This window comes from Marinicella meishanensis, assembly GCF_019931145.1.
Classification (GTDB): domain Bacteria; phylum Pseudomonadota; class Gammaproteobacteria; order Xanthomonadales; family Marinicellaceae; genus Marinicella; species Marinicella meishanensis.
In genome coordinates, this window is record NZ_JAIOUV010000005.1 from 1 (window position 1) to 230686 (window position 230686).

Annotated in this window: 193 protein-coding genes and 2 pseudogenes (1 of these 195 cut by a window edge); 115 read left to right on the plus strand and 80 right to left on the minus strand. The window is 48.7% G+C overall.

What is annotated here, in order from left to right; translation table 11 throughout:
* Positions 1-62: 62 nt before the first annotated feature.
* Positions 63-1109, minus strand: a complete 1047-nt coding sequence (locus K7G70_RS09440; protein WP_223788388.1) for a cysteine peptidase family C39 domain-containing protein — start codon at positions 1107-1109, stop codon at positions 63-65.
* A gap of 27 nt (positions 1110-1136) precedes the next feature.
* Positions 1137-1292, minus strand: a complete 156-nt coding sequence (locus K7G70_RS09445) for a hypothetical protein (RefSeq protein ID WP_223788389.1) — start codon at positions 1290-1292, stop codon at positions 1137-1139.
* 510 nt (positions 1293-1802) lie between these two features.
* Between K7G70_RS09445 and K7G70_RS09450 the strand changes: the two genes are divergently transcribed.
* The 5 genes from K7G70_RS09450 to K7G70_RS09470 all read left to right on the plus strand — a co-directional run bounded on the left by K7G70_RS09450 (position 1803) and on the right by K7G70_RS09470 (position 8147).
* The gene (locus K7G70_RS09450; protein ID WP_223788390.1) at positions 1803-2003 is read left to right on the plus strand and encodes a hypothetical protein; all 201 of its coding nucleotides are present in this window, start codon (positions 1803-1805) and stop codon (positions 2001-2003) included.
* A gap of 294 nt (positions 2004-2297) precedes the next feature.
* Positions 2298-3614, plus strand: a complete 1317-nt coding sequence (locus K7G70_RS09455) for a hypothetical protein (protein WP_223788391.1) — start codon at positions 2298-2300, stop codon at positions 3612-3614.
* A gap of 8 nt (positions 3615-3622) precedes the next feature.
* Complete coding sequence (locus tag K7G70_RS09460) at positions 3623-4390, plus strand: M12 family metallopeptidase (RefSeq protein ID WP_223788392.1); 768 nt, start codon at positions 3623-3625, stop codon at positions 4388-4390.
* Between the two features lie 254 nt (positions 4391-4644).
* On the plus strand, positions 4645-6819 hold the full coding sequence (locus K7G70_RS09465) for a S8 family serine peptidase (protein ID WP_223788393.1): 2175 nt from the start codon (positions 4645-4647) through the stop codon (positions 6817-6819).
* Between the two features lie 8 nt (positions 6820-6827).
* Complete coding sequence (locus K7G70_RS09470; RefSeq protein ID WP_223788394.1) at positions 6828-8147, plus strand: ComEC/Rec2 family competence protein; 1320 nt, start codon at positions 6828-6830, stop codon at positions 8145-8147.
* 155 nt (positions 8148-8302) lie between these two features.
* Here K7G70_RS09470 and K7G70_RS09475 read toward each other — a convergent pair whose 3' ends face one another.
* Positions 8303-8848 carry a hypothetical protein gene (locus K7G70_RS09475; RefSeq protein WP_223788395.1) on the minus strand — a complete coding sequence of 182 codons (546 nt, stop codon included), beginning with the start codon at positions 8846-8848 and terminating at the stop codon, positions 8303-8305.
* Between the two features lie 568 nt (positions 8849-9416).
* Complete coding sequence (locus K7G70_RS09480) at positions 9417-10391, minus strand: hypothetical protein (protein ID WP_223788396.1); 975 nt, start codon at positions 10389-10391, stop codon at positions 9417-9419.
* Between the two features lie 99 nt (positions 10392-10490).
* Between K7G70_RS09480 and K7G70_RS09485 the strand changes: the two genes are divergently transcribed.
* Together K7G70_RS09485 and K7G70_RS09490 are read left to right on the plus strand one after the other, a co-directional pair.
* Positions 10491-10751, plus strand: a complete 261-nt coding sequence (locus tag K7G70_RS09485) for a hypothetical protein (protein WP_223788397.1) — start codon at positions 10491-10493, stop codon at positions 10749-10751.
* Positions 10752-10999: 248 nt separating this feature from the next.
* On the plus strand, positions 11000-12079 hold the full coding sequence (locus K7G70_RS09490; protein WP_223788398.1) for an IS1595 family transposase: 1080 nt from the start codon (positions 11000-11002) through the stop codon (positions 12077-12079).
* Here the strand turns inward: K7G70_RS09490 and K7G70_RS09495 are convergent.
* Positions 12068-12553, minus strand: a complete 486-nt coding sequence (locus tag K7G70_RS09495; RefSeq protein ID WP_223788399.1) for a hypothetical protein — start codon at positions 12551-12553, stop codon at positions 12068-12070. The two genes, K7G70_RS09490 and K7G70_RS09495, sit on opposite strands and share 12 nt — an antisense overlap.
* A gap of 146 nt (positions 12554-12699) precedes the next feature.
* Between K7G70_RS09495 and K7G70_RS09500 the strand changes: the two genes are divergently transcribed.
* Positions 12700-13386 (plus strand): tetratricopeptide repeat protein, encoded by a 687-nt coding sequence (locus tag K7G70_RS09500; protein WP_223788400.1) that lies wholly within the window; start codon positions 12700-12702, stop codon positions 13384-13386.
* Positions 13387-13479: 93 nt separating this feature from the next.
* Positions 13480-14148 (plus strand): hypothetical protein, encoded by a 669-nt coding sequence (locus K7G70_RS09505; protein WP_223788401.1) that lies wholly within the window; start codon positions 13480-13482, stop codon positions 14146-14148.
* Positions 14149-14228: 80 nt separating this feature from the next.
* Here K7G70_RS09505 and hflD read toward each other — a convergent pair whose 3' ends face one another.
* From hflD to K7G70_RS09540, 7 genes are all read right to left on the minus strand, one after another.
* On the minus strand, positions 14229-14837 hold the full coding sequence (hflD, locus tag K7G70_RS09510) for a high frequency lysogenization protein HflD (RefSeq protein WP_223788402.1): 609 nt from the start codon (positions 14835-14837) through the stop codon (positions 14229-14231).
* Positions 14834-15958 carry a tRNA 2-thiouridine(34) synthase MnmA gene (gene mnmA / locus K7G70_RS09515; RefSeq protein WP_223788403.1) on the minus strand — a complete coding sequence of 375 codons (1125 nt, stop codon included), beginning with the start codon at positions 15956-15958 and terminating at the stop codon, positions 14834-14836. The genes hflD and mnmA overlap by 4 nt, the downstream gene beginning before the upstream one ends.
* A 12-nt stretch (positions 15959-15970) precedes the next feature.
* A complete protein-coding gene (locus K7G70_RS09520) occupies positions 15971-16423 on the minus strand; it encodes an NUDIX hydrolase (RefSeq protein WP_223788404.1) in 453 nt (150 codons plus the stop codon).
* A complete protein-coding gene (locus K7G70_RS09525; RefSeq protein ID WP_223788405.1) occupies positions 16420-18051 on the minus strand; it encodes a Na+/H+ antiporter NhaC family protein in 1632 nt (543 codons plus the stop codon). The genes K7G70_RS09520 and K7G70_RS09525 overlap by 4 nt, the downstream gene beginning before the upstream one ends.
* Before the next feature lie 109 nt (positions 18052-18160).
* A complete protein-coding gene (locus K7G70_RS09530; protein ID WP_223788406.1) occupies positions 18161-18871 on the minus strand; it encodes a nucleotidyltransferase family protein in 711 nt (236 codons plus the stop codon).
* A complete protein-coding gene (locus K7G70_RS09535) occupies positions 18868-19866 on the minus strand; it encodes an aminoglycoside phosphotransferase family protein (RefSeq protein ID WP_223788407.1) in 999 nt (332 codons plus the stop codon). The genes K7G70_RS09530 and K7G70_RS09535 overlap by 4 nt, the downstream gene beginning before the upstream one ends.
* Positions 19867-19878: 12 nt before the next feature.
* Complete coding sequence (locus K7G70_RS09540; RefSeq protein ID WP_223788408.1) at positions 19879-20148, minus strand: hypothetical protein; 270 nt, start codon at positions 20146-20148, stop codon at positions 19879-19881.
* Between the two features lie 187 nt (positions 20149-20335).
* Between K7G70_RS09540 and K7G70_RS09545 the strand changes: the two genes are divergently transcribed.
* The 6 genes from K7G70_RS09545 to K7G70_RS09570 are packed head-to-tail and all read left to right on the plus strand — an operon-like array spanning position 20336 to position 26327.
* The gene (locus K7G70_RS09545) at positions 20336-21064 is read left to right on the plus strand and encodes a lysophospholipid acyltransferase family protein (protein WP_223788409.1); all 729 of its coding nucleotides are present in this window, start codon (positions 20336-20338) and stop codon (positions 21062-21064) included.
* Positions 21065-21087: 23 nt separating this feature from the next.
* Positions 21088-21441, plus strand: a complete 354-nt coding sequence (locus K7G70_RS09550) for a LapA family protein (RefSeq protein WP_223788410.1) — start codon at positions 21088-21090, stop codon at positions 21439-21441.
* The gene (gene lapB, locus K7G70_RS09555; RefSeq protein WP_223788411.1) at positions 21438-22619 is read left to right on the plus strand and encodes a lipopolysaccharide assembly protein LapB; all 1182 of its coding nucleotides are present in this window, start codon (positions 21438-21440) and stop codon (positions 22617-22619) included. The genes K7G70_RS09550 and lapB overlap by 4 nt, the downstream gene beginning before the upstream one ends.
* On the plus strand, positions 22600-23568 hold the full coding sequence (locus K7G70_RS09560; RefSeq protein WP_223788412.1) for an MraY family glycosyltransferase: 969 nt from the start codon (positions 22600-22602) through the stop codon (positions 23566-23568). Before lapB ends, K7G70_RS09560 begins: the two co-directional genes overlap by 20 nt.
* A gap of 10 nt (positions 23569-23578) precedes the next feature.
* Positions 23579-25447 (plus strand): polysaccharide biosynthesis protein, encoded by a 1869-nt coding sequence (locus K7G70_RS09565; RefSeq protein ID WP_223788413.1) that lies wholly within the window; start codon positions 23579-23581, stop codon positions 25445-25447.
* 13 nt (positions 25448-25460) lie between these two features.
* Positions 25461-26327, plus strand: a complete 867-nt coding sequence (locus K7G70_RS09570; RefSeq protein ID WP_223788414.1) for a UTP--glucose-1-phosphate uridylyltransferase — start codon at positions 25461-25463, stop codon at positions 26325-26327.
* Here K7G70_RS09570 and K7G70_RS09575 read toward each other — a convergent pair.
* Together K7G70_RS09575 and K7G70_RS09580 are read right to left on the minus strand one after the other, a co-directional pair.
* The gene (locus K7G70_RS09575) at positions 26306-26707 is read right to left on the minus strand and encodes a cytidine deaminase (RefSeq protein ID WP_223788415.1); all 402 of its coding nucleotides are present in this window, start codon (positions 26705-26707) and stop codon (positions 26306-26308) included. The genes K7G70_RS09570 and K7G70_RS09575 overlap by 22 nt on opposite strands.
* Positions 26708-26718: 11 nt before the next feature.
* On the minus strand, positions 26719-27258 hold the full coding sequence (locus K7G70_RS09580; RefSeq protein WP_223788416.1) for a hypoxanthine-guanine phosphoribosyltransferase: 540 nt from the start codon (positions 27256-27258) through the stop codon (positions 26719-26721).
* Positions 27259-27450: 192 nt separating this feature from the next.
* On the opposite strand from K7G70_RS09580, the gene K7G70_RS09585 reads away from it, so the two are divergent.
* The 3 genes from K7G70_RS09585 to K7G70_RS09595 are packed head-to-tail and all read left to right on the plus strand — an operon-like array spanning position 27451 to position 30565.
* On the plus strand, positions 27451-28380 hold the full coding sequence (locus K7G70_RS09585) for a DUF4920 domain-containing protein (protein ID WP_223788417.1): 930 nt from the start codon (positions 27451-27453) through the stop codon (positions 28378-28380).
* A 21-nt stretch (positions 28381-28401) separates the two neighbouring features.
* Complete coding sequence (locus K7G70_RS09590; RefSeq protein WP_348525074.1) at positions 28402-29784, plus strand: GntP family permease; 1383 nt, start codon at positions 28402-28404, stop codon at positions 29782-29784.
* A 22-nt stretch (positions 29785-29806) separates the two neighbouring features.
* Positions 29807-30565: a phytanoyl-CoA dioxygenase family protein gene (locus K7G70_RS09595; RefSeq protein WP_223788418.1), complete on the plus strand. Its 759-nt coding sequence runs from the start codon at positions 29807-29809 to the stop codon at positions 30563-30565.
* On the opposite strand, the gene K7G70_RS09600 is transcribed toward K7G70_RS09595, so the two are convergent.
* The 4 genes from K7G70_RS09600 to coq7 form a co-directional block, all read right to left on the minus strand.
* Positions 30557-32419 (minus strand): diguanylate cyclase domain-containing protein, encoded by a 1863-nt coding sequence (locus tag K7G70_RS09600; RefSeq protein ID WP_223788419.1) that lies wholly within the window; start codon positions 32417-32419, stop codon positions 30557-30559. The genes K7G70_RS09595 and K7G70_RS09600 overlap by 9 nt on opposite strands.
* A 187-nt stretch (positions 32420-32606) precedes the next feature.
* The gene (locus K7G70_RS09605; RefSeq protein WP_223788420.1) at positions 32607-32822 is read right to left on the minus strand and encodes a cold-shock protein; all 216 of its coding nucleotides are present in this window, start codon (positions 32820-32822) and stop codon (positions 32607-32609) included.
* Between the two features lie 232 nt (positions 32823-33054).
* The gene (locus tag K7G70_RS09610; RefSeq protein ID WP_223788421.1) at positions 33055-34701 is read right to left on the minus strand and encodes an electron transfer flavoprotein-ubiquinone oxidoreductase; all 1647 of its coding nucleotides are present in this window, start codon (positions 34699-34701) and stop codon (positions 33055-33057) included.
* Positions 34698-35339: a 2-polyprenyl-3-methyl-6-methoxy-1,4-benzoquinone monooxygenase gene (coq7, locus tag K7G70_RS09615; protein WP_223788422.1), complete on the minus strand. Its 642-nt coding sequence runs from the start codon at positions 35337-35339 to the stop codon at positions 34698-34700. Before coq7 ends, K7G70_RS09610 begins: the two co-directional genes overlap by 4 nt.
* Before the next feature lie 18 nt (positions 35340-35357).
* Between coq7 and K7G70_RS17925 the strand changes: the two genes are divergently transcribed.
* Positions 35358-35489 carry a hypothetical protein gene (locus K7G70_RS17925; RefSeq protein ID WP_255589950.1) on the plus strand — a complete coding sequence of 44 codons (132 nt, stop codon included), beginning with the start codon at positions 35358-35360 and terminating at the stop codon, positions 35487-35489.
* Positions 35486-36208, plus strand: a complete 723-nt coding sequence (locus K7G70_RS09620; RefSeq protein WP_223788423.1) for a DUF481 domain-containing protein — start codon at positions 35486-35488, stop codon at positions 36206-36208. Before K7G70_RS17925 ends, K7G70_RS09620 begins: the two co-directional genes overlap by 4 nt.
* A gap of 586 nt (positions 36209-36794) precedes the next feature.
* On the opposite strand, the gene tyrS is transcribed toward K7G70_RS09620, so the two are convergent.
* Positions 36795-38006: a tyrosine--tRNA ligase gene (gene tyrS, locus K7G70_RS09625; RefSeq protein WP_223788424.1), complete on the minus strand. Its 1212-nt coding sequence runs from the start codon at positions 38004-38006 to the stop codon at positions 36795-36797.
* Positions 38007-38237: 231 nt separating this feature from the next.
* Between tyrS and K7G70_RS09630 the strand changes: the two genes are divergently transcribed.
* Together K7G70_RS09630 and K7G70_RS09635 are read left to right on the plus strand one after the other, a co-directional pair.
* Positions 38238-39500 (plus strand): peptidoglycan DD-metalloendopeptidase family protein, encoded by a 1263-nt coding sequence (locus K7G70_RS09630; protein WP_223788425.1) that lies wholly within the window; start codon positions 38238-38240, stop codon positions 39498-39500.
* Positions 39497-40588 (plus strand): anhydro-N-acetylmuramic acid kinase, encoded by a 1092-nt coding sequence (locus tag K7G70_RS09635; RefSeq protein WP_223788426.1) that lies wholly within the window; start codon positions 39497-39499, stop codon positions 40586-40588. The genes K7G70_RS09630 and K7G70_RS09635 overlap by 4 nt, the downstream gene beginning before the upstream one ends.
* 15 nt (positions 40589-40603) lie before the next feature.
* Here K7G70_RS09635 and K7G70_RS09640 read toward each other — a convergent pair whose 3' ends face one another.
* Together K7G70_RS09640 and mltF are read right to left on the minus strand one after the other, a co-directional pair.
* A complete protein-coding gene (locus K7G70_RS09640) occupies positions 40604-41311 on the minus strand; it encodes a PP2C family protein-serine/threonine phosphatase (protein ID WP_223788427.1) in 708 nt (235 codons plus the stop codon).
* 100 nt (positions 41312-41411) lie between these two features.
* A complete protein-coding gene (mltF, locus tag K7G70_RS09645; protein WP_223788428.1) occupies positions 41412-42827 on the minus strand; it encodes a membrane-bound lytic murein transglycosylase MltF in 1416 nt (471 codons plus the stop codon).
* A gap of 115 nt (positions 42828-42942) precedes the next feature.
* Between mltF and K7G70_RS09650 the strand changes: the two genes are divergently transcribed.
* The 9 genes from K7G70_RS09650 to K7G70_RS09690 all read left to right on the plus strand — a co-directional run bounded on the left by K7G70_RS09650 (position 42943) and on the right by K7G70_RS09690 (position 58440).
* Entirely contained in the window at positions 42943-43347 is a 405-nt protein-coding gene (locus tag K7G70_RS09650; RefSeq protein WP_223788429.1) for a DUF6524 family protein, read from the plus strand.
* A 2-nt stretch (positions 43348-43349) separates the two neighbouring features.
* Positions 43350-43742 carry a DUF6165 family protein gene (locus K7G70_RS09655; RefSeq protein WP_223788430.1) on the plus strand — a complete coding sequence of 131 codons (393 nt, stop codon included), beginning with the start codon at positions 43350-43352 and terminating at the stop codon, positions 43740-43742.
* A gap of 66 nt (positions 43743-43808) precedes the next feature.
* Positions 43809-44786, plus strand: a complete 978-nt coding sequence (locus K7G70_RS09660; protein WP_223788431.1) for a GGDEF domain-containing protein — start codon at positions 43809-43811, stop codon at positions 44784-44786.
* Between the two features lie 92 nt (positions 44787-44878).
* Complete coding sequence (locus K7G70_RS09665; protein ID WP_223788432.1) at positions 44879-48493, plus strand: exodeoxyribonuclease V subunit gamma; 3615 nt, start codon at positions 44879-44881, stop codon at positions 48491-48493.
* A complete protein-coding gene (locus tag K7G70_RS09670; protein ID WP_223788433.1) occupies positions 48490-51993 on the plus strand; it encodes a UvrD-helicase domain-containing protein in 3504 nt (1167 codons plus the stop codon). Before K7G70_RS09665 ends, K7G70_RS09670 begins: the two co-directional genes overlap by 4 nt.
* Entirely contained in the window at positions 51990-53978 is a 1989-nt protein-coding gene (gene recD / locus K7G70_RS09675; protein WP_223788434.1) for an exodeoxyribonuclease V subunit alpha, read from the plus strand. The genes K7G70_RS09670 and recD overlap by 4 nt, the downstream gene beginning before the upstream one ends.
* 2 nt (positions 53979-53980) lie before the next feature.
* Complete coding sequence (locus K7G70_RS09680; protein WP_223788435.1) at positions 53981-54355, plus strand: VOC family protein; 375 nt, start codon at positions 53981-53983, stop codon at positions 54353-54355.
* A gap of 23 nt (positions 54356-54378) precedes the next feature.
* Complete coding sequence (gene proC / locus K7G70_RS09685; protein WP_223788436.1) at positions 54379-55209, plus strand: pyrroline-5-carboxylate reductase; 831 nt, start codon at positions 54379-54381, stop codon at positions 55207-55209.
* Between the two features lie 87 nt (positions 55210-55296).
* Positions 55297-58440, plus strand: a complete 3144-nt coding sequence (locus K7G70_RS09690; RefSeq protein WP_223788437.1) for a DEAD/DEAH box helicase — start codon at positions 55297-55299, stop codon at positions 58438-58440.
* A gap of 17 nt (positions 58441-58457) precedes the next feature.
* On the opposite strand, the gene K7G70_RS09695 is transcribed toward K7G70_RS09690, so the two are convergent.
* Positions 58458-58919: an Lrp/AsnC family transcriptional regulator gene (locus tag K7G70_RS09695; RefSeq protein ID WP_223788438.1), complete on the minus strand. Its 462-nt coding sequence runs from the start codon at positions 58917-58919 to the stop codon at positions 58458-58460.
* 128 nt (positions 58920-59047) lie between these two features.
* Here K7G70_RS09695 and phhA point away from each other — a divergent pair, with 128 nt between their 5' ends.
* Both phhA and K7G70_RS09705 read left to right on the plus strand, forming a co-directional pair.
* A complete protein-coding gene (gene phhA / locus K7G70_RS09700; RefSeq protein WP_223788439.1) occupies positions 59048-59860 on the plus strand; it encodes a phenylalanine 4-monooxygenase in 813 nt (270 codons plus the stop codon).
* Positions 59861-59878: 18 nt separating this feature from the next.
* Positions 59879-60223 (plus strand): 4a-hydroxytetrahydrobiopterin dehydratase, encoded by a 345-nt coding sequence (locus tag K7G70_RS09705; protein WP_223788440.1) that lies wholly within the window; start codon positions 59879-59881, stop codon positions 60221-60223.
* A 36-nt stretch (positions 60224-60259) separates the two neighbouring features.
* Here K7G70_RS09705 and K7G70_RS09710 read toward each other — a convergent pair whose 3' ends face one another.
* Positions 60260-60850 (minus strand): acyltransferase, encoded by a 591-nt coding sequence (locus tag K7G70_RS09710; RefSeq protein WP_223788441.1) that lies wholly within the window; start codon positions 60848-60850, stop codon positions 60260-60262.
* A gap of 199 nt (positions 60851-61049) precedes the next feature.
* Here K7G70_RS09710 and K7G70_RS09715 point away from each other — a divergent pair, with 199 nt between their 5' ends.
* Positions 61050-62450 (plus strand): YfcC family protein, encoded by a 1401-nt coding sequence (locus K7G70_RS09715; RefSeq protein ID WP_223788442.1) that lies wholly within the window; start codon positions 61050-61052, stop codon positions 62448-62450.
* Positions 62451-62573: 123 nt separating this feature from the next.
* Here K7G70_RS09715 and metH read toward each other — a convergent pair whose 3' ends face one another.
* Positions 62574-66227, minus strand: a complete 3654-nt coding sequence (metH, locus tag K7G70_RS09720; RefSeq protein ID WP_223788443.1) for a methionine synthase — start codon at positions 66225-66227, stop codon at positions 62574-62576.
* Positions 66227-67213, minus strand: coding sequence for an ArsR/SmtB family transcription factor (locus K7G70_RS09725; RefSeq protein WP_348525075.1), 987 nt, complete (start codon positions 67211-67213; stop codon positions 66227-66229). The genes metH and K7G70_RS09725 overlap by 1 nt, the downstream gene beginning before the upstream one ends.
* 66 nt (positions 67214-67279) lie before the next feature.
* Here K7G70_RS09725 and K7G70_RS09730 point away from each other — a divergent pair, with 66 nt between their 5' ends.
* Positions 67280-67900 carry a glutathione S-transferase family protein gene (locus K7G70_RS09730; protein WP_223788445.1) on the plus strand — a complete coding sequence of 207 codons (621 nt, stop codon included), beginning with the start codon at positions 67280-67282 and terminating at the stop codon, positions 67898-67900.
* A 217-nt stretch (positions 67901-68117) separates the two neighbouring features.
* The gene (locus K7G70_RS09735; RefSeq protein WP_223788446.1) at positions 68118-73031 is read left to right on the plus strand and encodes an NAD-glutamate dehydrogenase; all 4914 of its coding nucleotides are present in this window, start codon (positions 68118-68120) and stop codon (positions 73029-73031) included.
* Positions 73032-73077: 46 nt separating this feature from the next.
* Here K7G70_RS09735 and K7G70_RS09740 read toward each other — a convergent pair whose 3' ends face one another.
* From K7G70_RS09740 to K7G70_RS09785, 10 genes are all read right to left on the minus strand, one after another.
* Positions 73078-73902 carry an SDR family NAD(P)-dependent oxidoreductase gene (locus K7G70_RS09740; protein WP_223788447.1) on the minus strand — a complete coding sequence of 275 codons (825 nt, stop codon included), beginning with the start codon at positions 73900-73902 and terminating at the stop codon, positions 73078-73080.
* Positions 73903-73945: 43 nt separating this feature from the next.
* Positions 73946-74272 (minus strand): c-type cytochrome, encoded by a 327-nt coding sequence (locus K7G70_RS09745; RefSeq protein ID WP_223788448.1) that lies wholly within the window; start codon positions 74270-74272, stop codon positions 73946-73948.
* Between the two features lie 11 nt (positions 74273-74283).
* Positions 74284-74592, minus strand: coding sequence for a c-type cytochrome (locus K7G70_RS09750; protein WP_223788449.1), 309 nt, complete (start codon positions 74590-74592; stop codon positions 74284-74286).
* A gap of 157 nt (positions 74593-74749) precedes the next feature.
* Entirely contained in the window at positions 74750-75061 is a 312-nt protein-coding gene (locus tag K7G70_RS09755) for a c-type cytochrome (RefSeq protein ID WP_223788450.1), read from the minus strand.
* Positions 75062-75174: 113 nt separating this feature from the next.
* Positions 75175-76170 (minus strand): UDP-N-acetylmuramate dehydrogenase, encoded by a 996-nt coding sequence (gene murB / locus K7G70_RS09760; protein WP_223788451.1) that lies wholly within the window; start codon positions 76168-76170, stop codon positions 75175-75177.
* On the minus strand, positions 76148-77176 hold the full coding sequence (locus tag K7G70_RS09765; RefSeq protein WP_223788452.1) for a quinone-dependent dihydroorotate dehydrogenase: 1029 nt from the start codon (positions 77174-77176) through the stop codon (positions 76148-76150). The genes murB and K7G70_RS09765 overlap by 23 nt, the downstream gene beginning before the upstream one ends.
* Before the next feature lie 103 nt (positions 77177-77279).
* Positions 77280-78053 (minus strand): ferredoxin--NADP reductase, encoded by a 774-nt coding sequence (locus K7G70_RS09770; protein ID WP_431310022.1) that lies wholly within the window; start codon positions 78051-78053, stop codon positions 77280-77282.
* Positions 78054-78766: 713 nt separating this feature from the next.
* A complete protein-coding gene (amaB, locus tag K7G70_RS09775; protein WP_223788454.1) occupies positions 78767-80284 on the minus strand; it encodes an L-piperidine-6-carboxylate dehydrogenase in 1518 nt (505 codons plus the stop codon).
* A 10-nt stretch (positions 80285-80294) separates the two neighbouring features.
* Positions 80295-81227: an electron transfer flavoprotein subunit alpha/FixB family protein gene (locus K7G70_RS09780; protein WP_223788455.1), complete on the minus strand. Its 933-nt coding sequence runs from the start codon at positions 81225-81227 to the stop codon at positions 80295-80297.
* Positions 81224-81979 (minus strand): electron transfer flavoprotein subunit beta/FixA family protein, encoded by a 756-nt coding sequence (locus K7G70_RS09785; protein WP_223788456.1) that lies wholly within the window; start codon positions 81977-81979, stop codon positions 81224-81226. The genes K7G70_RS09780 and K7G70_RS09785 overlap by 4 nt, the downstream gene beginning before the upstream one ends.
* 119 nt (positions 81980-82098) lie before the next feature.
* Between K7G70_RS09785 and K7G70_RS09790 the strand changes: the two genes are divergently transcribed.
* The 8 genes from K7G70_RS09790 to cysQ all read left to right on the plus strand — a co-directional run bounded on the left by K7G70_RS09790 (position 82099) and on the right by cysQ (position 89176).
* Positions 82099-82725: a sulfotransferase family 2 domain-containing protein gene (locus tag K7G70_RS09790; RefSeq protein WP_223788457.1), complete on the plus strand. Its 627-nt coding sequence runs from the start codon at positions 82099-82101 to the stop codon at positions 82723-82725.
* A 69-nt stretch (positions 82726-82794) separates the two neighbouring features.
* On the plus strand, positions 82795-83868 hold the full coding sequence (gene rfbB, locus K7G70_RS09795; protein WP_223788458.1) for a dTDP-glucose 4,6-dehydratase: 1074 nt from the start codon (positions 82795-82797) through the stop codon (positions 83866-83868).
* Entirely contained in the window at positions 83865-84743 is an 879-nt protein-coding gene (rfbA, locus tag K7G70_RS09800; RefSeq protein WP_223788459.1) for a glucose-1-phosphate thymidylyltransferase RfbA, read from the plus strand. Before rfbB ends, rfbA begins: the two co-directional genes overlap by 4 nt.
* Positions 84740-85297, plus strand: a complete 558-nt coding sequence (gene rfbC, locus K7G70_RS09805) for a dTDP-4-dehydrorhamnose 3,5-epimerase (RefSeq protein ID WP_223788460.1) — start codon at positions 84740-84742, stop codon at positions 85295-85297. The genes rfbA and rfbC overlap by 4 nt, the downstream gene beginning before the upstream one ends.
* On the plus strand, positions 85294-86184 hold the full coding sequence (gene rfbD, locus K7G70_RS09810) for a dTDP-4-dehydrorhamnose reductase (RefSeq protein WP_223788461.1): 891 nt from the start codon (positions 85294-85296) through the stop codon (positions 86182-86184). The genes rfbC and rfbD overlap by 4 nt, the downstream gene beginning before the upstream one ends.
* Positions 86181-87626, plus strand: a complete 1446-nt coding sequence (locus K7G70_RS09815) for a mannose-1-phosphate guanylyltransferase/mannose-6-phosphate isomerase (RefSeq protein ID WP_223788462.1) — start codon at positions 86181-86183, stop codon at positions 87624-87626. The genes rfbD and K7G70_RS09815 overlap by 4 nt, the downstream gene beginning before the upstream one ends.
* Positions 87604-88401, plus strand: a complete 798-nt coding sequence (locus tag K7G70_RS09820; protein ID WP_223788463.1) for an inositol monophosphatase family protein — start codon at positions 87604-87606, stop codon at positions 88399-88401. The genes K7G70_RS09815 and K7G70_RS09820 overlap by 23 nt, the downstream gene beginning before the upstream one ends.
* Entirely contained in the window at positions 88394-89176 is a 783-nt protein-coding gene (gene cysQ / locus K7G70_RS09825; RefSeq protein WP_223788464.1) for a 3'(2'),5'-bisphosphate nucleotidase CysQ, read from the plus strand. The genes K7G70_RS09820 and cysQ overlap by 8 nt, the downstream gene beginning before the upstream one ends.
* A gap of 47 nt (positions 89177-89223) precedes the next feature.
* Here the strand turns inward: cysQ and K7G70_RS09830 are convergent, their stop codons facing one another.
* From K7G70_RS09830 to msrP, 6 genes are all read right to left on the minus strand, one after another.
* Complete coding sequence (locus K7G70_RS09830; RefSeq protein WP_223788465.1) at positions 89224-89604, minus strand: RNA-binding S4 domain-containing protein; 381 nt, start codon at positions 89602-89604, stop codon at positions 89224-89226.
* Between the two features lie 69 nt (positions 89605-89673).
* A complete protein-coding gene (locus K7G70_RS09835; protein WP_223788466.1) occupies positions 89674-92496 on the minus strand; it encodes a hypothetical protein in 2823 nt (940 codons plus the stop codon).
* 67 nt (positions 92497-92563) lie between these two features.
* The gene (locus K7G70_RS09840; protein ID WP_223788467.1) at positions 92564-93343 is read right to left on the minus strand and encodes a DUF4097 family beta strand repeat-containing protein; all 780 of its coding nucleotides are present in this window, start codon (positions 93341-93343) and stop codon (positions 92564-92566) included.
* A 165-nt stretch (positions 93344-93508) separates the two neighbouring features.
* Positions 93509-94771 carry a threonine/serine exporter family protein gene (locus tag K7G70_RS09845; protein ID WP_223788468.1) on the minus strand — a complete coding sequence of 421 codons (1263 nt, stop codon included), beginning with the start codon at positions 94769-94771 and terminating at the stop codon, positions 93509-93511.
* Positions 94722-95342, minus strand: coding sequence for a protein-methionine-sulfoxide reductase heme-binding subunit MsrQ (msrQ, locus tag K7G70_RS09850; RefSeq protein ID WP_223788469.1), 621 nt, complete (start codon positions 95340-95342; stop codon positions 94722-94724). The genes K7G70_RS09845 and msrQ overlap by 50 nt, the downstream gene beginning before the upstream one ends.
* A gap of 2 nt (positions 95343-95344) precedes the next feature.
* Positions 95345-96280: a protein-methionine-sulfoxide reductase catalytic subunit MsrP gene (msrP, locus tag K7G70_RS09855; RefSeq protein ID WP_223788470.1), complete on the minus strand. Its 936-nt coding sequence runs from the start codon at positions 96278-96280 to the stop codon at positions 95345-95347.
* 73 nt (positions 96281-96353) lie between these two features.
* On the opposite strand from msrP, the gene serC reads away from it, so the two are divergent.
* The 3 genes from serC (at position 96354) to K7G70_RS09870 (ending at position 101426) form a co-directional block, all read left to right on the plus strand.
* A complete protein-coding gene (serC, locus tag K7G70_RS09860; RefSeq protein ID WP_223788471.1) occupies positions 96354-97433 on the plus strand; it encodes a 3-phosphoserine/phosphohydroxythreonine transaminase in 1080 nt (359 codons plus the stop codon).
* Positions 97426-98265 carry a CvfB family protein gene (locus K7G70_RS09865; protein ID WP_223788472.1) on the plus strand — a complete coding sequence of 280 codons (840 nt, stop codon included), beginning with the start codon at positions 97426-97428 and terminating at the stop codon, positions 98263-98265. Before serC ends, K7G70_RS09865 begins: the two co-directional genes overlap by 8 nt.
* A 125-nt stretch (positions 98266-98390) precedes the next feature.
* Positions 98391-101426, plus strand: coding sequence for a ligand-binding sensor domain-containing protein (locus K7G70_RS09870; RefSeq protein WP_223788473.1), 3036 nt, complete (start codon positions 98391-98393; stop codon positions 101424-101426).
* 74 nt (positions 101427-101500) lie between these two features.
* Here K7G70_RS09870 and cysK read toward each other — a convergent pair whose 3' ends face one another.
* Positions 101501-102439: a cysteine synthase A gene (gene cysK, locus K7G70_RS09875; RefSeq protein ID WP_223788474.1), complete on the minus strand. Its 939-nt coding sequence runs from the start codon at positions 102437-102439 to the stop codon at positions 101501-101503.
* Between the two features lie 10 nt (positions 102440-102449).
* Entirely contained in the window at positions 102450-103886 is a 1437-nt protein-coding gene (gene cysG / locus K7G70_RS09880; protein WP_223788475.1) for a siroheme synthase CysG, read from the minus strand.
* A gap of 175 nt (positions 103887-104061) precedes the next feature.
* Between cysG and K7G70_RS09885 the strand changes: the two genes are divergently transcribed.
* From K7G70_RS09885 to K7G70_RS09905, 5 genes are all read left to right on the plus strand, one after another.
* On the plus strand, positions 104062-105039 hold the full coding sequence (locus tag K7G70_RS09885) for a LysR substrate-binding domain-containing protein (protein WP_223788476.1): 978 nt from the start codon (positions 104062-104064) through the stop codon (positions 105037-105039).
* A gap of 249 nt (positions 105040-105288) precedes the next feature.
* Positions 105289-106200, plus strand: coding sequence for a lipase family alpha/beta hydrolase (locus K7G70_RS09890; protein ID WP_223788477.1), 912 nt, complete (start codon positions 105289-105291; stop codon positions 106198-106200).
* Positions 106201-106203: 3 nt separating this feature from the next.
* On the plus strand, positions 106204-107160 hold the full coding sequence (locus tag K7G70_RS09895; protein ID WP_223788478.1) for a lipase secretion chaperone: 957 nt from the start codon (positions 106204-106206) through the stop codon (positions 107158-107160).
* Positions 107161-107277: 117 nt separating this feature from the next.
* On the plus strand, positions 107278-108381 hold the full coding sequence (locus tag K7G70_RS09900; protein ID WP_223788479.1) for an ADP-ribosylglycohydrolase family protein: 1104 nt from the start codon (positions 107278-107280) through the stop codon (positions 108379-108381).
* The gene (locus tag K7G70_RS09905) at positions 108378-109451 is read left to right on the plus strand and encodes an MBL fold metallo-hydrolase (protein ID WP_223788480.1); all 1074 of its coding nucleotides are present in this window, start codon (positions 108378-108380) and stop codon (positions 109449-109451) included. Before K7G70_RS09900 ends, K7G70_RS09905 begins: the two co-directional genes overlap by 4 nt.
* 18 nt (positions 109452-109469) lie before the next feature.
* Here K7G70_RS09905 and metJ read toward each other — a convergent pair whose 3' ends face one another.
* Both metJ and K7G70_RS09915 read right to left on the minus strand, forming a co-directional pair.
* Complete coding sequence (metJ, locus tag K7G70_RS09910; protein ID WP_223788481.1) at positions 109470-109742, minus strand: met regulon transcriptional regulator MetJ; 273 nt, start codon at positions 109740-109742, stop codon at positions 109470-109472.
* A gap of 58 nt (positions 109743-109800) precedes the next feature.
* The gene (locus tag K7G70_RS09915; protein WP_223788482.1) at positions 109801-110076 is read right to left on the minus strand and encodes a hypothetical protein; all 276 of its coding nucleotides are present in this window, start codon (positions 110074-110076) and stop codon (positions 109801-109803) included.
* A 91-nt stretch (positions 110077-110167) separates the two neighbouring features.
* Between K7G70_RS09915 and trpS the strand changes: the two genes are divergently transcribed.
* The 6 genes from trpS (at position 110168) to K7G70_RS09945 (ending at position 116460) form a co-directional block, all read left to right on the plus strand.
* Positions 110168-111172, plus strand: coding sequence for a tryptophan--tRNA ligase (gene trpS, locus K7G70_RS09920; protein WP_223788483.1), 1005 nt, complete (start codon positions 110168-110170; stop codon positions 111170-111172).
* Positions 111173-111197: 25 nt separating this feature from the next.
* A complete protein-coding gene (locus K7G70_RS09925) occupies positions 111198-112178 on the plus strand; it encodes a hypothetical protein (RefSeq protein WP_223788484.1) in 981 nt (326 codons plus the stop codon).
* A 49-nt stretch (positions 112179-112227) separates the two neighbouring features.
* Complete coding sequence (locus tag K7G70_RS09930; RefSeq protein ID WP_223788485.1) at positions 112228-112566, plus strand: MGMT family protein; 339 nt, start codon at positions 112228-112230, stop codon at positions 112564-112566.
* On the plus strand, positions 112550-113854 hold the full coding sequence (locus K7G70_RS09935) for an aminopeptidase P N-terminal domain-containing protein (protein WP_223788486.1): 1305 nt from the start codon (positions 112550-112552) through the stop codon (positions 113852-113854). The genes K7G70_RS09930 and K7G70_RS09935 overlap by 17 nt, the downstream gene beginning before the upstream one ends.
* A gap of 2 nt (positions 113855-113856) precedes the next feature.
* The gene (locus tag K7G70_RS09940) at positions 113857-115122 is read left to right on the plus strand and encodes a metal-dependent hydrolase family protein (protein WP_223788487.1); all 1266 of its coding nucleotides are present in this window, start codon (positions 113857-113859) and stop codon (positions 115120-115122) included.
* A 96-nt stretch (positions 115123-115218) separates the two neighbouring features.
* Positions 115219-116460, plus strand: a complete 1242-nt coding sequence (locus K7G70_RS09945; RefSeq protein ID WP_223788488.1) for a choice-of-anchor B family protein — start codon at positions 115219-115221, stop codon at positions 116458-116460.
* Positions 116461-116489: 29 nt separating this feature from the next.
* On the opposite strand, the gene K7G70_RS09950 is transcribed toward K7G70_RS09945, so the two are convergent.
* Genes K7G70_RS09950 through K7G70_RS09965 form a run of 4 tightly spaced genes read right to left on the minus strand, consistent with a single transcriptional unit; the run spans position 116490 to position 122570 of the window.
* Complete coding sequence (locus K7G70_RS09950; RefSeq protein WP_223788489.1) at positions 116490-117938, minus strand: protein adenylyltransferase SelO; 1449 nt, start codon at positions 117936-117938, stop codon at positions 116490-116492.
* 5 nt (positions 117939-117943) lie between these two features.
* Positions 117944-120943: an efflux RND transporter permease subunit gene (locus K7G70_RS09955; RefSeq protein WP_223788490.1), complete on the minus strand. Its 3000-nt coding sequence runs from the start codon at positions 120941-120943 to the stop codon at positions 117944-117946.
* Positions 120940-121995, minus strand: coding sequence for an efflux RND transporter periplasmic adaptor subunit (locus K7G70_RS09960; protein ID WP_223788491.1), 1056 nt, complete (start codon positions 121993-121995; stop codon positions 120940-120942). The genes K7G70_RS09955 and K7G70_RS09960 overlap by 4 nt, the downstream gene beginning before the upstream one ends.
* Complete coding sequence (locus K7G70_RS09965) at positions 121992-122570, minus strand: TetR/AcrR family transcriptional regulator (protein WP_223788492.1); 579 nt, start codon at positions 122568-122570, stop codon at positions 121992-121994. Before K7G70_RS09965 ends, K7G70_RS09960 begins: the two co-directional genes overlap by 4 nt.
* A 225-nt stretch (positions 122571-122795) precedes the next feature.
* Here K7G70_RS09965 and K7G70_RS09970 point away from each other — a divergent pair, with 225 nt between their 5' ends.
* The 4 genes from K7G70_RS09970 to K7G70_RS09985 all read left to right on the plus strand — a co-directional run bounded on the left by K7G70_RS09970 (position 122796) and on the right by K7G70_RS09985 (position 129700).
* A complete protein-coding gene (locus K7G70_RS09970) occupies positions 122796-126083 on the plus strand; it encodes a S41 family peptidase (RefSeq protein ID WP_223788493.1) in 3288 nt (1095 codons plus the stop codon).
* Between the two features lie 314 nt (positions 126084-126397).
* Positions 126398-127597, plus strand: coding sequence for an RtcB family protein (locus K7G70_RS09975; RefSeq protein WP_223788494.1), 1200 nt, complete (start codon positions 126398-126400; stop codon positions 127595-127597).
* 37 nt (positions 127598-127634) lie between these two features.
* Positions 127635-127805: a hypothetical protein gene (locus tag K7G70_RS09980; protein ID WP_223788495.1), complete on the plus strand. Its 171-nt coding sequence runs from the start codon at positions 127635-127637 to the stop codon at positions 127803-127805.
* 185 nt (positions 127806-127990) lie between these two features.
* A complete protein-coding gene (locus K7G70_RS09985; RefSeq protein ID WP_223788496.1) occupies positions 127991-129700 on the plus strand; it encodes a tetratricopeptide repeat protein in 1710 nt (569 codons plus the stop codon).
* A 6-nt stretch (positions 129701-129706) separates the two neighbouring features.
* Here K7G70_RS09985 and K7G70_RS09990 read toward each other — a convergent pair whose 3' ends face one another.
* Complete coding sequence (locus K7G70_RS09990) at positions 129707-130255, minus strand: hypothetical protein (protein ID WP_223788497.1); 549 nt, start codon at positions 130253-130255, stop codon at positions 129707-129709.
* A gap of 225 nt (positions 130256-130480) precedes the next feature.
* Between K7G70_RS09990 and K7G70_RS09995 the strand changes: the two genes are divergently transcribed.
* Both K7G70_RS09995 and K7G70_RS10000 read left to right on the plus strand, forming a co-directional pair.
* Complete coding sequence (locus K7G70_RS09995) at positions 130481-130942, plus strand: hypothetical protein (protein WP_223788498.1); 462 nt, start codon at positions 130481-130483, stop codon at positions 130940-130942.
* 132 nt (positions 130943-131074) lie between these two features.
* A complete protein-coding gene (locus tag K7G70_RS10000) occupies positions 131075-131992 on the plus strand; it encodes a TolB family protein (RefSeq protein WP_223788499.1) in 918 nt (305 codons plus the stop codon).
* 56 nt (positions 131993-132048) lie between these two features.
* On the opposite strand, the gene K7G70_RS10005 is transcribed toward K7G70_RS10000, so the two are convergent.
* The 4 genes from K7G70_RS10005 to mfd all read right to left on the minus strand — a co-directional run bounded on the left by K7G70_RS10005 (position 132049) and on the right by mfd (position 137757).
* Positions 132049-132837 carry an enoyl-ACP reductase FabI gene (locus tag K7G70_RS10005; protein ID WP_223788500.1) on the minus strand — a complete coding sequence of 263 codons (789 nt, stop codon included), beginning with the start codon at positions 132835-132837 and terminating at the stop codon, positions 132049-132051.
* 75 nt (positions 132838-132912) lie between these two features.
* Positions 132913-133491 carry a YceI family protein gene (locus K7G70_RS10010; protein WP_223788501.1) on the minus strand — a complete coding sequence of 193 codons (579 nt, stop codon included), beginning with the start codon at positions 133489-133491 and terminating at the stop codon, positions 132913-132915.
* Positions 133409-134353: a CsiV family protein gene (locus K7G70_RS10015; RefSeq protein ID WP_223788502.1), complete on the minus strand. Its 945-nt coding sequence runs from the start codon at positions 134351-134353 to the stop codon at positions 133409-133411. The genes K7G70_RS10010 and K7G70_RS10015 overlap by 83 nt, the downstream gene beginning before the upstream one ends.
* Positions 134350-137757, minus strand: coding sequence for a transcription-repair coupling factor (mfd, locus tag K7G70_RS10020; protein WP_223788503.1), 3408 nt, complete (start codon positions 137755-137757; stop codon positions 134350-134352). The genes K7G70_RS10015 and mfd overlap by 4 nt, the downstream gene beginning before the upstream one ends.
* Positions 137758-137996: 239 nt before the next feature.
* Here mfd and rpsF point away from each other — a divergent pair, with 239 nt between their 5' ends.
* From rpsF to K7G70_RS10055, 7 genes are all read left to right on the plus strand, one after another.
* Complete coding sequence (rpsF, locus tag K7G70_RS10025; RefSeq protein WP_223788504.1) at positions 137997-138434, plus strand: 30S ribosomal protein S6; 438 nt, start codon at positions 137997-137999, stop codon at positions 138432-138434.
* Between the two features lie 5 nt (positions 138435-138439).
* A complete protein-coding gene (gene rpsR, locus K7G70_RS10030) occupies positions 138440-138694 on the plus strand; it encodes a 30S ribosomal protein S18 (protein WP_223788505.1) in 255 nt (84 codons plus the stop codon).
* Between the two features lie 11 nt (positions 138695-138705).
* Positions 138706-139164 carry a 50S ribosomal protein L9 gene (gene rplI / locus K7G70_RS10035; RefSeq protein WP_223788506.1) on the plus strand — a complete coding sequence of 153 codons (459 nt, stop codon included), beginning with the start codon at positions 138706-138708 and terminating at the stop codon, positions 139162-139164.
* A 124-nt stretch (positions 139165-139288) separates the two neighbouring features.
* Positions 139289-140689, plus strand: a complete 1401-nt coding sequence (gene dnaB / locus K7G70_RS10040; protein ID WP_223788507.1) for a replicative DNA helicase — start codon at positions 139289-139291, stop codon at positions 140687-140689.
* Positions 140689-141768, plus strand: a complete 1080-nt coding sequence (gene alr, locus K7G70_RS10045) for an alanine racemase (RefSeq protein ID WP_223788508.1) — start codon at positions 140689-140691, stop codon at positions 141766-141768. The genes dnaB and alr overlap by 1 nt, the downstream gene beginning before the upstream one ends.
* Positions 141755-143077: an NTP/NDP exchange transporter gene (locus K7G70_RS10050; RefSeq protein ID WP_223788509.1), complete on the plus strand. Its 1323-nt coding sequence runs from the start codon at positions 141755-141757 to the stop codon at positions 143075-143077. Before alr ends, K7G70_RS10050 begins: the two co-directional genes overlap by 14 nt.
* Positions 143078-143258: 181 nt before the next feature.
* Positions 143259-146120: a penicillin acylase family protein gene (locus K7G70_RS10055; protein WP_223788510.1), complete on the plus strand. Its 2862-nt coding sequence runs from the start codon at positions 143259-143261 to the stop codon at positions 146118-146120.
* Between the two features lie 48 nt (positions 146121-146168).
* Here K7G70_RS10055 and K7G70_RS10060 read toward each other — a convergent pair whose 3' ends face one another.
* Positions 146169-146939, minus strand: coding sequence for an MBL fold metallo-hydrolase (locus tag K7G70_RS10060; protein WP_223788511.1), 771 nt, complete (start codon positions 146937-146939; stop codon positions 146169-146171).
* Positions 146936-147820 (minus strand): alpha/beta hydrolase, encoded by an 885-nt coding sequence (locus K7G70_RS10065; RefSeq protein ID WP_223788512.1) that lies wholly within the window; start codon positions 147818-147820, stop codon positions 146936-146938. Before K7G70_RS10065 ends, K7G70_RS10060 begins: the two co-directional genes overlap by 4 nt.
* Positions 147821-148078: 258 nt before the next feature.
* Here K7G70_RS10065 and K7G70_RS10070 point away from each other — a divergent pair, with 258 nt between their 5' ends.
* The 5 genes from K7G70_RS10070 (at position 148079) to K7G70_RS10090 (ending at position 155410) form a co-directional block, all read left to right on the plus strand.
* A complete protein-coding gene (locus tag K7G70_RS10070; RefSeq protein WP_223788513.1) occupies positions 148079-148357 on the plus strand; it encodes a hypothetical protein in 279 nt (92 codons plus the stop codon).
* Positions 148358-148436: 79 nt separating this feature from the next.
* Positions 148437-149741 carry a TolC family protein gene (locus tag K7G70_RS10075; protein WP_223788514.1) on the plus strand — a complete coding sequence of 435 codons (1305 nt, stop codon included), beginning with the start codon at positions 148437-148439 and terminating at the stop codon, positions 149739-149741.
* Entirely contained in the window at positions 149738-151189 is a 1452-nt protein-coding gene (locus K7G70_RS10080) for an efflux RND transporter periplasmic adaptor subunit (RefSeq protein ID WP_223788515.1), read from the plus strand. Before K7G70_RS10075 ends, K7G70_RS10080 begins: the two co-directional genes overlap by 4 nt.
* Positions 151186-154320, plus strand: coding sequence for an efflux RND transporter permease subunit (locus tag K7G70_RS10085; protein ID WP_223788516.1), 3135 nt, complete (start codon positions 151186-151188; stop codon positions 154318-154320). The genes K7G70_RS10080 and K7G70_RS10085 overlap by 4 nt, the downstream gene beginning before the upstream one ends.
* 67 nt (positions 154321-154387) lie before the next feature.
* Positions 154388-155410, plus strand: a complete 1023-nt coding sequence (locus tag K7G70_RS10090; RefSeq protein ID WP_223788517.1) for a succinylglutamate desuccinylase/aspartoacylase family protein — start codon at positions 154388-154390, stop codon at positions 155408-155410.
* A 16-nt stretch (positions 155411-155426) separates the two neighbouring features.
* Here the strand turns inward: K7G70_RS10090 and K7G70_RS10095 are convergent, their stop codons facing one another.
* Both K7G70_RS10095 and K7G70_RS10100 read right to left on the minus strand, forming a co-directional pair.
* Complete coding sequence (locus tag K7G70_RS10095; protein WP_223788518.1) at positions 155427-157469, minus strand: EAL domain-containing protein; 2043 nt, start codon at positions 157467-157469, stop codon at positions 155427-155429.
* Positions 157470-157574: 105 nt separating this feature from the next.
* Positions 157575-160529 carry a serine/threonine-protein kinase gene (locus K7G70_RS10100; protein WP_223788519.1) on the minus strand — a complete coding sequence of 985 codons (2955 nt, stop codon included), beginning with the start codon at positions 160527-160529 and terminating at the stop codon, positions 157575-157577.
* Positions 160530-160734: 205 nt separating this feature from the next.
* Between K7G70_RS10100 and K7G70_RS10105 the strand changes: the two genes are divergently transcribed.
* The 3 genes from K7G70_RS10105 (at position 160735) to K7G70_RS10115 (ending at position 165192) form a co-directional block, all read left to right on the plus strand.
* Entirely contained in the window at positions 160735-164190 is a 3456-nt protein-coding gene (locus K7G70_RS10105) for a YncE family protein (RefSeq protein WP_223788520.1), read from the plus strand.
* Positions 164191-164281: 91 nt separating this feature from the next.
* On the plus strand, positions 164282-164533 hold the full coding sequence (locus tag K7G70_RS10110; protein WP_223788521.1) for a hypothetical protein: 252 nt from the start codon (positions 164282-164284) through the stop codon (positions 164531-164533).
* A gap of 158 nt (positions 164534-164691) precedes the next feature.
* A complete protein-coding gene (locus K7G70_RS10115) occupies positions 164692-165192 on the plus strand; it encodes a peroxidase family protein (protein ID WP_223788522.1) in 501 nt (166 codons plus the stop codon).
* Positions 165193-165241: 49 nt separating this feature from the next.
* On the opposite strand, the gene K7G70_RS10120 is transcribed toward K7G70_RS10115, so the two are convergent.
* A complete protein-coding gene (locus K7G70_RS10120; RefSeq protein ID WP_223788523.1) occupies positions 165242-165400 on the minus strand; it encodes a hypothetical protein in 159 nt (52 codons plus the stop codon).
* Positions 165401-165486: 86 nt separating this feature from the next.
* On the opposite strand from K7G70_RS10120, the gene K7G70_RS10125 reads away from it, so the two are divergent.
* The 3 genes from K7G70_RS10125 to K7G70_RS10135 all read left to right on the plus strand — a co-directional run bounded on the left by K7G70_RS10125 (position 165487) and on the right by K7G70_RS10135 (position 167340).
* Entirely contained in the window at positions 165487-165675 is a 189-nt protein-coding gene (locus tag K7G70_RS10125) for a hypothetical protein (RefSeq protein WP_223788524.1), read from the plus strand.
* A gap of 366 nt (positions 165676-166041) precedes the next feature.
* Positions 166042-166245 carry a CsbD family protein gene (locus tag K7G70_RS10130; protein ID WP_223788525.1) on the plus strand — a complete coding sequence of 68 codons (204 nt, stop codon included), beginning with the start codon at positions 166042-166044 and terminating at the stop codon, positions 166243-166245.
* 132 nt (positions 166246-166377) lie between these two features.
* The gene (locus K7G70_RS10135) at positions 166378-167340 is read left to right on the plus strand and encodes a hypothetical protein (protein WP_223788526.1); all 963 of its coding nucleotides are present in this window, start codon (positions 166378-166380) and stop codon (positions 167338-167340) included.
* 16 nt (positions 167341-167356) lie between these two features.
* On the opposite strand, the gene K7G70_RS10140 is transcribed toward K7G70_RS10135, so the two are convergent.
* Entirely contained in the window at positions 167357-168010 is a 654-nt protein-coding gene (locus K7G70_RS10140) for an energy transducer TonB (protein WP_223788527.1), read from the minus strand.
* Positions 168011-168260: 250 nt separating this feature from the next.
* Between K7G70_RS10140 and K7G70_RS10145 the strand changes: the two genes are divergently transcribed.
* A complete protein-coding gene (locus tag K7G70_RS10145; RefSeq protein ID WP_223788528.1) occupies positions 168261-169319 on the plus strand; it encodes an efflux RND transporter periplasmic adaptor subunit in 1059 nt (352 codons plus the stop codon).
* Complete coding sequence (locus tag K7G70_RS10150) at positions 169316-172450, plus strand: efflux RND transporter permease subunit (protein ID WP_223788529.1); 3135 nt, start codon at positions 169316-169318, stop codon at positions 172448-172450. Before K7G70_RS10145 ends, K7G70_RS10150 begins: the two co-directional genes overlap by 4 nt.
* Positions 172451-172553: 103 nt before the next feature.
* Here K7G70_RS10150 and K7G70_RS10155 read toward each other — a convergent pair whose 3' ends face one another.
* A complete protein-coding gene (locus K7G70_RS10155) occupies positions 172554-173633 on the minus strand; it encodes a DUF4397 domain-containing protein (protein WP_348525076.1) in 1080 nt (359 codons plus the stop codon).
* Between the two features lie 447 nt (positions 173634-174080).
* Between K7G70_RS10155 and K7G70_RS10160 the strand changes: the two genes are divergently transcribed.
* Positions 174081-174356, plus strand: a complete 276-nt coding sequence (locus tag K7G70_RS10160; RefSeq protein WP_223788531.1) for a TolB family protein — start codon at positions 174081-174083, stop codon at positions 174354-174356.
* 22 nt (positions 174357-174378) lie between these two features.
* Here the strand turns inward: K7G70_RS10160 and K7G70_RS10165 are convergent, their stop codons facing one another.
* Positions 174379-174750: a hypothetical protein gene (locus K7G70_RS10165; protein ID WP_223788532.1), complete on the minus strand. Its 372-nt coding sequence runs from the start codon at positions 174748-174750 to the stop codon at positions 174379-174381.
* Between the two features lie 210 nt (positions 174751-174960).
* Here K7G70_RS10165 and K7G70_RS10170 point away from each other — a divergent pair, with 210 nt between their 5' ends.
* Genes K7G70_RS10170 through K7G70_RS10195 form a run of 6 tightly spaced genes read left to right on the plus strand, consistent with a single transcriptional unit; the run spans position 174961 to position 181023 of the window.
* On the plus strand, positions 174961-177348 hold the full coding sequence (locus K7G70_RS10170) for a PEP-utilizing enzyme (RefSeq protein ID WP_223788533.1): 2388 nt from the start codon (positions 174961-174963) through the stop codon (positions 177346-177348).
* Positions 177345-177962 (plus strand): gamma-glutamyl-gamma-aminobutyrate hydrolase family protein, encoded by a 618-nt coding sequence (locus K7G70_RS10175; protein WP_223788534.1) that lies wholly within the window; start codon positions 177345-177347, stop codon positions 177960-177962. The genes K7G70_RS10170 and K7G70_RS10175 overlap by 4 nt, the downstream gene beginning before the upstream one ends.
* Positions 177959-178744, plus strand: a complete 786-nt coding sequence (locus tag K7G70_RS10180) for a phosphocholine cytidylyltransferase family protein (RefSeq protein WP_223788535.1) — start codon at positions 177959-177961, stop codon at positions 178742-178744. Before K7G70_RS10175 ends, K7G70_RS10180 begins: the two co-directional genes overlap by 4 nt.
* A complete protein-coding gene (locus K7G70_RS10185; protein WP_223788536.1) occupies positions 178741-179739 on the plus strand; it encodes a sulfotransferase domain-containing protein in 999 nt (332 codons plus the stop codon). The genes K7G70_RS10180 and K7G70_RS10185 overlap by 4 nt, the downstream gene beginning before the upstream one ends.
* On the plus strand, positions 179736-180248 hold the full coding sequence (locus K7G70_RS10190) for an adenylyl-sulfate kinase (RefSeq protein ID WP_223788537.1): 513 nt from the start codon (positions 179736-179738) through the stop codon (positions 180246-180248). The genes K7G70_RS10185 and K7G70_RS10190 overlap by 4 nt, the downstream gene beginning before the upstream one ends.
* Positions 180249-180264: 16 nt before the next feature.
* On the plus strand, positions 180265-181023 hold the full coding sequence (locus tag K7G70_RS10195) for a class I SAM-dependent methyltransferase (RefSeq protein WP_223788538.1): 759 nt from the start codon (positions 180265-180267) through the stop codon (positions 181021-181023).
* On the opposite strand, the gene K7G70_RS10200 is transcribed toward K7G70_RS10195, so the two are convergent.
* The 4 genes and pseudogenes from K7G70_RS10200 to K7G70_RS10215 form a co-directional block, all read right to left on the minus strand.
* A complete protein-coding gene (locus K7G70_RS10200) occupies positions 181018-181929 on the minus strand; it encodes an oxidoreductase (RefSeq protein ID WP_223788539.1) in 912 nt (303 codons plus the stop codon). The genes K7G70_RS10195 and K7G70_RS10200 overlap by 6 nt on opposite strands.
* A gap of 80 nt (positions 181930-182009) precedes the next feature.
* Complete coding sequence (locus K7G70_RS10205; RefSeq protein ID WP_223788686.1) at positions 182010-182171, minus strand: cyclic nucleotide-binding domain-containing protein; 162 nt, start codon at positions 182169-182171, stop codon at positions 182010-182012.
* A 162-nt stretch (positions 182172-182333) separates the two neighbouring features.
* Positions 182334-182594: pseudogene (locus tag K7G70_RS18100) on the minus strand (Crp/Fnr family transcriptional regulator); the annotation flags it as partial.
* 55 nt (positions 182595-182649) lie between these two features.
* Complete coding sequence (locus K7G70_RS10215) at positions 182650-183165, minus strand: HIT family protein (RefSeq protein WP_348525077.1); 516 nt, start codon at positions 183163-183165, stop codon at positions 182650-182652.
* 179 nt (positions 183166-183344) lie between these two features.
* On the opposite strand from K7G70_RS10215, the gene K7G70_RS10220 reads away from it, so the two are divergent.
* The 3 genes from K7G70_RS10220 (at position 183345) to K7G70_RS10230 (ending at position 185139) form a co-directional block, all read left to right on the plus strand.
* Positions 183345-183752: a hypothetical protein gene (locus K7G70_RS10220; RefSeq protein ID WP_223788541.1), complete on the plus strand. Its 408-nt coding sequence runs from the start codon at positions 183345-183347 to the stop codon at positions 183750-183752.
* Positions 183753-183881: 129 nt separating this feature from the next.
* Complete coding sequence (locus K7G70_RS10225; protein WP_223788542.1) at positions 183882-184475, plus strand: hypothetical protein; 594 nt, start codon at positions 183882-183884, stop codon at positions 184473-184475.
* Positions 184476-184512: 37 nt separating this feature from the next.
* Positions 184513-185139, plus strand: a complete 627-nt coding sequence (locus K7G70_RS10230) for a hypothetical protein (RefSeq protein WP_223788543.1) — start codon at positions 184513-184515, stop codon at positions 185137-185139.
* A 297-nt stretch (positions 185140-185436) separates the two neighbouring features.
* Here the strand turns inward: K7G70_RS10230 and K7G70_RS10235 are convergent, their stop codons facing one another.
* On the minus strand, positions 185437-187041 hold the full coding sequence (locus K7G70_RS10235; RefSeq protein ID WP_223788544.1) for an integrin alpha: 1605 nt from the start codon (positions 187039-187041) through the stop codon (positions 185437-185439).
* A gap of 258 nt (positions 187042-187299) precedes the next feature.
* Between K7G70_RS10235 and K7G70_RS10240 the strand changes: the two genes are divergently transcribed.
* The 4 genes from K7G70_RS10240 to K7G70_RS10255 all read left to right on the plus strand — a co-directional run bounded on the left by K7G70_RS10240 (position 187300) and on the right by K7G70_RS10255 (position 190671).
* A complete protein-coding gene (locus tag K7G70_RS10240; RefSeq protein WP_223788545.1) occupies positions 187300-188670 on the plus strand; it encodes a HEPN domain-containing protein in 1371 nt (456 codons plus the stop codon).
* A 21-nt stretch (positions 188671-188691) separates the two neighbouring features.
* A complete protein-coding gene (locus tag K7G70_RS10245) occupies positions 188692-189492 on the plus strand; it encodes a hypothetical protein (RefSeq protein WP_223788546.1) in 801 nt (266 codons plus the stop codon).
* A gap of 89 nt (positions 189493-189581) precedes the next feature.
* Entirely contained in the window at positions 189582-189851 is a 270-nt protein-coding gene (locus K7G70_RS10250; protein WP_223788547.1) for a tyrosine-type recombinase/integrase, read from the plus strand.
* On the plus strand, positions 189832-190671 hold the full coding sequence (locus K7G70_RS10255) for a hypothetical protein (RefSeq protein ID WP_223788548.1): 840 nt from the start codon (positions 189832-189834) through the stop codon (positions 190669-190671). Before K7G70_RS10250 ends, K7G70_RS10255 begins: the two co-directional genes overlap by 20 nt.
* A 276-nt stretch (positions 190672-190947) precedes the next feature.
* On the opposite strand, the gene K7G70_RS10260 is transcribed toward K7G70_RS10255, so the two are convergent.
* From K7G70_RS10260 to K7G70_RS10270, 3 genes are all read right to left on the minus strand, one after another.
* Positions 190948-191700: a tetratricopeptide repeat protein gene (locus K7G70_RS10260; protein ID WP_223788549.1), complete on the minus strand. Its 753-nt coding sequence runs from the start codon at positions 191698-191700 to the stop codon at positions 190948-190950.
* A gap of 174 nt (positions 191701-191874) precedes the next feature.
* Positions 191875-192036 carry a hypothetical protein gene (locus K7G70_RS10265; RefSeq protein ID WP_223788550.1) on the minus strand — a complete coding sequence of 54 codons (162 nt, stop codon included), beginning with the start codon at positions 192034-192036 and terminating at the stop codon, positions 191875-191877.
* Positions 192037-192212: 176 nt separating this feature from the next.
* Positions 192213-192422, minus strand: a complete 210-nt coding sequence (locus K7G70_RS10270; protein WP_223788551.1) for a cold-shock protein — start codon at positions 192420-192422, stop codon at positions 192213-192215.
* A 346-nt stretch (positions 192423-192768) separates the two neighbouring features.
* Here K7G70_RS10270 and K7G70_RS10275 point away from each other — a divergent pair.
* The 6 genes and pseudogenes from K7G70_RS10275 to K7G70_RS10300 form a co-directional block, all read left to right on the plus strand.
* Positions 192769-195615, plus strand: a pseudogene (locus tag K7G70_RS10275) (YobI family P-loop NTPase); the annotation flags it as partial.
* Positions 195616-196166: 551 nt separating this feature from the next.
* Positions 196167-199055 carry a hypothetical protein gene (locus tag K7G70_RS10280; protein WP_223788553.1) on the plus strand — a complete coding sequence of 963 codons (2889 nt, stop codon included), beginning with the start codon at positions 196167-196169 and terminating at the stop codon, positions 199053-199055.
* A gap of 192 nt (positions 199056-199247) precedes the next feature.
* Entirely contained in the window at positions 199248-202256 is a 3009-nt protein-coding gene (locus K7G70_RS10285) for a Tn3 family transposase (RefSeq protein ID WP_223788554.1), read from the plus strand.
* A 67-nt stretch (positions 202257-202323) separates the two neighbouring features.
* Positions 202324-203538 carry a nucleotidyltransferase domain-containing protein gene (locus K7G70_RS10290; protein WP_223788555.1) on the plus strand — a complete coding sequence of 405 codons (1215 nt, stop codon included), beginning with the start codon at positions 202324-202326 and terminating at the stop codon, positions 203536-203538.
* A complete protein-coding gene (locus K7G70_RS10295; RefSeq protein WP_223788556.1) occupies positions 203535-204227 on the plus strand; it encodes a hypothetical protein in 693 nt (230 codons plus the stop codon). The genes K7G70_RS10290 and K7G70_RS10295 overlap by 4 nt, the downstream gene beginning before the upstream one ends.
* Entirely contained in the window at positions 204224-205264 is a 1041-nt protein-coding gene (locus tag K7G70_RS10300) for an SAVED domain-containing protein (RefSeq protein ID WP_223788557.1), read from the plus strand. The genes K7G70_RS10295 and K7G70_RS10300 overlap by 4 nt, the downstream gene beginning before the upstream one ends.
* Here the strand turns inward: K7G70_RS10300 and K7G70_RS10305 are convergent.
* On the minus strand, positions 205248-205835 hold the full coding sequence (locus K7G70_RS10305; protein WP_223788558.1) for a recombinase family protein: 588 nt from the start codon (positions 205833-205835) through the stop codon (positions 205248-205250). The genes K7G70_RS10300 and K7G70_RS10305 overlap by 17 nt on opposite strands.
* A gap of 159 nt (positions 205836-205994) precedes the next feature.
* A complete protein-coding gene (locus tag K7G70_RS10310; RefSeq protein WP_223788559.1) occupies positions 205995-206393 on the minus strand; it encodes a Cd(II)/Pb(II)-responsive transcriptional regulator in 399 nt (132 codons plus the stop codon).
* Positions 206394-206461: 68 nt separating this feature from the next.
* Here K7G70_RS10310 and K7G70_RS10315 point away from each other — a divergent pair, with 68 nt between their 5' ends.
* From K7G70_RS10315 to K7G70_RS10350, 8 genes are all read left to right on the plus strand, one after another.
* Complete coding sequence (locus tag K7G70_RS10315; protein WP_223788560.1) at positions 206462-207349, plus strand: cation efflux transmembrane domain-containing protein; 888 nt, start codon at positions 206462-206464, stop codon at positions 207347-207349.
* Positions 207350-207387: 38 nt separating this feature from the next.
* Entirely contained in the window at positions 207388-207762 is a 375-nt protein-coding gene (locus K7G70_RS10320) for a hypothetical protein (RefSeq protein WP_223788561.1), read from the plus strand.
* 83 nt (positions 207763-207845) lie between these two features.
* A complete protein-coding gene (locus K7G70_RS10325; RefSeq protein ID WP_223788562.1) occupies positions 207846-209153 on the plus strand; it encodes a TolC family protein in 1308 nt (435 codons plus the stop codon).
* On the plus strand, positions 209150-210055 hold the full coding sequence (locus K7G70_RS10330) for an efflux RND transporter periplasmic adaptor subunit (protein ID WP_223788563.1): 906 nt from the start codon (positions 209150-209152) through the stop codon (positions 210053-210055). The genes K7G70_RS10325 and K7G70_RS10330 overlap by 4 nt, the downstream gene beginning before the upstream one ends.
* A gap of 11 nt (positions 210056-210066) precedes the next feature.
* Positions 210067-213168: an efflux RND transporter permease subunit gene (locus tag K7G70_RS10335; RefSeq protein ID WP_223788564.1), complete on the plus strand. Its 3102-nt coding sequence runs from the start codon at positions 210067-210069 to the stop codon at positions 213166-213168.
* Positions 213169-213287: 119 nt separating this feature from the next.
* Entirely contained in the window at positions 213288-214052 is a 765-nt protein-coding gene (locus tag K7G70_RS10340) for a transglutaminase-like domain-containing protein (RefSeq protein WP_223788565.1), read from the plus strand.
* Positions 214053-214313: 261 nt separating this feature from the next.
* The gene (locus tag K7G70_RS10345) at positions 214314-214790 is read left to right on the plus strand and encodes a hypothetical protein (protein ID WP_223788566.1); all 477 of its coding nucleotides are present in this window, start codon (positions 214314-214316) and stop codon (positions 214788-214790) included.
* Positions 214791-214852: 62 nt separating this feature from the next.
* The gene (locus tag K7G70_RS10350; RefSeq protein ID WP_223788567.1) at positions 214853-215740 is read left to right on the plus strand and encodes a haloalkane dehalogenase; all 888 of its coding nucleotides are present in this window, start codon (positions 214853-214855) and stop codon (positions 215738-215740) included.
* Between the two features lie 29 nt (positions 215741-215769).
* On the opposite strand, the gene K7G70_RS10355 is transcribed toward K7G70_RS10350, so the two are convergent.
* The 8 genes from K7G70_RS10355 to purT all read right to left on the minus strand — a co-directional run bounded on the left by K7G70_RS10355 (position 215770) and on the right by purT (position 228558).
* Positions 215770-216996, minus strand: a complete 1227-nt coding sequence (locus K7G70_RS10355) for a hypothetical protein (RefSeq protein ID WP_223788568.1) — start codon at positions 216994-216996, stop codon at positions 215770-215772.
* 84 nt (positions 216997-217080) lie between these two features.
* Positions 217081-220653: a translocation/assembly module TamB domain-containing protein gene (locus tag K7G70_RS18060; protein ID WP_223788569.1), complete on the minus strand. Its 3573-nt coding sequence runs from the start codon at positions 220651-220653 to the stop codon at positions 217081-217083.
* Positions 220650-222392, minus strand: coding sequence for an autotransporter assembly complex protein TamA (locus tag K7G70_RS10365; RefSeq protein ID WP_223788570.1), 1743 nt, complete (start codon positions 222390-222392; stop codon positions 220650-220652). The genes K7G70_RS18060 and K7G70_RS10365 overlap by 4 nt, the downstream gene beginning before the upstream one ends.
* A 10-nt stretch (positions 222393-222402) precedes the next feature.
* Positions 222403-223344, minus strand: coding sequence for a zinc transporter ZntB (locus K7G70_RS10370; protein ID WP_223788571.1), 942 nt, complete (start codon positions 223342-223344; stop codon positions 222403-222405).
* The gene (locus tag K7G70_RS10375) at positions 223341-224213 is read right to left on the minus strand and encodes a mechanosensitive ion channel family protein (RefSeq protein ID WP_223788572.1); all 873 of its coding nucleotides are present in this window, start codon (positions 224211-224213) and stop codon (positions 223341-223343) included. The genes K7G70_RS10370 and K7G70_RS10375 overlap by 4 nt, the downstream gene beginning before the upstream one ends.
* Positions 224214-224265: 52 nt before the next feature.
* Entirely contained in the window at positions 224266-225156 is an 891-nt protein-coding gene (locus tag K7G70_RS10380) for a DUF1684 domain-containing protein (RefSeq protein ID WP_223788573.1), read from the minus strand.
* Between the two features lie 80 nt (positions 225157-225236).
* Positions 225237-227375: a bifunctional 23S rRNA (guanine(2069)-N(7))-methyltransferase RlmK/23S rRNA (guanine(2445)-N(2))-methyltransferase RlmL gene (gene rlmKL / locus K7G70_RS10385; RefSeq protein ID WP_223788574.1), complete on the minus strand. Its 2139-nt coding sequence runs from the start codon at positions 227373-227375 to the stop codon at positions 225237-225239.
* Positions 227368-228558, minus strand: coding sequence for a formate-dependent phosphoribosylglycinamide formyltransferase (gene purT / locus K7G70_RS10390; protein WP_223788575.1), 1191 nt, complete (start codon positions 228556-228558; stop codon positions 227368-227370). The genes rlmKL and purT overlap by 8 nt, the downstream gene beginning before the upstream one ends.
* 190 nt (positions 228559-228748) lie before the next feature.
* Here purT and K7G70_RS10395 point away from each other — a divergent pair, with 190 nt between their 5' ends.
* The 3 genes from K7G70_RS10395 to K7G70_RS10405 form a co-directional block, all read left to right on the plus strand.
* Positions 228749-229342: a peptidylprolyl isomerase gene (locus K7G70_RS10395; RefSeq protein ID WP_488801378.1), complete on the plus strand. Its 594-nt coding sequence runs from the start codon at positions 228749-228751 to the stop codon at positions 229340-229342.
* On the plus strand, positions 229339-230043 hold the full coding sequence (locus tag K7G70_RS10400) for a UDP-2,3-diacylglucosamine diphosphatase (protein ID WP_223788576.1): 705 nt from the start codon (positions 229339-229341) through the stop codon (positions 230041-230043). Before K7G70_RS10395 ends, K7G70_RS10400 begins: the two co-directional genes overlap by 4 nt.
* A 125-nt stretch (positions 230044-230168) precedes the next feature.
* Positions 230169-230686, plus strand: the 5' portion of a protein-coding gene (locus tag K7G70_RS10405; protein WP_223788577.1) for an aminotransferase class III-fold pyridoxal phosphate-dependent enzyme. It continues 982 nt past the right edge of the window; 518 of the gene's 1500 nt are visible here — the first part of the coding sequence; the start codon lies at positions 230169-230171; its stop codon lies off the right edge, out of view.

Below are 230686 nucleotides of genomic sequence, written 5' to 3' on the forward strand. Positions count from 1 at the left end.
CGTTCTTTCACCTCGGGGGCGTAACGGATTCGTGTATTCATAGACTAATTCTCTCAAACTATTTAGTCTCCGACAAACCCGGGGCGATTCAAGATGGGATTGTTAAATGATTTTTTATCATACTCATAACCTGTTAAAGTAATTAAGTGTCCAGCAGAATAATCCCAATTACTATTCTTGTCTTTCTTTAGAACGTCAACTCCTAATAAAACTGGTTCTCTTTTTCGACTCTGGTACCCATAAACGATACTTTTGAGTATTTGAATTGATTCGGAAACCCTAAACTCTTCATATGTTAAATCAAATGCTTTGATTGCATTTTGAATTAAGTAAGGAGTTAACCCATGGGCTCCTGTTAACCTGTACTCTCCAACATGCCCTTTAGACTCAGCCAGTTTTGTAATTTCTGATGGAGAGGGAGCTTGAGTGCGGCTTGTAGCCTTCACTCCATAAAAAAAGCTCCATAATGCACTAGATGCGCAAGCCGCGATCGCTGTATCTTGTTCCTGAAATGGTAAAGATTTCTTGATAACCAACTCTTTACCAAATAAGTTTACCTTGATAGGTATGGTTACCAAAAAATTTCTTTTAACATTGAGCTTTTTATTAGATGCATCCTTTGCTGTTTTATCCGACTTATAAACTCTCAAACATGTCCTACCAACAATTGAGTTCAATAAAGGTTTTATTACAACAAAACCGAGATAGCCTTCCTTGAAAGAAGAATTTGTAATTTTGTCAGACAGACCTCGTAAAAAATTAATAAAGTCTATCCTAAAAAAAATTTCGTTACTAGATGAATCTATCAGAGCATTTTTATCGAAAAAATGAATCCGGGTACACATTTTTCCCAGGTCTGAAAAACTTCTTACATGATAGTTTGCATAATCTTCTAAGAAGTGTCTATCTATGTACTCAGATTCAACAATCACAGTTCTGGCCTTTTCTCTTTCAAGGTAGCCAATCAAGTAATTAATTTGAATATTGTTGTAGAGTTGATTTAAATTGGTGTTTTCATCACCAAGGATGTTTCTAAGTATTCTTACAAACAGTTCACTGGAAAATTCACAAACTTGCAGCCGCTGATTAGAAGTAAGCTCACTTTCCATATGGTTGCTTGTGTGCTGTTAGCCAAATCACCTAGAGTTGCTGAAACAGAATACTCTTTCTTTATCTGTTCGCTTAAGTCTCATGTCTAAATTTCGTTTCTGCAGCTTGGCAGATAAGGCAGATAATTTTTCATTCAAGCCTTCTGAAAAGTCATCTTTCTGATTTTGTTCTCTTTTAGCCATGAGTCACATATAGCCGTCTAAACAGCTGATTTTTAGAAAGTAGAGGATTTTACTTCTATAAAGGCCCATTGTCAAATCATAAAAAATATGATAGGGATGTGGCAGTATATTAATTTTTATCTGTCATCTTAGAGGTTTTTTTATTAGAAATAATTTATGAAATATAGGGATAGTGTTCAAGCGAAATTTGCAATCACCACTTAATTAGTCAGATCAGCTGTATTATGGTCGGCGATTTAGAGTTTTGATGTTATCGATGCCATTACCAGAGAAATGGTTGCTCTACTTGTGGTTTAGATATACAGAATTTACTTCGATAGCCATGTTCTTTTGATAGCAATAAAGTAGTGTCAATTTTGGACTTATTCAAACAGGAAAACCTACTCAGAATGCATCTATCAAAAGCCTCACTGGTAAGTAGAAAATCTAAATTGGTACAAATCAATCGAGAAATTTAGCAGGTAGAGTAAACACTACAACAATATCATACCTCACAATTCATTTGGCTTTATGACTCCAGTGGCTTTTTCTTATCTGGAAACACAAAATGAACTTTTCTCATCCAAGTGTAATATTGTGCTTGTTGAAAAACCGGCAGCTACAAATTATCTGCTTGAAATTGATTCTAAATTTAGAATTGGACATACTGGTTATCAAATCAAAAAAATTGCTGAAAAAATAAATTCTTATAGCAACAAAAATTTCACCTAAATATTTTTTACACTTTTTGGCTGAATGTAAAATCAAGCTACTCAAGAAACAAACCCATTTCAAATTGGAATTTATTTATTCAAATATGTTGCTGTTTTATGAACATTACTATAATCTATAATGTACCAAATAGTTATCATAATTTACACACAAACTTGCCTAATGCTAATTCTATAGCCAAAAGAATCACCACTCGAATCACACATTAATTTATGTCATGCAGTTGCTAGAATCGATTTTTTTAAAGCTTGTTGCAATTAGTTACATGGCTTTAGTTGTTCAACTTGAGAAAAGATGATGATCGATATTTCTAGAATAGCACTAATACTGACTGCAATAATAAGCACATCAAGCTGCGGGAATTCTAAAGGTAAAACCAAGCCCAATACAGCTGAAACAATTTCTTACAACCTACCTTTAACTAAAGCAAAAATCGAAACAATTCTAACTTTACGAGACTGCACAAGTGAGCCAAAAGCAAGCGCTAGTGTATCTATTTTCCCAATAGCAACTGCAGATCTTGACAATAAGCTAGAACTTTCAGGAGAAAACCTCTCATCATTCTTTAAAAAGAAAAGTTTATCAATTGAGTTACATCCGCATGGATCAATCAAGACAATTAATGCAACATCTACAGATGCTACAGCTGAAATAATAGGAGGGTTTATTAAACTGTTAACTACCACTGCGGGGGATTCGACCGGAACTAAGCTTACGGTATGTAATAAAGAAACTAATGATGCATTAGAAACTAGAGGGAAAATTAAATCTAGAATAGATACATTAAGAGGTACTATTTCTTCAGACAAAGACCCATCTACTGTTTTAGAACAAATTAATGCACTCGTTAAAGAGATTTCCTACTTAGATACCGGTATTCTACAAATCAAATTAGAAAAAGAAATAGGCTTTGCTAAAGAGGTAAATGGAGATCCAATTAAAGGAGGTTTGATAAAGTGGAATAGAAATTCTTTTAACAAATGGCTTAAAGAGGATAGTCAAGCAAATCCTGGAATCGTTGACTCATTCATGCTTGCTTACTGCGTATATAAACAAATTGACAAAGGCAATACATCGTGTACTTTAGCTGAAGCTACAGTTCATGCAAAAAAGCAGCCTGAACTGATTAAGCCACCTGCATGTAAAGATAAGAATAATTGCTCAAATACTGTTGTCTTCCGAGACCCTGTACCTGGCAGGTTGGTTGTCGTAACAGGATCTGATGGCGAATTCGTAAGAAGAGATGGTAAAAAAGTTAATATTGAAACTAAACTTGCACAAAAAGACTTACACATTAGCCAATGGGGCCAATACACATTTTTGCCATTATCAGTTGGATTTGGTCAAAGCAAAAATGTTAGTCTTTCTTTGGATCCATTCGGCAAGAAAGAAAAGTTTGGTTACAGCTCTGAAGCAAGGGGCTCAGGTATTGTAAAAGGCTTAAACACTATTAACGATGCAATTCAGTTAAGACAAGCAACCCTTGATGGTGAAGAGTTGAAAGAGATGCAATCCAAAGTACTTGAATTAGAAACTCAACAAAAACTAAATAAACTGGAAAACTGTCGCGCAATTCTAGAGAATGGTGGATTTGTTTGCCCTGACGAATAATTACTATAATGGCAAATTTAGATCTTAAGCAAATTAATTCGATAGGCACACCAAAAAATCACACTGTAAATATGCCATTTGTCGGCATTCGAAATGTTGCGTGTTATGAGCAAAATGGAGTTTCACGAATTGAGGGAGATATTGTAATTCCCTCAAGTTACAAACTGTCAATGATAGATCGCATAAGAGACTTTTTTCATTTAGGTCATACTATTGAACCTTCAAATGAAAATTTCTTATGGCCAAATGGCGTCATACCATACGTTGCTTTTCAGCGGGTTAATGAACTTGTCCAAGCAGCAATTGAGCACTGGACGAACTTCACTCCTTTCGAGTTTAAAACTTATGAAGGAGAGTCAGATTATATTTCATTTGAACCCAATTCATTCAATGATTCTCTTGTTGGAAGACATGGCGGCAAGCAAGTAGTTAATATCATTCCAACAACATCTGTTGGCTGGGTTGTTCATGAAATCGGCCATGTAATAGGTTTATGGCATGAGCATAGCAGACCTGATCAAGAGGATAACATTGAAATTTTGTGGGACAATATAAGTGCTAATGACTACAACCAATTCAGACCCATTCTTACAAATAATCAAGTTGTTGGTCCATACGACTATTCCTCAATTATGCACTATCCTGACACAGCTTTCTCTGAAAATGGCCAACTTACAATTCGAAGGAAAGACGGAGGTCACCTTGGGCCTAGAAATGGACTATCTCCTGGAGATTTACTCTCATGCAGGCACTTGTACCCTGACATAGGATGGTGAAAATATTTTCCTCAACATTCATCATATTTAGCTGAACAGATTTTATTAAATATAAATTCCGTAAATTCAATAAAACTATTAAATGTAAGTCATGCTAACATCAATAGAAAATATTATTGTATTTTATACATTATTATTTTGCATAATATGATAAATTTATTATTTATCATAAGATTAATCATGCTCTAAAGAAGCAATTTATTGCCAACAAATAGATACTATAAGTATTAGTGTTGATTTTATCTTTCATAATAATGAATTGGAGTGATGGAGAGTTGGATATGTCAAAACATTCTTTTTCTGTTCATAAATTAGACCCTAGATTAAGAGTAATAAAAAACGGAAGTGACCTAGTAAATAATTGCCGCTCAAAATTATCTACCCAAGTCGCATCTGGGTCTCAAACCTCATTTAAATTTACACCATTAGAAGATGGCCTTGATATTGCGTCTGTTCAAACTGCATCATCAATGCTTTCATCCAAAAGCATAATTAAGCACAGAAAAAAAACTAAGTCTGTCTTAAGGAAAAGAAAAAAATTGGAAGAGAGCCTTGCCCCTGATTCTTCATTTGTAAATGTAATGATTGATGTATTCAATAATGAATCAAATGATTCAAAATCATTCGATGATTCAATTAATCGAATTATTCAACAATGTGATAAAGCGTTAGATGGACGAACAACACCAATCGGAGCTAGCAAACCATTTGTTAGAGGGAATCAAGTTGTTGCTACTGTTCCAATTTCTTTTTTAAAAACGTTATCGCAGAACCCTGATGTTTCTTTTGTTAGTTTAAGCGAATCAATTAAACTTGAATTACCTCAACCACGAAATGGAATCAATCCCACAAATCGAAGAATAAATAAATCAAACATTCACAATAATGGAAAAGACATTATTATTGGAATCATCGATGTTGGCGGATATGACTTTTCTCACCCCGACTTTTTAGATGATTCAGGCAAAACTAGATTTTCAAGTATATGGGACCAAGGAGGAAACTTTAGACCTCCCCCAAAAGGTTTTCAATATGGAAGCGAGTTTACTGAAGAGCATTTGAATGCTGCTTTAAAAGAACAAAATACTGGCAATGGAATACCTGCTGTCATTTTAGAAAAACAATCTCAACAAACGACTTCTTCACATGCAACACATGTCGCAAGTATTGCAGCTGGAAACAAAGGTATATGTTCTAAGGCAGAAATCATTGGTGTGTTGATTGATGTCCCACAACCACAAGATACATACGAGAGAAGGAGGCAAACCTTTTCAGACACCAGTCGTATAATTCACGCAGTTGATTATATGTTAAAAATTGCTGATGAAAAGAAAAAACAAATTTCAATCAATATAAGTTTAGGAACTAATGGTGGTGCACACGACGGATTAAGTGGAACAAATCGTTGGTTTGACAATGCATTATCAGTACCAGGCCGATCAATAACAATGGCGGCTGGAAATTCAGGCCAAGACAAGCCTGAGTATGAAGATGATACAACGTGGATAATGGGTCGTATTCACACAAATGGAAAAATTGCTTCAAGAGGATTAAGTAAAGAACTTGAATGGGTCGTTGTTGGTAATGGAATAGAGGACCTTTCTGAGAATGAACTGGAAATTTGGTACAACTCACAAGATAGGTTTATTGTCGAATTATTACCCCCAGGGGAAAGCAAGTGGATCAGCGCTAAACCTCAAGAGTTCGTAGAAAACAAACGCTTGAAAGATGGAACCAATATTTCAATCTATAATGAACTGTATCACCCTACTAATGGTGAAAACTATATATCAATATATTTATCTCCAAATCTCGAACCAAGTGAAATTAGGGGTATTAGGTCAGGTATTTGGCGTGTTCGGCTAGTTGGTGAAGAAATCAGAAACGGACAGTACCATTGTTGGATCGAAAGAGATGACCCCCATGAGTTTGGAATCTACCAAGGAAAAAGGCTTTTTAGATTCCCTTCATTTTTCTCTTTAAACTCAAATGTTGATTCTCACTCAATATCATCTTTGGCTTGCGGACGCTCTACTATCGCTGTATCAAACTATGATCAGAATAAGAGTAAAGTAAACTCAACAAGTAGCCAGGGACCAACCCGTGACGGTCGACAAAAACCAGATATTGCAGCACCAGGTACCGATATAATTGCTGCAAATGGTTTTGCTCAAGATGGAAAAAAATGGGTTTCAATGTCAGGGACAAGCATGGCAAGCCCATATGTAACCGGAGTTATTGGCCTCATGATGAACTCAGCTAAAGGGCCGATCAATTCTATTCAATGCCTTGGAATACTACAAAGAACCTCTAGACCTCTTCCTGGTAGTACCTATGAGTGGAAAAATGATACTGGCTTTGGGTGTATTGACCCTGAAGAAGCAATCAAACAAGCAGAGTATTTTTCCCGAAGAATAGAAAAAACTTGAGACAAGCTATGAAAATCAGAATTTTTCAATCCGATCATGGTGATTGCCTATTGCTTCAAAATGAAGGACACAATATTCTCTGTGATGGTGGTTTATACTCAAGTATGAAAAGTCATGTTCGTAAACCATTAAAGAAGCTTGTAGAAGATAATGGAGGTTTACTTGATGCTATTTATGTATCTCATCTTGACCAAGATCACATTTCAGGAATCCTACAGTTAATGAGAGATGCAGTAGACTGGAAGGTGTTTGATTATCATAGGAACAATGGCGACATGGATGTTATCGAACCTGGCTTTATTCGTCCACCAAAAATTGGAATGTTATGGCACAATTCTTTCAGGGATCAAGTTGGAAAGAATGTCGGTGAAATTGGAGACATATTAGCAGCTGCAGCACCGGTCTTAATTAGCACTGGTGTAAAAGAATTTATTGAAGAAGCCCATGAAATTGGTAATGTGGCATCATCAATCAGAGAAGCTCTAGAGGTATCAAGTTACACGAAACCAGAGTTTTTAGATATAAAAACTAATATTCTGCCAGGGCACAATGGACCTGGTAAGTTATTGTTCAGAAAAGGAAATGGTACTAAGTTTTCAATTGGGTCAATGAACTTCACAATTGTTGGACCTTCAAAAGAAGCTCTAAATGACTTACGCGATGGATGGAATAATTGGCTAGAAAAAAGCGAAGGAATAAGGGGAACAAAAGCGATCAAAAAGAAAGTAAAAAAACAACTAGAACGATTTGCTTCTGGACAAACAAACCAATCACCTTTTGATTTATACAACTGGAATGGTATCAGTTCATTTAGAGGAGTAACCGCTCCAAATGTAGCATCACTAGTTTTAATGGTAGAAGAAAATGGAAAACTCATTTTATTGACTGGCGATGCTCAACAAGATAAATTACTTGAAGACCTTGAGGCAACAGGATACTTGTCGGAAGGCTATTGTCATCTTGATGTTCTTAAAGTTGCTCACCATGGTTCAGAACATAATACTGATGAAAATTTCGTAAAGTTAATCTCAGCTGAAAATTATGTTTTTTGTGGGAATGGTGCAAATGGAAATCCTGAACCTAAAGTGCTTGAATACATATACAATTCTCGACTAGGCTCAAATAGAAAGCGCGCTTTATCTCCTCAAGCAAAAGACAGGCCATTTACTTTCTGGTTTTCCACTAATTCAGAGGCGTTACCTCATGATAGCGAAGAACGTAAAAATTTTGAGGAAACAGAAAAAATTGTTAAGGATATGGCTAAAAATAGTAATGGGTTAATGAAAGCAAACTTTGTTCGAAGAGAATACAGAACAATTGATATTTAACTAATGGTTTCACGAGCAAATCAGTCTAGTATTGTTAGCAATATCATGCTTAAAATTTTATTTCTAAACTTTGGAATGTAATGCAATAAAAAGTACAGCGTAGAACGTTCCACTATGTTGCCAACGCCAGTTACTAAATCAGTGTTAAATTTTTTTCAAGTAACTTCTGGAAATCTTTTGGGCTCTATTAATGGAATGATAAATGTATACATTGGCAATATTAGAGATGCAATTACCGGGCTATACCAATCATAGAGTCTAAATGGCCCTTCCAATGTAAAAGCCCATATAAAAAATGCAATTGATGAAATTACTAACTGTGATGTTTTGTTAATACCAGCTACACGTTTTAGATACAAAAAAGTTCCTAATAGACAAAATACAAATACAGACCAAAGAGCTATCTTACTTGTTTTCAAGTCTGTTGACATGATGATGTTTGTTAGACTGACATAGAGAATTATGACTTCACCTGGAATATACTTGAGCAGCTTTGTCGTATAGTTATCTGCACCTTTATCAATCTTTGATTGGATATCTTTAATTTCTTGATTTGCAGAAACAATCTTTTCATTAATTTCTTTTTGATTTTTTGACCCATAAGCATAGTCCAACTCTTCTAACTGAGTAGCTCCATTAATTTTATTATCTAACTTATTTTTTAGCTTTTCGATTTGTTTTTCAGAAACTATTTCTCGCATAATAACTCCGAATATATGGGTATCAGTTAAATTTCAGCTATCATAAATATGATTCATGTTTAGAGATTATAGCCGTTTCAAAAGTAATTATTTATATCAATTTGAACAAAATGTACAAATTCAATGTGGGCAATAATAAAAAATATCCCTTTAAATCCAGCATTCGGTACTGATATTTTTAATTTGCTTTTTGAATTTAACTTTGGCTAGAAAAAAATTACTGCATTCGATTACTCCTAAGGTGATCCTTCTGGCTTTAGGTATTTCTTGGTTTAATCATTCATAACAAGCACCTCCAAAAATTACATGATAAATCTATGGTTTGGTATTTATTTCCAACAATCAAGGGACCTAATACTGATCAAATTATGTTAATACTATGATTAGTCCATCAATCAGGAATATACATGCTTTACAGGACAATAGAATATTCTCACAGGTAAATAAGAGTTTTCGTGGGTAACGTAATAGATTTTTATCAACAAAAGTCAAATTATTGAATTACATTTAATCGTCTATTTGCAATATCTGATATATATTTGCATCTTCTTTTGAAAATGACAGAACTTCACCCCTTTTTTATTTCATCGACTATATAACTGACGACCTCTAATCCAAATAAATCCACAAAGAAGCTAATAAAAAAGGTACACAGCTCAAAATTTTGCTCACGTTCAGAATTGGCAAATAACCTAGAGTAAAAAGCTCTTGTTTCTTTATCGATTAGACCAAATTGTTTAATTAATTTAATTTTCTGGTCTCGAGTTCTTACTAGGTCAAATTTCTCAGCAAAATTCAGAAGAAATAATCTAAGCAACCTCTCATAATAGAATGTTGACTTAACATCTTTAAAATTTGTAAGTATGTTGTTGTTAACGAAATCATCTTCTGTCCATTTGTAACAAAATCTTGATTTGAGAAGGAGATACATTCTAAGAAAGCTGAAATTCGAATTTGATATAACCGATTGAGTCATGATTGTTTCTCTAAACTCATTCATAATTAGTTTTTTGCAAAGGAAATGGCTTTCCATTTCAGCTTTTAAGATCAAGAGGATTAAGCCATCAAGTTGATCAGAAGCTTCAAGTAATCGGAGTTTTGAGATCTTTAAAGGAAGATTTTTCAGTGAAACATAAAACATGTTATTTGTAGGATTATTGTCCATAAGTATTCTGTGTATTTCTGACCCTGGCATTTCACTTAATATCTTGTCGAAATCGGAATCATGAGAAAAGTCTCCTGTAAGCGCCTCCCAAAAAATCATCTTGGCCCATTTTTCTGTTCCTGGGAAAAATATTTCAGCTACTTTTACATTTCTCCTCTTAGGGCTCCGGATTCCCTCTGAATAGTTTCTCCAATCTCTCGGAATTTTGGTTCCACCACCAGGGTTTTTATAAACTTTATCAGGAGCTAAAAAGAGTTGTAACTCATCTGGATCATCTATTCCAAGCTCGGAAGAAACGATACTTGCATATGTTTTTCTATATAGTTCTTTGATTGATGGAAGTTTTGCAAAACCTCTAACTATTTTTATTTCAACCATAGCAAACACCTAAGTGCGACTAATTCTGGCAAAACTTGTCTGTTAATTTTCATTGATGATTATTGTACATTTAAATCTATAGACAAGTTGGGTCAATCTGTGAATAAGAGTGAATATCAAAAGCTACTTGAAAATGAGTTAAAGGAGAAGTATGGGACTTTGATAAATAGCAAAGATTTATACCCTTTACTTGGTTTTCCATCACTTGCAGCCTTTAGAAAGGGTGTTCAAAGGAAAACCATTGAAATACCAATTCTTGTCTTTCCACAAAGGCAAGGAAAGTTTGCATTGGCAAAAGATGTGGCAGAGTTATTGACTAATGCTCGTTTTAAATCAGTTGGAGATGAAGAAATGAAATAGCCTTTTTAAGAAGCAAAAACGAAAAAACCCAAAGGCGGCAACCTTTAGGTTTTAACGTTAAGAAAGTATTTGTACACTGACTTTTCTTAATTATCGTACCTCCACATTGGAATGTCAAGAAATCATGCTACTTATTGTTGTCATGTGAAGGCTTCCTATTGCTTCTCAATCACCAGTTTTTTGTGTTGGTAACTGGTTAGTTTAGGAGCAGAAAATGTTTTCAATCCAAATAAAAAATGGAGGTAGAGATGCCTCAACAATATAGACAGCGTGCAGAAAGGAGAGATTTAACGCTTGATGATATTTATCGAATGTCTGAGCAAGAAGCCATTCAGTTTATCGCTAAAGCTAGGTGGGGTTCAGATACAAAAGAAGTATGTCCAAGGTGCGGAGCCTTTGATTCGCATTATTATAAGAGAACCCGCAAGCAATGGGTTTGCAAACATTGCAATCATACGTTTAGTCTTACATCGAGCACTGTATTTGCAAACAAAAAAATTTCAGCAAGAAAGCTGTTGAAATTAATTTGCATGTTCGTGATTCCTGCAAAAGGCATTTGCGCAAACGATCAAACAGGCATGTTCGGCCTGAGTCATAAATGTGTATGGTTGATATCTCAAAAGATTCGTGAGGGACTATTAAGATCGAGAGACTTGAAGCCATTAACTGGTATGGTTCATATTGATGGCGCATATTTTTGTGGCAAACGAAGGCATGGAAGAATTCGTAACTACAAACTTGCACACAAGCATTATGAGGCAATGATTGCTTCGAAAGGGAAAAACAAACCTCCTCTGAATCCAACTCAGAGACGAAACTATGCTAGAAGGATGAAGTATAGACGCGTATTACTGGTTTTCAGACAGGTAAGTCAGAAGCCAGGTGATGGGACTGACAGAACCATAGTAACTGTGGTCAAAGCTGAGGATGAGAACAGTGTTCGAAAACATGTTGAAAGGTTTGTTGAGCCAGGAAGTACAGTTTGGACGGATGACCACAGTTCGTATAACTTTTTGTCCGAAGAGTATGATCACAGTACTGTTGAACACTCAAAAGAATTCATGACAGTGGATGGCATTCATAATAATCATGCGGAATCCTTTTTCTCAAGGGTCAGACGTTCGGAATTGGGTGTTTTCCATGGTATGCGCACCAAATACTTGATGGACTATGCCAATGACATGGCATGGCGTGATGACATGAGAAGAAAGTCTATCAAAGAATTGATGACTACATTGATTTGCAAAGTGATGTCAGTAGGAAACTCAATTTGGTGGTCTGGTTACCAGCAAGGATTTAACAGAAGCGGCGAGCTTCTAGATTATTAATCTATATTTGCGAAATGGGCCTTTGTAACCTTTAGGTAATCTTTCTAAAACACCTTGGTTACAAAGGTTCTTCACACGATATCGTACTGAATTTTTGAGCGACTCAGATGTGATGTTTTTTCTTAGTAGAATGCTTCCTTTCGCAGCGACATAGAGGCTTAACTGCGTAATCGTTGCACATTGATTATCAAATGTCTCAAAAGCCTCACAAATTAACTTAGTTAACTCACCATAGTTCAATTTAGAGCCAACTCCTTGATCTTGTTTTGGAGGAATTATCTCTGGAGAAATTTTGATTTCATGTAATGATAAAGTCCTATCGATCGATTCTAAATCCAGTTTAATCTCTTTGATTTTGTTCTTACACCACCGATCATAAATTAGTTGTTCGTTCTGAAGTCGATTCAATTCTCCATGTTTCTCTGAACGTTTCTTAACAAGCCATTTAAGTGAGGAAGGGATACGATTTGTCATAAACAAATTGTATCAATTCCTCACATTTTAGCTATGTGCAACTGGGTAATTTTGGCGGTGGTTGAGTGAATTTTTTGCTTGTTCAGTTTTGATTCATCTGTGGCTGCAGATAATGAAAGAACTGGCAATCATAAAAAGAGGTACACATGAAACACCGAACATGCACCATACCCATCTTGCTGTTGTTTATGGCAGCTGCCCAGGCCGCAGAAATGCGTTTTGATCAACATGGTAATATGTTGTTGCCCGACCACACGTATCTGACCCAGGGCTTGAAAGACCATCGGCAAGGCTATCCCAATGATGCCATGCGAAATTTAAAAAAAGCCGCCAAGTTCGGCAACCCCTATGCGCAATCAGCCATTGCTTACATCCACCTGCAACAAAAAGAGCATCAGCTGGCGTTGGCTTGGTTTCAGTTGGTGGATTTGAAAATGATCGATAAAGACCAAGCCATCATTGAACTGATGGATGCATTACAAAAGCATTTGTCCGCCGCTGAGTTGCAAGCAGTCGATCGCTTGTATCAGGCATTGAAATTGGAATATGGCAAATCTGCGGCTCTTGAACATCGCATTGCCTGGCAAAACGGCATTGCCATTGGCGGCACCAAATTGAAGGGTAAGGTGCCTGGCAGGGTGAAAATTTACCCATCTGCCCGCATCGAGAAAAAAGGCATGGAAACAGAAATCTTTGTTTCTGGTACGGTGGTATCCGGTGAATCAGTGCGCTTGCAGATGGATGAATTCGTGTTTGAATACGAATTGCGTTTCACCGAAGGCCGGGTGCGCATGGGCGAGCTGGAATTGCTGGAAGAAGAAGCCCAAATTTAGCGGGAACCAATGCCCCCAAGCCGTGACTAAAAGCACTGTGATTCAAAAACTGGAATTGATATAACAATTAAACTGATTTTAAGGAGACCTCAGATGAAAAAATTCACCCTCTTGTTGCTGTTCGTTGCCACCGTTGGTATGGCCAAAGATTATGGTTTGCATTTTGATGATCGCGGCAACATCATCAAACCCGATCAGCATTATTTGTGGAAAGGCATTGACGATGAAAAGGACGGCTTCCGTCAGTCCGCTTTCAAAAACTTCAAGAAAGCCGCGGAGTTTGGGAATTTTCATGCCATGTCGTTGGTGGCATTGTATTACATGCAAGACCAAGACTACCTTCAGGCCCATGCCTGGTTCAATTTGATTGATTTGGCGAAAATACCCAACCGGGCTTACATTGAAGAGATTGTTGGCAACCTGGAGCAGATCATGTCCAAGGATCAGTTGAAAAATGCCCAAGAGATGAAGGGCACCTTGGCCGAGACTTATGGGGCCTATCCCACCTTGTTGCGACGAGAGGAATGGAAAAAGAACATGAAGTTCACCGGCACCCACATCAAAGGTTACATTCCCAACTTCCTACGCATTCAGTTGAATTCAGGAGCGGTCGTGACCGGCAGTGATTTGAAAGAACAGATGGAAAAATTCATCTACGAATATGAATTCAGCTTTGGCCAAGGTGAAGTGACCTTGGATGAAATCGAACTGATTGAAGTGGATGAAGACGCTGCAAAAGGCGCTGACGACAACGAGCCATGAAGACGCCGTGACTGCGGTCTGAAAACAGGCAGCCATACAGGGCCAACCCCAGTCGGGTTGGCTCTTTTTTTGTGCGGACTTTATTCGGTCAGCAGGTGTTTGGCTTCGTCAATGTAGGCTTTGCGCTTGAACAGGATTTGCAGTTGTCCGCCGCCCACCTGTTTCCACAACACCGCAGCGCGAATACCGGCCAATAAGATGGCTCGAATTTTTTCGGTGATGGCTTGGTCTTTCAAGTGAAACGGCTGCCCAGCGACGATCACGCGGGGTTGCATTTGGCTGATGGTTTGTGAGTAGATTTGGGCCAGTTTGGCGACCACCGATTTGTTGAAAGGCTCCTCGGTGGTTTTTAGGACCTGTGAATCATTCAAGCCCTTTTCAATCACGGACAACATGTCAGGACGGTGTTGCAGCTTACTGGCCAAAGACAGCAGGGTGATGGTGTATTTCATCACGTTGATGTAGTGGTTGTCTTTGTTGAAAGATTTGATCAAGGTGTTCAGTCCCAAAGCCAAGCCGGACATGTTTCGGTCAAACACCTCTTCGGTGCTGTCCACATTGAATCGGTACAGGCTGGCCAGGCTGGTTTCCCAGCTTTGGGGGTCGCGCACAGCGCCAGAATTGGCCAGTTCATGGGCCATGGTGGCGGCTTGGTATACGGCTGATAAAGCTATGGTTTGGTCTCTCATGCTACTTTTTCTTGATGTTGTTTCAGTTCACAGGTGGGGGTCAACAGGGTGGATGACTCAATCACCGCGCCACCCAGGCACACATCGCCATCGTAAAACACCACCGACTGGCCCGGGGTGATGGCCCGTTGTGGTTGCTCGAATTTGACTTGGACGCTGGACTCATTCAGGGCGGTGACGGTGCAGGCCTGATCTGCTTGTCGGTATCTGATTTTGGCATGGCAGTGCAACGGCCACGCGGGCGCTTGCCCGGCGATCCAAGTGACCTGTTTGGCCACCAATTGATCATCTTCCATCAAAGCCAAATGGTTGCTTTGGCCGACCACCAGTTCATTTTTTTGATGCGCTTTGGCAATCACAAACCACGGTTCTGGCAAGCCGTCTTTGACCCCGCCTATACCCAAACCTTGGCGTTGGCCGATGGTGTAGTACATCAGGCCATTGTGTTGTCCAACCACCTGAGCTTCTGGGGTGACGATGGCTCCGGGATTGGGTTTTAAATAGGTCGACAGGAAATCCTGAAAGCGTTTCTCACCGATGAAGCAGATGCCGGTTGAGTCCTTTTTGTCGTACACATTCAGGCCCAGTGATTCGGCCATTTTTCTGACTTGGGGTTTCTCGATTTCACCCACTGGAAACAAGCTTCTGGACAATTGGTATTGGTTGATGGCATACAAAAAATAACTTTGGTCCTTGTTGGGATCCACCCCTTTGAGCAGTTGGTACTGGCCATGGCTCTCACCGCGCCGCACATAGTGACCCGTGGCCATCATGTCGGCCCCCAAGTCATCGGCGTGGTCCAAAAATGTTTTGAATTTGATTTCGCGGTTGCACAAGATGTCGGGATTCGGGGTACGGCCTTGCTGGTATTCGTGCAGGAACTCTTCAAACACATGATCCCAGTATTCAGTGGCAAAGTTGCGGCGATGTAAACGGATCCCCAGCTGGTCGCAAACCGCTTGGGCGTCTTTGACATCCTCGTCAGCCGTACAGACTTCCTGGGTGTCGTCTTCTTCCCAGTTTTTCATGAACATGCCTTCCACAGTCAATCCTTGTTGTTGCAACAGGGCGGCACTGACTGAAGAGTCAACGCCACCAGACATTCCGGTGATAACTTTCATAAAGGGTCTGAATTAATCGTAATAACTGAACACATCGGTGCTGGTTTGCTTACCGCTGATATGGAGGTCGATGTGATGTAAAACAAGGGGAGATCTGAGCCGATCGGCGTTTTCGGCCACTTCTTCTCGGGTCATCCACTGGGCACAGATGATGCCTTCATCCAACCGCTGATCAGGATCAAAATGCAAGGCCGTGCCGGCAAAGCAAGAACGCAAATAGTGGTTGCGGCTGTTGGGGCTGGTCCATTGGGAAAATTCGATCAAATGATCAATGCACACCTGCCAGCCGGTTTCCTCTTTGGTTTCGCGCACCGCCGCATCAACCAAGGTTTCACCCGGTTCCAAGTGGCCAGCCGGTTGATTGAGGATGCGTTGGCCATAAATGTCCTCTTCCACCATCAGGAACTTACCGTTTTTTTCGACCACGGTGGCCACGGTGACCCTGGGTAACCACTCCCGCATCATGCAGTCTTTCCTTTCCATTGCAGGCCCAGATACATGGTTATGGCCGCCAATACGATGGCCAACCACGGCGAGAAGCCAAAACTTGCCGGGATGATACCGACCACCATGGCAAAACCACCGGCATAAAAAGCATAGGGGATTTGCGTGCGGACGTGTTCAATGTGATCACAACCCGAAGCCATCGAGGACAATATGGTGGTGTCCGAGATGGGTGAACAATGGTCGCCCCATACGGCACCCGCCAACACGCTGGCTATGGTGCAGTACAAGAGGTAGAAGTAGGCCGGATCCATCACCCCTTGGGCCTCCATCATGTTCCAAGTGATGGGCACCACCAAAGGAATCAGGATGCCCATGGCGCCCCAACTGGAGCCAGTGGCAAAAGCCGTTAATGCCGCCAACAAAAAGGTCAGCAAGGGCAACCAGTGGACTGACAATGTATCGGCAATCAAGGTGGTGATGTATTGGCTGGTTTCCAATTGGTCGCAAACCGCCGACAAGGACCAAGCCAGGATCAGAATCACCATGGCCAAAATCATCGGCTTGATGCCCTTCAACCAGGCATTGACGGTTTGTTGCAAGGTCAAAATGCGTTGGACCAAACTCAAAATGGCGGCCACCAGGACCCCAGCCATGGTGCCCCATAACAAGGCTTTGTATGAATTGGCATTGCCCACCACATCACGCAAGGTTTGGTTGGGGTTGTCCGGATCCAAACCGGTGATGTACAGACCAAACAGCACCACACCGATCAAAGTCGCGAATGGCAAAATGGCATTGATGGCGCGGTGTGGTTTGTCTTCGACCGGATCAATTTCTTCGGTGGGGTGTTGAATGGTGACTTCTTGGACGGAGGTGGCATTGCGGGCTTTGACTTCGGCCTGGTACATCGGCCCGATGTCTTTGCCCGTGGCCGCCACCATGATGGTCAAAAACAAAGCCAATATGGGATAGAAACTGAAAGGAATGGTTTGCAAGAACACCCCATAGCCACCCATGTCGGTGTAGCCAACCACCTTAAGGGCGTCATCGATCAAGCCCACCTGATAGCCCACCCAAGTGGTGACCAAAGCCAGACAGGCGATGGGAGCGGCGGTGGAATCAACCAGATAGGCCAATTTTTCACGGGAGATTTTCATGCGATCGGTGACTGGACGCATGGTGTTGCCCACCACCAAAGAGTTGGCGTAGTCATCAAAAAAGATGCTCAAACCCATGCCAACGGTGGCCAGTGAGGCCCGTTTCACGGAATTGGCCCAGCGCAAGATGAGGTTGACAATGCCTTGCATGCCACCATTGCGAGAAGTGATCCCCACCATGCCGCCAATCATCAAAGAGAACAGGATGATGGAAGCGCGGTCTGCATCAGCCAGTGAATTCACTGCATAAACTTCCAGGGTGGTCAATGGCGCGGTCACCAGGCCTGACAACTCCATGCCGCCCACCACCCACACTCCGAACACCAAACCGGTGAACAGGGCCGGAATGACCTGTCTGAAAATCAGTGCAATGGCAATGGCCAACAAGGGCGGGAGCACCGCCAACCAGGTGCCGGCGTGGGCCACTTTGACCGCTTCTTTGGTGGCTTCTTGGGCAATTGACAGGCCAGATAAAGCTAGTAATATCAAAGATATATAAAGTTTATTTAATGTAAATAATCGCATAAATGTTGGTGGTTGTAGTTCTCAAGCAGGCGGTCTGTGGCACCGCAGAATTGGTGTTTGATCGGTGATTCTATCATCCCCTTTGATTTAATGCATCCAAGCGTTCAACACTGCCCACATCCACCCACAAGCCCTGGTGCAATTGGGCGGTGGCGCGTTGCTGACTGATGGCGGCTTGCAGATGTGGCAACAATTTGAACACCGCTTGCTCAAATGGGGGTTGCAAGAATTCGGGGTGGTACAAACCTATGCCGGCATAGGTGTGATGAGCAGGAGCGTGTTCTTTGAGGGTCAATTGAGGGACTTGGTTGGGCGCGGTATTCAACCCAAAATCGCCGGCAGGGTGGTGCACAGGGTTGTTGACCAAAACCAAATTGACCGTGTGATTCGGTGGCAATGGCTGCAGGGTTTGAAAATCAAAATCGGTGAACACATCGGCATTGACCACCACAAATGGCTCTGGTTTGGCTTGACCGGTGGTCAACAGCGGCAGGGCTTTGAGCATGCCACCTCCGGTTTCCAGGGGGCCGTCGGTTTCGATGGAAAATTGCACTTGAGCGCTGGCCATGTGCGGCTTTTTGAGTAGCTCAGAAACGAAGTCGATGATTTGTTGGTGCAGCCAACTGACATTGATCACCCAGTCCGTGATGCCCGCCTGCAGCAAGGCTTCCATGTGGTATTGAATCAGCGGTTTACCGCGGACTGCAATCAATGGTTTGGGGGTGTGATCGGTCAATGGCCTGAGGCGTTCGCCCCGTCCAGCGGCAAAGATCAGGGCTTTCATGCTTTGGTGACCAACTTCGGTTGTAAGTCAGCCATCATGTGGCCAAAGGCCTGTAAATCTGGGTGCTGGGCAGCCACCTGTAACACATATTTGAGGGTGCGGGGGATGTCGTGCAGGTAGCCGGCTTTGCCATCGCGGTAATTCAAGCGGCAAAAAATGCCGATGGCTTTGAGGTGTCGTTGCATGCCCATCAAGTCGAACCAGCGTTGGTATTGGGCAAAAGAAACCGCTGACTGGGTGGCCGGAGGCAGCCGCTGCCAATGATAATGACACCAGGCATCGATCTGCGCGGGCTCCCAACTGATGTAACAATCGCGCAACAAAGAGACCATGTCATAAGTCAATGGCCCCCAGACCGCATCTTGAAAGTCAATCACCCCGGGGGTGACCTCATCTTTTTGGGGGTTGCCCAGCACCATCAGGTTGCGGCTGTGATAATCGCGATGCACCAGCACCTGTGGTTGGGCCAAAGCATTGGCCGCCAACAGCTCGAAAGTGTGATCGAACAAATGTTGTTGATCGGGGGTCAAGCTCAAGCCGAGGTGTTCTTGGACAAACCAGTCGATGCACAACTGCATCTCTTGCCTGAGCAATGGCGCATCATACAGCGGCAACCAAGTCGGTTGGGGGATGGCTTGCAGGGCCACGAGGGTGTCCATGGCACCTTGATACAAATGATCGGCGGTGTCGTCAGTCAACACATCCAAATACAAAGTGGAACCGAGGTCACTGAGCAGCAAAAACCCTTGAGACAAGTCCTGTGCCAAAATTTGGGGGGCGGCAATTTGGTGTTGGATCAACAATTGTTGGACTGCCACAAATGGATGACAGTCCTCGTGTTCGGGTGGGGCATCCATCAAAATGTGGCTGCCCTGATCACTGGAGACCCGGTAATAGGAACGAAAACTGGCGTCTTCGGAAGCCGCCGTTACCTGAATGGCTTGGTCACCATAATGGGCTGCCAGCCATTGCTGGCGCTGCGCCTTGCGGTTCATCAGGGGAGGGAATCAGTTGGTAGGATTGGACTCGCTGGAGCGGTTTTTTTTCAACACCGTGGTGATCACGTGTTGGTGTTCAAAATAAACCACAAAATCGGCATACTCCCATCGGGTGATGGGTGGTTCACCCACCGGTGCCGATTCGGCCATGGGGTCACCATAAGCGGCCCTGACTTGATTCATGGTGGCGGATTTCTGCGGCACATCCACGCCAGATTTGGCGGCCACTCGGTCAATCAGCAACACATCGGCTTGGGCTGACAAAGAAAAAAGCATCATTATGAACAGTGACTTGATTGCAGTGCTACGCATGGCTTATGACTCAATAAAAAAGACATTTATACAACATTTTGCAGTTTATGTCACATCATCTGGATAAAATGAGACTTGAATCGCAAAAGGCTCAATTCAACCGAGTCAATGAATTTGCTGTGTCATTAAAGCACCATTCCACTATAATGCAGCGATGAAAAAATTCTGGGGTCAAATTTATCAAATTTACGTGTGGCTGCTGCTGTATCCGCTGGCTTGGTTGTTGACCATCGTGGTGGCCGTGTTGGTCAGTGTGTTCTCCATTCTGGGCGCTGCCCGCTTTGCCGGGCGCCATATCGCCCGCACTTGGGGGCGGTTGATCTTGTGGATCACCCCGGTGTGGGTCAAGCGCCATGGCATGGAACGAATACAACCGGGTCAGTCATATGTGGTGGTGGCCAACCACCAAAGCACCTATGATATTTTGTTGGTTTATGGCTATTTACCCCTGGATTTCAAATGGGTGATGAAGATTGAGCTGCGCAAAATGCCCTTTGTGGGTTTCGCCTGTGAAAAGATGGGCCACATTTATGTGGACCGCAAAAACCGCAGTGCTTCCATCAAAGCCATGCAAGCAGCCAAAGACCGTTTGGTCAATGGCACCTCGGTGTTTTTCTTCCCCGAAGGCACGCGCAGCAACGGGGCCGATTTGAAGCCATTCAAGAAAGGGGCGTTTCGCATGGCCCGGGATTTGGGTTTGCCCATCTTGCCGGTGTCCATTTCGGGGGCAGATCGGGTGATGCCCACCGGCAGCTTGAAAGTGTTGCCTGGCACCATCAACATGACCTTTCATCAACCCATCAGCAGCGACCAGGTACAGGAACTGGGGGACCAGGAACTGATCAAGATGACCGAAGCGTTGGTTGCCGCTGGCATTCATTAACCCGTTCAATCTATAATGCTGACATGAGCACGATCAAAAAAATATTCACTTTGGCGCTGGTCTTGTTGCTGTTGATTGCAGCGGTGGCCATCAGCAGCCTCAATGCCGACGCCGTGACCCTGAATTTATATTGGTACCAATTGAGTTTGCCTTTGGGTTTCATGCTGTTGTTGTTTGTGGCTATGGGCTTGTTGGTTGGCTTGGTGGTGGGCTGGTTGTTTTGGACCTGGCCAACTGCCCGCCAGAAACTGTATTGGGAACGCGAGTATTTCAAGTTAAAACAGGCCGCTGAGCAAGCCACAGAGCAGGCTGCTGCAGCCGAATCCAAGCCAGCAGCCACGGCAGCAACGACACCGGTGGTGGTCAACAACCCATGACCTCTCAGTTCCTTTGGGTTTCACTGGCTTTGTTGGCCGGCATCTTGATGGGCTTGTATTTGGCAGTGATCCTGCGTTCAGGCAAAACCCAACGCACCTTTCAACAATTGAATCACCGCTATTTCAAAGGTTTGAACTACCTGCTTAATGATGAGTCTGACAAAGCCATCGACGTCTTCATCCAGTTGGCCGAAACGTCACAAGAAACCTTTGAGCCACAATTGGCCTTGGGTAATTTGTACCGCCGCAAAGGTGAAGTGGATCGGGCCATTAAATTGCACCAAGCCCTGATTGCTCAGGCGGAACTGCCTGAACGCTATCGCACCCGCGCCTTGTTGGCCATCGGCAAAGATTACATGAGTGCGGGCTTGTTGGACCGGGCCGAAGTGCTGTTTTCTGAATTGGTTGAAATTGAAGCCCACACGCCGGAAGCCTTGCAATCGCTGGTGGAAATTTATCAGCAAGAACAAGACTGGCTGCAAGCCATCAAATCGGCCAGTCGATTCCAAAGCGCCTCCAACCGCAACATGCAAACCCCCATGGGTCATTATTATTGTGAGTTGGCCGATTTTTCGTTACAACAGGAAGATGAAGAGCAGGCGGAAAAATACCTGGCTTCGGCCTTGCGGGTGGACGAAAAGTCCGTGCGGGCACCATTGATCCAAGCCAAAATTCATCAAAACAAAGGCCAGTGGCAAGCCGCCATTGAGCAGTATTTGGCGGCCAAACAGGCCGACCCTTCATTCATTCCTTTGTTCATCAATGACATGGCCCAATGTTATTTGGAGTCGAATCAGGGTGATGAACTGGAACAGCTGTTGCTGTCCTGGATTCAATCCTACAAGGGCGTGTCGCCGGTGCTGACCCTGGCCAATTGGTATGCCCAAAAGTACGATGAGGCCAAAGCCACCGAGTTTTTGACCGAGCAATTGCATAATCGGGCGTCATTCAAAGGCTTGAATGCCTTGATTGAAATGAATAAAGCGGAACTCAGCCAATTGGGCAATGACTTTGCTTATTTCAATGTGCTCAAAGATTTGATCGATAAGTTATTGAAAAACAAGCCCAAACTGCGCTGCCGAAAATGCGGATTTGGGGCCAAATCGCTGCATTGGCAATGCCCCAGTTGTAAGAATTGGGGGGTGGTGAAGCCGATCTATGGATTGGAGTCTGAGTAATCCAAGCCTGCTCAGCGGCCTGTTGGCCGTCATCACCGGGCTGTTGCTGTGGTGGTATGCCTACCACAGTCCCAAAGCGCTGATCGATGTGTCAGAGGACCGCAGCTTGCATCGAGGCCGGGCCATCACTGGAGCCGGTTTGTATTTGTTCCTGCCATTTGCGCTGATGGGCTTGTGGCTGTATCCCTTGTTTGTGCCGTTGTCGGTGATCCTGTTGTTGTCGGTTTTGGGCTACTTGGATGACCGGTTTAAATTGTCTTTCCAGTTGCGCCTGTGGTGCCAACTGGCCGCTGCCATGTTGACCCTGTGGTCGGTGGGGGTGGATGCCCACCTGGGATGGCAGTTGTTCTTGGTACTGGGCCTGTTGTGGTGGGTCAATTTATTCAACTTCATGGATGGTGCCAATGGCATGGCCGGTTTGCACGCCCTCGTGAGTTTGGCCTGTTATGGAGTGATTTTTGGCCAAGCCTTCAGTCAGGACAGTGTGTTCACTTACTTGACCTGGGCCGGGGTGGTGTTGATGCTGATTTATTTGCTGTTCAACCTCATCCTGAAAAAACTGTTCATGGGTGATTCGGGCAGTCTGCCCTTGGCTTGGCTGCAGGCGGTATTGGCCTTGTATGCCATGGCCTATGACCTGCTGACGCCGTTGCAGGTGGCCATGTTGCATGTGGTGTTCATCGTCGATGCCACCGCCACCTTGATGGTGCGCCTCAAACGAGGAGAAAACATCACCGCAGCGCATTCGACGCACTTTTACCAACGTTTGATCAAGAGCGGCTGGGCCCATTGGCAGGTGTCGCTTGCTTATGCGGCGGTCAGCTTATTGTGTGGTTTGTTGGTGGTCATGACCCAAAGCGCCACAACCGTTGTACAATATGCGCAAAGTTTTGTGGTCTATGGCTTGGGTATGGCTGTATTTATTAAATTCTACAAACTGGGACGTTAAACTGAGGAGCATGAAAAATCGCTTGTTGCATTTGAGGTTGGCTGTGGTGGCGCATGATTTGTTCATGACCTGGCTGGCCTGGGTGTTGTGCTTTTATATTCGTTACAGCATTTGGCCTGACGCACCGTCATTGCCGTTGTGGTCCTGGGAAGTGGCCGTGGTGATCCTGCTGCAAGGCTTGATCAGTTTTGCCTTTAACATGTACCGTGGCTTGTGGCGATTTGCCAGTGTGCCTGACCTGATCAATTTGGTGAAATCAGCCACTGTGGGCACCATCACCATTGCCTTATTTTTCTTTTTTATCAATCGTTTGGAAGGCATTCCTCGCAGTGTGCTGCTGATGTACCCTGTGGTATTGGTGCTGTTGTGGGGCGGACCCAGAATCAGTTACCGGATGTGGAAAGACCAGTATTTCAATTTGGCTGACCGCAACAAGCCCCGAGTCATGATCATTGGCGCCGGCCACTTGGCCGATCTGTTCATCAGAAACGCGGCCAGCAGCCAGTCATGTCATGTGATCAGCATCATTGACGACACACAAAGTTTGAAAGGCACCCAACTGCGAGGGGTGAAAATCCAGTCGGGCATGAACGACCTGGCGCAGATGGTGCAGGATTTCGCGGTTAATTTGGTGGTGATTGCCAAGCAAAACCCCAGTGCCTCACTGGTCAAACATGTGGTGGATGAATTGGCGGCCCTGGATGTGGCCATTCGGGTGGCACCGGATCCGGATGACTACGAAAGCCAATTGATCAATGTCAATCAGCTGGAACCGATCACGGTGGAAGATTTGTTGGGCCGGGAGAAAGTGGAGTTGGATTGGCAGCCAGTGGCCGAGTTCATCAAAAACAAATCGGTGCTGGTCACCGGTGGTGGCGGTTCCATTGGTTCTGAATTGTGTCGCCAATTGGCGCGCATTGGGGTCAGCCAATTGAGCATCATCGACCATTCAGAGTTCAATCTGTACGCCATTGACAAGGCATTGAACAACGAACACACCCCCATCAAATCGCATTTGGGTGATGTCACCAACAAAGCCCATCTGTATCACATCTTTAAGTCCACCCAACCCGATGTGGTGTTCCATGCGGCCGCCTATAAGCATGTGCCGTTGTTGGAAAGCCACGCTTGCGAAGGGTTTTTGAACAATGTGGTTGGCACCCAAAATGTGGCCGATTGTTGCGCGGAATTCGGGGTCGAAAAAATGGTTTTGATTTCCACCGACAAGGCGGTCAATCCCCACAGTGTGATGGGGGCCACCAAACGCCTGGCCGAGAAATACTGCCAATACAAGAACCAGCAAAGCCAAACCGATTACCTGATTGTGCGGTTTGGTAATGTGCTGGGTTCTGCCGGCTCCGTGGTGCCTTTGTTTGAACAGCAAATCGCCGAGGGTGGACCGGTGACCGTGACCCATGAAAAAATGGAGCGCTACTTCATGACCATCGAAGAGGCGTGTCAGCTGATCTTGCAAAGTTTGGTACTGGGCAATGGCAATGAGATCATGGTTTTGGACATGGGCGAACCGGTTAAAATCAAATCTTTGGCCGAACGGATGATCGCCCTGTCAGGCAAAAGCAAAGAAGTGACGATCAAAATCACGGGCTTGCGAGAAGGGGAAAAGCTCTATGAGGAACTGCATTATGACATGGAGGATTTACAGCCCACAACCGTGAGCAAAATCAGTGCCGTGAAGAACGGCCAAACCCATACCGATCAATTAACCCAGCAAATCCTCCAAGGACAGCAGTTGGCCTTGTCTTTTCAACACGATGCCGTGAAAAAAGTGTTGCTGCAATTGGTCCCTGAATTCAAAAGCCATGAACTGAAATTGGTTGAGCAGGTAACACCTGCGGCCGACCACAACCCACGCAATTAGAAGCAACAATGATATGAAGAAAATCACCAAAGCCGTTTTCCCTGTGGGTGGTTTGGGCACCCGTTTTTTGCCCGCCACCAAGTCCATACCGAAAGAACTCTTGCCCATCATAGACAAGCCATTGATTCAATATGCGGTGGAAGAAGCCATTGAGGCCGGTATCGAGACGCTGATTTTTATCACCAGCGCCGCCAAACATGCGATCAGTGACCATTTTGATCCGATGCCAGACTTGCGGGCCAAATTCATGGCCCAAGACAAACAGCACCTGGTCGACAAGCTGGACACTTTGCCCATCACCATCCAACGCGTGTTCATTCCTCAGGGTCAGCCGCTGGGTCTGGGACATGCGGTGTTGCAGGCCGCACCGATGATTGAACAGGGTGAAATGTTTGCCGTGATCCTGGCCGATGACTTCATCCAAGCCCCCAGCAATCCCCTGCAAAAACTGATTGAGGCCGCCAGTCACACGGGCCGAGCCACCCTCAGTGTGGAAGCGGTGGCGGATGACCGGATCTCCAGTTATGGGGTCATTGCGCCCGGCTCATGGGACCAAGGCATCACCCAGGTCAATGACATCATCGAAAAGCCAGCAGCGGCGTCGGCCCCTTCAGAATTTGGCGTGATAGGTCGATATGTGTTGCCGCAATCGGTGTTCGGCCAATTGAAAGCCACTGGCATGGACCACAACCAAGAGATACAACTGACCGATGCCTTGCATGAATTGATTGCGGACGGGGGCTTGCAAGCGGTGCAGTTACAAGGTCAACGCTTCGATTGTGGCAGTCAGGAAGGCTTTGTGATGGCCAATTTACATGTGGCCATACAAAATCCTAAGCTGCAACAACAAATCAAAACTTATTTGTCCAGTTGGGAGTGATCGAAGGCCTCAGGCAGCAATTGGGCTAAGCTCCTGCTCAGAAAAGTGCCTTCAGGTCCTTCTAAATAAACCACTGTGGTGGCGTCCCCATGCTCAAACAAAATCTGTCGGCAAGCGCCGCAAGGTGGACAGGTTTCTCCGGCTTTGCCCACCACCAAGATTTGTTTGATGGTTTTGCCACCATTGATGATCATCTGCGCCACCGCCGCTTGTTCAGCACAACAACCGATGGGGTAGGCGGCATTTTCGATGTTGCAGCCACAATGGATTTGTCCGTGCTCATCACAAATGGCTGCCCCCACTTGAAACTTGGAATAGGGGGCGTGGGCCTTGTTTTGGGCTTGTTTGGCGTGTGGGTACAGTTCTTCGGGTTTCATCATGTGTGGCCCCGTCAGTCTTGCGGCAGGTAATAAATTTCGGGTAAGTGGCGCAGTTTTTCTTCCAAGTCCATGCCAAAGCCAAAAATATAGTGATCGGGGATGTCCAATGCCACATAATCCGGTTTGTAGTCGGCATAGGTGCGGTCATGTTGTTTGTGGATCAGCACCACTGAAGTGGCCGACAGCGCCCCTTTTTCCAAACACCAAGCATGGGCGGCTGCCAAGGTGTGGCCTTCATCATAAATGTCGTCACAGAGCACCACATGGCGGTTGTTCAAGTTGATTTCGGGTTGGTATTTCCACACCAACTGACCGCCGGTTTGACTTTTGCCGTATCTGGACAGCTGTAAATAGTCCATTTCCATGTTGATGTTCAGGCGGGTGGATAAGGCCGAAGCAAAAATCATGCCGCCATTCATGATGGTCAAAAAAGCCACGTCTTTGCCGGCAAACTCGGCATTCATGCGTTGGGCCAATGCCAGGATGGCTTGATCAATGGTGGCTCGGTCAATCAAGACTTGACTGTTGGCCGGTAAAATTTGTTCATACATGTTGTTTGTGGTTTCTCATGGGGTTGAAAATTGGTAGAATGACATGGCTTTGCTGGGCCATGATCGACCCGACCGACCCAACCGCGTTCTGGCAGGGGCGTGGGGCGGGACATTGACTTGGAGTCATGGCATCCAAATACACACTTTTTTGGCTGTGTTTCAGCTATGGTTCCTCATTTTTAGGAGAGATTGATGATCAACAAAACCGCCTTCACATTGATTTTGCTGGTGTTTAATTTTATGGCCATCGCCGACAGTATGCAAGGCAAGCCAGCCCCATCATTTAATTTGCAAGACCAATCCGGTCAGGTCCATCAATTGGCTGATTATCAAGGCAAATGGTTGGTGGTGTATTTTTACCCCAAGAACGACACCACGGGCTGTACCATAGAGGCCAAGGCGTTCCGAGACAATTACCAAACCATCAGACACTTGGATGCCGAGGTGCTGGGTGTGTCGCTGGATGATGCCGAGTCACATCGGGCATTCATCGCCAAGTACGACTTGCCATTCAACTTGTTGGTGGACGCCAACAAACAAATGTCCCGCGATTATGGTGTGGATGGTGGTCTGGCCGTGTTCAGCTATGCCAAACGCCAAACCTTCATCATTGATCCCAGCGGACAGGTTGCGGTACATTTTGAACAAGTGGACCCCAACACCCACGCTGAGGAAGTCATTGCGGCTTTACAGAAATTACAACAAAACAATGAGCACGCGCCTGCCGTCCATGTGACCGAGGTGATTGACGGCGATGCCGTGTATGGTCAATCCTGGCCCACCGCAGACGTCCCCAGCCAGGGCATTGCTGCCGCGTTACAGCAGGCCGATGTTTTTCTGGAAGGTCAGCATGTGATCACCGGACGGGTGACCCAAGTGTGTCAAAAGAAAGGTTGCTGGATGATTTTGGCCGAGGGCGATGCCTTTGCCCGGGTCGACTTCAATGACCACGCTTTCCTGATCCCCAAAGACACCCTAGGGGAAGCCGCGGTCTATGGCCGTTTGGTCAAAAAACAACTGAGTGAAGAGCAACGGGCGCACTATGCCGAAGAAGGGGCCGGTGAATTACCCGCTGACAGCTACGAGTTGGTGGCCGATGCGGTGCGAATCTTTGGTTCCTAAGACGGCTTAATGGGGGTTGGTGTGGACATCGGCGTATTAGGCATTCTGCTGTCACTGGGCTTGTTGATGTACCTGGCCTATCGCGGCATCAGTGTCATCATTTTGGCCCCGGTGCTGGCCATGCTGGCGGTGCTGATCGCCGGCGAAGGGCAGCAGATGCTGGGCATTTATACCCAGGTTTTCATGCAAAAAATGGGCTCTTTTGCGGTCAAATACTTCCCCATCTTTTTGCTGGGAGCCATTTTCGGTAAACTGATGGAGGATTCCGGTTCGGCCAAAGTCATTGCCCGGTCCATCATCCAATCCATTGGCATCAAACACGCCTGCCTGGCCATTGTCTTGGCCTGTGGTCTGTTGACCTACGGTGGGGTCTCCGCTTTTGTGGTGGCCTTTGCCGTCTATCCGCTGGCGGCGGCTTTGTTCAAAGAAGCCAACTTGCCCAAACGCCTGATTCCGGCCACCATTGCCTTGGGGGCTTTCACTTTCACCATGACCTGTCTGCCAGGCACGTCGCAGATTCATAACATCATCCCGGTCAGTTATTTTGGCACCGACATGTATGCCGCGCCAGTGATTGGATTGTTGGCTGGGATGGCGATGATGCTGGGTGGTTTGGCCTGGATCAATTGGCGCCTGAAAAACACCGATTCGGAAGGTTATGGTGATGGACACAGCAATGAACCCGTGGCCTTCACTGACAGCCGCTTGCCCCATTTGATGGTGGCGTTGTTGCCCATCGTGGTGGTGGTCACGGCCAATTACGTGTTGCAAAAAATCATGATCCCAACTTGGGACACCAGTTATTTGGCCAGCGATAAATTTGGCAACATCGAAGTCGGCAAACTGAAATCCATCTGGTCCATGATCATGGCATTGATGCTGGCCATCTTAACGGTCCTGGCTTGCAATTGGCAGAAAATTAAAGACATCAACCGTTCATTGACGCAAGGGGCCATGGGTTCCATGCTGCCAACCTTCAACACCGCTTCTGAAGTGGGCTATGGAGGCACCATTGCCTCATTGGGGGCGTTTTTGTTGGTTAAAGAGGCCGTGATCAACATCTCCCCTGAGAATCCGTTGATTTCTGAGGTGGTGGCGGTCAACGTGCTGGCCGGTATCACCGGTTCGGCGTCTGGAGGCTTGACCATTGCCTTGGAGGCCTTGGGCAACACCTATGCCGATTTGGCGCAACAATTCAGCATCAACCCTGAGTGGATGCACCGTTTGGCCTCAATGGCTTCAGGTGGTTTTGATTCCTTACCTCACAATGGTGCGGTGATCACCTTGCTGACCATATGTGGCTTGTCTCACCGACAATCATACAAAGACATCTTCATGGTGTCCTTGGTGATACCAGTCACCATCACAGCCATCACGGTGGCTGTGCTCAGTTTTTTGATTTAGTCGCTCATACCCTCGAACAGCCATGCAACTCAGTCCCACAGAAATCGAACAATTCAAACAAGACGGCTACTTGGTGTTCCGTCAATTGATCGACATGGAACTGTTGAACGAAATCAGAAATCAGACCAAAAATCACCTGCAACTGCGCCTGCCACCGTTTGAACTGGAAGCTGAATTGGGGTATCCCAAAGCCCCGCAGTCGGTGGAAGATGAGGGTGGGCTCACCATCCGCCGATTGTTGTTGGCTTTCAGTCGCGATGCCTCATTCCGTGAGTGGGGTAAAAACCGCATGGTCAAAGCCATTTTGCAACAGTTGTTGGACTCAGAAGAGATCAAACTGGTGCAGTCACATCACAACTGCATCATGACCAAACAGCCTGAATACTCCAGTAAAACCATGTGGCATCGGGATGTCAGATACTGGAAGTTCAGTGACTCCGAACTGATCAATTCGTGGTTGGCCATGGGCTCGGAAACCAACGAAAACGGTTGTTTGAAAGTGATTCCTGGCTCACACCGCATGGCCTTGTCTGCAGGCATGGTCGATGAAGAACTGTTCTTAAAAGTGGATCATCCCGATGCACAACCCTGGTTGGAACAAGCCATTGACGTCACTTTACAAGCGGGTGACGTGTTGTTGTTCCATGCGGCCATATTTCATGCGGCCAACCACAACCGCACCGACCAAGCCAAATTCTCTTTGGTTTATTCCTACCATGGCAGCGCCACCCAGCCGCTGGCTGGCAGCAAATCGACCACTTTCGAAGAAATTTCAGTTTAAGGCGGTGGTGACGATTTGATTGCGACCATTGTGTTTGGCCCGATACATGGCTTCATCGGCACATTTCATGATGTCCCGCAAACGGCGGCTGCCGCGGCTGTGACATATGCCCGCCGATAAGCTGACTTTCAGGCCGGGCGCGGGGATGGAATCTGATAATTGCTGGGTGTTGAGGCGCAATTGTTCTATCATCTGATGTATGGCATCGGCCTCCATGTCTTCAAAGCCCACCAGGAATTCTTCACCCCCCATGCGGCCGATCAGTTTGGTGTGGGTTTTCAGCTCGCTGCACAAGGCACCAAACTCACGCAGCACCCGATCACCCAAAGCATGTCCATAGTTGTCGTTGATGGTCTTGAAATGGTCCAGATCAATCATCACCAAAGTGAAACGGTCCTCGTCATTCATTTTGGCCAATTTTTTGCGAATCCGGTTGACCACCGCGCCGCGGTTGCGTAAGCCTGTTAACTCATCGTAGTTGGCCAGCACGTGCAACTGGTTACTTTGCAGGCGATAACGGCGGTTGAACCACAGCAACAAGGCCAACAAACCACCCATCATGATCAAAGACAGGGTGAGCAACAGGCTTTGTCTCTTTTGGTTGGCTATGACGATGCTTTGGGCACTGTTTTCTTCGGCCAAAACTTGGTTTTTGAGGGCGTTTTTCTCCACTTCATAACGGGTTCTGATTTCATGCAACTTCTCACTGCTGTGTTGATTTTCCAACTCAGATTGCCGTTTGGTGGCTTCCACAAACAGGTTAAAAGCGGCGGCATGGTCACCCATGGCCGACAGCAAATGCGCCTGGCGCTTGTCCACCGCCACTTGGCCATAACGGAATGTGCCTTCAACATTCAATGCTTTGGCGGCATCGATGTGGTCTTGGGCTTCGACGAATTCACCGGTTTCGGTTTTGACTTGCGCCAACAAGATTAAATTGTCAAACAGCAAATAATTGTTGCCGGATCGGGTGAATATGTCCGTGGCACGATCCAATAAGGATTCGGCTTGTTCAAAGTCTTTTTGCTTGATGTGGTGGTAGGCCAATTCGGTGTTGGCATAGGCCACGCCTTGGTCGTCGCCAACCGACTCAGACAGCTCAATGGACTGTTGCAATTGGCTGATGCCCAGTTCATGGTTTTCCAATTCGATGTTGGCCCGACCCATTTCAAACAACTGAATGGACATGCCCAGGGTGTTGTTTTGTGCTTGTTCCAGGGCGTATGCCGCCTCGAAGTAGGGCAATGCCAAATCGAATTCATTGCGGGACACATAAATGCCTGCCGTGTGCGAAGACACATCGGCTTTGCTGATCAAAATGTGATCGTCCGGTGCCAGCTCAGTGGCTTGTTGAATCAATAACAAGGCGCGGTTGTAGTCTTCTTGGCTGATGTACAAATAGCTCATCTGGACCAAAGCCAGAGTGGCCAGAATGGGGTGCTGCTGCTGGTTCGACCAGTCCAGGATTTGCTCCAATTCAGCCATATGCGCATGACCTTGGCCCAAGCGATCATGGCCGTCGATTTTTGCCAGAATCAACAGTTGACTGAGCCACGGTTCTTGGGCGGCATCGATGGCCGCCAAGCCGGCTTGACTGTGTTCAATGATTTTCTCAGGGTAATCAAGAATGGCGTTGATCTGGGATCGCACATACTCGACTTGAGCGCGTTCGGCCGCTGATTTGGCTTGGTGTCCTGCCAGGGAGTTCAAGGCTTGATTGGGGCTGGCTTCAGCGGTGGCCAATAGGGCCACGAAGTAATCGTTCAATTCACTCGTGTAAGGCCGATCAGTGGCATTGCCTGGGCTGATCCAAGCAAGCAAAACCCAACCTGTGATTTTGAGTAATTTCATCATCAAAATGGGGCGCCAACTGGCACATGCCCTCAACCCCTATACCATTGATTATACGGCATATTCACCTAAAGTACATGGCTTTGTCTGGCGACCTTGAACAGAGCGACTGAGATGTGTCGTTATGCTCGGGCAAAAAAAAAACGGAATCCTGAGATTCCGTTTTTCAGATCGTTTTTTTGGGGTCACATCACAAAGCGACTATGTTCTCTGCTTGTGGACCTTTTTGACCTTGGGTGATGTTGAATTCAACTTGTTGACCTTCTTGCAAAGTTCTGAATCCATCACCTTCGACGACGATGGCGCTGTAATGAGCGAACACATCGGCACCCGACTCTTGTTGAATGAAACCAAAACCTTTGGACTCGTCAAACCATTTGACAGTTCCTGTTACTTTATCTGACATATGTATACCTAAATATTAAAAAAATAAAAATCACTCAAACACAAACCACAAGAGGTCAACTGGTCAATGGCGATGAAATTGCTTTGAAAAGAAGCGTATATTCTGACTTGAGTTCGAGCAATCTGGAGTCTATAGAGAATGAGGGCTCAAGTCAATGAAAAACAAGCAATTTGCTTGGTAAGGCCCTGTTTTTTTGAGGATTCAGGGCCTCAGTATCAACAATTGGCGGTCATCACATGTTTGAATAGTTGGGGCCGCCACCGCCTTCTGGCGTTACCCAATTGATGTTTTGTGACGGGTCTTTGATGTCACAGGTTTTGCAATGCACACAATTTTGCGCATTGATGCGGAACGTGGGCTGGTCGTTTTCTGTCACCACCTCATACACCGCTGCCGGGCAGTACCGTTGTGCCGGTTCGGCCCATTGAGGCAAGTTCACCTCGATGGGGATCTTGGGATCGTGCAATTGCAAATGACAGGGTTGATCTTCTTCGTGGTTGGTGCTGGACAGAAACACCGAAGACAAGCGATCAAAAGTGATTTCATTGTCTGGCTTGGGATAGTCAATGGCTTGGCATTGATCGGCCGGTTTCAAACAACTGTGATCCGGTTTTTTGTTGCGCCAGGTGAACGGCAGTTTACCGGCAAAAATGTTTTGGTCCAGGTAGGTGAAAGCCGCCCCGAAAAAGGTGCCCAATTTATTCAATCCCGGTTCAAAATTGCGGGTCCGATGCAACTCTTGGTGAATCGACGACTGTTTGATGCGGTCAGCGTAATCGGTGAGTTCACCGCCGGCGTTGTTCTGCAACAGGGCTGCCGCGATGGATTCGGCCGCGATGATGCCAGATTTCAAGGCGGTGTGGGTGCCTTTGATTTTGGCTGGGTTCAAAAAGCCCGCCTCACAGCCCACCAACAAGCCACCTGGGAAGGTCAGCTTGGGCAGGGATTGCAAACCGCCTTTGTTCAAGGCCCGGACCCCGTAAGACACGCGTTTACCGCCTTTGATGACGTCTTTGATCACGGGGTTTTGTTTCCACTGCTGGAAGGTTTCAAAGGGACTCAAGTAAGGATTGTCATAATTCAATGCCACCACGAAGCCCAAGGCCACGGTGCCTTGATCCAAATGGTACAAAAAGCCACCGCCTTCGGTGTGGTTGTCCAATGGCCAACCCAGGGTGTGAACCACATGACCGGGCTTGGATACCGCCTCATCCACTTGCCACACTTCTTTCAAACCGATGCCGTAGTGTTGTGGATCGGCGTCTTTTTGCAAGTCAAATTTTTGCATCAGGGTTTTGCCCAGCGAACCCCGGCAGCCTTCGGCAAACACAGTTTGCGGGGCCAACAATTCATAACCGGGTTCAAAACTGCCTTTTTCATTGCCGGCGGCATCAATGCCCATGTCACCGGTGACGATGCCTTTGACCTGACCTTGCTCATCGTACAACACCTCTTTGGCGGGAAATCCCGGGAAGATGTTGACTCCCAGGTTTTCGGCCTGTTCGCCCAGCCATCGACATAAGTTGCCCAGTGAAATGATGTAATTACCGTGGTTACGCATCGGCTTGGGGATCAGGAAGCCGGGCACTTTGGTGCCTTTTTGCTCACCCCGGAGGTAATGAAATTCGTCGTCGGTCACGGCGGTTTTCACCGGCGCTCCTTGCGCTTGCCAATCAGGAAACAATTCAGTCAATGCCGCCGTTTCAATCACCGCGCCTGACATGATGTGGGCACCGATCTCGGAGCCTTTTTCAACCAAGGCAATTTGCCATTCTTTGCCATGTTCCTGCGACAATTGGGCCAAGCGACAGGCCGTGGCCAAACCGGCTGGGCCACCGCCGACAATGACGACATCAAATTCCATAGATTCTCTGTTCATATTCTGTAACTCACCATTTTCATTAGTTTCGACATACCAGTCATGACCTGCTTGACAGGTTCTGGTAATTCCACGCCCCCGGCATTTTTGGCGTCATTGCCATGCCTGATTTCATCGGCCTGCATTTGCTGCAGGATTTTCAATGACTTGGCATCCTGTGCACCAATGTCATCGATGTGTTCTTGTAAGTGGGATTCCACTTGCCGTTCAGTTTCGATCACAAACCCATAACTCACGGCATCACCAAACCAGGCCGCCATGGCACCGATGGCGAATGAATGCATGTACCAAAAAGGGTTGGTGATGCTGACATCTTCGCCCAATTCATCCAACCTGGATTGACACCAGTTCAAGTGATCATGCTCCTCTTTGGCAGCCTTCAGCAAATGTGCTCGGGTTTTGTCATCGCGAGCAAACATGGCTTGGCCATTGTACAAAGCTTGGGCACAGACTTCTCCGGTGTGGTTGATGCGCATCAAACCGGCGGTGTGTTTACTTTGTTTGGCATCCAACTCCGGTGCGGGTAATTCAGCTCCAGGTATGGCGTCTTGCCGGTCGGTTTTATGCGTCAACACTTTGAGCATGCGATCAAATTCAATCATCAATCGATTGCCCAAGGATTCATGGTGTGTGTTCATGGGAAATTGGGTCAAAATATGGCGGTTATTTTACCATTGAAAGCCAAAATAAAGATGAATTCTCAAAAATTAACCTTTGCTTGGTTGTATTTTGCGGCAGAACCGGTAAATTACGGCATTCAACCATTAGCAAAGGAAACCACACAATGAAAAAAACCAACTTACTCATGGCCCTGGCTGCCACCGGCTTGTACACCACCTCGGCGGTGGCTGATGACCACGAAGGCGCCAAATGGTCAGGCTCCGGCCAATTGGGCTTCTCCATGACTTCCGGCAACTCGGACACCGAGAATTTGACCGCTGGTTTGAAAATCAGACGCGAGTCAAACAACTGGGTCAGTGACTTGTCATTGGACCTGCTGCGGGCCTCCAACAACGATGTGGACACCGCCGAGCGCTATACCTTGAACACCAAAACCGGGTATAAGTTTGATGACAATGACTACGTTTACTATGGCACCCGCTGGGACAAAGACAATTTTTCCGGTTTTGACTACACCATCACCACCTCTGTGGGCTGGGGGCATAAATTCCATGACACCGACAGCCACCGTTTGATCACCGAAGTGGGTTTGGGTTACAAAACCGAAGCTTTGGACATTGACCGCAGTGAAAACAACGGTGCGGTGCTGTCAGCCAAATTGGATTACATGCGCCAATTGACCGAAACCACCCAGTTTGAGGATGTGTTGGTGGTTGAGGCCGGTGATGACAACACCTTCATCCAAAACGATTTGGGCTTTGCCTTTAAAGTCAGTGAGAAATTTGCCGTGAAATTGGCCCACCAATACCGCCACAACACCGATGCACCGGCGGGTAAAGATTCCACCGATACGTTGGTGTCCGCTAACTTGGTGTATGATTTTTGATCAGTCAGCTTCGCTTCTGCCAACAAAAAAGCCCGCACATCAGCGGGCTTTTTTGATGGTTTTTAATTGCTGTCAGCTTAGGGCCTGTTAACACCCACTGAAAGGCGACTGCTGGATCGTATTTTTCAGCCATCAAGGCATCAGTCGTGATGTGTGGTCACTCCACATGAGCGACTGAATAACGCCGAGGGGGGGGAATACGATTCAGCCCCATGGGTTCAGCCTACAAAGGCCACACCCGGCGTTGCTCAGCGCTCGATTGGAGTGACCAAACCACGCTTTTCGCGCCTTGATTGTGACCTTTGTAACCTGAACAGTGGTCATTCAGTGGGTGTTAACAGGCCCCGGCCTTAACACCCACTGAAAGGCGACTGCTGAATCGTATTTTTCAGCCATCAAGGCATCAGTCGTGATGTGTGGTCACTCCACATGAGCGACTGAATAACGGCGAGGGGTGGAATACGATTCAGCCCCATGGGTTCAGAATGCAACGGCCACACCCGGTGTTGCTCATCGCTCGATTGGAGTGACCAAACCACGCTTTTCGCGCCTTGATTGTGACCTTTGCAGCCTGAACAGTGGTCTTTCAGTTAGTCTTAACAGGCCCTAGTTTGATTTTGGCGAATTTTCGCTTGCCCACTTGAAACACTTCTTGGGTGCCGACGGGAAAGGTTTGTTTCGGGTCGTCGGCTTTTTCACCATTGATTTTCACCGCGCCTTGTTTCACCATGCGGATGGCATCGGACGTGCTGACACACAGACCGGCATTTTTTAAAATGTGGGCCAAACCCATTTCACCGCCTTCAGTTTCCAGAGTCACTTCATCAATGTCATCCGGGATGGCGCCTTTTTGAAACTGGGCTTTGAAGGCGGCCAGTGCCGCCTGGGCCGCCTCGGCGTCATGAAAGCGTTCAATCAATTCCATCGCCAAGGCAAACTTGACATCGCGGGGATTTTTACCCGCCGCCACTCCGTCTTTATACTGCTTAATTTGTTCATTGGATTTGAAGCTGAGCAAGTCAAAGTAACGCCACATCAATTCATCTGAAATGGACATGACTTTACCGAACATGTCGGCCGGGGCGTCTTCGATGCCGATGTAATTGCCCAGTGATTTGGACATTTTATTGACCCCATCGAGTCCTTCCAACAAGGGCATGGTGATCACTATTTGAGGGTCTTGTCCCACTTGAGATTGCAAGTGCCGGCCCACCAATAAATTGAATTTTTGGTCGGTGCCCCCCAACTCCACATCGCATTGTAATGCCACCGAATCATAACCTTGCGCCAAGGGGTACATGAATTCTGAAATGGCAATGGATTGACCGGTTTTGTAGCGCTTGTTGAAGTCGTCCCGTTCCAACATGCGGGCCACATTGTATTGGGCCGATAGCTTGACCATATCGGCAGCGGTCATGTCATTGAACCATTTGGAGTTGAACTCAATGATGGTTTTTTCTGGATCCAAAATTTTGAAAATCTGGTCTTGGTAGGTTTTGGCATTTTCCAACACCTCTTCACGGGTCAGGGCTTTGCGGGTTTGGCTCTTGCCCGTGGGGTCACCGATCATGCCAGTGAAATCACCAATCAAGAAAATCACGTCGTGGCCGAGGTCTTGGAAATGCCTCATTTTGTTGATCAAGACGGTGTGTCCGACATGCAAGTCAGGGGCGGTTGGATCGAAACCGGCTTTGACCCGCAGGGTTTTACCGGCTTTCAGTTTGGCTTCCAGTTCTTCCAGTTTGATCACTTCATCGGTGCCGCGACAGATCAAATCCAAGGCATCTTGTACAGACATGTTGAAATATTCGTTAAAAAGGGGTTAATTCTACCGAAACGCAACAAATTATAGAACCTCAATTGAACCTATGCCGAAAAAAATCATCTATAATTTCAGTCATCATTGAAACCGATTGGAATTTGACCTATCAAAGCACAAGCCGTTCGCAAATATAACCAGGGCAAAACCCTGGCGCTCAGTCTCAATCAATTCAAATCAATCATCAGCCCACTGACCTCTGGTAAAAAAGTGGCGGTGGCGCTGATTGCTTTGTTCGTGGTTTATGCGATCAGTGACATGATTTCGGTGGATGCCGATGCCCACACACAGCCAGTCATCATTGAGCAAAACAAACAAATTGACATCCCTTCGGTGCCCTTGATGAGCTTTTCCGAAGAAGGACTGGTGGGTTCTGAGCAAATGATTCACCAAACGGTGACGGTGGAGAAAGGTCAGACTTTGTCCGGCATATTCACCGATTTGGGCTTGTCCCAGGCCTTGTTGTTGAAAATCGCGCATTTCAATGACGACTCCAAAAAACTGGTGAAAGTGATGCCGGGTAATGATTTGCACTTCACCTTGAGTGCCGATGGCGAATTGCGTCAATTGCGCTACCAATCATCCAAGTTCGAAGAACTGATCATTCACAACGACATGAATCAATTGTCCACCGAGCTGATCACCCATGACCAGGAAATTCGTTTGGTCAGCGCCCAAGGCACCATCAACAATTCTTTGTTTGGCGCCGGCAAGGCCGCGGGTTTAACCGACAGCATGGTGATGCAATTGGCCAACATCTTCAGTTGGGACATCGATTTTGTCTTGGAAATCAGGGCCGGCGACTCATTCAGCCTGATCTATGAACAAATTTATAAAGCCGGTGATTACATGGGTGAGGGCAAAATCCTGGCTGCCAGCTTCACCAACCAAGGCACCACCTATGAAGCGGTTTATTATGAAACCGAAAATGGCGAGGGCAGTTATTACGCGGCCGATGGCCGGGCCATGAAGAAAGCATTTTTGCGGGCCCCGCTGAATTTTTCATACATCAGCTCCAATTTCAATCCGAAGCGCATTCACCCCATCACCAACCGGGTCAAGGCCCACCGTGGCATTGATTACCGGGCGCCCACCGGCACCCCTGTTTATGCCGCAGGCGCTGGCCGCGTGACCCAAGCCGGGTACAATAAATACAACGGCAATTATGTGTTCATCCAACACCCCAATGGCATCGTCACCAAGTATTTGCATTTTTCCAAGAAAGCGGTGAAAAAAGGGCAACGCGTCAAACAAGGTCAAACCATAGGCTATGTCGGCTCGACCGGGCTGTCAACCGCGCCCCATTTGCACTACGAGTTCATTTACAACGGGGTTCACCGCAATCCACGCACCGTGCAATTGCCGAAGTCCAAACCCTTGCCAGATCAAGTGATGCCGGATTTCTTGACTTATTCCAAACCATTGCTCAGCCAACTCAGCGACTTGAAAACCTTGCTTGTGGCCCAACAATGAGCCTCTGCATCGGCGTCATGTCGGGGACATCTTGTGATGGCATCGATGTGGTGTTGGTGGATTTTAATGACTCCATGAAGCTGCTGGCCAGTGTCTTCAGGCCCTATCCAGAGTCGACCAAACAAAGCCTTTTGGAACTGTTACACCAGCCCCATACCACCTTATCAATCCTCAGTCACTTGGATGCCGAGTTGGGCCATTTGTATGCCGACGCGGTCAACCACCTGTTGCAACAGCAGGCCGTTGATCGCAGTGACATTGGGGCCATCGGTTTACATGGTCAGACGGTATTCCACGATCCAGACCATGACATGGCCAACACCTGGCAGCTGGGTTCTGCGGCCATCACCGCGCACCAGACCGGGATCCCGGTGGTGTCCAATTTTCGCCAACTGGACCTGGCCGCCGGCGGGCAGGGCGCCCCCTTGGCGCCCATCTTACACCAGCAATTATTGGCTCACGTGGCCAGCACCGTGTGGGTCATCAATTTGGGTGGCATTGCCAACATCACGCGCCTGTCTGCTGGCCAAGTGATCGGTTTTGATACCGGACCGGCCAACTGTTTGATGGATGAATGGGTGCTTAAACACCAGCAACAACCCTACGATGCCGGTGGCCAATGGGCCTCACAGGGCCAGGTGTTGGATGGTTTGTTGCAGTCCCTGTTGCAAGAGCCATATTTTCATCGCCAACCACCCAAAAGCACTGGCCGAGAATTGTTCAATCCGGCTTGGTTGGCCCGTCATTTGGCCGGAACAAACCATCAGCCGGTCGATGTACAACGCACCTTGTTGCAACTGACGGTCGAATCATTGGCCATGGGCTTGGCTGCCGGCAACCCTGATGAGGATGCGTTCATTGTATGTGGGGGTGGGGCGCACAATGCGTTTTTGCTGCAGCAATTGGAACAACGGCTGCAAGCCCAGGTGGTGCCCAGCACCGAGTGGGGCATCCCAGTGGATGATGTGGAAGCCACTTTGATGGCTTGGTTGGCTGATCAACACCTGCAAGGCCAACGTTTGGACCTGTCCGCCATCACCGGCACCGAAGGGGCCAAATTGTATGGGGTGTTGCAAATGCCGGCATGAGGGCCGTGGCGAGAATCAGCCGCTGAATTCCAAGATGATGGCCGTGATGTTGTCAGAACCACCGTTTTCCAGCGCTTGAATCAACAATTGATCGCCAATTTCTTTGGGTGACAAGGACTTGTTCATGATTTCGGCGATTTTGTCGTCTTCAACTTCTTCGGTCAAACCGTCTGAACACAGCAAAAATTTGTCGCCGGCCTTGATTTCACCGGTGCTTTCAGAGACTTTGATTTCACTGTTGTCGGTCACACCCAATGCCTGGGTCACCACATTGCGGTGTGGATGGGAGCGGGCTTGTGAAGCGGTGATCAAATCTTGGTCCACCAGCTCTTGCACATAAGAATGGTCGGAGCTGATTGGAATCAATTGCTGTCCGGAAAGTTTGTAAATGCGGGAATCACCCACCCAGGCACAATCAAAACTGTGGTTCTTCACTTTCAAAATGGCCACCGTGGTGCCCATCGGTAAATCACCCGGTTTTTCCAATGAACTGTTGATGATTTCCTGGTTGGCATCCAGGATGGCTTGTTTGATGGGGATGTTGCTTTTGATGGAACTCAAGATGTGATCCCTGGCCAAGGCGCTGGCGATTTCGCCATGGTCATGCCCCCCCATGCCATCGGCAACCAAGAACAAACCACTTTCCAGATCAATGCCATAAGTGTCTTCATTATGATCCCTCTTAATCCCTGAGTGTGAAGTGTGTCCAAGTCTAATGTTCATTCGTGTTTGCCATTTTTTTTTGGATTATAGCATTCCGCTTTTCTGTGCAATTGTAGCACTTTGTCACAACGGTTGAGTTGAAAAAAAAGTGTGACGCATTTCACAATATGGATTCGGGCGCCCGGGTCTCTCGAATTTCCTTGTTCATTTTCCAATTCATCAATTGTTTGTAAGTCATGATGTTGTTGACGTAAGTCACGGCGGTCATGCCATCGGCATTGCCGTAGCGCAATTCGTGGGCAATGCTGGGGTTGTTGAGTTTGGCCAGAAAGGTTTCCACCACGAACCAATCATCTGGGTCCAAGCCGGCGCGTTGGGTGAGAATCCTGGCGTCTTCCAAGTGGGCATAGCCAATGTTGTAGGCGGCCAAAGCAAACAAGGTGCGGTGGGGTTCTTCAATGCGGTCGGGGATTTTGTTTTGCATGTTGCGCAGGTACTTGATGCCACCTTCCAGGCTTTGTTTGGGGTCGGTGCGATCGGCCACCCCGACTTCTTGGGCGGTGCTCGCTGTCAGCATCATCAAACCTTTGACCCCAGAAAAGGACACGGCATCCGGGTCCCAATGTGACTCCTGATAACTGATGGCGGCCAACAGCGCCGCATCAAAATCATGGGCGTCGGCCACCGCGTAGACCAGTTCTTTGATCTCCGGCCAAACGGTTTGTAATTTATCGAAAAAAGTGACGGTGTTGGCCGAATCAATGTTGGGAATGTACAGCAGGATTTCTTCTTTGAGCTGGGCCATCAAGCCACTGTCCTGGGCTTGGTTGATGAATGCATTCAGCTGTGCTTGCAATTGGCCAGAACGGTGGGGGCGCAGCATCAAGGCGGTGTCCAATGGTGCCGACACTTGCAGCACTTGGTAGATGCCTGGAATGAACTTTTGGTAAATGTTGATGATGGCCGAATCGGCCAATGTGTAGTCCACTTCCTTGAGATTGATGTTGCGAATGATTTCAAACAGGGTCAATTCTTGGGTGGTTTCCAGGCGTTGTGGCTGAAACGAGGGCAGTCGGTTCAACAATTCAGAATAGCTGCTGTTAGCAATGACCAGGCCTGACAAGTCTTCAAATGCCTGCAGGGTGTTCTTTTGTCGGTGGTCGTAATGGGTGACCAGATCGGTGGTGGTTTGGCCAATGGGCGCGGTGAACACAAACCGGTTTTCGCGTTCCTCGGTGACACTCAAATGCCCCCCGGCGACATCAATGCGGCCGCCACTGAGGGCCGCGAACAAGTCGCCGTTGTTGTTGAAGACATGCACCTCCAGTTGCAAGCCATGTTGTTCGGCAAAAGCCTCGAGCAAGCGGAATTCATAGCCGATGTCATTGTCGCCATCTTTGAAATAAGAAAGCAGGGAAGTGCGGGTGCCATAATGCAGCACCCCCCGCTGTTGGATCAATTCCCAAGTGTTGAGGGTGGGCCAGGGGCTGAGGGTGAACATCAGTGCCATCAGCACCAGCGCAGGCAGCAACAACCACTGCCACCAGTTGGCTTTGGGGTTCGACTGATTGCTCATTGAGTCAGTCAATGTTCGATTGAAGAATTAATGTCGGCAAAAGTGGACGCACCCTGTGTTTCTGATTTGCTGTCTATTATAATAACCTTTTTTTACACGAGAAAATCGTCCAATCATGAATCTAACCGGATTTTTGGTGCGTTGGTTGTTTGCCTTGGGGCTGGTACTGGTCACGTTTAACCCCACTGGTTATTCCATCACCCACTGGTTGTGGCCGTGGCAGAACGACCAATTGCCCTTGAAAATATTGGTCATCATGCTGCTGTTGGCTTGTTACTTATTTTTCGTCACAGCCACGGTCAAATCTTTGGGTTGGTTGGGCATCATTTTGGTGCTGGCCATTGGCGGCACCGTGATTTGGTTGTTTGTGGATCAGGGTTGGTTGAGCTGGTCCAACACCGGAATCATGGCCTGGTTGTTGATCGTGATGATCTCAATTTTACTGGGACTGGGCATTTCCTGGTCACACATCAAAAAACGCATCACCGGTCAATTTGACACCGATGATGTTGGAGAATGAACATGAGTCTTGTGAGTACCCCCATGTCGGTGGGCGAGTTGTTGGATAAAATCACCATTTTGGAAATCAAATCCAGAGAAATCAAAGACGACAACAAATTGAAAAACATCCGCCATGAGTTGGCTTTGTTGCAACAAACGTGGCAGCAAACCGGCTTGCGCTCGGGTCAAACCGATGCGCTGCAACAGTCGTTGGAAGCCATCAACATGAAATTGTGGCGGATTGAGGATGACATCCGCATTTGTGAAAAGGACAAAAACTTCGGTGAAACATTTGTGCAACTGGCACGCAGCGTGTACTTCACCAATGATGAGCGGGCCGCCATCAAAAAACAAATCAATGAATTGACTGGGTCAGATTTGGTGGAAGAAAAATCATACGAATCTTATGAGTGATCGGCCGCTTTGGCAGTCACGCAAAAGTCCATCAACATCCTCCGGCAAATCGGTTAGAATGAAAGGATGACAACAACGAAAGCATCGCCCAAAAACCGCAGTGAAAAAGAACTCATTGTCATGGGTCTGAGCATCACCTATGCCATTTGTGTGGGCATCTTTGCGGCCATCAGATTGCTCAATCAGGATTGGATGATCGGCCTGCTGGATGTGGTCTTGGCTTTGTTTGGGTTGTATGTTTTTGTGGTGGTGTGGCAAACCAGAAAAACCGAGTTTCCGGCTTTGGCCATGGCCATCATCACGGTGGTTGGCACCATCGCCACCATCATTCTCAAAGGGCCTGATCAAGTGTATTGGGCCTACCCATCAGTGGCTTTGGTGTTCTATTTGCTGCCAACCCGTCAGGCATTGGTGTTGTGGCTGATCTCAGCTGCGGTGATTCTGTATTTGTTGATTGACTTACCCACCATCAAACTGGTGTCCATTGCCATGACCTTGTTCATCACCAGTTTCTTTTGTCACGTGTTTTCATCGAAAATGCACCAACAACACGCCCGCTTGCGCCGGGCTGCTCATGAGGACGTGCTGACACAAATCAAGAATCGGCGGGCTTTCAATCGCGACACCGAGCTGTTGGAGTCTTCCACCCAACCGGAATCGGCCATTTTATTTGACCTGGACCACTTCAAAAAGGTCAATGACTATTTTGGCCACGCCACCGGTGACCGGGTGTTGAAACAAGCCACCGAAGCGGTCAAAGCCCAACTGGATCACCCCGAATTGTTATATCGAATCGGTGGCGATGAGTTCGCCATTTTGTGCCCCGGGGAAGATTTCAACCATGCCTACCAATTGGCCAAGGACATTCACCAGCAGTTCAATGCCGGGGCTTTGCATGAAGAGCATGGCTTGACCTTGTCCATGGCGGTGTCACAAAAAGAATACAATGAAAGTGTCAGGGAATGGTTGGGGCGATTGGACAGCGCCTTGTTCAAAGCCAAAAAATCAGGTCGTGACTGCATCATCAAAGCAGTCAGATACTGAAGGAAACCGCGTGCAGGAGTCACGATTCTCAACTTTTGAGAACCGCCCGGGTGAAAATGAACTCAGCCAACACAGTGCCTGGTAATGGCCCCATGACAGCCCAACAAATCAACCTGTATTTCAGCCATGAAGTGGAACAGCTGGCCGCACAGCTGAGCCGTCAACTGCAGCTGGAACGGACCCAAAGCAGCAATCCATTGCGGCCGGCGACGGTGATTGTACCCAATGCCAACATGCAGCGTTTCCTGCAGTTACACATGGCAGCCAGTACCGGTATCAGTGCCAATTTAGAGTTTCCGTTTCTGGAAAATGGTTTGAGCCAATACCTGAATTTACTGGAGCCACATGCCGCACCGGTGATGTGGACGCAGTCTGATTTGGCCATTCAGTTGTTCGTTTTGATGAGCGATTCAGGGATCATGCAACACCCAGACCTGCAACCCATCCAGCGCTATTTACAACAACCAGAGAATGCGGCCTTGCAAAGCCGCAAACGCTGGCAATTGGCCAACCGATTGGCGGTCTTGTTCATCAGTTATGACTTTCAGCGCCCGGAGATGGTGGTGCAATGGCTGGACCAAAAGTTGCAATTCAAACACAGCAGCGATCCCTATCTGCCAGCCATGGAGCAGGCGCAAATGCACTTGTATCAGCACTTGTTTGGGGGCCGGGCGGAGCCCGCAGGTCGCAGCTTGATCCAACGGTTTCGGGCGGTGGATTGGGCGCAAAGCTTTGAACTGAACAGCTCCATGCACTTGTTTACCCCAACGCGTTTATCGGCTTTTCATCGGCATTTGTTGGCGCATTTGGCCAGGCACCTGCCGGTACACATCTATCAATTGAATGTCTGTTGTGAATATTGGGAAGACATGACCACCGAAGGAGAAGACCGGTGGTTGAACAACGTCCGAGCGGCCGAAATCAAGGTCCACGATCAGGCTGGTGCGCGCCTGGCTGAGCCGATGGATGAGACGACCAATCAGGCGGAGTTGTATTTTGAAATGGGCGATGACATGACCGAGAATCCATTGCTCAAAGCCTGGGCCAAACCAGGGCGTGAATCTTTGCGCCTGTTCAGCCAATTGGAAGACGATGCGATCCACCTGAATGTGGCGTTCAATCCAGATTGGTTGATCACCCCACGCAGCCCTGAACGGCATGCGTTACACATCATCCAAGACACCGTCTTACAACGCCTGCCGGCTGAGCCGGTGCTCAGCTGCATCGATCAATTGGCTTCATTACAACTGGCCCGGGCACCATCCATTCACCGCGAAGTGGAAGCGGTTTATCACAGTGTGTTGACTCAATTACAGCAACAACCCGAATTGCAACTGACCGATGTGGCCATTTTGGTCACCGACATGGATGCTTATCGACCGGTGATTGAGCAGGTGTTTGCCGAACAAAACAGCCAGCTGCCGGTACAACTGCCGTATTCATTGATTGATTCATCGGCGCAAAACAACAGCCGTTATGCCCAGGCCGTGTTGGCGCTGTTGGATCTGTTGGCGCATGATTTTTTGCGGGCCGATGTGTTGCGCTGGTTGGCCAATGACTGTGTCCAACAAGCCTTGGGTTTGACCGGTGATCAATTGGCCGACTGGTTGCAATGGTGCAGTCAACTGGGAATCTACAGCGGTTTTGACCACCTGTATGAAACCCGCGACAGCGGGGCCGACGGGCCGGCAGCAATGTCAGCTTTGTCGCGTCGTTTCACTTGGCAACAGGGGTTGCAGCGGATGCGCCTATCCCTGGTCAGTGAAGAGACCGCCTGGCATTTTCAAGACGTCGAATCATTGGGTCAATTGGCTTGGATCATTGAAGGTTTGGCGCATTGGCAGCGTCAATTACAGGCGCCAAAGTCGGTGCAGGCCTGGCATGCCATGTTGAGTCAATTGCTGGGCTCCTACGTGGCTGTGCCACCGGATCATCCAGCCGAAGAAGCGGTCCAATTGTCCTTGTTTGGTGCCCTGGACCAATTGCTGTTGCACGCGGCCGATACCACCATGGACTTCACCGATTTGCGCGTGTATTTGGAGCAGGCCCTGGTTGACCTGACGGCCAACAAAGGCAGTTACCTCAGTGGGGGGTTGGTCTGTGCGGCTTTGCAGCCCATGCGGCCGATTCCTTTCAAAGTCATCCATGTGTTGGGTTTGGATGAACGGTCGTTTCCCGGTGAGGTGTTCAAAGATGCTTTGGATTTGACCCAGCGCAGTCGCCGTTTGGGTGACATCAACACCACAGAAAACATGAATTACTTGTTCCTCGAAACGTTGATGTGTACCCGGGAAAAGTTGTGTTTGAGTTATGTGGCACAAGACCTGATCAAAGACGAAACCATCTTGCCTTCATCCACATGGCAACAACTGCATGAATATGCCAGCAGCTTATTGGACACCCAGGCTTTGGGCCTGAAGTCCTATCCAGTGACCACCATTCCATTAGACCGGGTGGCCACCTCGGCACAGGCCCCTGATCCAGTGGATGCGGGTTGGTTGACCAATCACTCACCGCTGGATCATCAAACAGCCGTGCGCAGCCACCAATACAAGCACAGCGGCGGCCAAAAACATGACCAAGCAGCGGTGGCAGAGGATCATCAAAGCTCAATACCCAGTGATGAAACCACCGATTGGCAGGTGTCGGATCTGGTGCGTTTGTTGGAAAACCCGTTGTTGAGTTATGTCGAACAAATGGGGGCTTCGAAACAACTGATCGATGATGAGCTGAACACCGAACACGAACCTTTTGCCTTGGATGGCTTGTCCAGGCACCGCCTGTTTGAGGCGTCGATGGCAACCTATTTGGCTGACCTGCAGCAAGCGGATGCCCCCAGTCTTGAATCGGTGTTGCGGCAGCAGTATGAACAGTTGGCCAATCAATCGCAGTTGCCGATCGCCTTGTTTGCAGATTTGCAGACATTCAAACTGCAAGATCATGACAGTTTTCCTGAATTAATCAAGGCTCTGGCAAAATTGGAACCCCTGAATGGTCCCGTGGTGTTTGGCGATGCCTGGCACGACTTGGCGGCGGCCAATCAATTGTCAGCCACCAGCCTCGAGGTGAATGGGCACATTCACCAGCTGCATGGCAGCTGGGCAGGCTTGTATGCCGATGATGGGGTCCTGTGCCATCAGGTGGTGGTCAGCTCCAGTGTATACAAAACTTGGCACAAAGCCTTGATCAAACCATTTTTGTGCTGGTGCCAGGCACAATTGGATGACACATTGACAGTGGCTGAAAATTTTCAGTTGAGTGTGGTGTTTCGGGACCAAATCAAGACCATCACCTTGCGGCGTTGGTCAACCGGTGAAGTGTCTTTCAGCAGTGACAGCCAAATCCGTGCTTATCTGGCCGGTTTGTTGAGTGGGTTGATGGAGCCTCAAACGGTTAATTTGCCTTTTGATTCATTGCATAGCCTGACAGTACCCATCAGTGAACGACCCCAACAAATTCCTTATTTAAAAGCCAGCAGCAAAGCCAAAACGGTGCATGCCTTGGCTTTGGACCCTGAGCTGTTGGAAGCTGGAGATTGGACCCAGATACAGGACACCTATCAAAGTAAGGCAGAAGCATGGATCGAAGAGAAAGGCTATTTTGAAATGCTCAAAGCGATCGATTGGGAATATGCCCCCAATGCCTTGACGACCTACCGACAACGTTTGCTGCCTTTGCACGTGATGGCCGGAGCAGAAGGATTGTGATCACGGTAACCCAGCCAGAAGACATCGACATCCGGCGCCATGCGGTGATTGAAGCATCGGCCGGCACCGGGAAAACCTACACCATCACCCACCTGGTTTTGCGCCTGTTGCGCGACGGCTTGAAAATCAACGAGGTCTTGCTGGTGACCTTCACCGACAAGGCAACCAGTGAATTGAAAGCCCGTTTGCGTCAGTTGTTGCAGCAATCGGTGTTGGATCCGAGAACAGCAGTGCACGATCGCAGCCTGCTGCAGGATGCCTTGCGGGATTTGTCACAAGCCAGCATCCACACCATCCATGGCTTTTGCCAGCGGGTGCTCAAAGAATGTGCTTTTGAGCAAGCCGCCGCCCTGGAAAAATCTTTGGTGGATGACCAAACCGTCTTGCTGCAACAACTGCATGCCTTAAAGCGCAGCTGGCCGGCCATCGAAGGCATTGAAATCAAGCTGTCAAAAACCGGTTTCCCCATGAGGAAATTGGATGAGCTGTTGCAAGATTTGGCACAAAAGATGCGCCCTGGGGATCAACTGATCCCGATGGACCCAGAATGGCGTCTGGCAACAGCCAAAGCCATCCATCAGGAATTTGACTTGCCAGATCAACAAGCCTTGGAAGATTCATTGCGAAATTTAAAAGGGTTGTCTAATGGAAAAAAACGTTTTCGCATAGAGCATTTAAATGCTTTGCTTAAAGAGACGTCACAACTCATTGAAAAAACCCTGAATACTCAAATGCTGGCGCAACACGCCAGCGAAATGAAGGATCGTTTTGACAAACTGTTGAATGCAACAGAATTGCAGGAAGTCATGGATGCCAATGATGCGGCTGCTGACAACCTGTTTTTAAGCACTTATCATCAGCTCATGCCCTTGGTGATGGCTTGTGATGCGGCTTATCAAGCCGATCGCTTTCAATTCGTCATCGAGCAGGTACAAGCCTTGCGCCAACGCGTCAAACAACACAAAGTCAGCCAGGGGCAGATCAGTTATGATGACATGATCGGTGACTTGGCTCTGGCCTTGAGTACCGAAGCCGGGGAGGCCGAACAACCGTTGACGGCGCGCTTGCGGGCCCGCTACCGGGTGGCACTGATTGACGAGTTTCAAGACACCGATCCGCAGCAATGGTCCATTTTCAAGCACTTGTTTGTGCCAGCAACTGCCGACCACCGCCTGGTCTTGATCGGCGACCCCAAACAAGCCATTTATGGCTTTCGTGGGGCTGACATCCACACCTATGAAGCGGCGAAAAAGCACTTGTTGAGCCCAGCGGTGGGCGGTCAGGGCTATCGCCTGGCCACCAATTACCGATCACTGCCAGAATTGGTAACCGGTTTGAATCAGTGGTTCACCTTCAACAGCGAGGAGGAACCCGCCTGGTTCCAGCCAGATGACGTGGTGGTGGACTCCCCCAGTGAAGAAGAACGGGTGAAAAATGGTGGTCCTGTGTTGCTTCAGGATGACAGCGGTTTGTCGGCCATCCATGCCATCACCACCGACAAACTGGACCTGCCAGTCAATGGTTTGCGCCAAGCACTGGCCGAGCAAATGGCCCAAACCATGGCCCAACGTTTGCTTGGACGGGTGCGTTTCATGCGGGGGCAGCAGGAACAGACATTAACAGCGGGGGACATCTGTGTGTTGGTGCGCAACAAAAAAGAGGCCAAGGCGGTGGAGGCGGCGCTGGATGAGCGTTCCATACCGCATGCGTTTTACAAAAAAACCGACCTCTATCAGTCCGAAGCGGCGGTGCAAATCCAGTTGATTTTGACGGCCTTGGCCTTCCCGCATTTGAAGCAACACCTGACCAATGCCTGGATGGGTTTGTTTTTTGATTTATCCACGCAGCAGTTGCAGCGGCTGCAAAGCCATGACACCACGGCCCATAACCACCCCGAATTGAAGGCCTTTTGGTCCTTGTGGCTGACCCTCAAAGCCCAGGCGGCACAACGTGATTGGGTGGCTTTGTTTCACACCTTACTGGCAGGCAGTGGCACCCGTGAACGCTTGTATCTGCAGCAAGAATGGCGCCTGTTGGCCAACCTCCAACAAATCATTCAAGAATTGTTGAAAGTGGCCTTGGCGCAACAAGCAGACGCTCATGGCCTGTTGCATCAGTTGTTGCAATGGCGCGCCAGCAAAGCCATCACCAAAGAAGATTGGCAACAAAAAGACACCGAACAGTCGGCGGTGCAAATCATGACCATTCACAGCAGCAAGGGTTTGGAATTCCCGGTGGTGTTCTTATTTGGGGGCTTTGCGGCCGATCAGCGCAACACCGCTGACTACAGCAAATACCCGGCTGAAGATCGGTCTGGTCAGGTGTTTGATTTGGTCGAGAAGAACCACCCCAAACAACAAGCCGAATCCATGGCTGAACAGCGGCGGTTGTATTACGTGGCCATGACCCGGGCGGTGTACAAGCTGGTCTTACCGGTGTACAGCGAAAACACCTACCGGCCCAATGGCCAGTCTTTTTATCATCACGATGTGATTAAGCGCAGCTTGGCCAGCGGTCTGTTAAGCCATGACATCAGGGCGCTGCCAAATCAGGATGTGGCAGAAGCCGATACCGGCAGCACCCCCATGCCGCCACCACCTTTGCCCCCGGTGCCCAATGATTTGGCGCAGCGGCGGCGGGTGATTCATTCATTTTCATCGCTGCAGCGTCCAGCGGCCGAACACACCGATGAACTGGATAACCACTTCGGCCAATTGTTGCGCCATGAAGGTTTGCAAGCCGATGACCGTGCGTCCATCGCGGAAGATGACATCGAGCGGCCATCGATTCCTGGCGGGGCGCAAACAGGCAATGTGTTGCACGGTATTTTTGAGCATGTGGATTTCGCTTTGGCCTTGCAAAATAATTTGACAGAATTCATTAAAAATCATCAAGTTAAAGCAGTGATTGAAAGTCAAATGAAGGCTTTTTTGATGGCCGATGGTGTGTTGTTGGATGCACAAGGTGCGGTGCACAGCGCCTATTCACAAGAGTTTGCCGCCTGGGTGTGGCACACCCTGAACAAACCCATTGCGGCGTTGGATGGTCTGCGCCTGGGTGAGTTGAAACCGGCTGATCGCCGGCATGAAATGTCGTTTCATTGGTGCCATGCCGGGCAGTTTTTAACGGGTTTCATTGATTTGTTGTTCAAAGTCGATGGGCCTGACGGCAGTGAATACTACATTTTGGATTGGAAGAGTAATTTCAGTGCCCAGGGGTATGCACCTGAGGTGCTGTCACAAACAGTGATGCAAGCGCACAAATACCACGACCAATACAAATGGTATGCCTTGGCGGTGAAAAGTTGGTTGGCCCAAATGACCCAAAACCCAAAGGCTCGATTGGCAGGTGCCTTGTATGTGTTTTCTCGCGGTATTGATGCTGCGGTCGATGATCAAGCGGGTATTTTTTATCAAGACTTGAGCACCGATTCATTCGGCATTAAGCAACTGCAGCAACAGCTGTTGGCCCAGATCAACAACGGTGGGTCCCAGACATGAAAATTTCCCCCACTGTTGCCTACCTGCAACAATCGTTTCCGGGCCATGATTTGGACTGGTCCTGGCTGCAAGATCAGTTGCTGTTGGATTTGGCCCACATCCAACTACTCAGAGATGGTTTTCGCGAGTGGTCAATGACCGATGAGCGGTTGTTGTTGGTGCTGTTGTATTTGGTTGATGCCGTCAACCGCGGATCCTTGTGTTTGCAGTTGTCAGATCGGCGCCTGAAAAACGCCACCCAGCACCACCAACTGGGCGATTTGGGCCCCCATCTGGCCACTTTGGCTTGGGCTGATATGACCTTGTGGGGCCATGAAATTTTGTGGTGGCAAGGTGATCTTTTGTATTTCAAGCGCCACCACCATTTGCAACAGGCTTTGCAACATGACTTGTCTCAACTGCTGGCCCAGCCAAACCACCCACCAGCCGATGCCATCGCGATCAAAACAGCGATACAAAGCGTGGTAAGAGGCTTGCCCTATGAACTGGAACCCCAACAATTGCAAGCCTTGCTGACGGCGGTGCTGCAGCCATTCAGCATCATTTCCGGGGGGCCGGGAACGGGTAAGACCACCATTGTGCTCAGTTTGCTGCGGGTGTTGCATCGCTTGGGTTTGGCAGTGGAAGACATGGCCTTGGCCGCCCCCACCGGTCGCGCGGCCAATCGCGTGACCGAGTCCATCCGCGCGGGTTTGTCAGTGGGCGTGGGGGCAACAGACCGCCAGCATGACCCTGGCGATGATGAACTGGCTGCGCTGGAGGCCACCACCATCCATCGTTTGTTGGGTGCCCACCCACTGCGCGCTCAAAACCGCTATCATGCCAACAATAAATTGCCGCAGCGCTTGTTGGTGGTGGACGAGGTGTCGATGGTGGATTTGGCATTGATGCAACAATTGATTGCAGCGGTCGATCCAGGCACCCGGTTGGTGTTGCTGGGTGACCAATTTCAACTGCCTTCGGTACAAAATGGGGCGGTGTTGGCTGATTTGATGCCGCCACTGGGTCATGATGCATTGAATTCGGCTGAGTTTGTGGCGGAATTGCGCTCCATGTGGCCCACGGGTGTGGCTGAGTTGCCGGCTGTGGCGACCACTCAAGCCCCTCAATTGTTGACCGATCGGGTCACCATTTTGCAAACCTCTAAACGTTGCGAGCCGCACATTGCGGCTTTGAGTGAGCAGGTCAAAAATGGCGCCGTGTCTGTTTTTTGGCAAGCCGTTTCAGCGACCAATGCGGATGCGGTCTTGACCGGCAAATCGGCCCATGGCGCGCTGTGGTTGGATGCCTTGAAGACGCCCTGGGAGCCACTGCCACTGGCCTGGTTTGAGCGTCATTTTTTGCGGCCATCAGGCGGGCGTCGCAGTTACCGGCAGTTGTTGCAGCATCTACATGGGCAACAAACGCCAGATCAAACGGTGTTCAATGCCTGTTTGGCTGAGTTGTTTGCCTTGCTCAACACCCAGCGGATTTTGACCTTGACCCACCAAGGACCCACCGGCACCCAACGCATCAATGCCGCCGTGGCTGGCTGGTTACAACAGCGGTTGGGGGTGACCGGTACCACCGATTGTTTTCATGGCGCGGTGATCATGGTGTTGCGCAATGACCCGGCGTTGGGTTTGTACAATGGTGACATTGGTTTGGTGTTGGAACGGCAGCCGCAACAGTTTGTGGTGGCTTTTGCCACCGAGTCTGGGTTTGTTATGCATTCGGTGCACCTGATCCCCGCCTACCAGTTGGCTTTTGCCATGACGGTGCACAAAAGCCAGGGCAGTGAATATGACCATGTATTGATGCCGTTGACGGAACAATTGGACAACCCTTTGTTGACCCGAGAAATCATTTACACCGGCATGACCCGAGCCAAACAATCGGTGTGTCTTTATGGCAGCCAAGCGGCACTGAGTCAGTCCATAGCCAATAAAACCACCCGGCACAGTGGATTGTCTTTTTGGTACAATCAGGCAAAAAACGAGGATTGATCATGCAAAAAGTTCGTGGTGTGGGTGGTTTGTTTTTCAAATGCAAAGACCCGGAAAAATTGGCGGCCTGGTATCAGGCTCACATGGGCATCGCTTTGGATGGCAGCACCTATGGCATGCTGGATCCGCATCAAGCACGAGAACATGACCGCATGGTGTGGAGCACTTTTGCTGCCGACAGCGATTATTTTCAACCATCTGAGCAAAGTTTCATGTTCAATTTCATTGTGGATGACGTGGGCGCCATGTTGCAACAAATGGTGGCCGGTGGCGCCACCCAAGTGGGTGAAGTGGTGTCAGAGTCATACGGTGATTTTGGGTGGTTCTTGGATCCAGAGGGATTCAAAGTGGAACTTTGGAGTCCAAAATCTTTTTAAATTCATTCCTTTATTGAGTTTTTATGAAGTCAATTCAAGACATCAGAATCCGCTTTGTCGGGGCTGGAAACATGGCCGCCAGCTTGATCGGCGGTTTGATCAACAAAGGCATGACCGCGGGTCAAATCACCGCCAGTGATCCGGGTCAAAACCAACGACAATACATTGAACAACAGTTCCAAATCTTGACCTATGATGACAACAACGCCCATTTTGGCATGCCAGACATGGTGGTCATTGCGGTCAAACCACAAATCATGAAGCAGGTGTTGCATGATGTGGCCAGCAGCATCGTGCGCAGCCACCCATTGGTGGTCTCGGTGGCCGCAGGCATCACCAGTGATCAAATCAGTCAATGGTTGGGGGCAGATTTGCCGGTGGTGCGCACCATGCCCAACACCCCAGCCTTGATTGGGCAGGGGGCCATCGGCATGTATGCCAACGCCGCGGTCACCCCACAACAACGGCAATTGACCGAACAGGTGATGGATGCCGTGGGCACCTCAATTTGGGTTAACAAGGAAGCACAAATCGATGCCGTGACGGCCTTGTCAGGCAGTGGCCCAGCGTACTTTTTTCTGTTCATGGAATGTTTGCAACAAGCCGCTGAAGACTTGGGACTCAGTGCCAATGATGCGGCGTTGTTGACCAAAAAAACCGCCATTGGGGCGGCTTTGTTGGCTGAACGCAGCCCGGAATCTTTGACCCAACTGAAAGACCGTGTGACTTCGCCCAATGGCACCACCGCAGCGGCCTTGGCCAGTTTTGAGCAAGACTGCATTCAGCAAGTGATCCAGCACGCCATTCAAGCGGCCAATGACCGCTCGGTGACTTTGTCCAAAGAGTTTGACTGATACCAAGAATTTCCGCGAACTTAACCCACCGGTCATCGGGCTGTTTTATAATGGACGGCTGTTGCCAATTTTTGTTCGCTTGTTTGCATGCTCAAAACACCCATCAGTTTCAAAGGTCCGGCCGGTCTGATTCAGCGATATTTTTCTGAACACCGGGTGTTTCAAGCCACCCAGTGGTTGTTGCAAGGGCGCTTGTCAAACTGGCAACACAACGAGGTTTCTCAGACTTCACGGGCGCTGATCGACGATCCCCAAGGGACCCAGCATGCGGTGTCCATGACCTGGCCCTTGCCCAAAGTGGAGGGGGCAGAGCCGCTTCAGCCGGAATCGGGGTCTCAATCGGTCCCCTGGGGGCAATGCGATTGTACAGCCGCCAAACCCTGCGTGCATTTGGCCGCCCTGACCATCCACAACAAATACACCCTGGATCGGTTGTCACCTTTCACCCAACAAGTCAAAGCCCTGCAAGACATCAACCGCACCTTCAGTGACTGGCTGCAACAACAGCGGCATGACCCATTTCCGAACATGGCGCGGCACCGGGTGGTTTATGTGTTGGATGAAACCGAAGACCAGCGCCTGCGGGTCAGCCTGCACAAGGCCTACCTGAGTCAAGATGACCGTTACCGCATCAAGTCGGACTTGGACAGCAGCCTGTATTTCAAGAAAAACCCACCCAAATTCCTCAGCGACACCGACCGCCACATTTTTTATCAGATCAACCAACACGGGTTGGCCCAAATCCACCGATTCATCATTGATCCCCAGCGCGACGATGGGGTGTTGGACATGATGTTGCAATCGGGTCGCTGTTTTTGGAAAGCGGTGTATCGGGCGCCCTTACAGCGGGTCACTGTTTCGGCCTGGCCGGAAAAACGCTTGCAGCCGTGGTCCTCGCATTTGGCCTTTTCCTTGCAGAGTCATGTGGTTTACCGCCTGATGACAGACACCCAGAGCCCGGCGAATCCACAGGATTTGAGCCAGCATGATGGGTTTCAACCCATTTTGACCTTGACTTCAGAGGTGTTGAATTTGCCCTGGCGTGAGCGGGCCCATTGTGCCATCGATGTGGCGCAAATCAGTTACCGGCTGGGGGCGATATCCTTTGACTTGAATGACTTGAGCCAAGCCCAGGTGCAATTAAGCGCGGCTCAAATTGAACAAGTCTCCGCGGCCAATTACCAGGTCGAAAAATTACCCTCGATGATGGCTGAATTTGAACCTTCGGTCACGCAGTTCTTTCACATCAATGACCGCCATCTGGGCGACGATTTCGTGGCCATTGCGCCCATGCTATTGGCTTTACAACAGTCTGGCTGGGACATTCACTTTGCCCCGGAATACCGTTTAAACCACCAGCAGGTGGACCAATGGTACATTGAAGTCAACAACAGCCAGGGCGCCCGTGATGCCGGGTGGTTCGATTTGAAAGTGGGGGTGGAAGTGGCCCAGCAACAATTCAACTTGATGCCATTCTTGATCAAAGCCATCAAATCAGGTGCGTTCAATGCGGATGACCCATCGGTGTTGATTCAGTTGGATGATGGCTTGATGGTGGGGGTGGACCCAGCACAACTGCAGCGCATCATCGAAACCATCGCGGAACTGTATACCAACCGCCAAAGCAAGGATCACTTGTCAGTCAGTGAAAACCAATTGTTGGCCTTGGTACAGACCCAGCATCAATGGCAGCAAACCCAGGACGCTGCCCAGGCTCCAGTCAGGTGGATGCCCCATGAATTGTTGTATAGCAAAATCCAAGCATTGCAGTCAATCAAACAATTGCCACCCGCCACGGTGCCAAGATCCTTGCAGGCTGACTTGCGTCCTTATCAGCAGCAAGGCCACGCCTGGCTGTGTTTTTTGGCCACGCATGGTTTTCATGGCTTGTTGGCCGATGACATGGGGTTGGGTAAAACCTTACAAACACTGGCTTTTATACTCACTACCAAGCAGCAACACCCTGATTACGCCACTTCATTGGTGGTGGCGCCCACCAGTCTGTTGGGTAATTGGCAGAATGAAGTTCGGCAATTCACCCCAGACTTGAAGGTGGGCATATTGGCCGGTGCCAACCGGGAGGACTTGTATGATCAATTTGATCGCCATGATTTGTTGATCAGCAGTTATGGCACCGTCAGTCGTGATTACCAGCAGCTCAAAGACCGCCGCATCCATGTGTTGGTTTTGGATGAGGCCCAAGCGATCAAAAACCGCCGCACCCAAGTGGCGCAAACCATCAAACAATTGAACGCCCGCCATCGACTGTGCCTCAGTGGCACGCCAGTGGAAAATCACCTGGGCGAGCTGTGGTCCATCTTTGATTTTTTGATGCCCGGTTTTTTGGGCCAACAGCAACAATTTCAACGACATTTTCAGTGGCCCATTGAAAAGGACAACAACCCCGAACGGTTGGCTGAATTACAAACCCGGGTGGCGCCATTCATATTGCGTCGCAGCAAAGCCGAAGTGGCCAAAGAACTGCCGGATAAAAATGAAATCGTTAAGTACATTGACTTGGGCGAAACCCAGGCAGCCATCTATGAGAGCATCCGTTTGAGCATGGTGGATGAAATCAGGCAAGCGATGCAACAACAACAGCACAATGCCCTGATGATCAGCAATGCCTTGTTGCGTTTGCGGCAAGTGTGCTGTGACCCGCGTTTGTTGCCTGCCAAAACCCATGACTTGAAAGCAAATTCAGCGCAGTCGGCCAAAATGAATTGGTTAAGCACGGCCTTACAAAACCTGGTGGAAGAGGGGCGTCGGGTGTTGGTGTTTTCATCATTTGCCAAAATGCTGACATTGATCAGTGACCATTTACAAGACATGGGCCTGGGTCACCTGCTGCTCACCGGCAAAACCCCGGCAGCGCAAAGAACCGCTGACATTGCCGCCTTTCAGGCCGGTGAACAGCCCATTTATTTGATCAGCCTGAAAGCAGGCGGTGCGGGCATCAACTTGACCGCAGCGGACACCGTGATCCATTTTGATCCCTGGTGGAATCCAGCGGCTGAGCAACAAGCCAGTGATCGGGCACACCGCATCGGACAAGACAAGCAAGTGTTTGTTTATAAGTTGATTTCACGGGGTACGGTGGAAGAAAAGATTCATCAGTTACAACAGCAAAAACAGCAATTGGCGGATGAACTGTTGGCGTCGCAAAGCGACATTGGACAGATCCTCAGTGAGCACCAATGGCAAAAGATGTTAAGCCCCATTGAATTGTGAGCCCAGCCTGATGGGCGTCACAACGGCAATTCAGTGGTGTTTTTCTTTTGACGGAGGATCAGGTTGGTGTTGGTGGTTTGAACCAAACCGACATTGAGCAAGTCACGCATCAAGAAACTTTCCAGCTCTTCGGTGCTGCGGGCAATCACCCGCATCACATAATCGAAATTACCGGCTGTCGAATTGCAGTCCAATATCATCGGGCTTTGTTCCACAAACTCATCAAATTTTTGCAATGTTCTCAGGTCTTGTTTCACCATCGTCACTTGCACGTATGCCATCACCGTTAAGTCCAGCAGTTTGGGGTCCAGCAGAGCCACGTACTTTTTGATGTAACCTTGCTCTTCCAATTTTCTGACCCGCCGCCAACAAGGGGTTTTGGACAAATTAACCCGTTCGGCCAAGTCCTGCATGTTGATGCTGCTGTCGGCTTGCAAAATTTTCAAAATCTTCAAGTCATGTGAGTCTAAGGGTTCCATGGGAAATAATATCAATATAATTAATGTTATTAGAATTATATTTCAATAAATCCAAAAATAGCAAAATGTTTAGAATTTTATTTCAGCCAGATTAATTACAATATCTGCACGTCAAAAAAGCATGAAACATGTCACGATACACCTCCAACCAATACCAAGCCAAACAGGCTGATGCCCAAGGCGTCATTCACTACAATGACATTGAGCATGAGATTTGGTCTGAGTTGTATCAAGCCCAAATCAGTCTGGTACACCGGCACATGGTCAACGAGTATATAGAGGGATTGGCCATCCTGGATCTGCCCAACCACAGAATACCTCAATGTTCTGAAATCTCTGAAAAATTACACAACATAACCGGTTGGCAGGTCGAGCCGGTGCCAGCACTGATCGGCTACGATCGTTTTTTTGACTTGTTGGCCAACCGGCGATTTCCCGCGGCTTCATTCATCAGAACCCGTGAGGATTTTGCTTACGTCAAAGAGCCCGATATTTTTCACGAGATATTTGGCCACACCCCACTGCTGACCCACCCGCAAGTGGCGGCCTTTTCCCAAGCCATTGGTGAATTGGGCCGCAACCTGACCGCGGACAACCATGCCTGGTTGGCACGGTTGTATTGGTTCACCATCGAATTTGGTCTGATCAAACAACATAACAATGACACAAGTGATGTGGTGCCCATGGGGTCAGGATTAGCGTCTTCTCCCACAGAGTTGATCTACGCTGCCACCAGCGAAGCGACAGAACGGCGCCCTTTTGATGTGATGGACGTTTTGACCACACCTTATCGCATCGACATCAAACAGCCCATTTACTATGTGCTGGAGTCATTTGAGCAGTTGTCCGCAATTGCCGAAAGGAATTTGTTGGCAGACATCCTGCAAGCCCGTAAAATGGGCTTGCAGGAACCCCATCAAGCACTGGCCATGGCCAGTTAGCAACGAAGTCAATAAACCATGCAAAACAATGATTTGTCAGCGGCACAATGTGAGCCGTGTCAGGGTGGCATCAAGCCACTGGCAGCGTCAGACATCCAGTCCTATCTGGCCGTCATCCATGCGGCATGGGTGCATGATGAGTCAGGACATCGCATCGAACGGGCGTTCAAATTCAAGAATTTCGCCAAAACCATGTTTTTCGTCAATGCCTTGGCGCACCTGGCAGACCAACAAGGTCATCACCCCGATGTGACCTTTGGCTACAATTACTGCCGCGTGGCTTTCACCACCCACGAAGCCGGTGGCCTGACCCGTAATGACTTCATTTGTGCCAAAGCAGTGGATGGCTTGTTGGACACCTGATCAGGTTGGTGTTAACAGACCCTAGTCCGCGCATGATCACAAAGGCTTGAAGTTTTTGACTTGTAGTACTGCACCTGGGGCTTGTGCATCTTCTGGCCCCAAAGGTTCACAGGCTTTGAAAGAGGCCAAACAGCGTTGGGTCAGGTTTTGATAAATACCGGTGCCTTCGGTTTTCCATTGAATTTGTTGGTCGGTCACGGTCTTTTTGACCGCAGCGGGTGAGCCAGCAATGATTGAACGGGCAGGGGCCTGGAAACCCGGCTTGATGTAACTCAAAGCCGCGATCATGCATTCTTTGCCGATCTGGGCACCGTCCATGATCACCGATTGGATGCCGACCATGCTGTTTTCACCAATCACACAGCCATGCAGCACCGCGCCATGGCTGACATGGCCATTTTTCTCGACCCGCGTTTCACCATCCGGAAAACCATGGGCGATGCAGCCATCTTGAAAATTCACGCCGTCTTCCAGCACAATGCGACCAAAATCACCACGCAGGCTGGCATGGGGGCCGATGTAACAGTTTTTGCCAATCACCACGGCCCCAATCACTGAAGCGGTGGGGTGGACAAAACTGCTGGGATGCACTTGGGGTCTGACCCCATCGATTTCATAAAAACTCATGGCACATTCAAAGTGTTTGCTGAGCCCACATTATAAAGGGATGTGGGTGACGAAAAAACCACCCGCACAATGTAAACCAGTTTCGACATGGGTGGGGTGGTGTTTTGCTTGAATTGAGCGGCACAAATCAATACACTGATGGCCAATGCAAGGATCGGTCATGCCATCCATTCCCGTAACCCACAAATCATCGAATCTCATGAAAAAAGCATTCAAAGTTCCCCACACCCTGATCTTGTTACTCAGCATGATGCTGGTCGCTTACCTGGCCACCTGGTTGGTGCCGCAAGGATTTTTTGACACCGTGACACTCGAAAATGGTCGCCAAGCCGTGATACCTGGTACCTACACCGAGTCCGAAACGCAAAAAATGCTGAGCCCGTTTGATTTTCTGATCGCCATTCCACGCGCCTTGGCGGCCGCTCAAGACATCATATTTTTTGTCTTCATTGTGGGTGGGGTGCTGGCCATTGCCCGTGCTTCTGGCACCATTGATGCCTTGATCGGCAGTTTGTTGAATCGTTTTGGTACGCGGCCACACATGTTGATATTCATGGTGGTGTTTGTCTTTGCCATGGCCTCCGGGGCGATCGGTACAGCCGGAGAATACATACCCTTTGTGCTCATATTGGTGGGGCTGTGCAAGGCCATGCGGCTGGATGCTATGACTGCCGTGGGCATGATCGTGGCCGGTTATGGCATCGGCTATGGGGTGTCGGCTTTCAACCCGTTCACCGTGATGATTGCCCAAGAAATTGCCGATGTACCGCTGTACTCAGGCATTGAATTGCGCCTGGCCATTTTTGTGCCGTTTGTGTTGATCGGTTTTCACCATGTATGGCGTTATGCCAAAAGGGTGCAACAAAACCCAGAACAATCTCTGGTCAAAGGCCTGGCCTGTCCGTTGGAGGGGCAAAACGTGCATGATTACCCGGCCTTGAACATCCGCCATAAATTGATTTTGCTGGGCTTGGTGGCCACCATTGTCGCCGCGGTTTGGGGCATTTCAGAACGGGGTTGGTATTTATATGAATTGGGCGCTTTGTTTGTGTTGTGGGGGGTGTTCACCGCCATTGTGGGTCGCATCAACCCCGACACCGCCGCCAATAAATTCATCGAAGGGGTGCAAGAACTGGCCACCACCGCCATTCTGATCGGGGTGGCCCGTGGCATCGCTTTGATCATGGAAGACGGTCAAATCTTACACACCCTGGTGCATGCCATGTCCTTGCCCTTGTCGTATTTGGGGGCTGAATTGGCCTCGGTGGGCATGTTCATCATGCAATCCGTTTTGAACCTGTTCATCCCATCTGGCAGTGGCCAAGCTTATGTCACCATGCCGTTGATGGCCCCGGTCGGTGATTTGATCGGGGTGAACCGACAAATTGCGGTGTTGGCTTATCAGTTTGGTGATGGCTTTTCCAACATGATCATCCCCACCAATGCGGTGTTGATGGGCATCATCGGCATGGCTGGCGTGCCATACAACGCTTGGTTCCGCTTTTGCTTGCCCTTGATCCTGAAATTGATGGCAGCGGCGGCCACGGTGTTGGTATTGGCGGTGGTGTTTGACTATGGGGCTTCGGTGCAGCCGATTTGAGTTGAGCTTAACTCAAAGTGGCTGGGTACTTCTTCAGTCTCAGCATGACACTTGCCAAAGACTTTTTTAAGCTGACAGTTACATCTGTGATGCCGTTGGTACGCCGACGGCTCGCGGGCTTTTTCAATCGACCAAATTGGGGCGCAACGCTTTCTCAGCCACTGACAATTCAACACCTTTGCGCGTGGCATAGTCAGCCAGTTGTTCTTGGTTGATTTTACCCACCACAAAGTACTTTGAATCGGGGTGGGCATAGTAAAAGCCACTGACTGATGAAGCCGGATACATGGTCAGGCCAGAGGTCAGTTCGATGCCGGTGTGGCCGGTCACATCCAACAAGTCAAACAACAGCTCTTTTTGGGTGTGATCCGGGCAGGCAGGATAACCTGGGGCTGGCCTGATGCCTTGGTATTGTTCTTTGATCAAGGCGGCATTGTCCAACTGTTCATTCGGGGCATAAGCCCAGTATTGGGTTCTGACTTGTTGGTGTAAATACTCGGCATAGGCTTCGGCCAGGCGGTCGGCCAAGGCTTTGAGCATGATGCTGCTGTAATCATCGTGTTGTGCTTCGAAACGCTGGACGTGTGACTCAATGCCCAGTCCAGTGGTGACGGCAAAAGCCCCGATGTGGTCGTTCAAACCAGCATCCTTGGGTGCGATGAAATCGCTCAAGCACAGATTGGCTTTGGGTTTGTTGGCCTGTTGTCTGAGGTTCAACAGGCGGTGTTGTTGGCCCTGGTGTTCGATGATCACATCATCACCTTCGGCGTGGGCTGGGAAAAACCCCAACACCGCTTTGCATTGCAGCCAGTCTTCGGCCACCAATTGTTGCAGCATGCGTTGGGCGTCTTCATACAACTCGCTTGCGGTTTGGCCCACCACCTCATCGGTCAAGATCGCTGGATAGCGCCCGTGCAGTTCCCAGGTTTGGAAGAAGGGCGTCCAATCGATGTATTCAACCAAGGTGGCCAGTGGGGTGTCGTCAATCACCTTGACCCCAGTGAAGCTCGGTTGGGTTGGGGTGAACGTGGACCAATCCAAAGCCAAGGCATTGCCGCGGGCCTGTTCCAGGCTGATCAAGGATTTTTGATCCGAGCGATTTTTTCGGCGTTCGCGGATCTCGTGGTAGTCCTGCTTGATTTGTTGGCAGTAAGCGAGCTGGTCTTTTTCTGACAGCAGTTGTTGCACCACACCCACCGCCCGAGACGCGTCTTTGACCCACACCGTGGCATGGTCGTACTCGGGTTCGATTTTCAACGCGGTGTGGGTGCGTGAGGTGGTGGCGCCACCGATCAACAAGGGCAGGTTCATGCCTTTGTGTTTCATTTGTTCGGCCACGTAACACATTTCGTCCAGGGATGGGGTGATCAAACCCGACAAGCCGATGATGTCGGCTTGGTGGTCATTGGCCGCTTTTAGAATCTGTTCAGCTGGCACCATCACGCCCAAATCAATGATCTCATAATTGTTACAGCCCAACACCACCCCCACGATGTTTTTGCCGATGTCATGCACATCCCCTTTGACCGTGGCCATGATGATTTTGCCTTTGGCTTGTTGGGCACCTTTCCGGGCTTCGATGTGTGGGGTGAGCCAGGCCACGGCTTGTTTCATGACCCGAGCTGACTTGACCACCTGAGGTAAGAACATTTTGCCTTCGCCAAATAAGTCTCCCACCACATTCATGCCATCCATCAAAGGACCTTCAATCACCTCCAGTGGATCACCCAGCTCGTCCAAAGCAGCGGCTGCATCGGTTTCTATGTGATCAGTGATCCCATGGACCAATGCGTGGTTGATGCGCTGTTTGACCGGCAGTTCCCGCCAGGCCAGCTTTTGTTCATCATTTTGTGCACTGCCTTGCATGTCTTGAGCCAGCTCCAATAGCTCTTCGGTGGCATTGGGGTCGCGGTTGAACAACAAGTCTTCAATTTTGTTGCGGATGTGGTCAGGGATGTCGTCATACACGGTCAACTGGCCGGCATTGACGATGCCCATGTCCATGCCGGCACGGATGGCGTGGTACAAGAACACCGAATGGATTGCTTCTCGCAAGGGGTTGTTGCCGCGGAAGGAGAAGGAAATGTTGGACACGCCGCCAGAAACCATGGCATGTGGCAGGTTTTGTTTGATCCAGCGGGTCGCTTCAATGAAGTCCTTGCCGTAGTTGTTGTGTTCTTCTATACCAGTGCCGATGGCAAAGATGTTGGGGTCAAAGATGATGTCTTCCGGTGGGAAGTTGACTTGTTGGGTCAAGACCTCATAGGACCGCTGGCAGATCTCAATTTTGCGAGCAAAACTGTCGGCCTGGCCGGTTTCGTCAAAGGCCATCACAATGACAGCTGCCCCATATTTACGGGCCAATAGGGCCTGCTTGATGAAAGCGTCTTCACCTTCTTTGAGGCTGATCGAGTTGACGATGCCCTTGCCCTGGATGTGCTGCAAACCGGCTTCCAAGATGTCCCATTTGGAGGAGTCCAACATAATCGGCACCCGACCAATGCCAGGTTCTGAGCCGATCAGGTTCAAAAAAGTGATCATCATTTGTTGGGAGTCGATCAAGCCTTCGTCCATGTTGATGTCAATGATTTGGGCGCCATTGTCCACCTGTTGTTGGGCGATTTCCAAGGCCGTGACCAAATCGTTTTCTTTGATCAAGCGCTTGAATTTCAAGGAACCGGTGACATTGGTGCGCTCGCCGACATTGATGAAATTCATCTCAGGGGTGATGGTCAAGGGTTCCAGTCCGGATAATCGACAGAATCGATCGAGCTGCGGCAGGCGCCTGGGTTGTTGTTGATCGACCAATTTTGCGAGGGCTTGGATGTGCTTCGGGGTGGTGCCACAACAACCACCCATGATGTTGACCTGACCCTGTTCAACCATGTGTTGCATGATGCCAGCCATGTGGGCTGGGTCATGGTCGTACTCACCCAATTCATTGGGCAAGCCGGCATTGGGGTGAATGCTCACATAACATTCACAAATGTCGGATAACTCCTTGATATAAGGGATCAAATCATCCGCGCCCAAAGCACAATTTAAGCCAATGGCCAGTGGTTTGACGTGTCTTATGGAGTGGTAAAAAGCCGCCAGGGTTTGGCCGGACAGGGTGCGGCCACTGGCATCCACAATGGTGCCTGAAATCATCACTGGCACCTCACCGTGCTTTGCCAGCACCGTTTGCACAGCGAACAGGGCGGCCCGGGCATTGAGGGTGTCAAAAATGGTTTCCACCATCAACACATCGGCACCACCGGCCAACAAGCCTTCGGCGGCTTCGGTGTAGGCGGCGACCAATTCATCAAACGTGACGTTGCGGTACTCCGGGCGGTTGATGTCCGGTGAAATCGACGCGGTGCGGTTGGTGGGGCCCAACACGCCAATGACCCAGCGGGGCTTGTCCGCACTGCTGTATTTTTGACAGGCTTGTTTGGCCAACACCGCCGACTGGCGGTTGATTTCATAAGTCAATGACTCGGTGTGGTAATCGGCTTGGGCTATGCCGGTGGCGTTGAAAGTGTTGGTTTCCACCAAGTCACTGCCGGCTGCCAGGTTTTGTTCATGGATTTGTTGGATGATCTCCGGCTGGGTCAGGGACAAAATGTCGTTGTTGCCTTTGAGGTCATGCGGGTGGTCTTTGAGCAAGGTGCCGCGGTAATCATCTTCGGTCAAACGCAGCGTTTGAATCATGGTGCCCATGGCCGAGTCCAACAGCAATATGCGTTGTTGCAGGTGTTGTTCGAGCATGGTGCGGGTGGCAGATGTGGTGGTCATTATTTTTGGGCGTCTACGGTGATGATTTTGAAATGGGGTTTGCGTTGTTCTTGTGAGCTGATGACGGCCTGGACTTGGCCAAATCCTGCTTGGCGACACCACTGTTCCAGTTGTTGCGGTTCAAAGCCCAAATTCTTGTGGCCGTATTCACTCATGACGTCTTCATGCTGATGGGCTTCCAGGGTCGATATCAGCACGGAGCCACCAGGCCGACAGACGCGGTGGGCTTCTTGAATCACGGCTGCTGGTTTGGTGGAATAGGTCAACACGTGCAACAACAACACACAGTCATATTGGGCATCATCGAACGGCAACTGGTGGATGTCGCATTGGTTGAATTGCACGTTGTCGCGGTCTTTGAGTCGTGCTTTGGCCGCTTCGATGGCCTTGGCGTTGTTGTCCACACAGGTGTATGAGGCGGCGTTGTGGGCCAGCAGTTCAGCCAACACGCCATCACCTGAACCCAAATCAAGCACTGCACCCAAATTGACCAGTTTGGCCACCACTCGGGTGGTGGCTTCCCAGGTGCGCCCAGGTGAATAATGGCGTTCCATGTCGCCAGCCACGGCATCCACCCATTGGTTTGAAGCCGCTTGTTGACTCATCACCAAAGCCATTTGTTGGTTGTCTTGTTGAATCAAGGCGTGGTCTTCATAATGTAGTTGGATCATGTCCAACAAACCGTTGTAGGTTTGATTGAAATGTTCAGTGTGCAGTCGGTAATAGGAGCTGACCCCTTGTTTGCGGACTTGGACCAAGCCTTGTTTCTTCAGGTGTGACAAATGGGTCGACACCCGGGGTTGGGCCAAGCGGGTGATTTCAGCCAATTCAGCCACGGTCAATTCTTGCTGCTGTAACAGCAGCACCAGGCGGATGCGGGATTCATCGGACATGGTTTTGAACAAGTCATTCAAACTCATTATATCTTTATATCTTGATTGAGAGATATAAAGGATTTTAGGGGATTCTTTACAGATTACAAGCATTAATGTCGGGTATGACGATTGGTTATGAGAAAATGATCCAAACAACAACCAGAGAGACAACCCATCATGCTCGATTTTTATACTTATGCCACGGTCAATGGTCAGGCCGTGGCCATCGCTTTGGCAGCCACCAGATTACCCCACCAGCGGCATTGGGTGGATTTGCGTCACGGCGAACAGCGCCAACCGGACTTTTTGGCCATCAACCCATCCGGTCGCATCCCGGTGATCGTTGATCAGGCCCATGAGCCGCCTTTGGTGGTGCACCAAACCGGTGCCATTTTGGCTTATTTGGCCCAAAAAGCCGGTCAGTTTGGTGGGCAAAATGAGCGAGAAGCGGCCCAAGTCCAAGCTTGGTTGTGGTTTCAATTGACCGATGTCTCGATCAACTTTTTCAACAATTTCTACCTCAAAAGTTTAACCCAGCCACCACAGCCCGCTGCGGCCAACGTGTTGAAACAGCGGGCCATGGGTTTTTATCAAGAATTTGATGCCCAATTGCAAAAGCAGGTTTACTTGGTGGGTGAGCAAATGACCATCGCCGACATGGCAGCCTATCCGGTGGTGCACGCCATGGCCGATTTGTTGTTGGATGAAACCAAACCCCACTTAAGCCGTTGGTATGCCCAAATGCAGGCCAAAGAGGCGGTGCAAAGTGGCATGCAAGCCCAGGCTGCTGGTGCTTGAATGTGGCCTTGAAAGCCATTCGAAAAAAGTCATCATTAAGTTTATCAGCACTGTATTTCGCGCCATGAAACCGTTAAAATTCAGCAGGTAAGTCTGGGGTTGGCAAGAGGCCAAGAACTGGATTTGCACAACAAAGCGGGGACAAAATGACGCTCACAGGGCGGCATGCGTTGGTATCCGTTAATCATTATCAACGACACACAACACAGAGATTCTGATGCAATCACTACTAACTGCAGAACACAAAAAGTTCATCAAGAACTTTTCTCACCGGGTCAATCAATCCGATTCCAAATACCAAGACAGCATCAAACAACTGGCCAAACAGTTGTTCACGCACATGTCATTTGATGAAATCAGCAGCCACCCTTATGACTATTGGGCTCAGACCTTGCATGACATGATTGACAGCATGTCGGCCCGAAAACTGAAGAACCCGATTATCCAAGTCAAACATTCTGCGGTGGATGCCAACATCAGCCAAATTTTGTTGATCAACGACAACATCCCATTCCTGGTTGATTCAGCGACCATGGCTTGTGCCGAATTTGGCCTGGACATCAAGTTGTTGTCACACCCCATCATCCAAATCAAGGGTGAAGATAAGCAGCGGGTGTTGATCGAAAAACCCAAAAAAGGGGAAACCCAAGCCAAATCGCTGATCTACATTGAGTTGAAACGCATCGAGGACGACGCTGTGGTGAAACAGCTGCAACGGTATTTGGCGCGGGTGTTTGAACAAATCAGAACGGCGGTGGCTGATTGGCAGCCCATGTTGCAGCAAATGGAATTGGTCAAAGACGCCCTGGGGCAGTTGGGTGATGACAAGGTGCGGGCCTCCCAGCAAGAATTCATTGATTGGTTGGTGGATGACAATTTCACCTTTTTGGGATACCGCAAGTACCAGCGCAGCCACAAAATGTTGGTGGCGATGCCAGAGACCGGCATGGGTCTGCTCAGTGAGCAGTTGGAGGCCGATGCCAATGACGCCAGCCAATTGTCCGTTGATGAATATCAGGTGGCCAAACAATCAGATTTGGTGGTGATCACCAAAGTCAATGTGATTTCCAAGATCCACCGCAAAGGCAATTTAGACTACGTGGGTTTTTTGGAAACCGACGCCAAAGGCCAGGTGGTTGCAGAACACCGTTTCATCGGGCTGTTCACCTCGGTGGCCACCAACACCAATTCCCTGAAAATTCCGTACATCAACAGCAAAATCAAGGTGTTGATCAAACAGTTTGGTTTTGATGACAACTCCCATTCAGGCAAAATGCTGATGCACATCATCGACACCATGCCCCGCGATGAAGTGCTGCAATCCAACACCAAGGAATTGTTCCGAGCGGTTTACCAGGCCTTGGTGATTCAAGAGAAAATCACCACCCAAGTCACCGCCAGACAAGACAAATTCAATCGGTTTTGTTCCTTCATGGTGCACGTCCCCAGGGATCTGTTCAACACCTCCATCCGGCACAAAATCCAGGCCCTGCTGGCGGCTGCCGTCGGCGGGGTCGAAGTGGAGTATTCGGTGGCCATTGACGAGTCGCACTACGCCCGTTTGTATGTGGTGATCCGCGACATGAAAGCATTCAACCAGGACTTGTTGAAAACCATCAAAGCGGACATCATTGAAGTGGTGACCACCTGGGAAGACCGTTTGGCTCAGGCTTTGAAAGAGCGCTTGGGTAATGATGAAAGCGTGCGCCTGATGAATAAATTCAAAGGTGCTTTTCCGGTGGCTTACCGGGAAGACGTCAGCCCGTGGGTGGCGTCCTTTGATGTGGAAAATGCCGACAAACTCGCTGTCGGTGGGGGCATCGAAATGAGTCTGTATGCGCCCCGCATCAAACGCCAAGGGGACTTCCGCTTCAAAATATTCCGCCACCAAAACACCATTCCCTTGAGTGAGGTGTTGCCTGATTTGGAAAACCTGGGCTTGCATGTGGTCAGTGAACGGCCATACGAATGGACCCTGGGCGATGACAGCAATGTATGGGTGCAGGATTTTGATTTGAACCTGGCATCCGGCAAAGGCTTGGAGCTGGAATTGGTCAAAACCCGTTTTCATGAAGCCTTTGACAAAGTGGTCACCGGTGAACTGGAATCCGACGCTTTGAACAAACTGATCATTTTGGGTGGCTTGACCTGGCGTCAAATCAACTTCTTGCGCACCTTGGTCAAATACCTGTTGCAGACCGGTCTGCCATACAGCAAAGACTACATCGAAAAAGCGATGATCCAACACCCGCACATTTCACGCTGGTTGATTGAATTGTTTACCATCCGCTTTTCGCCCAAACTGGACCAGGTGGAGCCCAAAAAGGTGCGGGCCTATCTGGATGCCTTCAGTGAAAAGTTTGCCATCCAGTGCCATCATTTGAGTGTTGAACTGAATCAATACCAGCAAGACTGCGTGGACAAATACATCCGCAGCCGCAAGTTCACCCGCGAAACCATGTCAGACAAAGTGATCAAAGTGATCATTGCCCTGTTAGATTCGGTCAAGTCGCAGGACGAAGACCGCATCTTGCGCCACGTGGTGGACATCATTTGCGCCATGCTGCGGACGAACTTTTATCAAACCGATAAACAGGGTAAACCACCACTGGCCATCAGCATCAAGATCAACTCTTCGGCCTTGTCATTTTTACCCAAACCGGTGCCGTTCAGGGAAATCTTTGTGTGTTCACCCGATGTCGAAGCCATTCATTTGCGCATGGGTAAAGTGGCGCGCGGTGGCTTGCGCTGGTCGGACCGCTATGAAGACTTCCGCACCGAAGTGCTGGGTTTGATGAAGGCCCAAAATGTGAAGAACTCAATCATTGTGCCGGTCGGCTCCAAAGGGGGCTTTGTGGTGAAAAACTTGCCCAACGGTTCTCGTGATGAGGTGATGGCCGAAGTGGTGCGTTGTTATCGGATCTTCATTGGCAGTATGTTGGATATCACTGACAACATCAAAGGCAAACGCATCATCCCGCCGAAAGACGTGGTGCGGCATGATGCAGATGATCCGTATTTGGTGGTGGCCGCCGACAAAGGCACGGCCACCTTTTCTGACATCGCCAATGGCATCTCCGAAGCGAGGGGTTTTTGGTTGGGTGACGCTTTCGCCTCGGGCGGTTCGGCTGGCTATGACCACAAAGGCATGGGCATCACCGCCAAAGGGGCCTGGGAGTCGGTCAAAAGGCACTTCAGGGAATTGGGCGTGGATTGCCAAGCCGAAGATTTCTCGGTGGTCGGCATCGGCGACATGATGGGCGATGTGTTCGGTAACGGCATGTTGTTGTCCAAACACATATGCCTAAAAGCCGCCTTCAACCACCTGCACATCTTCCTGGATCCCAATCCCGATTCAGCCAGCAGTTGGGTAGAGCGCAATCGCTTGTTCAATCTGCCGCGATCCAGTTGGGAAGACTACAACCAAAAATTGATTTCCAAAGGTGGTGGCATTTATTCGCGTTTTGACAAAGCCATCCCCATTTCCCCGGAAGTCAAAGCCTGGCTGAAAATCCGAGAAGATGAACTGGCCCCTCAAGAGTTGATTCACAAATTGTTGTTGTCCGAAGTGGACCTGATCTGGAACGGCGGCATCGGCACCTATGTCAAAGCCTCAAGTGAAAGTCATGCCGATGCCGGTGACAGTGCCAACAATGCCTTAAGGGTTGACGGCAAACAACTGAAATGTAAGGTATTTGGTGAAGGTGGTAACTTGGGTGTGACACAAAAAGGCCGCATCGAATTCGCCAACAACGGCGGTAAAATCAACACCGACTTCATCGACAATTCAGCTGGGGTGGACTGTTCCGACCACGAGGTGAACATCAAGATCCTGCTGAAATCGATGATGGAAGACGGCCATTATGACCTGCAGACCAGAAACAAGTTGCTGGCATCCATGACCAACAACGTCAGCGAGTTGGTGTTGAAAAACAATTACATGCAAACCCAGACCTTGAGTTTCATGGCCCATTTGAGTTCACAACGGGTCGGCGCCAAAGCTCACCTGATTCAAGTGCTGGAAGAAAAGGGCCTGTTGGATCGTGAGATCGAGTTTTTGCCCAGTGATGCTGAATTGGAGCGACGTCGCAAGAACAACGAAGGCCTGAGTCGTCCGGAACTGTGTGTGTTGTTGTCCTATGCGAAATTGGATTTGTACGATCAAGTGATCAATTCCAAGTTGTTGGACGATCCTTGGTTGCGCCGCTTGATGGTCCACTATTTCCCCAAGAAACTGCAAAAAGTGGACGACAAGTACCTGGACAACCACCGCCTGAAACGGGAAATCATTGGCACCATCTTGACCAGCCAGGTGATCGATCGCATGGGCGCCACTTTTGTCATGCGCATGGAGGAAGACACCGGTGCCGATGTCACGGCCATTTGTCAGGCCTTTTACATCGTGGTCGAATTGTTCAAGCTCAATGAATTGTGGCATGGCATCGAAGCCCATGATGGACAAGTCCAAGTGGCCGATCAAATTGAGGCTTTTGTTGCCATATGGAAGTTTTTGCGCCAAACCGTGCGTTGGGTGTTGAACAACTTGGGCCACCAATTGAACATCGAACAGCAGGTTGCTGCCCTGAACAAAGGGGTGCAGCAATTCAGCAAAGATTTTACCAAGTACATCAATGACCCAGACAAGCTGGCCTTGGAGCGCGGTGCCAAGGCTTTGGTCAGACAGGGTTTTGCTGATGTGTTGTCCAACCGCATTGCGGCTTTGCCTTATTTGAGTGGGGCACTGGATGTGGTGCGTGTGGCCAACGAACAAGAAGTCACGGTCAAACAAGCGGCCGACATGTATTTCCCCTTGGCCAAAATGTTGAACCTGATTTGGTTGCAAAACATGATCGAGCAGTTGCATGTGCACAACCAGTGGCATGTGCATGCCCGCGGTGGTTTGCGCGATGATTTGAGTAACTACCATGCCCAATTGACCGCTTCTTTGTTGAATCGCTACGGCAAGCAAAACAGCGATCAGGCATTGCAATCCTGGAGCCAGGAGTTTGGCCAGAAAGTGCAAAACGTCAAACACATGATGGCTTCGATTCGATCTGAGAAGAATGTGGATTATCCCACCATCATGGTGGCAATCAATTCATTGAGTCATTTGGTCACAGCGACCAAGTAACAGGCCAATAGGGCGGTGTGGACTTGTGCCACTCCGCCCATGAATATCAGCGCTTGCGGAACTTTTTGATGCTGCCGCGCATCAAGAAACGAATCACCGCATCTGGCAAGTATTTGGACAGGCTGGCGATGGCCTTGTTGCGCCAGCCATTGACGTATACTGGGCGGTTGTGCGCCACCGCATCCAAACCTTGTGCCACCACATCATCGGCGGTCATCCACAACTTTTTGGACAACTGGCTGACCATGCCGCGGGTGCCATTGACGTCATGAAATTCCGTGTAAGTGAACCCTGGGCACAAGGCGGTCACGTGCACCCCATGTTCTTTGGCCTCCAAATGCAAGGAGTGGCTGAACTTGATCAAGAATGATTTCACCGCGCCATACAAGGTGTGTCCCGCCGTGGGTGGCGTCAAACCAGCCAAGGAAGACACATTGATGATGCGCCCATAACCGGCGGTTTTCATGCTGGGATAAAAGGCGCGACACAGTTCAACCACCGAGGTCAACATCACCTGCAGCATGGCTTGGTGGGTGGTCCAATCCACATGCTCAAAATCGCCAGGCACGCCATAGCCGGCATTGTTGACCAGATAATCGACAGACACCCCTTGGGTTTGGCAAAAGGCGACCAATTGTTCGGTGGCTGACGGTTCGGCCAGGTCCAGGCTGACCAAATGACAAGTCACGACAGGGTTGATGTCGTTGACCGCGGCTTGAACCTGTTGCAGTTTGTCTGCACGACGGGCCACCAACACCAAGGACCAGCCCTGGGCGGCCAGTTGACGGGCAAAGCCGGCGCCAATACCGGCCGAAGCACCGGTGATCAGAGCCCACTTGGGTGAAGACGAATTGGGGGTTGTTTGAGCCATGTGGTTGGGGGCAAAAAAAAGGCCATTTGCATGGCCTTTGGGGTTATTTGATGGTCAGGTCGGTGAGCCGGTTTTCCTTGAGGGTGGAATAGTACTTGGCCAAATTGGCGATGTCTTCATCGGTCAAGGTGGCTGCGAATCCAGCCATGATGGCATTTTTGCGGTTGCCTGAACGGTAATCTTTCAGGGCTTGTTCCATGTAATCGGCATATTGACCGGCCAGTTTGGGGTAAGTGTCATCAATGCCAACACCGTCCATGCCATGACAAGTGGCGCACACTTGTTGGGCTTTTTCTTTGCCTTTTTCGGCATCACCCGCTTGGGCCCAGAATGGGGCGGTCAACAGACTCAAAATGATCAATTTTTTCATGTCAATTTCCTTTATTCTTTGATGGACGCAAAATAGGCGGCGATGTCGGCAATGTCCTGATCGGTCAAATTACCGGCTTGGGCTTGCATCGTGGCATGGTTTCTCTCACCTGACCGGTAGGCTTTCAATGCCGCGGCAATGTAAGCTTCGTTTTGTCCACCCAAGCGGGGCACGTGGTAGCTGGGGAAGGTGTTTTGATAAAACGGAATGCCGTGACAACCGGTACAGGTGTAGGCAATTTTCTTGCCGTTTTCCACATCACCTGCGGCCATGGTTTGGAACGACAAAAGCATCAGCATTGAAATCAAAGTCTTTTTCATCTTAACCCAAATTTAATAAAAGGCCCATTATAGTCAGATCGCTTGGCCAGCTCAATGAAAAAGCGGGGTCAGGCCCAAATTTTGTGCCTGTGGAGGATGAATTGGGTCAATAAAAAAGGCCGCATTGAGCGGCCTTTGTGGCGATCGTTTGTCAGGATCACTTCAAACTGGCGTAGTAGGCTGCCAGGTTGGCGATGTCTTCATCGGTCAAGGCCGCCACCATGGGTGCCATGCTGGGGTCTTTGCGCTCGCCATTTTTGAAGGCTTTGATTTGCTTCACCAAGTAGCCTTCTTTTTGGCCAGCCAAGTTGGGCCACAAATCATTGGGGCTGATGCCATCGGCACCGTGACAAGCCGCACAAACGACTGACTTGGCTTTTCCGGCTTCTGGGTCTCCGGCTTGCGCCGCTGGTATGAAGGTCAACATGAAGATTGCAGACAAAATGGTCAATGGGATGGTTTTTTTCATGGCGTTTCCTCGCAATTAGTCATGGCGCGCAGTTTACCATTGCTGAGCAGAAAAGTCCTGTTATGAAGGCATATTCCGCTGCTGATTTAACAAAAATTGACCTGGGTCAAGTCTCACAAGACCCGCACTTCTTCTTCCAGCTCAATGCCATATTTGACTTTCACTGCGCGCTTGGCCATTTTGGTCATGCGCAACAAATCTTGCCCAGAAGCCTTGCCGTGATTGACCAAAATCAGGGCGTGTTTGTCATAGAAACCGGCATCGCCTTCGCGGTGACCTTTGAAGCCACATTGTTCCAACAACCAGGCGGCACTGGTTTTTTGTTCATGGCTGTGGCGGGTGGTGAACAGAGGCAGGTCTTTGTGGCGGCGCTGTATGCGCTTGATGGTGGCCTCATCGACCACTGGATTTTTGAAAAAACTGCCGGCATTGGGCAATTCCGCTGGGTCTGGTAACTTGCTGCGACGGATGTCACAAACCGCCTGGGCCACTTGTTTGTAGGTGGGGGTGCGGTCTGGGTTGGGAAATTTTTCCTGCAACGGCGCATAACTCAAATTGACTGGGCGATTGGGTCGCAAATCCAGGCCAATGCGGCTGATGATCCATGGTTGGTCGTGGTACTTAAAAATGCTGTGACGATAAGAGAACATGCACTCTTCATTGCTCAAGCGGTGGTAATCACCGGTGTGCCAATTGTACACTTCGACGAACACCAGGCTGTCCTGCAACTCGACCCCGTAGGCACCGATGTTTTGAAACGGTGCGGCCCCGACCAAGCCCGGAATCAAAGCCAAATTTTCAATCCCTCCGAGGTTGCGATCCACTGCCCAAGTGACCAAATCGTGCCAAGGCGTACCGGCCCAGGCCACCACCAGATTGTCCACCACAGTGATGTATTTGCGCGGTTTGATGTGTACCACCAGGCGGTTGACATCTTCGGTGAGCAACAAGTTGCTGCCGCTGCCCAAGACCAGCATTTCGGTGATTTTGGTGTCGGTGGGCAGGGCTTCAAGGTCACTGAGGGATTCGATTTCTGCGAATCGTTCGCAACGGCAATCGACGGCCAATGTGTTGTGGTTTTTGAGGTTATGGTCGTGTTTTATTTTCACTGGTCAATTGCTGATTTATTTGTTTAATCAAGTGATTTCCTTTGAGCACGAAGCCGGTGTATACCTGAATCAGATCAGCGCCCAATTCGAACTTTTGGCGCGCATCTTCCTTATCTATGATACCACCAACTGCAAAAATTGGGAAATTTTTGCCCGCGCACTGCCGCACCCATTTGAGGGTTTGATTGGATTTTTCCAACAAGGGTTTACCACTGAGACCACCGGCTTGTTGGATCAGTTCCGCATCACTGTGTAAGGTGTTGGGGCGGTCTATGGTGGTGTTGGTACAAATGATGCCGTCAAAGCCAATGTCTTTGATTTGTTGCACCATGAATTGCAATTGTTCGTGATTTTGATCCGGTGAAATTTTCACCACCACCGGGGTGTACTTTTGATCGATTTCGGCGCAGGCCAATTGTTTGGCTTTGATGCCACTGAGCAGGTCCACAAATGCCTGATCGTTTTGCAATTCGCGCAAATCCGGGGTGTTGGGCGAGGAGATGTTGACCGTGATGTAGTCACACAGGGTGTGGGCTTTGGCAAAACAATGCACATAGTCATCCACCGCGCGTTCATTGGGGGTGGTTTTGTTTTTACCGATGTTGATCCCCAACACACCTTGGTAGCCGCTGTGCTTGACTCGTTGGACCAAATGATCGATGCCTTTGTTGTTGAAGCCCATGCGGTTGATGATGGCCTCATCAGCCGCCAAGCGAAACAAGCGGGGTTTGTCATTCCCGGCTTGGGGTTTGGGGGTGATGGTGCCAATCTCCAAAAAACCAAACCCTTGTTTGCTTAAGCCATGCAAAGCGTCGCCGTTTTTGTCAAAGCCGGCTGCCAGGCCCACAGGGTTGGGAAAGCGGATGCCCATCAGCTCAACGGGGTGTTGAATTTGTTTGGCTCGGGTGAAGGCCGACAAGGGACCGCCCAGGGCTTTGATGGCCAAATCGTGGGCCATTTCGGCGGGCAGGGCTTGCAGGGTTTTGCGGGCAAAAAACTCAATCATGGGGCGAACCAAAGGCGCAGAAGATGGGGATGAATTTTAGCGCATTGCTCGAGACAAGTTAACCCCCATGGCAACCCCCAAGGTCAGTCACCCTGGGGATGGTTTATCCCACAAACGCCCGTTCAATCACGTAGTCGCCGGGATAGCCAATGCGTGGCGATATGTTGAATCTCAATTCATCCAACAGTTCACTGCAGTCTTTGAGCATGGCTGGGCTGCCACACAACATGGCCCGATCGGTGTGGGGGTTCAATGGTGGTAAGCCCAGGTCTTGGGCCAGTTGACCCGAACGGATGATGTCAGGGATGCGGCCCGAGTGGATCGAAGGCTCACGGGTCACGGTGGGGTAAAAGTGCAATTGTTGCTGCACCATCTCACCCAAGTATTCGTGTTGCGGCAGTTCCTTTTCGATGAAATGCTTGTAGGCCAAATCGCTGTTTTGTCGCACCCCATGGATTAGGATCACCCGCTTAAATTTTTCATAGACCTCGGGGTCTTGGATCAATGACATGAACGGGGCCAAGCCGGTGCCGGTGGCCAGCAGATACAAGTTGTCGGAGGCTGTGACATCGTGCAACAACAAAGTGCCGGTGGGCTTTTTGCTGATCCACACGCCATCGCCGGGTTGCAGTTTTTGCAGGTGCTGGGTCAATTTGCCGTCATCCAGCTTGATGGAAAAGAATTCCAAGTGTTCGGCATAATTCGGACTGGCGATGGAGTAGGCCCGCATCACCGGTTTGCCGTCAATCACCAAACCCACCATCACAAACTGCCCGTTTTCAAAGCGCAGGCCATCGTTGCGGGTGGTTTTGAAGGAGAACAGTTTGTCGTTCCAATGGTGCACTTCGGTGACGGTTTCCAGGTAGGCATTTTTCACCGGGACATCGGCATGCTGTGGGGCAAGGGCGTTTTGTTGCTGGGTCAAATTCATGGTTTTTTTCGTTGTTAAAGCATCCTGAAAGGGTTTGTGGGTGTGGGTTGTTGCTTGCTGGTACAGGATGCGTATTTGCTGTCGCATTGTACTGATTTTGTGGGTTTTTTGAACCCCTGTGAAGGCAAAATTTGACCAAAATCAAACGACATGTCATGGGGCTGTTGCATAACAAGCTTTTGCTTGTCATCACCATCAGGTCGGTTCAGGTCTGCACTGAATTTAGCAACCAATTTTCCAGTTCCGTAATCCTTGTATCTGATGATTGGTTGGCCAAGTTCACTGCTGTTGATTCCTGCCTGCGCAGGAATGACGTCAGTGAAGGAAGGTCTTCTAACAAAACCTTGAGTAATAAAAAAACCGTCATTCCCGACCCCGATCGGGAATCCTTAGGGTACTGGAGCTTGGAATGGCACACACTTCATTGGACATTTTACATTTTTGGATGACTTAGGTATTCAGAGTTTTACTGAAGCCAAAGTAAATCAGTAAAAAATGGATCCCCGGGTCAAGCCCGAGGATGACGGGTTGAAAGTCATGAACAGCTTTTGGAGATTGCCGCAGTGGTGCCTGGTTTGTAATGATGTGAGTTTATTTTAAATTTCAAACCAAAAAAGGGCCCCAAAGGACCCTTTCGTATGAAACTCAACTGAGTCCGATCAAATGTCGAATTTGATGCCTTGGGCCAGCGGCAGTTCAGTGGAGTAGTTGATGGTGTTGGTTTGGCGACGCATGTAGGCTTTCCAGGCGTCAGAACCGGCCTCACGGCCACCACCGGTTTCTTTTTCACCGCCGAAGGCGCCACCAATCTCGGCACCGGAGGTGCCGATGTTGACATTGGCGATGCCGCAGTCAGAGCCGGCCGGCGACAGGAACTGTTCGGCTTGGCGCAGGTCGTTGGTGAAGATCGCTGATGACAGGCCATGGGCCACGTCATTTTGCGCTTCAATCACGGCATCCAGGTCATTGAATGTCATGACATACAGGATCGGGGCGAAGGTTTCGGTTTTGACCACGTCCCAATCGGCTTCGGCTTTGATCACACAGGGTTCAACAAAGTGTCCGGGGCCATCCACGCGATTGCCGCCGGTCAACACCTCGCCGCCAGCTGCACGCGCTTTTTCGACTGCATCCAGGTACATTTGCACCGAGGCTTCATCAATCAATGGACCCATCAAAGTGGAGGTGTCCAAGGGGTTACCAATCGGTACCTGCTTATAGGCGTTGACCACTTTGTCGGTCAGTTCTGCGGCGATGTCTTCATGCACGAACAAGCGACGGGTGGTGGTACAACGTTGGCCGGCGGTGCCCACGGCACCAAACACGATGGCTGGCACGGCCAGTTTCAGATCGGCTGACTTGTCGACGATCAGGGCATTGTTACCGCCCAATTCCAACAAGGAACGACCCATGCGTTTGGCCACTTGCACGCCGACTTGCTTGCCCACGTGGGTGGAGCCGGTGAAAGACACCAAGTTAACGCGGGTGTCGTCGACGAATTTTTTGGCCAATTCATTGCTGTCGTCATTGAACAACAAGAAAATCGGGGGGAAGCCGGCATCCTTCAGGGCTTCGTTACAAATGTTTTGCACCGCAATCGAACACAGTGGCACTTTCTGGCTGGGTTTCCACACCGAGACGTTGCCACATATGGCGGCAATGAATGCATTCCATGACCACACGGCCACAGGGAAGTTGAATGCCGAAATGATGCCGACCACACCCAGTGGGTGCCATTGGTCGTACATGCGGTGACCCGGACGCTCAGAGTGCATGGTGTTGCCATACATCATGCGCGCTTGACCCACGGCAAAATCGGCCATGTCGATCATTTCTTGCACTTCGCCATCGCCTTCGGATTTGATCTTGCCCATCTCGGCAGCGACCAAAGAACCCAAAGCATCTTTGTGTTTGCGCAAGGCTTCACCGACCAAACGCACGGCTTCACCGCGTTGAGGACCGGGGACTTTGCGCCATTCTTTGAACACCGTTTGGGCTTTGCTGATGACGTTCTCGTAATCGGCGTCGGTGGCCGACACCACTTTGCCTAACAACTCACCAGTGGCGGGGTTGTGTGACTCAATCATGCCAGCCGAGTCATCGGTAGACCATTCATTGTGACCCGTACAAGTGCCGTAATTGACGTCTTTAAGGCCCAGTTCTTTCAAGAAATCCATTGTTTATACCTCAGAGTTTTTCCATCATTTCAGGAATGATTTTGAATAAGTCGCCCACCAAGCCGACGTCAGCCACTTCAAAAATGGGGGCATCGCCGTCTTTATTGATGGCCACGATGGTACCAGCATCTTTGATACCGGTCAGGTGTTGGATGGCGCCTGAAATGCCAAAACACATGTACAGATCAGGGGCAATGATTTTACCGGTTTGGCCCACTTGCATGTCGTTGGGCACATAGCCGGCATCAACCGCCGCTCGTGAGGCACCGGTGGCGGCGCCAATCTTATCGGCCAGTTGGTAAACGATTTCGAAGTTCTCTTCGCTGCCCACGCCACGACCACCGGAGATCACTTTGTCGGCGGTTTGCAGGTCAGGGCGATCCGAATCACCGGTTGATAACCGCACAAATGAGGTGTGCTCAGCGGCGGTGCTCAAGGCGCTCTCTTCAATCTGAGCGCTGCCACCACTGGTTTTGTCGGCGCTGTATGACGCGGTGCGAACCGTGGCCACGATTTGTGGTGCGGTGGTTTTCACTGTGATGATGGCATTGCCGGCATAAATCGGCCGTTTGAAGGTGTTGGCATCGATGATTTCCATGATGTCACTGACTTGGTTCACACCCAACAAAGCCGCCACGCGGGGCATCACGTCTTTACCGAAGGTGGTGGAAGGGCCCCAAACGTGGGTGTATCCTTTGCCTTTGTCAGCCAGGGTGGGGGCGATCGAGGCCGCCAATTGATCGTGGTTGTCGCCACAGGTCACACAAAACACCTGATTGACCCCTTCATGACCCGCAATTTGTCCCGCCAATGAGGCATCGCCGGTGAACAACATCACGTCAATGGCCTCAGGGTTTAATTGTTTGGCCGCCGCCAGCACTTTGGCGGTTGATTGGTTGATGGCGTCGCCGTTGTGTTCGGCCAAAATCAATACTTTACTCATGATACCAACCCCTTGTCTTTTAAAATGTCAATCAACTCATCCACGGTTTCCACCATGATGCCTTTCTGTCTGGGTTGCGGCGCTTCGTGCTGCAGCACCTCAATGGCTTCGCCGGTGGCATTGGGCAACAAATCAGCCATGGCTTGCACATCCAATGGCTTGCGCTTGGCTTTCATGATGTCTGGTAATTTCACAAAGCGTGGCTCATTCAAGCGCAAATCGGTGGAGACCACGGCGGGCAAGGCCACTTGAATGGTTTCCAAACCGGCATCCACTTCGCGGGTTACATTGATCTGGTTGTCACCGACAAACTCAATTTTGGACGCGAAGGTGGCTTGTGGTCGGTTCCACAGGGTGGCCAACATTTGTGGTGTTTGGTTGTTGTCATCATCAATCGCTTGTTTGCCGGTGATGACCAATCCAGGCTGTTCGGCTTCAATCACTTTCAACAATACTTGGGCGGCTTGCAAAGGTTGGACGGCTTGATCGGCTTCGACCAAGATCGCACGATCAGCACCCATGGCCATGGCGGTTCTGAGTTGTTGTTGCGAATCGTTGCTGCCGATGGTGACCACCACCACTTCGTCGGCTTGACCTTGTTCTTTGATCCGCAAGGCTTCTTCGATGGCAATTTCGTCAAATGGATTGATGCTCATTTTGACCCCGTCTGTGGCCACGCCAGAGCCATCAGGTTTGACCTGAACACGCACGTTGTAATCGACCACGCGCTTGATAGCTACCAGTATTTTCATGTGAGTTATTTTGGTCTGTTTAAAAGGCGTGGGATTATAGCACTTCAGGCCTTGAATATCACCATTGCCAGCCCATTAGTTTTGTTGTTTAATGGGCGTTTTATTTTTCTTGGACCCGCATGCTGATTTCCGACAGCCATCGATTTGTGTTCGTGCACATCAGAAAAGCCGCCGGAACCAGTTTGCGCCAAATTCTGGCACCCCATGCCTTGCCCAAAAAACGGCATTGGTGGTACAAATTACTCAGCCGCAATGGCTGGCCGGTGCATTACCACAACTACGCCTTTCGCAAGCATGCGGTATTGGCCGAGGCTGAGGCGAGCATGCCGGCCGATTTGTTCCAGACTTATTTCAAATTTGCCATCGTGCGCAATCCCTGGGAACGTTTGGTGTCAGAATTTGAATACATCAAGACCAAACCCAAGCATTCACGCCACAAGAAACTCAGCAACATGACCTTTGCGGAATACATTGAATACCAAAGCCGCCGGCCAGCGGCCCATCAGGTCAAGGCCCTGCAATTGAAAAATGGCCAGCTGGGTTGTGATTTTGTCGGCAAGCTGGAGACTTTGCCGCAATCCCTGTCGGTGGTTGCTGCCAAAACGGGGCTTGATTTTTCGGCCTTGCCCCATGTCAATCAAGTGCAGCGGCGGGATTACCGCAGTTATTATCAAGACGACATGGCCGCGCGGGTGGGGGAATTGTGGCAGGCCGATGTTGAGGCTTTCCAATACACCTTTGAATGAATCACTGCGGGACCTGTCCTTAACCTGAGCATCTGCTATAATAGCGCCCTTTTTAGCGACTGGATAAGCATGACAGATCAATGGTTGGTCACAGGTGGCGCTGGCTTCATTGGCGGCAACTTTGTGTTGCGTCAAATCCTGAAAAACAACAGAAAAATCATCAACTTGGACAAGTTGACTTATGCCGGTAATTTGGACACCCTGGCGGCGGTCAAAGACCACCCCCACCATCAATTTGTGCAGGCCGACATCAACCAAGCCGATGTGGTCCATGATTTGCTGGTCAAACACCGGCCCAATGCCATCGTGCATTTTGCTGCGGAGTCCCATGTGGATCGCTCGATTGATGGTCCCCAAGTGTTCATTGAGACCAATGTCATGGGCACCTTCAACATGCTGCAACAAGCCTGGCGCTACTTCCAGACTTTGAACCCCGAGGAACAAGCCAATTTCCGCTTCCTGCATGTGTCCACCGATGAAGTGTACGGCTCGCTGGGTGAGACCGGTGCGTTCAAGGAAACCACGCCCTATGCGCCAAATTCACCATACTCCGCTTCCAAAGCCGGTTCCGATCATTTGGCCCGGGCCTATCACCACACCTATGGATTGCCGGTGTTGACCACCAATTGCTCCAACAACTACGGGCCTTATCAGTTTCCGGAAAAATTGATTCCACTGATGATCGAAAAAGCCTTGAATGGTGAACCCTTACCGGTTTACGGAGACGGCAAAAATGTCCGCGATTGGTTGTTTGTGGAAGACCATTGCCGGGCCATCGAAACGGTGATTGCGCGTGGCCGTCCAGGCGAAGTCTACAACATCGGTGGCAACGAAGAACGAGAGAACATAGAAATTGTGCACACCATCTGTGACATATTGGATGACATCAGACCGGTTGAACAATCCCGCCGCGGGTTGATCACCTATGTCAAAGACCGCCCAGGCCATGATCGCCGATATGCCATTGATGCGTCCAAATTGGCCAATGAGTTGTCTTGGGTACCCCAAGAAACCTTTGCCTCGGGCATCCGCCAGACCATCCAATGGTATTTGGACCACAAGGCTTGGACCGATCGGGTGAAAGATGGCAGCTATCAGGGCCAGCGCTTGGGCTCAGAAATCGCCGCAGGAGGCACGTCATGAGCAGAAAAGGCATCATCTTGGCTGGCGGATCGGGCACCCGCTTGTATCCCTTGACCCATTCGATCAGCAAGCAGCTGTTACCGGTTTATGACAAACCGATGATTTATTACCCATTGAGCACCTTGATGCAGGCCGGGATCAAGGATGTGTTGATCATCAACACCCCGCACGAACAAACCTTGTTCCAACAATTGCTGGGTGATGGTTCGCAATGGGGCATGAACTTGCAGTATGCGGTGCAACCCGACCCAGGTGGCTTGGCCCAAGCCTATTTGATCGGTGATGCATTCGTGGGCGGGGATCCGTCGTGCTTGATTTTGGGCGACAACATCTTCCACGGGGCGGGTATGCGGGCCCTGATGAAAAGTGCCCATGAACGCGAACAGGGTGCCACGGTGTTTGGATACCGGGTGCATGATCCTGAACGGTATGGCGTGGCCGCTTTCAATGCAGACGGCAAGGTGATCGATTTGGAAGAAAAACCGGCCCAACCCAAGTCCAATTATGCGGTGACTGGTTTATATTTTTATGATGGCCAAGCCACCGACATCGCCAAATCGTTGCAACCCTCGGCCCGGGGCGAATTGGAAATCACCGACCTGAATAAAGTCTACTTGTCACAGCAAGCCCTGAATGTGGAGTTGATGGGGCGGGGGTATGCCTGGTTGGACACCGGCACCCATGATTCATTGGCCGAAGCCACCAATTTCATTTCCACCATCGAAAAACGCCAAGGCATCAAAATTGCTTGTCCCGAGGAAATTGCTTTCCAGCAGCGTTGGATCGATGAAGAGCAGGTGTTGCGGCTGGCCGAACCGATCAAGAAAAACGGCTACGGTCAGTACCTGTTGACCCTGATCAAAGGCCACCAATGAAAGTCAAGGCCTCCCACTTGTCTGGTGTGCTGACCATCGAACCCCAGGTGTTTGGTGATCACCGGGGCTATTTCATGGAGTCCTGGCAAGCCCAGCGGTACCGTGCGGCGGGCATCCAGGAAGACTTTGTGCAAAGCAATGTGTCCAGCTCCCAACGCGGCGTACTCAGGGGCTTGCATTTTCAAAACCCCCATGCCCAAGGCAAGTTGGTGCATGTGTTGTCAGGTGAGGTGTTTGATGTGGCGGTTGACATCCGGGTGGGTTCACCCACATTCGGCCAGCATGAATCAATCATCCTCAGTGCGGAGAACCACAAGCAGTTTTATGTGCCACCGGGGTTTGCCCACGGCTTTTGCGTGTTGTCCGAGCAGGCCACGTTTTGTTATATGTGCACCGATTATTATGCGGCCGACGCCGAGGCTTCGGTGTTGTGGAATGATCCGGCGCTGGGCATTGACTGGCCGATCATTTCACCTCAATTATCAGATAAAGACAGCAAGGCATTGAAATTAAAAGATTTTGATGAAGAAACGCTGCCTCGTTTCCTGCCATGAAAGTATTGCTGACTGGGGCCGAAGGCCAGGTGGGTTTTGAATTGTGGCGCACCTTGCAATTCAACCGAGAAGTGATTCCCACCACCTCCGATGGCCGCGAAGTCAATGGCATGACCACCATCAAGCTGGATTTGCGCGACCCGGATGATCTGGCCCGCAAAATCACCAACATCAAACCGGACGTGATTTGCAATGCGGCTGCCTACACCCAGGTGGATCAAGCCGAGTCCGAAGTGGACTTGGCGCGCGAAATCAACACCACAGCAGTGCAGCACTTGGCTGAGTTGGCCGCTGAGGTGAAAGCCTTGCTGGTGCATTATTCCACCGACTATGTGTTTTCCGGAGAGCATAAATTCCCCTGGAAAGAGAATGACACCACCAACCCCAAGTCGGTCTATGGGCATTCAAAATTGGACGGTGAACAAGCCATCATCGACAGTGGTTGCGAACACATGATATTTCGCACCGCCTGGGTGTTTTCCACCCGCCGGCAAAATTTTTTAAAAACCATGCTGCGGTTGGCTGCGTCAAACGACCAATTGAAAATCGTCAATGACCAGCAAGGCTCGCCCACTTGGGCCGCCACCATCGCCTTGGCCACCATGTTGGCCCTGAACATCCCAGAAACCGGTTTGTATCATTTGACATCCAATGGCTCGACCACTTGGTTTGGCTTCGCCCAACGGATATTTTCCCAAGCGCAACGCATTGGATTGCTTGAGAACCAGCCAGAATTGATCCCAATTTCCACCAAAGACTTTCCCACCGATGCCGAAAGGCCGAAGTATTCGGTGCTCAATTGCCAAAAATTTGAGGGCACGTTTAATGTTAAACTACCGCATTGGCAAACGACTTTACAACTTTGTATGCAAAGGATGAAACCATGAAAATTATTCCCGTCATCTTATCCGGCGGCGCTGGCACCCGCTTGTGGCCAGTATCCAGAAAAGCTTACCCGAAACCCTTCATGCAGCTGGCCGATGGCAAAACCCTGGCTGAATTGACTTTTGACCGAGCCATGGGCATTGCCACCGAAGGCGAAGTGGTCACCGTCACCTCACGCGATTATTACTTTCTGTGCAAAGACATTTACAAAAAGAACCCACAGTGTGATCTGGACAAGCAAACTTTCTTGTTGGAGCCCACCGGCCGCAACACGGCCCCGGCCATTGCCCTGGCGGCCTTGAACATCCAACAACAACATGGCGATGAGGCCATCATGGTGGTGATGCCTTCGGATCACTTGATCAAAGACCACCAAACATTCAATGCCACCGTGCAACAAGCCGCGACTTTGGCTGCCGACGGTCATTTGACCACCTTTGGCATCTTTCCCACGGCCCCAGAAACTGGCTATGGTTACATCAAAGCCGGCACCAAGCTGAATGAACAAGCAGCGGTGATCGAACAATTCGTCGAAAAACCCAGTTTGGAGGTGGCCAAATCCTATTTGGCTTCCGGTGATTACAGTTGGAACTCAGGCATGTTTGCCTTCCAAGTGGGTGCTTTGTTGACGGCCATGCAAGACACCGCTGCCGATGTGTTGAGCGCGTCGCAAGCTTGTTATGCCGCCACTGACACCAGTGGTACCCAGATTGAATTTGATCTGGACCAATTCATGACCTTGCCAGACATTTCCATCGACTATGCCGTGATGGAACGGGCCAGCAAACGGGCGGTGGTCGATTCACGCTTTGATTGGAATGACATCGGCTCATGGAATGCCATGGCCAGCTTGTCTGACAGCGATGAAGCCGGCAATCGGGTGGAAGGCAAAGCCATCACGGTGGACTCACAAAACTGCTACATCCGGGCCGGTGATCGCCTGGTGGCGACCGTTGGGGTCAGTGATTTGATGGTGGTGGACACCACCGACGCCGTGCTGATCGCCCACAAAGACAAATCCCAAGGTGTGAAAGACGTGGTGCAATTCCTCAAAGCCAAAGACCACGAAGCCGCGGTCTACCACAAGACGGTCCATCGACCTTGGGGCAGCTACACCATTTTGGAAGACGAAGACGATTGTAAAGTCAAACGCCTGGTGGTCAAACCCGGCCAGGTCTTGTCCTTACAATTGCACCACAAACGCAGTGAACACTGGACGGTGGTTTCAGGCACCGCCAAAGTGCGGGTGGGTGATGAGGAGTTCATGCTGGAAGCCAACCATTCTGTGTACATTCCGGTGGAAACCTTGCATCGGCTGGAAAACCCCACGGACGAAGACATTGCCTTGATTGAAGTGCAGTGTGGCAGTTATTTTGGGGAAGATGACATCGAGCGTTTTGAAGACATATACGGGCGGATCGATGACAAGCAAGCCACTTCCTGACCACGCTTTTTTACAACAAGCGCTGGCCACCGCACGGGCTGCGGCTGAAGCGGCTGAAAGCGTTATTCGCAGCCATTATTTGGACCAAGCCCTGGGCACCGAGGTCAAGGCAGATCAAACCCCGGTCACGGTGGCCGACAAAGCCGCTGAACAAGTGATCCGTGACACCATCACTGGACAATTCCCTGAACATGGCATCTATGGTGAGGAGTTCGGACGTTCTGATCAAGCAGACAGCGATTTTTTGTGGTTGATTGATCCCATCGATGGCACCAAGAGTTTTGTCCGGGGGTACCCATTTTTTTCGACTCAAATCGCCTTGATGTACCAACAGCAATTGGTGGTTGGGGTGTCCAATGCGCCGGTGTTCAATGAAATGGCTTGGGCCACCTTGGGTGGTGGCGCTTTCCTCAATGGTCAAGCCATCCTAGTCGACCCCGATGCCGCGGCTCACAGTCGTTGTGTGTCCACTGGCAACATCCAATCCTTGATCCAAGATAATTGGCAAAGATTTGGGGCATTGCTCACAAAATTCAGTAAAATACGTGGCTACGGAGATTTTTATCATTACCACTTGTTGGCTTCAGGTAAAATTGATCTGGTGGTCGAGTCAGATGTGAATATATTGGACATCGCTGCATTGACTTTAATTGTGCAAGAAGCCGGTGGCATCATGACCGACATACAAGGGAAGCCAATCAACCTGCAAACCCGCAGTGTGATGGCCGGTACACAAGCAACCCATGCGTTAGGAATACATACCTTAAATGAATGAGCTATTGAAAGGCATTGAGGAACTGGCTGTGCAAGCCGGTGAAGCCATCCTCACGGTTTACCACTCCGATGATTTTGGGGTCGACCACAAAGCCGATGATTCACCCTTAACCAAAGCCGATTTGGCTGCACACCGGGTCATTGTTGATGGATTGCAGGCTTTAACCCCCGATATTCCTGTGTTGTCAGAAGAGTCAGCTGACATCCCCTTTGAGGAACGCCAAAGTTGGCACAAATATTGGCTGGTTGATCCGCTGGATGGCACCAAAGAATTCATCAAGCGCAACGGTGAGTTCACCGTCAACATCGCGCTGATTGAAAACGGTAAGTCAATCTTGTCGGTGGTTCATGTGCCGGTATCCAACGTCAGTTATTCTGCCGCCGTTGGGGTGGGTGTGTTCAAACGCGAAACCGGCAAAAAAAGCTCCATTGGGGTCATGAAAAACAGCCGTTTCAAGCCCACTGTGGTGGGCAGTCGCTCACACATGAGTGAAGACGTGCAAGCTTACTTGACACGTTTGGGTCAGCATGAGTTGGTGTCGATGGGCAGTTCCTTGAAATTCTGTCTGGTGGCCGAAGGCAAAGCCGACCTGTACCCCAGGTTGGGCCTGACTTCTGAATGGGACACCGCAGCGGCCCAATGCATTGTGGAACAAGCCGGTGGCCAAGTGGTGACATTGGATGGCAAACCTTTGCTGTACAACACCAAAGATTCGTTGTTGAATCCATTTTTCATGGTTTATGGCGACCCGAGCCGCGATTGGGTGAACATCTGATCAGCGGTTGAATTTTCTCAGTGAAAAAGGACCTGGTGGGTCCTTTTTTATGGGGGCAACTGGTCCTTGAGGGATTTGATGTCGCGTCGTTGCTTCTTGCTGGGTCGTTTGTCGGGCCGTGGGGTGCTGTGGTATTCCATTTTTCGCAACAAGGCCTGAGACTCCCGCTGTTGTCTGCTGGCTGGGGTTTCTTGGTACAGGGTTTGGGCGATGGTTGCTGAGCCCCGACGGTCTGACAGTCCCGTCACTTCCACTTCCCACACCACATCATTTTTACGGATGCGCAACAAATCGCCAATCTGGACTGTTCTGGATGGTTTGCACTTTTGCCCGTCCAGCTTGATTTTACCTTGTTCAACTTGTTTCTTGGCCAGTGAGCGGGTTTTGAAAAAGCGGGCAGCCCACAGCCATTTATCGATTCTGATCATGACTTTATTTTAAGTAAAAAAAGACCCCGGGCCAAGCCGGGGTCTGGTTCAATCAAAGGTCAAACGGAATCAGGGTGATTGCACACACTGGAAGCCGTTGAACCAAATGACGTCAGGATCGCCCACTGGAGGCGCGGGATCACAAACAGGACCACTGATCACAGGGATCAAACAAATCTCGTTCATGTTACCGGTATCGAAGCCGGCGTTGTCACTGACATTGATGGTCCAGTTACCGGACAACTCAACGCCATTGAAACCAGCCAATGCTTGTTCTGGTGACACCACACCGCCAATGGCTGGTGGGGTGGCCGCACATTCGGATTCAACCGGCGTGCCACTGGCGTCATCAAAGATGGCATCGACGTCGTCATTACCACAGCCAAAGCCAGTGCCGGTGAAGCCTGGACGATCCATCAAGATCACAGAAGGACCACCGTCTTTGGTCAAAGTGAAGATCAAGTCACCCACCCAAGTGTGGCTCACGTCCATATCAACCGTCATGGTGTCGATGGTACCAGAATCACCCACACTGAATCCAAAGTCATCACCTGGAGGGTTGTTGTCAGTGATCGCTTGGTTGATCACGAAACACAACTCAGTTGAGGTGGTGAAGGAGAAGGTGGGAGAGGTGGCGCCGGTACCACAGATGTTGTCGGTGGTGACGCGCCAGTAGTATTGGGTGTCAGACATCAGTCCCACAGTGGCGGTGAACGAATTGGTGCCGACGGTGGCCGATTCAATGATGTTGCTGAAACCGGGATCATCTGAAATTTCAATGGTGTAAGACGAAGCCCCGGCCACGGCACCCCAGCTGTAGGCCACAGCTGAACCCGATACGCCGGTGGCGGCATCAGGTGGTGAGGTCAATGCAGCAGCACCTGGAACGGCATCAACCACAGAAATGTTGATGTCCAAAGTGCGGTCATCAGCCGGTGCAGATTCGCCCAAAATGGTGGCCACGTAATCACCACCAGCAACGGTATCGGCGATGGTGAAGTCGGCGTCAAATGAACCGCCAACAGCCACTGGATTGGCACTGAACACACCATTGATGCCAGCAGGCAGGGCTGGTGAGAAGCTCAAGTCCACGTTGCCAGTGAAACCACTGACTGCACCGATGTTCACGGTGGAAGTTTCCATCGCAGGACCTGTGGCGTTACAGACTTCCAGGTTGTTGTCTGATGATGACAGGGTGAAACCAGGATCGCCACAAGCATCAAATTTCATGGTGCTCACACGGGTCGACCAGTTGGCTCCAGTTTGGTATTCACCGGTGAAGACAAAGGTACAGCCATCTACCGGATCCACTGACATGGAAGCATAGTCTCCCCAGCGACCACTGGTGTTGGCGCCTGAGCCAATGACCAAGTCGGTTTCGGTTTGTGACATCACACCCAAGGTATCACCTGCCATGCGACCGGTGTATTTCAGACTGGCTGAAATGGGGGTGCTGCCATCGGTGTCGGTGATGCTGTGCGCCATGGCGATGTTACCCGATGAGTCCATCGAGATGCCGGCAACCAAACGGTTTTCAGTGGCATCGGTGGTGTCGGCATAGGTGCCTTCCTGGTGCAAGTCCCAAGTACCACCCAAACCACCCACACGGCGCAATTCAAACCAGCGCAAGCCAGCTTGTACTGGTGAACAGCCGTTGGTGATGTTGGTGGGCAACACGCCAACCAAGGCCTCGTGACTGCCAAAGTTGATGTACTGCAAGCGATTCAAAATCACTTCACGGATCGCGTCCAGACGTGCACCACTGCCCGGTTGTGGGACGGTGGCAAAAGTGGTGAAATCCAAGAAGCAGGAGTTGAAGTCTGAGAAATCCACACTCACGGTGTTGATCGCTGAGTTGGCTGGGGTGTCCCAGTCAACGGTGAATTCAATGATTTCAAGGATGTCAACGCCTGGGCGGTTGGTGTAGTTGCTGTGTGCTTCTTCATCCACGTGACGCATGATGATGCCTGGGGCACCGGCTGGCGGAGCATTGGTGCCCGGCCACATGTCCCAATCGGCTGGGGCTGCGGCTTGGAAGCCGTAACCGGCCAAGCTGACCAAGGAGAATTTTTGCATGGGTCTGGCGGCAGCTCCCAACAACATGTTTTCGCGGTCGAAGGCATAGATTGGACGGGTGGAGTTATTGGCACCACCGTAGTAAGCGTCTGACCAAATACCAAAGTGTGGATAATCCGGGAATTGGGTGTCACTGAATCCATAATGGAACCAGCCACCACCGACAGGATCATCGGTTTGTGAAATGTAGAAACACATGAAGTTACCGCTGTTGCTGAACTCCTGCATGAACCAACGCTCGGCGTCCTCATCGTACAGAATGATGGGATCACCCAGACCACTGGCACATTGTCCAGAGCCCAATGATTCCATGGCGATCGGCCCAGCCACAGTGGCGCCGGTGTTCTTGTCAAGAATCTCAAACAAGGCACCACCGCCACCGTTGATCGATTGGATGATGTAGTTCTTACCAATGTCTGACACCGGATCGGGTGGGTTGACCCCACTGAACCCTTGGCCATCCTGATTCAAAATCGGGGTGGTGAACACCCGATTTGATGACGTTGGGAAGTTGGTTTGACGCTCGGCCAGGACATCGGCTTCGATGTCGACCATGGCCGGTGATTTTTCATCATCAGGGGTGAAGTGTCGACGTGGCACTTCTTTGATGGGATCACCGGGTTGCCAAGCTCTGGCCACCGGCATTTTGCGCAAATCTATGTTGACCACGTGTGGGGTTACTGGACCGCCCACTTGTTCAACGAACATACTTGGTGTGACGCTTTCGCTGGGTTTCTGATCATCAGCAGCAGACACCAAGGTGGCCGCCAAAGATGTCGTCAACAGCGAAGTCACTAAGATGACTTTTCTTTTCATCGTATTTCCTCTCACTCTTTCAAAATTCAGCCCGCAGGCTGGGGTTAAACTAACAAATCTATTATTTTTATTGTGGGTACACACGAAGGGCGATTTGCCCCCGTTTACTGGTGGCTTCAATTGGGTTTCCACCACCATTGGCTTTTACGGTCACGTGTTTGTTGGGTTCTTGGCTCATGTCTCTTTTCATTTGGGTGGAAAAATCCGAAATGATGTCACCTGAAGTGGCCATGGTCACGTCATTTTTCGAATGGTCACCAATCCACAGATCGATCAAGCCAGAAACCGTTTTAAAAGTTTGTTTTTCGGTCGACTCAATGTCGATCAGGTTGGCAATGATTTCACCACTGACGGTACTGGCTTGCACGGTGTTTTTGTTGTCGCGCAAGAACACCTGGCCAGACTGTGTGCTCAGGACCACCGGGTCACGCATCTTCCTGGCTTCTGCCAGGCCATGTTCGGTGGTGGCATACACCGTGCGCCCTTGAGGCACGAACACCGTGAAATCAATCCGGGCTTTGTCATTTTGTTTCAGGTCAATCAGTTCACCAGTGGCTTTGTTGATGCGTTCAACACCCAAGAAATAAGTGTCGCCCTCAACCCGTTCTGCAACTTGGACATGCCCAACAGATTCAATGTGCTGGACCATGGCAATCAGTTCAAATTCATCAGCGTAGCCACCAAATCGCAAGCGGATGTCACCAATGGGGTTGTCGATCCGCACCACTTTGGCGGTGGTGGTTTTTTTCCAGGTGTATTTTTCTATTTGATTGACTTCTGCCAGAGAAGTGGTGGTGAGCAGGGTAAATAATAAGGTCAACAAGCACTGAAATTGGGGTGATTTCATGAATTATTAGGGTGTTTGGTGTCATTCAAAGACGGCCAGTGTAGTACAAAAGACTATTGGGTTCAATCAATCAAACCCTTTTTTATGAATAATACTTTAGATTTTTTTAATCTAGCGCTAAGTGATTGATTTTAGGTGATTCTCTCAAACGATCGTTTCAATAAATCACAGCTCTTTCTTGGGTGGAACCAGCAAGTTTCCAACCAACAGCCCCACCGAAATGGCCACCGCGATCAACACCGCATTGAAAGCCGCTTGTACCCCGGTCATGGTGTCATTGGTGTACATGGCGGACAATGAATTGAAGCCGATGCTGCCAGGCACCAGTAAGATGATGCCTGGGATGTGCATCACCGAGGCTGGGTTGGAGCTGAGTCTGGAATAGATGTTGCCGGCCACTGAAATCAGCATCACCGCCACCAGTGATTTGAAGGGTTGCTCAATCCATAGCCCAATCAAACTGGATCCGGAATAAGCCAAGCCGATGGATAAAAAGATCCAAAACGTATCGGCCATGCGTGACTTGAACAACACCGAAAAACACAAAGCCGTGATCACCAGGGCCAAGTAGGTGAACCATTCTGGTACGCCTGGCAATTGATTGACTTGGGTCTCGCCGTATATCGTCTGCGCTATCAAGTAGCCCAGTGCCAAGCCAAAAGAAAGCAAGAACAATGTGGTCACCGCACCGGCCATGCGGCTGCTGCCTGAAACCAAATGGCCGGTTGACAATTCCCGCATGGCCACTGTGATGCCCAGGCCAGGGACCAAGATGATCAAGCCGGCCAAAGAGACCAAAAAATGGTCTGTGGTTTGCCAGTAATGGCTGATGGAAACGGCCAAAAAGCCGACCACCATGGCGGCCATGGGGGCCAACAGTTGTGACAGGTATTTATAAGGTGCACTGTAAATGGTGATGATGCCGGTGACCAAGCCCAGCAAGCCAGCCACCGCCACATCATGCCAACTGCCAGAGAACAAAGTGGTGAAACCGCTGCCAACCAAACCAAAGCACAGAGCGAACAACCAATTGGGGTATTCAGCGGGTTTGCTGGTGATGTCTTTGATGGCATGTAAGGCCACATCCAGATCCAACTCGTCATTTTCCAGTTGATTGATGACCGAATTGATGGTGTGCATGGTGTTGAGGTTGATGTCGTTGGGATTGGTCTTGATCATGTAGGAGCGCTGGTTGTACTCATCCTCTCCAATGCTGGCCAAAACCGCTGTGGGCATGGCAAAGAAACTGGCCTCCAATTCGAATTTATCGGCGATCACCTGCATGTAGGATTCCAAGCGATGGGCTGGCGCCCCCGCTTCCGAAATGGCGCGACAAATTTTCAGCAGGATGTTGGCTTGTTTGCGTCGGGTTTCGCGGTCACGTTTGCGGATGACGGTTTTCAGCGACTCGGGTTTTTCTGCGGCCATGGACATAATGGATGATTCTGATCAACAGCAATGTTAACCCGATTCCGGTGTAGATCAAAGGTTCTGTGAGGTCTGATTTTACCAGCCAAAGAAAATGCAGGCAGCCCAAGCCAATAACCAGATAGATGGTTTGGTGCAATCGTTTCCAGGCTTTACCGAGTTTGCGGATCATGCGCTTATTCGAGGTGATGGCCATCGGCAGCATCAACAACCAGGCGAGCATGCCCACAGTGATGTAAGGCCGCTCAATCACGTCCTCCAGGAAATGGCCCCAGTCCAAGCCCAGATCCAACCACACATAAATCACCATATGCAATGAGGCGTAAAAGAAGGTGAACAGGCCCAGCATGCGCCTGATTCGAATAAACAGTGCGGAACCCGTGAGGATTTTCAGTGGTGTCATGGCCAATGTCACCAACAAGATGCGCAAGGTCCAAATGCCGGTGCGGTGCAACAGTTCTTCAATTGGATCGGCGGTTAAATTGTGTTGAAAACCGTCGTACACCATCCACCCCAATGGCAACATACAGGCGGTGAATACCGCCACTTTCAGACTGGTGATGTGTTTCATGTTCAATAGTATCGGCTCAAATCCATGCCCTTGTACAAGTCGGCGACATAATCGCCATAGCCATTGAACATTTGCGTTTTGATGCGGCTGTTGAACAAAGAAAAACCGCCGGTGATGCGGCGCTCGGTGGCCTGTGACCAACGGGGGTGATCCACCTGCGGATTGACGTTGGCATAAAAGCCATATTCTTGTGGTGCGATGGCTTGCCATGAATTGACGGGTTGTTGGTCGAGAAATTTGATTTTGACGATTGATTTGATGCCTTTGAAACCGTACTTCCAGGGCACAATCAGGCGCAGTGGGGCGCCATTTTGGTTGGGCAGTTTTTTGCCATACATGCCCACAGTCATTAAGGTCAGTTCATTCATGGCTTCATCCAGGCGCAAACCTTCGCGGTAAGGCCAGGGAATTGAACGGCCGCGTTGACCGGGCATCTGTTTGGGGTCATACAGGGTTTCGAAGTAAATGTATTTGGCGGCACTGAGTGGCTGACAAAATTTCACCAAGTCGGCCAGTTTAAACCCCAACCAGGGAATCACCATGGACCAAGCCTCGACACAACGCATGCGGTAGATGCGTTCTTCCAGTTGAAATTGCTTGACCAGTTGTTCGATGTCGAATTGCCCTTTGTTTTCGCACAAGCCTTCAATGGTCACGGTCCACGGAGCGGTTTTCAGTGACCCGGCATTTTCTGCTGGATCTGATTTGGACAAACCAAATTCATAAAAATTATTGTACGTGGTGGCGTCTTTTTCTGAGGTCAGCTCATCGATCACAAAAGCATCATTGGTTTGGTGCTTGGGTAAGGTCAATGACCAGGCCGATGGACTCATCAAGGCAGCGGTGCCCATCACCCCGGCCTGAATCAATTGGCGGCGGTTGAGGTAAGTGGCTTCATCGGTGACCTGGTGGTCCACATGGGTGTTTTTGAATTTCATCACGTAAGGCTTGGTATTTTTCGCAAATATAATACAATTCAAGACACGCCAATGTGAAAATCCTTACAAATAAATGACCACATATAACTTTTCTGCCGGCCCGGCCGTGTTGCCCCTGTCCGTCAAACAACAAATTGAGGCCGACCTGTACGATTGGCGGGGCACCGGTTGTTCGGTGATGGAAGTGTCCCACCGCAGTCAAGAATTCATCGACATGGCCACCGACAATGAGCACTTGCTCAGAGAATTGTTAAACATTTCCGATGAGTATGCCGTCATGTTGATCCCTGGGGGCGCCCGCATGCAATATGCCATGCTGCCAATCAACTGTTCCACCAGCAATGGTCATGCCATCTATGCCATCAATGGACATTGGGGTAAGTTGGCGATGCAGGAAGCCGGGCGCTTCACCCAAGTGACCACCACCGCGCCAGTCAGTCAGGAGGCTTATACCCACATCCCGGCATTCGACGCCACTGCGGTGAATCCCCAAGCCGATTATTTTCATTACACCAGCAACGAAACCTTGGAAGGGGTGCAGTGGCACCAAGTGCCTGACAGCCAAGGCGTGCCGCTGTGTTGTGACATGACTTCAGATTTACTGACCCGTGAATTTGCGTTGGATCCGTTTGCCATGATTTATGCCAGTGCCCAAAAAAACATGGGCATCGCCGGCATCACCCTGGTGATCATGCGCCATGAAATGATTGGACGGTCTGATAATTTGATCCCTGTGATGACCGATTATGCGACTTATGCCCGCACGCATTCTTTTTACAACACCCCGCCAACTTTTCCTTGGTATGTGATGCGTTTGGTGCTGCAGTGGGTTAAACAACAGGGCGGGGTGGCGGCCATGCAGGCCTTGAATCACCAAAAATCTGCACTGCTGTATGAATTCATAGACAGCAGTGGTTTTTATCTGAATAAAGTGGATCCGAGCTGTCGCTCAGAAGTCAATGTGCCTTTTTGGTTGCATGATGAAGCGTTGAACCAACGGTTTTTGGAAGCCAGTTCTGCCGCTGGCCTGAAAGCGTTGAAAGGGCACAAGGCGGTAGGTGGCATGCGGGCCAGTATTTACAACGCCATGCCAATGGCAGGCCTCGAAGCCCTGGTGTCATTCATGCAAGAATTTGAGCGTACCCATGGCTGATTTAGGACAAATGAACCGCCTCACAGTGCTGCGGGTGCTGGACATTGGGGCCATACTGGACGGCAACAAATTGGGTGACATTTTGTTACCAGCCAGGCAAATGCCTGATACTTTGCGTGAAGGCAGCGAGCTGGACGTGTTTGTGTACTTGGATTCTGAGGACCAACCCATCGCCACCACCGCCCAACCCAAGGTGATGGTGGGGCAATGTGCCTATCTGAAAGTGGTGGATGTCAATCCAGTGGGAGCGTTCATGGATTGGGGGCTGCCCAAGGACCTGCTGTTGCCTTATGCTGAACAGGCCAAAAAATTACAACCCGGTATGCACAAAGTGGTTTACGTGTATGTTGATCGGGCATCCTCCAGGATCACCGCCTCGGCCCGACTGGACAAACACTTGCATGAAGAGAACCGCCATTTCGTCCCGGGTCAAGCGGTGGATGTGCTGTTCTGTGGTCACAGTGATTTGGGCTACAAAGGTGTGATCAATAACACCCACCTGGGTTTATTGCATCACAGCGATGTGATGCAGCCGGTCAGAATTGGTCAGCGAACCACTGCCTACATCAAATCCATCCATCCCAGCGGGAAAATCAACCTGGCCCTTCACTTGCCCAATAAAAAACAATTGGGCGAATTGGCAGAACAGATTCTGGCTGACTTAGAGGCCAATGGGGGTGAATCACTGCTGACCGATCGCAGCAGTCCCGAGGACATCAAACGAAAATGGCAGGTCAGTAAGGGCAGTTACAAAAAAGCCTTGGGTGCCCTGTACAAAAACCGAAAAATCATCATTTTGCCAGACCGAATTCAATTGAATGACAGCGACTGAACCGGTGTCGCAAAATTTGCATTGGTTAACAAAACTGTGAATCTCTTGTGCTAATATGCTCACGTGTGTATGGTTGATGGTGATCAACCATTTGTAGTCAGTCAGTGTGTAGCGAGTAGTCCGCCATGAAGGTGTTTGTGACCACCAATCAAAAATCAGCAGCGACGGTATGCGTGTGGTTGCCAATGATCGCTTTGTTGAGTTTGTTGGGCTTGCTTGTGGGTCCGGTCCATGCCATCAATGATGAACAATGGCAAGTCGAACACATCCAAATCGAAGATGGCTTACCCGATTCGACCATTTACTCTGTGGTCCAAGACCAGTCCGGATTCATCTGGCTGGGCACCACCAGTGGTTTGGCCCGTTATGATGGTTACGCTTTCAAGTCCCTGAAACACGACGGGGCAGATCCCAACACGATTTCAAACAACAATGCCGGCAACATCTTTGTCGACTCCAAAAACCGCCTGTGGGTGGGCACCTTTGGCGGTGGGGCCAATTTGATGGACCTCGAGACCGGTGAACTCAGGCGCTTTCCTTATTCCAGCAGCCAATTCCAAACCATGGTCTCGGAAAATGTGCAAACCTTTCATGAAGACCCCTTGGGTCAAGTGTGGATCGGAACAGCCACCGGCTTGTATCGTTTTGATGAACAAAACATCAAATTCTACGCTTCTGGTTTGACGGCCTCCGGTGATGAGCCATATCGGGTATGGGACATCGTGGGCGATGAGCAACGACTTTGGTTGGGCACTTCAGATGGCTTGTATGAGGTCAACCCCATCAACGGGGGGTTCAAGCACCATCAATTGCCATTGAACTTACAAATCGACATCACTTCCAATCAGTTTCGCACCTTGCATTTAAAAGGTGATGCCTTGTGGATCGGTTCTTCCAGTGGCCTGTATCGATTTGACCTGAGAACGGCAGAGTTCAGCTTCCATGAAGCGACAGGCAACAACCTCAAAATCAATGACTTGTATGAAACCGATCAAGGTGATTTGTTGGTGGCCAGCATGGAAGGCTTGTATTTATTTGATTTGGCCAACGATCAATTCATGCAGCGCGAGGCGGGGCAGTTGTGGCAAGCCATGGGTCACGTGGATGTGCGCAACATCAACGTCGATCACTCAGGCATCATGTGGCTGGCCACGCGTGACAACGGTTTGTTTAAAATTGATTTGGCCGGAGGTTTGTTCAAGCACCACCCGAATTACCTGGCTGACGAATGGCTCACTGAAAAAGCCAAACAAGTGTGGTCAATTGAATACGATGCCGATGGCCTGATCTATTTCGGCACCTCTGAGACGGTGTTCAGAAGACACCTGGATGGGACCTATGACCGCATCACCACAGCAGAAGGGGACCCAATCGATGGTTTCATCAGAGACATTGAGACGACAGCGGCAGAAGGCTTGTGGATTGCTGGCAGCACGGGTTTGTATTTTCTCAATCGTGACAGCTCGGTGGCTGCAGCCGTCACCACCCCCTTTGACTTGGTAGGCATCGATCCAGCCGATATCTTTTCCATTGAGATCGATGATGATGGCGAAATGTGGCTGGCCTTGTATAACTTGGGCATATTGCGGTGGAACCGGGCGGCCAACACCGCCGAGTTGATGCAGTCATATGCGGCCGGCTCTTTGATTGATGTGAACATCACCCACATCAAGAAAGACCGTTTGAATAACCTGTGGATCAGCAGCAATTTGGTGGGTTTGTTTCGGTTTGATAAAGCGGTCAATCAGCTGACCTTATACCGTCACGATTACAACGACAAAACCAGCATCGCTTCCAATCGCATCAAAGATGTGGTTGAAGACAGCAGTGGCCGGCTATGGATCGCCACGCCCATGGGGTTGAGCCAGTATCACCATGATCGCAATGAATTCACCAACTACGCCAAAACCGAAGGTTTGATCAACAATCGGATCAATTTCATCATCGAAGATTCACAACAAACCCTCTGGCTGGGTAACAAGTTTGGCTTGACCAAATTCAATCCTGAACGCCAAGAATTCAAGAATTACTTGTTGAACACTGCGATACGACACGATGGCATGATCACCCGCTCAACCACCATTGATGACCGTGACGTCATTTGGTTGGGCAGCGCCAATGGTTATTACACCTTCAATCCCGATGACAACCAAGACAACAGTGAGTTTGTGCCGCCCCTTATTTTGACCGAGGTCAGGGTGGACAACCGGCCTTGGCGTCCAGGTAAATTGTTGTTTGAAGAATCGGCCTTTACCCTGAACCCTGAAAATCAGGTGATCAGCTTTGACATCGCGGTTTTGGACTACAAAGCGCCCGAACAAATTCAGTACTTGTATCGTTTGGAGGGCTTGCACGACAATTGGTTGGATGTCAGCAACACCCGTCGCATTGATTTGAAAGACTTGACCCCCGGCGCTTATCAGCTGGACATCATGGCGCACAACAACGACGGTCGTTGGGAGGAACAAAGTTTGCGCTTCCAAATCAAAGTGTTGCCGGTGTGGTGGGAGCGCACCTGGGTCAGGGCGCTGGCGGTGATCCTGTTTTTGCTGCTGGCCATCTTGTTGCACAACTACCGCACGTTCAAAATCAAACGCCAAAACTTGATGTTGGAACAAGAGGTGAGTAACCGAACTTTGGAGTTACAAAACCTCAATGAACAACTTGAGATGGCGGCCAATTCAGATTACCTCACGGGTTTGCCCAACCGCATGGCCTTCATCAATGCCTATGAAGAATTACTGAAACAGCGGGATGCCAACCCGTTTGGGGGTTGCATCGTGATGGGTGACGTCGATCATTTCAAATCGATCAATGACCGCTTTGGGCACAATGCCGGTGATGAGGTGTTGGTTCAAGTCAGCCAATTGGTGCAACAATCGTTGCGGGAAGAAGACTTGATTGCGCGGTGGGGTGGTGAAGAATTTATTTTTTACTTTGCCGACAAAGACGCCACCGCCACCGCCAATTTGATTGAACGCATCCGCGACACCGTCGAAAACAGTGTGCTTGATTACCAAGGGGAGGGCATCCAAGTGACCATGACTTTCGGCATCAGCCAACGGCAAGCAGGCATGAGTCTGATTGACTGCATCAATGCCGCGGATGAGGCCATGTACGCCGGTAAGCGCTCAGGTCGCAACCAAGTGGTGGTGGCTTAACGGTTCGGGTTGCTTGGGTTGAAATCCAAATGGACTCTCAACCGCAACAGCGGTCAAGAGTCCAATCATTTCGATCAGACGGCATCCGAGCCGTCGGCAAAATCTTCAAACAAATAGGTGCTCAAGTAGCGTTCGCCGGTGTCTGGCAACATGGCCAAGATGACCGAGCCGGCTGGGGCTTTGGCTGCTGTGGCCAAGGCTGCTGCAAAGGTGGCGCCGGCTGAAATGCCACACAAAATACCTTCTTTGGAAGCCAATGACAAGGCCGCCGATTTGGCCTGATGTTCATCAATTGGAATCAAGTCATCATAGATGCTTCGGTTCATCACATCGGCGACAAAATCTGGCGTCCAGCCTTGTAATTTGTGCGGTGACCATTCTTTGCCCGCCAATAATTGGGCTTCCACCGGCTCGGTGGCCACAATGGTGATGTCTGGTCTGGCCAGTTTCAACATTTCTCCGGCCCCGGTGATGGTGCCGCCTGTGCCATAACCGCTGACATAGTAATCCAGTCGTTGGCCAGCAAAATCGCGCAAAATCTCCGGCCCGGTGGTTGACCGGTGGTAGGCGGGGTTGGCTTCATTTTCAAATTGACGGGCCAAAAACCACCCGCGTTCATGCGCCAATTCCTCGGCCTTGGCGACCATGCCAGAACCCCTGGCTTCGGCTGGGGTCAGCACCACTTTGGCACCCAATGCGCGCATCAATTTGCGCCGTTCAATAGAAAAGGTTTCACTCATCACCGCCACAAACGGATAGCCTTTGGCGGCACAGACCATGGCCAGGGCAATGCCGGTGTTGCCGGAAGTGGCTTCCACCACGGTTTGGCCTGGTGACAATTCGCCTTTGGCTTCGGCGTCGGCGATGATGGCGTGGGCCAAACGGTCTTTGACTGAGGCCAAGGGATTGAAATATTCAGCTTTCACATACATGGTCACATGTTCAGGGGCGATGTGGTTGATGCGGATGATGGGGGTGTTGCCGATGGTTTCTAATATGTTGTTATAAATCATGGGATACTCATTAAGCAGTTTTCAATAATTCAGCCTGGTTTGGGTGGGCCACATGGGGGGCAAACCAATCCAGTTGTTGCGCATATGCGGCCACCTCGCCAATGACAATCAGGGCCGGTGACTTGATGGCATGGTCTCTTATCATAGCAGTTAATTGGTGTAATTGTCCGGTGACGGTGCGTTGTTCTGGTCGGGTGCCATTTTCAATGACGGCAAGGGGCACGGCGGGGTCTTTGCCATGGCTGATCAATTGGCGAACCAGCTCATCGGCCTTGATCAAGCCCATGTACACGGCCAAGGTCTGTTGATTTTTGGCATAGAACTGCCAGTCAATGGCATCTTTGGAGTCGCTGCAATGGGCGGTGATGAAGGCCAAACCCTGGGCGTGATCGCGGTGCGTCAATGGAATTCCTGCATAGGCTGCACAGCCCACAGCCGCGGTGATGCCTGGCACGATTTCAAAGTCGATTTGTTCGGCTTTGAGGGCTTGTATTTCTTCACCGCCGCGACCGAACACAAACGGGTCACCGCCTTTTAAACGGCACACGTGCTTGCCCAAACGGGCCTGTTTGATCAACAGTTGATTGATCGTTTGCTGTTTGGTTAAGTGCTTGCCTGCCTGTTTGCCCACATCTATCAACTCAGCATCTTGTCGAATCATGGCCATGATGTCGGTTGCAATCAAATGGTCATGCAGCACCACATCGGCGCTTTGCAGCACTTTGATGGCTTTGATCGTGAGCAAATCTGGATCACCGGGCCCAGCGCCAACCAAGCTGACCCGACCTTCGGTTTGGTTAACCGCTTCGATGTGTTGCTCAATTTGTGCTGAATTGGGGGTACGGTATTGGCCGCGCAACAGGCGCAAGCTGCCATGCGACCAATCAAAGAAGCGGTCCCAAAACCGACGTCGGTTGTTAAAACTTGGCACCCGTTGCTTGATGGTTGGTCGCCACTGGTTGGCTTGTTCAGCGATTTGTCCCAAATTCTTGGGCAACAAGTATTCGATTTTCTGTTTGATCATGCGGGCCAACACCGGGGCGGTGCCGGCGGTGCTGATGGCCACCTTGACCGGTCCACGATTGACCACGGCTGGGGTGATGAAATCACAACGGGGTGGTTCATCTACGGTGTTGATCAACCAACCACGCGTGGCGGTGTATTGATGGATTTGGGCGTTGAGCTGGGGGTCATCGGTGGCTGCAATCACCAACTTGGGTCGCGGCAGTTGTTGCAGCACCTGTAGGTCCTGCAGGTCATGTGTGATCAATTTGATCGGTTGGTGTTGAGCCGCCTGCTTGATGTCGGCATGGAAGGAGGCCGCCACACAATGCACCTCGGCGCCGGCTTGACACAATGATTTGATTTTTCGCCATGCCACGGCACCACCACCGATGACCCAAACAGGCTGTTGTTCAATGTTGAGATTGATTGGCAAATACTTCATGGCTCATATTCTCGATACAATGGGCTCAATATAACCATCTGGCCGGCTGATCCAAAATAGTTTAAAAGCATGGGTATATAACAAATAGTTATCAGACGTTTAGACGTCTATATTGTTTATTTGTGATCAGGCTGTTATGATCCGGTCTCATAGACCACAGCAACACCAAAGTGTCATGAAATTGCAACAACTCAGATTTTTTGTCGCCGTTTGTCATTCCGGCTTGAATGTGACTGCAGCGGCCAAACAACTGTTCACTTCACAACCTGGGGTATCCAGACAGGTGCGCCTGTTGGAAGATGAATTGGGTTTCAGTCTGTTTGTCAGACAGGGTAAAGCCCTGGTGGCTCTGACCCACGCCGGAAAAGAAGTGTTGCGGCGGTCCGAACGCATCCTCAAAGAGGTGGAAAACATCAAAGCCTTCAGTCATGAACTGACCAATGACCGCAATGGGCAATTGAACATCGCCACCACCCACACCCAAGCCCGATACGTGTTGCCATCGGTGCTGAAACAATTGCATGAGGTGTATCCGTCGATCAAAGTCAATTTATTGCAAGGCACATCGCAACAGAACCTGAAATCTTTGCGCGAGGGTGAAGTGGACTTCGTGATCAGCTCCGGCGGCACCGAAGAGGCCACCGACTTGGTGAAACTGGATTTGTATAAGTGGCAGCGCAAAATCGTGGTGCCCAAAGGCCATGTCTTGGCCCAACAAGACAGCATCACCCTGGCCGAATTGTCTGGGCATCCATTGATCGTCTATGTGGGCAATGACCAACAAAACTCCAGCCTGGTTCAGGCTTTCCAAGCAGCGGGTTTGGACTACCAAATTGTGTTCACAGCCCGTGATTCTGATGTCATCAAAACCTATGTCAGATCTGGTCTGGGGGTGGGCATCATTGCATCCATGGCGGTCGACAAACAGCACGACTCAGACCTGCATGCCCTGGACACGGTGGGCATTTTGCCGTTGAGCGCCACCTGGTTGGCGTTCAACCCCAGTTTGTTTTTGCGTGGCTTCATGCATGAATTCATTCAATTGTTTGCCCCCCATGTGAAGCGGGAGCAGGTGCAGTCTGCCATTGACAACAAGCTGTTGTTGATTGATCCCCAAAAGCAAACAGAGCCGATTGATTCTGCTTGGCAGTAGCCAATTGATTTGCGGTCCTTTTCAGGTTGGTGGTTTTATTTCAATGCCGAAGCCGATTTGATTGAATTGCATCAATGACCCCAATGAGCTTGTCATATTCTTGAATTCGGTCACTGATTCAAACGTTCGTTTAAAATTGTATTGACAACGCAAGTGTACTCTGTTAAAAAAATGTGAACAGGCCGTCAGAGCCTGACACACAACAAAAGAGAGGGTATTATGAACAGTCATCGAGTATCGACGACCGTCATGTTGGTTTTGCTACTGATCAGTGGATCATCCGCAGCCTCATGGTGGAACAACAACTACACCAAAACCAAGCATCCCATTGTTCTGGTCCATGGTTTGTTTGGTTTTGACCAAGCCTTTGGCATTTACAACTATTTTTATCGCATCCCTGGGGCCTTGGCTGATGACGGTGCCACCGTCTATGTGGCCGACGTCTCAGCGGCCAACTCCAGTGAACTGCGCGGTGAACAGTTGTTAGCTCAACTGGAGCTGTTACAAGCCTTGTATGGTCATCAAAAATTCAATTTAATCGGCCATTCTCATGGGGCACCCACGGTGCGCTATGTGGCGTCGGTGCGTCCTGAGTTGGTGGCCTCAGTCACTTCCGTGGGCGGCCCCAACACCGGCAGTCCGGTGGCCGATGCGGTGCAAACCGTGGCACCACCTGGGTCCTTCATCGAAACGGTGCTGGCTGCCACGGCCACGGCATTGGCGGAATTGATCGAGTGGGCTTCTGGCAATGACAGTGCCCCACAAGACGTGTTGGCGGCTTTGGGGGCTTTGACCAGCACCGGCGCGGCTCAATTCAATCAAAATTTCCCTGAAGGCATGCCCAACTCACCCTGCGGTGAAGGGGCTTATGCGGTCAATGGGGTGAAATACTACTCTTTCAGTGGCACCCGCACGGTCACCAATGCGCTCGATCCGATCGATGCACTGTTGGGGCTGACGGGGCTACTGTTTTATGGCGAAGCCAATGACGGTTTGGTGGGACGATGTTCTTCACATCTGGGTCGTGTGCTGCGAGACAACTACAAATGGAATCACGGAGATCAAGTGAATCAGGCTTTTGGGATCAGGGGCTTATTCACTTCGAGTCCAGTGGCGGTCTACCGGGCACACGCAAACAGATTAAAAAATGAGGGTTTATGAACCGTGAAATTTAAATACACCGCCTTAACGATCACCATCATCATCACCATCATCGCGTCCGTGAGCTGGTGGCAAATGGGGGTTGCTGCCAAAACGGTTCGGGTTCTCGAGCAGCCACTGTTGCGTGACACCCAGTTACCGGTCACACATTTCAGTCGGTCCCCCAGCACTGTCACAATGGCTGAGCAAGCCGATGCTTCCATGGCACAAGCGGTTGCCGTCACTTCACTGGCCGGCACCTCACCCGATGGGGCGGTCAATATTGATGCGCACGGTAATGTGTTGATAGATCAAGACTTGCACCGTTTGTTCGACTACTGTTTGACCGCGGTGGGAGAGCTGTCACCTGAGCAAATCAGACACCAACTGTTGACCACTGCCAGTGATTTCTTGTCACTGAGTCAGTTGGAACAGCTGCGTGATCATTTTGATAACTACCTGGAATATTTGCAGGCGGCCGATCATATGGCGCTGTCCAGCTTACCCAGCGATGATTTGGCCACGCAACTGGAGGCCATCAAAAAGTTGCGTCGGGATTACCTGGGTTCAGCCATGGCTGACGCTTTCTTTGCCGAAGAAGAAGCTTATGCCGGTTATGCCATGTCTGGTCAGTTATCAGAAGTGGAGGCCTCTGATGCGGTGAAACTGAAATGGCTGCAAGCCGAAGAGCAGGCCACTGCCTTTCATGACGTGTTGTTGGAAAATCAATTGTTCAATGAGGTGGCTTTGGCAGCCAGTGACCGCTTGACCGTTCGGGCGGAAACTTATGGCACCGAAGTGGCCTTGAAATTGGCTGCCTTGGATGCCCAACAACAATTGTGGCAAGCCGAAGTGGACCAATACCTGACCACCCGCCTTGAACTGGCGCATGATGCGGTGTTGTTGGCCGCCTATGAGGAAGCCATCGAGCCGCGAAAACTGCGGCGTTTGCAGGCCCATTACCGAGCCGAGTTTAACTAAGACCTGTTACATGAACCACCCGGTCGTTTCTGACAGCCGGGTGTTTTTTTTTGCTCATCACATTTTCACCCCATGTGCGACAAAATCAGGGTTTTGCACGACGCCGCCATTTTGAATTTGAGCCCAGCACACCAACAATCTGCGAACCAAACCCACTGGACCCTGTTGGCCATCCGTCATGCCATGGTGGCCGATGCCCATGCCATGCCGGTGCATTGGTATTACCGCAAAGCAGACATTGAGCGGGCTTTCCCGGATGGCTTGGATGGCCTGTATGCGGCACCCGCGCAGCACCCCAGTGCCATCATGTCTTTACACTCCAAGCAACACGGCGGACGACACCGCTTGGGCGCGCAACAAGCCGACGTGGTGGGGGCGGTGATCTTACATGACAAGGCTGAATTTTGGGATCGGCCAGGGGTGCATTACCACCAAGGCCTGCAAGCCGGTGACAACACCCTCAATGCCCACACCGTGTTGTGGTTATTACAAGCCATGGTTGACAGGGGTGGCAGTTACCAGGAGTCGGCTTTTTTGCAGCATTACGTGAATAAAATGACGGCCCAGCCACCACAGCACCCAGACACCTATGCCGAATCTTACCACCGGGGATTTTTTGCCAATTGGGCCAGCGGCCAAAGTGCAGCGGCATGTGCCGCCGTCACGCACGACACGCCTTCGGTGGGCGGTTTGGTCAGAATCGGGCCATTGGCGCTGCTGTTGTTGCATCAAGGCATGGCTGTGGCCGATGTCAAAACGGTGGTGGCGCGACACCTGGACTTAACCCACCCCGATGCGGCTTTGAAAAAGGTCTGTTTCCAGTATGTGGATCTGATCAGCGGTTTACTGGCTGCCGCTGACCCAGCCGCCGCTGAACGGTTGTTGCAACAACATTTACTGACCGCAGCGGGGCGCCATTTCAAACGCAAACCCGTGGCACAATGGTCTGATGCAGCAGTGCTTGGTGGCTTGTATTCAACCGCTTGTTACATCCGTGATGCCTGGCCCAGTGTGTTGTATCTGGCCAATAAATACCATCACGACCTGCGCCAAGCCTTACAAGTCAATGCCCAATTGGGGGGCGACAACGTCCACCGAGGTGCGGTGTTGGCTTTGCTCATCACTTTGATCAACCCCCAGCCACTGGATGACTGGTATGCGCAGTTGACCCTGGCCGCTGAATTGGATGCCTGTTTGGCGGCATTGGGGCTGTTGTCATGATGAAACGGTTGCAATGGCTGCTCACCCTGGTTGTGATGTTGACGATGCTGGCTTTGGTCAGTGGTTGTTGGCGCTCAGCCCAATATCAAAAACCTGCGGTGGCCGCTCCGCACCATGGTCCAGATCGCTTCATCAGCCAGTCGCAAAAAAGCGACTCGCCGTTTTGGGATTACCTCAAAATGCGTTGGCGGGAAGGGCGCATCGAGTCGGCCTCAGCCAACGACATACAAGCGGTCATGGTGGCGGTTGATCAGGCATTGATCCAAGCCGAGACGCCAGAGCCGAGGGTCACTTGGTTGGGACATGCTGCGGTGTTGGTGCAATACCAAGGCGTCAGTTTTTTGACCGATCCGCATTTGAGCGACCATGCCTCTCCTTTGCCATTTGGCGGCCCCAGCCGGGTGGTGCCACCGGCGTTGACGGTCGAGCAATTGCCTGAGGTTGATTTCGTGGTGATCTCACACAACCACTACGACCACCTGGATCACGAAACCGTGGTCGCTTTGGGCAATCGGGTGCATTGGTATGTGCCGTTGGGCATTCAACAATGGTTGTTGAAGAGGGGCATTGATTCTGACAACATCACCGAGTTGGATTGGTGGCAGAGCGAGTCATTTGGGCCTGGTATTGAGGTGGTGGCCACCCCTTCACAACATTGGTCCAAACGCACCCCGTTTGACACCAACAAAACCCTGTGGGCCAGCTGGCACATCAACATCCATGGCTTCAAGACCTGGTTTGCTGGAGACACCGGCTACCACGCCCAACGCTTTCAACAAATCGGCCAACAATTGGGCCCCCATGACCTGGCTTTGATCCCGATTGGTGCTTATGGCCCTCGGTATTTCATGTTGCCTCAACATGTTGATCCGGCACAAGCCGTACAAACCCATTTGGACGTCAAATCCAAACACAGTGTGGGCATCCATTGGGGGACATTTGAATTAACCCATGAGCCATTCTTGGCGCCCAGAAAATTACTGGAGGAATCAGCCAAAGAGCTGTCTCATGGGGTGTTTGAAACTTTGCAAGTGGGCCAAACGCGGTTGTTGACACTGCAAGTGGAATAGGCCGGGGCCGCCCTGAGGCTATTGGCCGCGTAATTTTCGGTCGTATTCGGTGTTGCTTTTGCTGAGGTCTTCGTCGGTGGGCAGGGGTTGGCCAGTGTAGGCATGCAGGAAGGCTTCACACAACAATTCGCTGTTGGTGGCATGTTTCAGATTGGCCACCTGTCGGCGGGTGCGTTCATCGGTCAGAATTTTCAACACATCAAACGGGATGGAGACCGTGATCTTCTTGACCCGCTCACTCTTTTTGCCATGTGGCACATAAGGATTGATGTATTTGCCGTTCCAAGCCATATAAACGTCCAGATTGATAAAACCATCATTTTATCATGAAGCCGAGTGAATTCAACGTTCACTTTTTCTTGTAGGACAGGAAGAATCCTTCCAAGTCACCATTTTCGGTGTAGGGGTTGATGCCGACCAATTCATAGCCAGCGGCACCGAATTCGGCATGGATTTTGGTCATCTTTTTGGCCGCCAGGTTTTTTCTGGTCAGCTTGTTCACATCCATGAACACCGTCATGGCCGGTAAGTTGTTGGCTTGGGCGTATTCGGCATCGGATTTGGCGGTGGCCCAGCTTTGCCACAGCATCAGGCTGGTGAAGATCATGGCTTGGTACAGTTTCATGCGTTGCTCCGGTTTTGATTTGTCGTTCAGGGCATTGTATTTACTGACAGGGGTCCAATACAATAGTGCATTTTGAACAATTGGACAGTCAATGAACACGGTTTTAACAGGAATCACCACCACCGGCACCCCGCATTTGGGTAATTACGTGGGTGCCATCAAACCCGCCATCAAACGCAGTCAAGACGAGGCGGTTAACAGTTATTTCTTTTTGGCCGATCACCACGCCCTGATCAAATGCTGGGAACCTGAGCGGGTGGCACAATCCACCAAGGAAATTGCTGCCACGTGGTTGGCTTTGGGCCTGGATACCGACCAGACATTCTTCTACCGCCAATCAGACATTCCAGAGATCACCGAGTTGACCTGGCTGTTGACTTGCATGACCGCCAAAGGCTTGATGAACCGGTCGCATGCCTACAAAGCGCAGGTGGCCGAAAACACCGAAAAAGGGGAAGAAGATCCGGACAAAGGCATCACCATGGGCCTGTTCAGTTATCCGGTGTTGATGGCCGCTGACATCCTGATGTTCAATGCCACTGAAGTGCCGGTGGGCAAAGACCAAACCCAGCACCTGGAAATGGCGCGTGACATCGGTGCCCGTTTCAATCACCATTTTGGTGAGCACTTCGTGATGCCCAAAACCGTGGTGGATGACAACGTAGCGGTGTTGCCTGGTTTGGATGGTCGAAAAATGAGTAAGTCTTACAACAACACCATCCCTTTGTGGTTGCCAGAGAAACAACTGCGAAAACACATCATGAAGATCAAAACCAACTCCTTGGAGCCCGGTGAACCGAAAGATCCCCATGATTCTTTTGTGTTTGATATCTACAAAGCCTTTGCATCTGAACAACAAGTGAATGAAATGAAGGCCGAATTTGCCAACGGCATCGCATGGGGTGCGGCCAAGCAAGTGCTTTTTGAGATGATCAACACAGAATTGCAAGAGGCCCGGGAAAAATACCAAGAATTGATCAACAACCCCGCTATAATTGAACAGGAGTTAAAAAAGGGTGCGGCCAAAGCCCGAGCCTATGCCACGCCATTTTTGGTGCGATTGAAGGAGGCAGTGGGGATCCGGCCAATCAAATAATTGCAGTATCGAAAAGAGGTGAAGTATGGTCGATTTTAAATTTGGACAAGTGATGTCCACCTTGTGGAAAACCAAAGAGTTTGTGCTGTTTCGGTTTTTGATCTACATGGGAATCACCTTGGCCTACATCATCGGCACGGGGACCGGTGGCGGCATCGGCTATTTGATCGGCAGTGTCGGTGATGGCAAAGAAGGCGGTTTGTTTTATGGCATGGTCGGCGGCTTCACCTTGGTCAGCGGCATTCTGTACTACGTGCGGGAATATTTGCTGTATTTGGTTAAAGCCGGACACATCGCGGTGATCGTCAAACATTTGGACGGTGAACCCATGCCTGATGGCCAAGGCCAAATCAAATATGCCCAACAAGTGGTGAAATCGCGCTTCAAAGAATCATCGGTGTTGTTTGGCGTCGACCAATTGATTAAAGGGGTGCTGAAAACGTTCAATCGCATCTTTTCCGGGGTCATGTCGTTCCTGCCGGTGCTGCCCCAAGGCTTGGTAAATTTCATCAATGCCGTGATCAACATGTCTTTGACTTATGTGGATGAAGTGATCTTGGCATACTACATCAGGAACAATTCTGAAAATCCCTGGGAAGACTCACGCAAAGCCTTGGTGCTGTATGCGCAGAATTACAAAACTTTTCTGAAAAACGCCTTGTTCTTGACCATCATCACATGGGTCTTGTCTTTGCTGGTGCTGGTTATGGTGTTTGCCCCATTGGCGGGCCTGCTCGGCTTGATTGGTTATGACGGCAATGTGTGGGTGTTGGTGTTGGCCATCGTCACCGCTTGGGGCATCAAAGCCGCGTTGATCGATCCGATTGCCATGACCGCGTTGATGCAGGTGTTTTTCAAAGTCACCGAAGGGCAGGAACCGAATCCAGAATGGGAGGCCAAGTTGGAACGGGGTTCGAAGAAATTCGTGGCCCTCAAAGACAAAGCCCTGGGTTGGGCCAAATCGAAAATGGGTGGTGGTCGCACGCCAGATGCCAACGCCGAATAAACCCTGCCATGCCAAACCCCACACGGGCCTTCATGGGCGGCGTTGACTGGTGCAAGATTTCACCCACCGAGTCATCACCCTGATTGGCCAAATCCCGGCAGGCCAGGTGGCCACCTACGGACAAATCGCGACCATGGCTGGTAACCACCGGGCTGCCAGGCAGGTGTCCCGGGTGTTGCACAGCTGCAGCCAAAAGTATCAACTGCCCTGGCATCGGGTGATCGGTGCCGGTGGTCGCATCACCATTCCCAAAGACCTGCCCAGCCACCAAAGACAACTGAAAAAGCTGCAATCAGAAGGCATACAAATGGGTCTCGGTGATACAATAGATCTGTCAATTTACCAATGGCCAGGAACCACCCCAGACCCACATGATCAAAACGTCTGAATACATCAAACGTCGCCAACAACTGATGAAAATTGCCGGCGCCAACTCCATCACCTTGTTGGGCAGTCGGCCTGAATACTTGCGCAATGGCGATGTGCACTATGGCTACCGTCAGGACAGTGATTTTTATTACTTGTCTGGTTTCAATGAGCCCGACGCGGTGTTGGTCTTGCTGCCTGGTAACCGCACAGAAAAGCAGGTGTTGTTTTGCCGTGAAGCCGATCCCAAAAAAATCATGTGGGACGGCCCCATGGTGGGCACCCAAGGCGCGGTTGATCACTATGGCTTTGATGCGGCTTATGACATCAAAGAAATTGATCGGCGGATGCCTTTGCTGTTGGAAGGCTGTGAAAAGGTCTGCTTCAAGATTGGCGACAACAACGATTTTCATCAACGCATCGCCTTGTGGATCAAAGCCATCGAAACCCGCCAAGGGCAAAAATCCAAAGCCCCCGAGGAGTTCATGTCAATCAGCCACGTCATCCATGACATGCGTTTGTACAAATCACCGGCTGAAATCAAATGCCTGAAAAAATCCGCCGACATCGCGGCCGCTGCTCACATCCGCATGATGCAAAGCTGCCAGGCTGGCCAATATGAGTATGACTTGCAGGCAGAATACAGCAAACACCTGATCAGCCACCGATCACACAGCAGTTACCCACCCATCATTGGCAGTGGTGAAAACGGCAACATCTTGCACTATATCAACAACGATCAACAGTTGCATGACGGTGATTTGGTGTTGATTGATGCCGGTGCCGAATATGATTATTACGCTTCAGACATCACCCGCACATTTCCGGTCAATGGTTGTTTCAATGCCCGCCAAAAGGACTTGTATGAAGTGGTGTTGCAGGCCCAAACCGACGCCATTGATGCGGTCCAAGTCGGCAGTCATTGGAATGACTTTCATGACGCAGCGGTGAAAACCATCAGCCAGGGTTTGCTTGACTTGAACATCATCAAAGGCAGTTTGGCCCAGGTGTTGGAAGAAAAAACCTATTCTCACTACTACATGCACATGACCGGCCATTGGTTGGGTTTGGATGTGCATGACTGCGGCGATTATCGGGTGGATGACTTGTGGGTGGAATTGGAAGACAACATGGTGTTGACGGTTGAACCCGGCATCTACATCAGTGAGCATTCCAAGGCACCGAAAAAATGGCGGGGTATGGGCATCCGCATTGAGGACGATGTGCAGGTGACCAAAAAAGGTCCGGTGGTGCTGAGTAAAAATGCGCCCAAGCAAATCGCCGACATCGAACACATTATGAGAGGATAACCATGAGAATATTATTGACCTTGTTGCTTTTTTCATCCGCACTGCAAGCCACCACCATCCATTGTGGCCACCTGTTTGATGCCGCGGCCGGTCGCATGCTCAAGGATCAAGTGGTGACCATTGAGGGCAATCGGTTCAGCCAAATCAGCAGCCACAACGGTGAAGCCGTGGACCATGATTTCAGTGGGTACTATTGTTTGCCCGGATTGATGGACATGCACACCCACATCACCCACGAACACAGTGCCTCGCGTTATTTGGAAAAATATGAATTGAATGAAGCGGATGTGGCCTTCAATGCCGCCATGTTCGCCGCCCGCACCTTGGATGCCGGTTTCACCACGATCCGGGATTTGGGTGATTCGTTCAACGTTTCGGTGGCCCTGAAAAAGGCCATTGCTGCAGGCAAAACCAGGGGGCCGAGAATTTTCACCACAGCCAAATCATTGGCCACCACCGGTGGCCATGCCGATCCGAGTAATGGTTATCGAGATGGTTTGTTTCCACACTCCACGCCGACCCACGGGGTCATCAATGGACCGGCAGATGCCATGCGTGCGGTCAGGCAGCGCTATCAGGACGGGGCCGATTTGATCAAGATCACTGCCACCGGTGGGGTGTTGAGTCAAGCGGCCAGTGGTGACAATGCCCAATTCAATGACGAGGAATTGACGGCCTTGATGGCCACGGCGAAAGATTATGGCTTCAAGGTGGCAGCCCATGCCCATGGCAAAGCCGGTATGAAGCGGGCCATTGAAGCCGGCGTGGTCAGCATTGAACATGGTACCTACTTGGATGATGAAATCATTCGTTTGATGAAACAACACGGCACATTCCTGGTGCCCACCTTGATTGCCGGCGATTGGGTCACTGAAAAATCCCAGGTCAAAGGTTTCTTTCCCGATGTGGTGGCCAAAAAAGCCGCGACCATTGGTCCGGTGATTGCCGGATCGTTCAATCGGGCTTTCAAAGCCGGGGTAAAAGTCGCCCTGGGCACCGACAGCGGGGTGTCAGAACATGGTCGCAACGGTGAAGAATTTGGCTTGCTGGTGCGCCATGGCATGACCCCGGCGCAAGCCATTCAAGCCGGCACCATCCATGCCGCTGAATTGTTGGGCCAAGCCGACCAACTGGGCCAAATCAAGCCGAATTTTTTGGCCGATCTGGTGGTGGTCACTGACAACCCATTGGTTGATATTGAGACCATGACCACAGTTGCGGTGGTGATCAAAGATGGTAAAATAGAAAAGAACACCCTCACGAACTGAGTACTTGCCATGAAACCTCTGGTCCCGATAACCTTCATGCTGTTGCTTTTGGCATGGCCCATTCAAGCATGCCAAACACCCGCCAGGGCCAAAATCATGGGCAAGAAATACCCAGACATTGATTTTGCCAAAATGATGCACCAGGCGCACAATCAGCCATACACCGGCTATGCCTTCAAAGCGGCCCATGATTGCAGCAACGGCATGGCCGACATTTTTGCTTGCCACAACATCGATTTGAAAGGGCATTTGGACCTCAAAACCCTGGGCGGCGGACAAGGCTCAGATTCATGGGGTTGGAAACACGAAGCCAGCGGCCGTTATTTTGCCTTGGTGGGGCGCTCCAATGGCACCTCATTCGTGGAAATCACCGACCCTGATGAGCCGGTGTTTTTGGGCAATTTACCCAGCGAGTTTTCAGCAAGCACCTGGCGCGACATCAAAACCCGTGGCCAATACGCTTTCATCGTGGCCGACAACATCGGCGATCATGGCATGCAAGTTTTTGATTTGACCCGGCTGTTGTCGGTGCCCAACAAGCCCGCCACCTTTACGGCCGATCATGTGTACCGAGGCGGGGGCTTTCGGGATGCCCACAACATCGCCATCAATGATGCCTCAGGTTTTGCTTACTTGGTTGGTGGCAACACCTGTGATGGTGGCTTGCACATGGTCAACATCAACAACCCATTGTCGCCACAGTTCGCGGGTTGTTTTGAACAAGATGGCTACACCCATGATGTGCAATGCCTGAATTACCAAGGACCGGATGTGGATTACCAAGGTCGAGAATTGTGTTTTGCCAGCAACGAAGACACCGTGACCGTGGTCGATGTGACCAACAAAAACAGTCCCACCCAGTTGGCCAGAACCGGTTACAGCGGATCGCAGTATACCCATCAAGGGTGGTTGACCCCTGATCAAAGATATTTTGTCATTGATGATGAGCTGGATGAGAGCTTCAATGGTCACAACACCCGCACCATGGTGATGGATTACCTCAACATTGATCAACCGGTGTACCGGGGATTTCATGAAGCCCACGGTGCTTCCATAGACCACAATCAATACATCGTTGATTCACACACTTATCAGGCCAATTACTCGCGCGGTTTGCGGATTCTGGAATTGGGTAACTTGAAACAGGCTGAAATGAAGGAAGTGGCTTTTTTTGATACCTATCCTGAAGGGGACGGCACCGGATTTCCCGGGGCTTGGAACGTGTACCCCTTTTTTGACAATGGCATTGTCATCGTGTCCGACATCAACCGGGGGGTGTTCATTTTGCAACCCAATTTGCCGCCTGTGGATCTGATTTTTATTGATGGCTTAGACTGAATTGATCAACCCGGTGGCATCGGCGGCATTCACGTGCCACAAAATGTCTGATAATTCAAATCATCATCGGCATCGAATGCTTGATACAGGGCGGTTTCTGCTTGCACTTCATACGGCTTCCTGAGCACTTTTAACATGGCCATGACAGCATCGGCCTGTCGGCTCTGCTCGGTTTCTTCCAAGGTTTGTTCCACCAGTTGGTTTCGCGGAATCACCACGGGGTTGTGCCGCCCCATGGTTTGTTGCGCGGACTCCGGTGAAATGCCGTGTTGTGCCAACTGAGCTTGCCAGGTGTTAACCCAATCAGTCAATTGATCATGGATTTGTGTTTGGCTTTGATCGGCGGACAACAGCTGACCCAATTGGACAAAAGTGTGGGTGTAATCCAATTGCCGGTCTTGCATCACATCCAATAAGGCATTGACGACTTGCGGTTCTACTGTCGTGGCATCGGTAAAACCCAGCTTGCCCGCCATCATGCGGTGAAAAGCCGCTTGGTATTGATCACGATAACCTTCGATCAAGGGCATGACATCGGCCACCGCTTGATCGGTGTCGTCATTGATCAGTGGCAACAAACATTCGGCCAATCGGGCCAAATTCCATTGCATGATGGCCGGTTGATTGCCATAAGCATAGCGGCCTTGGTGATCAATGGAACTGAACACAGCGCCCGGATCATAGGCACCCATCATGGCACAGGGCCCGTAATCAATGGTGTGACCTGAGACCAGGATGTTGTCCGTGTTCATGACCCCATGGATGAAGCCAACACGCATCCACTCAACCACCAAATTAATCTGTAAATCAATCACATGGGAAAGAAAGTCAAGGTATTTTGTGGGCTTGTCACCCAGATTTTCTGGGCCGTGCAATGCGATCGCCAAATCGGCCAAGGTTTGCACCGCTTGGTGTTGGCCACGGGCAGCGAAATGTTCGAAGGTGCCGATGCGCAGATGGCTGTTGGCGATGCGGGTGACCACCGCACCGGGTCCTGGCGTTTGGCGCATCACGGTGTCACCGGTGCTCACCACCGCCAGGGTGCGGGTGGTGGGCACACCCAAAGCATGCATCGCTTCTGACATCAAAAATTCCCTGACCGCCGGTTTCAAGGCACACAGGCCATCGCCATTTCTGGAGTAGGGGGTGCGACCTGAGCCTTTCAAATGCACATCGAACTGTTCTCCTTGAGAGGATGTCAGCTCACCCAACAAGTGGGCCCGGCCATCACCCAGGTGTGGATTGAATTGGCCAAATTGGTGACCTGAGTAGGCCATGGCCACCGGTTGTGAACCGGGCAGCAGCTTTTGCCCACTGAAAACCAGCGCCTGTTGCTGGGGGTCAAAGTCAATGCCCAGTGTATCGGCCAAGGCTTCGTTCCACAGCAACACGCTGGGTCGGCTGCATCGGCCTGGCTGGGTCGGGGAGCTGAATTCAGGACCCAATTGTGCGTAGTTGGTTTGCAATGCTGCGGTCATCTCAGTCACGCTTTGATCAGTTTTTGGTACACCGAAGGCACCACCAACAGTGACAAGGCGGTCGAGGCCAGCAGGCCGGAAATGATGGACCAAGCCAAAGGCGGCCACAATGTGGATTTGGTCATCACCAAGGGCAACAAACCGGCGATGGTGGTCAGCGTGGTCAATATGATAGGCCGCGTGCGGCGCGCCACCGCTTGTTCTATGGCGGTGGACATGGACATGCCACTGTCTTGATTCTTCTTGATCAAATCCAACAGCACAATGGCGTTGTTGACCACGATTCCGACCAGCGCCAATACCCCCAGGGTGGCGGTGAAGCCAAATGGGGTGCTGGTCAACAACAAACCAAAAGGCACCCCGGCAAAGGCCAATGGCACCGTGATCAATATGATCAACACTTTTTTAAAGGAGTTGAATTCAATCAACAAGAACACCAACAACATGATGATGCCAATGGGTAAGGCTTTGCCCAGCGATTGGTTGGCCTTGCCAGACTCTTGTACCGAACCGGCCACATAATACCTGACTCCTCGTGGGAATTCGACTTCAGCCAGACGCGGTAAAAACACATTCAGCACATCATCATAGGTGTAACCGTCGACCGTTTCAGAATACACCGAAGCGGTGCGTTGCAGATTGATGTGGTTGATGGAGGCGGGCAGCCATTCAATGCTTTGTTCGGTCAAGGCATTCAAAGACAGCTGGTATTCACCGTTGTTGATGGAAATGTCATCCAGATCCTGGACATTGAAGTTGACGTTTTCTGGTGATTGCATGACGATGTTAACCGGGTCTACGCCACCGCGGAATTGACCGATGATCTGTCCTGAGGTGCGCAGGGCCAAGCCACTGGCCAGTTCATCACGGGTCACGTCATTGCGGTTCAACAAGGCGTCTTTGGGTGTCAGTGTTAACTTGGCCATGCCCAAGCCAATGGTGTTGCGCAGGGTGCGTGTGCCCGGTGTTTCACTGAGCAGGTCTTGAATCTTGCGCACCGATTCGGTCAATTCACGGCGGTCCTCGGCAATCACCCGAATTTCAATTGGCGCATCGGCCGGTGGCCCTTGCCCCAAACGTCTGGCGACGATTTCGGCTTGAGGGTATTGGGGTGAAATTTCTTCGGCCATCCAATCAATGATAGGGCCTGCGTTTTCCACATCATCCAGGATGCCAATGATGCGGGCAATGTGTGGCGCCCGGGGTTTTTCCACCAAGTTGTAATAAAACACCGGGCCAGAATTACCGACAAAAGTGGCGGTCTTTTGCACATGTTCGCGGTTGGCCAATTGCTGGGCAATGGTTTGGGTCACTTGGGTGTTCTGGATGATGTGTGAGTTTTCTGGAAATTTGATGTCCACGATCAATTGGTTGCGATCGGTGTCCGGGAAAAAGTCCCTTTGCACAAAGCCAAACAGGAATCCAGAAACCACCAGAAAACCCAGTGCCCCAACAATGATGGTGTTGGTTTTGCTGACCGCCACTTGACCCAGTTTTTGTCCCAATGCTTGTAACTTTGAGTGTTGATTTTCTTGGTGTGGTCGCAAAAAAATGTGGCTGAATGCCGGGGTTACCATGATGGCATATATATAACTGACCGAAATCGATAAAATGATCATGGTGGGTATGGCACGGGTGAAATCAGCCGAGTTGCCTTGTGACAACAGCATCGGCATGAACGCCGCAATTGTGGTGCCTGTGGCCGAGCCCAATGACATGGCCAAGTTCTTCACTGAGGTCACCGAAGCGTCAGATCCGCGCATGCCTTCATCCATGTGGTACTGGATGTTTTCCACCATCACAATGGCGTTGTCCACCAGCATACCCAAACCAATCACCATGCCGGCAATGGCCATTTGATGCAGCACCCCACCACCCATGTTAAAAATGGCCAAGGAAGAGAAGGTCACCAAGGGAATCACAGTGGCCACCACCAACCCGGGTCGCAGGCCCAGGAAAAAGGCCAGGATCAGGGTCACAAACAGCATGCCGGTCAGCAACGAGCCGCCGAGCTCTTGAATGCGGTCCAACACACGGTCGGGTTGGAAGAAAACTTCTTCGATGGTGACTTCAGGGTACAAATCACGCACATCATCCATATAAGCACGCAGTTCATCACCGAAGTCCACCACATTCAATTGGTTGATGGGCACATACAAACTCAAAGCAATGGCCCGTTCACCGTGGTGCCAAAAGCCCGAATTGGACACGGTTTCGGCTTCCCATTTGATGTCCGCAATGGCCGACAGCGGCAATTGTTCGCCATTGGTCAATTTAATCGGCGTGTTTTTGATTTCTTCCAATGATTTGAATTCGGTGTGGGCATCGATGTTGACCCGATTATTGCCCACATGCAGGGCATTGATCGGCTGGGCTTTGGTGCGTTCATTGATTTGTCTGGCGACCGATTCGTGGTTGATGATGGCGCTGTTGTTGAACGATTCTTTGAGGGTGATGGTGATTTGTTCTTCTGGCATGCCATACAAAGACACTTTGCCAATGCCGGGCAAATTGAACATGCGGTTCTTGATCGATTTGGCCGCTTCACGCAGTTGCATGATGTCGTTGATGCCAGACAAACTGTAAACCGCCACGGCGGTGTCCAGCAAGCGGTCCTCCACTGAGGGCTCCAGTACCCCGTCGGGAAATTTCACCTGGGCTTTGTCCACCGCCCGCCGCACCCGGTCCCAGACCAAGTCGGTGTCAGTGATGTGGTCCAACATTTTCACAATGACTTGCGCAAAGCCAGAACGCACGGTGGCCCTGATTTCATCGATTTCTTCAATCTGAGCCAGCTCTTCTTCCAGAGGTTTGAGCACCTGCTTTTCGATTTTTTTGACATCAGCACCTGGGTACTGCACCAACACAAATCCTTGGCGATAGGGGAAGAACGGGTCTTCCTGGCGGTTCATGCTGGTCCAGGAAAACGTCCCAAACAATGCCAACAAAATGGAGGTGGTTAAAATCAGTCGTTTCTGGCCGACCAACACCCTGACCACACTCATGATTGGTTCAGCTTTTGGTTGGGTGAGAGGTTCACCTGACCGGCAGTCACCACTTCGATGGCACCTTGGTGCGGCATTTCCACTATCACATCATTGTCCTCGATGTCGATCAACTTGATGGCGGTCTGTATGACTTGGTTGTTGTCAATCAGGAACACAAAGGGTTCATTGATGCCGTCATCGATCACACTTTCCATGGGCAGGCGATAATACTGGCCCATGTCTTCTTTGATCTCAGCGGTGATTTTTTCGCCGGATTTGATGTCGTGTTCAATCGGCACATCCAGCATCACTTTGAACAACTGGGATTTGGGGTTGGCCGATAAGCTGATTTCTTTGACCGTGGCGGTCATTTCATGCTGCAGATAATTCACTTTCAAAGATTGTCCCAACACCATGTTTTTATGGATGTATGCGGGCAGGAAAATGGGGGCTTCCAGCGAGGTGACACCGCCGACCAACAGCACCACTTCACCCGGGGCGATGACTTCGCCGGCTTCTTTGTAAATTTCAGCCACGTTGCCGGCAAAAGGGGCCTTGAGCAGCGTTTCATCGTACAGTGATTGTGCCTGTTCCAGTTGGGCTTCCAAACTTTTGCGGGTGGCCAGCAAGTTGTCCTGTTGATTGGTCAGTCGATCCAGTTCATTTTGACTGATGGCATTGGTTTTTTTGAGGTTTTCCACCCGCTTCACTTCGGCACTGTTTTGTTCCAAAGTGGCATCAATGGCGTCGATTTGACTTTTGAATTGTTGTATCTGTGGCGCCAATGAGGGATTGCTCACCTTGAACAGTTCCTGTCCAGGTTCCACTTGATCACCGATTTTGATGTACTGTTCAGCAATGATGCCACTGACTTGAAACGACAGGCTGGCTTGATCAGTGGGCACCACAAAGGCCGCCACTTGGTGTGTTTTGAATTGTTGGGTGGGTGAAAAGGTGGCAGAACTGTAGCCAATTTTTTCATCGTGTATTGGCGGTTGTTGTTCCTGTTGGCAGCCCGTCAGAAACAACACCAACAGGGTCAATAGTGGGGTGGGTGATATGGCTTTCATGGTTTGATACCTTCGATGGTGTTGTTGATGAAATCATGGATGAACGCATCTGGATTTTCGTATATGGCTGGATCCCAATGTTCGAAATGACACTGGGCGACAAAATATTGGTTGATGACGGTGATGAAATTCATCACCAGCACCACAGGATTAAATCCCTGACGCATCAGACCGTCGGCTTGGGCCTGTTTAATCAATTCACTGCCTCTGGCGATCAGTGGCTGGTCCATTTGTCCGCAAGTTTCGTCATTTTCCAAATGGGCATAGGCAAAAAATCGTGGGATCATCGGGTTGTTTTTGACAAATTCAAAGTAATAGAGCATGGATTTACGGATCAACTCAATGGGGTCTTTTTCCACTTCAAACAGGTTCATTTGATTGTCGGCGTATTGTTGAAAAAAACGTTCTTTGACGGTTTCCCACAATTGTTCTTTGTTTTCAAAATGATGGAAGATCAAACTTTTGGTGACGCCAGCTTGCTTGGCAATCATGGACAAAGACACATGGGCAAAGCCATGACTGGCGAACAGCACCAACGCTTCTTGCAGTATTTTTTCTTTTTTCGATACACTCATGGGGCCCATTATAACGATTGACTGACCGATCGGTCAACATTAATTGTAAAAAACAAGTGATTGCAGTTTCATGGCCAATGATGTTTTTCGATACATAAATAATGACCTCTAGCACAATCATTCAGATAAGCCATGGTCTACAGTCTGATGGGTTTTCACGACAATTGAATGTCATCCACCTTAGACTGATGCATTCTGAATTAGCCAACCAATTGGGAGACACACATGCCAGCCAAATCAGGGGTGAGCCGCAGCGGCCACACATCCATCTATTTGTACATATTAATCGCATTCTTAACCATGGCAGGGACCAACTTCGCTTGGGCCCAAGCCGATGACCCTGGCACCCGCCTGCTGCGCTTTGCTGACATCCATGAGGATCATGTGGTGTTTGTTTATGCCGGTGACATTTATTTGGTGGACATCAACCAAGGCCAGGCAACCCGCTTGACCGCGCACAAAGGTTTTGAAGCGTTTCCCAAGTTTTCTCGTGATGGCCAAAAAATAGCCTACACCGCAGAATACACCGGTACCCGGCAAGTTTATGTGATGAACGTGGATGGCAGTGACATCCAGCAATTGACTTGGTACAACGACGTCGGGCCGATGCCACCTCGAGGCGGCTTTGATTACCGCATCCTGGATTGGTCAGCAGACAGCCAAAATGTGTTGGTGCGCGCCAATCGATTGCCATGGGGCATCCGCATGGGTCAACCTTATTGGGTGCCGGTAGCTGGTGGCATGGAGCAGCCATTGGCGGTGCCCGAATCCGGTGGTGGCATGTTGTCACCGGATGGCACAAAATACATTTATACGCCGATTGATCGTGAGTTTCGGACTTGGAAGCGCTATCGTGGCGGTCGGGCCCAAGATGTGTGGATTTATGATCTGGAGAACAACAGCAGTGAACAACTCACCACCCATGATGCCACCGACCACCAGCCGGTGTGGGTGGGTGATGACATCTACTTCCTCAGTGATCGCGATTATCACTTGAATTTATACCGCTACGTGGCTGGCGGGGAGCCGGTGAAAGTCACTGAACACAATGAATTTGATTCGCTGTGGGCCTCTGCCGGTCCCACCGCCGTGGTGTATGAGAACGGGGGTTATTTGTGGCGCTATGATCCGCAAAGCAACCAGTCCAAACAGTTGCGCATCCAGGTGCCAGCCCATGGCGAGCCACAATTGGCCAAAACCAAATCGGTCAAAGACCATGTCGAGTCCATGAGCCTGTCACCCGATGCCAAACGGGTGGCGGTGGCAGCCCGCGGTGAATTGTTCTCGGTGCCAGCCAAACAAGGCGAGATCAAAAACATCAGCCAAACCCCATCAGCCCGTGAAATCAATGTCGCCTGGTCGCCAGATGGCCAGCACATTGCCTACCTCAGTGATGCGTCCGGTGAGTATGAACTGTACACCCAGCATATGCGCAGTGGCCAAGTAGAACGCATCACAAGCGATGGATCGACTTGGCGCTTTCCACCGGTGTGGTCGCCTGACAGCAGCAAACTGGCTTATGGTGACACCAACCAAAATTTATGGGTGGTGGATGTGAACAGCAAAAAAACCAAGAAATTGGATCATTCCAACCGCAACACCATCCAAGACTACACCTGGTCACCCGACAGCCAATGGTTGGTGTATTCCAAAACCGCCAACAGCGGCTTTGGCTCATTGTTCGCCTACAGCTTTAAGTCAGGTGATGTCAGTCGCTTAACCAGTGATGCATTCAATGATTTCTCACCGGTGTTTGATCCCCAAGGCCGCTACCTGTTCTTCTTGTCCAATCGCGACTATAACTTGTCATTCAGCAGCTATGAGTTCAATTATTTGTATCACCAAGCCACACGGGTTTATGCCGCCTCTTTGAATGATCAGGTGCCGGCTTTGTTTCCCTTTGTTGATGATGGCATCAGCGATTCAGCCAAGGATGACAAAAAAGCCGATAAAACAAATGCAGATGAGGGGGTTGTGGTTGATCTGAAAGTGGCCGGATTTGATGATCGGGTCAGGGCCTTGCCGGGTGATGCCAGCAACTACTTCAATTTGCAAAGCAATGGAGAGGCGGTGTTTGTGGTAGAGAACAACAACGGCAACAACATCAAAATCATCGATCTGAGTGAAGAAGACAAACCCAAAACTGTGATTGCTGGGGTTGGTAATTACCAATTGTCGACCGATGGTAAGAGCCTGTTGATTCAAAAAGGGGACCAATACCACATCATCAAGGCGGCGGCCGACCAAAACACCAAAGACACGCAATTGGATTTGACCCACCTGACCATGAAGATTGATTCGCAGGTGGAATGGCGCCAAATGTACACCGATGCCTGGCGCATCCTGCGCGATTGGTTCTATGACCCCGGCATGCACGGCATGGACTGGCAAGCCATCCATGACCGCTATTTGCCAATGGCCCAAGCCGCCACCCACCGCACCGACCTGGATTATGTATTCGGTGAGATCGCCGGCGAGATGAACGCGGGCCATATTTATGTCAACAGCGGCGATCAGCCGCAAGTCAAACGCCAAGAGAATGGCTTGCTGGGCGCTGAATTTGACAAACACCGCAGTGGCTACTTTGAAATTACCCACATTTTTGCTGGTGAAAATTGGACCCCCAACCGCCGTTCTCCATTGACCGAAACCGGGGTCAAAGCCGCAGTTGGCGATTATGTGTTGGCCATCAACGGCCAGAGCACCCAAGACGTGGCCAACATCTATCAACTGTTGGAACACCAAGTGAACCGCACCGTAACCCTGACCTTAAATAATCAGCCCAAAACCGCCGGTTCATGGCAAGCCCATGTCAAACCCATCAGTTCCGAGAGTCAGTTGCGCTATTTGCAGTGGGTCAATGAACGTCGGGCCATGGTCGATGAATTGTCTGATGGCCGCATTGGTTATGTCCACTTGCCCAACACCGCCATCGACGGCAACCGCGAACTGTTCAAGCAGCTGTTGCCGCAAATTGGTAAAGACGCCTTGATCATTGATGACCGTTACAACGGCGGTGGTTTCATTCCGGACCGCATGATTGAAGTGCTGTCACGCACCACCTTGAACTATTGGAAACGCCGTGGTTTGGACCTGGACAGCAATGCCACGCCGTTGATCGCCCACGACGGTCCCAAAGTGATGTTGACCAATGGTCAATCCAGCTCAGGTGGCGATGCACTGCCGTATTACTTCCGCAAAGCCGGCTTGGGTAAAATCATTGGCACCCGCACCTGGGGTGGTTTGATTGGCATCAGTGGTAACCCAGGCTTGGCCGATGGTGGATCCATTTTGGCCTCAACTTTCCGCTTCATGGACACCGAAGGCAACTGGGCGGTTGAGAATGAAGGCGTCAGCCCGGACATCGAATTGATCGACCGGCCTGAATTGGTGGCGGCGGGACAAGACCCGTCATTGGAGCGGGCGGTTGAGGAACTGCTCAAAGACCTCCAAGTCAACCCCAGATCGGTGATCAAGTCGCCACCGGCCCCCACCGATTTTGGGCAGAATTGATCAAATTCATTTGACATTCAGGCCATTTCGTGAAAAATACAGCATCCTCTGGCCACTGGTCAGGGGATGTTTTATTATCAACCACAAGAACCGCATACAGGAGGCTTAAACATGCAACACAACACAGTGAGAACCATTTTTTAAGCGCCTACCTCAAATTTGCCAAATATTTGTTTGGAAGGCGTTTGGTGATGCCTTTCAGACCAGGGACTGTTGACCCGTCCCGATAGAAGCCTGAAATGCATCGTGTTTCAGGCTTTTTTTATGCCCCAAGAACAGGGCAGAGGCCTGATCAATTGATAAGGAATTTGATTATGCCAATATTAAAACAAATCAACAAAACCAGGGTGCCGGTGAAAATTTACACCGAAGACATTGCACCCCAGGCCATCGATCAACTGGTGAACATCGCCAATTTGCCGATTGTGCATCACCACGTGGCGGCCATGCCGGATGTCCATTTGGGCATTGGTGCCACCGTGGGCTCGGTGATCCCAACCCTCAATGCGGTGATACCCGCTGCGGTTGGGGTGGACATCGGTTGTGGCATGAATGCCGTACGCACCAGCCTGACGGCCAATGACTTGCCAGATAATCTGTATCAGATCAGGAGCCGCATTGAGGCTCGGGTCCCGGTGGGGTTTAACTGGCACCAGCGAACGGTGGTCAATCGATCCACTGTTAATGGACTGGACAAGCCATTGGACGACTTGGTGGGGAAACACCCAGCGATCATGAAAATGCTCAAAGGGTTCAACCACACATGGCACCGGCAGTTGGGTACGCTGGGTGGGGGTAACCACTTCATCGAGCTGTGCCTGGATGAAAACGATGATGTGTGGATCATGCTGCACTCAGGCTCAAGAGGCGTGGGTAATGTCATCGGCCGGTATTTCATCAACCTGGCCAAGAAAGACATGCGGCGACATCAGCAGCACCTGCCAGATGCCAATTTGGCTTACTTCAGTGAAGGCAGTGAACACTTTGCTGACTATGTCATGGCGGTGAACTGGGCCCAGGAATATGCTTGGGTCAACCGCCAAGAGATGATGAAGCTGGTGGTCGATGCCCTCAAAGCGTCGGCATTGCCTGACTTCACCTTGACCAAGAAGGCCATCAATTGCCACCACAATTACATCTCGCACGAAACCCATTATGGGCAGCGGGTGTTGGTGACGCGCAAGGGGGCCATCCGGGCTGGATTGGGTGAGTTGGGCATCATCCCTGGCTCCATGGGTGCCCGGTCTTACATCGTCGAGGGCAAAGGGGCGAAAGCTTCATTTTGTTCCTGTGCCCATGGGGCCGGCCGCAGCATGAGTCGCACGGCTGCCAAACGGGCGTTTTCGGTGCAAGACCTGGCCGCCCAAACCGCCGGTGTTGAATGCCGCAAAGATCGGGGCATGCTGGATGAAATACCCGGTGCCTACAAAGACATTGATCAAGTGATGGCCAACCAGGCCGATCTGGTCAATGTGGTGCACACCCTCAAACAAGTGGTGTGTGTGAAAGGATAACCACAACCCAAAGCGGTTGTGCCAATTGGAGATAACCATGAAAAACAAAACCAGGAACTGGGTAGCCAGGGCCGCCATCATGTGCAAAGGTGGCGCCCATGAGCAATCCAACAAAGCCAAAAGACAACGGGACAAACAATCCATGAAACGCAAACTGAGGGCCGATCAATTCGGCCCTTTTGCTGTCTGGACTGCGGTCAAACCGTGACAAAACATTGAACTGTTTCAAAAAAAAACAGGGTCAATCAATTATTGCCCCTCTGGGCGCTGCGTTGGCCAGCAAATCTGCTAAGATGCTTGGCTTAAAAAGCGAGGGTGGTGACATTGAACAGGGGAGGCAAACATCATTGGTGGCTTGGCATGTGCCTGCTTATTTGGCCTTGGGTCCATGGCATGGCCTCCAATCCATGTGCCAATGCCATCAAATCAGGCGATCATCTGGCGGCCTTGCCGCTGTGTGAACAAGCCGCCCAAGCCGGTGGTGATGCGGTGGTTGCCATGTGGTTTCATTTGGTGGAAATTCACCATGTGCTGGGTCAAGATGAACAAGAATCTTATTACTTGGCCAAAATCAAAACACACCCACAATTCATCGAAAACATCGAACACCAATACAATTGGTACCGCCGGGTGGGACAAAAACACTACCACATGGATCAATTTGATTCATCGGCCCACTATTTGTCCATGGGCTTGTCCATCGCTGAGCAAGAAAACAACCCACAATGGCTCAGCAAGAGTCACAATGACATGGGTCTGGTGGCCTATCGGCAAAAAGACCATGTGACTTCCTTGGAACATTTCAATCGCAGCCTGAATTTAAAATGGGTACATGGCAATGCCTATCAAGTGGGCAACACCTTGAACAACATTGCCCGGGTGCAACTGGCCATGGAAAAACCGGATTTGGCCATAGATTTTTATGAGCAGGCACTGGAGCAATACCTGGCATATACCCAAGAAACCGATTTTGATGAACGGGTCTATCAACAGATTTCGCACATCTATGAAGACCTGACCAGGGCCCATAACGAGGCCGGTGATGTGCAAGCCGCACAATCTTACGCCGATCAGATTTTGTCCACATTTCGCTTAAAAAAATCGCCCAGGGCACAGGCCAGGGCCTTGCAGAATTTGGCGGTGCATCATTTGGGGATTGAACAGCCAGAGACCGCTCGCTTGTTTTTGACTGAAGCCCAGAGCATCCAATACAATCACGGTTTGCAACCGGATGCAGAGTTTCATTTGGCCGCGGCCTCATTGGCTTGGGATGAACAAGACTGGGACGCGGTGACCCAGTGGACCGACCAAGGGCTGGCTTTGGCCTCAGCCGCGTCTGACCACCGCTTGCTCAGTGGGCTGTATGAACTGAAAGCCCGCCTGACAGCCTCCAGCGATGCCGCCCAAGCGTTGGCCCACTACCAATCACACATGCAACACCGAGAACAGTTTTTACAAGACAAGTATGACCGCGATTTGAACACCATCCAACACCGGATTGAAAAACAAAACATCCAGCATGAATTGGTCAATCAACAATTGATCAGTACAGAAAAAACTGCCGAAGTGCAGCGCTTGACCAATGGGGTGTTGTGGGCCAGTCTGGTGTTGTTGGCGGTGGGCACGGCCTTTTTGTTTTATGCCATCAACAAACGGCGTGAACGCAAAGCCCTGCTGCAATCAATCAAGCACCATGAACAACAACTGTTCATGCTGCAAGACCAGCAACTGCCGCTGGCCATGAGCAGCAATGATTTGGACCACAATGCCCTGAAGCAGAGTTTCCAACAGCAGCTGGTGGTCACTTTGGTCGATGCATTGACCACTTGGGAAAAAACCACCGGCACCGATCGCATCGAACTGGCTGAAAAAAGCAAGGTGTGGACGGTGTCCATTGACAACGGCACCTTGCGCACCCGCTCATTGGACAAATACCTCGATATCGACAAAATTCCAGCCAATCCCCGGTGGCGCAATGTGGTCAAAACCTGTCATTATGTTTTGACCTTGGATCAGTTGCAGCCAGATGATCGCATGTCATTGGAAAGCCAATTATCACAACTGCTTGACTTGGCCAAGCAGTTGTCTTTGTGTCATGGATGAAGTGAATCAATCTACAGTCATGCTACTGACCACTTCAACACAGTTGAACGACAAACCGGCATCGAATTGATATGCCGTGTGGTGCTCTTCGCTGATTGCAACGTCATTGATGAAAGTCGCTGGACCTAAGAACTGTGGGATCAGACCATCTGGATACAAGCTGGGATAACCAACAGCGACACCAGCACACAGATCAATGGCGATGGAACGTGCCAAATTCCAGTGATCAAAGACACCACAAGTTTTGAACACCGCATCCCAATCATCACAAACGATGGCTGCTTCTGGTACATCTTCTGATCTGCGAGCAACGATGCGTTTGATTTCCTGTTTAATCAGGTCTTTGCCAGCGGCTTTGAAAAGGTCATTGGCTGTTAAATGAAAAGTTTCGACCACATTCAAAGTGGAATATGGGTCGGTACCAATGGTTTCTGGGTAAACCAGAATATCAGTCAGAAATTCATGGGCTTTGATCGGCCAATTTGATCCAATTAAGATCACCAAACATATCAGTGGTTTCATAAGAAAGTTTATAAATGTCGTGAAAAACTTCATCTTAACCGGAATGTCTGCAGATCTCGCTTATGCATTCGGTAAAAACTGGTAAAAACCAAAATATGTGAAATGAATCAATAATTTGCTGTTGTTTCATTTTGGATTTAATGGGGCGCATCATGGCCCTTTGATGGTATTTACCAATCTTTCCTGTCAATGCCCTGGCATGTTTCGTTTCATTCATTAGCATGGGATGGGCTTTTTAATCAAACACAGGAGAAACGCATGAAGTTTTCAAATAAATTGATTCAGGTGGTCGGTATGTTAATGATTGCCAGTTTTTGTCAAGCAGCCGGTACCATCAGCGGTCCAGGTTGGTATTACCAAGCCGTGCCCGTGGGTGTGCCTGCCACGTATGTCAACATATTCCTCAAAGGGGCCTATGCAGATAAAACCAGTTGCCAAAGTGCCCGCAGCGACGATGCCGATCCGAGTGATGGCATCATTCCTTTGAATTGGGGACCGCGGTGTCATTATATTTATGCTTCTGATGTACAAAATGCCAATGACTTGTATGAGGTGGCATTCAATCCAGGTTCCGACCCCATCATCGGTTTGAGTGCCGATCAACAAATTGAGTATTTCTCTGAAATCGACCAAATCAATCAAGAACATGGCATCCGCAGTTATCGGGAGAAAGTCAATCGTTTGATCGCTTCATACCGACAAAACCAGCAACCTGAATGAATCAAACCAAGGTAGACCCTTTGGGTTTTCCCTGGTTTTATTGGACGGGTCAATATCCGCAACCCAACCAAAGGCCCATGTGAAACAGCATCACACATGACATAATGATTTCTTTGAAAGAGGAGACCTCCTATGCAGCGCTGTTACTTGATCGGGATGCTGTTGATCTGGGCCATGACGTCATCTGCCGCCGACATTGAATTTGAATTCGATGGCTTTCATGTGCGGGATTTTGCCCTCAGTGCCAGTGGTGATGAATTGTATGTGACCATGGAAAGCCTGGGCAAAGACGCCTCACAAATCGTGCGGCTCAGACCCATTGATGGTGGCTGGGGCGCGCCTGAAGTGGCGACTTTTTCGGGTCAATTCAAAGACTTGGAACCCTTTTTGCACCCCAATGGTAAGCAACTGTTTTTTGCCTCTAACCGCAACCCAAGCCAAACCGCAGTGACCCAACAATTTGATTTGTGGGTGGTTGAAAGGGCCAACCCACAAGCCCCATGGGGACCGGCAAGGCGCTTGGGTGAGGCGATTAACACGCCTGATGGCAACGAGTTCTATCCCAGTGTGGCCAGCAACGGCAACCTGTATTTCACCGCCACCAAGGCCGATGGCGCTGGCAAGGAAGACATCTACCTGAGTCGTTGGAATGGGCAGCAATATGGTGCAGCCGAGTTGTTGCCTGCCGCCATCAACTCAGCCACTTACGAATTCAATGCCTTCATCAGCCCCGCAGAAGATGTGCTGATTTTTTCCTCCTACGGTCGCCCTGATGGTCATGGTGGTGGTGACCTGTATGTGAGTCGTCGCGTCGATGGCCAATGGCAACCGGCTGCCAACCTGGGCCCAAAAATCAACACGCCACAATTGGACTATTGTCCATTCTATGATGCGAACAAGCAGCTTTTGTATTGGACCAGCAATGCCTCAACTTTGGGTCAAGTGCCCCTGGCCAGGCGTGATTTCAAACAATGGCAAACCCTTTACACACAAGGAAAGAACGGACAAAGCAAGATTTACCGACAAGTTTGGTCGGCCAACAAACTGTGAGGGGGGGGTGAGGGTGGGGGATGTGGCCGCCTGCTGGCGACCACACCAGTAACAGATCAGTCGCCGATTTCGGTCATGGCCATGATGTTGTAGCCAGAATCGACATAGGTGATTTCGCCGGTGATGCCATGGGCCCAATCAGAGCACAGAAAGGCGGCGGCTTTGGCCACGTCTTCTTGGGTCACGTTGCGCTTCAATGGCGCGGCTTTGGCCACATGATCGAGCATCGACTTGAAGTTGCCAATGCCTGAGGCGGCCAGGGTTTTGATGGGGCCAGCAGAAATGCCATTGACCCGAATGCCATCCGGTCCCAAAGCATGGGCCATGTAACGGACATTGGCTTCCAGCGCGGCTTTGGCCACCCCCATCACGTTGTAATTGTTCATGGCGCGAATCGCACCCAGATAGGTCAGGGTCAACAAGGCCGCATCACGCCCTTGCATCATCTCGCGGCCGGCTTTGCCCAAGGCGGCAAAACTGTATGAACTGGTGTCCATGGCGATGCGGTAACCTTCGCGGGTCAAGTGATCCAGATAATTGCCTTGCAACAGTTCACGGGGCGCAAACCCCACCGAATGAACGATGATGTCCAAACCATCCCATTCCCTTTTCAGTTCGGTGAACACATCGTCAATTTGTTGGTCTGAATTCACATCACAGGGCAACACGATGTCTGATTGGGTTTGGGCGGCGATCTTGTCCACCCGCTTTTTCAGTTTGTCATCCAAGTAGGTGAAGGCCAACTCGGCGCCTTGTTGATGCATGAATTCGGCGGTGCTCCATGCGATTGATCGGTCACTGGCCACGCCTACAATGAGTGCTTTTTTCCCGGCTAAAATGCCCATGATGAATTCTCTTTGAAAGGATGGCTTATCTTACAAAGTTTGTCGGAGGATGACCACCCATGTCACTGAAATGGCTTATTTTTCAAACACCAGTTTGAAATCGACCAGTACCTCATAATTGATGCTCATGAGGCCGGCGATTTTGGTCAATTGGTTGATGCCGTCATCCAAATCATAATCTTTGGCATTCACCAACAACGACTCATAGTTCACCACCACCATTTGATCGTTGATCATTTCGATGATGACCTCGACTTCAGAGGTTTGTTGGTGTCCATGCAGATCCAGCGCAAAAGGCAATTTAACCGGTTGCTTGTGCACCACATCCTTGGGCACCAGGGCCGTGACGGTGGCGGTGGGAAATTCTTCGGTTTTGAACAAGATGTTGCGCATCCGTTCATCACGAATGGGAATCAAGGTATCGACTGAATTCAAATCAATGACCAATTCGAGTGCTTGGCCAGACAACTGTCCAGCTTGAAATTGCAGGCTGTGCTCCTCGGTGAAGGTCTTGTTTTTGGTGCTGACAAAACTCAGGGTGCTTTGTGCTGGCACCAATTGCCAGTTGGTTTCAACCGCTTGGGTTGGTTGTTTGGTGGGTTGACAGGCGCTCAGGGTCAATGTCATCAACACCAGTGACAGGGTCAGTTTCATGCTCATTCTCCTCATTTTCTGGGGGCTGCAGTGATACTTCAGTCACTTTGGCCAACACCCCAAAATGTTGGTGGTCAAAATACTGCCATTCGCCCAATTTCACCCGCCGTTGTTGGCTGATGGCGTGGACAATGGACTCGCCGGCTTGGTTGATCCGGAACAGATTCATTTTAACATGCAAGTGCGTGAATCTTTGTTGTGAGAAAGCCACTTGGCCATCGAGGCTGTAATCGGGGTTGGTCGGCGGTGTATTGAAAAAGTCATCCAGGCTGGGAACTGTGCCATCTTCATCCAACGTGCGGGAGGTTGGGTTATCAAACGCTGGTGTTTCGGTGTTAAACGTGCTGTCAGCATCGGCCGCTGCAACGGCTTCAGGTGCTGTGGCCACGGTGCTGACAGTGACATATTCTGGGTCCAGAAAGGCGCTGGCAGGTTGTCGCCATTTTTGATGCAACAAGGGTTTGAGGTTGGGGTTGACTGACAACCGCTGCAACACCGGGTGATTGGGGTTGCTGGCAAACGCCACCCACACCAAAGCGTCGACTTCTTGTGGGGTCTCTTCAATCGGTACTTGCCATTCATCTTGATCTGTGGCGTTGGGTTCGACCGGTTCAGGTTGGGGAAAATTGAGCAGGGGCCATTCCGGGTCCCACTGCGGTAAAAAACGGCGATCGTCTGTGGCCACCAATGGCGCGTTGTTGAAGGTCTCGACGCTGGGTTGTTGTAAGCGGCGGGCGAAGACCACCACATCAACGTCATAAACCACGTCATCTTGAGCCAATCGCAGGTATTCTTGGGCGGTGGTATCCGGGCACATGGCCAGGGTCAAAACCAGGCCCGCTGTCATCTTGAATCGAGTCATGTTCGCAGTATATCAAATAATTGGTGGATTGCATCAATGCGTGCGGCCGCTTCATCAAATTCGCCGGTGAAACGCAAACCATCTTGCGGCAGGGGTTTGAATTGTTGGGGTTGTTGTTGGATCAAGTGGATCAAGCGCACATAAAACTGATCATCTTGTTGGCTGAATTTGAGATCGGCTTGTTCTTCATTCATGACAATGGCACGGATCTTCAGAGCTTGGGCTTTGTGCTTGATTTTCAACACCTGGAACAGGTTCTGAGCGGCTTCGGGCAGGGGCCCAAAACGATCAATCAGTTCAACCCGAATGTCATCCAATTCATCGGGGTTTTTGGCGTTGTTCATGCGTTTATAAAATGTCAGGCGCGTGAATACGTCAAAAATGTAGTCTTCCGGGATCAGGGCTGGGATGTTCAGTTCAATATCGATGTGGTCTTGGGGATCATCCAAGATGTCGATGTCTTCACCACTTTTCAATGCCGCCACGGCCCGTTCCAGCATGTCACAGTAGAGGCTGAAGCCGATGCTTTGGATTTGGCCACTTTGCTCTTCACCCAACAATTCACCGCTGCCTCTGATTTCCATGTCGTGCGTGGCCAAGGTGAACCCAGCACCCAAATCTTCAAGTGATTCAATGGCTTCCAATCGTTTTCTCGCGTCTTTTGTGATCGCTTTCCAGCTGGGGATGATCAAATAGGCAAAGGCTTTGTGGTGGGAGCGGCCGACCCGGCCACGCAATTGGTGTAACTGGGCCAGTCCCAGTTTATCGGCCCGGTTGATGATGATGGTGTTGGCACTGGGCACATCAATGCCAGATTCAATGATGGTGGAGCAGACCAGGATGTTGAAGCGTTGTTTGTAAAAATCCACCATCACCGCTTGCAGCTCTTTTTCATTCATTTGGCCATGGGCCACCCTCACCCGGGCACTGGGATTGATTTTTTGAATGGTTTCGGCCATTTGTTCAATGGTTTGCACTTCGTTGTGCAGGAAATATACCTGACCACCGCGTTGGATTTCGCGGGTACAGGCTTCATTGATGATGCTGTTCTGCCACTCAATCACTTGGGTTTTGACGGCCAAACGGGCTTTGGGTGGCGTGGCGATGATGGACAGGTCACGCAATCCTGACAGGGCGCTGTTCAAGGTGCGCGGAATGGGGGTGGCTGTGAGGGTCAAAAAGTCGACATCGGCTTTGAGTTTTTTCAGTTGGTCTTTTTGTTTCACCCCAAAACGGTGTTCCTCATCGATGATCACCAATCCCAGGTTGTTGAAGCGGATGCCTTTTTGAATCAATTTGTGGGTGCCAATGACGATGTCAGCCTGGCCATTTTCACAGGCAGCCAGTATGGCCTTGGTGTCTTTGCCGCTGACAAAGCGGGACAGCAAATTAACTTGAATTGGGAAGTTGGCAAAGCGGTCGGCAAAATTGTCATAATGCTGCTGGGCCAACAAGGTGGTGGGCACCAGCAACACCACCTGTTTGCCTTCGTTGGCCGCAATGAAGGCCGCACGCAGGGCAATCTCGGTTTTGCCAAAGCCCACATCACCACAGATCACCCGATCCATGTGGGTGCTGGCTTGCATGTCTTGGATCACCGCCTGGATGGCACTGTGTTGGTCTTCGGTCTCGTCAAACGGGAAGCCATCACAGAATTGTTGGTATTCATCTTCGTTGATGCCCATGGCTTCACCGCCAGCGGCTTCTCGTTGGGCATACAAGGATAACAACTCGGCGGCCACGTCTTTGACTTTCTTGGCGGCTTTTTGCTTGGCTTTGGTCCAGGCGTCAGAACCCAGTTTGTGCCAAGGTGCGAGCTCTTCGTTGGCGCCGGAATAACGGGACACCAAATGCAGGGATGACACCGGCACAAACAGTTTATCTCCGCCGTAATATTCCACCTCCAAATACTCTGCCTCACCGTCATAATCCATCATCTTCAAGCCGCGGTAGCGACCCACACCGTGATCAATGTGCACAATCGGTGAATCGATGTGCAGGTCGGTGAGGTTACTGATGATGTCTTCGGGGGTGGCCTTGTAGCGTTTGACCTTTTGTTGCCGGGTCACCCGCTGCCCAAACAAGCAACCTTCGTCCAATATCAGCACCTGTTGGTCTTTCAGCAGCACCCCGTTTTCTATCGGCGCCAAGCAAATGCCCCGTGGGGTATCACTGTGTAAAAAGGCCTGTATGTCTTTGAAAATCTCAAATTTTTGCTGACACGATTTCAGCTTGCCAAGAATCATGTCCTGGCGGCCGGGTGAATCGGCCGCGATCAACAGCCGTTGCTTGAAGTGATCGCAGTAGCTGGCCAGAGCCTCATGCACCTGGGCGTTGTAGCGATTGGGCAATTGGGTTTTGAAATCATGCGTTGTGAGTTCAGCGGCCACCGGCTGATTGATCCACTTGTTTTGATGGGCCTGCAATTGGGCAAAAGTGGCATCGGCCCCCAGGTAAATGTCGGCAGGGGGCAAAATGGGCCGTTGCACATCGTGCCTGCGGTCCTCATAACGGGCCAGAATTTGCTTCTCCCAGGTTTGTAACACCGCTTGACTGTGGTAGCAGTGAACAAATTGAGTGTGGGCTGGCAAATAAGCAAATAAATCACTCATTTCACGGTGAAACAAGGGCAGGTATTGTTCGATGCCGGAGAATTTGATTTGTTTGCGCACATCCTGATAAATGCTGGATTTGCGTGTGTCCACATCGAAGCGTTCACGAAACCGACTGAGGAACAATTCCCGGGCGGCATCATCAAAGGGAAACTCATTGGCTGGCAGCACTTCAATGCGATCGATGGTGTGCACTGTCAGCTGGCTTTCGGTGTCAAACACCCGCATGCTTTCCACTTCATCATCGAACAGCTCGATGCGGTAGGCCTCATGTGCGCCCATGGGAAAAACGTCCAAGATGCCGCCACGGATGACGAATTCACCGGCTTCTCTGACTTCATTGACATGAACATAGCCATTTTTTTCGAACAGTTCACGCCAGCGATGCAAATCAAAGGTGTCGTTGCGCTGGATGAACAGGCTGCGACCGTTGATGAAATCCTTGCCTGGCAAGCGCTGCATCAAATTTTGCACTGGCATCACCAACACCGCTTTTTCGTTCACGGTGCTCAGTCGCCGCAGAAAGTGCATCCGTTCAGAGACCAACTCCGGGTTGGGGGAAAACACGTCGTAGGGCAGGGTGTCCCAACTGGGAAAGTGCAACACATGGGCTTGTTGATTGGGGCTGCACAAGGTGATTTCCCGTTCCAGCACGCGGCTGTGGTGGACGGAGTCGGTCAACACCAACAACAAACCTGGGTAAGCCTGGTGTAATTCGGCCAAAGCCAGTGGCAAGGCCACCCCGGCCACATGTTGCCAGGCATCGGATTCCAATTGGGTGTTGGTAAACATCAAGTCAGTCTGATTCAGGGGGTCTGCATTTTAGCAGAACCCCGGCCATCAAGCACCGGTTTCCGACGCCCAGTCGTTGTCTGCAGATGGGGACCACAAAAGCCCCAAAAATAACGCCCAAAAGCACAAAACAACGTTGCAATGTGGGCTTGTTTTCACTATAATTCGCGCTCTTTTCCTTGCTGCACCGGTGTTTTTGTCCACTGGGTGGCTTTTTTTAAACCCGAAAGGAGTTAACAATGAGACATTATGAAATTGTCATGTTGGTTCATCCGGACCAATCTGAGCAGTTGCCTGCCATGATCGAAAGATACAGTGGCATGGTAACCAACGGCGGTGGCACCGTTCACCGTTCCGAAGACTGGGGTCGACGTCAGTTGGCTTATTCCATTGAGCGTTTGCACAAAGCGCATTACTACTTGCTGAACATCGAATGTGGTCAAGAAGTGATTGACGAGATCGTTGATGCATTCCGCTTCAATGACGCCATCCTGCGCCACATGGTGTTGGGTCGCAAAGAAGCCGAATCAGAAGAATCACCATTGAAGAAAGAAGACGATGACAAAGTCAAGAAAGTGACCGATGAAGACGTCAAGGCTGTTGAAGCCAAAGAGGAAGCTGCCAAAGAAGAAGCCGCTGCCGAAGCCGAAACCGCTGATGCCACCGAAGAGGAGTAAACAACATGGCCAAACAACAACGCAGAAGACGCCCAGCGCAACGCATCATCAGCCGCAACTGCAAATTCACCGCGGCTGGCATCAAAGAAGTGGATTACAAAGACTTGGACATGCTGAAACAGTTCATCACTGAAACCGGCAAAATCATTCCCAGTCGCATCACCGGTACCAAAGCCAAATACCAAAGACAATTGTCCACGGCGGTCAAACGTGCCCGTTACCTGGCTTTGATCCCATACTGTGACCAACACGGTAAATAAAGGAGTCCATCATGCAAGTTATTTTATTAAACAGAGTTCAAAACCTGGGTGACCTGGGTGAAATCGTTAATGTGAAAAGCGGTTATGCCCGCAATTACTTGATTCCACAAAAGCTGGCTTCGCGTGCCACCGAAGAAAACATCAAGGCCTTCGAAGCCCAAAAAGCCGAATTGATCGCCAAAGCCAAAGAGTCGATGGCTGCGGCCCAAGCCCGTGCTGAATCAATCAATGGCTTGAGCATCACCGTGTCGGCCTTGGCCAGTCCAGAAGGTCATTTGTATGGTTCTGTGGGTCCCCGCGAAATCGCTGACAAATTGACTGAAAGCGGTTATCCAGTTGACCCCAGTGAAGTGATCCAATCCGAAGGTGCTTTCAAGGACGTGGGTGAATACCCTGTTAAATTGATTTTGCACGCCGACGTAGAAGCTGAATTGACCTTGACGGTTGAAGCCGAAACCGAAGAAGCTTAAAACCGCAGAGACAATCATTGTCTCGACCAGACAAAGCCGATTATAATAAAACGTAATCGGCTTTTTTTGTGGCCGCAAATCCAAGCCAGACCCCAAACCAACATCAAGCACATACAGACACAACATGAATGACATTCGCCCCGTTCGCTCCACCAACGATGCCATAGACCAGCTGAAAGTGCCGCCGCATGCCACGGATGCCGAGAAAGCGGTGATTGGTGGCTTGTTGTTGGTGGCCAGTGCCTGGGACAAAGTGGCCAGTAAACTGGCGGTAGAAGATTTTTACCAAAAGAACCATCAGCACATTTTCAAAGCCATTACTTATTTGAATGAAAACCAACAGGCCTGTGACGTGGTGACAGTCAGTGATTGGTTGGAAGCGCATGGTTTGACCGAGCAATCCGGTGGCTTGGATTACCTGGCGGAATTGGCCGCCAACACCCCCGGCGCCTCCAATGTGGAAGCGTATGCCGGCATTGTGCGCGAGAAATCGGTGCTCAGACAATTGATCCAAATCGGTAATGAACTGGCAGAAAAAGCCTTCAGCCCAGAAACCACCACCGCCGATGAAATGATCGAAGAGGCGGAAAAACTGGTGTTTCAGATTCGTGAACAGACGCTCAAGTCCCGTTCGGGTTTTCATGACATCAAAGAGGTGCTGAAGGAAACCATTGAAAACCTGGAATTGTTGGCAGAAAACGATGGCGACATCACCGGTTTGCCCTATGGCTGGGTCGATCTGGACAAGAAAACCGCCGGCTTACAACGCTCAGATCTGATCATTGTGGCTGGCCGGCCGGCCATGGGCAAGACGTCTTTTGCCATGAACGTCGCCGAACGTGCGGCCATCACAGGATCATCGGTGGCGATCTTCAGTATGGAGATGGCGGCCCATCAACTGGTGATGCGCATGTTTTCATCCCTTTCGCAAATCAACCAAGCCGATTTGAAGCGGGGCAAGTTGAAAGACAGCGATTGGCCCAAATTGGGGCAGAGCAGTGCCTTGTTGAGCCAATCAAAACTGTTCATTGACGACCAGCCGGCCCTGAGTCCCAATGAAATCATGTCCCGCTGTCGGCGCTTGAAAAACCGCCATGGTTTGGATTTGATCGTGATTGATTACCTGCAGCTGATGCAAATCAAAGGCAAGGTGGAGAACCGGGCCAATGAAATTTCTGAGATATCCAGGAACCTGAAAGCCATGGCCAAGGAGCTGGACGTGCCGGTGATCGCCTTGTCCCAGTTGAATCGTTCCTTGGAACAACGGCCCAATAAAAGACCGGTGATGTCTGATTTGCGGGAATCGGGCGCCATTGAGCAGGACGCCGATTTGATCATTTTCATTTACCGTGATGAAGTGTACAACCCGGATTCACAAGACAAAGGCAAAGCAGAAATCATTTTGGGCAAACACCGCAATGGCTCCATTGGCAAGATCGATTTGACCTTCCGCGGCCAGTTCACCCGCTTTGATAATTATGAAAACGACATCCTGTTGGAAGACCCAGGATCCGATTTTCACTGATGATGCTGCGCGAACGGGGCACCACCGCCACCATCCACATCCCCCACATCACCCACAACCTGAGGGTGTTCAAACGCCTGCATCCTGGGCGCCTGATCGCGGTGGTCAAAGCCGATGCCTATGGGCATGGTTTGGCCCATGTGGTCCCTGCCTTGGCTGATTGCGATGCCTTCGCTGTCGCGACTTTGGAAGAGGCTTTGGCACTGCGCCAATTGGCCCCTGACAAAAAAATCATATTGCTGGAAGGGGTGTTCAATCCCACCGAAATGAAGACCGCCGCTGCTCAGCGTTTGGATGTGGTGGTGCACCAGGATTACCAAATTAAATTGTTGTCAGGATTGTCAGCCAAGTCTGGGGTGGCGGCCTGGTTGAAAATTGACTCAGGCATGCACCGCTTGGGCTTCCGCCGCGAATTGGCGCCTGACAAAATCACCCAGTTGACGTCGTTGCCAGCCGTAAAGCAGCTGCGCATCATGGCCCATTACGCCACTTCCGAGCAAGCCCATTGCGAGCAAACCAAGGACCAACGTCAGCTGGCGCATGACTTGAAAAGTTTTGGGCTTGAATGTTCTTTCAGCAACACCGGAGCGGTGTTGAACCAGTTGGCCGATCCCGCTGAATGGGTCCGTGTGGGCATTGGCTTGTATGGCATCTCGCCTTTACCGCAAGGGCCATGGGGTGCTGATTTCGGCCTCAAGCCAGTGATGCAGTTGAGTGCCAAAATCATCGCCAGTAAACGCATCAAGGCCGGTGGTTTGGTGGGCTATGGTGGGCATTTTCAGGCCCCCAAAGACATGCGCATTGGCATTGTTGGTATCGGCTATGCCGATGGCTATCCCTGGTCGCCACACCCCAGCCAAGTACTTGTTGAGGACCAAGCCGTGGCGGTGCTGGGGCGCGTGTCGATGGACATGATGGCCATTGATTTGTCGGCATTCTCAGCGCCCATGACCGGTGCCGAAGTGCTCATTTGGGGCCCAGGCATGCCCACCGAGCAGGTGGCGAAAGACTTGAATTTAATCCCATATGCGTTAACATGTGGCATCACCAAGCGTGTGAAATTCAATGTTGTTCAATGACATAACAGCTTATTTTAAGAAACAAGTTAAGCCCAGTGAATGGCAGGCTTTGATCTGGTCGTTCCTTTATTTTGTGTTCTTGTTGACTGGTTATTTCATCCTCAGGCCGATTCGGGAGGAAATGGGCGTGACCGCTGGCAAAGACAACCTGAAGTGGCTGTTTGCCACCACCTTTCTGGTGATGATGTCATTGCAGCCATTGTATGGCAAATTGGTCTCCAAATACCCCCGCAAACAATTCATACCCATCGCCTATGGTTTTTTCGCCACTTTGATTGTGGGCATTTGGTTGTTGTTCCAAACTTTTGGCAGCGAACATGTGGGCGTGGCTCGGTTTTTCTTTGTTTTCGTCAGTGTCTATAACCTGTTTGTGGTCTCCATCTTCTGGAGCTTCATGGCCGACATTTACAACAAGCAACAAGGTGCCCGTTTGTTTGGCATCATCGCCGCTGGTGGCAGCACCGGAGGCATTGTCGGCAGTTTGATCACCAGTAATTTGGTGTCCTCAGTCGGCACCGTGAATTTGTTGTTAATCTCAGCGGGTTTCTTGCTGCTGTGCTTGTTGGCGGTGTTGAAAATCAGGTCTTATGCCATTGTGGTACAGCAACAAAAAGAAGTGCCCTTGGGTGGTTCGGCTTGGGAAGGGCTGCAGTTGATGCTCGGTAATCGCTTGTTACAACACATTGCGTTGTTGACGGTCTTGTCGGTCACCATCGGTTCCATCTATTACTATTTACAAAATGATTTTGTCGGTCGGTTTTATGCTGAACAAGACACCCGCACCGCGGTGTTCGGCAACATCAACATGATCACCAACATCCTCACATTGGGCTTTCAACTGTTGTTGATCCCGTTTCTGTTGCAAAAAATCAGCATCCATAAAGTGCTGATGATTTATCCCATTTTGATGTTTTTTAACATGGTCTTGCTGGGATTTTTCCCGGTGATTCTGGTGGTGCTGGGAGGCATTGCGCTGCAACGCAGTGGCGCCTACGGATTGCTCAAACCCCCGGCAGATTGGCTGTTCACCGGATTACCTGACAACATCAAATACAAGTTCAAAAACTTTGTCGACACCGTCATCTATCGCGGTGGCGATGTGTTTGCTCAAGTCATTGTGGTGGGTTATTTGGTCGCCGATAAAAATTCATTGTTGCATTGGTTGGAAAAACGCCTTGGATTCGACTGGAATGAAACCGCGGTGTTGATCATCACCGGCATCCTTTGCAGCGTGGTGTTTATCTGGAACGCCTATCGCCTGGGCATCATGGCCCAACAGCGATTCACCGAAAACCCCACCAGCGACTGATCCCATCCCACAATTCTGTCATTTTTCGGCTGCTATTTTTGTCCATTTGTGGTATAAAAATTAAACGGGTGTTTGAAATGGATCGTCCATGAATGACCGGTCCAACCAGAACCCATCAATCCTACAATCCAAATCAACAATCATTTTTCCTCGGGGACAAGTGTATAGACGGAGATGATGAATGCGATTCAGTCAGATCAAAGGGCTTTGCTGTGGCCTATTTTTCACAGCATCTGCGGTGGTTTCAGCCAATGAAACCATCATCACCAACAACCTGCTCAGTGCACCGGCCAAGGTTTATTATAACGAAACCCAGATTCCCAGCATCACCGCAGCCACCGAAGAGGATGCGTCATTTGTGCTGGGCTATTTGCATGCCAAAGACCGCTTGTTCCAAATGGATTACACGCGAAAAATTGCGCAAGGCAAGTTGTCTGAATTGGTTGGGCCGGCCGCCTTGTCCAATGACATCCAATTCCGCACCATCGGCTTTGAGCGCACCGCCAGGCGTTCATTGCCCGCTTTGTCAGCCAAATCCCAAGGCATGCTCAAAGCCTATGCCGATGGCGTCAATGCCTGGTTGGACAACAATCATTTACCAGTGGAGTATGCCGGCTTGGAACTGACAGAGGTGGATCGTTGGTTGCCGGTCCATTCGGTGGCCATTGCCAAATTGATCGCTTTTGACTTGTCCAATGACTTACAAGAGATCGATGCCACCATTGCCATCAACACCTTTCAACAAGTGGGTGCTGCGGCTGGATTTGACGGCACCGCCTTGTTTTTCGAGGATTTGTACCGAGCGGCTCCACCCGATGACCGGGTCAGTGTGCCTGGTTTCTTGGGTTCCATTGGTGGCATCGGCAAATCAGCCACTGCGGTGAAACAGGCTGCGGATGACTTTTCGATGTCCTTGAGTGAGGCTGAATTACAGATGCTGCACAACATCAAGGCCAACTGGGAAAGCACACCACTGATCAAAGCCTTGAAAAATGACGGTAATTTTGACAAAGGTTCCAATGTGTGGGTGATCGCCGGTGAAAACACCGACAGTGGCTTTCCATTGATTGCCAATGATCCGCACCTGAGTCTGGATTATCCATCAACCTTTTACCCGGCGCACATGGCTGCTGAGACCGGTCTGAACGTGGCCGGTGTGGGCTTCCCAGGAGCCCCGGTGACCGCTCAGGGTTGTAATGAAAATTTGTGCTGGGGCAGCACCGTGCACCCGGTGGACGAAACCGACTTTTACTTTGAATCCTACAAAGCCAACACCTTCGGCATTCCCACCCACACCATTTACCAAGGCCAAGAAGAACCGATTGTTTGGGTGTTTCAAACTTACCAAGCCAACGTCATTGGCGATGGGGTGATGAATAACACCGAACGGCAAGAGGTCGGATACACCCAAGGCGGTCTGACGTTTTTGGTGCCCCGGCGCAATTTTGGTCCCATCTTGGACGTTGACACCAGCACCATGCAGGCCGTCTCCATGCAATACACCGGCTTTGGCCCAACCAAAGAAATCGAAGCGTTCTTTGAGATGGCGCGGGCTGCCAACATCGATGAGTTTGCCACCGCTTTGACCAAGTTTGATGTCGGTTCACAAAATTTTGGGGTGGTTGATCGGGACGGCAACATTGGCTACTTCACTGGGGCCGAGGTGCCCATCAGGGAAGACCTACAGACCCTGATGCAACCCGATGGCACGCCGCCGATGTTCATCCGTGATGGCACCGGTACCCGCATGAATGAATGGATGACCTTAGCCAATCCGGATTTGAACCAAGCCACGCCCTATGAGGTGATCCCATTTGCCGAAATGCCCTTCAGTGTGAATCCTGACAGCGGCTATGTGGCCAATGCCAACAACGATCCCATCGGCGTCTCACTGGACAACAATGTACTCAACCAAGTGCGTCCTGGTGGCGGTTTGTATTACATTTCACAAGGTGGGTACTCGTCCTATCGTCAAGGTCGCTTGGATCGCTTGATCCAGCAGGATTTGGCCGATGGTGTGCGTCTGGACAGCCAGCGCATGAAAGAATACCAAGCCAACAACCAACTGTTGGATGCGGAGTTGATCATGCCACACGTGATGAATGCCGTCAGTCGTGCTTCAGCCAGTGATGCCTGGCCGGGTATAGCCCAATTTTTGGCCGACCCTCGGGTGGTCGAAGCCGCGGGTTATTTTTCCACTTGGGACTTCAGCTCGCCCACCGGTTTGGCCGAGGGTTATGACCCCTTTGATAATCCGTTTGCCTTGTCGGCCCCTTCGGACACTGAAGTGGCCCATTCCATCGCTGCCAGCATCTATTCGGTGTGGCGAGGCAAAGCCATCAACAACACCATCGACGTCACTTTGGCTGGGATCGATTCAGCGATTGGACAAAACCTGATGACGGCCAACCGCCCAGGCAGCCGGTTCTCAATCAACGCGTTTCAGCATTTCTTGGATGCCTTTGACAACAACCAGGGTTTTGGCGTTTCTGGCATCAACTTTTTCACCAATCCCCAGGCCCCAAGCCGTGAAGATGCCCGTGATTTTGTGATTTTGGCGTCTTTACAACAGGCATTGGACGCCATGGCGGGTGATGACTTTGCTGCCGCATTCGGCAATTCATCTGACTTGGCTGACTATCAATGGGGCAAATTGCACCGCATCGTCTTCTCACATCCCTTGGGAGACGCCTTGTCGGTGCCCAATGGCTTGTTTGGTTTGTCCACTGTCGATGGCTTGGCTGGTGTGGCCAGATCCGGTGGTTATCAAGTGTTGGATGCCTCCTCGCACAGCACCCGAGCCGATGGCAGCAATGATTTCATGTTTTCATCAGGACCGGCCAGGCGATTTGTGGCAGAAGTCACTCCCTTGGGCATCCTGGCAGAACAAATCATTCCCGGTGGCCAAAGTGGGGTGATCACGGCTGAAGCCAATTACGTCAACCAATTGTTCTTGTGGTTGGTCAATGGTTATTTGCCTTTGATCACTGATCTGGACACCATTGTGGCGTTGTCGCTGCAAGAGTATGACTTCCTGCCCTGAGTTCTTGCACTGAGTCTGACCAGGATTGAATTTCCAAAAAAGCCCGGTTCATCCGGGCTTTTTTGGTGCCTTGAATTGGCGCAGGATGTGTTTGAATTTCAGGATGGAGGCCCGCAAAGGGGTCCTGGGAATGGGCGGTGAATGGTCAATCAAGGTGGCAAATGATTCGTCCGTCATGGTCACCACACCGCCATGGGCCAAAGCAATTTTTGCGGCCTTCAGGGCATGCACCCGCTGCAAAGAGCGTTTGTATTTGTTGGGATGAAAGATGGGAAAAGGGTGGATGTATTTGTTTCTGAGTTTGATGAACAAATCAGCCACATAAATCCAGTGACTGTCGCGGTGCCACACACTCAAGTCCCGATCGGTGTGTCCCGGGGTCTCCAGCACCGACCAATCAGGAAATCCGGGAACAACATCACCATCGGCCAAGTGGTGATCCGGTTTGAGCTTGCGGGAATAGGCCACATATTTCATCTTGCGGCCCATTTTCTTGCCCACATACAGGGTCAAAACCACATCAATCCAATGCATCAAAACGCCATTGAAACCCCGATACCAATGGGTGTCTTTGTCGGCCGAAGCAATTTGACAACCGGTGCGCTTACGCAGGGTGTGTGCGGCCCCGGCATGGTCCGGGTGCATGTGGGTCACCAGCACCATTTTCAAATCGCTGAATGGGCGCTGCAGCTCCTGCTCGATGAACCGCTGTAAGCGGCTCACATCGGCCCGGCAACACCCATCCAATAACAACAGGGCATGGTCATATTCAACCAAATAAATGCCCTGGATGTAGCCTGACAGTTGATGAATTTTCATGGCTGGTGGTTCGCCAAGTGTTGGTCAATGAACTGGCCGGCCTGTTGTAAAGCGGTCCTGGCCGGTTGGAACAGGCTGGGAGAAAAGTGAAACACATGCCACAGTTCTGGGTAAGTGATTAACTGCACATGCCCCCCGGTCTGGGCGACTTTTTGTTTCAACAACAGGCTGTCATCCAGCAACACTTCATCGGTGCCCACATGCACCAACATGGGTGGCAAGCCACTGAAATCATGAGTCGATAAACAGGCCGTTTGCTTGATTGCTTCATCTGGCAGGTAATGGTCGGCCATTTGTTGGCTCCAGGCTTCATTGATCACGGGATCGATGTCCAGTTGGGTGCGGTGACTGTTGGTTTCCTGGGACTTAATCAACCACGGTGAAATCAAAAACAAACAGCCCGGCATGGGCAACTGGCGGTCGCGCAATCGCACGGTCAATGACAAGGCCAGGCCGCCACCGGCTGAGTCGCCAGCCAGGGCCAAGTGTTCGGCTTTGAAGCCCTGCGCCAGCAACGCTTGATAGGCTGCCACCGCATCGTCCAAGGCAGCCGGATACGGGTGTTCTGGGGCCAAGCGGTAATCCAGCGAGACCACGGACAAGCCACTGTACAGGGCCAAAAAAGCACACAAGTCGCGATGGGAGCGGGGCGAACCCACCCCATAACCACCGCCATGAAAATACAGCACGGCTTGTGATGTGCGTTGGTTGTTGGGGTCAAACCACCACACCGGACGCCCGGCCATGTGGGTTTTGTTCACCGTCACGGCTTTGGGTAACCACGTGTAGCCACCCAAAAAATTCAGTCCCTTGCGTTGCAGCCACAAGGGACATTTCTGGTTCAAAAACAAACCAGAAGTGAATTTGACCAGCTTACGCATGGTGACTGTCGACAAATTAAACATGGACTGGGAACATGGGTTTGGTGGTGGTTTTCTGTCTTTATTTTATCAAAATCTCTCGCCGCAAGAACCCTGCTGCTGAGAAAAAGTCTGCCTGGGCATCCAGTTGCGCATGCGTATCACTTGCTCTGCTTGCATGGCTTCGATACAATGGAGCGCATGTCAATTCGATTGATTCACTTTTGTTTGTTGTGCTTGGCATTGCAAAACCTTGTCCTTGCGGCTGAGCCATGCACCATGCAATATGATGAATCGGCTGTGATGTCAGACATGTCGGATCACATTCATCATCAGATGACCAACGAAGTCAAGCTGACAGAAACGACTGAGATGACAGCCCATGATTGTTGTGATGCGAACTGCGAATGTTTGCTGAATGCCAGTCAATCAGCCATCAGTGTGCCGGTGTCGCCAGCCATCCAACAACCCCAATACAAATCATTGTGGTTTGTGGTTCCCAATTTAAGTCTCGACCACATCACCGATCGCATCGATCGCCCCCCCATTTTTGCTTAAGACAGGACAGTTGCGCCTGAAATCAATGGGTCTAACCCATTCATACCCAATTTATCAACAGCAAAAATGAACAATCATCATGAGACAAATCAATTTGGTCATGTGGATGCTGATCAGCTCCACTGGACACGCAATGGATTCCCGCCAGAATCCAACAAGCAGCCTGCGCTTTGAAGCAGCCATCAACACAGCCATCAAGCAAGATCCTTGGCTGATTGGCAGCACCCACCAAGAACACTCCTTGTTGGCCCTCAGTGTGGCCGCAGGTCAGTTACCAGATCCTAAATTTTCCATTGGGGTGGCCAATTTGGCGGCCGACTCATTTGAATTTGATCAGGAGCCAATGACCCACCTTAAGCTGGTTTTCAGTCAACACTTTCCTGGCGGACAAAGCAGGCAGTTGAGACAAACACAACTGGCACAACAAAGCCAACAATTCCCTTGGTTGCGTGCAGACCGCATTGGTCAAATCACGGTCAAAACCGGGGCGCTGTGGTTGGATGTTTTTGCGGCCCAAGAAAGCATTCGAATCATCCACGACAGTCGAAAATTGTTTGAAAATCTGGTTGATGTGGCCACCAGCAGTTATCGCACAGCTTGGTCAAAAACCAGTCAACTGGATGTGGTTCAAGCTGAGTTGGAATTGACTCGATTGGATGATCGCTTGGTGGTGCTGGAACAAAAAAAACAAATATTTCTGGCGCAAATGTCCCAATGGCTGGGCCAATCAACAGGCCAACACGTGGTCATGCATAATCAACTGCCTGAATTGAGTTGGGAGCCACGCACAAAGCACCACCCTGAACTGTTTTTGCTGCATCCGGCGGTGCAATCTTTGGAATCTGAGATAGCCGCCAAAGCGGTGGGCATTCAGTTGGCTGAGCAAAGTTTTAAGCCAGCTTGGTCGGTGAATTTGGGTTATGGTTATCGCCAAAATGACCCACGTGGATCTGACCGCGCTGACTTGCTGTCGTTTGGCGTGCAATTGGATTTGCCCCTTTTTACGGCCAACAGGCAGGGGCAGGGCCTCAAAGCCGCTGTGGCTTCTCACAGTGTCTTGCTCACCGAAAAAGAGGCCATGCTACGTCATTTGATGGCCTTGTCTGATGCCCATACCCAAGCCTTGCATGGTTTGCATGACAGGGCTCAGTTGTATCGCGAAGTTTTGATTCCTCAAAGCCAAGAAAGTGTGGAAATTGCGCTGCAAGCCTATGCCAATGATGAAGGCACGTTCAATGACGTCATCAGGGCCCAAATCGCTGCACTGGATGCGTCTTTACAGTGGTTGAATATCCAAGTGGACATGCAAAAAAGCATCTTGCAAATCAATTACGCCCACATGACTGGCAGTCAGCCAGTCTTCAACCAAGGAGAATCCTCATGAAAAACCGCTTCTTTTTCTTGTTTTTAGGGGCGTTGGTGGGTTTGGTCCTGGCGCTGTTCATGCCGCAACTGATGAACCCTGATACCGGTGTTGAATCGACTGAGCAGCCACTGTATTGGGTGGCTCCCATGGACCCCAACTACCGCCGCGATCAACCCGGTCAGTCACCCATGGGCATGGACCTGATCCCGGTCTATGCATCTGACATGAATGCCAATCAAAGCACAGCTGGTGAAGTGTCGATTTCTCCGGTGGTGGTCAACAACTTGGGAGTGAAAACGGGCCTGGCTCGTATGGGTACTTTGCAAGGCACAATCAACACGGTGGGCATCATTCAATATGATGAAAACAAGCTGTTGCATGTGCACCCACGGGTTGAAGGTTGGGTGGAGAAATTGCATGTGAAATCTACCGGCGATCAAGTTTTCAAAGGACAACTCTTGTATGAAATTTATTCGCCAGAACTGGTCAATGCCCAAGAAGAGTATTTGTTGGCTTTGAAACGCAACAACCAGGACTTGATTGAAGCGGCACAAAGTCGTTTGCAGGCGTTACAGATACCCGAAGACATCATCCAATCACTCCGCACGCAACGCCGTGTCAGGCAGACCATTCCCCACCATTCGCCGCAAAATGGGGTGGTTGAACAACTGGGAATCAGGGAAGGCTTTTTTGTCAAACCGGGCACCACGCTGATGTCTATTGCGGATTTGAGCAGTGTTTGGGTGGAAGCCCAAGTGTTGAATCACAACAAACCTGATTTGATAGTCGGAGCCAACGCCACCATGGCATTGAAAGCCATGCCTGGTCAATTGTGGCAAGGCCATGTGGAGTACATTTATCCGGCCGTGGATGAACAAACCCGAACAATCAAAGCCCGGTTGGAATTCAACAATGAAACCCTGGTGCTCAAACCCAACATGTTGGTCGACATTGAAATCGAGCAGCCACAAATCGACGCTTTGCTCATTCCGAAAAGTGCCCTGATTCGCTTGGAGGGGCAACAGCGGGTGGTCATGCAAACCGCTGCCAACACATTCAAATCGGTGGCCGTGGAAGTTGGCGGGTTTGACGCTGATCGGGTGCAAATCAAGGCCGGACTGTTACCAGGGGATGTGGTGGTGACCGCCGCTCAATTTCTGCTTGATTCTGAGTCCAGTAAAACTTCTGACTTTGATCGCATGGGTCTCAGTGACATGCACAATGTGGCCTGGGCTGAAGGCATGGTGAATGCCATTGATGTGGACAACAGGGTGGTTAACATCAGTCGAGGGAGGATCGAAAAGTGGAATCGACCACCGGCCACCTTGGACTTTTCGGTGCCACCGCAAACCAATATCAATCGATTGGAGCCAGGGCAAAGGGTGCAATTTTATTTTCAAGTGGATGAAGGTGCGTTTTCCATATTGTCCGTAAAATCCATCATCGACGGGGATTATGGGTCATGATTGAAGCCATCATCAAATGGTCGATTAAACAGCGTTTTTTGGTTTTGTTGGCCACATCATTCATCGTCATTGGCGGGGTGGTTGCGGTCAAAAACACACCGGTGGATGCCATTCCAGATTTGTCAGATGTGCAAGTGATCATCAAAACCAGCTATCCCGGGCAATCGCCCCAAGTGGTTGAAGACCAAGTCACTTATCCACTGACCACCGCCATGCTGTCAGTGCCTGGCGCCCAAACCGTCCGGGGTTTTTCTTTTTTTGGTGATTCTTACATTTATGTCATCTTCAACGAAAACACCGATGTGTATTGGGCCCGTTCCAGGGTTTTGGAGTATTTGAATCAAGCAGCTGCCCAATTACCCGAGGGTGTGAAACCTGAATTGGGGCCGGATGCCAGCGGTGTGGGGTGGGTTTATATCTATGCCCTGACAGACCCGAGTCAGCAGCATGATCTCAGTGAATTGCGCAGTTTACAAGATTGGTTCTTAAGTTTTGAATTACAAACGGTCGAAGGCGTGGCTGAGGTGGCCACCCTGGGTGGTATGGTCAAACAATACCAGGTCGAAGTCGACCCCAACACCATCAGGGCCTTGAACATTCCTTTGAACCACGTGGCCTTGGCCATCCAGCGCGGCAACCAGGAAGTGGGGGCTTCGGTGGTTGAGATGGCTGAAGCGGAATACATGATCAATGCCACCGGCTACATCAAAAATCGCCAGGATCTTGAGCAGATACCCATTGGCTTGAATGATCAAGGCGTGCCCATTCTTTTACAAGACATCGCCACCATAAAGCTTGGGCCGCAGATGAGAAGGGGCCTGGCGGAACTGAATGGTGAAGGTGAAGTGGTCGGAGGCATTGTGGTCATGCGTTCAGGAGAAAATGCCCAAAGTGTGATTCAGCGGGTGCAGGAAAAATTACACAGTTTGCAAAAGAGTTTGCCTGAAGGGGTGGAGGTAATCACCGTTTATGACCGCAGTCAGCTGATCGAGCGGGCAGTCAATAACTTGTGGGAAAAGTTGTTGGAAGAGTTTGTGGTGGTGATTGGTGTTTGTGTCATCTTTTTGTTTCATGTCCGTTCTTCATTGGTTGCCATCATCAGTTTACCTGTGGGTATTTTGACCGCCTTCATTGTCATGCATTTTCAAGGGTTGAATGCCAACATCATGTCATTGGGTGGTATTGCCATTGCGATAGGTGCCATGGTTGATGGTGCCATTGTCATGATAGAAAACATGCACAAGCACATGGAACAAACAGAATTGAATGAGCAAAATCGCTGGCAAGTGGTGGCCAAATCAGCCACTGAAGTGGGACCGGCCTTGTTTTTCAGTTTATTGATCATCACGGTGAGTTTTTTCCCGGTGTTTTCTCTGGAAGCACAAGAAGGGCGTTTGTTTGCGCCATTGGCGTTCACCAAAACCTATGCCATGGCAGGTGCTGCGGCCTTGGCAGTCACTTTGGTTCCCGTACTGATGGGGTATTTTGTCAGGGGCAAAATTCGGGCAGAGCACCAAAACCCACTCAATCGCTGGTTGACAGCGGTCTATCAGCCGGTGCTGAAAATGGGCTTGAGATGGCCGAGAACAGCGTTGTTGTTGGCGGCTGTGTTGTTGCTGATCAGTTATTGGCCGGCCAGCAAGATCGGCACCGAATTCATGCCCCAATTGGATGAAGGGGATCTGATGTATATGCCAACCACTTATCCAGGCATTGCCATCGGTGAAGCCCGGGAATTGTTGCAACACACCGATAAATTGATCAAAACAGTGCCTGAAGTTGAGCAAGTCTTTGGCAAAATCGGCAGGGCTGACACCGCCACGGATCCAGCCCCGTTGACCATGATTGAAACCTTCATTCGACTGAAACCGAAAAGTGAATGGCGAGCTGGGATGACGACCGATGACTTGATCCGTGAATTGGATGCATTGGTCAACATCCCGGGTTTGACCAATGCTTGGGTGATGCCCATAAAAACCCGAATAGACATGCTGGCCACCGGCATCAAGACACCAGTGGGCATCAAAATTGCCGGCCCAGATTTGACCGTGATCCAAGACATCGGGCAAGACATTGAGCTGCTGCTGGCTGATCTCCAAGGCACCGCTTCGGTGTATGCCGAGCGGGTGTCAGGCGGGCGGTACCTCAAGCTTGACGTGGATCGACTGGCCGCAGCCCGTTATGGCTTGAATGTGGCTGACATCCAGCAGCACATTGCTCTGGCAGTGGGTGGCAAGACCATTGCACACAGCGTCGAGAAGCTGGAAAGGTATCCCATCAACATCAGATTTCCACAACAACACAGGGCCAATCCAGAAGCCATGATGGGCATGCCGTTGATCACCCCATCGGGGGCCCACATTGCCTTGGGAGAAGTGGTCAAGATATCCATTGAAGATGGCCCACCAGGCATCAAAAGTGAAAATGCCCGAATCAACGGTTGGGTCTATGTTGACATCGAAAATATCGATGTGGGTCACTATGTGGCGCAAGCCAGAGAGTTGTTAGACAACCGGCTGGAGTTACCGCCTGGTTATGCCATCAATTGGTCAGGCCAGTATGAATACATGCTGAGGGCGCAAGCCAAATTGATGTATCTGATACCCATCACTCTGCTGATCATTGCTTTGCTGTTGTTTTTCAATTTCAAACGTTTAATGGAAGTGGCGATCATCATGGGCACATTACCTTTTGCCTTGGTTGGCAGCGTTTGGTTGATCTATGCTTTGGGTTTCAATTATTCAGTTTCCGTTGGGGTTGGTTTCATCGCTTTGGCTGGGGTGGCCGTTGAGGTTGGTGTCATCATGTTGAATTTTCTCAATCGCAGCATGGCAGACATGCATCAACGATTGAGTAACCATGCTGAGCCCATCAGCGAACAACATTTGCAACAAGCGGTGCTGGCCGGATCCGTTATGCGGGTGCGCCCAGTGATGATGACATCATTATCAATCATAGTGGGATTGATGCCCATTATGCTGGGAGACGGCACTGGCTCTGAAGTCATGAGCCGCATAGCGGCACCCATGGTTGGTGGCATGTTCAGTGCATTGTTGTTAACCTTGATCATACTGCCGGTGATTTATTACCTGATCCACCGACCTCGGCAAGCACCATCAACCAGCCAATAATGCGGTTTCTTTTTAGGCGCAAAACAGTGTATATTCAGGACCACAAGTAAATTCACGCAGATCAAGCATGAAGCGAGAAAAAAACCACCAAGATAAATTGATCATCGGCGGTCAAAGCATCGCCCGGGGCGAGACTGCCAAAGTTCACATCCCCACGGTGAAATTGTATACCGACACCGACATGTCAATTCCGGTGTATGTCAAACGCGGCAACAAACCTGGCCCCACTTTGTTTGTCAGTGGTGCCATCCATGGCGATGAACTCAATGGCATAGAAATCATCTCGCGCTTGATCAAGAGCAAAGCCATCAATCGCCTCAAAGGCACCTTGATTGCAGTGCCCATTGTCAATGCCTTTGGGGTGTTGAACCAAAGTCGCTATCTGCCTGACAGGCGCGATTTGAATCGCAGCTTTCCAGGGTCGGCCAAAGGCTCATTGGCTGGTCGCATTGCGCATTTGTTCATGCAGGAAGTGGTGGTCAAATGTGACTACGGCATTGACTTGCACACCGGTGCCATTCACCGCAGCAACCTGCCACAAATTCGGGCCAACCTGGATGATCCCACCACTTTGGCCATGGCTCAGGCTTTTGGGGTGCCGGTGTTGATCAACTCCAACCTGCGTGATGGGTCTTTGCGCGAATGTGCTGATGAACATGGCATCAACATGCTGCTGTATGAAGCCGGGCAGGCCTTGCGTTTTGATGAATTGTCGATCAAGGCGGGTCTGAAAGGCATCACCAATGTGATGCGCCACTTGAAGATGCTGCCCAAACTGAAAGGCAAGAAAAAACCATTCGAGCCTTTTGTGGCCACCGATAGCAAATGGGTGAGGGCGCCTGACAGCGGTTTTGTGCTGCACAAAAAACAGTTGGGTGATCACGTCAAAGAGGGTGAGGTGTTGGCCGAAATCAAACAACCTTTGGGCGATGTGTCAACCCAATTGCGCAGCACCGCCAGTGGCATCATCATCGGCAAGCAAAACATCCCTCTGGTGCAAGAAGGTGAAGCGGTCTACCACATCGCTTATTTTCATAAGCCAAAAAAAGTCGAAGCCAGCATTGAAAACATGCAAGAAACTTATGACTAAGACCAGTTAACAGGCCCTAAGCGGTTTGGTCAGCCATGAAGGCGATCAATTGCGCTTCGGTTAACGGTTTGGCAATGTGAAAGCCCTGCACATAATCCACCCCAGATTGTTGTGCCAGGGCCAATTGTTCGGCCGTTTCAATGCCTTCCAAGATGGTTCGGTGGTTCAAGGTTTTGCTCATTTTCAAACAGGACTCGAACACTTGGGCACCCAAGGGGTCTTGTAGCTGATCACTGAAGTCAATGTCGTATTTGACCCCCTTGATGTGTAATTTGGACAACATCGACAGGGCCGAATAACCAGAACCAAAATCATCCAACAACACATCGATGCCTTGATCGGTCAAGATTTTCAGGTGCTCATTGATGATTTGTTCTTCAAACACCGCTTGATTTTCCAAAATCTCGATGCAAATCAAGTGGCTGCTTTGTGCCTGCATCTCAATGATTTCATCGATAAAGCCCCGGTCCAACAAGGAACTGGGTGAGACGTTGATGGAAATGCTCAAATGCTGACAACTGCTGGGCCAACTTTGTGATTGGTTTACCGCTTGTTTCATCACCCAGCGGTCGATGTCAATGGCCAAGCCCACTTCCGACAAGGCATTGATGAAAGTCGGTAAGTGCACTTCACCGTGTTCATCTTGCAAGCGCAGCAGGGCCTCCACTTTGACCACTTGGCCATTGCCGGCCGCCACGATTGGCTGGAAATACAGCATCAGTTGACCGTGCGATAATTGCAGCAGGAACTTATTGATTTGATTCTCGGTGGCCAAGTTTTGAATCAATGATTGTTGATTGCGGTATTGCAAGGCTTGAATTTCACGGGTTTCCAGATTGAATTTGTCAACGAATTGATTGATCAAACTGGTGTTGATTTGGGTGCCTTCCCACATGCGCAAAAATTTCAAATACAGTAAGGTGCCGACGGTCAAGTTTAACACCTGCAAGACCACTGCCATCACATCGCCATCGGTGGCCAAATAGGCGTTCAACAACGGGGGTGTGGTCCAGGGCACCGCCACCACCACCGGCGATACCACCCCGATTGACATGAAAAAGGTGGTGTTCAAATGCAACAGGATGGGCACGCAGATGAATGGCACAAACAAAAATGGGTTGAACACAATGGGCAAACCATAATGAATGATTTCTGAAATGTTAAATGTGCTTGGCAACAGCGACATCTTGGCCACTTTGCGGTGGCGGTTTTTGCGGGAAAACATCAGCACCGCCAAAATCAAACAAAAGGCCGAACCGGCGCCCCCAATGTCACTGAAAAAATAAGTACCTGGCACATTGATGTTAGGGATCGGTTCTCCAGCCGCATGGGCGGCCTGATTGGCCGCAAAAGCCTCAAAATAGGGCGCTTGGGTGAAGGCAAATACATGGGAGGGGTTGACCCCAAAAAACCAGGTGATTTTGTACAAAAACTGCAGCAGGATCTGACCCAGCATGTGCTCAGAATTTTCAATTTTGAAAGTTTGGAAAAAGGCATCATGGGTCATCACATGCCACACCGATTCGAACAGCATGAACAGCACAAAAACCGCCACAAAAGTGAATAAAGTGGGCAGAATGTGGTTGAAGGTCTTGTTCAAGTGAAACGACATGAAATCGGCTTTGAACAGGTGCAAGCGGGGCTTCTGGCTGAAGTAACGCAACACCTTGGCCGTCAGGTAGCACAAGGGGATGGGGATGATCTTATAGTAGGTGGATTCTTTCATTTGCTCCAAGTTGCTGACTTCGGTGGAGACCGATAAGGTCAACAAACTGACACACAAAATGATCAATGAGGTCGGATCCACCTCCTTGCTTTTGGCAAAAGCCACGGCCAAGGCAATGGTGAATATCAGCGGGAAAAACAGATAAAAAGCGCTGTGGATGTCCCTGATGTAAGACACATAGGTGGCGCTCGTGAACAAGGACAAACCTTCGGCCACCATCAACAAAAAAGTGACCGTCAGGATCATCGGCACCATGGAAATGGATGCCTCTTGTAATGCAATGATGCTGCCTTTTTTATTCAGACGATGTAACAGGGAACTGATGCGATGCATTGTTCGTAGGGCCCACACACTTCATAATTCGGGACATCAGTCTACCACAAAAATTGCTCGTAATATTTGCAATATATCGCACAGCAAAAATGTCGAAAACAGACTTTACTGACTGAACTTGAGACCAGCCATGGTGGCCGCTGATTCGGCCATCTTGAACTGTCGGGTGCGAGAAGACCAAAAAGGGCGCAATTCATTCAACCATTGGCTCGATAACTCAGGCTCGGGCGCTGCTCCATTCTGTACTTGAACGGCCATCATGATTAATCTGACATGCACAGCAAGCGCCGTGTTTTGTTCAGGCGCAATCACTCCATCAAGCAGCTGTAATGCCTTTGACGCCTGGCCTAATTGCAAATACATCCACATCAATTCAGCTTGTACAGCGGCATATTGCAGGCTGTGCTCGCCTGATTGACTGGCCTGCAATGGCAAGGCTGAATACAGGTGATCAATGGCCCGATCTGACTGGCCGTTGTGGTGTGCCACATGAGCCAGGACGAGGTGAGCCAAGACATTGTTGGCATTGGCTTTGAGGGCTTCTTGTGCTTGGTTAAAGGCTTGGTCAAGATTGCCTTGCATCAGCTGAATTTGGGCCAATTCAGCCTGCATGATGCTTTGGTTGAGAACATGACTGACATTATCCAATGCCAATTCAAGGTGCCGTTGTGCCTCAGCCAGTTGGCCCACATGATAGAAGCTTTGTCCGATGGCTTCAGCTGCGTAGGCAATTTCAGGCTGACTTTCTGCTTGTTGGGCCAATTGCAGTTCCTGCTGGAGCAGTGGAATGGCTTCGGCATAGCGGTTGAGGAATACCAAAGCGTTGCCTTTGTATTTCTGGATGGTGCGCAATAAATGGTGATCAGCACTGACCCTTTGTGTCAATATCGGGAGGTAACTGTTGGCCCGGTCCAAAGCGGCTTGATATTGCCCATCCCACAACAACACATAAGTGAGCAGCGTCCCAGCGTCCAAGGTTTTGAGGTGATCATGACCAAAGGTTTCGCTGCACCAATTAACCAAATCAAGAGCCTCCTCAATGGCGGCACTGCGGTCACTGCCATTCAGGATGAAAATGATGAACCGCCGGGCATTGAATTCAATCCTCAAATTGGGGTTGTCCAATTGTTGCGCCAATCGTTTGGCTGCATGCACCCGGGCCAAAGCCTCATCCAATGAGGCTTGATCACCAGTCTGTATCAGGTTAGAAGCCAATTCAACCAATTGCCAAGCGTATGCCTCAGATTGATGGCCAAAAAAACGTTCTGCAATGGTCAACAAACGCCTTTCAAAAGCAATGCTGGCATTGATTTCTCCTTTGCTGCGAAACACCCCATCGGCTTGCAGCAGGATGATGGCTTGTGCTTCGTTGTGAGGAGGATCTACCGCTTGCATGGCCAAGTCAAAATGACTTTGTGCTTGTTCCAATTGTCCCAGCTCAACCAGGGTTTTGGACAATTTCAGATTCAAAACGGCCAATGGTAATGGTGTGGGGCGCTTGGTTTGGTTCCTCAGGCTGATCGCTTGGTGGTAGTTTTTCTCTGCGGCGGTGAAATTACCCACCGAATGATGCACATCTGCCAGATGTTCATACAAAGTCCATTGTAAAGAATTTTCCAGCCCCAATTCCCGCGCCCGATTGAACGCAGACCCACGCAACAATTCTTGGGCATCCAGTTTCTCTTCCAAACCCATGATCACTTGCTTGAGGGTGATTTGATCACGGTAATCTATGTTTTCTGGGTCGGCATTCAGCAAAATGTCACTGAGCATGGTTGAGACGGCGGCGGCATGCACCGATTCACGTTCGGCGTGCTGCAAAGCCCGCAACGAAACCAACAAGCCAATGGTCAATGCCAACATCACCGCCAATACGGCTGAGGCCAAAAGTTTGTGTCGCCACAAGAGTTTTTTCAGTTTATAGGCCGTGGTGGGTGCTTGGGCCTCAACCGGCAAACCATTGAGATAACGCCGCAGATCAGTCTCCAAGGCGGAAGTTGATCCATACCGTTGTTCGGGGTCTTTGGCGATGGCTTGCATCACGATGCTGCTCAAATCGCTTTTCAGTATGCGTTTGATTTCATGCACCGAACTGTGTCTTTGGGCGGCGATGCTTTGTTGGTTGTAGGCATTTGATTTCAGCTTATGCAAAGGGGTGGGGGCAATGTGATGTCGAATGATTTCCTGCACCTGCTGGGGTGTTTTGTTGTTGAAGGTTTGCAAGTCAAACGGTAATGAACCCACCAACAACTCATACAACACCACCCCGAGCGAATACACATCGGTGCGGGTGTCCACCCCACCCGGCGTTGCCAAAGCCTGTTCCGGTGACATGTAATAGGGGGTGCCGATGAAGGCACCCAGCTGGGTTTTGACGGTTTTTTCAGTCAGCTTCTGTGCAATTGACTTGGCCACCCCAAAGTCGATGATTTTGACCTGCGGCAGACCGTCATTTTCGGTGACCAGGATGTTGCCGGGTTTGAGGTCGCGGTGCAAGATGCCTTTTTGGTGTGCATGCAACACCCCTTGGCAGGCCTGGATCACCAATTCAATGCGCTGTTCAATGGTCAGTTGATGGCGATTGGCATATGCGGTGATGGTTTCGCCAGTCACATACTCCATCACAAAATAGGGCCGGCCTTGGTCTGTGGCACCGGCATCATAAACGGCCGCCACGTGGGGGTGTGACATCATTGCCAGGGCCTGGCGTTCTTGCTCAAATCGCGACAAGACCTCTTGGGTGTCCATGCCCAAACGCACCACTTTGAGGGCCACTTGGCGTTGAATGGGTTGGGTTTGTTCGACCAAAAACACCGTGCCCATGCCACCATGTCCCAGCTCTTGTTTGATCCGGTATGGACCAATGGCATCGCCTAGGCTGAAATCCAATGGCACCATCGAGTCTGTGGCTGACAGCTGATCAGGCTGCAGCAAGGCCGTGACTTGCGCGGCCAAGTCAGGGTCGTGCTGGGTATGTTCTTGGATGTATGCAGCCCGTTCAGAAGCGGGCAGTTGGGTGGCCGCGGTGACCAAAGTTTCTATCGACGGTATGTCTGGCATGGAAAACCCCACAACATTTGAATGTTGGTATTGCTTGTATTTATTTTAGCACTGAATCACCCACCATGCTGCGGGGTACTTGGTGACCGGGCAGGGCGCTCACTTCGACTGGTTGTTCAAGTTGTGCTTTGTATGACACATGGCAGTGGATATTCACGGCTGAAATTGGTATCTTATTGAAGATTCAAAAATGCCACCAATGTCCATGAAAAACCAACGCACCCAAGCTGCCACCATCCCTTCATATTTTCTGCTGCTGTTGTTCATTGGCTCTGGCTGGGCCGCAGAAGTGCCCTACATGAATTGGGAAAACCACCCCGTGCATGCCTTGGCTTTATCGCCCGATCAAAACCGTTTGGCCATCGCCCACACGGCGGACAACCGGGTGCAATTGTTTGATGTGTCCCAAGGCCATCCGGTGCGCTTGGGCCATGTCCAAGTGGGCATTGATCCGGTGTCGGTCCGCTTCAAAGACAATGACGAATTGTGGGTGGTCAATCACATCTCTGATTCGGTGTCGGTGGTTGATTTCAACCTGCGACAGGTGAAAGCCACCTTGCAAACCGGTGACGAGCCTTTTGATGTGGTGTTTGCCAACAACCGCGGCTATGTCAGCTGTTCCCAGGTCAACCAGGTGTGGGTGTTCGACACCACAGATTGGTCAGCTTCCCCAGAAGTGATCAACCTGATGGCAGAAGACCCCAGGGCCATGGCGGTTAATGCCGATGGCAGCCGGGTTTATGTGGCGGCCTTTGAGTCCGGTAACAAAACCACCATCTTGGCCGGTGGCATTGATGCCTCCGAAGACACCTTGACCTTTCCATTTGATTCGGTCAACCAAAGCAGCTCACCCTATCAAGGGGCCAATCCGCCGCCCAATGACGGCAATGCCTTTTTTCCTGCCATCAACCAGGAATTGCCTACTCCGCCCAGGGTCTCCTTGATTGTCAAACAACAGGACAATGGGCAATGGCTGGATGACAACAACGGCGACTGGACGGCCTTCATTTCAGGCAATCAAGCCGCGGTATCCGGTCGGGTACCTGGTTGGGAGTTGTTGGATCATGACATTGCGGTGATCAACACCGACAACCACAGCATCTCCTATGTCTCTGGTTTGATGAATCTGGGCATGGCCATTGCGCACAACCCAGCCACCGATCAAGTGTCTTTGGTCGGCACCGATGCCACCAACGAAGTGCGTTTTGAACCGGTGTTGAAGGGTAAGTTTTTGCGGGTGCAGTTGGGACTGGTGGCTGCCAATGATTTGCAATCACCGGTGGTGACAGATCTGAATCCACATTTGGACTACAGCACATCAACCATCGAGCAAAGTCAACGAGACCGTTCCATTGGCGATCCCCGAGGGGTGGTTTGGCACAGTCAGGGCCAAGTGGGGTATGTCGCCGGTATGGGCTCAAACAATGTGATTGTCATCAATGCCCAAGGTGAACGTCTGGACCGCATTGAAGTGGGTGAAGGACCCACGGGATTGGCTTTGGATGAAGGCAATGAACGCTTGTATGTGTGGAACCATTTTGCGGCCAGTTTATCGGTGATCGACACCGCTGACCACCAAGTTCTGAACCACCTGGACCTGCATAATCCGCTGCCAGGCGTCATCAGAGCAGGCCGCCAATTTTTGTACAGCACACATGACACGTCAGGTTTGGGTCACATCGCTTGTGCTTCCTGTCATGTCGATGGCCGCATGGATCGTTTGGCCTGGGACCTTGGTGATCCAGCCGGCGAAATGAAAACATTCAATCAAAACTGTCAAACCACGGCGTCCATTCTGGATGCACCGACCTGTTCAGACTTCCACCCGATGAAAGGGCCCATGATGACCCAAACTTTTCAAGACATCATTGGCCATGAACCCTTCCATTGGCGGGGCGATCGCGATGGTTTGGAAGAATTCAATCAGGCGTTTGTGGGCTTGAATGGTGATGACGCCCCGCTGCACCCAACACAGATGCAGCGATTCAAAGCGATGTTGGCAACCATCACGTTTCCGCCCAATCCTTTCCGTGAGATCGACAACACCTTGCCCAACAGCATTGATTTGAGCAATCATTACACCTCAGGTCGGTTTGCCTCCGCTGGTCAACCGTTGGGCAGTGGTGACCCACGCAATGGCTTGAGCCTATACAATGGCGGCTTGCTGGATTCCATTTTTCAATGCGCCAGTTGTCACACCTTGCCCACTGGTATGGCCGTTAATGGTCCATTGAAGCCGGCTTTCTTGAACATCGAAGTGGGTGGTTCGGTGATGCCACCGGGTCCCATGGGCGAAAACCACCTGGGGGTGGTCAGTGTCGATGGTTCCACCCAGAAAGCCATCAAGACGCCGCAACTGCGAAACTTGTATGACAAAGTGGGTTTTGAAACATCGCGTCAACAATCACTGGCCGGATTTGGCTTTTTGCATGACGGGGCGATTGATTCGGTGGCCCGCTTTCTCAGTGCTGGGGCATTCAGTGTCGATTCGGATCAAGAGGTGGCCGATTTGGTGGCCTTGATGATGGCATTTTCTGGCTCAGAACTGGATGCTGGGTTTGTGCCTTTGGGCAACACCGCACCGCAGTCAAAAGACACCCATGCTGGGGTTGGGCAGCAACACACTCTGCGCAGCGCCACCCAAATCGATGAGCGGGTGGATGACTTGATCGAAGTGGCTAATTCGGGTAAAGTCGCCTTGGTGGCGACAGTGGCTGGCGCAGAAAATTATTTGTACGATGTCGATGAAGTGGCTTTCAAAGCCGCTGACGACAGCCTGTTGAGCGACTTGGGTCTGATGTCTCTGGCATCAGCAACAACCCCCGTAACGCTGACATTGGTGCCGTTGAATCAAGGTGAACGGCTGGCCTTTGATCGAGATGGTGATGGCATTGATGACCCCACCGAAGTGTTCAATGGTTCTGACCCGACCAATGCGTCATCCACCGAAATCAAACCCTTGGCTGGCTTGTGGTTCAACCCCGCACGGGGTGGCCACGGCATGGACCTGCAACTGTCCGGGGATAATTTGTTCATCATCTGGTACACCTACAATGACGACGGCACACCAACCTGGTATTTGGCCGCAGCGCCTTATGCGGTGAATTGGCAAGCCACCCTCAACCGCTTCACCTGGGACAGCAGCAACCGCATCGCCACGGCCGAGGCAGTGGGCACGGCCAGTTTGGATTTCAGTCATGCGCAACAAGCCGAATTTTCCTGGGACATCAATGGCCGCACCGGTGCTGAGCCATTCAGTTATTTTCAATTCGCGGCTCCGCCCACCATCGCCCAGCACACCAGTTCATATTTTGATCCACTGGACAGCGGTTGGGGCATCACGGTGGCAACTCAGGGTCATGTCACCGCCACCATCATTTATTACTATGATGAATTGGGCGAACCCAAATGGGCTTTGGGCACTGGCCCCACCGATGCCGACAGCATCGAGATGTTCACCTACCAGGGTTTTTGTCCAGACTGCGAGTTCATTGCCACCAGTAACCAGTTGGTGGGCGCTCAACAATTGACCTTTCTGCCTGATCGCTTGATCGATTTCGATGTCAGTTTGCAAGCACCCACTTTGTCATTGAACTGGGTGCTGAACAACGTGACATTGCAACCCATATCCAATGAGTTTTTTGATCCGGAGCTGCAATAAGCCGTCAGCTGAATAGGGCGGATGGGGCATTCACAGTGGCTTGACAGGATTGTGGGTAAGCTGAACCCAGTTCCGATACCGTTGACCGACCATGCACCACAGCGACACCCAAAAACCGATTGAATCTGTCCCCAGCGGCATTCTGAAAAAGGCCTTGCAGTCAGCCGCGTTGATCGTGGGATTGACCATTTTATTTGGCGCCATCAGTTACGCCTTCATCAAAATCAATGACGTCGTTTGGCAATGGTCCTTACCGGAAAGCCTCTGGTGCGGTCTGGCCATGGCTTTGGCCGTGGTCTACTACCTGTGGCAACGACGTCGCTCAGCGGCCACCACCGTTTGAAAAATACCGACGTTCGTTAAATTTTCAGAAACCCAAGCCTGGCTTTACAATTTCGTAACAGTCCCTGCACATTCTTTGCATATTGTTTCCCAAGTTGAAAACCACCATGGACGCCAAGTCTTGAAATTCGTTGAGACTTGAGTTCAGAGGAGACCAAGATGCAAAAAACACTGTTCAAAACCACCCTGGTGTTGTGCTTTGGAGCCCAAATCAGCACCGCGTCACAGGCCCAAAACAACCCAGATCAAGTCGAATCAGTCAACGCCCAAGCCAACCCATTGTTGCAACAAGCCGATGCCGAAAAGCAACAACCCGCGGTGTCACCGGTGCGCCGCATTGACCGCAGCTTGACGTCTCAAGACGCCTTGAATGCCCGCCCAGGCCCACCACCGGGTGGCCAGCCGCCCAGCAATCCGCCACCCCAAGAGGTGACCATCAGAACTGACGATGGCAGTCTCAACAATTTGGCTGAACCCAGCATGGGTCCGGCGGGACAGGCCTTGTTGCGCTTGGTGCCCTCGGACTACAGCGATGGGGTCTCCAGCTTGGCAGGTGACAACCGAGCCAGCACCCGCGCCATCAGCAATGCCGTCTCGGCCCAGTCAGAATCGATTCCCAATGAGCATCAAGCCAGTGATTTCGGCCCAGTAACCACATAGGGGGTAGTTACCTCATAACTGTATAAAGGGCCCTGCCTCAAATGTCACATCAAAACTTTTCTGGCCTGAGGATTTTGATTTCTTCAATGTAGGCGATGCCAGAATAATGCCTGAAGTATTTATCACAGACTTGATTCATGAATTCTTCGGCTGAAACGGCGTTATTGATGATGACTTCAATCTTGATGTTGGTGAAATCATCAATCACCGACTGCTGTCATCGATTGGTCATATCCCGCCAGTTGAAAAAGAAATGATGTATTATGCATCAACTGGTGAGTCTGCCCATGTGGCATGACTCAAGTAAAAAACTCTCCGGTAAACCCGGGGCGATTCAATGTTCTACAATTTTACTGTGCTTACCTAGCTGAAAAACAAAAGAGTAGTAGAGAGGTTTTTTTAAGAAATTCAGATGAGTTGTATGATCGTTTAAATGACCAAGAAAAATCACAAGCAGATCGAATGATTCAAAAATTTGATTAATGGAGAGCTCACTAGTCAGGAGGAGACTCATCATTATTAAAAAGTAGGCCAACTATGCAGCTATGAGAAAACTGTAAAAGCAACAAATGTCCGTTTATGCAGCTATGAGGTAACTACCCCTGGCAATGAAATTCAAGACGATGTGTTTCATGTGCGATGAACCCAACTGGCGCATTAACAGCATATTGACGTGGCTTTGACAGTGCTTGCTTATAATGGCTAACATATTGATTGTGAATGACATTGTGATTGAGTCACATCAATTCCTGTCATGCATTCAAGCCTTGAGCACAGGGTGTCAAGATCAATTAATGACTGCAGTGCACTGATTACTTATTTATTAACCACAACCACATGAGGTAGCATATGAATTGGGACATCATCGAAGGCAAATGGGACCAACTGAAAGGTCAAGCACAACAGAAATGGGGTGAATTGACCGATGATGAATGGGACCAAATTTCCGGCAAAAAAACTGAATTGGCCGGTAAATTACAAGAAAAATACGGCATCACCAAATACAAGGCTGAACGCCAAATCACTGAATGGGAAGCTGAACTGAAAAATTAAGCAAGCCCATCAACATGTCTAAAAAACCCACGCCTGTGGGTTTTTTTGTGTCTGAAAGTCAACTTGTATGATCAGCACATGGTTTCAAGTCAACCATACCATCTGTACCCAATTTAGCCTACAATGATGGTCATGTCCAATCATCCTTCCATGCGCTGTGAATCATGTGGCGCCACCCGATTCAAACCACAAGCCAACAGTGGCCTGCTGGTTTGTGAATACTGTGGCGCTATGACTGAACCCAGCCAACGACCATCGCGCAGTGGGCCGGTGCAGTCTGGTTCGCATTCCATGCGCTTGGTGATTTTTCTGGTCAGCAGCCTGTTGCTGGTTGCTTTGATTGTGTTGCGGATGTATGGGCCCACAGGTGGATGGGGGCAAGATGAGCTGCCTCAAACCTCGATCGAGGTGAACCCACCACAACTCATCAAACAAACCACGCCGGAAACGACCCCATTGGTCAAAGCGGACAGCAACAGCAACCCGCAACAGGTTCGCCGTGATCCCCAATGGATCAATCAGCATCTGATCATAGATCACCAAGTCGCCGCCGCCACCCGCAACGGCGGTCGTTTTTGGATCTTTGAAATAAGCAACCAAGCCGATGAGGACATGTTGCGCCCTGGGGTAACGGTGAGTTTATTCAATGCCGATGGCCAACGGGTGGCAGAGCAGGGTGGTTGGTCATATCAAACACGCTTGTCGGCCGGTGAAAAAACCCAGGTGATGGTGTTCATTGATGAACCGCCAGCCACAGCCACTTCAGAGACCATCACCCCGATGGCCAGCCAATCCTCATTGATGGCTGACAATCAATTGCCCATTGCCGTGAAAGACCACGTCGTCAATGAAAAGAACGGTTCTTTTGAAATCGTTGGTGACGTGCTCAATGATCAAACCACTGCCGTGACTTATCCGCGGGTGGTCGTGGTGGCTCAAGATGCCGCGGGTCGCCCCATCGGTTTGGGGCAGTCATTCAGCACCCAAAAGGCGCTGGAACCTGAGGCCATTTCTGGCTTCAAAGTGCGGGTTGGCACCTTCTTGGTGGGCGCCCCAGTCAGTTGGCACGTTTACGCGCTGGCGCAAAAGCCTTGAGACAACATCACGTGTTTCACTGGGCTGGCTCTTCTGGCTTGGGAATTTCGAATTCAATGGTTTGTGACAATTGATAGGGCACGGCCTTGTCACCCACTTGTTTTTGGTAATACTTCCATTTCATTACCGTGCGGATGGCGGCATCATCAAACACCCTCGGTGGGTATGAGTCCAGCACTTTGACTTCACTGGCGCGCCCCATGGCATTGACCGAAATCAACACGGTCACCCAGCCCTCGATGTCTTTCAGCAGTGCATTCATGGGATACATGGGTGGAATCGCCCCTTTGACCCCACCATGACCGGCAAAACTGGGGTCACCGACCTGATAATTCAGTCCTGGCAGCTTGATTTGTCCCAAAAGATTCAAACTGGCCGATTGGGCCATGTGTTTGGGCAGGCTCAGGTCATGGGTGGCTTGGGTTTCTACCACCAACCTGGGGCGGGTTGGTGGTTGGCTGGGTTCACTTTTTTCCGGTAATTTTCGCTTGAGGCGTTTCCTCACCCGCATCTCTTCCTCGGCCTGCACATATGAAATGCGAAATTCCAATTCATCGGTCAATCCCCGATGCGGCTGTTTACCGAGTAAAGCACGCATGCCAAAGAACAGCGTGATTGTGATCAATGCACTGCAGGCGGCTGCCCCCACATACCTCATCCATTCAGTCATGCTCAACTCCTTGAATTAAATGACATCACCCTTTGGGACTGTGCCAATGGAGTAAGGTTCCGATTTTCTTTGAAGACATCATCTCAGACACGTGAAGACTATTTGCCACGTCACACACATCATTTATGATATAAGGCTTGTTCAATGTATTGGGTTTGGGAGTTGAATGAATATTTTGGTGTATATAACATCCTGGAAAAGTAATCCGCCAGGTGTCCATAACCGTTTGACGCAATCTTTATCATGGCTCATGTTGGTGGTTGGCTGTCTGGTCTTTGCTGCTGCTGTCCGGGCCCAAGCAGCGGTTCAAGTCGATGTGGTGTATCCACAACAACTGCAGCAAAGCCAGACCCTGCGTTTGCCTGGGACCGTACAGGCCAAACAACATGCGCAATTGGCCACGCTGGAAGCGGGGCGGGTGGAACGTCTGGCCGTGGAAGTGGGTGAGGTGGTGGAAGCGGGCCAAGTTCTGCTCAGTTTGGAACACCGATTGGCCGAGCTGCAGGTGACCGGTGCGGCGGCGGAAGTGCGGGCGGCCGAACTGAACAGACAGGAAGCCCAACGCCTGTATGACGAAGTGCAAAGACTTTCGGTACAGCAGGTGGTGGCCAAAACTTTGATTGCGGAACGGGCGGCTTTGTTGGCCAAAGCCGAGGCTGAATTGGCCCGGGTCAAAGCCAACCACAGCATCCAGCGAGAACGCTTGAAGCGGCACAGCTTGAAAGCCCCGTTTGCAGGGGTGGTAGCGGAAAGGAATGTCGACGTGGGGGAGTGGGTGACCCCGCAAAATCCAGTCATGACCTTGGTCGCGCAACGCGATCTCAGACTGGTCATTGAAATCCCACAACAGCATTTCCATACTCTGCAAAATATCCAAGAAATTCCCGTAGCGGTGATCCCCGACACTGCTGGCATCACTCCAATGGCAACCACGTTAACCCGCTTGGTCCCAGTCTCAGACGTTCAAACCCGCACTTTCACGGCCCAAATAGACTTGCCTGAACAAGCCACAGGCGATTGGGTGCCTGGTATGTCAGCGACCGCTGAATTGACTTTCCCCAACAGCAGCCAAGCAGCGATCATGCTGCCGCAGACCGCCATCAAGCGACACCCCGATGGCAACAGCAGTGTGTTTGTGGTTGAAAACAACCGTGCCAAACGGTTGGTGACACCCCACACCGAGATGACCGGCAACCAAGTCACCATTTATGGTCTGCCAGCCGACCGAGCTTACATCGTCAAAGGCGTGGAAATGTTACAAGATGGCATGCCGGTGACCATGAATGTGATTGCAGTCAAGCAGCCATGATCGAAGCCACCGTCAAGCGCGGCATCCTGGTCACCGTCCTGGTGCTGATCACTTGCATCCTGGGCGTGGTGGCATCGATCAAGATTCCGGTGCAAATGATTCCTGATTTGGAAGTCAGGACCATCACCGTGCAAACCGGTTGGCCTGGGGCCACACCACAGGATGTGGAAAAAGAGATTTTGATCGAACAAGAACGGTATTTGCGCAGTTTACCCAACCTCAAACGCATGATTTCATCGGCGGGCATGGGCTCGGCCAGGATCGAATTGGAGTTTCCCTTTGGGGTGGATGTCAATGAAGCCTTGATTCGGGTCAGCAACGCGCTCAGCCAGGTGCCGGCCTATCCTGAGAATGTCGATCAACCGCGGCTGTTCTCCAGTTCATTTTCCAGCAACGCCTTCATGCACTTCCGGCTGTTGCCCTTACCCGGTAATCCCATGCAATTGGACATCGACATGTTGCGTGATTTTGCCGACGACTACATCCGTCCTCGCATGGAAAGCGTGCCCGGCATTTCGCAGGTTGATGTGCGGGGTGGGGCCGCCAGACAAATCCAAATCAAAGTGGACACCGCGCAACTGGCCCAACGTGGCATCTCGCTCAGTCAGGTTCGCGATGCGATTAGGGCGAGAAACTCAGATGCTTCGGCTGGTGATCTGGAAAGTGGTGAAAGCCGGTTTTTGTTGCGGGTGGTGGGCCGTTTTGAGCAATTGTCTGAGTTGGAAAACCTGATCATCGAGCAAAATGAAAACAGCACTTTGTTGCTCAAAGACATCGCCACGGTGACCTTGGATCATTACGAAACCCGCAGCGTGTCCTTTGCCAATGGCCAACGGAGTTTATCGCTCTCGGTGCGACGTGAAAGCGGTTCCAATGTGATCGCCATCAAACAGGCTTTGTTGCCTTTGGTGGCTGAATTGAATGAGTCGCTGTTGATCCAGAATGGCTTGAACTTGCAGCTGTCCAGTGATGATGTGCAATATGTGTCCAATTCCTTGGAGAACGTCTGGTTCAACCTGGCCTTGGGTGCCATGCTGGCCACCTTGGTGATGTATTTCTTTTTGCGTTCAGGGCGCTCCACTTTGGTTGGTGTGCTGGGCATTCCGGTGTGTACCATCGCGGCGTTTTTGGCCTTGTTGGCCTTTGGCCGCACCATCAACGTGATTTCCTTGGCCGGGGTGGCTTTTGCCATCGGCATGACGGTGGACAACACCATTGTGGTGCTGGAATCGATCATGCAGTTCCGCAAAAAAGGCCTCAGCCGTTATCAAGCCGCCGTAGAAGGCGTGAAAGAGGTGTGGCCAGCGGTGTTGGCTTCCACCTCAACCACGGTGCTGGTGTTCGCTCCTATTTTGTTCATTGTGCAAGAGGCCGGGCAATTGTATTCAGACATCGCCATCGCCATTTCTGGTGCCATTGTGGCCTCCATGCTGGTGGCCATTTTTGTGATACCGGTGGCCATGGCCAATCTGGGTAAGGAACAATACGAACCCGGTCAATCCCTGCAATTGGGTCCACGTTGGATGCGGCTGGTCGCTGTTTTCACTGCCACCAAACAACGGGCCAGGATCTGGTCACTGGGTTTTTTGGCAGTGATATTGGGAAGCGCTTATGCCTTGATGCCACCAGCCGAATACTTACCTGAAGGGGAGGAACCCAAAGCCTTTTCCATGATGTTTGCCCCACCCAGCTACAATTTGTCAGAGATGCTGAATATTGGGGCCGACTTGCGGGCTTACTTCAAAGACCACCTCAACGCCGCTCCAGCTGCTTATGAGAACGGTGAAACCAACATGCCGCCCTTGGCCTATTACAGCATGTCCATCTCGATCGGCCGCATTTGGTTCCTCAGTGCACCGGTGAACCCTGAGCACATCCACGCCATGATGGACGCCATCACCACCAAGTTCAGAAGCTATGAAAACATGCGGGCTTTTTCCTCTCGGGGTTCCATCATTTCCAGCAACGATGGTGGCACACGGGCGGTGGCAGTCGATTTGGCAGGCAGCCAGATCACCGATTTGTATCAAGCCGCCGAAGCCGTCTATGCCGAGGCAGAAAATGTGTTCGACCAGCCACAGATCAATTCAGACCCCAGTTCTTTAACCCTCAACCAACCTTTGATCGAAATCCGTCCACGCTGGCAACGGCTGGCTGAACTCGGGATCAACAATCGGGAGTTTGGCTACGCTGTGGCGGCCATCAGCGACGGTGCTTATGTCGATGAGTTCATTTTGAACGATGACAAAGTCGACATCTTCATGTTCAGTGGCGCAGGCAACCAACAAACCATCGAAGCTTTGGCAGCGGCCCCCTTGTCTTTGCCACAAGGTGGCGTCATACCATTGGATGCTGTGGCCGATTTGGTGGCCAGCAACAACAGTGACTCGGTGCGGCGCGTGGACGGCCAACGCACGGTTTCGGTCTACATCATCCCACCGCGTGAGGTGGCCCTGGAAACGGCTGAAGCCAAAGTGCGCGAAGAACTGCTGCCAACCGTTTGGCAACAAGGTCGCATTGCCCAAGGGGTCAATGTCAGCATCAGTGGTGCCGCCGATCAGCTGGAATCCACCAAAGCCGCCTTGTCCAGCAATTTCCTGGTGGCCATCATTCTGTGCTACTTGTTGTTGGTGGCGATTTTCACCCATTGGCGTTATCCCTTGTTTATTTTGGCCACAGTGCCATTGGGGATGGCAGGCGGTTTGCTGGGCTTGATCACGGTCAACGGGGTCAACAGCGCCTTGGCAGCCTTCGGTTTGGGTGGGGCCCACCAACCCTTTGACATGATCACCATGTTGGGTTTTCTGATCTTGCTGGGCACGGTGGTAAACAACCCCATTTTGATTGTGGATCAAACCCGGCGCTTCCTGGATCAAGGCCTGCAAGTGCAAAACGCGGTGCGTCAAGCCGTACAAAAACGCCTCAAACCGATTCTGATGTCCACTGCCACCACCATCTTTGGCTTGGCACCTTTGGTGTTGATTCCAGGGGAGGGCACTGAATTGTATCGCGGTGTCGGCATCATCGTCATGTCCGGCATCTTCGTCTCCACCTTGTTAAGCCTGACCTTCTTGCCGGCCTTGTTGATGGGTTTGTTGCGCCAAGAAAAGCCACAACAGGCAGGAACTTGATCAAAAAAACCGGGTTGTGTGCCTAAGACACAACCCGGTTTCTTGGGTCTTGTTTGGGTCACTGACTGGTTAACCCAGCCAGACCCGGTTTGTTGTGATGGTTTTACTCGCTGATGGCCTGACAGAAGGACACATTGGCATCGGATACCCGCTCCAATTCCAGGTTGCCGGCCAAACCGCTGTCATCATCAAAGACATAAATCGCTTGGGCTGTTCTGCAGTCATTGAAGTCAATCAAAAACGTGCCGATTTCTGCGGTTTCGCTCATGGTGTTGTTCTGATTGAAGATGCCACCACTGGTGTTGTATAAAGTCATGTTGGCAAAGGTGCCGTCGTAGGTACCCGAAGCGGTCAACCAACGTTGATTGGGCGCACCCACCACTGCGGTCTCACCGGCATCAGGAAACGTCGTGTCAAAAGTAAACCAAGTCATGAAGATGAAGTGATTCTCTGGATACACTTCAATCATGAACCCTTGGCTTTCCACACTGGGGCTGACCCAAGCTCCATTCAACCCCTGGTTCATGGTGTTGAATGGGGGCTCAACATCCAAAAGTGCACCGTTGCCTGCATCATCGATGGCAAAAAAGCCCAGTTCTTGATTGAAGCCTTCGCCCACAGCATAAACAGTCACAATGTCGCCAGCGTCCAATTTCAATGGTGCCAAATCGATCAATCGATTGGCCCCATCTGGGGTCGACACATTCAAATCATAGGTGGCGTTAGGCAATTCAAAGTAGCCGGATTGTGAGGCATAGAATAACTCAGCCAGGCCATTGACCAACTCATTGCGGTCATTGCGCACTGAAACCGCGGTGTCGATCAAAATGGGGGCGATGGGAGCGACGTGGACTACACGCATTTTACCGTTGCCGGGTCCCGGTGCCGCATTGTCATCAACCAAAGTTAACAAGTCCAGTGGTTGGTTGTTTTCATCACCTATGATGACCCAGGTGTATTGGATGTCGGCTGCCAAGTCTAAATTGACACTGATTGCTGGCGCGGCGGCTCCAGCCGGTAAAAAAATTTCGACCAAAGTGTCTCCGGGTGCCACACCCGGTTCGGCAATTTCCAAATAACCAGAAGAGAAGGCGTATTCAACTCGATTGACAATTTCTGTGCCATTGACATTAATCGACACAGCGGTGTCTTCAATGACATCGTCAAAGGGTGCCAGATTCACCACATTGACTTCCGTGGCGCTTGTTAGTGTCCAGCTGCTGATAAGTAATGATATCGCAATAAATCTAAAATGTTGCATGGAGCACCTCCATTTGTTATTAGAAACAACAACTTATGAATCGACCTGTGAAATACGCGTGAACGCCTGATGGGATATATTTTACATTTGCTTAATGTTGACTGAGGGGGATTCGGCTGTCAATCAGCCACCAACAAGCATCCAGCTTGACTCTGCAGGCATTGTCTGGAAGCCGCCGAGAACGGCCATACAAGTGTCCAATTGGTCATAAAATAAATATGAAAAAATCAGTCGCTGCGCAAGCTGAGTTGGTGGTGCGGATCAAGACCCGAACCATTCTGCCCATCAACTGACATTGTTCACTGCAAGCAGTCAGTCTTCACCACCTAACACAGCAAAGATCGAATGCATTCGAGCAGATGAGCTAAAATGGTGAAAATCAGCTTAAACAGAGACGACCAGCCCGGTGTAAACCACTTGTACATCAGAGAATCAGAGGGTACCCTCAAACAGCTGACCGGTGGCAATTGGCAAGACATCTACGCCCAATGGACCGCCGATGGCCGTTACATCTATTTCAACTCCAACAGCAGCGGCGTGGCCAACATTTACCGCCTCAAGATGAACGGGGCCGATTGTGTGAAAACCAGTTTGGTCTTTGGCATACAAGACTTGTTGACTTCAGGAATGAGGATGTGGGGTTGATTGATGTCCGCACCCTCCATTATCAGCCCATTGATTGACTTGATCTGGGGGGATTTCTGATCCGTTTTTTACCCATGTCATAAGCCATTTGCGAGATTCTGTGGACTTTGCTGTCTACCACAGCAACGAAAATAAATGGTGCGTATACACAGGTATAAGCGCCAAAACTGGTTGCTTTGGTTGCGCCAAATGCTTTTAAATCAGTAACATCAGCGCCTGATTTCAAGCAATGACTGAACTGTGCACCATCCAGCCAAGGGTAGCGAATTTGCCACCACAGGTGTACCAAGCCATTCCAAAGAGAACAGGCGATGAGCAGAATGATGGGGATCAAAGACAAGACCATCAGCCAGGTCACGACCAGCAACACAGCCACCAACAAGACGATGGCCAACAAGTACAGCAAAGCGGTTGGATACGTGCAGAGGATGTATTTGGGTTTTTTAGATTTCACAGGCATGACTGAAAATATTTTGCCTTTAATATCATATGAGTCATTTGCCTGGTGTGGCCACAGCCATTTGCGTACAATTAGTCGTCATATTTAATGAAAAACTAACCCACAAACCGTCACAATCAAAGCTTTTACAAGGAATCTGAGTAAATGACCGCTGAACCTTTAAAATCGATACCTCCGGTGTTTCCGGGCGACAAAGCAGCGGTATTAAGTCGTTTGGAGGGCAGAACGCGACACAGTCACATCGGCCAACAAGTCTGCATCAATGAACGACAATGGCGCCAAGACCAGCCTGGCTGCATCCAGGCAATCCAGTCAATCTTTACCACCGGATCCTTAATCATCAGAAGCAGCCACAGCCAGGAGGACGGCATGCAGACCACCTTGGCCGGTCAATTCAAAAGTTTTGGCGCCATCGATGTCAACGACCCTCCATTGATAGCCACTTCCATTGACCGGGTTTTTGATTCATATTCCAAATCCAGCAAAACAGATTCAGAACGGGTGTTGATTCAACAACACCTGGATGCTTGCGTGCTGGTTGGCGTGATGTTGACCCGTTCCCTGAATTCTGGCGCCCCCTATGACCACATCAGTTACCTACACCATCCCCTGTCAACAGACGGGGTGACTTCTGGCGCTGACGGCCCTTTGCAACAGTTCATTTCACTGAAACACGCGCCACAGGCATTGAAAGCAATCCCCAAAGAGTTGGAGCCCATCATGGTGGCAGCCAGGGAGTTGGAGCGCTTGTGTCAATCCACCGAGTTGAACATTGAATTTGGCATCGATTCAAACCAACAAGTTCATGTGTTTCAAGTGCGACAAATTCCGGCCGGTACCCGGCAAGTCAACTGTGATGAATCCCTTCTCATCAAGACCATCAAGCGATTCACCCACCAACTGAGCAACACCCAACCAGCAACAAAACAGGTGTTGGGTGATCAATCGGTTTATGGCATCATGCCGGACTGGAATCCGGCCGAAATCATCGGCATCAAGCCCAGGCCTTTGGCCTTGTCGTTGTATCAATTCGTGCTGATGGATGAGATTTGGGCAGAGCAGCGGTATGCCTGGGGATACCGAGACCTGCGCGGAGTGCCGCTGTTGACCAGCTTTGGTGGCTGTCCCTATGTTGATGTCAGAATCAGCCTCAATTCATTGATTCCGGCGGCACTGGACGAGGCGGTGGCCAAGCGTCTGGTTGACGCACAAATTACCCACCTCAAGCAACATCCACAGCTCCATGATCAATTGGAATTTGAAGTGGCCGTATCTGTCTTGACCCCGGCCTTTGATGAGGCGGCAGCGCGACAGTTGGTGCCCCATGGCGTGACCGAGGATGACCTCAATCAATTGCGTGCGGCGCTGCGTGACATCACCGCCAAAGCCATGCTGCGGCTCCAAGAAGACCTCAAGCCGACCAAGCATTTATTGGCTTCCCGCACCAGCCACACCGCGTCTGCTGAGTCGGCCATTCAACAAGGGATTGGCTTGATTAATGAGGTCAAACGCTTGGGGGCATTGCCTTTTGCCCATGCCGCCAGGTCTGCATTCCTGGCCGTGGCCTGGTTGCGAGACATGGTCAAAACCGGCCTGCTCACCGAACAGGAAAAGAACGCATTCATTGGCCAAATCAAGACGGTTTCAGGGCAATTCAAAGCCGACATGTCGACCATGCCCATCCAAGAATTGATTGCTGAGTACGGTCACCTGCGGCCCGGCACCTACGACATCACCAGCCCAGCCTATTGGGAAAAACCAGAACTTTATTTTTATCGAGCGGCCGGGCAGGGACAAAAGCCAAACCACCAAACCCACCCATTCGAGTTGTCACACCACTCAAGAACATCAATCAATCAGTGGCTCAAATCCACGTTCGAAAACACCCCAGTGGCTGATTGGCAAGCGGATGATTTATTGGATTTTTGCCGGCAGGCCATCGTTTTGAGAGAAGCCAGCAAATTTGAATTTACTCGAAATCTGTCATTGGCCATTGATCGGTTCATTGAATTTGGCCAGGCCCATGACTTGAGTCGAGAACAGCTTTCCTACCTCACCATGCATGACTTGCTGGCGGTGGCTGATAACCCCTGGCAAGTGCCTTTCATCCGCGCCATGATCGCTGAAAGAACCAAACAACATGCCTTGAGCCAGTGCCTCGAGTTACCCCACTTGATCACCCGTCCCCAAGACCTCTGTGGCTTCAAGGTGCCGCAATTGATGCCATCATACATCACCCATGCCGTGGTTGAAGCCCCTTTGAAAAGCCAGTGGCATGCGCCTCAGAAACTGCATGGCTGTGTGGTGCTGTTGGAACAGGCCGACCCGGGTTTTGACTGGTTGTTTAATTACGGCATTGCTGGCCTGATGACGGCCCATGGCGGGGCCAATTCGCACATGGCCATCCGGGCTGCAGAATTGAATGTGCCGGCGTGCATTGGTCTGGGCAAAAGCGTGTATGAAAACATGTCACACATCGAATTCATTCGACTGGATTGTGCCGCCAGACAATGGCTGCCTGTGGCTCAATGATCAACCTGGCTGTGACACAATCGGTGGCAATGGTGGATGCCAATCAGGAACAGATCGACCGGTTGGATCCACAATGGCTCACCCATTTGCAACAGCATGGGTTTGAGCCAACGGTGTTGCCCAATTTTCGCTGCGTGCATGAGGCACAGCTATGCATCGCGCAATTGAACGTGCAGGGCTTGCTGTTGACGGGTGGCAATGATCTGATGTCCACCCAAGGGCAGTCCGTTTGTTGGTGGCGGGATCAATTTGAAACCCAGTTGATTGATCATGCAACCCAAGCAGGTATGCCTGTTTTGGGCATTTGCCGCGGCATGCAGTTGCTCAATGAATACTTTGGCGGCAGCCTCACAGCCGTGGAAAACCATGTGCACAAAGAGCAAGCTGTGATCATTAAAGAAGGTTCAAAAAAACGCGTGAATGCCTACCATCACTGGGGCATCAACGGGCAGACTCTGGCACCAGAAATGATGCCATGGGCCTGGTCTGAAGATGGGGTGATCAAAGGCATCTGCCACCGCACACATGCCGTCATGGGCATGATGTGGCATCCAGAACGGGCGCATCCAGATCAAACCTGGACTTGGCAAGTGGTGCGGGAGTTCTTCGCATGAGTCAGGCACCAGTACAAGCCATCATCCTGGCAGCGGGGGAGGGCACACGCTGTCGCCCCTTGACTGAAGACCGACCGAAGTGCCTGATCGAGCTGGGTGGCCAAACCTTGTTGGCACACCAACACGCTGCCTTACACCTCAACGGCATCAGTGACATCACGGTGGTGGGTGGTCACCAACATCAAGCCATTTCTGCGGCCGGTTTTCCATGTTTGGTCAATCCCGATTATCAGCACACCAACATGGTGGCCAGTTTGTTTTGTGCCGAACAGCTGTTACAACAACACATCACCACCGTTTTGGTTTATGGTGACATTGTGTTTCGACCTGACTGTTTGACCCAGTTGCTCAACACCACAGGAGATGTCGTGGTCATGAGTGATGTGGATTGGCATGACCTGTGGTCATTGCGGTTTGACGATGTGTTGTCGGATGCCGAATCTTTTGTGCTCAATGACAAAAAGGAAATCATCGAATTGGGACAATCCGTGAACGACATCAGCCAAATCCAAGGCCAATTCACCGGATTGCTGAAGGTTGATGGCCAGGCTTGCCAAAGGGTGTGTCAGGCTTACCAAACTTTGCTCAACAATTCCGACAACCCAGAACAAACCAAAAGGATGTACATGACTGACTTCATTCAACATTTGATTCACAGCGGGTGGCATGTCACCGCGTCTGAGGTTAACCGCGGCTGGTTGGAGATCGACACCCTGGAAGACCTTCAACTGTATCAGCACTTGCATGATACCGGCCAATTAGCCGGGTATTATTCACCATGAGTCAACAATCACCGGCAGCAGATAACCACCAACCCTGGCTACAGGACTTCGACAGCCACAGCTTTGAAGTCGTGTCTTCTGAATTACCATCGGGCTGTGCTTGGTTGGTGAATTGCTTGTTGGAGTCTGGCATCAGTGTATGGCGACCTTGGGAGGTGGACATTGAAGGAGAGTGGCACAGAACTTCCCCATACCATTATCGGTATAACGCCCAGGCAGAACCCTGGTTTCAAACCCTGCCGGCATTGCAATGGTGCCGTCAGTTTCACTTTGATGCCAAGCATTCGGCCCGCGCCACCCACCGCTGGGCCGGCACGGTGGATGGCCGCAGGAAGCTGATTTTATTTGTGCGTGATCCCAGAGACATGTTGTTTTCGCAGTGGCGTCGACAATGCCATAATCACCCAGAGACACCGGTCAGTTTTGTTCAGTTTCTCCAATCGAAGTACCACCAGTACCCATGTACATATGTTGAATACATCCAATTGTTTATGCTGATGTGGCAGCGGCATGTGACGCAATTTGACCACCACATCGTGCGCTTTGAAGATTACCGACAAGACGCCACCGCCACGTTGAACTCGGTGTTGCAGTTTTTGCAGATCGATCGACCGGCATCGGTCATCCAACAAGCCGTGAACCAATCAGATTTTCAAAAGGTCAAACAGCGGGAAGACCAGCTGGCCGCACAAGGGCAGTTGACCAGGAAATTCAATTTTGCCGGTCAAGCCTTTGAATACCAACAACAGGACCACACCGCCTACCATGGACTGTTTGACCCTGCTTTCAGCCAAGTCACTGACTGGCTGGGATACGCTCCATTGCCCCAACCAGCAGCCCACATCAAAACCCTATTCGAACGGCCTGGCTGGGTCGATGAGATGGTTCACTGCATGGTTGGAGGGGTGGTAGATTCGCCATTCAAGGCTCAGGTTCAAACACTGCTGCATTCAGTTTACCGAGATCTGAACCAAGCCGAGGAGTTGGCCTCTTGAAGCCAGGTCGGCTGTATTGGATCACTGGGCTGTCAGGTACCGGCAAAACCACGCTCGCCCAACAACTCACTGAATATTTGCGACAACAGCACCGCCAGGTGGTGATGCTGGATGGTGACGACTTGCGGGCCGTGTATGGCTTGCCAGGCCAATACCAAGAACACGAACGCCTGGCCATGGGCATGCGGCATGCCAGGCTCTCACTGTTACTGGCCAGCCAGGGATTGGATGTGGTTTGTGCCACCATATCGCTGTTTCATGAAATCCAACAATGGAACCGGGCACAGCAAGCCCACTACATTGAAATCCTGCTGACCTGTGATGAAGCCACCCGCTTGCACCGACTGCAGCAAAGGCCTGACCCAGCGGCATTCAGGGACACCCCAGCGGTAGGGACCAGCATCGAGCCACAGTGGCCCACTGCACCCGATCATGTGATCGACAGTGGCAAAGCATTGTACACAGAGTCGTTGTTGGCTTCACTCACAGCTTCATCAAATGCAACTTAACCAAAACACAACTGACATGAAATGGGACTACACCAAACTGGCGAAGAATTACCACAAAAGAGCCCCTTACGCCCCCGAACTGATCAAACAGGTGACCACCACCGCCCAATTGCAAGCGAATGCAAGCATTTGTGACATGGGTGCGGGCACGGGTTTTTTGGCCCGTGAGTTTGCCCAGGCCGGATTCCATGTATTGGCGGTTGAACCCAATGCCAACATGCGACAATGCGGTATCGAACATTGTGCTGATCTGACATCAATTCAGTGGTCCATCGGTCAAGCCGAACAGTCTGGCTTACCCGATCACTGTGCCGATTTGATCAGTTTTGGGTCATCCTTCAACGTGGTCGAACAAGACCAAGCGCTGGCAGAAGCCCACCGGATCGTGCGGCCGGGTGGCTGGTTTTTGATTATCTGGAACCACCGGGTCCTGGACCATGGTCTGCAAAGAGCAATAGAACAATGCATCCATCGGCACCTACCGGACTATGACTACGGCCAAAGAAGACAAGACCACCAACATGTCCTGGAGTCCTGTGGCCATTTCTCCCAAGTCATTCCCATGATCCTGGATCACACCCACCAACAAACCAAAACGGACATGTATGAGGCCTGGCAATCCCATGCCACCTTACAAAGACAAGCCAAAGACCACTTCCCGGTCATCTTAAACGACATTCAGGCCTTGATCCAAAGTGAACAGGGCTCCTGGATCCACACACCGTATCAAACCCGCGGCTGGTTGGCTCAGTTTAAAAGCCAGATCGGGTCATAAATCAAAATGGGCGCCGGTCAAACTTTCAGAGACTTGCCAAAGCTTGATTAAATGCGCTTTGTTCAAAGCTTGTTTGGCGATTTTTGCCAGGCCTGATGGCCCTTTCAATTCAAAGAAACCCTGTGGGCCATAATATTGGCCACCTGGGGACTCAAGGCTTAATGAGGCTTGCAATATGGGCACTGAACCGGATTGAGTGCTGTGGGTGATTAATGGCAACAGGGTGTACTCCAATGCCGTCATTAGCCATGGTGACATGTTTCTGCTCAAGTTGCTGCGAACGGCACCTGGATGGGCTGCATTGGAGATGATTTTTTTCCCGGCCATTTTCAACCGACGATCCAACTCGATGGTATACATCAAACAGGCCAGCTTGCTTTGGCTGTAGGCGGCCGCTTTTGAATAGTTACTGACCATGTGCAGGTCTTTAAAATGAATCTTACCCGTTCTGTGGGCCAAACTGCTGACCCAAGTGATGCGAGATGAACTCTGGTCAGGCATCGCATCAATCAGCAACGCCGTCAACAAAAAATGCCCCAATGAGTTGGTGGCCAATTGGCTTTCAAACCCATCTGATGTCAGTGTGAATGAGGGATACATGATGCCGGCATTGTTGACCAATATGTCTAGCCGACTGTATTGTTTCTTGAACGTGGCGGCAGCGGATCGCACTGAATCCATTGCACTCAAATCGATCGACAATGTGTCAATGGCGGCATGGGGCAGGGCCTGCATCATGTTGTGCTTGGCCTGTTCTGCTTTTTCCAGGCTTCTGCAAGCCAAAACAGCGGTGCAACCAATTTGGGCCAGGCTGCATGCCACCGCTTGGCCAAGGCCGCTGCTGGCCCCCGTAATCATTGCAATTTTGTCGTTTTGGTTGGGGATGTTTGTTAAATCAAATTGCATTCATCATTGGCTGTATTGAATGCCCCCAGTGTAATAATTACATCAGTTGCTTTCATTCACCTGGGTTAATAAATGCGGTTTCAATCTGCCAATAATCGTTTTCGAATGCGACTCAAAGATTGGGGCTGAATGCCCAAGTAACTGGCCAGGTGATATTGGCTGATTCTTTGAACCAATTTGGGTTTGTCTTTGAGCAATGCCAGGTAGTGCTCTTCAGCTGACAACCTTCTGTATCGATCCATATCAAGCCGCTTATTTGTCATGGCTTGATCATTGAATCGATGGCACAAGAGGGCAAAATCTGGATGTTGTTCATACAACAGGGCCGTTTTATGTGGGTAACCGACAGCAACGCAGCCATTCTCCAGGCATTCGATGTAGTAGGGCGACGCTTGGTTTTGCGTCGAATTGAGCGGATTGATCACTTCGCCTTCTTGATAAAAATCAGTGTTGATTTCTTGACCATCTTTGATGTAATACGTTCGAATACAGCCAGCCATCACCAGATAACTGCAGGTGGGCCACTCGCCCTCTCGCAGCAGCAGTTCACCCTTATTTACGCTTCGAAAATCACCCTGACTGGCCAGCAGATCAGCCTGCTGTTGGGTGACGGTGCCGTACTGAGACAAAATGTTCAGCACAAATTCGATTGGATCAACGGTCATGAATGCGACCTGTTCAACTTGGCACTTTGATATGAAAAAACTGAATTAAGGATGATTAACTTGGTAAACATGATCGCAGTTTGCTGGCTGTCTCATAAAGTACCGATGGCGCCACTTGGGCCAGTTGTTTCCTCTCCACAGGGTCCAAATCATGATCGGCACTGCCTGCCATGCGACCCGCACCTTCAAAGTAGGCCAATTGAGGTGGCCCAATGCCCCAATTACTTCCTAGCTGTCTGGGTATGATGTGGTAATGATAATGAGGCGCCAATTGACCGCTGTAAATGCCATTGTTTTGGAATGTGAGGATACCCAATGGCTCAAAAGCTTTCAGCATGGCATGGGCGACTCGCTTGGCAGCCATCAATATTGCGGCCGTTTCTTCATCTGAAAGCGCTAACAGGGTAGCCACGTGGCGTTTGGTTATGACACAACACTGACCCACTTCATATTGATAAGGGTTGATCACTGTCATGGTGTGCGCACAATCATCAATCAGCCTGAGTTTCGCGTCAGCAGCAGACATGTCCCGACATATTTCACATGGATCTTGTTCTGGAAGCTCTAACATTCAAGTCCTTTCATCATTTGAATCATGATGCGATCTTCTCAAATCAGCGGGATCAGAGCAAAAGGTTTTCGTTTTTTAAGAGTATGATTGAATCATCCTGGAACCTAAACCCAATGATTTAGAATTAGAATGATATTCTTCATAGTATAATTACTGTCTCTGTCCCCCTGGGCTGGTATATGGATATTGAAAAATTAAAGCGCAAGCGACAAAAGAATGTACAAGAACAAATCATTCTGAAAAAACATCAGATTCATCAGGAATCTGTCTATTGGAGGAGAACAGGGGTCGCTGAACCTGTCAGGATTATTCTTGAGGACAAAGGCATCAATCCAGACACCTCAATTTTCATCAGATACGACATCAATTTCCCTGGCATGGCCTCGGATTCTGGCATTGTACTGACAGCGGACCATGAATTCTTTGAGTTTGAACTCGATTTGAATCAAGCCAGGACTCAGTTAATGTCCATAGATTGGTGGCAAAGGATCACAGAAGATCTCGAAGTAACAAACCACAAACCAGGCACAGGTTCTACCAAATGGTATCTGGCCACAGAAGTTTTGGATGAATTGAATGAAGCATAAACCGGACATCACGATTTTGTTGGCATGTTTGCAGTGCAAAAAGAATCAGATCCCAGCGAATTGTTGACGCTCATTGAATGTCGTTGTTGAACATACAGTTCTATGTCTCTGATAGTTAGGAAATTTATTATGGAAAGAACAAAATACATGGTGTTGACAACCCTATTATTTGCCTCAGTGTTGGCAAAAAGCGCGATTATCATCAATCAACCAATTGAAAAGTACGTCAAAAAATCAGAATTGATAGTCAGGGGAGTGGTCATCAGCAAAAAAGCGAAAAATGAAGCGTTTCATTTGAAACAGCATTCGATGAGCAATGGAAAAATATCCACAAGCCGTCAAATGGTTAAAGCGATATACACCACTTTCACCATTCAAATAAATGAGCTTTTGCGTGGCGAATATGATACGCCAACCATTGAGGTCAAAATGCTCGGTGGGTGTGAAGAAAATGGTTCGTGCTTTCGAATGAGTAGCCATTACCAATATGAAGTCAGTGATGAAGTTTTGATGTTTCTGAACTACGATGAAGTCAATGATTTTTTTCATTCGACCAGTAATGGCATCACTGCATATTTAGTATCAGAAAATGATGAATTGATGAGGGCAGGGGATTTCATGACCTTGGACAACAATGGTTCAATCATTCCCAGAAAGGATCATAAACACTCATTGTCTGTTGATGAGTTAAAGCAAGTCATTGAAGCGAACAAAAATGAATAGTTATATTTGGCCGTATTCCAATTAATTAAGAAAAATCATGAAATGTTTTAGTGGGTTTTTACTCATTATTTTTCTTGCTGGCTGCCAAACCAGTATTACTCTAAGAGAGAAGCTTTATTTTGAAAGGCCTATAAACTTGTATGAAGGGTTTGAAAGAAAGTTTTACTGGCCAATTAATGTTGTATCTGAAAAGAAACTCACTTCAAAAAGGATTCCAAATTCAATTAACAGTGCACTGAGAGAATTAGAGAGTTTGTTAGATGAAAGTTTGTTAATGATTCTTAGGGATGTATCTCAAATGTCTGAGTGTGGACTGGATAAGGTATCAAAAGGTGAATTGTATGAAAAATACTTTTATGCCGTATTTGACGAAATGTCAAAAAGATATCCTTATGATGAGATCAAAAAAGCATTTGATAGAGATGATGTCGATAGCATAGTTCTACAAGATATTTTGATTTATTTTGATTATCTTCAAGGATGGATTACCAATCACTGGAATCTAAATGAAGAAAATGATCTTACTAACCAATTGAATTCAATAGGCATCTATGATTCTTCAGAAATTTTTTACTATTTGCTCATTACGCTTGGAGGGTGTGAATATCAACAAAACATAGACACGCCAGAATTATTCATTTGGGATGAAATTCCAGATGAATGAGATAAAAGGAATTTTAACAATAATGCACGGTTTGTTTTCTGGACAGACAACTAAACTGCGAAATTTCATTATTTTGCAAGCAATTGATTTTGTTGCAATTGTAGAATTTTTCTAACAACTAATGTACCAAACATTTTGAAAAAACCTCAAAAAAAGGTCTTTCAAATTTTGACTGCTAATGTACTGAATATTTTGTCCACTTATAGCCAATTGAACTGTCAATAATAGTCAGGACTGCTTCCATGATATCCTTCTATAAAACATGATCACCAACTGTTTGGTTTGCAAAAGTTACACTCATTCAAAACCAGTTTGAAAAATCACTTCTGTACGCCCAAAGACCACATAGCTGCTGCCAGCCTCTGAGTTTGCATTGGGATCACCACCAACTGCTCCAATGATCAGATCATCGATGCCATCACCATTCACATCACCTGCATGGCTGACTGTACGCCCACTGAAATCATTGGCATTCACTCCATTAATGGTGAAGCCGTTGCTGCCATCAAGGTCCGCGAGATTCAAAGGATTAGGAAAGCCGGCATCATTGCCATAGACCACATAACTGCTGCCAGCATCTGAGTTGCCATTGGGATCAGCAAGATCAGCACCAATGATCATATCATCAACGCCATCACCATTCACATCACCTGCGTAGCTGACCGAATAACCACTGGCATCATCGGCATTCACTCCATTGATTATGAAGCCATCACTGCCACCAAGGGCTGACAGTTCCAAGGTTGATGGAAATCCCGCTCCATTACCAAAGACCACGTAGCTGCTGCCTGCATTTAAGTTTCCATTGGGATCAGCTCCCGATGCACCAATGATCACATCTTCGATTCCATCACCATTTACATCACCTGCATGGCTGACTGAACCGCCACTGAAATCAAATACATTCACCCCATTGATAGCCAGGCCATTGCTCCCATCCAGGGATGACAGCTGTAAGGTTGACGGAAATACTGTATTGCCAAAAACCACAAAGCTCCTGCCTGCTCTTGAGTTACCATTGGGATAAGCACGATAAGCACCAATGATCACATCATCAACGCCATCACCATTCACATCACCTGCGTAGCTGACTGAAAAGCCACTGTAATCACTGGCATTCACCCCATTGATGGTGAAGCCATTGCTGCCATCAAGGGTTGATAATTCCAAATTTGATGGAAATCCTGAATCACTGCCAAAAACAACATAGCTGCTGCCAGCTGCTTCGATTCCATTGGGGCTGGCAAAATAAGCTCCAATGATCACGTCATCGATGCCATCACCATTTACATCACCCGCATGGCTTACTGAACGCCCACTGTAATCATCGTTATCTTCACCATTGATGGTGAAGCCATTGTTTCCATCCAGGGTTGAGAGTTCCAAGGTAGATGGAAATCCAGAATCATTCCCAAAGACCACATAGCTGCTGCCAGCACCATTTTTATTATTGGGATCAGCAAGATGAGCACCAATGATCACATCATCGATGCCATCACCATTCACATCACCCGCATTGCTGACTGAACGCCCACTGGAATCACTGGCACTCACTCCATTGATGGTGAAGCCATTACTGCCATCCAGGGTTGACAGTTCCAAGGTTGATGGAAATCCTGCTTCACTGCCAAAGACCACATAGCTGTTACCTGCATGTAAGTTTCCATTGGGATCACCACCAAAAGCACCAATGATAATGTCATCAATTCCATCACCATTCACATCACCCGCACTGCTGACTGAACGCCCACTATAGTCTTCGGTATTTACTCCATTGATGGTGAAACCGTTGGTACCGTTTAGGTCAACCAGATTTAATTCATCACCGAATTGAGCCATGGCTGTTTGAGCCATAATGGCCAAGACCATTGCAACCAACGTTTTTTTAATTCTTAAATTCATGATTTCAATCCTTTGACATTGATTTGATTAAAGAGCACATAGTTTATCATTAAATGGTGGCTTATTATCTTTTTGGTAAGGACTGAGAATTGGAATTACCTTTAATGAAAAATCTCATCCTTGTCATGGTGTTAAAATTAAGGGAAAGGTAATTAGCTTTTAATGTTTTAGAAAATATTGATTATTTAGGCATTCAATAATTAATTAAGGATACAGCCATAAAACAAATTTATTTTTAAAATTAGTGAACTATAAGTAATGGAAAATAATACAGAAATACCACCCGCAGCTGAAGAAAACTTCAATAAAAAAGCAAAAGCATTGATTAAATTAATTAAAGAAGTTGAATTTGACAATCAAGGTGATGCAAACAATTCAGATCTTCACAGCAGAGTTACAATTACTGATAAGGATATTGTTGGTGAAGTTGAGATGTTTTCAAGTAATGAAAAAGGAAAAGTTATGGGACGATTTTTTAAATACATGGACTCTCATTACGGAATAGTTGATGATGATTTTGAAAAATTAAGAGACGTGTCACAAAATATTCAAAGGTTAAACGCTTTCAAACTCATTTTAAGCCAAAATTTCATTGAAAATCATTTATTTAACTGGTGTGTTGAATCATTTAAAGCACATGCAATTACTAACCCTTTCATCGAGTATTTAAAGCTGCAAGCAGAAGCTGCTGTAAAAGAGCAAAAAGTATATGTACCAATAGCAAATTTAATTGTTGATAAAGAATTTAAATTCTGTGGCGTTCTAATTTCTGGTTTAACAAAACCTCTTGCAGATGAAATTTATAAAAGCTCAATTTCGATGGCAAAAAATGAGGGAGCAAAATCAAGATTTGAAAAATTTTTTGATAATTTCAGATCTAAGTACCAAGGGTATGCATTAGCTCTTTTGAAATTTAAGTGTGAACCAGAACTTGCTCACAATTTAGCAACAAATAAAGTACAACGATTGATTTCAATCTTAAGCATTTATCATAGGTCGATACTAATTCATGATATTAAGTGCCCAATTAGTATAAAAGGAAGTGAATACAGCCCTTACACAACATCATTTGAAATTTCTGATGAATTTCTTCTCCTCAGTTTAACAGAAAAACCAGTTGATCTTGCATCTTTACGACCCTGGAGAATAAAAGAAAATGATGTCATTAAATTCAATGAGGTTGGAATGAGTCATTTATCTGTCTTAGCTTCCCAAGATAACAAAACTGAGTTTCAGGACATGATCCTAAATATGGCATATTTATATTCAAAAGCTTCTTTTTCAAACGACCCCATGGAAAAGCTCATACTAATGCTTTCTTCTTTAGAAAGCAGTTTATTGAAAAACCAGAGTGAGTCAATTCAACAAAACATTGCAGAGAGGCTTTCTATGTTGATCGCTGAAAAACTTCAAGATAGAAAAGCAATAATAAAGAACTTGAAAGAAGTGTATTCATTAAGATCGAAGTATTTGCACCACGGACACTCATCTCAAGACATAAAGAATTTGAGTCAATTCTTCTTAAATATGTGGGTGTTTTATGTTCAGTTAATCACTTCTGAGAAGCATGCTTTCAAGACCAAAGCTGAATTTTTAGAATATATCGATGACTATAAACTTTCACATTAACTGATTGCGGCACCATTAATTATGAGCAAAGAAAAAAAGAAATTATTTTTGAATAGATTTCCAACGAAAAATTTAAAGTTAAATTTCATGATCTTGGCATTTTTTTTGATTTATATTTTTTCTATGTTTTTATATCCTTGGTTTGATAAAGAGTGGAATTGGCAGCATGTTCAAAATGTTTGGGATAGATGGCAAGGATTAAATGTCGGCATGCTTGCATTTATATCTAGCGTTATTGCGTTCAGCATTTCAAAGTACCATGTTGAGAAACAAAGAGAAAGAGAATTTATGGCGGTAAGGTCATATTTACCGTTGTCTTTATCTGAACTACAGGAATATCTTTATTCATCATCAGCGATTCTCAGAAGTGCTTGGGAAAGTTTATCGGCTAAAAAACTGCCTGAATTCAACCCCATATATTTGCCAAAAGAATCTATATTGATATTTGAAAATTGCATAAAACTTGGAGATACTGAAATAGGCGATCATTTATCAAAAATCTTAACCAAGCTTCAAGTCTTTAACTCAAGAATAAATTCTATTAAGCAAAGTAAATCAAATGAAACACAAACTTTTATTAATTATATGACAAGCACCACCCATCGAAATTTGTTGGTATATTTTTATAACCTTGGAGAAATCACATCTATGGTTGCAAAGTCATATGCGATAGGTAGGGGGAAAGACGATTTGAATTTGAGCAATCCAGTCTGGGAAGATTTTATTAATGCATATCAGCAATTAGATATAGTTCCAGAAAACTATATCGCTGACAAAGACAGTTTAGAGACTCTTACAAAAAGATTGATCAAGAAACCCTGACTTTTAAAAAATTAACTATAATGGGTTATCAGTTGAACAACCGATCGACGGAATTGAATTGAGAGCCATTAAAAGGGTACCTAAGCTTAATGAAAGATTCATTGCCTTGGTTGTTTATCAATGAGAGAAATCAGCCATTAACCCGTCAGTCTGTTAATTACATCATAAAGTCAGCAGGCAAAAGAGTAGGGGTGGGTTCTGTTAATCCACATATGCTCAGGCATTCATGTGGCTATTACCTGACAAACAATGGTTATGACCTTCGATTAATACAAGATTATCTGGGCCACAGAGATCCAAAGCATACTGTTCATTACACAAGGATTGCTGGTAAAAGATTTGAAGGAATTTGGAGTTAATTATCAATTGACAGATTCAGTTTCATATAAAGAAATTAATGTTTATATAAATGAAATTTTGGCTAAGCCCAAAATGAAAAAAAGATTAGAAAGGTTTTATCAATCTTATAATGATTTAAAATCCATTTATTTAAAGAAGCTTTCCAGAGATTGGAGGTTTAATACATTTCAGTGGGCTCAAGCAATATTTAATTTAACTGAAAAGATATTATTCAGTTACTTGAGGATGAAAGCATTATCGATCGCCTATAAAAATGTTGTGAGTAGCGGAAGTCATCCAAATCACACAAACCCTGGAATATCATTTTATGCTGACACTACAGTCATTAATTTGAATAGCCTCAGAGACAAATTAGCATTGATGGCATGGGCATATCACCATCCTTTTAATCCTGAAAAACAAGAAGAGGTTTTAGATTTCAATGAAATCTTCAATAGACTTAAAAAATCTGAATCTGAAACCCAGGGCGCTTCTTTAAACCATTCTGATTTTTTAACCATTCTTCAGGCTGTCCATAATGGCTATAGCATGTTTAAACATATTGCAAGATATCGCCATTTTAAAATTCATAGACTAGAACCAATCATTCACATGTATGGACCTCAACTACACAATACGAAATTACCGTACATCAGATTTGATGAAACAAATATTCAAGAATCAATAGATATCTCTGACAAGCCTATAAATGGGTTACATGTGGGTTATGATGAAATCGAAAAAGTCATTGAAAGTTCGCTAGAAAAAATAATCGATACAAGCTCTGAATTGTTTACTCATATTCATAATTTACCGCCATATTCAAACTCAATGGTCTAACTAGATTTCCACTGGACAATAAATTTCGTACTTTAGTTGTCAAAATGGGGCTTTAGAGGCCAAAAGTTTCTTACTTTAGTTGCGCATCAACGAGTGGACAGACAACTAAACTGCGAAATTTCATGATTTTGTAAGTGATTGATTTCGTTACAATTGCCAAAATATTTTGACAACTAAAGTGCGAAACTTTTTGAAATTGAACCTAAAAAGTGGGTCTTTCAAATCTTGACAACTAAAGTGCGGAACTTTTTGTCCATTTTTAACGTATTTGAGATTTTAATTGGGCTTGATGAAATCCTCAAGCCAAGCGATCACTTCTTGAGATCTGTGCCACAAATCCATGTTCTCCATCACATAGGAAATGGCTTCTTCCTCGCTGCCTAGGATGACGTAATCGTTTTCGATATAGTTTTCGTCAGGTGGATCCTTTTTGAATAGCAGAAACTGTATGACATGGTGGTTTTGCTGGTGGGCCTGAGCAAGCAAATGGTCAGCTTCATTGGTTCTTCCACCTTTCATAAAGCAGTACAAGGCTCGATTGAAAAGGAAGGCCGTCATGGCATCATCTTCATATCGATCAATCAGCAAACTAAATTCATCAAGTTGATTCATTCGCAAATACAACGAGGATAGGGGGTAACGAACTCCCAGATTGTCATCTGAATTAAGCTTGAGCATTCTCTGGTAGATGTCAATCGATGCCTGATACTCCTCGAAATAAGAATGACAATCGGCCAACCCAGCCAAAGCCCGCATGAACGGTCTGGTACCATGGTTTAACCAAAAGACACCAGTGTTATCTTCGAAAAAGCCTTTTCCATTTTCTGATTCATAGACATCAATGGCTCTGAGATATTGCAGCTTGGCCGCTTCAGCATCGTCTTCAAGATCTGCCAAGTACACCAATACATCGACATTCTTGGGATCGAGGTTTATGGCTTTTATCAGCAGTCTCTTACATGTAACAATTGAGTCAGATTCAAGTGCTTGTAAATACAACTCCTGGCTTTTCTGAATATTCTTGGTCACTGAAAGAAACTATTTTTCATGGCCAAGAAATTATAATCAATTTCGAGGTGCGGTAATCAAGCCAATTGCATCAATGGCAACAATGATCGATCTGAGGGGACAAACAAAAAGATAATCTCACGAATTGATCAAAGGAATTTAGTTAAACCATCAAGTTTTAATTTAACTCAGACATCATTTTTTTGATGACTGAATTTGCTGCTGATCAAAAATGGCAAAGTTAACGGCTTGTTGCAAATCATCATATCGATAACTCTTATATTTATAGATATATTTAGTTTCACATGTAATGCCATGCTTTTTCATGAGGTTTTGTTGTTCACTTGAAGTGGTCATAATGATGATTCCAGTTGTTCAAAATATAGAAGTGGAAAAAAATAGAAAATCCCAGAAGAAAAGCGGGCTTTGACCATGATTGGTCCAAACTATTGATTAGAATTGACCACAAAGTTGACTTTGAGGTCAGCAGAAAAAGGCAAACCTCAAGGGGGTTTGCCTTTTATCATCTGAATTTAGGCAGTTCTTATCTTTTCGGCTTGGGGTCCTCGTTGACCCTGAGTGACAATAAACTCGACTGTTTGACCTTCTACCAAGGTTCTGAAATCATCACCCTCAATTTGACTGAAATGCGCAAAAACATCTTTACCCGACTCTTGTGAAATAAAACCGAATCCTTTTGATTCATCGAACCATTTTACGGTTCCTGTAACTGTATTAGACATGAAAATATCCTTTAAAAAATAATGAAAAGCCCACACGAGGGCTGTTTGGCTTGAATAGAAAATTTGAAAATTTTAAGACTGTGAAACGGAGTGTTTTGAAGTACTGCGAGATAAGACTGTAAATTGTGCACTTTAAATAAAAGCTGCGTGCACTATAGAGTGATCTTTAGGGATTGTCCAGATAAATTAATTTTTGATCAGGTTAATGACAGCGGATTTTTAAACAATATGTTTTTAAATTTAGACACTTAGCTCTTGAATTTTTTTTGATGTTAACTCCCGGAGTGAAATTATATTTCACCTCTAAGTCGGTGGCCAATTTCACTGTACCACTACAGATGAGTTATTTGATAAAAAAACACGGGTGAAATTTTTTGACTTTATAGTTCCAATTATTCCTTATATTAACCCATCGAACTCATATACAAACTTCTTAAAATTATTTAAAAATTACCTTGAAGTAGATGAATTAAAAAAATCATTATTACGCAACGTTAGTTATTCTATCGATGACTATCGTCTATTAACAAATATATATAATGAATATCTCATTTATCGAGCTAATGTGTTTAAAAGTTTAGATAAAAACAAATTAGTTGCGTTAATAGTATATAAAAATATACACCCACAAGAATTTTCAAGACTGCATACTAGTGAAAATAAAGATGCAATTTTGAAAAAGATTTTCTCAAATAAGGAAAACTTAATAAATGATCTCAGATATAAAATAAATATTGAGTTAGAAAAAACAAAAACAAATCTAGAATTAGTCAAGGATTCAATTAGTTATGAAGTTGCTTCAAATATTCGACAGTTGAAATTTATCTATTTATTCGAAATAGTAAAACTCTTCAACAATAACACTATTTATATTTCTATTAATAATAATAGATACCAAATAAATAATTTACCAGAATTGTTAACCTCATTAGATGACAGATTTGAAGAGATAAAAAATTATGGATTTAAGACGATTGGTAGGAATGGTCAAATTGTAGAAGAATATTCATTTGAAGACTTTCAGAAACGTATTTACAGTCACATATCATATTCAGAAAGAAAACAATCCATAGAAGATGGATTTGGGAAATCTGTAATACAACCGATTGAAAGCAAATTAGCTGATCTAGAAAAACAATTAACCGAAATAGAAAGCAAAAATATCAGTCAGCTAATTAAATTGCCTGGAGCAGAAGAAGTTGTTTTTGATGGTTTACGCTGTGACCTAACAAAATATTTAGTGCGAAATGGATTTATTGATGAAAATTATAATAGTTACATGTCATACTTTTTTGAGGGTGGACTATCTCATAAAGATGTTGAATATAGTTTAAAACTAGATTCACAAATATTATTACCTCCAGATACGAAAGTACCAAATGCAAGAGAACTTATCTATGTACTGGATGATCGTGACTTTTTTCTTCCAAATATTTTGAACTACGACGTTTCTAATTCACTAATAGCAAAAAAACTTGATGGTGAAATAAAAGATAAATACTCTTTGTTTTTGAAGTTATTGTCGAGTCAATCGGATAGGGCAACAAAATTTGTTTTTTCAGACTTGTTTTTGAATGATCTCATTAAAATTCTTCCAGATTTGGCTGAGAAATGGAGTGGATTGTGGGATGTATTCATCAAAGAAAACCCATCACAATCAAAAGTCGAAAAACTGTTGTCAGCTATTGTTAATGAACTTAATCTAGATGTTATTGATTCCTTGAATATTAACAATGGCCTCACTAAACAATTAGAATTAATCTCCTCACTTAGCGTTTTTAATCCTGAGAATAATCATCATTCTGAGAAGGTATTAGATTTGCTAAATATTAAGTTCGTTAGATTGATCGATATTGATGATAACTATGAACTATTTCAATATATTTATAAAAATAAACACTTCGAATGCTTCCCAAATATAGTCAAACTTATATTTAGACACATTGCAAACAATGAAAGTCTTGCTAACAACATACAATCTTCATATTTATCATCTATTTATAAGTTAGATTTATCCAAATTGATTATTGCTTTTGAAGAAAAAATCAATTACTACATTGAATATGTTGCTTTTTCATTAACTGACAATTCTAATGAGAATTCAGAAACACTAGTATATTTGTTGAATCATGATGACGTTGATATTGAGCTTAAAAAACAATTTTTTTCAAGATATCATTTTAAGTTAAAGAATATTGATGAGTTAAGTGATGAAAGATTATGGACTCCTGCAATAGAGAACAACTCAATTGCTTTCACTTGGAATAATTTATATAAAACTTACATTCATCAAGAGGGATTAACTAATTCATTAATTGAATTCATAAATACTAATTCCAACAATAAAACTTTTAGTGAAAAGCTGAACACTACAAGTTTTCAAGAAGTCGATGAAGAATCAATACGCCAATTTGCAACAGAAATCATTGAAAATAATGAAATTAGTGATAACCCATACAGCCAACTAGTACCTCAAATATCAATAAATTTCGAAAACATAGAAATTTTGGATTTATCTTCCGAGAAAATTAGTATCCTTATTAAAGCCCAATGTTTCAGCTACTCAAAAGCTAATGTAATAAATTTAGGGAAAAAGTCAAAAGAGAAGGTGGATTTTTTATATCATCATATTGAATCGTTTTCTAAAGATATAAACGAGGAAAAGGGATATTCACATTTTGAATTTACTGATGATGACTATTATTATTTATTAAAAGACAAGAGAATAGATGCTGAACATTTTGAATTTTTTGTTAACTATATAAATTTCGAAGATCTAAATATTAATACTATTAATAATATACTGAAGTTAATTCTATCTTATCGAAATATTGATCAATCAACTAACCAATCAAAGCCCACCATATCAATAAATTATTCTGTATTACATACTTTGATTGACTTTTCAGATGAACTATCAAATTGCTTAGAAATTTTAATTTTAAATATAAATAAATTATCTGTTGAGGAAATTAAATCGCTACTTAGTTTATTACCTGACCCATACTTTAAACTTTCTCAAATTCAGGTTGCTGGCAAGAAAAATCCTATACTTGAAGTAAATGAAAACAACGCTGTACTTCTTGAATTACTAAAGCGTAAGAGAGTAATTTCAAGTTTCAAAGAAAGAAATAGTATTTTGAATAAAATTACTGGCAATCAGCAGTATATTGTTAACTTGAAAAGGAAATAGTCAAAATGATAAATCTTGCATCTAAGTCTTAATTGCTGGAAAAAACACACTTACTTTATTTTTCAAAAATTAGGCCCAAATTGAAATTACAACCTTTACAAACACGGTAACTTAAATCCCATACATTATATAGGCGACAAAGAACTCATTAGCCATCTGAATTTTTAAAATCAATTCAAAAATGATTACTGGACAAAAAATTTCGTAATTTAGTTGTCAAAATGGGGCTTTAGAGGCAAAAAGTTTCGTACTTTAGTTGTGCATCCAACAAGCCATTAATGAGGCTTATTGTGCCATTCTATCTATGCGCATAATATATATTATGTTAAATTATATGTTTGTTTGTTGGTGTTTCTTGCTAAGTAGAGATTGATATATATACATTAAATATCAGTGTTATATACAGCTTTCTTAAACTATATTATCTTATAATCAGCACCTTTTTTTTTACTTAATCTTCTCTCTTGTTGTTAAGAATTACCCGTATGCGTTACCATGGGTTTCATTCAATCTAACCATGGAACTGGATCAGTACCAAAATGCAATGACGCATGAAACCTGAAAACTTTCACAAAAAACAAAAACAAAGCGAAGCCAGGGTCAAAACCATCATCCGGGATAAACTGGGGTGGATGTCGGGTTATCCCACTGTGGAGCATGGTCAGTTGATATGGCGGCATGGACAGGGGACTTATTACCATGATTTGACCACCCAAATAGACTCGGATGTGATCAGAAAGTCACAGCGGGCCATCAACACCCTATTCCGTGATTATCCGGTGGCTTTACCCAAAGTCGTGGGTAATGCCCAAGTGTGGCGACAACGTCATTTGTCGTTTTTGCACAATGTGAAACAATGGTTCGTCAACGATCCCGGTCAGTTGAACAGCCCCTATGAAATTGATAAGAGCTTGATCAAGGCCATGAATGCGGCTGGTTTGAATCATCACAGCCGTGATGATTTGATGCGACAGTTGTTGTGGAAATTTGACTTGAATCGATCCATGATCAAACCCATTGGACAAATCATCCATGACATACAATTGACCGATTGGCTTGATCCCCACATGGCCATGAATTTGTTGTCTTTGTTTGCCGTGGATCAAAACAGCAGTTTGATGCTGATTAAACTGGCCAATTTAATCCAAAGGAATGATCACATCACAGATTTTGACAGGCGTTTGTTGACGCCCTATTTGCGCTTTCACTCGGTTAAGTCGATCAAAAAGCACCAACACAGTTTTGCTCCTGAGCCAATCACCGGGCGTTCACTGAATCAACAATTGGATCAAGTTTTACTGGGCTTGAATGGGTTGAGAAACGCACACAGAAGACGCTGTTTGGATTATTTTGCAGGACTGGGAGTCTATCAACTGATCAATGACTGGCAACAATGGTGGTCATTGATGCAACCTTTGTGCGATAAAACGGCCAATCACATTCAGTTGGGTGGTGCCCAACATTGGGATGCTTTGATTGATCTGCACCATCAAATCAAGGCCATGTATGACAACAAACCCAGTGAATTAAGCTTGTATCATTTGTTTGAATCGATGGTCTCGTGCGCCAATGATCCGCACATTCACCAAGCTTTGTTGCGATTTCAAGTTACGTTGCAGCAAAACCAAAATGGATGGCCCCAAGTCCAAGAATTCATCGGTTTTTTCAGCGGTCTGCTGGACCTCCATAAACCGAAAAAAGAAGTGTTCATTGCTTATTTGCACGGCCTGGCTGCTTACTTGCAATTTGTCGGTGCAAATCCGGAAGAGCACACACCTTGGCGCACCCTACCCGATTATTATTGGGGCAGCACAGACAGCCAACTGTTGCGCAAAGCCAGCAGCCAACAAATTGAATCATTCTTTACTGCCGTCATTGCCATCAAAGAAATTGATCCAAACAAGCCCAGTTCAAATGACCTGAATGAGATCGTCAGCATGTCTCTGGGTGACTTAAATGCCCAAACGATCTGTGAATACTATTTTGCGTTGATTCAAGCCAAATTGTTGGACGATGTATCGCATCAAGTGGCTTATTTGGCTCACCAAACAGGCTCAACGCCCGCTGAATTAACCTCCTTGGTCAGAATCCATCAAGCCTTGTATGAAGATGACATCTATGAAGAAGCCTTCGAGGCCATGGTGGACTTGTTTGTGCGCATGCAACAACCCAAATTGTTGGTTAACTGGTTGTTGAATCAAGACCTGAACCAAATCAAAAACGGCATCAATCATTTGCGCTTGATCGAGAAGGTGTTTGGTGTGGATGCCATCCCCCTACCCGTCACCGCACAGCCCCAAAATGCCACTTGGATCAAAAGTTACCCCAAAATGTTCCATGATGTGTTGGCCACGATCAACGCCCTCAGTGACCAAGCCGCAGCAAAAGTCAAAAACATATTCAAAGGTGTGTGGTGGACAAAAGAAATGATTGCCAATGAAATCAGCCAGTTAGAACATGTTGTTGCTGAAGATTCCGCCAAAAAAGAAGCGATCAGTAAGCGGCTTGTCAAATTGCAGCGACAATCCCAAGCACACCAACCAATCACCCATCACAAGGCCCAAAAGATCGGCCAAAAACTACACCGATTGCAACTACAACTGCACTTCAGTGCTTGGCAAGAACGCTTGGCCAAACAGTTTATCGGTGCCTGGCATCAATTATTCAATCTGCCAGCCTCAGACGTTCCCAGTTGGTTAACCCATCACCGGACCATTGCCAAGTTGACCCCCATTTTGGATTTCAAAAGCCCCTCCAAAAAGCTGGCCATACAGGTGATCCAAGCACGGGCCCGAGACGAGATTAAGCCCATGCTTGGCATCAAAGCCAACCAGAATTTCGTTGCTTTGCTGTCACAACAAGGCATTGATTTGACCGGATGGCCAGATCAAATCAAGCCATTGCAATACACCACCCAAGAACAAGAAGTGATCACCTTGTCGGTGGCCAAAGACCCTTTGGAAATCATGGACATGGGAGGTCATTTTGGCACCTGTTTATCTCCCGGCGACTTCAACTACTTTTCTGTTTTTACCAACATCGCCGATATCAATAAACAAGTGATATACGCGCACGATGAACAGCAAAAAGTGGTTGGCCGGGTGCTGAATGGGATCACCGATCATGGCGGTTTACAGGTTTTTTATCGTTACATGCACCACAAAAAATATCAATTTCATCAGCATGTTATGCCATTCATTGAACAAATTGCATTGAACTTTGGCTTGCTCATGACTGATCGAGGCACGGTCAGTTCATTGTGTTGCAACAAGTGGTATGACGATGGTGCCCACAACATCCAACAGACCCACCCAGGTTTGGCCCCAGGATCGGCCTTCAGGAAACAGTTGCTTGCCATGAAGGGGTTTTGCGCACATTCCCTCGAAAATTCACATTATTTCCCATATGTGTTTGATATTAAACATTTATATTTCCAATAATTCTTCTATTTTTTGATTGATTTACACTGATTTTGGAAATAAATCAGATCTAAAATTAGTCAATATTTCTGTTTTTAGTGATACGACCGCTCTCAATTTCACACATCCCCTCGAAAATTAACATTTTATTTGCTAAGTAATTGATTATGAATAATATGTTTTGCACAATGTCCTTTTTTCTACAATCATGCTATGGCAAAAAATGAGGTAAGACGGCTCATAATACTGAAGAATGCTGAGATAGAAGAATTGTTTTCACTCCCCTCTTTTAACCATTCGGATAGAGAAGAATTTTTTTCAATGGATGAAACAGTCAAAAAGTTCATCTATAGGCTAAATAGATTTGAAGCAAAAGTATATTTCTTATTGTTACTGGGCTATTTCAGAGCCAAGCCATTGATCCATGACTTTTCAGCATCTGAGGTCCAAGAGGATCTAAAGTATGTATTGAACAAATACTTTAATGGGAGGCAGCTAAAACAGTTTAAATTATCTCAACAATTCAGGATTCGATTGATGAACCGGCTGTTGGAACATCTTGGTTTCATTCGATACAAATCCGGAAAGCATAAATCTGAATTAATTAAACGCCTAAACCACACTGCGAAAATTCAAATCGAGCCAAGGTATATTTTGGATGACTGCATTTCGTTTTTCAGCCAGAATAGGATTGTGTTACCTGGTTACACCACTATTTTAGATTTGATAACTAATGTAATCTCCTCTGAAAGAATTCGCATCAATAAAATATTCAAAACTAGTTTGCCAAGTAATACAAAATCAACTTTGCTTGAAATTCTGAATTCAAAAGATAAGTTTACAGAGCTTTCAAGATTGAAAAAGTCCAGCGGTGATTTTTCTGTCAGCGAAATTAAGAGAGAGATTAAGACACAACAACGCATTCACCCTTTTTTCTCGGATCTTCAGGCAGTAATCAAAAAGTTAACACTATCACCTGCAAACCTTGAATACTATGCATCGATGGTGCGCATGAAAAGTGTCTATACATTGAAGCGACATGATGACAACCAAACAGTCCTCTACTTGATAGCATATTTGTATTTTAGATACCAGGAAGCCAATGATAATTTAATTACCGCTTTGGTTTATCTCTCTCGTAAACTTCATGAAGCATCTAAGAAACATGCAAAAAAGAAAGTTTTAGAAGACATCAACATCATAAGGAAGGAACTGAAAGCTGCCGGCGAACTACTGCAAATATACATAGATACTGACATAGACAATGAAGTTTCTTTTGGTAATATCAGAAAGAAAGCTTATAAGGTTTTATCAAAGAAAAAGATAGAAATTCTCAGTAACCATCTCAGAGATACTAACTATGATACCCATCATTATGAGTGGGAATTTATTGACCAAAATATTAAACAAGTTACCAAGACTATTCGCTCAATCTTCCTTGTTTTAAGCCTTGAATATGATCATATATCAAAAGAACTTGCTCTTGCCTTTGGCCAGGCTAAAAAAGAACTGCAGAAACAGGGCCAAATTCAATCAATCAATCCAAACCTTGTTAACAAGAATGAGCAGAAATTCATTGAAGGGCATGAAATTTCATCATGCAGATATGAATACTTTTTATACAGAAAAATTTATCAACTCTATTCCAAGAATTCGATTACAGTTAAAAACAGCATCAAGAATAAGAGCTTGTCTTCAGACCTTATCAATAAAGATAGTTGGGATAAGGAAAAGGACAACTATATCGAAAATGCCAATCAACCTGCCATTTCAACACACATATCTTTGACTCTTAAATCAAAGCTAGATCAGCTTGAGTCGAAGCTTAAATCATTCACCAATACAATAGCAATTGGGAATAACCAATACGTTGAATATCTCCCTGGTAAGCAGCAATTCAAATGGTCCATTCCTAACAAAAGATGGCAAGAGAGTATTGATAATCCAATATATAAACAAATTCAGCATCTTGGCATTGTTGAATTAATGTCTTTTGTAGTCCAAAACACCGAATTCCTTGATGCCTTTGAACATGCAACAATGTCTAAAGAAAAAGATGACCTTCTGAAAAATGATCTGATCGCATGTATCCTGGGAAATGGAACCAATTATGGTCTTTATAAGATGGCAAACATTTCAGACAGATCTATTGGTAGATTAAGACATGTGGAGGAAACATTTCTGAGAGCTTCCACACTGAAAGATGCGAATGACATGATCTCCAATGCCATAGCAGAACTGCCAATTTTTCATCACTACAACATCAATGACAACGACTTGTTTTCAAGTGTAGACGGTCAAAAGTTTGAATGTCGCATCAATACTTTTAAAGCACGCTACTCATCGAAAGATTTTTTTAAGGGTAAAGGCGTTTCTTCACTGACATTGGTTTCAAATTATGTTCCAGTTAATGCAATGATCAATGGGTCAAATGAGTATGAAGGTCACTTCGGATTTGACTTGCTATACAACAATACATCAGAAATTCAGCCCAATGTGTTGTCAACTGACACGCATGGAACAAACAACGTAAACTTTGCCATTCTGGATTTCTTTGGATACCAATTTGCACCAAGGTATGCGCGAGTTAAGAAATTATTTTTTGACTTATTTGTTGTAAGTGAGGATGACGACTCCAAACCAGTCATAAGCCTTAAAAATGAAATAAACGAATCCTTGATCGACAGTGAATGGAACAACATTCAACATATATTATGTTCACTGAGCGAAAAAACTGCTTCACAAAGCACTATCGTTAGAAAATTAAGTACTGGTAAAAACCGTACTCTCTCAGCCCTGCGTGAATATGACCGGTTGATCAAAGCGTTGTACATCTTAGAGTTTATTGATAGTAACGAGCTCAGACATTATGTCCAACAAGCTCTGAACAGAGGTGAGGCTTATCATCAGCTTCGTAGAGCCATTGCCTCAGTAAATGGAAATAAATTTCGTGGAGGTAATGATTACCAGGTGTCGTTATGGAACGATTGCGCAAGATTGATTTCCAACTGCATCATCTATTACAACTCAGCATTACTGTCCACTTTTCTCAAAATGAGCCAGGACCAAAACAAACCCGATCTGGTCAAATACATATCAATGCTTTCGCCTGTTGCCTGGCAACATATTAATCTGAATGGTGAATATTCATTTGATGAAAAACTTTCAATACTAAATTTAGAAGAAATGCTAAGTGCCATTGAATTATTTAGTGATTTGTAATTAATTGTTCTTGATATTGTGAAATCCATCACAATATTATGTGATTATATATTGCAGGAAAATCATATTGAAACAGAGCTACAACGAAGAAAAACTATTAACCATATTAGAAAATATCCAGCTTTCAGAAACTCTATATCAAAAAGCGAAGGACCGTTACTCAAATCTTCACGAGTCGTTAACCACCCCAGAATCAAATGTATCAGCCTATGCTCCTGATATTTTTCCTCAAGGTTCCTTTAGACTTGGAACTGCAATAAAACCATACAATAAAGGTGATGCATATGATATTGACTTAGGCTTGATTCTTACATCAGGTCTCAATAAGTCGAATATCACTCAGTGTGACTTAAGAAAAATTGTCAAAAAAGACCTAGAAAAATACGTTGAAAGCAATGGCATTAAAGAAGGTGTAAATCAAAAGAGAAGATGTCTAACAATTAATTATCAAGATGGTATTTCCTTTCATATGGATATTGTCCCAGGAATACCTCAAGACAAACAAAAAATGGCATATTTTCACGAGAGGATGCTACGAAATGAAGGAGGAGTTATTAATGAACAATTAGCTAATATCATTTCAGATAAAGCAATTGCCATTACAGATAATGAAAGTGACTCCTACGAAGAATATTCTGATGACTGGGAACCAAGTAATCCACAAGGTTATGCCAAATGGTTTGATGCAAGAATGTCATTAAATTCGAATGTAATTACTGAGTCTCTTACAAGAAATAAAGTTGCAACAGTTGAAGAATTAAAGCCGTACCAGTGGAATTCTCCACTTCAAAAGGCGATCATGCTTTTGAAGAGACATAGAGATGTGCAATATGCTGATGACGGAGTAAAGGAGTCTAAACCAATCTCAATTATAATAACAACTTTGGCAGCTATTTCTTATCAAGGTGAATCGACCGTGGAAGAAACTTTATTAAATATTTTGGATAAAATGGAAAGTTTCATTAACAATCATGCACCTTTGGTCCCAAATCCAGTAAACCCTGATGAGGACTTTGCGGATAAATGGTATTCAGAAAAACATAAAGATCTTGAGCTAGAATTAAATTTCCGGAGTTGGTTTAAAGATGCTCAAAGAGATTTCAGGTCGTTACTTGAGCAAGAAAATGAATTGCTATTTGAGTCATCTGTAAATAGGAAATTCAATATCAAAATAGCAAATTCTAAGTTGAAATCCTTAGGCTTGAAATCTGCTGCTCCAGTTACAGTTTCTACTCCCATTTCGGCAGATTCAGCACCATCTCATGCAAAAATAATAAGGTGAAGGAATCACTTAGATTAGATGATTTTCTTAAAGAACGATCTACTTTTGTAAGAAAAGTTCTTCCTGCGAATAGTAAATTCATTGAAGTTGAAGGGGAAATCTATTTCAATCGAGTAAAAGACGGATATCCTGAGTTATCTGGAAATTTCGAAATTAACATAAAAATTCCTCGATCGTATCCATACGCCTTACCTATCGTTAAAGAAATAAGTCAAAAAATTCCAAGAGAAGAAAGGTTTCATTTAAATTTCATAACAGACCCATTTACCAGAGTAAAAATATATCATAGCTGTTGTCTTGGGTCTGATTTGAGGATAAGGGCGTTAATAGCAAACGATCTTTCCTTAGAAAATTTCGTGTCTAAGGTCGTTGAGCCTTATCTATATTCTGTTTGCTATAAGATGAGAACGGGCAAGGATTTTCCAATCGGCGAATTAGCTCATTATGACGAGGGTTTAATTAAAGATTATATCGATCTGTTTGGTTTGCAAAATAGTAATCAACTAAAAAAAACACTTTTTTCACTTAAAGAAAAAAAACGGGTGGCAAACAAAAAGCCCTGCCCATGTGACTGTGGACTAAGGCTTGGTAAATGTGATTTTCATTTACACTTAAATACATTTAGGAAATTAATACCAAGAAGTCATTATCAAAGAATTAGTAAAGACCTTTTTGGAGAAAATAATTGATAAGAAAAATGTTGGAAAATATTGTTAATTATTACACAAGAGTTAAAGACCCTATTACTGTATGGTGTTCAAGAGTTTCAATTGTGTGTTTGTTATCAATATTAGGTGCAGCAATCTACAGCATTTCCGTTGAATATGAATCATTTAAGATAACTGCTAATTTTAATGACACATCTATAGTGGTCATTGTATTAACTAGTTTGTTATTTTTCATCTCAACCTACTATTTGGTTAAAAGGGTAAACCATCTTGAAAGTATTGTTGATGCTGTTTTGATTCATCAGTTTACAATGCCTGGTTTTAATACTGCTGGATTTGAAAAATTGTTAAATACAGAGTTCAACTTAAGAAGAATTAGAAAGATTTCGCTTGATAATGATTTAACGATTAATGGTGTATTTGATGGTTCTGGTCGATCTTACGTTCGAGATATTCTTTCTTTAATGCCCAGGTTGAAGGATAAAGAACTTGAAAATAAACAGTTGATTTATGGTGGTATTGCACTTCAACCTTTTTCATTTTTAGTGGGCCACATAATTTCAAATAAAGTTAATCTTAGAAAATTTGAATGGAATAAATCTGAAAATAATTGGTATGAAATTTCAGATTCAAGCTTTAACAATGAGGTGATTTTAATAGATGAAACTAATGATGTTAGTGATGAGTTAAGTATAGTAATAGCATCATCTGAAGATCCTATTAGCAGAAAAAATGATAATTATTTCAATAAAAATGGAATAGCTACATTTATGCTCAAGCAAAACAAATATGACAGCCTTAAATCTGCGAACCTTCAAAAGATTTTCATATCAAAAGTCATTGACTTTGTAAAAGCGAAAAGAAGAATAAATGAAATAAAGTTAGTCAAATTATCTTTTGCATGTCAAAACTCTTTTCCTCTTGAGCTTGGAAGGCATTGGACTCTTACGGAACTTCCGAGTGTTGAAGTATTAAATTTCAATGTGAATTCTAAAAAGCATGAATGGTCTGTGTTAATTAAGATTGGCGATGATCCTAAATTCATTGATCACCGTTAGGTTGAGATAATGAAATGTATCGATAATACGTAGCTCTTGAAATCTCAAGAGATTTGCAAATCTCTTTAACACTGAGAGATTTGTTTTTGTTCATTTCCTGTGCCATTCTCACTTTTGGATCACTGGCAGATTTTTTGGGTCTGCCTCCAAGCTTTCCTCTGGCCCTGGCAGCTCCTAAACCGGCTTTGGTTCTTTCTTGAATCAATCTGCGCTCAAATTGTGCCAGTGCAGAAAAAATATTAAACATCAATTCACCAGACGCTGTTGTAGTATCTATGGCACCATCCTGAATAGATTTAAAGCCAATGTCGTTTTCCAAAAGAGACTCAATCAGATTTACCAGGTGCGACATCGATCGTCCAAGCCGATCAAGTCGCCATACGATCAGAGTATCGCCAGGCTTTAGTTCCTTTAGACATCCATCCAAACCTGGTCTTGAGCTTTTGGCTCCAGATATCTTATCGGTAAAGATAAAACCTTCATTGCAGCCGGCTTTTTTCAGTGAATCAATTTGTAAATATAATTCCTGGTCATCAGTCGAAACTCTGGCGTAACCTATATTTCTACTCAATTTCTCAATAAACCATAAAACCAAAGGTATATGATACTTTAAATTATGAGATGTGTATATGAGACAAATAGAATTAACAATAGGGTCTTTCCATTAGTACAGGAGTCATGTATCAACAAACGAACGTTTTTTGATACACACATATAATCGGTTTATGAATCAGCAGTTGCAATCCTGCAGTGACTTGATGATGCCACAATCACTGACTTTCTGATTTGTTGAACATGTGGCAGTCAGAGACTCCAATTGATTTTTTAGTTTTTTGAGTTCTTTCATTTTCACGTTCACCTGCTGGATTTGGTCGTTGATCAATTCATCAACTTCTTCACAAATGGCATCAGGGTTATTCTTAAGCTCGATGATCCGTCTTATATCAACCAATGAAAGATCAAGATGTCTGCAATGTTTAATGAATTCAAGTTGATCGATTACCTTTGCATCATAAATTCTGAAATTGCCTTCAGTTCTTCCAGAGGATTTAATGAGGTTTTGAGTTTCGTAGTACCGAATGGTTTGTACTGGGAGATTGGTTTGTTTGGAGACTTGACCTATTTTCATAATAATTGTTGACTCTATACTTACTATAGATATTAAACTGCAATCTTGATAGTAACAAGCAAATTTCAATGTCAGATACTTGTGGTAACAATTGTAATTCTGAAAAACAAAGTGCAGACCAAATCACAGACACTCCTGATCATGGCCTGGTAAGTACTTTTAAGGTGACCAAGATGGATTGTCCTTCAGAAGAGAGAATGATTCGTATGGCCTTGGATAATTGCCAGTCTTTAAAAGCCATGGAATTTAATATCCCTGAACGGATTTTGAAGGTTTACCATGAGAAAGACATCGATAACATCAATCAGAAACTCAATAAATTGAACTTGGGATCAACGCTGCTAAAAACCCAACAAATAACTTCTGAAACCCTTTCTGAAATCGTTGACAAAGCCAATTCAGAGGATGCCAAGGAATTCAAAGTACTCATGTGGCTATTGATTATCAATGCTGCCATGTTTGTGGCTGAGTTTACTGTTGGCATAGTGGCTCAATCTACAGGCTTGATTGCTGACTCCCTAGATATGTTTGCAGATGCTGCGGTTTATGGCACTGCGATTTATGCAATTGGTAAAAGTGATGTGTTGAAATTAAAAGCAGCTCATTTATCTGGTTGGCTCCAAATATTGTTAGGTCTTGGTGCCTTGTTGGAAGTTATTCGGAGATTTATATATGGCAGCGAACCGGTTTCTGCGTTAATGATTTCAATGGGATTGGTTGCATTGATTGCTAACGTTGCATGCTTGATGCTTATCGCGAAGAAAAAAGATTCCGGGGCACACATGAAGGCCAGTTGGATTTTTTCAGCCAATGACGTGATTGCCAATGCTGGTGTGATTTTGGCGGGATTTCTCGTTTGGTTTACTGGTTCTGCACTGCCTGATTTATTGATAGGACTTGTTATAGTAGCTGTTGTATTGAATGGGGCACGACGGATCTTACAAATAAAATCATGAGCAAGATACTGCAACAATACTGAACGACTTGATACAATATGAGTCAAAACAACAATACGACAATTAGACATTTAGCTTTCATGCGTCACAAACCGCTCATCATTCTGCTTTTATTGGCTGTTTCATTTCAGTCAGTTTCTGCAGTGTCTGATGTTCACCAGTCTCACCAATCCGGTGTTGAGCATTTAGAGTTTGAGCACGATCATGATTTAGAGCCTGAAACAAAAACTGATGATGAGTCGAGTTCCTTTGATTGTCATCATTGTTGTCATTGTCATGGGGGACATGTGTCTTCCTTTTTACATCGAACCTTTAATCTGGTTTTTCAGAAGCTGGATCAATCCATTCACATATATGGACAGTCCTTTCAGAAGGGTGTCTCTTCCCGGCTATTAAGGCCACCGCAAGCCTGAATCTTTATTAATTAAAAGAACGATGTCTCGACACGGCTTTGTGTTGGTGACCTCATTGTATTTTTAAAGATTTAGGAAAACACATGAACATTAAAAATCAGAGCATGCCTTGGCGCATGTTCATCTGGTCGGGTGCCAGCAAATGGTTATTTGCGATTTCGCTGATGGTATCAAGTCAACTTCTTGCCAATGATATCAATCTGGAAACAGCCATCAAACTGATGTCTGAACGCAATCCAACTCTTAAGGAGTTTGAAATTCGCAAGCGCATCCTTGGTGGAGCAAAAATAACAGCTGAATTAAATCCTGAATTGGAGGCTGGCATTGAAGTTGAAAACTTTGCCGGTACCAATCCATACAGTACATTCAGACAGTCTGAACTGACAGTGGCGCTGTCATCAGTGATCGAGCTGGGTGGTAAGAAAGAATCCAGGAATAACCTGGTATTAAAGCAGCATGAATTGCTTGATGCCCAAAGGAAAGTTCACTCTCTGGATCTCATTTCTGGATTGACCGAACTGTTTATTGAAACCCTCGCCACGCAAGAACGCATAAAGCTGGCCCATGAATCTGTCCAGTTAAACGAAGACATTTTTAAATCGGTTAAACGCAAAGCAAATGCAGGGGCGATCAGCGATGTGGAGGTTAAGCGATCTTTTGCAGCGCTAAAGCAGTCCCAAATAACACTCAAAACTGAACAACTAAAACTTGATCGGCAAAGGGTTAATTTAAGCCTACTTTGGGCAGTTAAAACCCCAAGCTTTGATCAGCTTTCAGGGTCGCTTTTTAATTTCGGTCATATCAAAGACTTAGAACTGGTCATGAGCAACTTGGAACAGTCAAGCCTGATTGCTGTGCTGGCTGCAAATCAGCGCATGGCTGAGTCACAATTGCAAATCGCTCAAGCTGAGTCAAAGGCTGATATAAGCTGGTCATTTGGGATTCGCAGGATAGAAGAAAGCAATGACAATGCATTAACCGCTGGGTTTTCTATTCCACTTTTTAAGAAGAAAAGAAATGAGGGCGCACTGATTGAGGCAGCAGCTGAAATTGAAGCTCTGAAGACAAAACAAAACATCGCTCTGCTTGAACTATTTGGTCAGGTCAATGGGTTGTATTCACTGAGAACATCAGCACTTGAGCGTTATTCGGTTCTTGAGGGTAAAGTCATTCCAGCGCTATCAGAAGCACTTTCTTTGACCACGGCAGCCTATTTGGATGGCAGGTATGGTTATCTGGAATATTCGGCTGCACGATCAGAGTTGATTCAATCGAAAAAGGCATTGATTGACACTGCCGAAAGCATTTTGAAATATGGTGTTCAGCTGGAACGAATCACGGCTGAATCTGTTTATGTTGACCACACAAATAATCAAGGAGCAGGTTTATGAAATCAGTAACAATTAAAGTATTATTGTTTGTTTCCTCTCTTTTAGGATCATGGAATTCTATTGCTTCTGGCGACCATGATGAACATGAAGAAAACGAGAAAAAAGTCATTATCACTGATGCGATTGCAGATCAATCCATGATCAAGACCGAGATTGTCGGGCCTGGGGTGATTAATGAGCAATTAAAGGTGTACGGCAAAACGGTCAATGATCCAAGCCAGGTCAGTCACATCAGGGCCAGATTCCCTGGAACTGTAGAATCAGTTAACGTCCAGATTGGAGACGTGGTTAAGTCTGGAAACACGCTGGCGCACATTGAGTCCAATGAGAGCCTGAAAAGATATCCTGTTAAAGCATTGATGTCTGGTGTGATTGTTGCCAGGCATGCAAATCCTGGTGAAATGGCGCTTGATCAAGTATTGTTTACGGTGGCTGATTTTGAAAAAATCTGGGCCGAATTCCAGGTTTTCCCCGGTCAACTCAATCAAATCAAAAGTGGACAACAAGTTACCATTACCGGAGCCGGTCAATCAGTCATTTCAAAAATTGAACACATCATTCCATCCCAAAATGAAAAGCCATATTCACTGGCCAGGGTTCTGATTGATAATCAATCAGGTGGGTGGACCACAGGTTTGCTGGTTTCCGGCAATGTGAACATCAAAAGTACAGATGCGGCATTGGTGGTGAATTCTCAAGCCATTCAATTAGTTGATGGTAAGCCCATGGTGTTTGTTAAAAATGGATCTGAATACACGGCACATGCAATTGAAGTGGGTCGATCTGACGGTCAATTGACTGAAGTCTTGTCAGGCCTTGAAATTGGCGATGAATATGTGACACAAAACAGTTATTTATTAAAAGCTGATTTGGAAAAAGCCGGTGCATCACACGATCACTGAAGGAGGATGACATGATTGAATCAATTATCAAAGCCTCCATCAAAAGGCGGGTGCTGGTGATGGCTGGGGTGTTTGTATTAATAGGATCAGGCATTTGGAATTTTCAAAAGCTTCCGATTGATGCAGTTCCTGATATCACCAATGTCCTGGTCCAAATCAATACGGAGGCCCCCGGATACTCACCTTTGGAGTCAGAACAGCGAATTACCTATCCTGTTGAGACCGCTTTGGCAGGAACTCCCAACTTATCTTACACCAGGTCATTATCTCGATATGGGCTGTCTCAAGTCACTGTTGTGTTTGAGGAAGGGACTGATTTGTATTTTGCCAGAAGCTTGATCAATGAGCGATTGGGAGCCATCAAGAGTCTGTTGCCTGATGGACTGGAGCCTCAGATGGGGCCAGTGGCCACAGGGCTAGGCGAAATTTTTATGTACACCGTTGAAGCCGAAGCTGGGTACTTGCAAAAAGATGGCACCCAATTTGATGCCACTGAATTACGAGAGATTCAGGATTGGATCATCAAACCCCAGCTGTCATTGGTTCCGGGTGTTACTGAAGTTAATAGCATTGGTGGATTTAACAAGCAATACCATGTCAACCCAAGCCCTGAAAAGATGCTGAGCTTTGAAATTTCATTTGAAGACATCAACCAAGCTCTGACATTAAATAACGCAAATGTGGGCGCAGGCTATGTTGAGACCAATGGGCAACAAATCCTCATCAGATCTCCAGGGCAACTCAAAACGATCGAAGACATCGAAAACGTGGTGGTTAAGAACATTGGCCATGCACCGATTAAAATCAAAGACATCGCTGAGGTTGGGATTGGCAAAGAACTGCGCACCGGTGCGGCCACTCAAGGTGGTGTAGAAACCGTTTTGGGTACTGCCATGATGCTTGTTGGCGAAAACTCAAGAGCGGTTGCTCAAGCAGTGGCAGAAAAGCTTGAAGAGATCAAAAAAACCTTACCTGAAGGGGTGGTGATTGATTCAGTTTATGACCGCACCACACTGGTTGATAAAGCCATTTGGACGGTACAGAAGAACCTCACAGAAGGTGCTCTGCTGGTCATAGTGATACTGTTTCTTTTATTGGGGAACTTCAGGGCGGCATTGATCACAGCTGCTGTGATTCCACTGGCCATGCTGGCCACCATCAGTGGCATGGTCGAGTCCGGTGTTTCAGCGAACCTGATGAGTTTAGGGGCCTTGGATTTTGGTTTGATCGTAGATGGTGCTGTGATCATCATAGAAAATTCCATCAGAAGACTTGCTAAGGCTCAAAAAGACCAGGGTGTGCTGTCATTGAAGCAACGATTGGACGTTGTGTTCAGTGCAACCAATGAAGTCATCAGACCCAGTTTATTTGGCGTAATCATCATCACTGTGGTTTACATCCCTTTGTTTTCATTGACTGGCGTTGAAGGCAAAATGTTTCACCCGATGGCTTCAACCGTGGTGATGGCATTGTTATCAGCACTCGTGCTTTCATTCACTTTTATACCGGCAGCCATCGCATTGTTTATGACCGGCAAAGTCAGCGAGAAAGAAAGTGTCATCATCCGTGGGGCTAAGTCGATTTATCAACCAATGCTTGAAACAGCATTGAAGCTCAGGTGGTTGGTCCTGGCATGTGCATTGATACTGGTTGGTTTTGCCGGCTGGCTTTCAACCAAGTTGGGGTCAGAGTTCATACCTGAACTCAATGAAGGTGATATTGCCATGCATGCCATGAGAATTCCTGGCACAGGTCTTGAGCAAGCGATTCAAATGCAAAAAGTGTTGGAAGAGAAGATTCTTGAATTTCCTCAAGTTGCGAAAGTATTTGCCAAAATTGGCACACCTGAGGTTGCCACAGATCCTATGCCACCGAATGTTGCAGATAATTTCATCATGCTTAAACCAAGGGACCAATGGCCAGACCCGTCGTTAACCCAAACTGAATTGGTGAAGCAAATTGAGGAAGCTGTGAATCAGTTGCCTGGCAACAATTATGAGTTCACCCAGCCCATTCAAATGCGTTTTAATGAACTCATCTCAGGCGTCAGGGCAGACTTGGGCATCAAGGTGTTTGGTGATGATTTAGACCAACTGCTTAAATCCAGCAACGAAATCCTTGAGGTGATTGAACAAATCGAAGGCGTGGCTGATGCCCGGGTAGAGCAAGTCACGGGATTGCCCATGTTATCTGTGAAGCCAAACAGAGTGGCATTGTCTCGATATGGCATCAATGTAGCCGACGTGCAGCATGTCATCACCACAGCCATTGGTGGTCAAAATGCAGGAATCATATATGAAGGTGATCGACGTTTTGAAATCAAGATTCGGCTGGATGAAAGTCTCCGGAGTGACCTTAACAGATTATCTGAACTTCCAGTTCCTTTGGTTGATGGCAGTTACGTACCCTTAAGTGAAGTGGCAGTCATCTCACTGGCGCCTGCACCTAATCAAGTCAGTAGAGAAAATGGTAAGCGACGTGTGGTTGTCACTGCCAATGTGCGTGAAAGGGACTTAGGCTCATTTGTTGACGAGGCAAAACTTAAAATTTCAACAGATGTGAAATTGCCCGCTGGCTACTGGTTGGATTATGGTGGAACCTTCGAGCAATTAGAATCAGCATCAAAACGATTGTCAATTGTGGTTCCCATCACTTTAACGATCATATTTGGGTTACTTATCATGGCATTCAGTTCAGTCAAAGATGCCTTAATCATCTTCACAGGTGTCCCGTTGGCACTGACAGGTGGGGTGATTTCGTTGTGGCTCAGAGGCATGCCGTTTTCCATTTCAGCAGGCGTCGGCTTTATCGCTTTATCCGGTGTTGCTGTTCTTAATGGATTGGTCATGTTGTCATTCATACGTGAATTACTGAAAAAAACCGGAGATCTTTATCATTCAGTGGTGAACGGTGCAATGACTCGATTGAGGCCTGTTTTGATGACTGCATTGGTAGCCAGTTTGGGATTTGTGCCCATGGCGCTAAATACAGGGACCGGAGCAGAGGTTCAGCGGCCTTTGGCTACAGTGGTCATTGGTGGGATCATTTCATCGACAGTTTTGACATTGTTCGTTTTGCCCATTTTATACAAGCTGGTTAACCGAAATAGATAGGTATGGCACCCTCATACTTGGCTTGATTCCATTGGTTTTAAGCCAAGTATGAAATTCGCTTGACTCTATAGTTACTATAGGCATTAACATCTTAGCTTATTATCAATTGAGAGATGAAAATGAACGCAATACCAGATAGACGCACAGGGAAATTTGAGGATCAATATAAGCATTTAACTCAAAAAACACCCATCCTGGATTATGGAAACAAACTCATCCAAAAACTTATTGTAGAGCGTGGATGGAACAAATTAACAGACCATGAAAAGATTGGTGCGGCATATGATTATGTACGCAATGAAATTTTATTCGGGTATAACAAAGGTGATGACATATCTGCCAGCCAGGTTCTTGAAGATGGTTACGGCCAATGTAACACCAAAGGAAATCTGTTGATGGCCTTACTCAGAGGTTTAGGCGTACCATGTCGTTTTCATGGCTTTACTATTGACCAAAAGTTGCAAAAAGGAGCCATTCCAGGATACATATTCTGGCTGGCACCAAAATACATCATTCATAGTTGGGTTGAAGTACTCCATAGAGGACAATGGGTAAATTTAGAAGGCTTCATTTTGGATAAAGCATACCTGAATTCAATTAAGGCAAAGTTTCCTGATGTAAATGGTTCTTTTTGCGGATTTGGTGTAGCGACTAAATGTCTGTCTAGCCCGGAAGTTGAATGGATGGGCAAAGACACCTACATTCAAAAAGAGGGTATACATGATGACTATGGTGTTTACGATTCACCAGATGACTTCTATACGGAAAAAGGAACCAACTTATCTGGTGTAAAAAAATGGCTTTATGAACGCTTCATCCGACATTTAATAAACAGTAATGTATCAAAGCTTAGGAAAAAGAGCCATGGTGCTGGTCCTGGGTGATTATAAACGGCACCATCTTGTTAATTTACCATTCATAATCAATCATTTAGTAAACAATATGTGAATTTTCGAGGGAATGTGTGAAATTGAGATCGATTGTGTAGAAAAAAACAGATTTAATAGACTGGTTTTGGGCTGAGTTTGATGAATAATATCGCTGAAACAATGAATAAATGTATGAATTATTTGATTTATTTATCAAATATATCAGTCACATAGATGGAAATATGTGAATTTTCGAGGGAATGTGCGCAAAACCCCATGAAGCCCGATGAGCTGTGGAACCAATTGAAATCAGCCATCGCACCCAATCGATTGAATGCTTTGGTCTTCACTTCCTTGTTATCGATGCCAGAGTTCAAGGAATCAGCGCAGTTATTTGCGCCCTTGTTAAAACTGTCAACCCAGATCAAAAACATCGCCTCGGCCGATGTTGTTAAGCTGTATGAATTGGGCTGTGAATTGAACCATGCCGCAGTCTGTTACCAGACCCATAAAAAAATAATCCTGAAACAAATTCACAATGATTTGCGGTATTGGGATTGGCGCGATAACAATCTCGCCATCAAGGTGGCCAAACACCACCCTTCTGATGTGCTCAGGGAAATCAAAAAACAGGCCAGAAAATCTAAAATCGACTGGAAAAAAGACTTGGTTGACCACCATCGACAAGTGGCCGAAGTGGCTCTGCAACTGCTCGGTCGTGATCAATTGGCACAGTCCATGAAGGCACAATAAGGCGGTCCAGGATTGATCAAACGCTTGCCGTCCAATATCCGCCGTGGCGTATAATGAATGACATGAACAGCCTCCGTACCCCAGAGCATCGATTCGAAAACTTACCTGACTACCCGTTTGCACCGCAATATTTGGATTTGGATGGCTTGCGCATGCATTATGTGGATGAAGGTGATGCCACCGCCGATCCGGTGTTGATGTTGCATGGGGAGCCCAGTTGGTCGTACTTGTATCGACACATGATTCCGGTGTGCGCCAGCGCAGGACATCGGGTGTTGGCCCCGGATTTGATCGGTTTTGGCAAATCGGACAAACCGACCCGCATTAAGGATTACAGTTATGCCGGGCATTTGGCTTGGTTACAAGGCTTCATCGATCAATTACAGCTGCAACGGATCACCCTGGTTTGTCAGGATTGGGGTTCATTGTTGGGCTTGCGTTTGCTGACGGCCAATGTGGATCGGTTTAAAGCGGTGGTGATTGGCAATGGCTTTTTGCCATCAGGCGATCATCCGGTGCCCAAAGCATTCAAGATTTGGCGGGCATTTGCCCGTTACAGCCCTTGGTTTCCAATTGGCAAAATTATCAATTCAGGCTGCCTGCGGAACTTAAGTCCTGATGAGGTTGCCGCCTATGACGCGCCCTTCCCGAGTCGCCGATTTAAGGCCGGGACCCGTGCCTTTCCCCAATTGGTGCCCACTGAACACAGCGATCCGGAAGCGGCGAACAACCGCGCGGCCTGGCAAATCCTGGAACAATGGGACCAACCCTTTTTGACCACCTTCAGCGACAAAGACCCAATCATGCGCGGCGGTGAAAAATATTTTCAAAAGCGGGTGCCCGGGGCCAGCGGACTGCCGCATGTGATCTTGCGCGGCGGTCACTTTCTGCAAGAAGATTCGCCGCAAGAGTTTGCCCAAGCTGTCAACGATTTGCTCAAGTCTCATTGACCAGCAAGGCCATCCTATCCATACATTGGTTAGGGACAAGTGGCAAACCAAGCTGTGGTGTCACCCGACTCAAACCCATCGGTGAACAATGAATCGACATTGACATCCCGGATCTGTAGGTCTGTCCCCGTGCTGCCGACCCTGGGCCCACCCACCACCAATTGGGTGTCGTGGGTATAAGCACCCTGTTCTGAGACTTGGCATGTGGCCACCGGACCGCCCACCCCGGTCAAGGGAAAGGACACGTCACTGAGCACCTGTGCGCTGTTGTTGTAAGGCGACACGTACCAATAATCACCCCACAAGATTTTATTGGATGCCGGCACGCCATTGAGGTTTTTGAAAGTGGTGATGGCACCGCCTTGGAACGTGAACTGCGAGCCGTTGTTGTTGATCATGCCGAGGTTGCGTTCGGTGGTGTTGCCAGGGTTGTTGTTCGGGACTTCCACCAAACGCGCGGTGCCTTCTGAGTTGTATGTGAACGCCACCCCGGGTCCATTGGCAACGCCCACCCCTTCTTTGACGAAGGTAAATCCGGCTGGCGCTGGCAGATTTTCAATGGGAAAGTGTGAGAACGATGCCGAGGCGCCGGCGGTGCTGGTGCGCGACACCCTCACCTGACCATTGCTTTGTTGATTCAAGCCATACAAATACCGAGTAAAATCGGTGGTGACCAGTGGTTCTCTGATGGCCCCGTCGAAGGGCCCCGCCGAAGTATATCGGCCATAAAAAGTGTAATTGGAACCGCCATTGGTGGATCGAAAATATTCAGTTTCGCCATCGGTCAAGTCATGCGCGCCCAAAAATATGCCGTCCTGATTGGCACCACAATTGGCATTGTCAAAGTTATTGGTGGTGGTCCCTGGTACAGTCATGGTGCTCCAGTTGCTGCCATTGAAACGGGCCACTTCCAGGTTGAAATCTTTGATGTATGGGGCGATCAAGTTGGTGCCATCGGTGCAAAGACTGCCCAAATTGAACAAAATGGCGGTGTTTTCCAAGGCCGTGGTGGTGATGCCGGTGCCGTCGTATGGGGGTGGGATGTGCACCGCATCCAGGCGGTTGTTGACGCTGTCATTCCACAGAACCAAGGCCACCAAATCGGGATCGGGTCCATCGTGGCTGGCACCCAGCTTGATCTCCAGTGGCGCTTGGTTGAATATGGAGATGGTGTCCCAACTGCCTTTCGGGTCACCCATGACTTCGGCTGTAACATTGATTAAGACCACCAACAACCACATTTGTACCAGACGCATGAGTTCACCTTTTGACTTTGGGTTATTGATTCATGCGCAAAGAATCAGCCTAATGCGCCAAATTTTTGGTTATTTGTACACCAATTAGTCTTTTGCTGGTTTTTTCTTGGGTTTCTTGGGCGCCGCTTTGCGGGTATACACCAACTCAATGGATTGGTCTTCGCCTTGGGTGGACTGCAGATTCAGGTATTGGTTGATGCGGTATTTCAAAACCCAATAGCCCAAGCGGTTGAACAGCCCTTGGTTGTAGGCAACATACAAGCGCTCATTGATTTGCTTGCCAGCCTCAATCACCGACTCCGCCTGTGGGCCATTGCGCTTGACGGTGAGCACATCAATGCCAAATTGTTGTTGAATTTGATTGAAGATTGGACTGCTTTGACTCAGGCCCAACAAGATGGCGGTTTGTTTCAACGCTTCTGAATCCAGTTGACCGCCGGCATTGATGCCCTGCCCGGTCATGATGTATGACAGTTTTTCCACATCAGACATGGCCGGTTCTGAAAACAGCTCTGATTGCAAGTTGTCCACCGTGCCGCCCAGCTGCACGCCGGCCTTGACCGAGTCCACCGTGGCTTGCCTGGAGGCTTTGATGTTCAAACGCGGATTGTCCAAGGCACCACTGAAATACATTTCGCCGGTTTCAATGGTTAATTTTTGACCATATACTTGATAAGTGCCTGCTGCCAAGGACAATTCACCAAAGCCTTGCAGTTGTTGGCTGGCCCCTTGTTTGATTTGTAAGTTACCCAATAAGTCGGCTTGCAAGCCAATGACATCGAGCTTCACCACATCTTCAATGCGGGCTTGTACATCCAACATCACTGGGTAGACCAAGGCCTCATTCAACGCCTCGGGTTCATCCCTGATCACCACCAAATCATTGGCGTTATTGACTGCTTCGGGCGGCAGGGTTTTGATCACCACATGGCCATACGGGATGTCAATCTGCCCCGTGATTTGGGCCGATTCTTGCGTGGCCTTGACTTGCAAAGCCGGTGACACCTCCAAACTCAATTCTGGCAGGTTGAACACCCGAAACTGTTGTCCGGTTAATTGGCCCCTGAATTGCCAGGGGGCATTGAGGTCCAGTTCACCGCTCATTTGCATGTGACCTTGTTCGTTCGGCAACAAATGCCGGCCGGACAAATTCATCTGGTACACATTGGCTCGATCGGCTTGGCTGTCAATGGTCAGTTTGAGTTGTTCGATGCGGGTCCCCATGCGGGTCAGTTTGAGGTGACCATCTGGTTGGTTTAAAGTCAAGGAAACCCGTGGGCCTGAAAGCAGGCCCTTCACTTCACCATTCACTTCAATCAGCCCTTCCATTTCACTGATTTCACTGGTTAATTCTTGGATGAAATTGGGTTGGATCAACTGTCCTTTTAAGCTGGATCCAAGCTGCCATTCGGCCTGTTTGTCGGGTCTGTTCAGCACCCCTTCCCACTGCAAATAACTGGCGTCAGCCAGCCGCAGTTGCATGGAGGCATTGACTTGGTGGTCGCTGTTTTGGGCGGTCAATTGCCAGGTTTCGATCGCTTGATCCAACAACACGCCATCTTCATTGGCGATGCTCACATGACCTTGGTCCAAGGCCAACTTCGCGTCCAAAGAAACGGTTTCGTCTTTGATCTCATAGATGGCTGAGCCGTTGAACAAGCCGGATAATGTGAACGCATCTGGCAACAAGGCTTGCAGTGGTTTGACACTGAATTGCGTGACCTGCAATGAGCCGGTCAATGATTGGTCAGATTTGATTTGGTCTGATTGCACGCACAACTGTCCGTCTGCCACACCAGTCCAACACAAAGCCGATAATGACAGCCCGTCACCCCACTCAATGTCGGCCGGTGCAGTCAATTGAATGCGTTGTCCATCTGATAACAACAAACTGTGTTCAGACAATGTGCCGCGCCAGCCCGCGTGGCTGTCTGCCCCCAATGCTTCGCCAGTCACCGCCAATGCAGTGGAAAAATCGGCCAATTGCACCTCCAATTGCAGCTGATGCGCAGCCAACCACCCCTGCCCTGTGACCGTCAAATCAGTGAAGTCAATGTGGTTGTATAGGCCTGATTGCACCTGCAATTGGGCGTCGATGTTATGGCCCCACAAACCGTCAGCAGTCAGTTGGCTGTTGAGCGCTTTGAAGTCGGCATATTGCAACTGTTGGGCAGATAACTGGGCGCTGATCACCGGTTGTTCATAGGACCCACCGAGGGTGACCTGTCCACTGAGGTCGCCAGCCACGCCTTGCTGAAAATGGGCCAAATCCGCCGCCTCGATGGCGATGCTCAGGTCCATGTTTTGGGGACTGAACTCACCATCCAGCTGCAAGTGGTTGTCACCCAGGTGCAGATTGAATTGTTTTGCCGACCAGGCTTGTTGGCTGAATTGGGCACCCCCACCCATGCGCAAGGCTTGTTCAAACAACAGGCCACTCAACTGACTGTCCAACACGGTCACTTGCCACGCTTCACCCTGTAAAGAGCCTTGCAAACCCAGCTCACCACTGATCTGTCCGGGTGCATCGAGACCCCAGGCCGCGGGATTGAATTGTTGCAACTGCCATTGCGAAGTCAGCGCCAAACCATCACTGGCATCCAGGCTGAAAGTGGCAGCCAATTGTTCGTTGTCACTGGCTGCTGGTAGTTGTTCGCCTTGGCTTTGCCATGCCAAACGGCCTTCGAAGCGTTGGCTGACGTCACCACTGGCAAGCAATTGCAATTGGCCATCAGGCCAGGTTTCGGTACTGACCTCAGTGTTCAATACCAGCTGCTGTTCTGTGCCCTTCAAGGACCAGGTTGATGGCAGGATGTTGACTTGCATGGCGGCTTGGGGCAAGCGCAGGCTGAGACCGGGTGCGGCCGTCTCAAAATTAACCGCCACCTCAAGCGCTGGGCCCATCAACAATTGGCCGTCCAGCAACAACGCCCCCTGGGCTTGTGCATCGCTTAATTCAATTTGCTGCTGCCATTGAATTTCGCTGAGGTGGCCTTGTAAACGACCACTGCCAGCCAAACGGCGACTGGGTTGTTGTGGGTCTTGCCAGTGCCATTGGGTGCTGAAGTCAAATGGCCAATGCGGCTGTGCAGTGAGTTCGCCGTCAAGCTGCAGTTCCGCATCGTGGTGCTCAAGCTGCAATTGCTGGACGCGGATGTCTGCCAGTTGCCAACTGGCTTGGCCACTGATGCGTTGTAAATCATGCTGTTGTTGGTCGAGCCGCAGTTGGATGCGGTTGACCTCAAAGTGTTGCAGCTGCAATACCAATGGCAGTGTGTAGGGGCCGGGTGTCGTAGTGGTCTGGCTGTTCTCAGCAGGCTGCGAATGGGACTGCTGTTCGACCACCACATCGGTCAAGGCCAAGGAAGTGAAGTTGATCGACTGGTGCCACAAAGACCAGTCCAAGTCATAGGCCAAATGCCCCACTTCGACAGCGATTTCGGGCGACTGGTAACGCAAGCCACGAAATTCCAGCGACCCAGCCAAATGGCCATCAGTGGCTTCGTAGGTGATGGGCAACTGGTAGCGATTCAGCAACCAATTGATGACCTGTTGGCTACCTGTTTGGGTGTACAAACCATAATATACCAGTAACAAAATCACCAACAAGATGGTCAGCAACAGCCACAGGGCGCGTTTGAGCCAACGGCCGATCACAGGTCAGGCCCCACGGTGATGTGCAAGCGAATGGAATCGGGCTGACGATCCAAGGGTTTGGCCAGATCCAAGCGAATGGGGCCTATCGGTGAAAACCACCGCAACCCCAAGCCAACGGCTTGTTGGAAGTCAAACTCATCGGTAAAGGCATCACCAAAATCAGTGAACACCGCGGCCGCCCATTGTGCGGCAATTGGGTATTCATACTCCACACTGCCAGTGAACATGTGCTTGCCACCCACCAAGTCACCATTCCCATCCACCGGGGCAATGGTTTCGTAATCAAAACCGCGGATGCTTTGATCACCACCGGCGTAGAAGCGATAATTGGTCGGCAACACATCGAAATCACTGCTGGCGGTGCTGCCCAACTGCAGGCGGTACAACAGGCGACTGGAGGTGCCCACCCGATGGATCCACTTGCCGTTGAAAGTGAGTTGGGCGAATGACGCATCAGACAACAGGTCATCACTGGCCAATTTCAGTTCCGCTTGCAATTGATAACCGCTGAAAGGCCTGGACAAATCATCGGCCTCGGTCACCGACCAACTGGTGCCAGGCACCACCAATTGTGTGGTGTTGCGGTTGACTCCCGTATCAAAGCTTTCTTGCACCCAATCAATGAAATTGATGTTTTGCCAGCGGTTGTCATGGATGCGGGTTTCGCTGAAACCCAATTTACTTAATTCACTGCTCACTTGTGATGTCTCTTCATCCTTGTATCCGAGGTGAACCGAATACCATTTACTGCCCGGTCGGCGGCTCGATGGCATTTGGTAATTCATGCTCAACTCGCGGTTCAATTCGGAGGCTTGCACTTGCAGCGCGTATTGGTGCCCGCGGCTGTTGACCCGGTGGTTGTTGTATTTAAAGGACGTTTTGATGCCGGCGTCGGTGGAGAATCCCAGACCCACGGCATAATCAAATTTAGCCGCTGGGGTCAGCTTGATGTGCAAATCAAACTGAGCCCCCAGCCATTCATCTATCTGGGTGTCGAATTTGACTTGGGCAAAATAGCCGGTGGCATTGAGTTTTTGTTTGAGTCGATACAGGTCATCACGACTGATGTGTGCGCCCGTTTTGAAAGGCACCAGCCGTTGCAGCCATTCTGGGCTCAAATGGCTGGGTTCTTCGCTGATGATCACCGATCGCAAGCGGTAACGCTCACCAGTGTGGAATGACAGTTCAACGGCTGCTTCATTGTTTTCGGCTTGGACCCGCATTTGTTGGGCGATGAATTGGGCGTCCAGATAAAACCGTTCGCTGGCCAAGTTGGTCAATTGTCTTTTGAGCTTGGCATATTCTGGCTGTCGCAAAGGGGCGCCCCGCTGCAGACCATGGGCTTTCAAGGCGGCAACAAAAGCCGCATCCTCCGCCCCGGCTCCGGTCACTTCAATATTGACCTGGGTGATGCGAGTGACTGGTCCCAAATCGACTTGCAAGGTTATTGATTCACAGTCCTTGTCCGCTGCTTTGGCTTCGAGCAACTGGGTCCGGGCATTGAAATAACCAAAGGGTTGCAGGGCCAAGCGCACCTGTTGCTTGAGGGCTTGTTGCTGTTGGCTGTTGGGAATGCGCAAGGATTGACAATTGAAGTTTTTGTTGGCCAGGAACAGCCGCACATTTTGTGCCTGCTCAGCTTCCAAACCGGGTACTTGCCATTCGATGGCCACCAACTGGGCCGGGCAGAGCAGCATCAGCAACACCACTGCCGGGGTGAAAAAACGCAAACCCATCATGATCAAACAGTCAAAACCAACGGCTTTTCTTGAACCAAATCAACAACAACACGGTCAGGCCCACACTGAAACCGATGACGGCATTGAAGGCGGCTGGATTTTCCGTGCCTGGCAGACCGGCCACATTCATGCCGAACAATCCCGACAAGAAGGTCAATGGCAGGAAAATGGCCGAAACGATGGCCAGAATGTACAACCGGCTGTTTTGCTGGTGACTGATGATGGCCATGTACTGTTCTTGCAGCATCATGGATCGTTCGCGCATCAGATCCAAATTCTCAATCAGTTTCAAGAAACGGTCCATGTGCAAATACAGTTGATCATAAAAGCTTTCTGTGAAACCGACATGTTTGTTGCGATACAGTTTGTCGATGGCGTCTTTCTGTGGCAGCAGATAACGCCGGATGCTGGCGGTTTGCCGCCGGATTTGGCTCATCATGGGATTGAACTGTGACAGCTCAATGTGTTCCAATTGATCTTCAATGTCATCCAATTTGAGGTCCATTTTGTCAACGAATTCATCGGTCAAATGGGCCAGTTGATCAATCAAACCCAGAATCATGGTTGCCCCATTGATCGGTCCGATGTTTTGTTCCAACAAAGCGCGCATGTTGCGGATCGACTGGCTGCCATGGCTGGCACTGGTGATGATGTCACGCACGCCCACCCAAATGCGGATCGATATCATGTCCTCCGGATGCGCCTCTTCATTGAAGTTGATACCGCGCAGGCACAACAGGACTTCTTGCTCTGACACGTGGGCCCGTGGTCGGGTTTCGTGATCCAGCAAGGTCATGCGGGCCAGGTCTGACAGTCCCGGGTAGGATTTGATCCATTTACTGGCTTTCTTGTCGGTGTATTTGACATGGTGCCACAATGAACCCTCACTGGACTCAGGCGCCAACCCACCTTGGCCATTGAGAATCAATGTGGTGAGCTTCGATTCAGTCATGATGAGCGCTCTGGCCAGCCTGACAACTGCTTGGGATCGGTGAAGTTCAAATGCACGTCACGTTGGGGGAATGACACCACCACATCATGGTCTTTGAAGGCTTTTTCAATCATGAAACGAATGTCTGAACGCACCAACCTGAGTTCTTTACCGGATTGGACCGACACCCAGAAAAACGCATCAAACACCAAAGCACTGTCACCAAAATCCTCAAACACCACCAATGTGGGCGGTTCTTGCTGCACCAATTCATGGCTGGTCATCACTTCGGTCAACAAGCGCCTGACCAATTCCACATCCGTGCCATAGGCCACCCCCACCCTGACAAAGGTGCGGATGAACGGGTCATTCAAGGTCCAGTTGACCAGGCGTGATTCCAACACCTGGCTGTTGGGCACCACGATGTGGGCCCCGTCATTGCGTTTGATTTGGGTTGAGCGGTTGCCAATTTGGATGACCATGCCCAACAATCCATCCAACTCGATGATGTCTCCGATGCGAATGGGCCGTTCTGACATCAAGATCCAGCCACTGAGGAAGTTTTCAATGATGGTTTTTGCGCCAAAGCCAAAGCCAATGGCCACAGCTCCGGAAATGAAGGCAAATGTCGCCAAAGGAATACCCAGGAACGTCAGCACCGACAACACCACCAAGATGATCATGGCAATGAAGATGATGCGCTGGATGATGGCTTTGCTGTCTGGGCTGATTTTGGTTTTGCTGAGCAGTTTTCTGACCACCAAATAGGCGATCAAGCGGCTCATGAACCAAGCAATGATGACAAACACCACCGAATAGATGATCTGAAGCCAGCTGACTTCGACGCCATTGCCGATGGTGAATGCGGTGCTTTGCAAAGCTTCTATCATGCCTTCATTCTACCCAAAAAAATCACCCAACACAGACTCGCGCTGGGTTTTCTCAGTAGACACTGTCTGCATACTTTCGTTCACCCGCTTCGATGAAAATGGGCAATCGGTTCTGCCTGGGTGGCAAGGTACAGGTGGAAAAAGCGGTAAAAGCGCACGGTGGGTTATAGGCTTTGTTGAAATCAATGACCACGGTGCCATCGTCATTGACCTTGCCGTCGGTGTAGACAAAACGACCAGGACCGTAGGTGCTGCGGCCATTGGTGCGGTCGGCAAAAATCATGTAGTAAGCATCACTGGAATCCAAGGCATCCAAACTGTGAGCTTGGCCATTGATGGTGAACTCCAGCCGGCCCGGTGAGGGCTCATCAGTGAGCAGGCCCAGCACATTCACCGTGGGAATGATTTTGGCCGGTTCATAGGGCACGAATTGCGCGCTGATGCGCAGTGATGGGTCATAATCAAAATATTCCAAACCCTTGAAATTAACCCGGGTGGAGGCTTTGGCGTCTTTGATGCGAAACGCCATCTTGCCCCGATCGACCACATAAAACACAAAACTGTCTATGGTGAAGACGGTGGTTTCGGCTTCACTGGTATCGGCATGAACGGTGATGGGCTCGACCAATTCCTCATTGTAGGCACGGATGCCGCTGCTGGCCACTGGGATGAACCGCATGGACTGGTCGCGGGACAGGTGTAGGTTACCCAAGTATTCAGGACCATGGGACAGTTGAATGTCATTGTCGGCCGCCGAACCAATGCGGTTGTCACCCACGTGCAACCATTCCAAGCCGACCAAGCTTAACCAACCATCGGGTTGTTGCAAGCGATCCAGGCGCCATTGTTGCCAGGCTTGGTACTCATGGGGTCTGGCCATCACTGCGTTGGCGGTCAACAGTGCCACGGCCAAGGTCATCAAGGTGGTGTATTGTTTTAACATGGAGCCCTCTGCTGTGTTCTTTCAACCCATCATAAGGGTTGCAAAATTAATTTCCAGTGAAAAAAAGCAGCGATTTGATTTCATCGCCGCTTGAGCACAAAACAATGGTGAATTTTGGACCCGACAAAATCGGGGTCCATCGACTCTTCCGTGATGTCCTTGACGTCATATTTGTTTTTGATTTCAGGATCTAAGACAAATTTTTTGAAGTTGTTTGAAAAATATATTTGACCATTGGGGGCCAGGTGCTTGAAACACAACTCAAGCAATTCCGGGTGGTCGTTTTGCACCACCCAATCGGTGTCCCTGGAGTGGGAATTGGAAAAAGTGGGTGGGTCGGCAATGATCAAATCGAATTGATCGCCACGGTGTTTTCTGAGGAAGGTCAGCACGTCTTGTCGGACAAACCGGTGTTTGGCGTTGCGCAAACCATTGAGGGCAAAATTTTCTTCGGCCCATTTGAGGTAGGTTTTAGAGGTGTCTACGCTGACCACTCGGGCGGCATGACCTTGGGCCGCAGCCACCGAAATTGCTCCAGTGTAACAAAACAAATTCAACACCGAACGGTCTTGGCTTTGTTGTTGCACCTGGTTTCTCAGCCAACGGTGATCCAAAAACAATCCGGTGTCCAGGTACTGTTCCAAGTCCACCAAATAGCGCCGCTGCTGTTCGGAGATGACCAAGCGCTGTTCTTGTTCTGATAGTTTGTTGTACTGCTGTTTGTCGCGTTGAATTTGTCGGGTTTTCAGGTGAATTTTTTCCCGCTTGGGTTGCAGCACCGATTGCACCGCCAACAGCACCTGATTGAGGTGGTTCATGGCCTTCTTGCTGTCAATGCTTTTGGGGGCCTGGTATTCCTGGATGTGCACGTGATTTTGATAGCAATCAATGGCCACCGCGTATTCGGGCAAGTCGGCATCGTACAAACGATGTGCTTCGATCTGTTGTTCATCGATCCAGGCTTGCAGGCGTTTGCGGTTCTTTTTCAGCCGGTTGGCCAACATTTGCGCCCCGGCAGGCAGCGCAAACAACTGCTCCTCAGGCACTTGCAGCTGCTGGTTTTTCTGCAGTTCATACAGGCGCAATTGGATGGGGATGTTGCCATTGAGCAAGGCATAGGTTTGTGTTGAGCGGTAGCCCAATAACCAACCTTTGCTGTCATCAGGGGTCAAAATTGCTGCCTGACTACCCTGCCCCGGTCCGCGCAACCAATCCCGCAACTGCAACCAACTGGACAGGTAGTTTTTTTGCAGCCTCACCCCATATGGTGGGTTGCACACGATCAGGTTGCGGCGGGGTGGTATTTTGAATTTGTCCAGCGTTTGGTATTGAAAGCCGATGCGCTTGTTGTATGGCAGTCTGGCCAGGTTGTCATTGGCTTGTCTGATGGAGTCTTTGTGGTGATCCACGCCAATGACTTGGCCTTTGAACGCAGCCATGCCCGTGGTGGCCCGCTGTTCGGCCTCGCCCACCAAACGACTCCATTGGACGGCATCAAAGCCCACCCAGGAAAACAAGGCGTGGCTTTTGAGTTGGCTGTTGGGCGCCAGGTCACAGGCGATTTGCCAGCCTTCGGTCAACAAGGTGCCCGAGCCACACATGGGATCAATCAAGTTGTGGTTTTGTCGCGCCAATTCTGGCCAGCCAGCGCGGAGCAAAATGGCCGCGGCCAAGTTTTCTTTCAAGGGTGCCAAGGTGTTGGTGCCGCGATAGCCCCGTTGATGCAGGCTGTGGCCAGTGATGTCTTGGTATAAATCCACGGTGTTGTTTTTGAGCCGGGCATAGACACTCAAATGCCCGTCGGCTTTGACCACTTTGGGTCGAAAACCTTGGGATTCATTGAATTGGTCACAAATCGCATCTTTGGTGACCTGGGATGAATAATGGGTGTTTTTCAGGGCCCGGTTGGTGCCATTGAAGCGGATTGAAAGGGTCCTGGGGACGTCCAGACAGCGCGCTTGCCATGCATGCGACATGACCGCTTGATACAGCGCGTCTTTGTTGCCGGCTGGATGCTGGCCCAGGTGGAGGTAAACGCGGTTGGCCAAGCGCGACCACATAATCACTTCCAACCAAACCGATGCGGTGGCGGTGGCATGCACCCCAGCCAACCCTTCTTGTGCCGTCAGGGCGCCCAGAGCCAGTAATTCATCTTTGAGTAACAGTTCCAGGTGTTTGGGACAACTGACGAATGCCGCCAGCTCAACGGCTTCACTCATCGTGGATGTGGACTTGGATGACCGCCGCCATGTCACTGGTTTTCTTGCGCGCTGCATTCAGTGAACGGGCGGTGGCCAGGCACACGCCCAAACGGCGTTTGCCATTGATCTCCGGCTTACCAAACAGGCGCACTTGGGTGCCTTTTTGCCCCAAGGCTTCGTCAACCCCACTGAAGGTGGGATGGACGCCCTGACCGTGGCCCAATATCACGTGTGATGCCGAAGGGCCATTCTGTTGGATGGCCGGAATGGGCAAACCCAAAATGGCACGCACATGCAGGGCAAATTGACTCAAATCTTGTGACACCATGGTCACCATACCGGTGTCATGTGGGCGGGGTGAGACTTCGGAAAAAATCACTTCATCGCCGCGCACAAACAACTCCACCCCAAACAAGCCATAACCACCCAAGGCATCGGTGACTTTTTTGGCGATTTCCTTGGCTTTGGCCAAGGACACATCGGTCATGGGTTGTGGCTGCCAAGACTCTTGATAGTCGCCGTCATCCTGGCGATGTCCAATCGGGTCACAATAGGAGGTCCCCTCGCGATGGCGGATGGTCAACAAAGTGATTTCATAATCAAATTTCACAAAGCCTTCGACAATCACCCGCCCGGCCCCGGTGCGCCCACCACTTTGTGAGTATTCCCAGGCCTGATCTATGTCTGCCTCTTCCATGATGGTGGATTGGCCTTTGCCCGATGAGCTCATCACCGGCTTGACCACGCAAGGGATGCCCACTTGCTTGACGGCTTTGATGAATTCATCATACGCATCAACAAAGGCATAAGGGCTGGTATTGACTTCCAACTCTTCAGCAGCCAGGCGTCTGATGCCTTCGCGGTCCATGGTCAATTGGGCGGCTTTGGCCGTCGGCACCACATGTTGACCCGCGGCTTCCAGTTCGACCAACACATCGGTTGCAATCGCCTCAATTTCAGGCACCACCAAATCAGGTTGGTGCTTTTTGATGGCCTTTTTCAAGGCGGCACCATCGGTCATGTCCAGCACCACCGACTCATCGGCCACATGCATCGCCGGGGCATCGGCATAACGATCCGCCGCGACCACATACACCCCCAAACGTTGGGCTTCAATGACCACTTCTTTGCCCAGTTCTCCAGAACCCAATAACATCATTTTAATGGGTTGTTTGCGTTGGCTGTTGAATAAAGATTCCATGTATCTATTGACTGTGAGTTGAAGGCGGCATTATAGCACCAATCCAGTGTGCTTTTAACGAAACCTTTGGGTCTGGCAGCGGTCGAAATCGACCAGTCTGCGAACATCCACACGTGTCACTGGAAATCTGTCAGCCACCACGTTATCATGTTCGCTGTTTTCAACTGACTACACCCAATTTGAGGATCACATGAAAAACATTGCTGCGATATTTTTGCTGGTCATGATGACGGCAACCGTTCATGCCAACAACACCCTGGTGAAAATGACCACCAACAAAGGGGACATATATTTGAAACTTTACGATGAAAAATCACCGGATTCGGTGACCAATTTTTTGTCCTATGCCAATGAAGGTTTTTATGAAGGCACCATCTTTCACCGGGTGATCAGCACCTTCATGATCCAAGGCGGTGGTTTCAACGAAAGCTTGGAGCGCAAGCCGACCAAAGATCCGATCCAAAACGAAGCCAACAATGGCCTGAAAAACTTGCGCGGCACCATTGCCATGGCCCGATTACCAGCGCCCCACTCGGCCACCTCGCAGTTTTTCATCAACGTCCAGGACAACGCCTCTTTGAACTTCACCGGTGAGCAAAATTCCATCACCTGGGGTTATGCCGTGTTTGGTGAAGTGGTGCAAGGCATGGATGTGGTGGACGACATCCGCTTCACCCCGACCGCTGGACGCATGCCATTCAGAAAAGACGTGCCGGTGGAAAACATCGTGATTGAATCGGTGCAGGTGGTTGAGCAGTTGCCGGAAGTGAAACCCGCTTCATGACCACCCTGTTCATCGCTGATTTGCACTTGTCAGATCAGCAACCAGAAATCACCCGATCATTCCTGAAGTTTTGTGATCAACAAGCCCGCCACGCGCGGGCTTTGTACATTTTGGGAGATTTCTTTGAATATTGGCTGGGCGATGACGCTTTGGACCGCACCGCCACCACCGCCCAACAGGCCTTAATAAAACTGGCCGATCATGGGGTTGAACTGTATTTCATGGCCGGTAACCGAGATTTTTTGTTGGGGTCAGTTTATGCCGCTGCTTGCGGCATGCAGATCCTCAGCGAACCGACCACCATTCAGTTGCGTGGTGAAGACGTGTTGTTGGTGCATGGCGACGCCCAATGTACCGATGACCATGCCTATCAAAAGGTTCGCCAAATGCTGCGCGATCCCACTTGGCAACAACAGTTTTTGGCCATGAAAATTGAACAGCGGGTGGCTTTCGCCAAACAAGCCAGAACCGAGAGCCAGAACCACACTCAAAACAGTGCCCAAGCCATCATGGATGTCAACCCCCAAGCCATTGACGACTTGTTTAAAAAACACCAGGTCAAGACCATGATCCATGGTCACACCCACCGCCCTGCGATTCATCGTGATGGTGAACGCACCCGCATCGTGCTGGGTGATTGGCACCACCAAAGCAGCCATTTGGCCGTCAACGAACAAGGGTTCCAATTGATTTCCGGCTGATTATCGGCCGCTTTCTGTCTCCTCGACCGCCCTGTAAAATCGTCTTCGAATACCCCAGCAACCCAATTGGGTTTCAGCCGCATTCATGATAAAATTGCCGGCTGATCCTATTAACGAGACAACGAATGACAATATTGAATCAATTGCTTCAACTCAGAAGTGCCCAAGGGGCTGTTTTAACCCATGGTTTGAAAGATGAAATCATTGAACAATTCATCGCCACCGATCCGGCATTGACCACGGCCATTGAATTGGCCATGCAAGAGTATGAGTTGATTAAATCAGAATACCCTGAATTGATTGATATGGATGAACAAGACCAACTGACGCGCATCCACCAAGATTTCATCAACTTTTATGCCGATGATGCCGTCAACCCTTATGTGGCATTGGCCGCCAAAGGTCCTTGGGTCATTACCCTGAAAGGTGCGGTGTTGCACGACAGTGGTGGCTACGGCATGTTGGGTGCAGGCCACGCCGCCGATGCGGTGTTGCAAACCATGGGCAAGCCGCATGTCATGGCCAACATCATGACCCCCAGCTTTTACCAAAGACGGTTGTCTGATTTGTTGAAACAAGAAATCGGCCAAAGTCGTGACGCCTGTCCTTTTGTCAAATTCATTTGCATGAACTCGGGCTCTGA

Coding starts and splice junctions, on each gene's coding strand:
- K7G70_RS09440 (WP_223788388.1), bottom strand. CDS start 1,109: ATGGAAAGTGAGCTTACTTCTAATCAGCGGCTGCAAGTTTGTGAATTT.
- K7G70_RS09445 (WP_223788389.1), bottom strand. CDS start 1,292: ATGGCTAAAAGAGAACAAAATCAGAAAGATGACTTTTCAGAAGGCTTG.
- K7G70_RS09450 (WP_223788390.1), top strand. CDS start 1,803: ATGACTCCAGTGGCTTTTTCTTATCTGGAAACACAAAATGAACTTTTC.
- K7G70_RS09455 (WP_223788391.1), top strand. CDS start 2,298: ATGATGATCGATATTTCTAGAATAGCACTAATACTGACTGCAATAATA.
- K7G70_RS09460 (WP_223788392.1), top strand. CDS start 3,623: ATGGCAAATTTAGATCTTAAGCAAATTAATTCGATAGGCACACCAAAA.
- K7G70_RS09465 (WP_223788393.1), top strand. CDS start 4,645: ATGAATTGGAGTGATGGAGAGTTGGATATGTCAAAACATTCTTTTTCT.
- K7G70_RS09470 (WP_223788394.1), top strand. CDS start 6,828: ATGAAAATCAGAATTTTTCAATCCGATCATGGTGATTGCCTATTGCTT.
- K7G70_RS09475 (WP_223788395.1), bottom strand. CDS start 8,848: ATGCGAGAAATAGTTTCTGAAAAACAAATCGAAAAGCTAAAAAATAAG.
- K7G70_RS09480 (WP_223788396.1), bottom strand. CDS start 10,391: ATGGTTGAAATAAAAATAGTTAGAGGTTTTGCAAAACTTCCATCAATC.
- K7G70_RS09490 (WP_223788398.1), top strand. CDS start 11,000: ATGCCTCAACAATATAGACAGCGTGCAGAAAGGAGAGATTTAACGCTT.
- K7G70_RS09495 (WP_223788399.1), bottom strand. CDS start 12,553: ATGACAAATCGTATCCCTTCCTCACTTAAATGGCTTGTTAAGAAACGT.
- K7G70_RS09500 (WP_223788400.1), top strand. CDS start 12,700: ATGAAACACCGAACATGCACCATACCCATCTTGCTGTTGTTTATGGCA.
- K7G70_RS09505 (WP_223788401.1), top strand. CDS start 13,480: ATGAAAAAATTCACCCTCTTGTTGCTGTTCGTTGCCACCGTTGGTATG.
- hflD (WP_223788402.1), bottom strand. CDS start 14,837: ATGAGAGACCAAACCATAGCTTTATCAGCCGTATACCAAGCCGCCACC.
- mnmA (WP_223788403.1), bottom strand. CDS start 15,958: ATGAAAGTTATCACCGGAATGTCTGGTGGCGTTGACTCTTCAGTCAGT.
- K7G70_RS09520 (WP_223788404.1), bottom strand. CDS start 16,423: ATGATGCGGGAGTGGTTACCCAGGGTCACCGTGGCCACCGTGGTCGAA.
- K7G70_RS09530 (WP_223788406.1), bottom strand. CDS start 18,871: ATGAAAGCCCTGATCTTTGCCGCTGGACGGGGCGAACGCCTCAGGCCA.
- K7G70_RS09535 (WP_223788407.1), bottom strand. CDS start 19,866: ATGAACCGCAAGGCGCAGCGCCAGCAATGGCTGGCAGCCCATTATGGT.
- K7G70_RS09540 (WP_223788408.1), bottom strand. CDS start 20,148: ATGATGCTTTTTTCTTTGTCAGCCCAAGCCGATGTGTTGCTGATTGAC.
- K7G70_RS09545 (WP_223788409.1), top strand. CDS start 20,336: ATGAAAAAATTCTGGGGTCAAATTTATCAAATTTACGTGTGGCTGCTG.
- K7G70_RS09550 (WP_223788410.1), top strand. CDS start 21,088: ATGAGCACGATCAAAAAAATATTCACTTTGGCGCTGGTCTTGTTGCTG.
- lapB (WP_223788411.1), top strand. CDS start 21,438: ATGACCTCTCAGTTCCTTTGGGTTTCACTGGCTTTGTTGGCCGGCATC.
- K7G70_RS09560 (WP_223788412.1), top strand. CDS start 22,600: ATGGATTGGAGTCTGAGTAATCCAAGCCTGCTCAGCGGCCTGTTGGCC.
- K7G70_RS09565 (WP_223788413.1), top strand. CDS start 23,579: ATGAAAAATCGCTTGTTGCATTTGAGGTTGGCTGTGGTGGCGCATGAT.
- K7G70_RS09570 (WP_223788414.1), top strand. CDS start 25,461: ATGAAGAAAATCACCAAAGCCGTTTTCCCTGTGGGTGGTTTGGGCACC.
- K7G70_RS09575 (WP_223788415.1), bottom strand. CDS start 26,707: ATGATGAAACCCGAAGAACTGTACCCACACGCCAAACAAGCCCAAAAC.
- K7G70_RS09580 (WP_223788416.1), bottom strand. CDS start 27,258: ATGTATGAACAAATTTTACCGGCCAACAGTCAAGTCTTGATTGACCGA.
- K7G70_RS09585 (WP_223788417.1), top strand. CDS start 27,451: ATGATCAACAAAACCGCCTTCACATTGATTTTGCTGGTGTTTAATTTT.
- K7G70_RS09595 (WP_223788418.1), top strand. CDS start 29,807: ATGCAACTCAGTCCCACAGAAATCGAACAATTCAAACAAGACGGCTAC.
- K7G70_RS09600 (WP_223788419.1), bottom strand. CDS start 32,419: ATGATGAAATTACTCAAAATCACAGGTTGGGTTTTGCTTGCTTGGATC.
- K7G70_RS09605 (WP_223788420.1), bottom strand. CDS start 32,822: ATGTCAGATAAAGTAACAGGAACTGTCAAATGGTTTGACGAGTCCAAA.
- K7G70_RS09610 (WP_223788421.1), bottom strand. CDS start 34,701: ATGAACAGAGAATCTATGGAATTTGATGTCGTCATTGTCGGCGGTGGC.
- coq7 (WP_223788422.1), bottom strand. CDS start 35,339: ATGAACACACACCATGAATCCTTGGGCAATCGATTGATGATTGAATTT.
- K7G70_RS17925 (WP_255589950.1), top strand. CDS start 35,358: ATGGCGGTTATTTTACCATTGAAAGCCAAAATAAAGATGAATTCTCAA.
- K7G70_RS09620 (WP_223788423.1), top strand. CDS start 35,486: ATGAAAAAAACCAACTTACTCATGGCCCTGGCTGCCACCGGCTTGTAC.
- tyrS (WP_223788424.1), bottom strand. CDS start 38,006: ATGTCTGTACAAGATGCCTTGGATTTGATCTGTCGCGGCACCGATGAA.
- K7G70_RS09635 (WP_223788426.1), top strand. CDS start 39,497: ATGAGCCTCTGCATCGGCGTCATGTCGGGGACATCTTGTGATGGCATC.
- K7G70_RS09640 (WP_223788427.1), bottom strand. CDS start 41,311: ATGAACATTAGACTTGGACACACTTCACACTCAGGGATTAAGAGGGAT.
- mltF (WP_223788428.1), bottom strand. CDS start 42,827: ATGAGCAATCAGTCGAACCCCAAAGCCAACTGGTGGCAGTGGTTGTTG.
- K7G70_RS09650 (WP_223788429.1), top strand. CDS start 42,943: ATGAATCTAACCGGATTTTTGGTGCGTTGGTTGTTTGCCTTGGGGCTG.
- K7G70_RS09655 (WP_223788430.1), top strand. CDS start 43,350: ATGAGTCTTGTGAGTACCCCCATGTCGGTGGGCGAGTTGTTGGATAAA.
- K7G70_RS09660 (WP_223788431.1), top strand. CDS start 43,809: ATGACAACAACGAAAGCATCGCCCAAAAACCGCAGTGAAAAAGAACTC.
- K7G70_RS09665 (WP_223788432.1), top strand. CDS start 44,879: ATGACAGCCCAACAAATCAACCTGTATTTCAGCCATGAAGTGGAACAG.
- recD (WP_223788434.1), top strand. CDS start 51,990: ATGAAAATTTCCCCCACTGTTGCCTACCTGCAACAATCGTTTCCGGGC.
- K7G70_RS09680 (WP_223788435.1), top strand. CDS start 53,981: ATGCAAAAAGTTCGTGGTGTGGGTGGTTTGTTTTTCAAATGCAAAGAC.
- proC (WP_223788436.1), top strand. CDS start 54,379: ATGAAGTCAATTCAAGACATCAGAATCCGCTTTGTCGGGGCTGGAAAC.
- K7G70_RS09690 (WP_223788437.1), top strand. CDS start 55,297: ATGCTCAAAACACCCATCAGTTTCAAAGGTCCGGCCGGTCTGATTCAG.
- K7G70_RS09695 (WP_223788438.1), bottom strand. CDS start 58,919: ATGGAACCCTTAGACTCACATGACTTGAAGATTTTGAAAATTTTGCAA.
- phhA (WP_223788439.1), top strand. CDS start 59,048: ATGTCACGATACACCTCCAACCAATACCAAGCCAAACAGGCTGATGCC.
- K7G70_RS09705 (WP_223788440.1), top strand. CDS start 59,879: ATGCAAAACAATGATTTGTCAGCGGCACAATGTGAGCCGTGTCAGGGT.
- K7G70_RS09710 (WP_223788441.1), bottom strand. CDS start 60,850: ATGAGTTTTTATGAAATCGATGGGGTCAGACCCCAAGTGCATCCCAGC.
- K7G70_RS09715 (WP_223788442.1), top strand. CDS start 61,050: ATGAAAAAAGCATTCAAAGTTCCCCACACCCTGATCTTGTTACTCAGC.
- metH (WP_223788443.1), bottom strand. CDS start 66,227: ATGACCACCACATCTGCCACCCGCACCATGCTCGAACAACACCTGCAA.
- K7G70_RS09725 (WP_348525075.1), bottom strand. CDS start 67,213: ATGCTTGTAATCTGTAAAGAATCCCCTAAAATCCTTTATATCTCTCAA.
- K7G70_RS09730 (WP_223788445.1), top strand. CDS start 67,280: ATGCTCGATTTTTATACTTATGCCACGGTCAATGGTCAGGCCGTGGCC.
- K7G70_RS09735 (WP_223788446.1), top strand. CDS start 68,118: ATGCAATCACTACTAACTGCAGAACACAAAAAGTTCATCAAGAACTTT.
- K7G70_RS09740 (WP_223788447.1), bottom strand. CDS start 73,902: ATGGCTCAAACAACCCCCAATTCGTCTTCACCCAAGTGGGCTCTGATC.
- K7G70_RS09745 (WP_223788448.1), bottom strand. CDS start 74,272: ATGAAAAAATTGATCATTTTGAGTCTGTTGACCGCCCCATTCTGGGCC.
- K7G70_RS09750 (WP_223788449.1), bottom strand. CDS start 74,592: ATGAAAAAGACTTTGATTTCAATGCTGATGCTTTTGTCGTTCCAAACC.
- K7G70_RS09755 (WP_223788450.1), bottom strand. CDS start 75,061: ATGAAAAAAACCATCCCATTGACCATTTTGTCTGCAATCTTCATGTTG.
- K7G70_RS09765 (WP_223788452.1), bottom strand. CDS start 77,176: ATGATTGAGTTTTTTGCCCGCAAAACCCTGCAAGCCCTGCCCGCCGAA.
- amaB (WP_223788454.1), bottom strand. CDS start 80,284: ATGGATTTCTTGAAAGAACTGGGCCTTAAAGACGTCAATTACGGCACT.
- K7G70_RS09780 (WP_223788455.1), bottom strand. CDS start 81,227: ATGAGTAAAGTATTGATTTTGGCCGAACACAACGGCGACGCCATCAAC.
- K7G70_RS09785 (WP_223788456.1), bottom strand. CDS start 81,979: ATGAAAATACTGGTAGCTATCAAGCGCGTGGTCGATTACAACGTGCGT.
- K7G70_RS09790 (WP_223788457.1), top strand. CDS start 82,099: ATGCTGATTTCCGACAGCCATCGATTTGTGTTCGTGCACATCAGAAAA.
- rfbB (WP_223788458.1), top strand. CDS start 82,795: ATGACAGATCAATGGTTGGTCACAGGTGGCGCTGGCTTCATTGGCGGC.
- rfbA (WP_223788459.1), top strand. CDS start 83,865: ATGAGCAGAAAAGGCATCATCTTGGCTGGCGGATCGGGCACCCGCTTG.
- rfbC (WP_223788460.1), top strand. CDS start 84,740: ATGAAAGTCAAGGCCTCCCACTTGTCTGGTGTGCTGACCATCGAACCC.
- rfbD (WP_223788461.1), top strand. CDS start 85,294: ATGAAAGTATTGCTGACTGGGGCCGAAGGCCAGGTGGGTTTTGAATTG.
- K7G70_RS09815 (WP_223788462.1), top strand. CDS start 86,181: ATGAAAATTATTCCCGTCATCTTATCCGGCGGCGCTGGCACCCGCTTG.
- K7G70_RS09820 (WP_223788463.1), top strand. CDS start 87,604: ATGACAAGCAAGCCACTTCCTGACCACGCTTTTTTACAACAAGCGCTG.
- cysQ (WP_223788464.1), top strand. CDS start 88,394: ATGAATGAGCTATTGAAAGGCATTGAGGAACTGGCTGTGCAAGCCGGT.
- K7G70_RS09830 (WP_223788465.1), bottom strand. CDS start 89,604: ATGATCAGAATCGATAAATGGCTGTGGGCTGCCCGCTTTTTCAAAACC.
- K7G70_RS09835 (WP_223788466.1), bottom strand. CDS start 92,496: ATGAAAAGAAAAGTCATCTTAGTGACTTCGCTGTTGACGACATCTTTG.
- K7G70_RS09840 (WP_223788467.1), bottom strand. CDS start 93,343: ATGAAATCACCCCAATTTCAGTGCTTGTTGACCTTATTATTTACCCTG.
- K7G70_RS09845 (WP_223788468.1), bottom strand. CDS start 94,771: ATGGCCGCAGAAAAACCCGAGTCGCTGAAAACCGTCATCCGCAAACGT.
- msrQ (WP_223788469.1), bottom strand. CDS start 95,342: ATGAAACACATCACCAGTCTGAAAGTGGCGGTATTCACCGCCTGTATG.
- msrP (WP_223788470.1), bottom strand. CDS start 96,280: ATGAAATTCAAAAACACCCATGTGGACCACCAGGTCACCGATGAAGCC.
- serC (WP_223788471.1), top strand. CDS start 96,354: ATGACCACATATAACTTTTCTGCCGGCCCGGCCGTGTTGCCCCTGTCC.
- K7G70_RS09865 (WP_223788472.1), top strand. CDS start 97,426: ATGGCTGATTTAGGACAAATGAACCGCCTCACAGTGCTGCGGGTGCTG.
- K7G70_RS09870 (WP_223788473.1), top strand. CDS start 98,391: ATGAAGGTGTTTGTGACCACCAATCAAAAATCAGCAGCGACGGTATGC.
- cysK (WP_223788474.1), bottom strand. CDS start 102,439: ATGATTTATAACAACATATTAGAAACCATCGGCAACACCCCCATCATC.
- cysG (WP_223788475.1), bottom strand. CDS start 103,886: ATGAAGTATTTGCCAATCAATCTCAACATTGAACAACAGCCTGTTTGG.
- K7G70_RS09885 (WP_223788476.1), top strand. CDS start 104,062: ATGAAATTGCAACAACTCAGATTTTTTGTCGCCGTTTGTCATTCCGGC.
- K7G70_RS09890 (WP_223788477.1), top strand. CDS start 105,289: ATGTTGGTTTTGCTACTGATCAGTGGATCATCCGCAGCCTCATGGTGG.
- K7G70_RS09905 (WP_223788480.1), top strand. CDS start 108,378: ATGATGAAACGGTTGCAATGGCTGCTCACCCTGGTTGTGATGTTGACG.
- metJ (WP_223788481.1), bottom strand. CDS start 109,742: ATGGCTTGGAACGGCAAATACATCAATCCTTATGTGCCACATGGCAAA.
- K7G70_RS09915 (WP_223788482.1), bottom strand. CDS start 110,076: ATGAAACTGTACCAAGCCATGATCTTCACCAGCCTGATGCTGTGGCAA.
- trpS (WP_223788483.1), top strand. CDS start 110,168: ATGAACACGGTTTTAACAGGAATCACCACCACCGGCACCCCGCATTTG.
- K7G70_RS09925 (WP_223788484.1), top strand. CDS start 111,198: ATGGTCGATTTTAAATTTGGACAAGTGATGTCCACCTTGTGGAAAACC.
- K7G70_RS09935 (WP_223788486.1), top strand. CDS start 112,550: ATGATCAAAACGTCTGAATACATCAAACGTCGCCAACAACTGATGAAA.
- K7G70_RS09940 (WP_223788487.1), top strand. CDS start 113,857: ATGAGAATATTATTGACCTTGTTGCTTTTTTCATCCGCACTGCAAGCC.
- K7G70_RS09945 (WP_223788488.1), top strand. CDS start 115,219: ATGGGCAAGAAATACCCAGACATTGATTTTGCCAAAATGATGCACCAG.
- K7G70_RS09950 (WP_223788489.1), bottom strand. CDS start 117,938: ATGACCGCAGCATTGCAAACCAACTACGCACAATTGGGTCCTGAATTC.
- K7G70_RS09955 (WP_223788490.1), bottom strand. CDS start 120,943: ATGAGTGTGGTCAGGGTGTTGGTCGGCCAGAAACGACTGATTTTAACC.
- K7G70_RS09960 (WP_223788491.1), bottom strand. CDS start 121,995: ATGAAAGCCATATCACCCACCCCACTATTGACCCTGTTGGTGTTGTTT.
- K7G70_RS09965 (WP_223788492.1), bottom strand. CDS start 122,570: ATGAGTGTATCGAAAAAAGAAAAAATACTGCAAGAAGCGTTGGTGCTG.
- K7G70_RS09970 (WP_223788493.1), top strand. CDS start 122,796: ATGCCAGCCAAATCAGGGGTGAGCCGCAGCGGCCACACATCCATCTAT.
- K7G70_RS09975 (WP_223788494.1), top strand. CDS start 126,398: ATGCCAATATTAAAACAAATCAACAAAACCAGGGTGCCGGTGAAAATT.
- K7G70_RS09980 (WP_223788495.1), top strand. CDS start 127,635: ATGAAAAACAAAACCAGGAACTGGGTAGCCAGGGCCGCCATCATGTGC.
- K7G70_RS09985 (WP_223788496.1), top strand. CDS start 127,991: ATGGCCTCCAATCCATGTGCCAATGCCATCAAATCAGGCGATCATCTG.
- K7G70_RS09990 (WP_223788497.1), bottom strand. CDS start 130,255: ATGAAGTTTTTCACGACATTTATAAACTTTCTTATGAAACCACTGATA.
- K7G70_RS09995 (WP_223788498.1), top strand. CDS start 130,481: ATGAAGTTTTCAAATAAATTGATTCAGGTGGTCGGTATGTTAATGATT.
- K7G70_RS10000 (WP_223788499.1), top strand. CDS start 131,075: ATGCAGCGCTGTTACTTGATCGGGATGCTGTTGATCTGGGCCATGACG.
- K7G70_RS10005 (WP_223788500.1), bottom strand. CDS start 132,837: ATGGGCATTTTAGCCGGGAAAAAAGCACTCATTGTAGGCGTGGCCAGT.
- K7G70_RS10010 (WP_223788501.1), bottom strand. CDS start 133,491: ATGAAACTGACCCTGTCACTGGTGTTGATGACATTGACCCTGAGCGCC.
- K7G70_RS10015 (WP_223788502.1), bottom strand. CDS start 134,353: ATGACTCGATTCAAGATGACAGCGGGCCTGGTTTTGACCCTGGCCATG.
- mfd (WP_223788503.1), bottom strand. CDS start 137,757: ATGTTTACCAACACCCAATTGGAATCCGATGCCTGGCAACATGTGGCC.
- rpsF (WP_223788504.1), top strand. CDS start 137,997: ATGAGACATTATGAAATTGTCATGTTGGTTCATCCGGACCAATCTGAG.
- rpsR (WP_223788505.1), top strand. CDS start 138,440: ATGGCCAAACAACAACGCAGAAGACGCCCAGCGCAACGCATCATCAGC.
- rplI (WP_223788506.1), top strand. CDS start 138,706: ATGCAAGTTATTTTATTAAACAGAGTTCAAAACCTGGGTGACCTGGGT.
- dnaB (WP_223788507.1), top strand. CDS start 139,289: ATGAATGACATTCGCCCCGTTCGCTCCACCAACGATGCCATAGACCAG.
- alr (WP_223788508.1), top strand. CDS start 140,689: ATGATGCTGCGCGAACGGGGCACCACCGCCACCATCCACATCCCCCAC.
- K7G70_RS10050 (WP_223788509.1), top strand. CDS start 141,755: ATGTTGTTCAATGACATAACAGCTTATTTTAAGAAACAAGTTAAGCCC.
- K7G70_RS10055 (WP_223788510.1), top strand. CDS start 143,259: ATGCGATTCAGTCAGATCAAAGGGCTTTGCTGTGGCCTATTTTTCACA.
- K7G70_RS10060 (WP_223788511.1), bottom strand. CDS start 146,939: ATGAAAATTCATCAACTGTCAGGCTACATCCAGGGCATTTATTTGGTT.
- K7G70_RS10065 (WP_223788512.1), bottom strand. CDS start 147,820: ATGCGTAAGCTGGTCAAATTCACTTCTGGTTTGTTTTTGAACCAGAAA.
- K7G70_RS10070 (WP_223788513.1), top strand. CDS start 148,079: ATGCAATATGATGAATCGGCTGTGATGTCAGACATGTCGGATCACATT.
- K7G70_RS10075 (WP_223788514.1), top strand. CDS start 148,437: ATGAGACAAATCAATTTGGTCATGTGGATGCTGATCAGCTCCACTGGA.
- K7G70_RS10080 (WP_223788515.1), top strand. CDS start 149,738: ATGAAAAACCGCTTCTTTTTCTTGTTTTTAGGGGCGTTGGTGGGTTTG.
- K7G70_RS10085 (WP_223788516.1), top strand. CDS start 151,186: ATGATTGAAGCCATCATCAAATGGTCGATTAAACAGCGTTTTTTGGTT.
- K7G70_RS10090 (WP_223788517.1), top strand. CDS start 154,388: ATGAAGCGAGAAAAAAACCACCAAGATAAATTGATCATCGGCGGTCAA.
- K7G70_RS10095 (WP_223788518.1), bottom strand. CDS start 157,469: ATGCATCGCATCAGTTCCCTGTTACATCGTCTGAATAAAAAAGGCAGC.
- K7G70_RS10100 (WP_223788519.1), bottom strand. CDS start 160,529: ATGCCAGACATACCGTCGATAGAAACTTTGGTCACCGCGGCCACCCAA.
- K7G70_RS10105 (WP_223788520.1), top strand. CDS start 160,735: ATGAAAAACCAACGCACCCAAGCTGCCACCATCCCTTCATATTTTCTG.
- K7G70_RS10110 (WP_223788521.1), top strand. CDS start 164,282: ATGCACCACAGCGACACCCAAAAACCGATTGAATCTGTCCCCAGCGGC.
- K7G70_RS10115 (WP_223788522.1), top strand. CDS start 164,692: ATGCAAAAAACACTGTTCAAAACCACCCTGGTGTTGTGCTTTGGAGCC.
- K7G70_RS10125 (WP_223788524.1), top strand. CDS start 165,487: ATGACTCAAGTAAAAAACTCTCCGGTAAACCCGGGGCGATTCAATGTT.
- K7G70_RS10130 (WP_223788525.1), top strand. CDS start 166,042: ATGAATTGGGACATCATCGAAGGCAAATGGGACCAACTGAAAGGTCAA.
- K7G70_RS10135 (WP_223788526.1), top strand. CDS start 166,378: ATGTCCAATCATCCTTCCATGCGCTGTGAATCATGTGGCGCCACCCGA.
- K7G70_RS10140 (WP_223788527.1), bottom strand. CDS start 168,010: ATGACTGAATGGATGAGGTATGTGGGGGCAGCCGCCTGCAGTGCATTG.
- K7G70_RS10145 (WP_223788528.1), top strand. CDS start 168,261: ATGTTGGTGGTTGGCTGTCTGGTCTTTGCTGCTGCTGTCCGGGCCCAA.
- K7G70_RS10150 (WP_223788529.1), top strand. CDS start 169,316: ATGATCGAAGCCACCGTCAAGCGCGGCATCCTGGTCACCGTCCTGGTG.
- K7G70_RS10160 (WP_223788531.1), top strand. CDS start 174,081: ATGGTGAAAATCAGCTTAAACAGAGACGACCAGCCCGGTGTAAACCAC.
- K7G70_RS10170 (WP_223788533.1), top strand. CDS start 174,961: ATGACCGCTGAACCTTTAAAATCGATACCTCCGGTGTTTCCGGGCGAC.
- K7G70_RS10175 (WP_223788534.1), top strand. CDS start 177,345: ATGATCAACCTGGCTGTGACACAATCGGTGGCAATGGTGGATGCCAAT.
- K7G70_RS10180 (WP_223788535.1), top strand. CDS start 177,959: ATGAGTCAGGCACCAGTACAAGCCATCATCCTGGCAGCGGGGGAGGGC.
- K7G70_RS10185 (WP_223788536.1), top strand. CDS start 178,741: ATGAGTCAACAATCACCGGCAGCAGATAACCACCAACCCTGGCTACAG.
- K7G70_RS10195 (WP_223788538.1), top strand. CDS start 180,265: ATGAAATGGGACTACACCAAACTGGCGAAGAATTACCACAAAAGAGCC.
- K7G70_RS10200 (WP_223788539.1), bottom strand. CDS start 181,929: ATGCAATTTGATTTAACAAACATCCCCAACCAAAACGACAAAATTGCA.
- K7G70_RS10205 (WP_223788686.1), bottom strand. CDS start 182,171: ATGGATCGATACAGAAGGTTGTCAGCTGAAGAGCACTACCTGGCATTG.
- K7G70_RS10215 (WP_348525077.1), bottom strand. CDS start 183,165: ATGTTAGAGCTTCCAGAACAAGATCCATGTGAAATATGTCGGGACATG.
- K7G70_RS10220 (WP_223788541.1), top strand. CDS start 183,345: ATGGATATTGAAAAATTAAAGCGCAAGCGACAAAAGAATGTACAAGAA.
- K7G70_RS10225 (WP_223788542.1), top strand. CDS start 183,882: ATGGAAAGAACAAAATACATGGTGTTGACAACCCTATTATTTGCCTCA.
- K7G70_RS10230 (WP_223788543.1), top strand. CDS start 184,513: ATGAAATGTTTTAGTGGGTTTTTACTCATTATTTTTCTTGCTGGCTGC.
- K7G70_RS10235 (WP_223788544.1), bottom strand. CDS start 187,041: ATGAATTTAAGAATTAAAAAAACGTTGGTTGCAATGGTCTTGGCCATT.
- K7G70_RS10240 (WP_223788545.1), top strand. CDS start 187,300: ATGGAAAATAATACAGAAATACCACCCGCAGCTGAAGAAAACTTCAAT.
- K7G70_RS10245 (WP_223788546.1), top strand. CDS start 188,692: ATGAGCAAAGAAAAAAAGAAATTATTTTTGAATAGATTTCCAACGAAA.
- K7G70_RS10250 (WP_223788547.1), top strand. CDS start 189,582: ATGAAAGATTCATTGCCTTGGTTGTTTATCAATGAGAGAAATCAGCCA.
- K7G70_RS10265 (WP_223788550.1), bottom strand. CDS start 192,036: ATGACCACTTCAAGTGAACAACAAAACCTCATGAAAAAGCATGGCATT.
- K7G70_RS10270 (WP_223788551.1), bottom strand. CDS start 192,422: ATGTCTAATACAGTTACAGGAACCGTAAAATGGTTCGATGAATCAAAA.
- K7G70_RS10280 (WP_223788553.1), top strand. CDS start 196,167: ATGAAACCTGAAAACTTTCACAAAAAACAAAAACAAAGCGAAGCCAGG.
- K7G70_RS10285 (WP_223788554.1), top strand. CDS start 199,248: ATGGCAAAAAATGAGGTAAGACGGCTCATAATACTGAAGAATGCTGAG.
- K7G70_RS10310 (WP_223788559.1), bottom strand. CDS start 206,393: ATGAAAATAGGTCAAGTCTCCAAACAAACCAATCTCCCAGTACAAACC.
- K7G70_RS10315 (WP_223788560.1), top strand. CDS start 206,462: ATGTCAGATACTTGTGGTAACAATTGTAATTCTGAAAAACAAAGTGCA.
- K7G70_RS10320 (WP_223788561.1), top strand. CDS start 207,388: ATGAGTCAAAACAACAATACGACAATTAGACATTTAGCTTTCATGCGT.
- K7G70_RS10325 (WP_223788562.1), top strand. CDS start 207,846: ATGAACATTAAAAATCAGAGCATGCCTTGGCGCATGTTCATCTGGTCG.
- K7G70_RS10330 (WP_223788563.1), top strand. CDS start 209,150: ATGAAATCAGTAACAATTAAAGTATTATTGTTTGTTTCCTCTCTTTTA.
- K7G70_RS10335 (WP_223788564.1), top strand. CDS start 210,067: ATGATTGAATCAATTATCAAAGCCTCCATCAAAAGGCGGGTGCTGGTG.
- K7G70_RS10340 (WP_223788565.1), top strand. CDS start 213,288: ATGAACGCAATACCAGATAGACGCACAGGGAAATTTGAGGATCAATAT.
- K7G70_RS10345 (WP_223788566.1), top strand. CDS start 214,314: ATGAAGCCCGATGAGCTGTGGAACCAATTGAAATCAGCCATCGCACCC.
- K7G70_RS10350 (WP_223788567.1), top strand. CDS start 214,853: ATGAACAGCCTCCGTACCCCAGAGCATCGATTCGAAAACTTACCTGAC.
- K7G70_RS10355 (WP_223788568.1), bottom strand. CDS start 216,996: ATGCGTCTGGTACAAATGTGGTTGTTGGTGGTCTTAATCAATGTTACA.
- K7G70_RS10365 (WP_223788570.1), bottom strand. CDS start 222,392: ATGATGGGTTTGCGTTTTTTCACCCCGGCAGTGGTGTTGCTGATGCTG.
- K7G70_RS10370 (WP_223788571.1), bottom strand. CDS start 223,344: ATGACTGAATCGAAGCTCACCACATTGATTCTCAATGGCCAAGGTGGG.
- K7G70_RS10375 (WP_223788572.1), bottom strand. CDS start 224,213: ATGATAGAAGCTTTGCAAAGCACCGCATTCACCATCGGCAATGGCGTC.
- K7G70_RS10380 (WP_223788573.1), bottom strand. CDS start 225,156: ATGTTAAAACAATACACCACCTTGATGACCTTGGCCGTGGCACTGTTG.
- rlmKL (WP_223788574.1), bottom strand. CDS start 227,375: ATGAGTGAAGCCGTTGAGCTGGCGGCATTCGTCAGTTGTCCCAAACAC.
- purT (WP_223788575.1), bottom strand. CDS start 228,558: ATGGAATCTTTATTCAACAGCCAACGCAAACAACCCATTAAAATGATG.
- K7G70_RS10395 (WP_488801378.1), top strand. CDS start 228,749: ATGAAAAACATTGCTGCGATATTTTTGCTGGTCATGATGACGGCAACC.
- K7G70_RS10400 (WP_223788576.1), top strand. CDS start 229,339: ATGACCACCCTGTTCATCGCTGATTTGCACTTGTCAGATCAGCAACCA.